The 225,894-nt window shown below is 71.9% G+C and carries 199 protein-coding genes, 3 tRNA genes, 12 pseudogenes and 1 riboswitch (2 of these 215 running past the window's edge); of the genes and pseudogenes, 99 read left to right on the forward strand and 115 right to left on the reverse strand.

From position 1 onward, the window contains the following. The 7 genes from ACWC5O_RS03735 to ACWC5O_RS03765 form a co-directional block, all read right to left on the reverse strand. Positions 1 to 1,228, reverse strand: partial view of a sodium/solute symporter gene (locus ACWC5O_RS03735; RefSeq protein WP_450584727.1) — the 5' portion only. It extends 518 nt beyond the left edge of the window; only the first 1,228 of its 1,746 coding nucleotides appear in the window; the start codon lies at positions 1,226 to 1,228; its stop codon lies off the left edge, out of view. Next, positions 1,225 to 1,566, reverse strand: coding sequence for a hypothetical protein (locus ACWC5O_RS03740; protein WP_450584729.1), 342 nt, complete (start codon positions 1,564 to 1,566; stop codon positions 1,225 to 1,227). Before ACWC5O_RS03740 ends, ACWC5O_RS03735 begins: the two co-directional genes overlap by 4 nt. 113 nt (positions 1,567 to 1,679) lie before the next feature. Continuing rightward, positions 1,680 to 2,447 (reverse strand): LytR/AlgR family response regulator transcription factor, encoded by a 768-nt coding sequence (locus ACWC5O_RS03745; RefSeq protein ID WP_450584730.1) that lies wholly within the window; start codon positions 2,445 to 2,447, stop codon positions 1,680 to 1,682. Between the two features lie 45 nt (positions 2,448 to 2,492). Next, positions 2,493 to 4,868, reverse strand: a complete 2,376-nt coding sequence (locus ACWC5O_RS03750; RefSeq protein ID WP_450584731.1) for a glycoside hydrolase family 65 protein — start codon at positions 4,866 to 4,868, stop codon at positions 2,493 to 2,495. A 110-nt stretch (positions 4,869 to 4,978) separates the two neighbouring features. Then, positions 4,979 to 7,165 carry an RICIN domain-containing protein gene (locus tag ACWC5O_RS03755; protein ID WP_450584733.1) on the reverse strand — a complete coding sequence of 729 codons (2,187 nt, stop codon included), beginning with the start codon at positions 7,163 to 7,165 and terminating at the stop codon, positions 4,979 to 4,981. A 21-nt stretch (positions 7,166 to 7,186) separates the two neighbouring features. After that, positions 7,187 to 8,545: a ricin-type beta-trefoil lectin domain protein gene (locus ACWC5O_RS03760; protein WP_450584735.1), complete on the reverse strand. Its 1,359-nt coding sequence runs from the start codon at positions 8,543 to 8,545 to the stop codon at positions 7,187 to 7,189. Positions 8,546 to 8,715: 170 nt separating this feature from the next. Next, complete coding sequence (locus ACWC5O_RS03765; RefSeq protein WP_450585071.1) at positions 8,716 to 10,593, reverse strand: ABC transporter ATP-binding protein; 1,878 nt, start codon at positions 10,591 to 10,593, stop codon at positions 8,716 to 8,718. Positions 10,594 to 10,779: 186 nt separating this feature from the next. On the opposite strand from ACWC5O_RS03765, the gene ACWC5O_RS03770 reads away from it, so the two are divergent. Then, on the forward strand, positions 10,780 to 11,763 hold the full coding sequence (locus tag ACWC5O_RS03770; RefSeq protein ID WP_450584737.1) for a lysylphosphatidylglycerol synthase transmembrane domain-containing protein: 984 nt from the start codon (positions 10,780 to 10,782) through the stop codon (positions 11,761 to 11,763). A 349-nt stretch (positions 11,764 to 12,112) separates the two neighbouring features. Further along, positions 12,113 to 12,877 (forward strand): crotonase/enoyl-CoA hydratase family protein, encoded by a 765-nt coding sequence (locus ACWC5O_RS03775; RefSeq protein ID WP_450584739.1) that lies wholly within the window; start codon positions 12,113 to 12,115, stop codon positions 12,875 to 12,877. Between the two features lie 52 nt (positions 12,878 to 12,929). Here the strand turns inward: ACWC5O_RS03775 and ACWC5O_RS03780 are convergent. From ACWC5O_RS03780 to ACWC5O_RS03790, 3 genes and pseudogenes are all read right to left on the reverse strand, one after another. Continuing rightward, a pseudogene (locus ACWC5O_RS03780) lies at positions 12,930 to 13,862 on the reverse strand (NAD(P)/FAD-dependent oxidoreductase); the annotation flags it as partial. Further along, complete coding sequence (locus ACWC5O_RS03785; protein WP_450584741.1) at positions 13,859 to 15,262, reverse strand: FAD-dependent oxidoreductase; 1,404 nt, start codon at positions 15,260 to 15,262, stop codon at positions 13,859 to 13,861. The gene ACWC5O_RS03785 and the pseudogene ACWC5O_RS03780, both read right to left, overlap by 4 nt. Further along, positions 15,259 to 16,689: an FGGY family carbohydrate kinase gene (locus ACWC5O_RS03790; RefSeq protein WP_450584742.1), complete on the reverse strand. Its 1,431-nt coding sequence runs from the start codon at positions 16,687 to 16,689 to the stop codon at positions 15,259 to 15,261. Before ACWC5O_RS03790 ends, ACWC5O_RS03785 begins: the two co-directional genes overlap by 4 nt. A gap of 256 nt (positions 16,690 to 16,945) precedes the next feature. Between ACWC5O_RS03790 and ACWC5O_RS03795 the strand changes: the two genes are divergently transcribed. From ACWC5O_RS03795 to ACWC5O_RS03805, 3 genes are all read left to right on the forward strand, one after another. Further along, entirely contained in the window at positions 16,946 to 17,926 is a 981-nt protein-coding gene (locus tag ACWC5O_RS03795; RefSeq protein ID WP_450584744.1) for a hypothetical protein, read from the forward strand. 35 nt (positions 17,927 to 17,961) lie between these two features. After that, complete coding sequence (locus ACWC5O_RS03800; RefSeq protein ID WP_450584746.1) at positions 17,962 to 19,488, forward strand: amino acid permease; 1,527 nt, start codon at positions 17,962 to 17,964, stop codon at positions 19,486 to 19,488. A gap of 186 nt (positions 19,489 to 19,674) precedes the next feature. Continuing rightward, positions 19,675 to 20,766, forward strand: coding sequence for a mechanosensitive ion channel family protein (locus ACWC5O_RS03805; RefSeq protein WP_450584747.1), 1,092 nt, complete (start codon positions 19,675 to 19,677; stop codon positions 20,764 to 20,766). Here ACWC5O_RS03805 and ACWC5O_RS03810 read toward each other — a convergent pair. Continuing rightward, positions 20,763 to 21,284, reverse strand: a complete 522-nt coding sequence (locus ACWC5O_RS03810) for an amidohydrolase family protein (protein ID WP_450584749.1) — start codon at positions 21,282 to 21,284, stop codon at positions 20,763 to 20,765. The genes ACWC5O_RS03805 and ACWC5O_RS03810 overlap by 4 nt on opposite strands. Positions 21,285 to 21,472: 188 nt before the next feature. Beyond that, positions 21,473 to 21,910: a hypothetical protein gene (locus ACWC5O_RS03815; protein ID WP_450584751.1), complete on the reverse strand. Its 438-nt coding sequence runs from the start codon at positions 21,908 to 21,910 to the stop codon at positions 21,473 to 21,475. A gap of 399 nt (positions 21,911 to 22,309) precedes the next feature. Here ACWC5O_RS03815 and ACWC5O_RS03820 point away from each other — a divergent pair, with 399 nt between their 5' ends. The 3 genes and pseudogenes from ACWC5O_RS03820 to ACWC5O_RS03830 all read left to right on the forward strand — a co-directional run. Then, positions 22,310 to 24,529, forward strand: a complete 2,220-nt coding sequence (locus tag ACWC5O_RS03820) for an NADP-dependent isocitrate dehydrogenase (protein WP_450584753.1) — start codon at positions 22,310 to 22,312, stop codon at positions 24,527 to 24,529. 334 nt (positions 24,530 to 24,863) lie between these two features. Further along, entirely contained in the window at positions 24,864 to 25,655 is a 792-nt protein-coding gene (locus ACWC5O_RS03825; RefSeq protein WP_450584755.1) for an N-formylglutamate amidohydrolase, read from the forward strand. Positions 25,656 to 25,712: 57 nt separating this feature from the next. Further along, positions 25,713 to 25,961, forward strand: a pseudogene (locus tag ACWC5O_RS03830) (cytochrome P450); the annotation flags it as partial. 26 nt (positions 25,962 to 25,987) lie between these two features. Here ACWC5O_RS03830 and ACWC5O_RS03835 read toward each other — a convergent pair. From ACWC5O_RS03835 to ACWC5O_RS03845, 3 genes are read right to left on the reverse strand one after another with little or no spacing between them, the layout of a single operon-like run. Then, positions 25,988 to 26,464, reverse strand: a complete 477-nt coding sequence (locus ACWC5O_RS03835; protein WP_450585073.1) for a hypothetical protein — start codon at positions 26,462 to 26,464, stop codon at positions 25,988 to 25,990. Between the two features lie 5 nt (positions 26,465 to 26,469). Next, positions 26,470 to 27,108 carry an RNA polymerase sigma factor gene (locus ACWC5O_RS03840; RefSeq protein WP_450584757.1) on the reverse strand — a complete coding sequence of 213 codons (639 nt, stop codon included), beginning with the start codon at positions 27,106 to 27,108 and terminating at the stop codon, positions 26,470 to 26,472. Continuing rightward, on the reverse strand, positions 27,105 to 28,532 hold the full coding sequence (locus ACWC5O_RS03845) for a S8/S53 family peptidase (protein WP_450584759.1): 1,428 nt from the start codon (positions 28,530 to 28,532) through the stop codon (positions 27,105 to 27,107). Before ACWC5O_RS03845 ends, ACWC5O_RS03840 begins: the two co-directional genes overlap by 4 nt. A gap of 137 nt (positions 28,533 to 28,669) precedes the next feature. On the opposite strand from ACWC5O_RS03845, the gene ACWC5O_RS03850 reads away from it, so the two are divergent. After that, positions 28,670 to 31,282, forward strand: coding sequence for a CHAT domain-containing protein (locus tag ACWC5O_RS03850; protein WP_450584761.1), 2,613 nt, complete (start codon positions 28,670 to 28,672; stop codon positions 31,280 to 31,282). A gap of 33 nt (positions 31,283 to 31,315) precedes the next feature. On the opposite strand, the gene ACWC5O_RS03855 is transcribed toward ACWC5O_RS03850, so the two are convergent. After that, a complete protein-coding gene (locus ACWC5O_RS03855) occupies positions 31,316 to 33,100 on the reverse strand; it encodes a LuxR family transcriptional regulator AbsR2 (RefSeq protein WP_450584762.1) in 1,785 nt (594 codons plus the stop codon). 255 nt (positions 33,101 to 33,355) lie between these two features. Here ACWC5O_RS03855 and ACWC5O_RS03860 point away from each other — a divergent pair, with 255 nt between their 5' ends. Further along, positions 33,356 to 33,964, forward strand: coding sequence for a DUF7691 family protein (locus tag ACWC5O_RS03860; RefSeq protein ID WP_450584764.1), 609 nt, complete (start codon positions 33,356 to 33,358; stop codon positions 33,962 to 33,964). A gap of 94 nt (positions 33,965 to 34,058) precedes the next feature. On the opposite strand, the pseudogene ACWC5O_RS03865 reads toward ACWC5O_RS03860, so the two are convergent. Further along, positions 34,059 to 34,226, reverse strand: a pseudogene (locus ACWC5O_RS03865) (F420-dependent methylene-tetrahydromethanopterin reductase); the annotation flags it as partial. A gap of 110 nt (positions 34,227 to 34,336) precedes the next feature. Between ACWC5O_RS03865 and ACWC5O_RS03870 the strand changes: the two are divergent. Further along, complete coding sequence (locus ACWC5O_RS03870; protein ID WP_450584765.1) at positions 34,337 to 34,813, forward strand: hypothetical protein; 477 nt, start codon at positions 34,337 to 34,339, stop codon at positions 34,811 to 34,813. Positions 34,814 to 34,918: 105 nt separating this feature from the next. On the opposite strand, the pseudogene ACWC5O_RS03875 reads toward ACWC5O_RS03870, so the two are convergent. From ACWC5O_RS03875 to ACWC5O_RS03885, 3 genes and pseudogenes are all read right to left on the reverse strand, one after another. After that, positions 34,919 to 35,350 (reverse strand): annotated as a pseudogene (locus ACWC5O_RS03875) (DUF2267 domain-containing protein); the annotation flags it as partial. A gap of 68 nt (positions 35,351 to 35,418) precedes the next feature. Continuing rightward, positions 35,419 to 35,814, reverse strand: a complete 396-nt coding sequence (locus ACWC5O_RS03880) for a DUF2267 domain-containing protein (RefSeq protein WP_450584766.1) — start codon at positions 35,812 to 35,814, stop codon at positions 35,419 to 35,421. Positions 35,815 to 35,914: 100 nt separating this feature from the next. After that, the gene (locus ACWC5O_RS03885; protein ID WP_450584768.1) at positions 35,915 to 36,346 is read right to left on the reverse strand and encodes an Hsp20/alpha crystallin family protein; all 432 of its coding nucleotides are present in this window, start codon (positions 36,344 to 36,346) and stop codon (positions 35,915 to 35,917) included. A gap of 127 nt (positions 36,347 to 36,473) precedes the next feature. On the opposite strand from ACWC5O_RS03885, the gene ACWC5O_RS03890 reads away from it, so the two are divergent. The 9 genes and pseudogenes from ACWC5O_RS03890 to ACWC5O_RS03930 all read left to right on the forward strand — a co-directional run. Further along, a complete protein-coding gene (locus tag ACWC5O_RS03890) occupies positions 36,474 to 37,106 on the forward strand; it encodes a type III effector protein (RefSeq protein ID WP_450584769.1) in 633 nt (210 codons plus the stop codon). 25 nt (positions 37,107 to 37,131) lie between these two features. Next, positions 37,132 to 37,407, forward strand: coding sequence for a DUF4158 domain-containing protein (locus ACWC5O_RS03895; protein ID WP_450584771.1), 276 nt, complete (start codon positions 37,132 to 37,134; stop codon positions 37,405 to 37,407). Positions 37,408 to 37,553: 146 nt separating this feature from the next. Next, positions 37,554 to 38,732 (forward strand): NAD(P)/FAD-dependent oxidoreductase, encoded by a 1,179-nt coding sequence (locus tag ACWC5O_RS03900; protein WP_450584773.1) that lies wholly within the window; start codon positions 37,554 to 37,556, stop codon positions 38,730 to 38,732. Beyond that, a complete protein-coding gene (locus ACWC5O_RS03905) occupies positions 38,729 to 39,031 on the forward strand; it encodes a (2Fe-2S)-binding protein (protein ID WP_450584775.1) in 303 nt (100 codons plus the stop codon). Before ACWC5O_RS03900 ends, ACWC5O_RS03905 begins: the two co-directional genes overlap by 4 nt. Next, positions 39,024 to 40,421, forward strand: a complete 1,398-nt coding sequence (locus tag ACWC5O_RS03910) for an FAD/NAD(P)-dependent oxidoreductase (protein ID WP_450584776.1) — start codon at positions 39,024 to 39,026, stop codon at positions 40,419 to 40,421. Before ACWC5O_RS03905 ends, ACWC5O_RS03910 begins: the two co-directional genes overlap by 8 nt. Positions 40,422 to 40,509: 88 nt before the next feature. Next, positions 40,510 to 41,406, forward strand: a complete 897-nt coding sequence (locus ACWC5O_RS03915; RefSeq protein ID WP_450584777.1) for a dihydrodipicolinate synthase family protein — start codon at positions 40,510 to 40,512, stop codon at positions 41,404 to 41,406. 48 nt (positions 41,407 to 41,454) lie between these two features. Continuing rightward, positions 41,455 to 42,456 (forward strand): proline racemase family protein, encoded by a 1,002-nt coding sequence (locus ACWC5O_RS03920; RefSeq protein WP_450584779.1) that lies wholly within the window; start codon positions 41,455 to 41,457, stop codon positions 42,454 to 42,456. A 17-nt stretch (positions 42,457 to 42,473) separates the two neighbouring features. Then, positions 42,474 to 43,172 (forward strand): GntR family transcriptional regulator, encoded by a 699-nt coding sequence (locus ACWC5O_RS03925; RefSeq protein ID WP_450584781.1) that lies wholly within the window; start codon positions 42,474 to 42,476, stop codon positions 43,170 to 43,172. A gap of 220 nt (positions 43,173 to 43,392) precedes the next feature. Then, positions 43,393 to 43,619: pseudogene (locus tag ACWC5O_RS03930) on the forward strand (IS5/IS1182 family transposase); the annotation flags it as partial. Between the two features lie 76 nt (positions 43,620 to 43,695). Here ACWC5O_RS03930 and ACWC5O_RS03935 read toward each other — a convergent pair. Continuing rightward, complete coding sequence (locus ACWC5O_RS03935; RefSeq protein ID WP_450584783.1) at positions 43,696 to 44,751, reverse strand: cobalamin B12-binding domain-containing protein; 1,056 nt, start codon at positions 44,749 to 44,751, stop codon at positions 43,696 to 43,698. Beyond that, positions 44,748 to 46,292, reverse strand: a complete 1,545-nt coding sequence (locus tag ACWC5O_RS03940; protein ID WP_450584784.1) for a PP2C family protein-serine/threonine phosphatase — start codon at positions 46,290 to 46,292, stop codon at positions 44,748 to 44,750. The genes ACWC5O_RS03935 and ACWC5O_RS03940 overlap by 4 nt, the downstream gene beginning before the upstream one ends. Positions 46,293 to 46,798: 506 nt before the next feature. Here ACWC5O_RS03940 and ACWC5O_RS03945 point away from each other — a divergent pair. Continuing rightward, on the forward strand, positions 46,799 to 47,236 hold the full coding sequence (locus ACWC5O_RS03945) for a TspO/MBR family protein (RefSeq protein ID WP_450585074.1): 438 nt from the start codon (positions 46,799 to 46,801) through the stop codon (positions 47,234 to 47,236). Between the two features lie 344 nt (positions 47,237 to 47,580). Here the strand turns inward: ACWC5O_RS03945 and ACWC5O_RS03950 are convergent. Continuing rightward, a tRNA-Pro gene (locus tag ACWC5O_RS03950) sits at positions 47,581 to 47,654 on the reverse strand. Positions 47,655 to 47,699: 45 nt separating this feature from the next. Next, positions 47,700 to 49,127, reverse strand: a complete 1,428-nt coding sequence (locus tag ACWC5O_RS03955) for an MFS transporter (protein WP_450584786.1) — start codon at positions 49,125 to 49,127, stop codon at positions 47,700 to 47,702. Between the two features lie 218 nt (positions 49,128 to 49,345). Here ACWC5O_RS03955 and ACWC5O_RS03960 point away from each other — a divergent pair, with 218 nt between their 5' ends. After that, entirely contained in the window at positions 49,346 to 49,924 is a 579-nt protein-coding gene (locus ACWC5O_RS03960; RefSeq protein WP_450584787.1) for a TetR/AcrR family transcriptional regulator, read from the forward strand. Positions 49,925 to 49,926: 2 nt separating this feature from the next. Here the strand turns inward: ACWC5O_RS03960 and ACWC5O_RS03965 are convergent, their stop codons facing one another. The 3 genes from ACWC5O_RS03965 to ACWC5O_RS03975 are packed head-to-tail and all read right to left on the reverse strand — an operon-like array spanning position 49,927 to position 52,763. Then, entirely contained in the window at positions 49,927 to 51,201 is a 1,275-nt protein-coding gene (locus ACWC5O_RS03965) for a serine hydrolase domain-containing protein (RefSeq protein WP_450584789.1), read from the reverse strand. A gap of 45 nt (positions 51,202 to 51,246) precedes the next feature. Further along, complete coding sequence (locus ACWC5O_RS03970) at positions 51,247 to 52,215, reverse strand: dioxygenase family protein (RefSeq protein WP_450584791.1); 969 nt, start codon at positions 52,213 to 52,215, stop codon at positions 51,247 to 51,249. 32 nt (positions 52,216 to 52,247) lie between these two features. Further along, positions 52,248 to 52,763, reverse strand: coding sequence for a hypothetical protein (locus tag ACWC5O_RS03975; RefSeq protein ID WP_450584793.1), 516 nt, complete (start codon positions 52,761 to 52,763; stop codon positions 52,248 to 52,250). A 143-nt stretch (positions 52,764 to 52,906) separates the two neighbouring features. On the opposite strand from ACWC5O_RS03975, the gene ACWC5O_RS03980 reads away from it, so the two are divergent. Then, a complete protein-coding gene (locus tag ACWC5O_RS03980; RefSeq protein ID WP_450584794.1) occupies positions 52,907 to 53,251 on the forward strand; it encodes a cupin domain-containing protein in 345 nt (114 codons plus the stop codon). Here ACWC5O_RS03980 and ACWC5O_RS03985 read toward each other — a convergent pair. After that, positions 53,241 to 54,245 carry a LacI family DNA-binding transcriptional regulator gene (locus tag ACWC5O_RS03985; RefSeq protein ID WP_450584795.1) on the reverse strand — a complete coding sequence of 335 codons (1,005 nt, stop codon included), beginning with the start codon at positions 54,243 to 54,245 and terminating at the stop codon, positions 53,241 to 53,243. The two genes, ACWC5O_RS03980 and ACWC5O_RS03985, sit on opposite strands and share 11 nt — an antisense overlap. A gap of 143 nt (positions 54,246 to 54,388) precedes the next feature. On the opposite strand from ACWC5O_RS03985, the gene ACWC5O_RS03990 reads away from it, so the two are divergent. Beyond that, complete coding sequence (locus ACWC5O_RS03990; RefSeq protein ID WP_450584797.1) at positions 54,389 to 55,549, forward strand: Gfo/Idh/MocA family protein; 1,161 nt, start codon at positions 54,389 to 54,391, stop codon at positions 55,547 to 55,549. On the opposite strand, the gene ACWC5O_RS03995 is transcribed toward ACWC5O_RS03990, so the two are convergent. Beyond that, positions 55,530 to 56,561 carry a LacI family DNA-binding transcriptional regulator gene (locus tag ACWC5O_RS03995; protein WP_450584798.1) on the reverse strand — a complete coding sequence of 344 codons (1,032 nt, stop codon included), beginning with the start codon at positions 56,559 to 56,561 and terminating at the stop codon, positions 55,530 to 55,532. The genes ACWC5O_RS03990 and ACWC5O_RS03995 overlap by 20 nt on opposite strands. A gap of 109 nt (positions 56,562 to 56,670) precedes the next feature. Here ACWC5O_RS03995 and ACWC5O_RS04000 point away from each other — a divergent pair, with 109 nt between their 5' ends. The 4 genes from ACWC5O_RS04000 (at position 56,671) to ACWC5O_RS04015 (ending at position 61,009) form a co-directional block, all read left to right on the forward strand. Next, positions 56,671 to 57,834: a phytanoyl-CoA dioxygenase family protein gene (locus ACWC5O_RS04000; protein ID WP_450584800.1), complete on the forward strand. Its 1,164-nt coding sequence runs from the start codon at positions 56,671 to 56,673 to the stop codon at positions 57,832 to 57,834. A 15-nt stretch (positions 57,835 to 57,849) separates the two neighbouring features. Continuing rightward, on the forward strand, positions 57,850 to 58,626 hold the full coding sequence (locus ACWC5O_RS04005) for an SDR family oxidoreductase (protein WP_450584801.1): 777 nt from the start codon (positions 57,850 to 57,852) through the stop codon (positions 58,624 to 58,626). Positions 58,627 to 58,833: 207 nt separating this feature from the next. Further along, positions 58,834 to 59,838: a Gfo/Idh/MocA family protein gene (locus tag ACWC5O_RS04010; protein WP_399724632.1), complete on the forward strand. Its 1,005-nt coding sequence runs from the start codon at positions 58,834 to 58,836 to the stop codon at positions 59,836 to 59,838. 76 nt (positions 59,839 to 59,914) lie between these two features. Continuing rightward, the gene (locus tag ACWC5O_RS04015) at positions 59,915 to 61,009 is read left to right on the forward strand and encodes a hypothetical protein (RefSeq protein ID WP_450584802.1); all 1,095 of its coding nucleotides are present in this window, start codon (positions 59,915 to 59,917) and stop codon (positions 61,007 to 61,009) included. A 33-nt stretch (positions 61,010 to 61,042) separates the two neighbouring features. Here the strand turns inward: ACWC5O_RS04015 and ACWC5O_RS04020 are convergent, their stop codons facing one another. The 5 genes from ACWC5O_RS04020 to ACWC5O_RS04040 form a co-directional block, all read right to left on the reverse strand. Continuing rightward, positions 61,043 to 61,234: a hypothetical protein gene (locus ACWC5O_RS04020; protein WP_450584804.1), complete on the reverse strand. Its 192-nt coding sequence runs from the start codon at positions 61,232 to 61,234 to the stop codon at positions 61,043 to 61,045. A gap of 129 nt (positions 61,235 to 61,363) precedes the next feature. Further along, positions 61,364 to 62,272: a sugar phosphate isomerase/epimerase family protein gene (locus tag ACWC5O_RS04025; protein WP_450584806.1), complete on the reverse strand. Its 909-nt coding sequence runs from the start codon at positions 62,270 to 62,272 to the stop codon at positions 61,364 to 61,366. Between the two features lies 1 nt (position 62,273). After that, on the reverse strand, positions 62,274 to 63,185 hold the full coding sequence (locus tag ACWC5O_RS04030; protein ID WP_450584807.1) for an ATP-binding cassette domain-containing protein: 912 nt from the start codon (positions 63,183 to 63,185) through the stop codon (positions 62,274 to 62,276). 6 nt (positions 63,186 to 63,191) lie between these two features. Further along, entirely contained in the window at positions 63,192 to 64,268 is a 1,077-nt protein-coding gene (locus ACWC5O_RS04035; protein ID WP_450584809.1) for an ABC transporter permease, read from the reverse strand. Further along, complete coding sequence (locus ACWC5O_RS04040) at positions 64,268 to 65,287, reverse strand: sugar ABC transporter substrate-binding protein (RefSeq protein ID WP_450584811.1); 1,020 nt, start codon at positions 65,285 to 65,287, stop codon at positions 64,268 to 64,270. The genes ACWC5O_RS04035 and ACWC5O_RS04040 overlap by 1 nt, the downstream gene beginning before the upstream one ends. A 174-nt stretch (positions 65,288 to 65,461) precedes the next feature. On the opposite strand from ACWC5O_RS04040, the gene iolD reads away from it, so the two are divergent. From iolD to ACWC5O_RS04075, 7 genes are all read left to right on the forward strand, one after another. Continuing rightward, entirely contained in the window at positions 65,462 to 67,354 is a 1,893-nt protein-coding gene (gene iolD / locus ACWC5O_RS04045) for a 3D-(3,5/4)-trihydroxycyclohexane-1,2-dione acylhydrolase (decyclizing) (protein ID WP_450584813.1), read from the forward strand. A gap of 38 nt (positions 67,355 to 67,392) precedes the next feature. Next, the gene (locus ACWC5O_RS04050) at positions 67,393 to 68,178 is read left to right on the forward strand and encodes a GntR family transcriptional regulator (RefSeq protein ID WP_450584815.1); all 786 of its coding nucleotides are present in this window, start codon (positions 67,393 to 67,395) and stop codon (positions 68,176 to 68,178) included. 290 nt (positions 68,179 to 68,468) lie between these two features. Next, positions 68,469 to 69,782, forward strand: coding sequence for an ABC transporter substrate-binding protein (locus ACWC5O_RS04055; RefSeq protein ID WP_450584817.1), 1,314 nt, complete (start codon positions 68,469 to 68,471; stop codon positions 69,780 to 69,782). A gap of 8 nt (positions 69,783 to 69,790) precedes the next feature. Further along, positions 69,791 to 70,771: a carbohydrate ABC transporter permease gene (locus ACWC5O_RS04060; RefSeq protein ID WP_450584819.1), complete on the forward strand. Its 981-nt coding sequence runs from the start codon at positions 69,791 to 69,793 to the stop codon at positions 70,769 to 70,771. Continuing rightward, the gene (locus ACWC5O_RS04065; RefSeq protein WP_450584820.1) at positions 70,768 to 71,652 is read left to right on the forward strand and encodes a carbohydrate ABC transporter permease; all 885 of its coding nucleotides are present in this window, start codon (positions 70,768 to 70,770) and stop codon (positions 71,650 to 71,652) included. Before ACWC5O_RS04060 ends, ACWC5O_RS04065 begins: the two co-directional genes overlap by 4 nt. Positions 71,653 to 71,687: 35 nt before the next feature. Beyond that, entirely contained in the window at positions 71,688 to 73,745 is a 2,058-nt protein-coding gene (locus ACWC5O_RS04070) for a beta-galactosidase (RefSeq protein ID WP_450584822.1), read from the forward strand. A 361-nt stretch (positions 73,746 to 74,106) separates the two neighbouring features. Next, positions 74,107 to 74,775 (forward strand): hypothetical protein, encoded by a 669-nt coding sequence (locus ACWC5O_RS04075; RefSeq protein ID WP_450584824.1) that lies wholly within the window; start codon positions 74,107 to 74,109, stop codon positions 74,773 to 74,775. A gap of 71 nt (positions 74,776 to 74,846) precedes the next feature. Here ACWC5O_RS04075 and ACWC5O_RS04080 read toward each other — a convergent pair. Beyond that, positions 74,847 to 74,920 (reverse strand) — tRNA-Pro (locus tag ACWC5O_RS04080). Between the two features lie 104 nt (positions 74,921 to 75,024). On the opposite strand from ACWC5O_RS04080, the gene ACWC5O_RS04085 reads away from it, so the two are divergent. Then, positions 75,025 to 75,546, forward strand: a complete 522-nt coding sequence (locus tag ACWC5O_RS04085) for a DUF309 domain-containing protein (RefSeq protein WP_450584826.1) — start codon at positions 75,025 to 75,027, stop codon at positions 75,544 to 75,546. Positions 75,547 to 75,612: 66 nt separating this feature from the next. Next, entirely contained in the window at positions 75,613 to 76,392 is a 780-nt protein-coding gene (gene cobF / locus ACWC5O_RS04090; RefSeq protein ID WP_450584828.1) for a precorrin-6A synthase (deacetylating), read from the forward strand. Between the two features lie 38 nt (positions 76,393 to 76,430). On the opposite strand, the gene ACWC5O_RS04095 is transcribed toward cobF, so the two are convergent. Further along, the gene (locus ACWC5O_RS04095) at positions 76,431 to 77,177 is read right to left on the reverse strand and encodes a cobalt-precorrin-6A reductase (RefSeq protein WP_450584830.1); all 747 of its coding nucleotides are present in this window, start codon (positions 77,175 to 77,177) and stop codon (positions 76,431 to 76,433) included. A 69-nt stretch (positions 77,178 to 77,246) separates the two neighbouring features. Between ACWC5O_RS04095 and ACWC5O_RS04100 the strand changes: the two genes are divergently transcribed. Then, entirely contained in the window at positions 77,247 to 78,026 is a 780-nt protein-coding gene (locus tag ACWC5O_RS04100; protein ID WP_450585076.1) for a TIGR01458 family HAD-type hydrolase, read from the forward strand. Here the strand turns inward: ACWC5O_RS04100 and ACWC5O_RS04105 are convergent. From ACWC5O_RS04105 to ACWC5O_RS04115, 3 genes are all read right to left on the reverse strand, one after another. After that, positions 78,015 to 78,788, reverse strand: a complete 774-nt coding sequence (locus ACWC5O_RS04105; RefSeq protein ID WP_450584831.1) for a sulfite exporter TauE/SafE family protein — start codon at positions 78,786 to 78,788, stop codon at positions 78,015 to 78,017. The genes ACWC5O_RS04100 and ACWC5O_RS04105 overlap by 12 nt on opposite strands. An 86-nt stretch (positions 78,789 to 78,874) precedes the next feature. Then, complete coding sequence (locus tag ACWC5O_RS04110) at positions 78,875 to 80,386, reverse strand: long-chain-fatty-acid--CoA ligase (protein WP_450584833.1); 1,512 nt, start codon at positions 80,384 to 80,386, stop codon at positions 78,875 to 78,877. Positions 80,387 to 80,481: 95 nt separating this feature from the next. Then, on the reverse strand, positions 80,482 to 81,669 hold the full coding sequence (locus ACWC5O_RS04115; protein ID WP_450584835.1) for a thiolase family protein: 1,188 nt from the start codon (positions 81,667 to 81,669) through the stop codon (positions 80,482 to 80,484). Positions 81,670 to 81,825: 156 nt separating this feature from the next. On the opposite strand from ACWC5O_RS04115, the gene ACWC5O_RS04120 reads away from it, so the two are divergent. Both ACWC5O_RS04120 and ACWC5O_RS04125 read left to right on the forward strand, forming a co-directional pair. Then, positions 81,826 to 82,713, forward strand: a complete 888-nt coding sequence (locus ACWC5O_RS04120; RefSeq protein ID WP_450584837.1) for an alpha/beta hydrolase — start codon at positions 81,826 to 81,828, stop codon at positions 82,711 to 82,713. 153 nt (positions 82,714 to 82,866) lie between these two features. After that, positions 82,867 to 83,664: an SAM-dependent methyltransferase gene (locus ACWC5O_RS04125; RefSeq protein WP_450584839.1), complete on the forward strand. Its 798-nt coding sequence runs from the start codon at positions 82,867 to 82,869 to the stop codon at positions 83,662 to 83,664. A gap of 70 nt (positions 83,665 to 83,734) precedes the next feature. Here ACWC5O_RS04125 and ACWC5O_RS04130 read toward each other — a convergent pair whose 3' ends face one another. After that, complete coding sequence (locus ACWC5O_RS04130; RefSeq protein ID WP_450584841.1) at positions 83,735 to 84,589, reverse strand: Cof-type HAD-IIB family hydrolase; 855 nt, start codon at positions 84,587 to 84,589, stop codon at positions 83,735 to 83,737. A gap of 160 nt (positions 84,590 to 84,749) precedes the next feature. On the opposite strand from ACWC5O_RS04130, the gene ACWC5O_RS04135 reads away from it, so the two are divergent. The 7 genes from ACWC5O_RS04135 to ACWC5O_RS04165 all read left to right on the forward strand — a co-directional run bounded on the left by ACWC5O_RS04135 (position 84,750) and on the right by ACWC5O_RS04165 (position 92,327). Next, positions 84,750 to 85,595 carry an SAM-dependent methyltransferase gene (locus tag ACWC5O_RS04135; protein WP_450584843.1) on the forward strand — a complete coding sequence of 282 codons (846 nt, stop codon included), beginning with the start codon at positions 84,750 to 84,752 and terminating at the stop codon, positions 85,593 to 85,595. Between the two features lie 39 nt (positions 85,596 to 85,634). Then, complete coding sequence (locus ACWC5O_RS04140) at positions 85,635 to 87,038, forward strand: glutamine synthetase (RefSeq protein WP_450584844.1); 1,404 nt, start codon at positions 85,635 to 85,637, stop codon at positions 87,036 to 87,038. Between the two features lie 2 nt (positions 87,039 to 87,040). Then, complete coding sequence (locus ACWC5O_RS04145) at positions 87,041 to 88,189, forward strand: amidohydrolase family protein (RefSeq protein WP_450584846.1); 1,149 nt, start codon at positions 87,041 to 87,043, stop codon at positions 88,187 to 88,189. Positions 88,190 to 88,231: 42 nt separating this feature from the next. Beyond that, on the forward strand, positions 88,232 to 88,759 hold the full coding sequence (locus ACWC5O_RS04150; RefSeq protein ID WP_450585078.1) for an NUDIX hydrolase family protein: 528 nt from the start codon (positions 88,232 to 88,234) through the stop codon (positions 88,757 to 88,759). Between the two features lie 183 nt (positions 88,760 to 88,942). Next, positions 88,943 to 89,743, forward strand: coding sequence for a COG4705 family protein (locus tag ACWC5O_RS04155; protein ID WP_450584848.1), 801 nt, complete (start codon positions 88,943 to 88,945; stop codon positions 89,741 to 89,743). A gap of 131 nt (positions 89,744 to 89,874) precedes the next feature. Further along, entirely contained in the window at positions 89,875 to 91,152 is a 1,278-nt protein-coding gene (locus ACWC5O_RS04160) for a PP2C family protein-serine/threonine phosphatase (RefSeq protein ID WP_450780917.1), read from the forward strand. Between the two features lie 71 nt (positions 91,153 to 91,223). Next, positions 91,224 to 92,327 carry an MASE1 domain-containing protein gene (locus ACWC5O_RS04165; protein ID WP_450584852.1) on the forward strand — a complete coding sequence of 368 codons (1,104 nt, stop codon included), beginning with the start codon at positions 91,224 to 91,226 and terminating at the stop codon, positions 92,325 to 92,327. On the opposite strand, the gene ACWC5O_RS04170 is transcribed toward ACWC5O_RS04165, so the two are convergent. Beyond that, positions 92,306 to 92,382, reverse strand: a tRNA-Pro gene (locus ACWC5O_RS04170). The genes ACWC5O_RS04165 and ACWC5O_RS04170 overlap by 22 nt on opposite strands. A 123-nt stretch (positions 92,383 to 92,505) precedes the next feature. Between ACWC5O_RS04170 and ACWC5O_RS04175 the strand changes: the two genes are divergently transcribed. Both ACWC5O_RS04175 and ACWC5O_RS04180 read left to right on the forward strand, forming a co-directional pair. Next, a complete protein-coding gene (locus tag ACWC5O_RS04175; RefSeq protein WP_450584853.1) occupies positions 92,506 to 93,213 on the forward strand; it encodes a transketolase in 708 nt (235 codons plus the stop codon). 48 nt (positions 93,214 to 93,261) lie between these two features. Continuing rightward, on the forward strand, positions 93,262 to 94,182 hold the full coding sequence (locus tag ACWC5O_RS04180) for a transketolase family protein (protein ID WP_450584855.1): 921 nt from the start codon (positions 93,262 to 93,264) through the stop codon (positions 94,180 to 94,182). A gap of 193 nt (positions 94,183 to 94,375) precedes the next feature. On the opposite strand, the gene ACWC5O_RS04185 is transcribed toward ACWC5O_RS04180, so the two are convergent. The 16 genes from ACWC5O_RS04185 to ACWC5O_RS04260 form a co-directional block, all read right to left on the reverse strand. After that, positions 94,376 to 95,653, reverse strand: a complete 1,278-nt coding sequence (locus tag ACWC5O_RS04185; RefSeq protein WP_450585080.1) for an MFS transporter — start codon at positions 95,651 to 95,653, stop codon at positions 94,376 to 94,378. Positions 95,654 to 95,750: 97 nt separating this feature from the next. After that, positions 95,751 to 96,110 carry an MmcQ/YjbR family DNA-binding protein gene (locus ACWC5O_RS04190; RefSeq protein WP_450584857.1) on the reverse strand — a complete coding sequence of 120 codons (360 nt, stop codon included), beginning with the start codon at positions 96,108 to 96,110 and terminating at the stop codon, positions 95,751 to 95,753. A 30-nt stretch (positions 96,111 to 96,140) separates the two neighbouring features. After that, entirely contained in the window at positions 96,141 to 96,671 is a 531-nt protein-coding gene (locus ACWC5O_RS04195) for an N-acetyltransferase family protein (protein ID WP_450584859.1), read from the reverse strand. Further along, positions 96,668 to 97,240, reverse strand: coding sequence for a helix-turn-helix domain-containing protein (locus ACWC5O_RS04200; RefSeq protein WP_450584861.1), 573 nt, complete (start codon positions 97,238 to 97,240; stop codon positions 96,668 to 96,670). Before ACWC5O_RS04200 ends, ACWC5O_RS04195 begins: the two co-directional genes overlap by 4 nt. 46 nt (positions 97,241 to 97,286) lie before the next feature. Next, the gene (locus tag ACWC5O_RS04205; RefSeq protein WP_393470332.1) at positions 97,287 to 98,189 is read right to left on the reverse strand and encodes a LysR family transcriptional regulator; all 903 of its coding nucleotides are present in this window, start codon (positions 98,187 to 98,189) and stop codon (positions 97,287 to 97,289) included. A gap of 30 nt (positions 98,190 to 98,219) precedes the next feature. After that, positions 98,220 to 99,419 (reverse strand): glycine C-acetyltransferase, encoded by a 1,200-nt coding sequence (locus ACWC5O_RS04210; RefSeq protein WP_450584863.1) that lies wholly within the window; start codon positions 99,417 to 99,419, stop codon positions 98,220 to 98,222. Positions 99,420 to 99,446: 27 nt separating this feature from the next. Then, entirely contained in the window at positions 99,447 to 100,475 is a 1,029-nt protein-coding gene (tdh, locus tag ACWC5O_RS04215; protein WP_450585081.1) for an L-threonine 3-dehydrogenase, read from the reverse strand. A 193-nt stretch (positions 100,476 to 100,668) separates the two neighbouring features. After that, positions 100,669 to 101,244: a GAF domain-containing protein gene (locus tag ACWC5O_RS04220; protein ID WP_450584865.1), complete on the reverse strand. Its 576-nt coding sequence runs from the start codon at positions 101,242 to 101,244 to the stop codon at positions 100,669 to 100,671. 61 nt (positions 101,245 to 101,305) lie between these two features. Then, positions 101,306 to 101,905: a GTP-binding protein gene (locus ACWC5O_RS04225; RefSeq protein ID WP_450584866.1), complete on the reverse strand. Its 600-nt coding sequence runs from the start codon at positions 101,903 to 101,905 to the stop codon at positions 101,306 to 101,308. Next, a complete protein-coding gene (locus ACWC5O_RS04230) occupies positions 101,883 to 102,254 on the reverse strand; it encodes a DUF742 domain-containing protein (protein WP_145877611.1) in 372 nt (123 codons plus the stop codon). The genes ACWC5O_RS04225 and ACWC5O_RS04230 overlap by 23 nt, the downstream gene beginning before the upstream one ends. 2 nt (positions 102,255 to 102,256) lie before the next feature. Beyond that, positions 102,257 to 102,691 (reverse strand): roadblock/LC7 domain-containing protein, encoded by a 435-nt coding sequence (locus ACWC5O_RS04235; RefSeq protein WP_450584868.1) that lies wholly within the window; start codon positions 102,689 to 102,691, stop codon positions 102,257 to 102,259. Between the two features lie 77 nt (positions 102,692 to 102,768). Continuing rightward, a complete protein-coding gene (locus ACWC5O_RS04240) occupies positions 102,769 to 104,862 on the reverse strand; it encodes a sensor histidine kinase (protein WP_450584870.1) in 2,094 nt (697 codons plus the stop codon). Between the two features lie 359 nt (positions 104,863 to 105,221). Further along, a complete protein-coding gene (locus ACWC5O_RS04245; RefSeq protein ID WP_450584872.1) occupies positions 105,222 to 106,316 on the reverse strand; it encodes a M14 family metallopeptidase in 1,095 nt (364 codons plus the stop codon). Positions 106,317 to 106,333: 17 nt separating this feature from the next. Next, positions 106,334 to 106,642, reverse strand: coding sequence for a hypothetical protein (locus tag ACWC5O_RS04250; RefSeq protein WP_450584874.1), 309 nt, complete (start codon positions 106,640 to 106,642; stop codon positions 106,334 to 106,336). 153 nt (positions 106,643 to 106,795) lie between these two features. Next, positions 106,796 to 107,488 carry a TetR/AcrR family transcriptional regulator gene (locus ACWC5O_RS04255; protein ID WP_450584875.1) on the reverse strand — a complete coding sequence of 231 codons (693 nt, stop codon included), beginning with the start codon at positions 107,486 to 107,488 and terminating at the stop codon, positions 106,796 to 106,798. Positions 107,489 to 107,613: 125 nt separating this feature from the next. Beyond that, positions 107,614 to 108,795, reverse strand: a complete 1,182-nt coding sequence (locus ACWC5O_RS04260; protein ID WP_450584877.1) for an MBL fold metallo-hydrolase — start codon at positions 108,793 to 108,795, stop codon at positions 107,614 to 107,616. A gap of 182 nt (positions 108,796 to 108,977) precedes the next feature. Here ACWC5O_RS04260 and ACWC5O_RS04265 point away from each other — a divergent pair, with 182 nt between their 5' ends. After that, positions 108,978 to 110,156: a Glu/Leu/Phe/Val dehydrogenase dimerization domain-containing protein gene (locus tag ACWC5O_RS04265; protein WP_450584879.1), complete on the forward strand. Its 1,179-nt coding sequence runs from the start codon at positions 108,978 to 108,980 to the stop codon at positions 110,154 to 110,156. 95 nt (positions 110,157 to 110,251) lie between these two features. After that, positions 110,252 to 110,872: a TetR/AcrR family transcriptional regulator gene (locus ACWC5O_RS04270; RefSeq protein ID WP_450584881.1), complete on the forward strand. Its 621-nt coding sequence runs from the start codon at positions 110,252 to 110,254 to the stop codon at positions 110,870 to 110,872. Between the two features lie 74 nt (positions 110,873 to 110,946). On the opposite strand, the gene ACWC5O_RS04275 is transcribed toward ACWC5O_RS04270, so the two are convergent. From ACWC5O_RS04275 to ACWC5O_RS04285, 3 genes are all read right to left on the reverse strand, one after another. Beyond that, complete coding sequence (locus ACWC5O_RS04275) at positions 110,947 to 111,732, reverse strand: SGNH/GDSL hydrolase family protein (RefSeq protein WP_450584883.1); 786 nt, start codon at positions 111,730 to 111,732, stop codon at positions 110,947 to 110,949. Between the two features lie 256 nt (positions 111,733 to 111,988). Further along, positions 111,989 to 112,906, reverse strand: a complete 918-nt coding sequence (locus ACWC5O_RS04280; RefSeq protein ID WP_450584885.1) for a peptidoglycan DD-metalloendopeptidase family protein — start codon at positions 112,904 to 112,906, stop codon at positions 111,989 to 111,991. 4 nt (positions 112,907 to 112,910) lie between these two features. Then, a riboswitch (cyclic di-AMP (ydaO/yuaA leader) is annotated at positions 112,911 to 113,073 on the reverse strand. 303 nt (positions 113,074 to 113,376) lie between these two features. Continuing rightward, positions 113,377 to 115,470 carry an alpha-galactosidase gene (locus ACWC5O_RS04285; protein WP_450585083.1) on the reverse strand — a complete coding sequence of 698 codons (2,094 nt, stop codon included), beginning with the start codon at positions 115,468 to 115,470 and terminating at the stop codon, positions 113,377 to 113,379. Positions 115,471 to 115,641: 171 nt separating this feature from the next. Here ACWC5O_RS04285 and ACWC5O_RS04290 point away from each other — a divergent pair, with 171 nt between their 5' ends. Continuing rightward, the gene (locus ACWC5O_RS04290) at positions 115,642 to 116,439 is read left to right on the forward strand and encodes a tyrosine-protein phosphatase (RefSeq protein WP_450584887.1); all 798 of its coding nucleotides are present in this window, start codon (positions 115,642 to 115,644) and stop codon (positions 116,437 to 116,439) included. Between the two features lie 6 nt (positions 116,440 to 116,445). On the opposite strand, the gene ACWC5O_RS04295 is transcribed toward ACWC5O_RS04290, so the two are convergent. From ACWC5O_RS04295 to ACWC5O_RS04390, 20 genes are all read right to left on the reverse strand, one after another. After that, the gene (locus ACWC5O_RS04295; protein ID WP_450584888.1) at positions 116,446 to 116,568 is read right to left on the reverse strand and encodes a DUF6126 family protein; all 123 of its coding nucleotides are present in this window, start codon (positions 116,566 to 116,568) and stop codon (positions 116,446 to 116,448) included. After that, positions 116,565 to 117,188, reverse strand: coding sequence for a helix-turn-helix domain-containing protein (locus ACWC5O_RS04300; RefSeq protein WP_450584890.1), 624 nt, complete (start codon positions 117,186 to 117,188; stop codon positions 116,565 to 116,567). The genes ACWC5O_RS04295 and ACWC5O_RS04300 overlap by 4 nt, the downstream gene beginning before the upstream one ends. A 65-nt stretch (positions 117,189 to 117,253) precedes the next feature. Then, on the reverse strand, positions 117,254 to 118,639 hold the full coding sequence (locus ACWC5O_RS04305; protein WP_450584891.1) for an aspartate aminotransferase family protein: 1,386 nt from the start codon (positions 118,637 to 118,639) through the stop codon (positions 117,254 to 117,256). Continuing rightward, a complete protein-coding gene (gene dxs, locus ACWC5O_RS04310) occupies positions 118,636 to 120,558 on the reverse strand; it encodes a 1-deoxy-D-xylulose-5-phosphate synthase (protein ID WP_450584893.1) in 1,923 nt (640 codons plus the stop codon). The genes ACWC5O_RS04305 and dxs overlap by 4 nt, the downstream gene beginning before the upstream one ends. A gap of 41 nt (positions 120,559 to 120,599) precedes the next feature. Further along, positions 120,600 to 121,715 carry a flavodoxin-dependent (E)-4-hydroxy-3-methylbut-2-enyl-diphosphate synthase gene (ispG, locus tag ACWC5O_RS04315; RefSeq protein ID WP_450584894.1) on the reverse strand — a complete coding sequence of 372 codons (1,116 nt, stop codon included), beginning with the start codon at positions 121,713 to 121,715 and terminating at the stop codon, positions 120,600 to 120,602. Positions 121,716 to 121,719: 4 nt separating this feature from the next. After that, on the reverse strand, positions 121,720 to 122,742 hold the full coding sequence (gene hpnH, locus ACWC5O_RS04320; protein WP_450584895.1) for an adenosyl-hopene transferase HpnH: 1,023 nt from the start codon (positions 122,740 to 122,742) through the stop codon (positions 121,720 to 121,722). Positions 122,743 to 122,747: 5 nt separating this feature from the next. After that, entirely contained in the window at positions 122,748 to 123,389 is a 642-nt protein-coding gene (locus ACWC5O_RS04325) for a phosphorylase family protein (protein WP_450584897.1), read from the reverse strand. Continuing rightward, a complete protein-coding gene (gene shc, locus ACWC5O_RS04330) occupies positions 123,389 to 125,440 on the reverse strand; it encodes a squalene--hopene cyclase (RefSeq protein ID WP_450584898.1) in 2,052 nt (683 codons plus the stop codon). Before shc ends, ACWC5O_RS04325 begins: the two co-directional genes overlap by 1 nt. A 116-nt stretch (positions 125,441 to 125,556) precedes the next feature. After that, a complete protein-coding gene (locus ACWC5O_RS04335) occupies positions 125,557 to 126,621 on the reverse strand; it encodes a polyprenyl synthetase family protein (RefSeq protein ID WP_450585085.1) in 1,065 nt (354 codons plus the stop codon). 68 nt (positions 126,622 to 126,689) lie between these two features. Beyond that, complete coding sequence (gene hpnE / locus ACWC5O_RS04340; RefSeq protein WP_450584900.1) at positions 126,690 to 128,117, reverse strand: hydroxysqualene dehydroxylase HpnE; 1,428 nt, start codon at positions 128,115 to 128,117, stop codon at positions 126,690 to 126,692. Further along, entirely contained in the window at positions 128,114 to 128,239 is a 126-nt protein-coding gene (locus ACWC5O_RS04345; protein ID WP_450584902.1) for a DUF6380 family protein, read from the reverse strand. Before ACWC5O_RS04345 ends, hpnE begins: the two co-directional genes overlap by 4 nt. Further along, complete coding sequence (gene hpnD / locus ACWC5O_RS04350; protein ID WP_450584904.1) at positions 128,239 to 129,189, reverse strand: presqualene diphosphate synthase HpnD; 951 nt, start codon at positions 129,187 to 129,189, stop codon at positions 128,239 to 128,241. The genes ACWC5O_RS04345 and hpnD overlap by 1 nt, the downstream gene beginning before the upstream one ends. Continuing rightward, positions 129,186 to 130,112: a squalene synthase HpnC gene (hpnC, locus tag ACWC5O_RS04355; protein WP_450584905.1), complete on the reverse strand. Its 927-nt coding sequence runs from the start codon at positions 130,110 to 130,112 to the stop codon at positions 129,186 to 129,188. The genes hpnD and hpnC overlap by 4 nt, the downstream gene beginning before the upstream one ends. A 337-nt stretch (positions 130,113 to 130,449) precedes the next feature. Continuing rightward, entirely contained in the window at positions 130,450 to 131,247 is a 798-nt protein-coding gene (locus tag ACWC5O_RS04360; RefSeq protein WP_450584907.1) for an ABC transporter ATP-binding protein, read from the reverse strand. After that, complete coding sequence (locus ACWC5O_RS04365) at positions 131,240 to 132,169, reverse strand: ABC transporter permease (protein WP_450584908.1); 930 nt, start codon at positions 132,167 to 132,169, stop codon at positions 131,240 to 131,242. The genes ACWC5O_RS04360 and ACWC5O_RS04365 overlap by 8 nt, the downstream gene beginning before the upstream one ends. 147 nt (positions 132,170 to 132,316) lie before the next feature. Then, positions 132,317 to 133,189 carry a glycosyltransferase family 2 protein gene (locus ACWC5O_RS04370; protein ID WP_450584910.1) on the reverse strand — a complete coding sequence of 291 codons (873 nt, stop codon included), beginning with the start codon at positions 133,187 to 133,189 and terminating at the stop codon, positions 132,317 to 132,319. Between the two features lie 5 nt (positions 133,190 to 133,194). After that, a complete protein-coding gene (locus ACWC5O_RS04375) occupies positions 133,195 to 133,974 on the reverse strand; it encodes a CDP-alcohol phosphatidyltransferase family protein (RefSeq protein WP_386577800.1) in 780 nt (259 codons plus the stop codon). Beyond that, positions 133,952 to 135,013, reverse strand: a complete 1,062-nt coding sequence (locus ACWC5O_RS04380; RefSeq protein ID WP_450584912.1) for an iron-containing alcohol dehydrogenase family protein — start codon at positions 135,011 to 135,013, stop codon at positions 133,952 to 133,954. Before ACWC5O_RS04380 ends, ACWC5O_RS04375 begins: the two co-directional genes overlap by 23 nt. Next, positions 135,001 to 135,753: a phosphocholine cytidylyltransferase family protein gene (locus tag ACWC5O_RS04385; protein WP_450584914.1), complete on the reverse strand. Its 753-nt coding sequence runs from the start codon at positions 135,751 to 135,753 to the stop codon at positions 135,001 to 135,003. The genes ACWC5O_RS04380 and ACWC5O_RS04385 overlap by 13 nt, the downstream gene beginning before the upstream one ends. Beyond that, the gene (locus tag ACWC5O_RS04390) at positions 135,750 to 137,561 is read right to left on the reverse strand and encodes a DUF5941 domain-containing protein (protein ID WP_450584916.1); all 1,812 of its coding nucleotides are present in this window, start codon (positions 137,559 to 137,561) and stop codon (positions 135,750 to 135,752) included. Before ACWC5O_RS04390 ends, ACWC5O_RS04385 begins: the two co-directional genes overlap by 4 nt. Positions 137,562 to 137,829: 268 nt before the next feature. Between ACWC5O_RS04390 and galE the strand changes: the two genes are divergently transcribed. The 3 genes from galE to idi all read left to right on the forward strand — a co-directional run bounded on the left by galE (position 137,830) and on the right by idi (position 140,654). Further along, a complete protein-coding gene (galE, locus tag ACWC5O_RS04395; RefSeq protein ID WP_450584917.1) occupies positions 137,830 to 138,801 on the forward strand; it encodes a UDP-glucose 4-epimerase GalE in 972 nt (323 codons plus the stop codon). Positions 138,802 to 138,937: 136 nt separating this feature from the next. After that, complete coding sequence (locus ACWC5O_RS04400; protein ID WP_450584919.1) at positions 138,938 to 139,879, forward strand: cation diffusion facilitator family transporter; 942 nt, start codon at positions 138,938 to 138,940, stop codon at positions 139,877 to 139,879. Between the two features lie 181 nt (positions 139,880 to 140,060). Further along, entirely contained in the window at positions 140,061 to 140,654 is a 594-nt protein-coding gene (gene idi / locus ACWC5O_RS04405; protein WP_450584921.1) for an isopentenyl-diphosphate Delta-isomerase, read from the forward strand. Positions 140,655 to 140,661: 7 nt separating this feature from the next. Here the strand turns inward: idi and ACWC5O_RS04410 are convergent, their stop codons facing one another. Then, a complete protein-coding gene (locus tag ACWC5O_RS04410) occupies positions 140,662 to 141,156 on the reverse strand; it encodes an ATP-binding protein (protein ID WP_450585086.1) in 495 nt (164 codons plus the stop codon). A gap of 236 nt (positions 141,157 to 141,392) precedes the next feature. Here ACWC5O_RS04410 and ACWC5O_RS04415 point away from each other — a divergent pair, with 236 nt between their 5' ends. After that, complete coding sequence (locus tag ACWC5O_RS04415) at positions 141,393 to 142,148, forward strand: enoyl-CoA hydratase/isomerase family protein (RefSeq protein ID WP_450584922.1); 756 nt, start codon at positions 141,393 to 141,395, stop codon at positions 142,146 to 142,148. On the opposite strand, the gene ACWC5O_RS04420 is transcribed toward ACWC5O_RS04415, so the two are convergent. Then, positions 142,120 to 142,770, reverse strand: a complete 651-nt coding sequence (locus tag ACWC5O_RS04420; RefSeq protein ID WP_450584924.1) for a DJ-1/PfpI family protein — start codon at positions 142,768 to 142,770, stop codon at positions 142,120 to 142,122. The genes ACWC5O_RS04415 and ACWC5O_RS04420 overlap by 29 nt on opposite strands. Positions 142,771 to 142,820: 50 nt before the next feature. Further along, positions 142,821 to 143,780, reverse strand: a complete 960-nt coding sequence (locus ACWC5O_RS04425; RefSeq protein WP_450584926.1) for a GlxA family transcriptional regulator — start codon at positions 143,778 to 143,780, stop codon at positions 142,821 to 142,823. A gap of 185 nt (positions 143,781 to 143,965) precedes the next feature. Between ACWC5O_RS04425 and ACWC5O_RS04430 the strand changes: the two genes are divergently transcribed. The 3 genes from ACWC5O_RS04430 (at position 143,966) to ACWC5O_RS04440 (ending at position 147,530) form a co-directional block, all read left to right on the forward strand. Beyond that, on the forward strand, positions 143,966 to 146,359 hold the full coding sequence (locus tag ACWC5O_RS04430; protein WP_450584927.1) for a Tex family protein: 2,394 nt from the start codon (positions 143,966 to 143,968) through the stop codon (positions 146,357 to 146,359). A gap of 126 nt (positions 146,360 to 146,485) precedes the next feature. After that, positions 146,486 to 147,064: a DinB family protein gene (locus tag ACWC5O_RS04435; RefSeq protein ID WP_450584929.1), complete on the forward strand. Its 579-nt coding sequence runs from the start codon at positions 146,486 to 146,488 to the stop codon at positions 147,062 to 147,064. 58 nt (positions 147,065 to 147,122) lie between these two features. Further along, positions 147,123 to 147,530, forward strand: a complete 408-nt coding sequence (locus ACWC5O_RS04440; protein WP_450584931.1) for an SRPBCC family protein — start codon at positions 147,123 to 147,125, stop codon at positions 147,528 to 147,530. Here the strand turns inward: ACWC5O_RS04440 and ACWC5O_RS04445 are convergent. Together ACWC5O_RS04445 and ACWC5O_RS04450 are read right to left on the reverse strand one after the other, a co-directional pair. Continuing rightward, a complete protein-coding gene (locus tag ACWC5O_RS04445) occupies positions 147,517 to 149,157 on the reverse strand; it encodes an ABC-F family ATP-binding cassette domain-containing protein (RefSeq protein ID WP_450584933.1) in 1,641 nt (546 codons plus the stop codon). The two genes, ACWC5O_RS04440 and ACWC5O_RS04445, sit on opposite strands and share 14 nt — an antisense overlap. 66 nt (positions 149,158 to 149,223) lie before the next feature. Continuing rightward, complete coding sequence (locus ACWC5O_RS04450; RefSeq protein WP_450584934.1) at positions 149,224 to 150,252, reverse strand: oxidoreductase; 1,029 nt, start codon at positions 150,250 to 150,252, stop codon at positions 149,224 to 149,226. 90 nt (positions 150,253 to 150,342) lie between these two features. Between ACWC5O_RS04450 and ACWC5O_RS04455 the strand changes: the two genes are divergently transcribed. After that, positions 150,343 to 151,290 (forward strand): FAD-dependent oxidoreductase, encoded by a 948-nt coding sequence (locus tag ACWC5O_RS04455; RefSeq protein ID WP_450585088.1) that lies wholly within the window; start codon positions 150,343 to 150,345, stop codon positions 151,288 to 151,290. 143 nt (positions 151,291 to 151,433) lie between these two features. Here the strand turns inward: ACWC5O_RS04455 and ACWC5O_RS04460 are convergent, their stop codons facing one another. Continuing rightward, entirely contained in the window at positions 151,434 to 153,395 is a 1,962-nt protein-coding gene (locus ACWC5O_RS04460; RefSeq protein WP_450584936.1) for a Xaa-Pro dipeptidyl-peptidase, read from the reverse strand. A 172-nt stretch (positions 153,396 to 153,567) separates the two neighbouring features. Between ACWC5O_RS04460 and ACWC5O_RS04465 the strand changes: the two genes are divergently transcribed. After that, on the forward strand, positions 153,568 to 155,061 hold the full coding sequence (locus tag ACWC5O_RS04465; RefSeq protein ID WP_450584938.1) for a M1 family metallopeptidase: 1,494 nt from the start codon (positions 153,568 to 153,570) through the stop codon (positions 155,059 to 155,061). 12 nt (positions 155,062 to 155,073) lie between these two features. Here ACWC5O_RS04465 and ACWC5O_RS04470 read toward each other — a convergent pair whose 3' ends face one another. Genes ACWC5O_RS04470 through ACWC5O_RS04480 form a run of 3 tightly spaced genes read right to left on the reverse strand, consistent with a single transcriptional unit; the run spans position 155,074 to position 158,003 of the window. Beyond that, on the reverse strand, positions 155,074 to 155,991 hold the full coding sequence (locus ACWC5O_RS04470) for a PfkB family carbohydrate kinase (RefSeq protein ID WP_450584940.1): 918 nt from the start codon (positions 155,989 to 155,991) through the stop codon (positions 155,074 to 155,076). Next, positions 155,988 to 156,476, reverse strand: coding sequence for a macro domain-containing protein (locus tag ACWC5O_RS04475; protein ID WP_450584942.1), 489 nt, complete (start codon positions 156,474 to 156,476; stop codon positions 155,988 to 155,990). The genes ACWC5O_RS04470 and ACWC5O_RS04475 overlap by 4 nt, the downstream gene beginning before the upstream one ends. 60 nt (positions 156,477 to 156,536) lie before the next feature. After that, a complete protein-coding gene (locus ACWC5O_RS04480) occupies positions 156,537 to 158,003 on the reverse strand; it encodes an amino acid permease (RefSeq protein WP_450584944.1) in 1,467 nt (488 codons plus the stop codon). Between the two features lie 232 nt (positions 158,004 to 158,235). Between ACWC5O_RS04480 and ACWC5O_RS04485 the strand changes: the two genes are divergently transcribed. Beyond that, entirely contained in the window at positions 158,236 to 158,952 is a 717-nt protein-coding gene (locus ACWC5O_RS04485; protein ID WP_450584946.1) for a MerR family transcriptional regulator, read from the forward strand. Here ACWC5O_RS04485 and ACWC5O_RS04490 read toward each other — a convergent pair. From ACWC5O_RS04490 to ACWC5O_RS04500, 3 genes are all read right to left on the reverse strand, one after another. Next, the gene (locus ACWC5O_RS04490; protein ID WP_450584947.1) at positions 158,938 to 161,139 is read right to left on the reverse strand and encodes a 3-hydroxyacyl-CoA dehydrogenase NAD-binding domain-containing protein; all 2,202 of its coding nucleotides are present in this window, start codon (positions 161,137 to 161,139) and stop codon (positions 158,938 to 158,940) included. The two genes, ACWC5O_RS04485 and ACWC5O_RS04490, sit on opposite strands and share 15 nt — an antisense overlap. Positions 161,140 to 161,180: 41 nt before the next feature. Then, the gene (locus ACWC5O_RS04495; RefSeq protein WP_450584949.1) at positions 161,181 to 162,395 is read right to left on the reverse strand and encodes an acetyl-CoA C-acetyltransferase; all 1,215 of its coding nucleotides are present in this window, start codon (positions 162,393 to 162,395) and stop codon (positions 161,181 to 161,183) included. 74 nt (positions 162,396 to 162,469) lie between these two features. After that, entirely contained in the window at positions 162,470 to 163,630 is a 1,161-nt protein-coding gene (locus ACWC5O_RS04500) for a CaiB/BaiF CoA transferase family protein (RefSeq protein ID WP_450584951.1), read from the reverse strand. Positions 163,631 to 163,832: 202 nt separating this feature from the next. On the opposite strand from ACWC5O_RS04500, the gene ACWC5O_RS04505 reads away from it, so the two are divergent. Next, positions 163,833 to 165,011, forward strand: coding sequence for a saccharopine dehydrogenase family protein (locus ACWC5O_RS04505; protein ID WP_450584952.1), 1,179 nt, complete (start codon positions 163,833 to 163,835; stop codon positions 165,009 to 165,011). Between the two features lie 9 nt (positions 165,012 to 165,020). Here the strand turns inward: ACWC5O_RS04505 and mmpA are convergent, their stop codons facing one another. Next, positions 165,021 to 165,167 carry a morphogenic membrane protein MmpA gene (mmpA, locus tag ACWC5O_RS04510; protein ID WP_403958984.1) on the reverse strand — a complete coding sequence of 49 codons (147 nt, stop codon included), beginning with the start codon at positions 165,165 to 165,167 and terminating at the stop codon, positions 165,021 to 165,023. A 203-nt stretch (positions 165,168 to 165,370) separates the two neighbouring features. On the opposite strand from mmpA, the gene ACWC5O_RS04515 reads away from it, so the two are divergent. Beyond that, entirely contained in the window at positions 165,371 to 165,559 is a 189-nt protein-coding gene (locus tag ACWC5O_RS04515) for a hypothetical protein (RefSeq protein ID WP_450584954.1), read from the forward strand. On the opposite strand, the gene ACWC5O_RS04520 is transcribed toward ACWC5O_RS04515, so the two are convergent. Next, positions 165,523 to 166,230, reverse strand: a complete 708-nt coding sequence (locus tag ACWC5O_RS04520; protein WP_450584956.1) for an endonuclease V — start codon at positions 166,228 to 166,230, stop codon at positions 165,523 to 165,525. The two genes, ACWC5O_RS04515 and ACWC5O_RS04520, sit on opposite strands and share 37 nt — an antisense overlap. Before the next feature lie 61 nt (positions 166,231 to 166,291). On the opposite strand from ACWC5O_RS04520, the gene ACWC5O_RS04525 reads away from it, so the two are divergent. Then, entirely contained in the window at positions 166,292 to 166,588 is a 297-nt protein-coding gene (locus ACWC5O_RS04525; protein ID WP_450584958.1) for a YciI family protein, read from the forward strand. Positions 166,589 to 166,598: 10 nt separating this feature from the next. Here ACWC5O_RS04525 and ACWC5O_RS04530 read toward each other — a convergent pair whose 3' ends face one another. Both ACWC5O_RS04530 and ACWC5O_RS04535 read right to left on the reverse strand, forming a co-directional pair. Then, complete coding sequence (locus ACWC5O_RS04530; RefSeq protein WP_450584959.1) at positions 166,599 to 166,931, reverse strand: plasmid stabilization protein; 333 nt, start codon at positions 166,929 to 166,931, stop codon at positions 166,599 to 166,601. Positions 166,932 to 166,988: 57 nt separating this feature from the next. Beyond that, positions 166,989 to 168,101, reverse strand: a complete 1,113-nt coding sequence (locus ACWC5O_RS04535) for a WD40/YVTN/BNR-like repeat-containing protein (protein WP_450584961.1) — start codon at positions 168,099 to 168,101, stop codon at positions 166,989 to 166,991. Between the two features lie 187 nt (positions 168,102 to 168,288). On the opposite strand from ACWC5O_RS04535, the gene ACWC5O_RS04540 reads away from it, so the two are divergent. Beyond that, positions 168,289 to 168,705: a spore wall synthesis regulator SsgD gene (locus ACWC5O_RS04540; RefSeq protein WP_386577770.1), complete on the forward strand. Its 417-nt coding sequence runs from the start codon at positions 168,289 to 168,291 to the stop codon at positions 168,703 to 168,705. Between the two features lie 15 nt (positions 168,706 to 168,720). Here ACWC5O_RS04540 and ACWC5O_RS04545 read toward each other — a convergent pair. After that, positions 168,721 to 169,571: pseudogene (locus tag ACWC5O_RS04545) on the reverse strand (isocitrate lyase/PEP mutase family protein). Positions 169,572 to 169,932: 361 nt separating this feature from the next. Between ACWC5O_RS04545 and ACWC5O_RS04550 the strand changes: the two are divergent. The 3 genes from ACWC5O_RS04550 (at position 169,933) to ACWC5O_RS04560 (ending at position 173,673) form a co-directional block, all read left to right on the forward strand. Beyond that, complete coding sequence (locus ACWC5O_RS04550; RefSeq protein ID WP_450584963.1) at positions 169,933 to 171,558, forward strand: ABC-F family ATP-binding cassette domain-containing protein; 1,626 nt, start codon at positions 169,933 to 169,935, stop codon at positions 171,556 to 171,558. A 135-nt stretch (positions 171,559 to 171,693) separates the two neighbouring features. After that, positions 171,694 to 172,470 carry a dimethylargininase gene (gene ddaH / locus ACWC5O_RS04555; RefSeq protein ID WP_450584965.1) on the forward strand — a complete coding sequence of 259 codons (777 nt, stop codon included), beginning with the start codon at positions 171,694 to 171,696 and terminating at the stop codon, positions 172,468 to 172,470. A 228-nt stretch (positions 172,471 to 172,698) separates the two neighbouring features. Continuing rightward, positions 172,699 to 173,673 (forward strand): acyl-ACP desaturase, encoded by a 975-nt coding sequence (locus ACWC5O_RS04560; RefSeq protein ID WP_450584967.1) that lies wholly within the window; start codon positions 172,699 to 172,701, stop codon positions 173,671 to 173,673. Positions 173,674 to 173,725: 52 nt separating this feature from the next. On the opposite strand, the gene ACWC5O_RS04565 is transcribed toward ACWC5O_RS04560, so the two are convergent. After that, positions 173,726 to 173,971 carry a WhiB family transcriptional regulator gene (locus ACWC5O_RS04565; protein ID WP_386577765.1) on the reverse strand — a complete coding sequence of 82 codons (246 nt, stop codon included), beginning with the start codon at positions 173,969 to 173,971 and terminating at the stop codon, positions 173,726 to 173,728. A 338-nt stretch (positions 173,972 to 174,309) separates the two neighbouring features. Here ACWC5O_RS04565 and ACWC5O_RS04570 point away from each other — a divergent pair, with 338 nt between their 5' ends. Beyond that, a complete protein-coding gene (locus ACWC5O_RS04570; RefSeq protein ID WP_450584969.1) occupies positions 174,310 to 175,101 on the forward strand; it encodes a VOC family protein in 792 nt (263 codons plus the stop codon). 22 nt (positions 175,102 to 175,123) lie between these two features. On the opposite strand, the gene ACWC5O_RS04575 is transcribed toward ACWC5O_RS04570, so the two are convergent. Next, positions 175,124 to 176,164, reverse strand: coding sequence for a LacI family DNA-binding transcriptional regulator (locus tag ACWC5O_RS04575; RefSeq protein ID WP_450584971.1), 1,041 nt, complete (start codon positions 176,162 to 176,164; stop codon positions 175,124 to 175,126). Between the two features lie 130 nt (positions 176,165 to 176,294). Here ACWC5O_RS04575 and ACWC5O_RS04580 point away from each other — a divergent pair, with 130 nt between their 5' ends. From ACWC5O_RS04580 to ACWC5O_RS04590, 3 genes and pseudogenes are all read left to right on the forward strand, one after another. After that, entirely contained in the window at positions 176,295 to 177,176 is an 882-nt protein-coding gene (locus tag ACWC5O_RS04580) for a hypothetical protein (RefSeq protein ID WP_450584972.1), read from the forward strand. Positions 177,177 to 177,267: 91 nt separating this feature from the next. Beyond that, positions 177,268 to 177,648 (forward strand): annotated as a pseudogene (locus tag ACWC5O_RS04585) (HEAT repeat domain-containing protein); the annotation flags it as partial. An 80-nt stretch (positions 177,649 to 177,728) separates the two neighbouring features. Beyond that, complete coding sequence (locus ACWC5O_RS04590; RefSeq protein ID WP_450584973.1) at positions 177,729 to 178,061, forward strand: hypothetical protein; 333 nt, start codon at positions 177,729 to 177,731, stop codon at positions 178,059 to 178,061. Positions 178,062 to 178,128: 67 nt separating this feature from the next. On the opposite strand, the gene ligD is transcribed toward ACWC5O_RS04590, so the two are convergent. Further along, positions 178,129 to 179,148 (reverse strand): non-homologous end-joining DNA ligase, encoded by a 1,020-nt coding sequence (gene ligD, locus ACWC5O_RS04595; RefSeq protein ID WP_450584975.1) that lies wholly within the window; start codon positions 179,146 to 179,148, stop codon positions 178,129 to 178,131. Between the two features lie 74 nt (positions 179,149 to 179,222). Here ligD and ACWC5O_RS04600 point away from each other — a divergent pair, with 74 nt between their 5' ends. Then, positions 179,223 to 180,302, forward strand: coding sequence for an ATP-dependent DNA ligase (locus ACWC5O_RS04600; RefSeq protein WP_450584977.1), 1,080 nt, complete (start codon positions 179,223 to 179,225; stop codon positions 180,300 to 180,302). A 144-nt stretch (positions 180,303 to 180,446) separates the two neighbouring features. Then, entirely contained in the window at positions 180,447 to 181,427 is a 981-nt protein-coding gene (locus tag ACWC5O_RS04605) for a DUF3048 domain-containing protein (RefSeq protein WP_450584979.1), read from the forward strand. Positions 181,428 to 181,439: 12 nt separating this feature from the next. Here the strand turns inward: ACWC5O_RS04605 and ACWC5O_RS04610 are convergent, their stop codons facing one another. Then, positions 181,440 to 181,907: a MarR family winged helix-turn-helix transcriptional regulator gene (locus ACWC5O_RS04610; RefSeq protein WP_450584981.1), complete on the reverse strand. Its 468-nt coding sequence runs from the start codon at positions 181,905 to 181,907 to the stop codon at positions 181,440 to 181,442. Positions 181,908 to 182,088: 181 nt separating this feature from the next. On the opposite strand from ACWC5O_RS04610, the gene ACWC5O_RS04615 reads away from it, so the two are divergent. From ACWC5O_RS04615 to ACWC5O_RS04650, 8 genes and pseudogenes are all read left to right on the forward strand, one after another. Continuing rightward, on the forward strand, positions 182,089 to 182,844 hold the full coding sequence (locus ACWC5O_RS04615) for a CoA transferase subunit A (protein WP_450584983.1): 756 nt from the start codon (positions 182,089 to 182,091) through the stop codon (positions 182,842 to 182,844). Then, on the forward strand, positions 182,844 to 183,488 hold the full coding sequence (locus ACWC5O_RS04620; RefSeq protein WP_450584985.1) for a CoA transferase subunit B: 645 nt from the start codon (positions 182,844 to 182,846) through the stop codon (positions 183,486 to 183,488). The genes ACWC5O_RS04615 and ACWC5O_RS04620 overlap by 1 nt, the downstream gene beginning before the upstream one ends. Positions 183,489 to 183,591: 103 nt before the next feature. Further along, positions 183,592 to 183,742: pseudogene (locus ACWC5O_RS04625) on the forward strand (3-oxoadipyl-CoA thiolase); the annotation flags it as partial. A 63-nt stretch (positions 183,743 to 183,805) separates the two neighbouring features. Continuing rightward, positions 183,806 to 184,579, forward strand: a complete 774-nt coding sequence (pcaH, locus tag ACWC5O_RS04630; RefSeq protein ID WP_450584986.1) for a protocatechuate 3,4-dioxygenase subunit beta — start codon at positions 183,806 to 183,808, stop codon at positions 184,577 to 184,579. Positions 184,580 to 184,587: 8 nt separating this feature from the next. Beyond that, complete coding sequence (gene pcaG, locus ACWC5O_RS04635; RefSeq protein WP_450584988.1) at positions 184,588 to 185,190, forward strand: protocatechuate 3,4-dioxygenase subunit alpha; 603 nt, start codon at positions 184,588 to 184,590, stop codon at positions 185,188 to 185,190. Beyond that, complete coding sequence (pcaB, locus tag ACWC5O_RS04640; RefSeq protein ID WP_450584989.1) at positions 185,187 to 186,527, forward strand: 3-carboxy-cis,cis-muconate cycloisomerase; 1,341 nt, start codon at positions 185,187 to 185,189, stop codon at positions 186,525 to 186,527. The genes pcaG and pcaB overlap by 4 nt, the downstream gene beginning before the upstream one ends. Next, a complete protein-coding gene (pcaDC, locus tag ACWC5O_RS04645) occupies positions 186,524 to 187,672 on the forward strand; it encodes a bifunctional 3-oxoadipate enol-lactonase/4-carboxymuconolactone decarboxylase PcaDC (RefSeq protein WP_450584991.1) in 1,149 nt (382 codons plus the stop codon). The genes pcaB and pcaDC overlap by 4 nt, the downstream gene beginning before the upstream one ends. 135 nt (positions 187,673 to 187,807) lie before the next feature. Then, positions 187,808 to 187,999 (forward strand): hypothetical protein, encoded by a 192-nt coding sequence (locus tag ACWC5O_RS04650; RefSeq protein ID WP_450584993.1) that lies wholly within the window; start codon positions 187,808 to 187,810, stop codon positions 187,997 to 187,999. 130 nt (positions 188,000 to 188,129) lie between these two features. Here ACWC5O_RS04650 and ACWC5O_RS04655 read toward each other — a convergent pair whose 3' ends face one another. Further along, entirely contained in the window at positions 188,130 to 190,814 is a 2,685-nt protein-coding gene (locus ACWC5O_RS04655; protein ID WP_450584995.1) for an ATP-binding protein, read from the reverse strand. A gap of 181 nt (positions 190,815 to 190,995) precedes the next feature. Here ACWC5O_RS04655 and ACWC5O_RS04660 point away from each other — a divergent pair, with 181 nt between their 5' ends. The 3 genes from ACWC5O_RS04660 (at position 190,996) to ACWC5O_RS04670 (ending at position 194,715) form a co-directional block, all read left to right on the forward strand. Then, positions 190,996 to 192,339, forward strand: a complete 1,344-nt coding sequence (locus tag ACWC5O_RS04660; protein ID WP_450584997.1) for an MFS transporter — start codon at positions 190,996 to 190,998, stop codon at positions 192,337 to 192,339. A gap of 2 nt (positions 192,340 to 192,341) precedes the next feature. After that, the gene (locus ACWC5O_RS04665; protein ID WP_450584999.1) at positions 192,342 to 193,493 is read left to right on the forward strand and encodes an anhydro-N-acetylmuramic acid kinase; all 1,152 of its coding nucleotides are present in this window, start codon (positions 192,342 to 192,344) and stop codon (positions 193,491 to 193,493) included. A 202-nt stretch (positions 193,494 to 193,695) separates the two neighbouring features. Further along, the gene (locus ACWC5O_RS04670; RefSeq protein WP_450585001.1) at positions 193,696 to 194,715 is read left to right on the forward strand and encodes a DUF2510 domain-containing protein; all 1,020 of its coding nucleotides are present in this window, start codon (positions 193,696 to 193,698) and stop codon (positions 194,713 to 194,715) included. A gap of 118 nt (positions 194,716 to 194,833) precedes the next feature. Here the strand turns inward: ACWC5O_RS04670 and ACWC5O_RS04675 are convergent, their stop codons facing one another. Continuing rightward, positions 194,834 to 195,478: a TetR/AcrR family transcriptional regulator gene (locus ACWC5O_RS04675; protein ID WP_450585003.1), complete on the reverse strand. Its 645-nt coding sequence runs from the start codon at positions 195,476 to 195,478 to the stop codon at positions 194,834 to 194,836. A 242-nt stretch (positions 195,479 to 195,720) separates the two neighbouring features. On the opposite strand from ACWC5O_RS04675, the gene ACWC5O_RS04680 reads away from it, so the two are divergent. Further along, on the forward strand, positions 195,721 to 196,515 hold the full coding sequence (locus tag ACWC5O_RS04680) for a phosphatase PAP2 family protein (RefSeq protein ID WP_450585005.1): 795 nt from the start codon (positions 195,721 to 195,723) through the stop codon (positions 196,513 to 196,515). Beyond that, positions 196,512 to 197,465 (forward strand): hypothetical protein, encoded by a 954-nt coding sequence (locus tag ACWC5O_RS04685; protein ID WP_450585007.1) that lies wholly within the window; start codon positions 196,512 to 196,514, stop codon positions 197,463 to 197,465. The genes ACWC5O_RS04680 and ACWC5O_RS04685 overlap by 4 nt, the downstream gene beginning before the upstream one ends. 114 nt (positions 197,466 to 197,579) lie before the next feature. Here ACWC5O_RS04685 and ACWC5O_RS04690 read toward each other — a convergent pair whose 3' ends face one another. Together ACWC5O_RS04690 and ACWC5O_RS04695 are read right to left on the reverse strand one after the other, a co-directional pair. Further along, positions 197,580 to 198,434: a phospholipid scramblase-related protein gene (locus tag ACWC5O_RS04690; protein ID WP_450585008.1), complete on the reverse strand. Its 855-nt coding sequence runs from the start codon at positions 198,432 to 198,434 to the stop codon at positions 197,580 to 197,582. Positions 198,435 to 198,509: 75 nt separating this feature from the next. Further along, on the reverse strand, positions 198,510 to 200,558 hold the full coding sequence (locus ACWC5O_RS04695) for a phosphocholine-specific phospholipase C (RefSeq protein ID WP_450585010.1): 2,049 nt from the start codon (positions 200,556 to 200,558) through the stop codon (positions 198,510 to 198,512). A 282-nt stretch (positions 200,559 to 200,840) separates the two neighbouring features. On the opposite strand from ACWC5O_RS04695, the gene ACWC5O_RS04700 reads away from it, so the two are divergent. The 5 genes from ACWC5O_RS04700 (at position 200,841) to ACWC5O_RS04720 (ending at position 205,887) form a co-directional block, all read left to right on the forward strand. Then, complete coding sequence (locus ACWC5O_RS04700) at positions 200,841 to 201,263, forward strand: hypothetical protein (protein WP_450585012.1); 423 nt, start codon at positions 200,841 to 200,843, stop codon at positions 201,261 to 201,263. A 175-nt stretch (positions 201,264 to 201,438) separates the two neighbouring features. After that, complete coding sequence (locus ACWC5O_RS04705; protein WP_450585013.1) at positions 201,439 to 202,254, forward strand: hypothetical protein; 816 nt, start codon at positions 201,439 to 201,441, stop codon at positions 202,252 to 202,254. Between the two features lie 81 nt (positions 202,255 to 202,335). After that, positions 202,336 to 202,956 (forward strand): hypothetical protein, encoded by a 621-nt coding sequence (locus tag ACWC5O_RS04710; protein ID WP_450585015.1) that lies wholly within the window; start codon positions 202,336 to 202,338, stop codon positions 202,954 to 202,956. Beyond that, entirely contained in the window at positions 202,953 to 205,280 is a 2,328-nt protein-coding gene (locus ACWC5O_RS04715) for a M48 family metalloprotease (RefSeq protein ID WP_450585016.1), read from the forward strand. Before ACWC5O_RS04710 ends, ACWC5O_RS04715 begins: the two co-directional genes overlap by 4 nt. Next, positions 205,237 to 205,887: a hypothetical protein gene (locus tag ACWC5O_RS04720; protein WP_450585017.1), complete on the forward strand. Its 651-nt coding sequence runs from the start codon at positions 205,237 to 205,239 to the stop codon at positions 205,885 to 205,887. Before ACWC5O_RS04715 ends, ACWC5O_RS04720 begins: the two co-directional genes overlap by 44 nt. A 50-nt stretch (positions 205,888 to 205,937) precedes the next feature. On the opposite strand, the gene ACWC5O_RS04725 is transcribed toward ACWC5O_RS04720, so the two are convergent. After that, positions 205,938 to 208,715: a lectin gene (locus tag ACWC5O_RS04725; protein WP_450585018.1), complete on the reverse strand. Its 2,778-nt coding sequence runs from the start codon at positions 208,713 to 208,715 to the stop codon at positions 205,938 to 205,940. A 564-nt stretch (positions 208,716 to 209,279) separates the two neighbouring features. Here ACWC5O_RS04725 and ACWC5O_RS04730 point away from each other — a divergent pair. Beyond that, positions 209,280 to 209,602: pseudogene (locus tag ACWC5O_RS04730) on the forward strand (flavin reductase family protein); the annotation flags it as partial. A 13-nt stretch (positions 209,603 to 209,615) separates the two neighbouring features. Here ACWC5O_RS04730 and ACWC5O_RS04735 read toward each other — a convergent pair. The 6 genes and pseudogenes from ACWC5O_RS04735 to ACWC5O_RS04760 form a co-directional block, all read right to left on the reverse strand. Continuing rightward, the gene (locus ACWC5O_RS04735; RefSeq protein ID WP_450585019.1) at positions 209,616 to 211,793 is read right to left on the reverse strand and encodes a discoidin domain-containing protein; all 2,178 of its coding nucleotides are present in this window, start codon (positions 211,791 to 211,793) and stop codon (positions 209,616 to 209,618) included. A 53-nt stretch (positions 211,794 to 211,846) separates the two neighbouring features. Continuing rightward, complete coding sequence (locus tag ACWC5O_RS04740; RefSeq protein WP_450585021.1) at positions 211,847 to 213,454, reverse strand: glycoside hydrolase family 13 protein; 1,608 nt, start codon at positions 213,452 to 213,454, stop codon at positions 211,847 to 211,849. Between the two features lie 33 nt (positions 213,455 to 213,487). Further along, a pseudogene (locus ACWC5O_RS04745) lies at positions 213,488 to 213,703 on the reverse strand (carbohydrate ABC transporter permease); the annotation flags it as partial. Positions 213,704 to 213,772: 69 nt separating this feature from the next. Next, positions 213,773 to 214,174 (reverse strand): annotated as a pseudogene (locus ACWC5O_RS04750) (sugar ABC transporter substrate-binding protein); the annotation flags it as partial. A 110-nt stretch (positions 214,175 to 214,284) separates the two neighbouring features. After that, a complete protein-coding gene (locus tag ACWC5O_RS04755) occupies positions 214,285 to 215,283 on the reverse strand; it encodes a LacI family DNA-binding transcriptional regulator (RefSeq protein ID WP_450585023.1) in 999 nt (332 codons plus the stop codon). 118 nt (positions 215,284 to 215,401) lie between these two features. Beyond that, a complete protein-coding gene (locus ACWC5O_RS04760) occupies positions 215,402 to 216,073 on the reverse strand; it encodes an MmyB family transcriptional regulator (RefSeq protein ID WP_450585025.1) in 672 nt (223 codons plus the stop codon). A gap of 237 nt (positions 216,074 to 216,310) precedes the next feature. Between ACWC5O_RS04760 and ACWC5O_RS04765 the strand changes: the two genes are divergently transcribed. The 3 genes and pseudogenes from ACWC5O_RS04765 (at position 216,311) to ACWC5O_RS04775 (ending at position 218,054) form a co-directional block, all read left to right on the forward strand. After that, the gene (locus tag ACWC5O_RS04765) at positions 216,311 to 216,967 is read left to right on the forward strand and encodes a helix-turn-helix domain-containing protein (protein ID WP_450585027.1); all 657 of its coding nucleotides are present in this window, start codon (positions 216,311 to 216,313) and stop codon (positions 216,965 to 216,967) included. Positions 216,968 to 216,999: 32 nt separating this feature from the next. Continuing rightward, positions 217,000 to 217,544, forward strand: a pseudogene (locus ACWC5O_RS04770) (toxin-antitoxin system, toxin component). Positions 217,545 to 217,826: 282 nt separating this feature from the next. Then, positions 217,827 to 218,054, forward strand: a complete 228-nt coding sequence (locus ACWC5O_RS04775) for a hypothetical protein (RefSeq protein ID WP_097258901.1) — start codon at positions 217,827 to 217,829, stop codon at positions 218,052 to 218,054. A 24-nt stretch (positions 218,055 to 218,078) separates the two neighbouring features. Here ACWC5O_RS04775 and ACWC5O_RS04780 read toward each other — a convergent pair whose 3' ends face one another. After that, on the reverse strand, positions 218,079 to 218,759 hold the full coding sequence (locus ACWC5O_RS04780; RefSeq protein ID WP_450585029.1) for a 4'-phosphopantetheinyl transferase family protein: 681 nt from the start codon (positions 218,757 to 218,759) through the stop codon (positions 218,079 to 218,081). Next, complete coding sequence (locus ACWC5O_RS04785) at positions 218,707 to 219,612, reverse strand: metallophosphoesterase family protein (protein ID WP_450585030.1); 906 nt, start codon at positions 219,610 to 219,612, stop codon at positions 218,707 to 218,709. The genes ACWC5O_RS04780 and ACWC5O_RS04785 overlap by 53 nt, the downstream gene beginning before the upstream one ends. 282 nt (positions 219,613 to 219,894) lie before the next feature. On the opposite strand from ACWC5O_RS04785, the gene ACWC5O_RS04790 reads away from it, so the two are divergent. Continuing rightward, complete coding sequence (locus ACWC5O_RS04790; protein WP_450585032.1) at positions 219,895 to 221,028, forward strand: ATP-grasp domain-containing protein; 1,134 nt, start codon at positions 219,895 to 219,897, stop codon at positions 221,026 to 221,028. 135 nt (positions 221,029 to 221,163) lie between these two features. Continuing rightward, entirely contained in the window at positions 221,164 to 222,849 is a 1,686-nt protein-coding gene (locus tag ACWC5O_RS04795) for a carbohydrate binding domain-containing protein (protein WP_450585033.1), read from the forward strand. A gap of 273 nt (positions 222,850 to 223,122) precedes the next feature. Here the strand turns inward: ACWC5O_RS04795 and ACWC5O_RS04800 are convergent, their stop codons facing one another. Further along, positions 223,123 to 225,894: the 3' portion of a glycoside hydrolase family 38 N-terminal domain-containing protein gene (locus tag ACWC5O_RS04800; protein ID WP_450585035.1), read on the reverse strand. It continues 282 nt past the right edge of the window; the window shows 2,772 of its 3,054 coding nt (coding positions 283-3,054); its start codon lies off the right edge, out of view; the stop codon is at positions 223,123 to 223,125.

Here is a 225,894-nt window from a genome sequence, read left to right on the forward strand (position 1 = left end):
GGAACGCCGCGCAGGCGCCGCCCGCGACGAGTGCGCCGAGCAGGTCGCCGCCGACTCCGCCGATCAGCCGCTGCGGCAGCACGAGGACGGCCGCGTCGGTGTCGCCGGTGAGCAGCAGGTCGGGCGCGTAGAGCCGGCCGAGCACGCCGTAGAGCGGGATCAGCAGATAGAAGGCGCCGAGCAGGCCGAGTACGACGACGGTGGTGCGGCGGGCGGCGCGGCCGTCGGGGTTGGTGTAGAAGCGCACGACGACGTGCGGCAGGCCCATGGTGCCGAGGAACGTCGCGAGGATCAGTCCGTAGGTGGCGTACAGGCCGTGCTGTTCGCGGCCGGCCGACAGCGGGTTCGCCCAGCTCGACGGGGCCGCGTCGGCGCCGCCTGCGTCGGGCAGGGGTACACGGGCGCCGGGCGGGAAGCCCAGGGTGGTGTCGGCGCCGATCCGGTGGGAGCCCGCGTCGAGGGTGAGCGGGCCGCCGTCCAGGGCCCGTCCGTCGACGGTTCCGGTCGCGGTGATCCGTACCGGCTCGTGGACGGTGAGGGTCAGCGGACTGTCGAGGCGCACCTGGGTTGAGCGCTGGAAGACGGGCCGTTCGTCCCAGGAAGGGGCCGGAGTGTGGTCCGTGCGCCAGGCGAGCAGCAGGAACACGGCGGGCACCAGCAGGGCGGTGAGTTTCAGCCAGTACTGGAAGGCCTGGACGAAGGTGATGCTGCGCATGCCTCCGGCCGCCACCGCCACGGTGACCACGGCGGCGACGACCAGGCCGCCGAACCAGCCGGGCACACCGGTGAGCAGCCGCAGGGTCAGTCCGGCGCCGCGCAGCTGGGGCAGCAGATAGAGCCAGCCGACGCCGACGACGAGCACGCTCGCGATCCGCCGGACGGCCCGGGACTCCAGCCGTGCCTCGGCGAAGTCGGGCAGGGTGTAGGCGCCGGAGCGGCGCAGCGGGGCGGCGACGAAGGCCAGCAGGACCAGGAACCCGGCGGTGTAGCCGATGGGGAACCACAGCATGTCGACGCCCTGGGCGAGGACCAGTCCGGCGACGCCGAGGAAGGAGGCGGCGGACAGGTACTCGCCACTGACGGCGAACGCGTTGAGCCGCGGCGGGACGCTGCGCGAGGCGACGTAGAAGTCCGAGGTGGTCCGGGAGATGCGCAGACCCAGCGCGCCGACGAGCACCGTGGCCAGGACCACGGCCGTCACGCCGGCGATTCCGTACGTCTGGTTCAACGCGCGGTCACGTCACCCTCGTTGCGCTCGGCACGGCGGACGTACCAGGCGCCCGTGCACAGCAGGGCGGGGTACGGCGCCACGCCCAGGACGAGCCAGACGCCCGGCCAGGTGTCGGCGAGCGGCAGCAGCCGCAGCAGGACGGGGAGCAGGCCCAGCGAGGCCGCGAGCAGGACGGTGGCGGTGAGCGCTGCCCGCATCTGGCGGCGCATCAATGGCCTTACTGCCGAGTCGTCGTCGGCCGGGGCCGTCGTGGGGCGGGGCCGGGGCAGGCCGGCGTGGTCGGTGCCGGGCCGTCCGGTGACCACCTCTCTGCGAGGGACGGACTCCGCACCCATGACGCACTCCCGACGCCGCGGTGATCACCTTGTTGCGGCGAGTGTACGCAGCGCGCCATCGGTGAGGTAGACGCCGGACGAGGTTCGCACACGCTCGCCACAGCCGCCCGCGGTCACCGTGGCCTGCCCACCGCGCCCTGGGCCTGCCGCGCCAGCAGGTCCCGCAGTTCCCGGGCGTTGCGGCGGCTCACGGCGAGGATCCGGTCGCCGATGCGGACGGTCAGGTTGCCGCCGTCCAGGCGCAGTTCCTCGATGCGGCCGAGGGCGACCAGGCGGCTGCGGTGGATGCGGACGAAGCCGCGGGAGCGCCACTGTTCCTCCAGGGTGGACAGCGGGATCCGCACCAGGTGGCTGCCGCGCGGGGTGTGCAGGCGCGCGTAGTCGCCCTGGGCCTCGACGTAGGTGATGTCGGCGATGGGGACGAAGCGTGTCACCCCGCCCAGTTCCACGGGCACCTGGTCGCCCAGCGCGTTGGCCGGGGCCTGGACGACCCTGGTCAGCTCGGCGACGCGCCGTACTGCCTCCGCGAAGCGCTCCTTGCGGAGGGGCTTGAGGAGGTAGTCCACGGCCTTGAGGTCGAACGCCCGCAGTGCGAAGTCCTCGTGGGCGGTGACGAAGACGATCAGCGGCGGTGCGGCGAAGCCGCCGAGCAGGTCCGCCAGGTCGAGGCCGCTGAGGCCGGGCATGTTGATGTCGAGGAAGACGACGTCGACGGCCTCGGCGCCGTCCGGCCCGGCCTCCCTGGCCCGTTCGAGCAGGCGCAGTGCCTCGGTGGCGTCCAGGGCGGGCAGGACGGTGCCGATCCGCGGGTCCCCGCCCAGGAGGTACAGCAGTTCCTCCAGCGCGGGTTCCTCGTCGTCCACCGCGAGTGCGCGCAGCATCTCCCGCATCTCCTCGTCTCCGCTTCCCTGCGAGCACCCAGAGTGTCAGTCCGGCAGCCGCATGCGTACCCTCTCCCCCGGACCGACGCGCACCACACGGTCCGGCAGCCGGATGTCGATGGGAGTGGGCCCCGAGGCCTTCGGCATGGCGGCCTCCAGCTGGCCGGAGCGCAGCCGCAGGTGTACGCCCCAGTGGCCCCGGTAGCGCAACGAGACGCCGTAGGAGGAGAGTTCCGGGAGCGGGACCGGGTCGAGCCAGAGTTCGCTGTCGCGCGTCTCCAGGCCGGTGAGGCAGCGCTGGACGAGGTCGAGGGTGCCGGCCATGGCACCGAGGTGGATGCCCTCGCCGGTGGTGCCGCCCTGGACGTCGGCGATGTCGCCGCGCAGCGCCTCCTGGACGAAGGACCAGGCGTCGGCGCGGCGGGCGCGGGCCAGGATCCAGCCGTGGACCAGGCCGCTGAGGGTGGAGCCGTGCGTGGTGCGGTGCAGGTAGTGGTCGACCGTCGCGGTCCAGGTTTCCTCGTCGAGGCGGTGTCCCAACCAGGCGAAGAGAGAGCGGAGTTCGGCGGGTGAGAACAGGTAGCCGAGCATCAGGACGTCGGCCTGTTTGGACGCCTTGTAGCGGTTGACGGTGTCGCCCTCCGCCTCCAGGATCCGGTCCAGGCGCCGGATGTCGCCGTACCGCTCGCGGTAGCCGTGCCAGTCCAGTTCGGCGAGATCGCCGTAGCCCTCGAACTGGCTGATCACGCCGTCGTGGAAGGGCACGTGGAGGGTGCGGGAGATCTCCTCCCAGCGGGCGAGTTCGCCTTCCCTCAGGCCGGTGCTCTCGACGAGTTCGCGGCGGCGCGGCTCGGGCAGGGCGCGCAGCAGGTCCAGGGTGCGGGTGAGGACCCAGGCGGCGGTGACGTTGGTGTACGCGTTGTCGTCCAGGCCGGGTTCGGGTGCGCCGGGGTAGGCGTCGTGGTACTCGTCGGGGCCGACCACGCCCCGGATGCGGTGCCGGCCGAGGTGGTCGTCGTAGGTGGCCGAGTCGGCCCAGAAGCGGGCGATCTCGAGGAGCGTCTCGGCGCCCTCGGTGTGCAGGAAGTCCATGTCGCCGCTGGCCTCGCAGTACTGCCATATGTTGTACGCCACGGCCGAGCCGACGTGCCGCTGCAGCCGGGAGTGGTCGGGCAGCCAGCGCCCCGAGCGCGGGTTGAGGTGCAGTTCCTGGGTCTCCTCGCGGCCGTCGCTGCCGCTCTGCCACGGGTACAGCGCACCGCGCAGGCCGGCCTCGCGGGCCGTGTGCCGGGCCGCGTCCAGGCGGCGGTGGCGGTAGTGGAGCAGGGCGCGCGAGACCTCGGGCAGATGGAGGTTGAGGTAGGGCAGGACGAACAGTTCGTCCCAGAAGACGTGTCCCCGGTACGCCTCGCCGTGCAGTCCGCGTGCGGGTACGCCGACGTCGAGGTCGGCCGTGTGTGGGGAGAGGGTCTGCAGCACGTGGAAGAGGTGCAGGCGCAGGATGCGGCCGGGATCTCCGGGTACGTCGAGTTCGGCCCGCCGCCACAGCTGCTCCCAGGCCGTGATGTGCGAGGTGAGCAGCTCGTCGAAGCCGGGCGCGTCGGCGACCCGGTCGAGGGCCGCGCACAGCGGGTCGCTGATGGCGGGGTCGTGGGAGGTGTGCAGGGCGACGGTCTTGTCGACGGTGACCGTACGTCCGGGCTCCACGGACAGCCGCAGGTGCTGTACGGCCCGCTGCGCCTCATGGGCGTCCGACACCGGCACGTCGGCGACCAGCCGGGAGGCCAGCCCGATGGCGGTGTCCGAGGTACGGGTGTGGCAGCGCAGCCACATCGTGCCGGGCGCGGCCGCGCCGCCCGTCTCGATGTGGGTGAGGTGGCGGCCGTCCAGGTCCCGGTAGCGGGCCACGCCGGAGTTGGTGACGCTCCCGTCGAGCGCGGCCTCGACGTCCAGCTCGGCGGCGCGGCCCTCGGCGGTGAGGTCGGTGCGCAGGGCGGCGAGGTGCGGGTCGGCCATGTGGACGAGGCGGAGCTGCCGGACGAGGAGCGTGCCGTCGGTGCCGAGCAGGTAGCGGGTACGGCGCTCCAGTACCCCCGGGTCCAGGTGGAGGACCTGCTGGTGTTCGGTGACCGGGGCGGTGTCGGGGGTGAGCCAGTCGCCGCCGACGGGGCGGAAGCGGAGCGGCAGCCAGTTGGGCAGGTTGACCATGTCCTCGTTCTGGACCCGGCGCCCGGAGATCTCGGAGGTGAGCCGGTTGTAGCAGCCGGCCGCGTAGGTGCCGGGGTAGTGCACGGTGTCCGCGGCGCACTCGGTCAGCGCCCCGCGGGTGGCGAAGTAGCCGTTGCCCAGGGTGCACAGGGACTCCCGCAGGCGTTCCTCCGCGGGGTCGTAGCCGTCGTACTCCCACAGCAGACCCGTCACCGAAGCGGTCCTTCCGTCCTCCTCGGTCCAGTCTGCCTCGCTGTCGGGAGATCGGCCTGCGGAGCAGGTGCGACGGGCGAGGTCCCCCTTGTCCCCGCCCGTCGCACCGGTCAGGGGTAGCCGGCGAGGTCGGCCACGTTGGTGGCCGAGTTCGAGGGTCCTCCGGTGTTGTTGACGACGTGGCTGATGGTGCCGGTGCCGCCGAGGGAGACGGTCACCATGCTGGTGAAGCGGACGCCGGAGGTGTTCGGTGCCTCGATGGCGTGCGCGGCGGTCACGGAGGGGTTGACGTTGAAGTAGCAGTAGCTGCCGAGGCCGTAGGCCTGGTGGCTGGTGACGGAGTCGGCGACCTTGTAGGCGGCGTAGCCCTGGGTGGAGCCGTTCATCCAGGCCGCCTGGTTCGGCGGGTCGTAGGGCATCTCGTTCTGGAAGAAGTAGGTGCGGCCGCCGTTGCCGTTCCAGAGCACCTGGTACCTCTGGAAGTGCTCGACGAACAGCCCGTACATGGTCACGTCGTCGCCGTTGACCACGAGCCCGGTGTCGGCGGTGTTGCTGGTCCAGCCGACGCCGCTGCCGTGGTCGGCGCGCCAGATCCACATGTGGTCGCCGATGACGTTGTCGCTGTTGACGACGATGCTGGTGGCCGCCTTGCCGACGCCGGCGCCCCCGACGCGGACGTAGACGTCGTGCAGGGAGGTCGGGTCGGCCGCGTGGGAGGCGGCGGAGCCGGCCGGGCCCACTTCGAGAAGGCTCTTGGAGCTGGTGGTGCCGGCGTCGAAGAGCAGGCCCGCGATCTTCACGCCGTCGACGTCGGCGACGGTCATCGCGGTGATGCCGTTGTCCGGGACGAGGGTGGCGAGACCCAGGCCGAGGACGACGGTGTCGGGGCGGGTCACCTTCAGGGTCCGGTCCAGGTGGTAGACGCCCGGGGTGATCAGGAGGTTCTTGCCCGCGGCGAGCGCGGAGTCGATCTGGGACGCGGTCGCGCCCGGCTTGACGACGTAGAAGGTGTCCAGGGACAGCGAGCTGCCCGCCGGGCTGCCGCCGGCCCAGCTGGTCGCCGTGGAGTCGGACCGCACCGACGGCACGAACACCTGGTAGGCGCCGTTGCCGTCGACGTACAGGAACGGCTTCTCCCGGCTGACCGGGCTCTGCGCGACCGTCGTGTAGGGGGGGTTGGGGAAGCTGGTGGCCGGGACGCCCTGGCTGCCGACGAAGACCATGTTCCAGTTGGACCCGGTCCAGCTGCCCAGCTGGGAGTTGCGGGTCAGCCACTGCTGCTGGCTGCCGGAGTCGACCCGCCCGTCGACCTTGCTGTCGGCCAGGTAGCCGCCGCTGGACCAGCCGCCGTCGTCCAGGGCCAGGTTGCCCCGCAGGTGCATCCGCCGGTACGGCGCCGCCTGCGAGACCGCCCAACGGTCGCTGCCGCCACCGGGGTTGACCGACAGGTTCTCGGCGCCACGCCAGAAGTTCTGCGTGGCGTTGCCCTGGAACCAGTCCGCCTCCGCGTGCACCGCGCCGTTGACGGAGACGGCGTCCGGGGTGAGGCCGAGGCCCAGCACCTGCGTGTAGAAGCCGACGTTGACGTCCGCGCTGTAGGCGCCGGGCTTGAAGAGCACGGCGTAGCGCTGGGAGCCGAACTGGTTGGTCTCCTGCTGCGTGAAGATGGTGTCCAGCTTGCTCTGGACGGCCGAGGACGACATCGACGGGTCGAGGACGACGACGTTCGGGCCGAGGTCGGGGTTGCCGGCGGACTGGGTCACCGGGACCACCTGGAAGCGCTGGGCGGCGGTGCCGTTGCACGTGTACTGCACGAACTGCACGCTGTCCGCGAGTGAGGCGCCCGGATCGTCCAGGCACTTGCCGCTGCCCCGGTTGACGAAGTGGAAGGCGCCGCCGCCGTCGTCCACCGGCAGCCACTGCTGGTTGGCGCCGCCGCCGTAACTCCACAGGTGCACTTGGGCGTTGTCGGCGGTGGAGACGTCGGCCACGTCCACGACCTGGCCCGTGTTGTTGCCGTTGCCGATACGGACGTAGCCGTCACCGGTGGCGGTGAAGCTCCACTGCTGTGCCGTGGTGCCGTTGCAGGTGTACTGCTGCACGACGGTGCCGTTGGCGGTGCCGGCCGCCCTGGCGTCCAGGCACTTGCCGCTCGCGGCGTCGACGACGGTGGCGAGGCCGGTGGGCAGGGCGGCGGAGGTCGCCGCGCTCGCGGGTGCGGCGGTGAGCAGGGACGCGGCGGTCACGGCGACCAGCGCGCCGGCCGTCGATCTGCGACGGCGGGTGAGGGGAGGCACGGGTTCTCCTGGAGGACGGGGTCAGCCGGTGTAGCCGGCGAAGACGCGGGTGTAGTCCCAGGCGGACTGGGAGACGCCGGAGCAGCTGTCGGCGGGGCCGCCGTTGCACGGGCGGTCGCGGTTGGCGGACCAGAAGGTGAGCCGGGCGAGGTGGTGCTGCCGGGCGTAGGCCAGGATGGTCCGGAAGTCACTCACCGTGACGGTCTCGTTGTTGTCGGTGATGCCGTTCATGGACGAGATGCCCATGTCCCGGTAGGCCTGGTCGTCGCTGTAGTGGTAGGCGTTCTTCAGCGCGTTCTTCAGGCCTTCGGCGGCCTGCGTGGTGAGGTTGCCCATGTTCTGCCCGGCGCCGCCGAAGTCGAACGGCATGATCGCCCATGCGTCCACGGTCAGCCCGGAGGAGGCGGCCCGGTCGATGAGGCCGGTGTCGGGGCCGCTCTGCCCGGTGCCGATGGTGATGTACGCCTTCAGGCCGGGGTTGTCGGCCTTCACGGTCTTGAGCGCGTCCACGGTGCGCTGCTGCACGGCGGGGTTGCTGTAGGCGTCGGCCTCGATGTCGATGTCGATCGCCTTCAGGCCGTAGGCGTCGATCACCTTCTGGTAGGCGGCGGCGAGTTCGCCCGCGCTGGAGCAGGAGCTCTCCAGCTCGTTGCCGCTGTAGCCGCCGAAGGACGGGATGACGTCACCGCCGTTCGCCCGCACGGTGTTGACGGTCTGCTGGTCGACGCCACCGGCCAGCGGGCGGCTGCCGTCCCACTGGGGGTTGCAGTAGCCGTTGCTGAGCACGAAGGCGAGCGTGAACCACTTCACGCCGGTGGCCTGGGTGATCGTGCTCGGGCTCGGCGGGCTGCCCCAGCCGTTGTAGAGGTACGGCGCCACGGCCATCGGCGCGGACGGGGCGGTGCCGCCGTCCGCCGCGGGCGCGTTCCGCTTCTGGTTGGCGCCGCCGGTGCAGCTCCAGATCTGGGCGCGGGTGCCGCTGGCCGAGGAGTTGCCGGTGACGTCCAGGCACTTGTCGGCCTGCGGGTTGACGATGTCGTGGGCGGCGGTGACGGTCCACTTCTGGTTCGCGCCGCCGGTACAGGACCACAGCTGGACCCTGGCGCCGTCGGCGGTCGAGTTCCCGATGACGTCAAGACACTTGCCGAGGGCGCGGACGGTGCCGTCGCCGCCGACCGTCCACTGCTGGGCTGCGGTGCCGTTGCAGTCGTAGAGCTGAACGGCCGTGCCGTCGGCGGCACTTGCCCCGGCGACGTCGAGGCACTTGCCGGCGAGGCCGGTGATGGTGCCGGTGGCGGCCCGCGCCGGGGCGGCGGTGAGCAGGCCGGTGGTGAGGGCCAGGGCGGCGAGCGAGACGGCTGCGGGGAGTGGTCTGGCCATGTGCGGGGGTGGCCTTTCACGTGGGGGGTGCCCGGGCGCAGGCCCAACACAGGGGTGGCGGCAGGGTGTTGAGTGCATCCGGAGTCTTTGTTTAAGGCGTGAAGTTAAAGGTCCGGACCACTGGAGTCAAGGGGGTGGGCAGCAACCCGCGCCGCCCACCCCCCGCGGTCTCAGACCGCGGTCACCTCGTCGCCCCGCTGGGCGAACTGCGTGCGGTGCAGCTCCGCGTACCGGCCGCCCGCCGCGAGGAGTTCGTCGTGCGTGCCCCGCTCCACGATCCGGCCGGCCTCCACGACCAGGATCTGGTCGGCGGCCCGGACGGTGGACAGGCGGTGGGCGATCACCACGGCGGTGCGGCCCTCCAGGGCCTCGGTGAGCGCCTCCTGGACGGCTGCTTCCGAGGTGTTGTCCAGGTGGGCCGTGGCCTCGTCGAGGATGACCACGCGCTGGCGGGCCAGCAGCAGCCGGGCGATGGTCATGCGCTGGCGCTCGCCGCCGGAGAGCCGGTAGCCGCGTTCACCGACGACCGTGTCCAGGCCGTCGGGCAGGGACCGTACGACCTCGGCGAGGCGGGCCCGGCCGAGCGCGTCCCACAGCTCGTCGTCCGTCGCGTCCGGGCGGGCGAGCAGCAGGTTGGCGCGGACGGTGTCGTGGAAGAGGTGGCCGTCCTGGGTGACCATGCCGAGGGTGGCCCGCAAGGAGGCGGCGGTCAGGTCCCGGACGTCGGTCCCGCCGATGCGGACGGCTCCGGCGTCGACGTCGTAAAGGCGCGGCAGCAGCTGCGCGATGGTGGACTTGCCGGCGCCGGAGGAGCCGACGAGGGCGACGGTCTGGCCGGGTTCGGCGCGGAACGAGATGCCGTGCAGAACCTCGGCGCCGCCGCGGGTGTCGAGGGCGGCGACCTCCTCCAGGGAGGCGAGGGAGACCTGGTCGGCGGACGGGTAGGAGAAGGTGACGTCCTCGAACTCGACCGCGACCGGACCCTCGGGCATCTCGACGGCGTCCGGCTTCTCCTCGATGAGCGGCTTCAGGTCGAGCACCTCGAAGACCCGCTCGAAGCTGACCAGCGCGCTCATCACCTCCACGCGGGCTCCGGCGAGCGCGGTGAGCGGAGCGTAGAGCCGGGTCAGCAGCAGCGCGAGGGAGACGACCGCGCCCGCCTCCAGGGTGCCGTGCAGCGCGAACCAGCCGCCGAGGCCGTAGACCAGGGCCAGGGCAAGGGCGGAGACGAGGGTGAGGGCGGTGATGAACACCGACTGGGCGGTCGCCGTGCGCACGCCGATGTCACGCACCCGGCGGGCGCGTTCCGCGAACTCGGCCGACTCCTCCTCCGGGCGGCCGAACAGCTTGACCAGGGTGGCGCCCGGCGCGGAGAAGCGCTCGGTCATCCGGGTGCCCATGGCCGCGTTCAGCGCCGCCGCCTCCCGCTGCATCCGCGCCATCCGGCTGCCCATGCGGCGGGCCGGCAGCACGAACACCGGAAGCAGCACCAGCGCGAGCAGGGTGATCTGCCAGGACAGGGTGAGCATGACGGCGAGGGTGAGCAGCAGGGTCACCAGGTTGGTCACCACGCCCGACAGGGTGTTGGCGAACGCGCGCTGGGCGCCGATCACGTCGTTGTTGAGCCGGCTGACCAGCGCGCCCGTACGGGTACGTGTGAAGAACGCGACGGGCATGCGCTGCACATGATCGAACACGGCCGTGCGCAGGTCGAGGATGAGTCCCTCCCCGAGCGTCGCAGACAGGCGCCGACCGAGGATGCCGAGCCCCGCCTCCGCGAGGGCGACGAGCGCGATGAGCAGGGAGAGCCGGACGACCTTCCCGGAGTCGTGACCTGCCACGATCGTGTCGACGACGTGGCCGGCGAGCACGGGCGTGGCGACGGCGAGCAGTGCGGTCACCACCCCGAGCAGCACGAAGCGGATGATGCCCGCGCGGTGCGGGCGGGCGAAGGCGGCGATGCGGCGCAGCGTGGCGCGGGCGAAGGGGCGGCGCTCCTGCTGCGCGGTCATCACGCTGTGCAGCTGCGTCCAGGCGGTGGTTTCCATGCTCATGGGAGAGAACGTAGGACCTCAAGCTTCGTTGAGGTCAATGTCTGCGCCATTTCAATCCCACCGACGTCCTCGCACCCGAAGGCTCCCATGCCCCTCCCCTCTCATCCGCTGCCCGTCCGTAAGCCGCCGTCCCCGCTTCGGCCACCCGCCGTTGGTACGGCACGGAAAACCTCTCCCGATGTGACAGCGGTACGACTCCCCGACCTCCGTGAGGGACGCCTCCCCCGGCTCGCCCGGAGCGTCCCCGTGCGGCAGATCCTGTGCCTGCTTCCGCTCCTGCTCGTCGCGATCGTCGCGGTGCGGCACCGGTCGGTGCTCGCCGAGGGATTCGGCCAGCTGCGGACCGCCTCGTGGCCCTGGCTGCTGGCGGCGGCCGGCACCACCTGTCTGACCTGGGTGGCCGCGGCCGTCACCCGGCAGAGCGCCGTCGTCCAGCGGCTGCCCCGGTGGCGGCTGCTGGCGACCCAGTTCGCGGCGGGCTCGGCCAACCACCTGCTGCCGACGGGGCTGGGCGCGGGCGCGGTCAACCTGCGGTTCATGAGCGTGTGCGGGGTGCCGCTGGCCCGCTCCTCCGCGGCTCTCGCGCTGTACCTGCTCGCCGAGTCGGTCGGCCGGCTGAGCCTGCTGGCCGCGCTGCTGCTCGCCTTCCCGGACGCGCTGCGGCTCGGCACCCTGCTGCCCGCCGGGGCCGTCGGACCGGTGCTGTCCGTCGCGGGCGCGGTGCTCGTGGTGGCGGTGGCCGCGCTGGCCCTCGTACGCCGCCTGCGCACGCCCGTGCTCGGCTTCGTCCGCACCGCCGTGGGCGAGGCCCGCTCGGTGCACACGCGTCCCGCCCGGGCGCTCGCGCTGTGGGGCGGCTCGCTCGCCTTCCCCGCGCTCCAGGCGGCAGGCCTGGTGGCGGTGGGGCGGGCGCTGGGACTGCCGGTGCCGCCCGCGCACATGGCGCTCGCGTACCTGGCCGCGACGGTCGTGGTGGCACTGGTACCCACGCCGGGCGGGCTCGGCTCGGTCGAGGCGGCGCTGATCGTGGCGCTGGTGGCGGCGGGCGGCCCGGTGGCGGTGGCCACGGCGGTGGTGCTCGCCTACCGCATCATCACCGTCTGGGTACCGCTGCTGCCGGGCGCGTTGACGCTGGGGGCGCTGGTGCGGTTGAAGGTCATCTGAGCGGCACGTCGCACGGCGTCTGCGGCGCCCGGAAGCCGGCCGCGCATCCCTGACGCGGAGAGTCCCTCCCGGCCTCGTTCGGCCAAAGGTCCCTCTGGCGCTGCGGGCTCAGCCACCCAGGACGCGGTGCTTCTGGCCATCCGGATCCGGACCTGCCTAACGACCCCTTCAACAGCGCGAGCGGCTTCAGGGCATCGGAAGATTCGCCGGGTACCCGGGCACCTGCCGACCTGCCTGGGCCCGACGGCCCCGCCGAGCCGTCCCTGCGGTCACGCCCGGGTTCAGGAGGTGAACGCCCGCGCTCCGGTGACGAGTACCCTGCTGGGCCCACCACATGAAAAGGGGTCCCATGCCGGTCCGCGTCGAGCATCAGGAACACGTCACCACGATCGTCCTGTCCCGCCCCGAGGTCCGCAACGCGGTGGACGGTCCCACGGCCGCCGAACTCGCTGCCGCCTTCCGGGAGTTCGAGGCCGACGAGAACGCGCGGGTGGCGGTGCTGTGGGGCGAGGGCGGCACGTTCTGCGCGGGCGCCGACCTGAAGGCGATGGGCGGCGAGCGCGGCAACCGGGTCGCCGAGGAGGGCGACGGCCCGATGGGGCCGACCCGGATGCGGCTGTCCAAGCCGGTGATCGCCGCCGTCGCGGGGCACGCCGTGGCGGGCGGCCTCGAACTGGCCCTGTGGTGCGATCTCCGGGTCGCCGAGGAGGACGCCGTGTTCGGGGTGTTCTGCCGCCGCTGGGGCGTACCGCTGATCGACGGCGGCACGGTACGGCTGCCCCGGCTGATCGGCACCGGCCGGGCCATGGACATGATCCTCACCGGCCGCCCGGTCCCGGCCCGCGAGGCCTACGACATCGGCCTCGCCAACCGGCTCGTCCCGGCCGGCCACGCCCGCGCGGAGGCCGAGGAACTGGCGGCCCGGATCGCCCGCTTCCCGCAGGCCTGCCTGCGCGGTGACCGGGCCTCGGTGCTGGACCAGGACGGCATGGACGAGGAGAGCGCCCTGCGGGGCGAACTGCGGTACGGCATGGGTGTGCTGGCGGAGGGTCTGGAGGGAGCGGCACGCTTCGCCGGGGGTGCGGGGCGGCACGGGTCTTACACGGACCTGTGAGCACGGGTCATCCACGGACCTGCGAGCACGGGTCCTACCCGGACCTGCGTGCCGGCCACTCCCCTCCCGCCAGCCACTCCAGCACCGCACCGCCCGCCTCCGCCCCGGCCCAGCCGGCCGCCCTGGCCCGCTGTCCGGGGTGCAGCACGGCTCCGACGGCGAAGACGCCCGGCCGCGAGGTGTGCGGGCTCGCGTCCAGCGTGATGCCGGCCCGGCGGGCGAGTTCGTTCTCGGGGACGAAGTCACCGGTGAAGACGACCGTGTCGCAGGGCAGAGTGGCCGTACGGCCGTCACGGTGCCGGACGCGGACCGCGGACAGGCGGCCGTGGCCGAGGAGTTCGGTGACCGTGGTGTCCGTGAGGAGCGGGACACGGCGGCCCAGGCGGGCCGACTGGGCGCGCAGCAGCGGGGCTTGGGCCCGAGGGTGTTCGGTCAGCAGGGCGACGACCGCCACACCGGCCGTGCGCAGGGTGTCGGCCACCGAGTAGGAGACCCCCTCCGCGCCGGCCACCACCGCGCGGGTGCCGATGGACTGCCCGAACAGGTGCACCGCCTGCTGGAGTTCGCCGGTGGTGTAGACGCCGGCGGGCCGGGTGCCGGGCACCAGCCGGGCCGCGCGCGGGCGTTCACGGGAGCCGGTGGCCAGGACGACGGCTTCGGCCTCGATCCTCTCCAGGCCCTGCGGGCCGACCGTCGTGAGTGTGCGCGGGCCCGCCCAGTCCAGGACCGTCACACCGGTCCGCAGCACGGCCCCGGTGTGTATGGCGCCCTCGGTGAGCAGCCGGGCGTACTCCGGTCCGGTCAGCCGCCGCGTCCACGTGCCGAAGCCGCCGTGGGCGCAGTGCCGGGGCACTCCCCCGGCCTGCGCCTCCCGTTCCAGCACCTCGACCCGGCCGGCACCGGCGGCGGCCGACCGGGCCGCGGCGGCGAGTCCGGCGGGACCGGCGCCGACGACCAGGACGTCGACCCTGCGGTCGGCGGTCATGTGCGGGCCTCCTCGAACAGCTGCCGTACCGCCGCCCCGCAGTAGAAGCCCTGGCAACGGCCGGCCCGGGCCCGGGTGCGGCGACGCAGGCCCTCCAGGGTGCGCGGCGGGATCGTACTGGCGAGGGCGTCGCGGATCTCGCCGCGGGAGACGCGCTCGCAGTGGCAGACGAGGGTGCCGTACTCCGGGTCGGCGGCGATGAGTTCGGGCCGCTGATGGGGGCGCGGGAAGGCCTCGCCGAGGTTGGGCATGCGGACCGGGTCGAGGTCGCGCGCCGGTCCGGGGTCGAGCCCGGTCTCGGTCAGCAGGCCGACGACGTGGGCGGCGATGGCCAGGGACGCGGTCAGGCCGGTGGAGCGGATGCCGCCGACGGTGACGTACGCCTGCTCGGAATGGGCGGTGATGCGGTAGTCCTCGTGCTCGGTGGCCGCGCGCAGCCCGGCGTAGACGGCGGTGACCTCCTCCCGCAGCAGCGCGGGCAGGATGCGGCCGCCCTTCTCCCGCAGCAGCGCGAGTCCTTCGGCGGTGGAGCCGGTGGCGCCCTTGTCGTGCAGGTCCTCGGCGGTGGGGCCGAGCAGGACGTTGCCGTAGACGGTGGGCGCGACCAGGACGCCCTTGCCGAGGGCGGTCGGGACGGGCAGGAGGATGTGCCGGACCAGGGGGCGGGCGAGCTTGTCGTGGACGATGAGCTGGCCGCGGCGCGGGGTGACGGTGAAGTCGTCGTGGCCCAGCGCCCGGTCGAGGGTGTCGGCGTGCAGTCCGGCCGCGTTGACCAGGTGGCGGGCGTGCAGGGTGCCTCTGGAGGTGGTCAGGAGGTGACCTTGGGCGTCCCGACTCGCCTGCTCCACACGGGTGTTCAGGTGCAGGTCGACGCCGGCACGGACCGCCTGGGTTGCGTACGCCAGGGTCGTCGTCCACGGGCAGATGATGCTCTCGCCGGGCACGTGCAGGGCGCCCAGCGCGCCGGGGCCGAGGTGCGGTTCGCGGGCGTACAGCTCGTCGGCGCCAAGGATTTGGGTGTGCGGGTAGTCGTTGCGCTCAGCCTTCTCGGCGAGGCGGGGCAGGGCGGCGAGCTGCTCCTCGTCCCAGGCGACGAGCAGGGCGCCGACCCGTTCGACGGGGATGCCGGTCTCGGCGGCGTAGGCGGCCAGCCGCTGGTGGCCCTCGCGGACCAGCCGGGCCTCCAGGGTTCCCGGGGTCGCGTCGAAACCGGTGTGCAGGATCGCGGTGTTGGCCTTGGAGGTGCCTTGGCCGACGTCGTCCTGGGCCTCGGCCAGCGCGATGCGCAGCCGGGGGTGGCGGGCGAGTTCACGGGCGACGGCGCAGCCGACGACTCCGGCGCCGACGACCGCAACGTCGTACGGCTGCCCGGGCAGCGGCCCCTCCGCGGTGACGGTCATGAGTCGAGCAGGGCGGCGACGGCGCCGCGGAAGCCGGCCAGGCGTTCGGCTGCCTGGTCGGCCGGGACGCGGGGCTCGTACACGGTCGCGGGCTTCCAGCCGGGCAGGGCGTCTTCCACGCTCAGCGCAGGGTCCGCGCCGAGCCGGGCCAGGGTGGCGGCGCCGAGTGCGGTGGCGTCGTGCAGCGCGGAGACCTCGACGGGGCGTTGCAGCAGGTCGGCCTGGGTCTGCATGAGGAGGGCGGAGCGGGTCAGACCGCCGTCGACGCGCAGCGCGTCGAGCGGGGTGCCGAGATCGGCCGCGGCCGCCTCCGCCAGCTCGACGACCTGCGCCGCCAGGCCCTCGCACAGGGCGCGCACCAGGTGTCCGGGTCCGGTGTCGAGGCCGAGCCCGGTCAGGGAGCCGCGCAGGTCGCCGCGCCACCAGGGGGCGGCGAGCCCGGCGAGGGCGGGGACGAAGGTGACGCCGCCGCTGTCGGGTACGGCGCCGCCGACCGGGTCGAGGTCGGCGGCCGAGGAGATGACGCCGAGGTCGGTGAGCCAGCGCACGGCGGAGGCGGCCGTGTAGACCTGCCCGTCGAGGCAGTAGCCGGTCTCTCCGGCGAGCCGCCAGGCGACGCAGCTGACCAGCCCTGAGGTGCCGCGCCGGGGGGTGCCGCCGGTGTGCGCGAGCAGGAACGCGCCGGTGCCGTAGGTGCACTTGGCGGCGCCGGGGCCGGTGATGCGCTGGGCGAGCAGGGCGGCCTGCTGGTCGACGGCGAGTCCGGTGAGCGGGATCTCGGGGCCGAACGCGCTGGTGGTGCCGACGGGTTGGGCGTTGTCGACCACCTGCGGGAGCCGTTCGTCCGACAGCCCGTAGGCCTCCAGCGCCCGTGGCGACCACTGGGCACGGTCGAGGTCGAGGAGCTGGGTGCGCCCGGCGGTGGCCGCGTCGGTGACGAAGGCGCCGGTGAGGCGGTGGACCAGCCAGGTGTCGGAGGTGGTGACGACGCCCTCGCGGGTGAGATGGCGGCGGATCCAGGCCATCTTGGGGGCCGCGAAGTACGGATCGAGGGGCAGACCGGTCAGCTGCCGCAACTCTGCCGCGTGGTCGGCGAGTTCGGCGCAGACGGTCTCGGCGCGCCGGTCCTGCCAGACGAGGGCGTCGGTCAGCGGGCGGCCGGTCGCCGGGTCCCAGGCGAGGACGGTTTCGCCCTGGTTGGCCAGGCCCATCGCCACGACGTCCTCGCCCGCTTCGGCGAGTGCGCGGTGACCGGCGCCGACGACCGAGGCGTACAGCTCGGCCGGATCCACCTCGACCAGACCGCCGGGCAGGTGGCGGGGCGTCACGGCGGCGAACCCGGCGCCAAGGACGCCGCGTTCGGGACAGACCACCAGGGCCTTGGTGCCGGACGTGCCCTGGTCGACGGCGAGCACCGGCCCCGTCATCGCATCCTCCCGCACGCCCCTTCGAAGATCGCCGCGAACAGCCTGCCGTCGGGCCGCGTCCGGCGTCAAGCTCGGCCGGGTCCTCTGTCAACTCCCCCTCCAGGTAGTTGAGTTGACAACAATGGCAAGGCGGAAGTGACACCCCTATAGTGACCGCCGACCCGCACGGAGGCGCTCGACCACCGCCCAGAGGAGGGCTGTTGCTACCGCACCCCGCCACCCCGCCCGTCCGCTCGCGGACCGGGGCGGGTGGCTGATGGCCAGAGAAGGAGCACGCCCCTCCTACGACCCCGCCGGCCACGACGGGGCCTTACGCACCGCCCTCCAGGATCTGCGCACGGGGCGCTGGATGGCGATGCGCGCGCTGCTCGCGGACACCACGAGCTGGTGGCAGTGGACCCAGCGCACCCAGGTGCTCGCGACCGCGGCGGCCGGCACCGACGTGGTGCGGGCCTGGCTCGCGGAGGAGCCGCACAGTGTGCCGGCCACGGTGATGCACGCCCGGGTCGGCGTGGAGCGGGCCCTGCGGGCGCAGCGCGAGGGGCACCGCCGTACGCACGAGTTGTGGATCGAGGCGTGGGACGCCGCGCAGTCCGCCACCCAGACCGCCCCGCACGACCCCGTGCCCTGGGTCTGCCTGCTGGCGCTGGCCCAGCTGGATCCGGAGCAGCGCTGGGACGAGCACCGGGCGCCGCCGCCGGAGCCGATGCTGCCGCCGGGCCCGTGGGGGCTGCTGGCCGAGGCCGGCCGGCGTGACCCGCACAACCGCGAGGCCCACCACCGGATGCTGCAGTTCCTGTACACGATCGGCTCCTCGGACCGGCTCGCCGAGGCCGCGGGCTACGCCCAGTGGGCGACCGGTTCGGCGCCGCCCGGGTCCGCGCTGCACCTGCTGCCGCTGTACGTCCGGGTCGAGCGCTACCGGCGCTCCAGCGGGCACGACGCGGCGCTCGACCTGCACTGGGTGGCGGAGGACGCGACCCGCGAGGCGCGGCGGGCGCTGCACTCGTGGTTCGAGCAGACGCCCCGGGCCGAACGCTCGCTGCTGGACCTCAACCATCTGGCGCACGCCCTGTGGGGTGCCCATCAGTTCCCGGACGCGGCTCGGGTGTTCGACGCGATCGGCCCGTACGTCACACCGCCGCCGTGGATGTACCGCACCCCGGACCGGGGCCGTGCCGTGGAGGTCTTCCTGCAGGCCAGGGACCGCTGCCGCGCGGCCGCCGAGGGCGCCTGACGCCCGTTCTCCTTCCTCACCCCGGAGGTTTCCGCATGTCCCCCGATCCATCGCCCACGCCCGCCCGGCCGCAGCACGACGAGGAACGGCGGCTGCGCGAGCTGGGCTACCGCCCGGTCCTGGCCCGCCGCATGGGCGGCTTCGGCAACTTCGCGATCAGCTTCTCGGTGATCTCGATCCTGTCCGGCTGCATGACCCTGTACGGCTTCGGCCTGGGCACCGGCGGGCCCGCCGTGATGCTGTGGGGCTGGGCGGGTGTCGGCGTGTTCGTGCTGTGCGTCGGCCTCGCGCTCGCCGAGGTCACCAGCGCCTATCCGACCTCCGGCGCCCTGTACTACATGGCCGACCGGCTCGGCGGCCGCCGCTGGGGCTGGTACACGGGCTGGCTGAATCTGCTCGGTCTGCTCGGGGCGATCGCCGGCATCGACTACGGCGCCGCCCTGTTCACCGGGGCCTTCGCCAACCTCCAGTGGGGCTTCGAGCCGACCCCGGGCAAGACCATGCTGATCTTCTGCGCGATCCTGCTGCTGCACGCCGTGCTGAACCTGTTCGGCGTCCGTCTGGTCAGCCTGCTCAACTCGGTCAGCGTGTGGTGGCACCTGGCCGGTGTCGCGCTCATCGTCGGGGCGCTGGCGATCGTCCCGGACCACCACCAGTCGCCGTCCTTCGTCTTCACCGAGTTCGTGAACGACACCGGCTGGTCGAGCCCGCTCTACGTGGCCGCGATCGGCCTGCTGCTCGCCCAGTACACGTTCTCCGGCTACGACGCCTCCGCCCACCTCTCCGAGGAGACCTCCAACGCCTCGGTGTCCGCGGCGAAGGGCATCGTCCGGTCCATCTGGGTGTCGTGGATCGCGGGCTTCGTGCTGCTCGCCGGCCTGACCTTCGCCATCCAGGACTACGACGCCACGCGCACCACCGACACCGGCGTGCCGCCCGCGCAGATCCTGCTCGACGGCCTCGGCACCGACGGCGCGAGCGCGCTGCTGCTCGTCGTGATCGTCGCCCAGCTGTTCTGCGGGAACGCCGAGGTGGCCGCGGCCAGCCGCATGGTGTTCGCGTTCAGCCGGGACGGCGCCCTGCCGGGCTCGCACCTGTGGCGCAAGGTGAGCGGCCGCACCCAGACCCCGGTCGCCGCCGTGTGGCTCTCGGTGATCGTCGCGGGCGTCCTGGCCCTGCCGTCCCTGTACTCGGCGACGGCGTACGGCGCGGTCACCGCGATCAACGTCATCGGCATCACCCCCGCCTACGCCATCCCCGTCCTGCTCCGGCTGCGCGCGGGCGACCGTTTCCGGCCGGGCCCGTGGAACCTGGGCCGGTGGAGCAGGCCGGTCGGCTGGATCGCGGTGGTGTGGGTGGCCTGTGTGACGGTCCTGTTCTGCCTGCCGCAGTCCTCGCCGGTCACCGTCGACACCATGAACTACGCGGCCGTGGCCCTCGTCGTCGTCCTGGTCCTGGCCAGCATCTGGTGGTACGTCGCCCGCCGTTCGTACGGCACGCCCACCACCGCCGCCTACGGCAGCGACCGCGACCAGGCCGAACTCGCGGAGGGCATCGTCTGAAACGTCCGCCCGCCGCACCGGTCCGGGTACGAACCGGTGGCCCGGATACGGCAGGATGAACGATCGCGCCGACCGCCGTTGTCCCGGCGGCGGCGCGATCGCACATTCCGGACATCGAGCAGGTGGCAACGTGACGAGACTTCACATCAGGCTCTCCGCAGCAGTTTTGCGCCCCGGGGGTGACCGGTGAACCGCGCGGTAACCCTGGACGACCTCGTCCTCGCCGGCATCGCCCTGGCCGCGGGCCTGGTGCTGGCCTTCCTGTCCCGCACGGTGCTGCGCTGGCTCGCCAAGCACGCCAAGCGGACCAAGTGGAGCGGTGACGACGTCATCGTGGACACACTGCGCTCCGTCGTCCCCTGGGCGGCGATCGTGGGCGGCCTCGCGGCGGCCGCGGCGGTGCTGCCGCTGACCCGCGCCGTCCAGCACCACACCAACCAGCTCCTCCAGGTGTGGCTGATCTTCGTGGTGACCCTGTCCGCGGCCCGGGTCGTGGCGGGTCTGGTCCGCTCGGTCACCCAGTCCCGCTCGGGCGTGGCGGGCTCGGCCACCATCTTCGTCAACATCACCCGGGTCCTGGTCCTGGCGATCGGCTTCCTGGTGGTGCTGCAGACGCTGGGCATCTCCATAGCGCCCCTGCTCACCGCCCTCGGTGTCGGCGGTCTGGCCGTCGCCCTCGCCCTCCAGGACACCCTCGCCAACCTGTTCGCGGGCATCCACATCCTCGCCTCCAAGACCGTCCAGCCCGGCGACTACATCCGGCTGAGCAGCGGCGAGGAGGGATACGTGATGGACATCAACTGGCGCCAGACGACGGTCCGCCAGCTGTCCAACAACCTGGTGGTCATCCCCAACGGCCAGCTGGCCAAGACCAACATGACCAACTTCACGCGTCCCGAGCAGCAGTTGACGATCCTGGTGCAGGTGGGCGTGAGCTACGACAGCGACCTGGACCAGGTCGAGCGCGTCACGACCGAGGTCATCGCCGAGACCATGACCGAGATCACCGGCGCCCTCCCGGACCACGAGCCCGCGATCCGCTTCCACACCTTCGGGGACTCCCGCATCGGCTTCACGGTGATCCTCGGCGTCGGCGAGTTCAGCGACCAGTACCGCATCAAGCACGAGTTCATCAAGCGCCTGCATCGCCGCTACCGCGAGGAGGGCATCCGCATCCCGGCCCCGACCCGGACGGTGGCGCTGCAGCAGGGCGCGGTGGTGATTCCGCAGCAGCGCAGCGGGGAGGACGTGGTGCCGGGTCCGGCCCTGGCCGACTAGTGCGCGTCCCCGTCGCCGGCGTGGCAGCACGCGTCGCGCCGGAGGCGGCGGGCGACCTCCAGCCAGGTGGTGTCCCGGGGCGGGGGGTGGTCGCGGTGCCGGTGGGTGTCTGTCAGGTCGCTCCGGCGGTGCGGGATGCCGTCGCGCACGACCAGCGGGGTGTCGACGAGGGTGGCGAAGTCGGTGAACGGGTCGCCGTTCACGACGGTCAGGTCGGCGATCCTGCCCTCCTCCACGGTGCCGAGGTCGCCGTCCAGGCCGAAGAGACGGGCCGGGACGGACGTGGCGCAGTGCAGGGCCTGCGCCACGGTGAACCCGTGGGCGTGCAGGGCACGCAGGGCCAGGTGCAGCGACAGGCCCACGGGAACGAGCGGGGCGTCGGTGCCGAGGGCGAGTACGGCGCCCTGGGCGGCCAGCCGTCGGTAGTCGGCCATCTCCATGGACAGGGCGTCCAGTTGCTGCGCGGTGGGGGCGGTCCGGGCACGTTCGCGGACGGCGGCGACGTCCCACGGCGGCATGAGCCGGCCGACCCGTGGATCGTCGGCCAGCCCGGGATCGGCGCCGAGAAGGCACTGCGCCGTGAACGGGGTGATGATCAGGGAGAACGTGCCGTCGGCGTACTGCTCGACCAGGTCCTGGTGGACGTGCCCGAGCGGGGTGGTGGCGTGCCCGTAGGGCAGGCGCTGGGTGGCCTGCAGGTGGGTCGTCAGGTCTGGCCGGCGGCCCGGCCGGGCGCGCAGAGATGGCTGCCGCAGGGTACGCCCAGCCGGTGCGCGGCCTCGGCGGCCTGCGCCATGACCTGCCCCGACGCGCGCACATACGTCTTGACGAAGTCGACGTCGAGGGAGGTGGCCCGGTGCAGGGTGCGGGCGACGCCGGCGCCGGTGCGGTGGGCGCGGCCCATGCTGTACGCCGTGCGGGAGCCGTCGATGAGTTCGGCGCAGGCGAGCTGACGTGGGCCCAGGCTGTGTCCGGCGTCGACCGACTCGCGCAGCCGCACGGCCTCGTACAGCGGTCCGCCCAGGGAGACGGTGGTGGTGATGCCGTAGGCGAGCCCGGTCAGGCCCTGCCGGGCGCCGTAGGTGGCGAAGGAAACCCCGACGGCTGACGAAGCCGAAGCCCATCCCTTGCCCTTCCCTCCCACGCGATCACCCGGTCCGACCGGTGCAACGAGCGGCCGGGCGGTACGTGGCGGGAGCCCGGGGCGTCCGGAAGAGGAAGACACGACGCGCACGGCGGGCGGGGCCGGCCTCGACCTGGACTGGTCCTGGCCGGAGCGTACCGATCAGGGCGACCGCTGGGGCCGTCACCCGGGTGCGACATCTCATCGTCCGCCTTCGCTCGGGCGGCCGGAGGGTCAGGGCCGGCCGCCGGTCAGTGGCGACCGCGCGTGGTCAGTGACGATCGATCGTCATGACCACAGAGGCGGGGAAGCGGTTGCACGCGTGCGGCATGTTTTCCGGCCAGGACCCCTGTCGAGCCCGGCCCGATGACGAGATATCTTGATGTCGAGCAATGTTGCAGACGTGGAGCGGAGCACCCGGTGACTGACTCGACCATCATCTACACCTACACAGACGAGGCCCCGGCCCTGGCGACGCATTCGTTCCTGCCGGTGATCCAGGCGTACGCCTCGCAGGCCGGTGTGCCCGTGACGACCCGGGACATCTCGCTGGCCGGACGCATCATCGCCCACTTCCCGGAGTACCTGAACGAGGACCAGCGCATCCCGGACGCGCTGGCCGAGCTGGGTGACCTGGCCAAGACTCCCGAGGCCAACATCGTCAAGCTGCCGAACATCTCGGCGTCCATCCCGCAGCTGCGCGCCGCCGTCGCCGAGCTGCAGGGCAAGGGCTACGCGCTGCCGGACTACCCGGACGACCCGAAGACCGACGAGGAGCGCGAGATCCGCGCCCGCTACGACAAGATCAAGGGCTCCGCCGTCAACCCGGTGCTGCGCGAGGGCAACTCCGACCGCCGTGCCCCGGCGTCGGTGAAGAACTACGCCAAGACCCACCCGCACCGCATGGGCGCCTGGACCTCCGAGTCCAAGACCAATGTGGCGACCATGGGTGAGAACGACTTCCGCTCCACCGAGAAGTCCGTCGTGATCGCCGAGGACGGCGCGCTGAAGATCGAGCTGCTCGGCGCGGACGGCACCACCACCGTCCTGAAGGAGTCCGTACCGGTCCTCAAGGACGAGGTCGTCGACGCGTCCGTCATGCGCGTCGCCGAGCTGGAGACGTTCCTCGCCGCGCAGGTCGCCCGCGCCAAGCAGGAGGGCGTCCTGTTCTCCGTGCACCTGAAGGCCACGATGATGAAGGTCTCCGACCCGATCATCTTCGGTCACGTGGTGCGCGCCTTCTTCCCGAAGACGTTCGCGAAGTACGGCGAGACCCTCAAGGCGGCCGGCCTCACCCCGAACGACGGCCTCGGCGGCATCCTGAAGGGCCTGGACAACCTGCCCGAGGGCGCCGAGATCAAGGCCTCCTTCGACGCCGAGCTGGCCGAGGGCCCGGCCCTCGCCATGGTCGACTCCGACAAGGGCATCACCAACCTGCACGTGCCCTCCGATGTCATCGTCGACGCCTCCATGCCGGCGATGATCCGCACCTCCGGCCACATGTGGGGCCCGGACGGCCAGGAGGCCGACACCCTCGCCGTCCTCCCGGACTCCTCCTACGCCGGTGTCTACCAGGCCGTCATCGACGACTGCCGGGCCAACGGCGCCTACGACCCGTCCACCATGGGCTCGGTCCCGAACGTCGGCCTGATGGCGCAGAAGGCCGAGGAGTACGGCTCCCACGACAAGACCTTCGAGATCGCGGCCGCCGGCACGGTCCGCCTGGTCGACCAGGCCGGCAACGTGCTGATCGAGCAGCCGGTCGCGCAGGGCGACATCTTCCGCGCCTGCCAGACCAAGGACGCCCCGATCCGCGACTGGGTCAAGCTGGCCGTCACCCGCGCCCGCGCCACCGGCGACCCGGCCGTGTTCTGGCTGGACGAGGGCCGCGCCCACGACGCCAACCTGATCGCCAAGGTGAAGCAGTACCTGCCGGAGCACGACACCGAGGGCCTGGACATCAGGATCCTGTCCCCGGTCGAGGCCACCAAGCTGTCGGTGGAGCGCATCCGCCGCGGCGAGAACACCATCTCGGTGACCGGCAACGTGCTGCGCGACTACCTGACCGACCTGTTCCCGATCCTGGAGCTGGGCACCAGCGCCAAGATGCTGTCGGTCGTCCCGCTGATGGCGGGCGGCGGCCTGTTCGAGACGGGCGCCGGCGGCTCCGCGCCGAAGCACGTTCAGCAGCTGGTCAAGGAGAACTACCTGCGCTGGGACTCGCTCGGTGAGTTCTTCGCCCTGGTGCCCGCCTTCGAGCAGTACGCGACGGCCACCGGCAACAACCGCGCCAAGGTCCTCGCCGACACCCTCGACCGCGCCACGGCGACCTTCCTCAACGAGGACAAGTCCCCGACCCGTCGCGTCGGCGGCATCGACAACCGCGGCAGTCACTTCTACCTGTCCCTGTACTGGGCGCAGGAGCTGGCCGCGCAGACCGAGGACGCCGACCTGGCGAAGGCCTTCGCCGCGCTCGCCGAGACCCTCGCGGCGAACGAGCAGACGATCGTCGACGAGCTGCTCGGGGTCCAGGGCTCCCCGGCCGACATCGGCGGCTACTACCAGCCGGAGAAGGCCAAGGCGGACGCGGTCATGCGCCCGTCGGCCACCTGGAACGAGGCCCTTGCCTCGCTGAGCTGACGCCCGCGGCACCTGAGCCGCAGCTGTGAGCGGACTCCGCCCCGGTCGGGTTGCCCCGGCCGGGGCGGAGGCGTGTCCGGCGCCGGTGGACCGTGCGGCCGCTCACCACTCCCGGGTGGCGATCGGATCCTCCATGTCCGCGCCCTCGAAGCCGCAGGCCCGCGCGACGAACCAGAAGTCGCCGCCCACCCGGCCGCTCACAGCCCCTCCAGGGAGAGGTGCCCGGCGCCCGGGGACTGCCGGTCGGCATGCTCCCGCCCACCCCACCCCGCCCCGTGCTCGTGTGACACCTTGATCCTGCACCGCGCCACCGACAACGCCCCTGGAGCAGCCCGTGTCCGAGTCCGCCCCCTCGTTCGAACTCCTGCCCGGCGCCGCCGAGTCGCCCGTGCTGCTGCACGTGCCGCATTCCGCGCGGGCGATCCCGGAGGACGTGCGCAAGGGGATCCTGCTGGACGACGCGGCACTCGGGCTGGAGCTGGACCACATCACCGACGCGCACACCGCCCGGATCGCCGAGCGGGCGGCGGGGCTGGCCGGTATCACCCCCTGGCGGTTCGTCAACCGGCTGTCGCGGCTGGTCGTGGACCCGGAGCGGTTTCCGGACGAGCGGGAGGAGATGCTCGCCGTGGGGATGGGGGCCGTGTACACGCGGACCACGCACCGGGGCGAGCTGCGGGCCGCGGACACCGACCCCCAGCCACTGGTCGAGCGGTACTTCCGGCCCTACGCGCGGGCGATGGCCGAGGCGGTGGCCGGGCGGCTCGCCGCGACCGGGCGGGCGGTCGTGATCGACGTCCACTCCTACCCGAGCCGGGCGCTGCCGTACGAGCTGCACGGGACGGGTCCGCGGCCGCCCGTGTGCCTCGGCACGGACGCCTTCCACACGCCGCCCGAGCTGAGGGACGCGGCGCGGGAGGCGTTCGCCGCGTGCGGGGAGACGGGGCTGGACAGTCCGTTCAGCGGGACCTATGTGCCGCTGGAGTACCACGGGCGGGACCGGCGGGTGAGCGCGCTGATGGTGGAGATCCGGCGGGACACCTACATGGCCGAGCCGGGCGGGCCGGCCGGGCCGGGTCTGGAGCGGCTCGCCGCCGCGCTGGCCGCGCTCGTCGACGCCCTGTAGGCCTTCGGCCGGCGCACTCCCGCAGGACGGCGGGCGGGGCGCGTACGAGGGTGGGTGCGTGACGACCAAGGAGATCCGGACCCGGACCGAATCGACCCCGACCGCGCCCCCGACCCGCACCTGGCCTTCGGCAACGGCCCGCACTACTGCACCGGCGCCGTCCTCGCCCGGCTGCAGACCGAACTGCTGGTCGGCACGCTGCTGGACCGGCTGCCCGGGCTGCGCCTCGCGGTGGAGCCCGGGCAGGTGCGCTGGTGGCTCAAGACGATGATCCGCGGACCGCGGACGCTGCCCGTCACGTGGTGATCCGGTTCAGAACCCGGTGACCCGGTTCAGGCCCGCAGCCACTCCGTGACGATCACCTCGCCGCCGGTCCGCAGGCGCAGGGCGAACGGGCCGGCGGGCGGCTGCTCGCTGGTGAAGCGGCCCAGGGTGTCGACCGTGACCTGCCGGGTCGTCTGCGGGCCGCCCAGCACCTCTATACGTGCCGACTGCGGCGGCAGCAGCTGGCCGATCAGCCCCTCCCCGGTGACCTCGACGTCGACGGTCAGCTCGCCCGCGCGGAAGGTCAGCATCCGCGGGGCGTCCGGCACTCCCCTGACCGGCAGCGCGTCCACGAGCGAGTCGAAGGTCAGCTCGGCGATCCGGGCGTCCAGGTCGTGCAACGCGTAGGCGTCGAGGGCCAGTTGGCGAAGCTCGACGGGGACGGGGTCCAGGACGGCGGCCGCCTGGCGCAGCTCCTCCTCCAGCAGATCGCCGTCGAACCCGGCGTCGTCGAAGTCCTCTCCGGGAAATCCGTTCCCGTTCACGTCGCTCACGCCGCCCCCCGTGCGTCCAACCGGGCCCGCAGCCGGCGCAGACAGCGCTGGCGCAGGGGTCCGATGCTACCGACCGCGATACCGAGCGCGGCCGACACCTCCAGATAGCTCGGCGGCGGCGAGGCCATCAGCACCCGAAGCAGCTGCCTGCACCGCTCGCCGAGTGCCTCGAACTCCTGCCACACCCGGCGGATCCGCTCGGCCTGGTCCGCCTCTTCTTCGGCGTCGATCAGCGTCTGCTCCGGCGTCCGCTCCTCGCTCGCCCGGTCCAGCACCTGCGGATCGTCCGTCAGCGTCAGCCGCGTCAGCCCTTTGAGCACCTTCAGGCACTCGTGCCGGGCCGTGCTGGCCAGCCAGGAGCCCGCCTTGTCGGGCTCCCGGAGCCGGCCGAGGTGCTGGGCGAAACGGAACCACGTGGTCTGGTAGACCTCGTGCCCGTCCGCGTCCGAGAGCCGGTGTGCGCGCACCACCGACCACACCAGCGGACTCATCCCTTCCACCAGCGCCTTCCAGGCCGCGGCGTCGCCGTCGACGGCAGACCGGACCAGCGCCCCGACCTCTGTACGGTCCACGGCTCCACCCCTCGTGTACGGCACGTCATCGTACGCCGTGGAGCGGAGGGTTCCGGACCTCATGCGGGCCGGGCCGGGATCGCGACGGGAATCGGGCGCCAGGTGGGCGGCCGGAGCGCCGGAACGTGCGCCCCGCGCACCTCGGCGGATTCCGTGAGGGAGCCGAGCAGTTGTGCGCGGGCCGCGCGCGGGTCGCGCTCCTTGTGCGCCGTCATGTGGGCGGCGACGAGCGCGGCGACGGCCGGGGTGGCGAACGAGGTGCCGCTCCACTGCGCGAGACCGTCGAACATCACCTGGTCGGGCTTGGCCGCGCCGCTCTCGCCCGTCTCGCTCAACACGCCCGTGTGGCGCGGGTACTGGCAGGTGCAGGCGTAGCCGGAGCCGAACCGGCAGGCGTCGTAGGTGGAGTGCTGGTACACGTACGGCACGGGGATGTCGAAGCCGGTGAGGGCACTGGTCAGGCGCTCGCCCGGGGCGTAGACGTGCACCCAGGGGCCGTGGTTGCTGAAGCAGGCGCCCGACTCGCCGTCCCCGCGCAGCGCGCCGACCGACAGCACGCTGTCCGCGTACTCCGGCAGGGCCGCGTAGGCGGCGGGCCAGAACGGGGCGTCGCTGCCGTTGTTGCCCGCCGCGGCCACCAACAGCGTGCGCTGCTCGCGGAGTTCGCGCATGAACGCCTCAAGACCGATCAGGCTTTCACCCGACCCGGTGGTGGTGCCCGCGGAGAGGCTGATGATGTCGGGCCAGCCGCCCTCGTCGACGGCCTCGAACAGCTTTGCGCCGAACTCCGACTCCAGCATGGCGCCCACGTCGCTGAGGGTGCCCCGCACGGTGACGTCGGTGTTGGGCGCTACGGCCGCGACGATCCCGGCGATGAAGGTGCCGTGGCCGACGTACTGCCGGAGCGCTCCGTCGGGGCCGGTCTCGGTCACCTGGGGGTCGCCGGTGGTGTGGGCGAGGAGCGGGTAGGCCCGGTAGTCGTGCACCAGACCGGTGTCGATGACGAGGACGCCGACGGCGGTGTCCGGGTCGTGCAGGCCCTCCTGGGCCGCCGGGTTGGCCGGCTCGCTGCGCGGCGCGGGCACGGGTTCGTCGCCGGGGCAGGCGTTGACCGGGGCGATGTGGATCACGTGGTTGCGGCGGACCAGTCGGCGCCCCTGGCGTCCCTCGGCCTCGCTGAGGGCGCGCAGGGCGTGCGGGACGACGTCGTCCCCCTGGGCGGGGTCGCCGACCCGGATGCGGGTGACACCGGTGCGGTTGGTCTCCGGGCCGGCCCGGCGCACGTGGTCGGGGACCAGACCCCGGGTGTCGGTGAAGTGGGTGCGCACGGTGTCCTCGACCAGGCGGGCCTCCTCGCCGTCGCGGGCGAGGACGACACCCTTCTCGTAGAGGAAGTGGGCGTCGTCGTCCGGGCCCATGGCCAGGGGAACGTCGGGCATCGAGCGCTGGATGTGGTGGAACTGCTCGTGGAATCGCTGTGGTGCCATGGTGTGTCCTCCCCCTGAGGCGGTGCTCCGACAGTCAGAGTCGCCCGTCGACCGATTGATACAGCCCGCAAGTACGTCCGGTACAGCCCGAGGAGACCACGGAGAACCCGTGTGACGGGTTTGCCCAGGCCACTACCATGCGAGGGGTGACAGCGGGAAGCGAGTCGGTTCTTCAGCTGCTGCCGATGGTGTTCGCCGACCCGGGCGAGGCCCGGGCACGAGCGGATCAGGTACTGCACACCGATCCGTCGCCGCTGCACGCCAGCGTCGCCCATCAGGTACTCGGCATCTGGCAGCGGGACTTCGGCGATCTGAAGATCGCCCTGCGGCATCTGCGCCAGGCCCGGGACCTGGCCGCGCGCGCCGAGTCGGCCGAGCGGGAGGCCGACGTGCTCGCCACGCTGGGGGTCGCACTGGTGCACGCGGGGCGCACGCGACAGGGACTGGCGTCGTTCGAGCAGGGTGTCGCGCGGGGCAGCGGACACACCAGGGCACGGGTGCTGTACCGGCGGGCCTATGTGTGGTGGGTGCTGGGGCATCACCGGGAGTCCCTGGAGGACGTACGGCGGGCGCTTCCGGTGCTGCGGCACGCCGGCGACGGCATCTGGACCGCGCGGGCGCTGACCCTGCGGGCCACGGTGCATCTGGCGCAGGGCGCGGTGGACCGGGCGGTCGCGGACTTCACGGCCGCCGAACGGCTGTGGGAGACCACCGGCCAGGAGCACGACAAGGCGGACGCGGTGGAGAGCCGGGGCCTCGCCGCGTTCCGGTCGGGGGACATCCCGGCGGCGCTGCGGCTGCTGGACGAGGCCGAGGAGCGGTACGGCAAGCTCGGCACGCCCACCTTCATGCTGTCCATCCGGCGCTGCGAGGTGCTGATGGCGGCGGGGCTCGCCCCGGAGGCGCTCGCGGAGGCGGACACGGCGATCGCGCTGCTGGACCGGATGGGCGGGCAGTCCACCCGCAAGGCCGAGCTGCTGCTGGCGGCCGCGCGAGCCGCCCGCTCGGCCGGGGACCCGGACACCGCCATCGCCCGCGCCGCCCATGCCGTACGGCTGTTCGCGGGGCAGCGGCGGACCTGGTGGGAGACGCATGCCCGGCTGGTACTCATCGAGGCGCGGGCGGCGGCCGGGCGCGGGTCGGGGCGGCTGGTCGCGGACGCGGCGGCGGTCGCCGAGCGGCTGGCCTCCTTCGGCTCGCCCGCGGCGCCCGAGGCCTCCCTGCTCGCCGGCCGGATCGCGCTGGCGCTCGGCCGGACGGCGGAAGCGGAGCGGCACCTGGCGGTGGCGGCGCGCAGTCGGCACGTCGGTCCCCCGACGGCCCGTGTGACGGGCTGGGCCGCGCAGGCGCTGCGGGCCCGGGCGGCCGGTTCCGGGCGCGGCGTGCTGGAGGCCTGCCGGCGCGGCCTGGACGTCCTCGACGACCACCGGATGACGCTCGGCGCCTCCGAGCTGCGGGCCCGGGCCACCGCGCAGGGTGCCGAACTGGCCGCGCTCGCCCAGGAGGCGAGCCTCGTGAACGGCGGTCCACGGCGGCTGCTGGAGTGGAGCGAGCGCTGGCGGGCGACCGTACTGTCCGCGCCGCCCGCCCGGCCGCCCGCCGACCCGGCGCTGCTCGGCAGCCTCACCGCCTACCGGGAGATAGCGGCCCGCGCGGAGGAGGCGCGCAGGGAGGGCCGCCCGGTCCCGGCCCTGGAGCGCGAACAGCGCCGGCTGGAACGGGAGATCCGCTCCCGCACCCACCACATGCGCGGCGACGGCCCCGGCGAGGGCGACCGCTTCGACTCGGGCCGCCTGCTGGACCGGCTGGGCGAGGCGCGGCTGGTCGAACTCGCCGTCGTGGACGGTCAGGTGCACATCCTGCTGTGCGGGCAGGGCCGGGTACGACGGTTCCCGGGTGGCGCGCTCGCGGAGGCGGTGGCCGAGGCCGAGCACGTACAGGCCGGGCTACGACGCCTCGCGCACCCCGGAGGAGAGGCTCGGCTGCCGCTGGTGGAGGCGGCGGGCCGGCGCCTCCAGGAGCTGCTGCTGGGCGGTGCCGTACCGCACCTCGGGTCCGGGCCGGTGGTGATCGTGCCGCCCGGCGCGCTGCACCGGGTGCCGTGGGCGCTGCTGCCCGCGCTGCGGGAGCGGGTGCTCAGCGTGTCGCCGTCGGCGGGCAGTTGGCTGCGGGCCCGGGAGACCGAGCCGCCGCCCGGCGGCCGGCACGTCCTGGTGCGCGGTCCCGGCCTCGCCACGGGCGGCGCGGAGGTGCCCGAACTGGCCGACCGGTACGGCACGGCGACGGTCCTGGGAGGCGAGGCGGCGCAGGTTCCCCAGGTGCTGGAGGACCTCGACGGCGCGGCCCTCGCGCACCTGGCCGCGCACGGCACGTTCCGCGCCGACAGCCCCCTGTTCTCGGCCCTCCGGATGGCCGACGGCCCGCTGATCGTGCACGACTTCGAGCGTCTGGCCCGCAGCCCGTACCGGATCATCCTCTCCAGCTGCGACACCGCCCGCCTCGCCTCGGTCGGCGCCGACGAACTCCTCGGCCTGGTCACCGCGTTGCTCCCGCTGGGCACGGCGGGCGTCGTGGCGAGCAGCGCACCGGTCAACGACGCCGCGGTGGTCCCCCTGATGCTCGCCCTCCACAAGGGCCTCGACGCGGGCCTGAGCCTGGCCGAGGCCCTGCGCGACGCCCGCGCCGCCCAGCCCGGCGACCCGGTCCACCAGGCGACGGGATGGGCGTTCGCGGCGTTCGGGGCGGCGTGAGGACAGCCCCTCGGCGGTACGCGGTGATGCCGCTCAGGCGGGTTCGGCCTCCGGCAGGTCCGTGAGCCACGGCAGGGCCCCACGGTCGCTGGCGCCGAGCCTGGCGTACGCACTGTACAGATGGTTGCCGACGGTCCGGACGGACAGCGTCAGCTTCTCGGCGATCTGCCGGTTGCTCAGTCCGGCCGCCGCGAGGGTGACGATCTGCCGTTGCCGTACGGTGAGTTCGCCGAGGGCGAGTCCGGACAGCGCCGGGGTGCGGGCGCCCTGGCAGCGGCGGGCCAGCGCGACCGCCCGGGTCCGGGAGAGGCGGGCGGCTCGCGGGTCACGGTGGGCGCGTACCGCCTGGGCGTGCGCCTCGGCCGCGAACAGCAGGAAGCCACGCCCCTCGAGCGCCTCGGCGACCCGGTCCAGCGCGGGCCCGTCACCCCGGGCGAGCGCCTCGGCGTGCCGGGCGAACACCCCGTCGTCCGGCAGCCGCCCTGCGACCCGCTCGGGCGCGCCGAGGCGGACGGCGTCGTAGCGGGCGAACACATCGTCCCCGGCGGTTGTGGCCAGGGCGGTCTCGATGTCACCGCGGGCCGCCGCCGCCCACGCGCCGGCTCCCGTCATCTCCCCCAACTGGCCGGCGATTAAGTCGAGTTCCGTGACGCAGTCGGCGTCGTCCGGCGCCGCCCGGAGCCCTTCCCGCGCCCACGCCGCCGCCTCCCGCAGTTCCCCGCGCAGCCGGGCGTACCGGGCTCGTACGACCGCGTACCCGGCCGGGACGGGCAGCCCCTCGGACAGCAGCCAGTCCCCCACCGGGGTGGGTACGGCCCGCACGTCCTGCAGCTCCAACCCGCGCTCCAGTGAAGCCTGTTCGGCCTCCAGTGCCGGACCGCACCGGTCCGGTGACGGGGCCAGCCGCCGGGCCCGCAGCCGGCCGGCGGTGGCACGCAGGGCCGGGCCGTGCAGGGGGTGGGCAAGGGTGACGGAGCCGTTGTCGTCGACGTCGATCAGGCCGTTCGACTCCAGACGTTCGAGGACGTCAAGGTCGAGCTCGTCCAGGGCGAGCGGCAGGGGTTCGGCGAAGGCGAGCCGGTCGAGCGCCTCGCGCTCGTCGGTGTCGGGCCGCTCCAGGGCGGGGGCCAGGCGGTCGCGGACACTCGCGGTGACCGGGACCGGTCCGCGCCACGCCCAGGCGTCGCTGCCCGGGACCCGGGCCAGCCCGCCGGACTGGCGCAGCGCCCCCAGCAGGTCACGCAGCAGCCGCAGATCGCCCCGGCACATCCGGTGCAGCCGTCCCATGGTGAGCGGTTCCAGACCGGCCGTGGCGAGCAGTTGGGCGGTGTCCTCGCGGGGCAGCGGCTCCAGGGTCAGGCGGGGCAGCAGTTCCCCCGTCCACAGCCGGGACACCGCGCCGGGTGCCGGCACGTCGTCCGTGGCGGTCACGGCCAGGCGGGTGCGTCCGTGCACGGCGAGCTGGTGGACGAGCGCGGCGGAGGCCTCGTCGAGCAGCTGGGCGTCGTCGACGACGAGGAGCCGTACGCCGGACAGGAGGTGCACCGCTCGGTGCAGCGAGACGGTGTCGGGCAGCAGGTGCGCGAAGGCGGCGAAGCGCAGTCCGCGGGTCTCGGGCGTCCCGGTCACCCGGGCGCGGTCCGTGCCCCGGACCGCCTCCGTGATCAGCCGGGTCTTGCCGCAGCCCACCGGACCGGTCACCACGATGCCGGACCGTCCGGCCGCCAACGACCTGCGTACCAGATCCAGTTCGTCCTCGCGGCCGGTGAACGGCCAGGGCAGTTCGAGAGTCTTCGCGTCCTGCTCGTAAATCGTCACGCAAACTGGAGCGTGACTACTCAGGTTTGATACAGGGCGACTTGAGTAGCCCCTGACTCAGGCGTCGGCCCTCTGGGGACGGCACTCTGTCAGTCCAGGCCACAGTCCGGCACCGGGGGAGCGGGTCGAGGGACGTCGCCTTCGGGGGAGGGAGACGTCCCTCGACCACGCCGATACGCCGTTCGCCTCTCCGGCGAACGGCGTCTGCGGCTGCTCCGGAACCGTGATGTCAGTGGTGGCCGATAGGTTCGTGGCATGAGTTCAGGACTGAGCGTGTATCTGCTGGACGTCGCCGCGACACGGGCCCTGGTCGGTTCGGGTGACGACCAGCTTCTCCAGGTCGTCCGCGACAACTTCGGCGACGAACTCGCCCGCGACGACGACTACTTCCGGTACCAGATCGAGCGGGGCGCCCCCACCGCGTACGAGGCGCTGCGGGCCGTCGTGCACGGCGGCCCCTTCAGCGAGGACAAGGAACACGCCTTCCAGTACGGCTACGCCTACCGACGGCTCTGCGAGCTGACCGGCTCCTTCCTGCCCAACGACTGCTTCATGCCGTTCCGGGGCGACTGGCTGTCGATGGTGGACGAGGGCCTCGCCGCGCTGCGCGTCACCGCCGTGTCCGTGGAGTCCTTCAGCTACTCCGACCTGCCCGATCCGCTGCCGTACACATACATCCCGGGATGCGGTGAGTGGACACCCGGGCAGATAGCCCGGGCGCTGGAGCAGTTCGAGGCCACCAAGGCGGCCGGCCACGCTCCCCCGCTCGAACCCGAGGTCGTCGAGGCCGTCATGCAGTGCCTGGACTGGATGCGTCACGCGGAGTCCCGGCCCGGGTTCGGCGTCATCGGGTTCTGCTCCTGACCGGCCTCACGAGGCCACCCGCTCGGCCGGGAAGCCGGCGTCGGGGTGGGCCAGGCTGCGGGGGTCGCGCAGGGTGGTGCCCTCACAGGCGGACGTCGGTGTCGCCGAGGGCGAAGGTCGCGGCCGGCCGGCTGAGCAACTGGTCGGGCCGGCGGCTGTACTTGGCGAGACGTCCCTTGACATCCGTGCAGAGCGCCTGGCCCTCCTTGAGGGTGGAGTACCGGCTGAAGATCGCGTCCGCGCTCGACGCGGCGAACGGTCGGTGACGGCGGCCGGCGCGGCCAGCACGGTGAGGGTGTCGGGGCGCTGCTGGAGCAGGCCGCCGAACAAACCCGCGAGTGCCGGCAGTGACCTTCTGCCATTCTGCTTGCCATGTCCGCACGAAATCGAAGACTGCCCCGGAACCGTGCGTGGCCCCTGACCACCACCGACATCAACGAGTGTCTCGGCCCTTACCTGAGCCGCGTCACGGACCTGCGGTTCCTCACGGGGCATGACAGCGGGACCATCGTCCTGGGAGCGGCATGGGTCGCTCCGAACCCCCGTAACTACGGCCGCGGCATCCACCCGGACATGGTCGGCTTCCGCGTAGACGTCCACCCGGTCGATGCCACTGATCGTGCTGCCGCCCGCGCTGTTCTACGAGCGCATGCCCTCCCGCAACTCCACGAATGGATCAGCCAGGCGAGCGCTGCCGACGAAACCTGGCAATCGACTGACCACCAGCACTACTGGCGGCTCACCGACGGCCACCTCACGCACCGCGACGGTACGCCCGCCCGCCCCGGTGTCGACGCGGTCGCACGGCACGTCGCTGAGCGGGACCCCGCCGCACGTCGCCGGACGTGACACCCCTCATCTGCGGCTGGCGACGGCGGTCACCTCGCGCGCCCCGGAGCTCGGGGCGGACACCGACGCGGCGGTCGCGCCCGCCCCGAGCGCGCACGTCGTCCACGCGGCGGGGGTGAGTTCGGCGCGGCCGAACAGCAGCGCGTAGCCGGAGGGGAGCTGGCGCAGGATGCGGGTCAGGAGGTCGGGGCCGGCGTAGGCCGCGACGGCGGAGAAGACGGATCCGGTGTCCCAGCGGGTGGTGGCCAGGGAGACGCTGGTGCGAGCGGCGAGGTCTTTGACGAAGGCCCAGCCGGTCAGCGGCTGGATGTCGGGGACCTGTTCGGTAAGGACGCGTGCGGCTTCGAGGGGCAGGCGGGCGGCCAGTTCGACGCGTTCGTCGCCGGTCAGCTGTCTTCCCAGTCCGGCGAGGACGAGGCGGACGGCTTCCTCGGCCTTCTCACGGGTGGGGTAGGCGCCGTCGTAGCGGACCTTCTCCAGCATCTGCTCGTACGCCAGCCCGTCGGGCTGCTGGAGAGGTGCGCTCTGGTCGGACATCACTGCGGTGGTTGCCTTTCTGTCACCAGGGTCGTGGTGGCCGGTGTGCGGTCACCGGAGGTGGGTGGTCAGGTGGGCTGTGGACGGCCGAAGAGGAGGTCGTAGCCTGCGGGGAGCTGGAGCAGGATCTCCTTGAGGAGGTCGTCACCGGCGGCGTCGGCGGCCGTGGAGAGGACGGCGCTGACGTCCCAGGCCGCGGTCTGTTCGGTGGCCCCTTCGATCCAGGCCGCGGTCGCCCGGACGAACCGCTCCGGGGACAGCGGCTCGGCGCTCTGCAGTGGGTTGAGCAGGATCAGGGCGAAGTCTTCCGGCAGACGCGCCGCCAACCGGGCGCGCACCTCGCCGACCAGATGCGCGCCCAGCAGGGCGAGCACCACGCGGGCCGCGCGTTCGGCTTCCTGCGGGGTGCCGTACTCGGCGCGTTCCTTCACGTGGTCGAGGAATGCTTCCCGTCGCACAGTCACGTCGGCCGCCACCCTTCTTCGGTCCACGGGGCGCGGAGGACGGGCGAGGGGGAGATCAGGTACCCGTCCTCCGCCGCTGGTCAGCTCTCGTCTGTCCGGCTCAGCTGGAGATCTCCTTGCGGCCGGTTCCGACGCCGATGGCGATCTTGCGGGGCTTGGCGCGCTCGGCGATCGGGATGCGCAGCGTGAGCACGCCGGCCTCGTAGTCGGCCTGGATGTGCTCGGTGTCCAGCGTGTCGGCGAGCACGATCTGGCGGGAGAAGACGCCCAGCGGCCGTTCCGACAGCTCCATCTGCACGTCGTCGGTCTTCGTCACGGGCCGACGCTCGGCCTTGACGGTCAGCATGTTCCGCTCGACGTCGATGTCGATCGCCTCGGCGGTGACGCCGGGGATGTCGAAGGCCACCACGTACTGGTCACCCTCGCGGTAGGCGTCCATCGGCATCGGCGACGGCCTCGACCAGGTGCCCGGGCCCATCAGCTGCTGTGCCAGCCGGTCCAGCTCACGGAAGGGGTCAGTGCGCATCAACATCGTGAAAACACCTCCAGCAGGTTCGGGCAGTTGCTGCCAATGCGCCTCACTGACACCGTTGTAGCATGTCATCCAATGGATGACAAACAAGGTGTCATCCATTGGATGACCACCTAAGGAGGTGCCCATGGCCCCGGCCGACCAGCCGGCATCGTCCAGCGCCGACACACAGAGCCCGGCGTCGTTCCTCGCCGCCGCGGCAGCCCTTCAAGCCATAGACGACGCCCTGCATGCCGCCCGGCAGGAGGTCCCCGGCACTGCCGGGACTCACGACGTCGGCCCGGAGCAGGCCCTGGCCTCTCTTCTGCTGCTGCGGCAGGTCCGCGAGCAGCTCGCCGGATGGGAGACCGGCCTGATCGAAACCGCCCGGGACGCGGGTGCCAGCTGGGCGGACCTCGCCCACCCCCTCGGCGTCGCCAGCCGCCAGGCCGCCGAACGCCGCTACCTGCGGGGCCGTCCCGGTCCCTCGGGAACCACTGGCGAACAACGCGTCCAGGCCACCCGCCAGGCCCGCGCCGCCGAACGCACCACCGCCACCTGGGCGCGCCGCAACGCGGCCGACCTGCGCCGCATCGCCGGCCAGATCACCGCCCTCACCGACCTGCCCCCCGCGGCCCGCCTCCCGCTCGGCCGGCTTCATGCGGCCCTCGCCCACGACGACCCCGCCGAGCTCATCCACCCCCTCAACGCCGCTCGCCCCCACCTGGCCACCACCCACCCCGACCTCGCCGCACAACTCGACACCCTCACACCCCCCTGAACCCACCCCACCGTTGCCCCAAGGCGTGCGCGAGACATCCCCCGCCGCCGTCCCTGACAGCTCGCCGGGTCCTTCCTGCTCGATCAGACCGCGCGCCGCAGGGCGATGGCCGCCCGGCGCGAGGAACGGGATCGGATGGGCCGTCCACCTTGGCACCATCCGCCACCTGGGCACCTTCCTGCGCAACCCCGAAGAGGTGCCCGGCGTGGTGGTCGCCTACGTCGCCGAGCAACTCGGGCCTGGATCGGCAACGAACGCCCTACCAGGCAGTTGGGCATCGTCCCCGCGGGCAAGCGCCTGACCAGGATTCCCTCCCCTGGAGGGTGTCGGAGGGTCGGTCCGCCGTCGTACGACGTCAAGGGGGCGTCCACGCCTGGGACTCCGGGCGGGTGACGAGGACGGTGCGGGGGACTCCTCACAGGGTGCGACATGTGACATAGTACTGCCGTGGCGAAGCGACTGACCTGCGATGTCGTGGTCGTCGGAGCCGGAATGGTGGGTGCGGCCTGTGCGCTGTACGCCGCGCGAGCCGGCCTCGACGTGGCGGTGGTGGACCGGGGCCCGGTGGCCGGCGGGACCACCGGCGCCGGCGAGGGCAACCTGCTGGTCTCCGACAAGGAGCCGGGCCCCGAACTGGAACTCGCCCTGCTGTCGGCCCGCTTGTGGGCGCAGCTGGCCGGGGAGCTGGGGGCGTCGGTCGAGTACGAGCCCAAGGGCGGTGTGGTGGTCGCCTCGACGCCCGGCGCACTCGATGCGCTGACGGACTTCGCCGTGGGCCAGCGCGCCGCCGGTGTCACGGCCGAGCCGGTCGGGGCGGCCGAACTCGGCGAGCTGGAGCCCCACCTGGCCCCCGGCATGGCGGGCGGTGTCCACTATCCGCAGGACGCGCAGGTCATGCCCGCGCTGGCCGCAGCCCACCTGATCCGCGCCTCCGGCGCCCGCCTGCACACTGGCCGGACCGTGACCGGGGTGCTGCGTACGCCGGACGGGTCGGTGCTCGGCGTCCGTACCGACCAGGGCGACATCCACGCCCCGGCGGTGGTGAACGCGGCCGGGACCTGGGGCGGCGACCTCGCCGCGCTGGCGGGTGTGCACCTGCCGGTCCTCCCCCGGCGCGGCTTCGTCCTGGTCACCGAACCGCTGCCGCGCGTGGTCCGGCACAAGGTCTACGCCGCGGACTACGTGGCGGACGTGGCGAGCGACTCGGCCGCGCTCCGGACCTCGCCGGTCGTCGAGGGTACGGCCGCCGGGCCGGTCCTGATCGGCGCCACTCGTGAACGGGTCGGCTTCGAGCGCTCGTTGTCCCTTCGGGCGGTACGGGCGCTGACGGCCGGGGCGATCGGACTGTTCCCCTTCCTGGAGCGGGTGTGTGCCCTGCGGACGTACGCGGGTTTCCGGCCCTACCTGCCCGACCACCTGCCGGCGATCGGCCCCGACCCCCGGGTGCCCGGGCTGTACCACGCCTGCGGACACGAGGGCGCGGGCATCGGACTGGCCACCGGCACCGGGCAGTTGATCGCCCAGGCACTGACCGGGAAGGCCCTGGACCTGAATCTCGCGCCCTTCCGTCCGGAACGTTTCGAGGCCGCCGCCACCCCTGGGACGAACGGAGACGACACGCCATGAATCCGAGGGAGTTGGCCCAGGCACGGCCGGGTGCCGCGTTCACCGTCACCTTGGACGGCCGGGCCGTCGAGGCACTGCCCGGCCAGACGGTCGCGGCCGCGCTGTGGGCGGCCGGCGTGACCTCCTGGCGCAGCACGCGCGGCGCGGGCCGGCCACGCGGGGTGTTCTGCGGGATCGGGGTGTGCTTCGACTGCCTGGTGACCGTCAACGGCCTCGCGAACCAACGGGCTTGCCTGGTCCCGGTACGGCCGGGCGATGTGATCCGCACGCAGCGGGGGACGGGGAGGGGCGATGACTGAGCGACCGCATCTCGTCGTCGTGGGGGCGGGCCCCGCGGGACTGGCCGGGGCGCTGGCCGCGGCCGCGCGCGGTGTGCGCGTGACCCTCCTCGACGCGGCCGAACAGGCGGGCGGGCAGTTCTACCGGCAGCCCGCCGCCGCACTCGGCGCCCGCCGCCCCCAGGCCCTGCACCACCAGTGGCGCACCTGGGAACGGCTGCGGGACGGACTCGACCGGCACATCGCCGCCGGGCGGGTCGCACATCTGACGGATCACCATGTCTGGTGCGCGGAAGGCGAGTCCGGGGCCTTTGCGGTGTACGCCCTGCGCGGTCCCGCGCAGGAGGAGGGTGTCGCCGTCCGCGCCGACGCCGTTCTGCTCGCCACCGGCGGCTACGAGCGGGTGCTGCCCTTCCCGGGCTGGACGCTCCCCGGTGTCGTCACCGCGGGCGGCGCGCAGGCCATGCTCAAGGGCGGCCTCGTGCTGCCGGGCCGTACGGCCGTGGTCGCGGGCACCGGGCCGCTGCTGCTGCCGGTGGCCACGGGACTCGCGGCGGCGGGCGCCCGCGTGGCCGCGCTGGTCGAGTCCGCCGACCCGAAGGCCCTGCTGCGACGGGCACCGGCACTGGCCGCGCAGCCCGGCAAGCTCGCCGAAGGCGCCTGGTACGCCGGCCAGTTGGTACGGCACAGGGTCCGCACCCTGCCCCGGCACACCGTGGTGGAGGCGCACGGCACCGACCGGCTGGAGGCGGTCACCGTCAGCGCGCTCGACCGGGACGGAGGACTCAGGCCCGGCAGTGCCCGCCGCATCCCCTGCGACACCCTCGCGGTGGGGCACGGCATGCTGCCGCACACCGACCTCGCCGAGACCCTCGGCTGCGCCCTGTCCGGTACGGACGTCCGCGTCGACGACGAGCAGCGCACCGACGTGCCGGGCGTCTGGGCGGCCGGGGAGAGCACCGGGATCGGCGGCGCCGCCCTCGCCCTCGCCGAGGGACACATCGCCGGCCGGTCCGTCGCCGCCCGGCTGCACGGCACCACGCCCGACCCACACCGATGGGCCGCGGCCGCCCGGGCCCGTACCCGGCTGCGGGAATTCTTCGCGGCGCTCGACGCGGTGTACGCCCCGCCTGCCGACTGGGCCGACCGGATCACGGACGACACGGTGGCGTGCCGCTGCGAGGAGGTCACCGCCGGGCAGGTCCGTACGGCCGTCCACACCCTCGGAGCCGGGGACCTGCGCACCGTGAAGCTGCTCACCCGGGCCGGGATGGGCTGGTGCCAGGGCCGGATGTGCGGGCCCGCGGTGGCCGGGCTGACCGGATGCCCGCTCACGCCCGGGCGCCGGCCGTTCGCCCGGCCGGTGCCGCTCGGGGTGCTGGCGGGACTGCCCGAGCCGGAGACCGACTGACCGGCGCATCGACCGACCGGCACCGAAGGCGTGCACACGCCCCCGGATATCAGTAATATGTCACACTCTATTGGATTGGGGACCACTCATGACCCTTCCGGAGAACCGCCCCTGGCGCGGTGTCCTCGTCGCCACCGCGCTCCCGCTGCGCGCCGACCTCTCGGTGGACTACGACAGGTACGCCGAGCACTGCGCCTGGCTGGTCGACAACGGCTGCGACGGCGTCGTACCGAACGGCTCCCTCGGCGAGTACCAGGTACTCACGCCCGAGGAGCGCGCCCGGGTGGTGGAGACCGCCGTGGCCGCGATCGGCGGCGCGCGGGTGATGCCGGGCGTCGCCGCGTACGGCTCCGCCGAGGCGCGGCGCTGGGCCGAGCTGGCGGCCGAGGCCGGCTGCGCGTCCGTGATGCTGCTGCCGCCCAATGCCTACCGCGCCGACGAACGGTCCGTACTCGCCCACTACGCGGAGGTCGCCAGGGCCGGCGTCCCGGTGGTGGCGTACAACAATCCCGTCGACACCAAGGTCGACCTCGTACCCGAACTCCTCGCCCGGCTGCACGGCGAGGGCCACATCCACGGCGTCAAGGAATTCTCCGGCGACGTCCGCCGCGCCTACCGGATCACCGAACTCGCCCCGGAGCTGGACCTGTTGATCGGCGCCGACGACGTCCTGCTGGAGCTGGCCGTGGCCGGCGCCAAGGGCTGGGTGGCCGGCTACCCCAACGCACTCCCCCGGGCCTCGGTCGAGCTGTACCGCGCCGCCGTGGCCGGGGACCTCACCACCGCGCTCCCCCTGTACCGGCAGCTGCACCCGCTGCTGCGCTGGGACTCGCGGGTGGAGTTCGTGCAGGCCATCAAGCTGTCCATGGACGTGGTCGGCCGCTACGGCGGCCCGGTGCGCCCACCCCGCGTCCCGCTGCTGCCCGAGCAGGAGGCAGTGGTCCGCGCGGCCACGGAAAAGGCGGCGGCCTCGGGACTCGCGTAAGCGCAGGACAGGAAGGAACCGAAACCGACCACGGGAAGGGAACCGGAGATGCGCAGCAAGCTCGTCCTGCACGCCGTCGACTCGCACACCGAGGGCATGCCGACCCGGGTGATCACCGGCGGGATCGGCACCGTACCCGGTGCGACGATGAACGAGCGGCGGCTGTATTTCCGTGAACACCGCGACCCCGTCAAGCAGTTGCTGATGAACGAGCCGCGCGGGCACTCCGCGATGAGCGGCGCGATCCTGCAGCCGCCGAGCCGCCCCGACTGCGACTGGGGCGTGATCTACATCGAGGTCTCGGGCTATCTGCCGATGTGCGGCCACGGCACGATCGGCGTGGCCACCGTGCTGGTCGAGACCGGCATGGTGGAGGTCGTGGAACCGGTGACGACCATCCGCCTGGACACCCCGGCAGGGGTCGTGGTCGCCGAGGTGGCGGTGGAGAACGGAGCGGCGACCGACGTCACGCTGCGCAACGTGCCGTCCTTCAGCGTCGGACTGGACCGCAAGGCGGTGCTCGCCGACGGGCGGACGGTGACGTACGACCTCGCCTACGGCGGCAACTTCTACGCCATCCTGCCCCTCGAGGAGTTCGGCCTGCCCTTCGACCGGGCCCGCAAGGACGACATCCTCGCCGCCGGGCTGGCACTGATGGAGGCGATCAACTCCGAGGAGGAGCCGGTCCACCCGGAGGACCCGTCCATCCACGGCTGCCACCACGTCCACCTCTACGCACCCGGTGCCACGGCCCGCCACTCCCGGCACGCGATGGCCATCCACCCCGGCTGGTTCGACCGCTCGCCCTGCGGCACGGGGACGAGCGCGCGCATGGCGCAACTCCACGCGCGCGGCGAACTTCCCCTGCACACCGAGTTCGTGAACGAGTCCTTCATCGGCACCCGGTTCACCGGCCGGCTGCTGGGCACGACCGAGGTCGCCGGCATCCCCGCCGTCCTGCCGAGCTTCACCGGCCGCGCCTGGATCACCGGCACGGCCCAGTACCTGCTCGACCCGGCCGACCCGTTCCCGGAGGGGTTCGTCCTCTAGCCACCGACTAGACTTCGATGATGCGTGACATGGCACAGAAACCGCAGGACGCGGACGCACCCGTACTCCCCCGGCTGGGCGGCCGGCGGAGCAGCTTCCGCGAGCGGGTCGCCGACGCGCTGCGGGCCGCGCTGATCGCGGGCGAACTGCGGCCGGGCGAGGTCTACTCGGCGCCGTCGCTCGCGACCCGCTTCGGCGTCTCGGCGACGCCGGTGCGGGAGGCGATGCTGGACCTGGCCAAGGAGGGCCTGGTCGACACGGTGCCCAACAAGGGCTTCCGGGTCACCGTCGTCTCCGACAAGCAGCTGGACGAGTACACGCACGTTCGCGCCCTCATCGAGGTCCCCACCGTGGTGGACCTGGCCCGCACGGCCGACCGGGTCTCCCTGGAGGCGCTGCGCCCGGCGGCCCGGGAGATCGTCGCCGCCGCGGCGGCGGGCGACCTGATCGCCTACGTCGAGGCCGACACCCGCTTCCACCTCGGCCTCCTCGCCCTGGCGGGCAACGCCCACCTGGTCGAGGTCGTCGCCGACCTGCGGAAGCGCTCCCGGCTCTACGGCCTCACCGCCCTGGTCGAGGCGGGCCGCCTGCTCGCCTCGGCCGAGGAGCACCTGGAACTCCTGGACGCACTGGTGGAGCGCGACGAGAAGGCCGTACAGGAGGTCATGACCCGGCATCTGGGGCATGTGCGCAGCTTGTGGGCGGCGCGGGACTAGGCAGTTTCGTCTGGATCGGCCGGTCGTCGGACCGGGTGTGCCGTTGACCGATGTGCAGTGGGCGGGGATCGAGCCGTTACTCCCGGACCGGATGCCGAAGCGGGGCGGCCGCTGACGGGATCACCGGGAGGTGATCGACGCGATCGCCTTCAAGTTCCAGACCGGAACCCAGTGGGTGCACGTGCCGGAGAAGTACGGCAACTGGCGAGGCGTCTGCAACCGGCTGCGCATGTGGGCCGTCGACGGTACCTGGGGGCGGGTGTTCACCGCGCTGATGGCCCAGGCCGACGCCGACGAGGACCTCGACTGGGCGGTCTCGGTGGACTCCACGATCGTGCGGGCCCACCAGCAGGCGGCCGGGCCTCGCAAAAGGGGGCCCCGGACGGCGAACCGGCCGACCACGCGATCGGCCGACCACGCGGCGGACTGACCACCAAGATCCACCTTGAGTGGCCCGTCGTCCGGGCCAGGGGGCGAACTCGGGCCGCCGCCGGCGTGCGTCTCCCGGAATCTGCCGCAGGGATCAAGCGTCCGCCCAGGTGTGCCCGGCCCGCTCCAGTCGTCCTCGGCCCGCAGCCACGTGGGTCAGGGTGCGGGGAAGATCACTCAACGGCTCGCAGAGGGCCTGGACCGCCAGGTCCAGGCCGGCCGGTGGTATCCCGCGGGGGGCCAGCACGTCGGCGAGGAACACCAGGAAGTCCGTGAAAACGCGCGGGTCGTCGACGAAGACACCGGCAGCGAGGAAGTCCACCAGGAACCCCAGGTCCTCGACAGCGGCCTCGTGCCGGTCGTCGGCACACCGGCGCATCGGCGGGAAGCACCGGCGCAGGTGGTCGACCAGGTGCCGCAGAAGGTCACCGCGACGGCTGACGAGTTGGGCGTACTCCCCGTCAGCCAGGTGGTCCAGTGCGGGCTCCCCGGTCAGCGGCGGCGGCCACTGCTCCACCAGCAGGTCCGCGGCGTCCGCCGCGGTGCGCGCGTACAGGTCGGCACCCAGCGCACGGGCCCAGATGCCGTCCGGTCCGAAGCCGGCGCCACCGACCAGGACCGGTACACGCGCCAGTCGGCACGCCTCCATCGTGCGGTACACCCGGGGCAGGCGCACCGCCAGCATGCACGACAGGGCGATCAGGTCAGAGCCGTTCTGATGCAGATACGAGATCAGGTGTGCGGTGGGTACCCCGGCGCCGAGGAACCGTACCGCGAAGCCGCGCAGCCGTAGTACCTCCGCGACGATGTGGGCGGGCAGGGTGTGCCATTCGCCGTCCGGGCAGGCCACCACCACGCTCCCGAGAGGATGGTCGGGGACCGCGGTCGCGGCGGCGAGCGCGGAGACGGCCCGGTTGCTGACATGGGTGGCCGCGTGTTCCTGGGCCACACTCCACTCGTTGCTCACCCAGTGCTCGCCGACCGCTGCCTGGGCGGGCGCGATCAGGCCGAGCAACACGTCCTCGGCGCTGACGCCGCCGGCGAGAAGGTCCAGGACGAGCGCCACGGCGGCGGTCTCGTCCGCTCGGGCCAGGTGGCCGTCGAAGGCCGTGCGGACACTCTCGATGGCGTCGGAGCGCTCGGCGGTCACCGCGGATGCTCCACGTCCGGCTGCGGCGCAAGGGCGGGAGCCTGCACGGCGAGAACGGCGAGGTCGTCGTGGTCGCCTCCGGCCAGCCACTGCCCGGTGCGCAGGTCGATACGCTCGGCGACCGCGCCGGCCGGCATGCCGCGGCAGGCGGCCAGGTCGCGCATCAGCCGCCGTTCGCCGTACATCTCCTGCTCCTTCGGCCCACCGCGCGCCTCGGTCACACCGTCGCTGTACAACAGCAGCAGTTCGCCGGCCGCCAGCCGGATCTCCCTCTGGTGGAAGTCCGGGTCGGGCAGGGCGCCGACCAGCGTCCCACCGATGTGCACCTCCTCCACCCCGCCGTCCGTGCGCAGCACCAGTGGTGGCAGATGGCCGCCGCCTGCCGCAACGACGTCCAGCGCGCCGTCTCGCGCCGGGCTGGCAGATCCCACCACCAGTGTCGTGAAGGGAGCGTGGCCTTCCTCCAGGAGCGCCTCATTGAGCAGCTGAAGCATCCTTACGGGCCGGGATTCCACCAGAGCCAGCGATCGGAGGCTCTGCCGCACCCGTCCGGCGAACACCGCCGCCTCCACTCCCTTGCCGCAGACGTCGCCGAAGAAGAACCTGACACCGCCCCCGGCGTCCGCCCGGACCTGGTAGAAGTCGCCGCCGATCCGCAAAGTTTCGCGGGCGGGCCGGTACGCAGCCCCGAGGTGGACCCCCGCCACGTGGGGAAGCGGGTCGGGTTCCAGCCCGTCCTGCAGCACGGCGGCGATGTGCACCTGTTCGGCATAGAAGGTCGCGGCCGCCAGCGCGATGCTCGCACGCGAGGCGAACTGCCGCGCCAGCTCGACGTCCGCCGTTGCGAAGCCCGTCCGCTGCGGCCCGCGCGCCAGCACCAGCACACCGGCCGGCATCCCGGCGCCGCGGAGCGTGACCGCCAGGGCCTGAACAGGCGGATTCGGATTCTGCGGCACCGCTCCGCCCAGCCGCGCCACTTCCTGCCAGTCGCACAGTACGGGCTGTTCCACCAGCCCCCTCAGGGCGTGGGCCACTGGCGGCACCTGGTCCAGCGCCGCTGCCGGCAACTGGCCGGCGCACTCGTCAGGCCCGTAAAGGTGCCAGGCTACGCAACGTCCCCGGACCGGCAGGAACAGGATGGCCGTGTCCGCCAGGGCTGGGACCGCCACCCGCACCACCGCACGCACCGTACGGCCGTGGTGGAGGGAGGCCCCGAGTTGCTTCCCCGCCTCCGCCAGGAAGGCGGAGCGGGCGCGCTCGGCCATCAGCTCGTTCTGGCGCTCATGGACCGCGCTGTCGTCGCGCACCAACCACACACAGTGACCGGCGAGTGTCCCAAGGCCCTGTGGCACCACCCTGTGCCCTGACAACCGGCGCCCGTCGGAGACGGTCTCGAAGCAGTCCGCGCCCTCGGCCATGGCACGTGACAGCGGCCCGTGGAGCGGCTCGCCGATGCGCAACTGGGGGAAGAATCGTTCCGCCTGGGCGTTGCACCAGCTGGGCAACCCGGCCGCGTCGCAGACCACGACAGCCTGATCCACCAGATCCAGCAACCCCGCGGGCACCGCGGTCGGCCGCTCCGGTGTCGCCGGCGTCGCACGCGGCCTCTCCTGTCGCCGCGACGCACCCGGCGGACCTGGGACCGAAGGACCCGGAACCTGCTTCTGCCAAGGTTTCTCGCGGCCGCCGCTGGTCACCGCCACCCGCTCACGCTGTCGTCGGCCGCGGCAGCGGCGCACGGGCGACCTGCCGCAGTGCAAGGCAGGTTGTCCATCAGCTGGATCACCGCCTTCTCCATCGCCCGAAGACTCCCCCGAAGCAACGGTAGCGCGATCTCGACAGGGCCGTCCTGGGCCTCGCGGATCGTGGCCGGGCGGATGCGCGGGCAGGGCACCAGGCTTCGCCTCACCCGGACGGACTGCGCAGGACCGGGTCGTGTCTCACCCCGCACACGACGGGCCATATATCCGTCATGCAAGTTCTGGCACCATCCCGGCGCCGCGAGGCGGAGCGCCGCTGGCCTGCTTACGCACTGGCTGCGGCTGCGGTGACGGCTACGGCGGTGACCGGCGCGCGAGCCGTGGATCCCGACAGCACCTGGTACGAAGCCTTGGCCAAACCTCCATGGCAGCCGCCCCCGTGGGCGTTCGGCGCGGTGTGGACGCCCTTGTACGGGAGCATCGCCTTCGCCGCCGGGCACGCCGCGAACCGGACCGGTGGCGGCGAGCGCCGTCGGCTGGTCGGGGCACTGGCTGCCAACCTGGCCCTGAACGCATCCTGGAACTGGCTGTTCTTTGCCGCCAGGAGCCCCCGGGCCGGTCTCGTCGGCACCACCCTCCTTACCCTGAGCACTCTGGACGTCCTGCGGGTGACCGCCCGCGTCGACCGGACCGCCGCGACGGCCCTGGCCCCCTATGCAGCCTGGTGTGCCTTCGCCACCGCCCTCAACGCCGACATCGTCAGCCGGAACGCCGGCCGCCGATAAGCCGTCCGGCCGGGTCGGCAGCCGGTCGTTCCTGGCCGCGGCGGGCCGGGGTGGGTGAGGCAGCGTCAGGACCGGATCGTGGCACTTGCGGACGGCTGCAGGTCAGGCCGCGCTGCCCGCCGTGGCCCGAGGTCTGTACGGTCAACCAGGTCCGCGAGGTCCTGCAATACCACCACGTGCCCGGACTCCGCGGTCTCCACGTCCCGGCGAGACCAAGGACAGAACCACAATGGCTTGCACTTGACGGAGTCAAGTGCAAGCCATTGTGGTGAGAAGTCGTGAGAGGCTCACGTCGACGCTGTCGCACTGTCAGAGGAAGACAGCCCCTGACCTGCGACCTTACGTCGGGACGACAGGATTTGAACCTGCGACCCCTTGACCCCCAGTCAAGTGCGCTACCAAGCTGCGCCACGTCCCGTTGCGGGCTCACGCGAGGTGTTCCGCGTGATCACGCAGGTCAACCCTACCGCACGCGCGCGGGTGCCGGTGTCGCCCCCGCCGGGACGGGGTCCGCCGTACGGGCGGCGCGGCGGACCGGGACGAGGAGGGCGGCGCCGGTCGCGGCCAGGCAGAGGAGGGCGAGCAGAGCCCAGCCGTGGGTGTAGCCGGAGGCCCGGGGCAGGCCGGAGGGCTGGAGGTGGGCGGTGACCAGGACGCTGGTGAGGGCCGCGCCGATGGAGCCGCCGATGGTGCGGATGTTGGCGTTCATGCCGGTGGCCGCGCCCGTCTGCTCGGGCGGGACACTGCCCACGATCAGGTTGGCCATCGAGGCGAAGGCGAGTCCGATGCCGAGGCCGAACAGACCCGCGACGACGGCGATCTGCCACTGCGCGTCATGCCAGAGGGTCAGGAAGCCGCAGGCCAGTGCGCCGAGTGCGGCGCCCGTGGTGAGCAACGCCTTGGCACCGACGCGGGGTTCGAGCCGCCCGGACAGGACGCCCGACAGGAACATCGCGACGAGCATCGGGAGCATGAGCAGGCCGGACTCGGTGACGCTCGCGCCGAAGCCGTAGCCGGCCACGGCCGGCGTCTGGACGAAGCCTGGCAGGAAGGACCAGATCGCGTACATGCCCGCGCCGAACAGCAGGGCGGCCGCGTTGGTCGTCCACACCGCGGGCAGGCGCATCACGCGCAGGTCGATGAGGGGGGTGCGGGAGCGGGCCTCGACGGTCAGCCACAGCGCGAACAGCAGGACGGCGGCGGCGAACAGGCCGAGCACCTTCGCCGAACCCCAACCCCACTGCCCGGCCTGGCTGAGCGGGAGCAGCAGAGCCACCAACCAGGCGGAGAGCAGGACCGCGCCCAGCCAACTGACCTTGCCCTGGCCCTTGCTGGGGGACTCGGGGACGTAGCGCAGGGCGATCAGAACGGTCGCGGCGACGACGGCCACCGGGATCCAGAACAGCCAGCGGTAGTCGAGGACGGAGACGATGGGCCCGGCGGCCACCATGCCGACACCGCCGCCCGCGGCGATCACGGCGGACAGGTTGCTGATGCTGCCGCTCACCTCGGACGCGGCGAACTCGTCGCGGATGATGCCGAAGGAGAGCGGGAAGAGGGCGCCGCCCACACCCTGGACGACCCGGGCGACGATCAGCACGCCGATGTCCGGGGCGAGCGCGGCGACGAGACAGCCGGCGAGGACGGCCACCAGGACCGCGACGAGGGTGCGTTTCTTGCCGACGAGGTCGCCGACGCGGCCGAGGATCGGGGTGAACACCGAGGCGGACAGCAGGTACGCCGTCATCACCCAGGTCGCGGTGGACTGCGAGGTGTGCAGCGCGTGCTGGACGATCGGCAGGGCCGGCGCGATCAGCGACTGCAGCATGGCGAACACGCCGGCACCGGTCGCCAGGACCGCGAAGGTGAGGCGGGTGGACTTGCGGGGCATGAAGGAGCCTCTCCGGAATCGGGACGCGGAGGGTGGATGTCTTGGGGGACGGGCGGTGCGCCACGCGCAGGGCCCGTGCTCACGGGGGGTGCGGGAGGCCGGCGCCGGGACGCGTCCGTCCACGGCGAAGCCACCCCCGCACTGCTAAAGTGGAGGTACCCCTCCAATGTAACGGAGGCATACCTCCGGTTCAACCGATTCCCTTCCGGGAGGCAGCAGTGACGGCCACGCCGTTCCCCGTCAGCGAGATCGTCGCGACCCGCCGGCCGCACCGTAAGGACGCCGCCCGCAACTACGACGCCCTGCTCGCGGCCGCCCGCGAGGCGTTCGCCGAGCACGGCGCCGAGGCCTCCCTGGAGGACATCGCCCGCCGCGCGGGCGTCGGCATCGGCACCCTGTACCGGAACTTCCCCGCCCGTCGCGACCTCTTCGAGACCGTCTACGCGGACGAGGTGAACGCCCTGTGCCGGGCGGCCGTCGAGCTGGCGGACCGGGAACCGTGGGAGGCTCTGACGGCCTGGCTGGACCGGTTCGCGGGCTACATGGTCACCAAGCGCGCGGTCCGCGAGGCCCTGGACGACGAGTCGGACATCTTCATGGCCTGCCGCGAGTCGATGTACGCGGCCGGCGGCCCGCTGCTGGAGCGCGCCCAGAAGGCGGGCGTCGCCCGGGCGGACATGGACTTCGGCGACCTGCTGCGGATGGTCGCCGGCATCACGGCGACGGCGTTCGAGGACGACGCCCAGCGCGACCGCGTGCTCGCGATCGCGCTGGACGGGGTGCGCACCGGCCGCTGAGGTCAGCCGCTCAGCGGGTGTTCGGGGGCGAGGGCCGCCGCGATGCGCTCGGTGATCGTCTGGGCCGTGTTGCCCTCGGGCGCCTGCTTCCCGACGGTCGTGGACACGGCGATGGCCAGCCGCTGCACCGGCAGGTAGGCCTGTACGGCCGCGAAACCGGCGAACGACGGATTCTGCAGGACCCAGCCGTTCTTGACGACGACGCCCACCCCGTAATGGAATTCCTCGGTCTGCTTGAAGCACACGGTGGCGGGGCAGCTCGTGGTCGGCGCGCCGAGGCCGACCGTGCCGGGGTTCAGCTGCACCCGGTAGGAGCTGCGGGAGAGCAGCCGGCCCGAGCCGATGCCCTGGGCGGAGCGGGCCAGGTCGCAGATGTCGGTGGTCTGAACGGCGCCGGGCGCGGTGGTCCAGGACGGGTCCCAGTAGGTGGCGTCCTCGTAGGGGCCGCGTTCGTCGTCGTAGGCGTGCAGTACGGGCGCCGGGATCTCGGGCGTGAAGCCGTTGCCGGTCTCACTGAGCCCCAGGGGATCCATGACGCGCTCCCGCAGCAGCTCGTCCAGCGAGGTTCCGGTGATCTTCTGCAGGGCGCGGCCCAGCAGCACGAAGTTGGCGTGCGAGTAGTTCCAGCCGGTGCCGGGCTGGTACCAGAGGGGATGGCCGAGGGAGAAGGCGACCAGCTCCTGCGGCGTCCAGTGCCGGAACGGGTCGGCGTAGAGCTGCTTCACGAAGGCCGGGTCGGTGACGTAGTCGTGCAGACCCGAGGTCGAGTCGCCGAGCATCCGCAGGGTGATCCGATCGCCGTGCGGCAGGTCGGGCAGCCAGCGGGAGACGGGGTCGTCCAGGCTCACCCGGTGCTCGTCGACGAGCTGGAGCAGCGCCGTGCCCATGAAGGCGATGGCGACCGAGCCCGACCGGAAGTGCATCGCCGGGGTGGCCGGCACGCCGTTCATCGAGTTGCCGTCCGCGAAGGTGGCCACCTCCCGTCCGTCCTGCGTGACCCGGACCAGCGCGGCCTTCAGGTCGAGTTCACTGCGCGCCTTGCGCACGATGTCGAGGATCTGGCCGGCCTGGCCGGTGGGCTTGCCCTCGGTGCCGACACAGCCGTTGTCCTGGGGCGGGACGGCCGCGGCCGTCGTCGTCCGCAGCATCGCCGCGAGCAGCGCGGTGGCGCACAGGGCCGCTGTACGGGCGCGGCGCGAGGGTGACCGCCGCACGCCCCGGGAGACCCCCGCGTCCCGTGCCGCGTCGGAAGCCGTACGGCCCACCGCGCCCAGCATGTTTCCAGGGTGCCCCCGCTGCTTCCGGCCCGCAGCACGATGGTTTCAGGCGCGTTCCAGTACGAGGTCGAGGCGGGCGTGCCGGAAGGGGTTCGGTACGCCGAACTCGCGGGCCAGGGACGGGTCGTCGATCGGGGTGAAGTCCTTGACCAGGCTGTCCTTCACGGCGAACACCGCGTCCGAGTCGAGGTGAACGCCGCCCGCCACGAAGATGTGGGTGGTGACCGGGGCGTGGCCGTCGGCCGTCGCGATGAAGTGGATGTGGGCGGGCCGGTAGGGGTGGCGGCCGGAGGCCTTGAGCAGGGTGCCCACGGGTCCGTCGGTGGGGATCGGATACGGGCTGGGCACACAGGTACGGAACCAGAAGGCGCCCTCGGCGTCGGCGGTGAACAGTCCGCGTCCGTTGCCGGGCGGTTGGGCGTCCGGGCGCTGCACGTCGTAGAACCCGTGCGCGTCGGCCTGCCAGACGTCCACGACCGCGCCGGGCAGCGGGGTGCCGTCGGCTGCGCGGACCCGGCCGCTGACCACGCAGGGCTCGCCGTCACCCACCAGGTCGATGCTGTCGCCGAGTTCGCGGGCCGGGGACGCGGTCAGATGGAAGGGGCCGAGGACCGTCGACTCGGTGGTGCCGGGGGCGCTGTGGCCGTGCACTGTCTCGACCAGCATGGACAGGCCGAGGACGTCCGACAGGAGGATGAACTCCTGCCGGGTGTCCGTGCAGGCCTGTCCCGTCGCCGTGAGGAAGCCGACGGCCTGTTCCCACTCCGCCTGTGTCAGCCGGGTCTCGCGCGCGAAGGCGTGCAGGTGCCGGACGAGGGCGGTGAGCAGGTCGCGCAGCCGGGGGTCCGCGGTGGCGGACAGGCTGTCGACGGCCTGGCAGGTCACGGCGTCGACGGCCGCCTCGGATACGGCTGCCGCGCTCACGGCTGGGTCGGGCGAGGCTGCTTCGGACGAGGCTGCTTCGGTTGCGGCTTCTTCGGTCGCTGCTGCCGTCAGGTCTTCTCCGGTGGTCATACCGACTCCATGCCCAGCGGCACACCGGTCGCCTACTTGATGACCGCGTTGGCCACCACCACGACCGCCCCGAGCACGGCGTCCGCCATGCCGATGCGCACGGCGGACGGCCAACTGCGCCTCGACCAGCGGGCGGTGACCAGGCCGAGGGCGAAGAGGATCGCGATGTTCAGGGCGAACACCGGGTACTCGACGCCGTTCGGGGGCCACCAGCCCCAGCCCGCGCCCGCGAGCAGAAACACCGTCGGCACGACGGCCATGACCAGCGGCCACTCGTCGACGAGGGTGCGCAGGACGTCCCAGCGGCGGTGCAGGACGCGCTCGGCGATGTAGTGGGCGTAGCCGTGGGCCAGTGCGGAGGCGCATGCGGTGATGAGCAGCCAGAGGGCGTCGTAGCGTCGGTCGGCGGCGGAGCTGTGACCGTACTGGGTGAGCGCGGCGACCATCGAGCTGGCCAGGACGGCGCCGTAGACCCCGCCGAACAGGACGGCTTCGCGCGTGTCGTGCTGCCGGTGCGGCTCGGCGGCGGCCGCCGTGGAGTCAGCCATGCCCCCCACGATCACCCGCGCCCCGGACCGCCGCCAGTTCGCACGGCCGGTCCGCGTGGCCCGACGAAGTGTCCGCCCACCAGGCCCGATGCCGCACACACTGTCGACGGTCGGACGGCGCCGGCGCTGGTTAGGGTCGCCCCATGACGCACAGCTTCGCGCTCCACATCCCGGACGCCGACCTCGAACCCGAGCCCCTCGACCCGGAGCAGATCGTCTCCGGGAACCCGGAGGTGACCGGGAAGGTGGTCTGGGAGTCGGCGGACGGCCGGCAGATCCGCGGGGTCTGGCAGATCACCCCGGGCGTGGTCACCGACACCGAGGCGGACGAGCTGTTCGTGGTGATCAGCGGCTCGGCGACGATCGAGGTCGAGGGCGGGCCGACGCTGCGGGTGGGTCCCGGGGACATGGCCGTGCTGCGCGCGGGCGACCGTACGACGTGGACCGTGCACGAGACGCTGCGCAAGGCGTACGCGATCAATCTGTGAGGCCGGGCGGCGGCGCCGTCGTGCCCCGGATCTCCAGGGTCGGTGCGGCGAGGTGCAGGCGCCCCTCGCCCTCCGGCCGCTCGAAGCGCTCCAGGAGGCAGCGGGCGGCGCGCCGGCCGACCTCGTACGGGGCGGTGTCGACAGTGGTGAGCCAGACGTGCCGCAGCCTGGAGATGCTGGTGTTGTCGTACCCGGCCACCGACAGGTCGCGCGGGACGGTGAGGCCCAGCTCCCCGGCCGCCGAGAGCGCGCCGACGGAGGCCATGTCGTTGACGGCGAAGACCGCCGTGGGCCGGTCGGGTCGGCTGAGCAGCCGTACGGTGCCCCGGTAGCCGCCCTCCTCGGTCAGGTCGCCGGGTTCGGCCAGCGGTTCGGCGCCGTGCGCCCGCATGGCCGCCTCGAAGCCGCGCCGTCGCAGCTCGCCGACGGCTCCGTGGCCCGCGAGGTGGGCGATCCGGCGGTGGCCCAGGCCGAGCAGGTGCTCGGTGACCAGCCGGGCGCCGAGTTCGTCGTCCCCGGCGACGACGTCCACGCCCGGCGGCTGCGGCTCGCGGGCGCCCGCCACGACCACCGGCATCCGCCGGGCCAGCGCGCCGAGTCCGCCCGCGTCCGGGACCGTACCGACCACCACCAGGCCGTCGGCACCCAGGTCCAGGAAGGGCTCGGCGAGGTCGTGGCCCATGCGCCGGTTCAGCCGGGCGTCGGCGAGCAGCATGTGCAGGCCGGCCGCGTGCAGCAGGGAGTTCAGGCCGTCGAGGAGGTCGACGAACCAGGGGTTGCGCAGGTCGTCGAGGAGGACGCCGACGGTGCGGGTGCGCTGCTCGCTGAGGCTGCGCGCGGCGGCGTTCGGCCGGTAGCCCAGCTCGCCTACGGCCTTCAGGACGGCGTCCCGCTTCTCGGCGCGTACCTGGCCGGAGCCGCGCAGCACCAGCGAGACCAGCGACTTCGACACTCCGGCCCGTTCGGCCACATCGCGGATCGTCGGCGGTCTCATGGGATGGACCGTTCCATGTGACGCACCGGACTGTCAAAGGGTTGACACAGAGCTGTTCTCCCCAGCCGAAGGGTTGACGGGCGCGCCATGTCCGTACAAAGGTGGCCCGGATAGAATGTGGACCGGTCCAAAGAGGGGCTGTCATGGTGGATGCTCTCGGTGTCGCCGTCGTCGGGTTCGGCTGGATGGGGCGGGTGCACACCCAGGCCTACGCCCGCGTCCGGCACCACTATCCGCAACTGGCCCTCCGGCCCGAGCTGGTGACGGTGGCCGAGGAGGTGCCGGGCCGGGCCGAGGAGGCCGCCGAGCGGTTCGGGTTCGCCTCCGCCACCCGCGACTGGCGCGAGGTGGCCGCCGACCCGCGGGTCCGGGCCGTCAGCATCACCGCGCCCAACTTCCTGCACCGGGAGATCGGCGTGGCGATGGCCGAGGCGGGCAAGCACCTGTGGATCGAGAAGCCGGTCGGCCTGACCGGCGAGGACGCCCGTGCGGTGGCCGACGCGGTCGCCAAGGCCGGGGTCCAGGGCACGGTCGGCTTCAACTACCGCAACGCACCCGCTGTGGAGGCCGCCCGCGACCTGATCGCCTCCGGCGAGATCGGCACGGTCACGCATGCCCGCATCCGTCTGTTCAGCGACTACGCGGCCCACCCGGACGGCGCTCTGACCTGGCGGTACGAGCGGGAGCGCGGCGGCAGCGGGGTGCTCGGCGACTTGGCCTCGCACGGCGCCGACCTGGCCCGCTTCCTGCTCGGCGACATCGCCTCCCTGACCGCCGACACGGCGATCTTCGTCCCGGAGCGGGCCCGCCCCACGGGCGCCACCGCCGGTCACGCGCTGGCCTCCGGCGGCGCGCCGGGCCCGGTCGAGAACGAGGACTACGTCAGCTGCCTGCTGCGCTTCGCCTCCGGCGCCCGCGGCGTCCTGGAGGCCTGCCGGGTCTCGGTCGGCGAGCAGAACAACTACGGCTTCGAGGTGCACGGCACCCGGGGCGCGGTGTTCTGGGACTTCCGCCGGATGAACGAGCTGGCGGTCAGCCGCGGCACGACGTACCAGGACCAGCCGGTGAGCACGGTGTACGTCGGCCCGGGCGACGGCGAGTTCGCCGCGTTCCAGCCGGGTGCGGCCAACGCGATGGGCTACGACGACCTGAAGGTGATCGAGGCGTACCGCTTCCTGCGCTCGATCGCCGAGGGCAGGCCGTACGGCACCACCCTGGCCGACGCGGTGCACAGCGCGGCCGTGCTCGACGCGATGGCGGTGTCGGCCGAGAGCGGGGCGTGGGTCAACCTGCGGACGCCATAGGCATGTTGTAGGGCGTGACCACCTGGATCGCGGACGGCAGGGTGGGTCCCGCCGGGGGCAGGGCGCCGTGGGCACGCATGACGAGATGGCAGGCCTCGCGCACGTCCTGGCGCAGGTCGTGGTGGAGCACGACGGACAGGCGGTGCTCGCGCAGCAGCCGGGTGTTGTCGTGGTCGAGGTCGTGCGCGACGAACACGGCGCACTCGCGGCCCAGATCCTCGAAGGCCCGCAGCGTCGCGATGTTGCCGCCGCCGATCGAGTACACGGCCCGGATGTCCGGGTCGCGCTCCAGGGCGGCCCGGACCAGGTCGTACTGCGTGGCGTCCAGGCCCTGCCCCTCGGTCAGCTCGACGAGCACGCGGTCGGGGTGCCGGGCGCGCATGGCGCTGCGGAAACCCATCTCGCGCTCCTCCTCGTTACGGAAGAAGCCGCTGCTCAGGCTGGTGAGGACGTTGCCGGGGCGGTCGCCGAGCCACTGGCCCATGAGGTAGGCGGCGGTGGCACCGGCCGCGCGGTTGTCGATGCCCACGTAGGCGAGCCGGCCGCTCGCGGGCAGGTCGGTCACCAGGGTGACGACCGGTATGCCGGCCGCGTTGAGCCGGCCGACGGCCGCCGTGACCTCGGGGACGTCCGGGGCCTTGAGGATCACGCCCTGGGAGCCGCGTCGGGCGATCCGGTCCAGGATCTGGACCAGCTCCCCCACCGGCGCGGTCTCCCGGAAGTGGAAGCGGGAGCGCAGCACGGCCGGGTGCAGGGAGGGCAGTTCGGCCTCCAGGGCGGCCCGCACGGCCGTGCTGAACCGATCGGGCGCCTGGATCACGATGTCGACCATGAAGGTGCGGCCGACGAGCCGGACCTGGGTGCGCTGCCGGTCCAGGTCGGCGATGGCCCGGTGCACCTCCTGCGCGGTGCTGGCCCGCACTCCTCCCCGGTCGTTGAGCACGCGGTCCACGGTGGCCTCGCTGAGGCCGGCCTGACGGGCGATCTCGCGGATCGGGAAGGGGTGGCCCACGGCTCGGCTCCTTGAGGGGTTTTTGATGGATCGCTGCCGGTTGTTCGAGGGGTTTGTACTGACAAGAATGACAGCACGACGTCGCCCCGGGAACGAAAGAAGGACGACGATGTCCCGCACCGCGGCACAAGGCCGTGCCTGGCTGTCCGAGCAGGACTGCGACCTCGGCTCCTTTCGCGCCCTGCTCGCGCGGACCACCGATGCCGCGGAGTACCCGTACGCCTCGTCGGTGGAGAGCAACGTCCTCGTCTACGACAGCGAGCGGCTCCGCGCCGGTGACCCCCGCGACACGCAGGCCGAGCTGGTCCGGGCCCTCACCGACGGGCCCGGCGTCGTGGTCTTCGAGGGCGCCTTCCCCGACCCGGCGGTCGTCGACCGGGCGACGGCGGTGTTCGACGCGCTGATCACCGAGCAGCGCGCCTCCGGCGCGGGCGCCGGGGACCACTTCGCCGAGCCGGGCGCCAACGACCGGGTGTGGAACGCCCTCGAGAAGGCGGCGCTGTACGACCCGGAGACGTTCGCCGACTACTACGCCAACGACATCGTGGCCCTGGTCTCGGAGGCCTGGCTCGGCCCCGGCTACCAGGTCACCTCACAGATCAACGTGGTCAACCCGGGTGGCGCCGCCCAGACCGCGCACCGGGACTACCACCTAGGTTTCCTGGCCGACGAGACCGCCGCCGCCTTCCCCGCGCACGTGCACCGCCTCTCCCCCGTGCTCACCCTGCAGGGCGCGGTGGCGCACTGCGACATGCCGGTCGATTCGGGGCCTACGCTGTACCTGCCGTACTCGCAGCGGTACGAGCCCGGGTACCTGGCCTGGCGACTCCCGGAGTTCCAGGCCCACTTCGACGCACACCACGTCCAGCTTCCCCTCGCCAAGGGCGACGCGGCCTTCTTCAACCCGGCGCTCTTCCACGCCGCCGGCACGAACCGTTCGGCGGGCATCCGGCGCATGGCCAACCTGCTCCAGGTGTCCTCGGCCTTCGGGCGGGCGATGGAGACGGTGGACCGGGAGGCCGTGGCGAACGCGGTCTTCCCCGTGCTGCTGAAGCGCAAGGCCGAAGGCGTCGGCCTGGAGTGGCTCGACCGCGTGGTCGCGGCGAGCGCCGAGGGCTACCCGTTCCCCACCAACCTCGACAACGATCCGCCGGTCGGCGGACTGGCCCCGCCCTCGCAGGCGGACGTGGTACGGCGGGCGGTGCGCGAGGAATGGACTCCCTGGGCTCTGCGGGACGAGCTGCGGGCCGGCGCCGAGCGGCGCGAGAGCTGAAAGAGCAAGGAACTCATGGGACTTCTCGACGACAAGGTCGTCCTCGTCAACGGCGGCAGCCAGGGCGTCGGTGCCGCGATCGCGCGGGCCGCCGTGCGCGAGGGCGCCACGGTGGCCGTGACCGGGCGCCGCCCCGAACCGGGCGAGGCCCTGGTGGCCGAGCTGTCCGCGGCCGGCGGCAGGGCGATGTACGTCCAGGCCGACCTGTCGGACGCCGACCAGGCCAAGGCCTCGGTGGCCGAGGTGGTCGACGCCTACGGCCGGATCGACTGCCTGGTCAACTCGGCGGGCCTGACCTCACGCGGCACCCTGCTCGACACGACACCCGAGCTGTTCGACGCGCACATCGCGGTCAACCTCAAGGGCCCGTTCTTCGCGATGCAGGCGGCGGTGGCCGACATGGCGGCACGGAAGGCGCCCGGCACGATCGTCAACATCATCACCTCGTCGGCGCACGGCGGGCAGCCGTTCCTCGCGCCGTACGTCGCCGCCAAGGCCGGCCTCGTGGGCCTGACCCGCAACGCCGCCCACGCCCATCGCTGGGACCGGATCCGGATCAACGGCCTGAACATCGGCTGGACCGCGACGGAGGGCGAGGACGCCACCCAGCGCGCCTTCCACGACGCGGGCGACGACTGGCGGGAGCAGGCCGCCGGCCGGCTGCCGATGGGCAAGCTCGGCCAGCCGGACGAAATCGCCGACTTCGTGGTCCTGCTGCTGTCGGACCGGTCCGGGGTGGTCACCGGTTCGGTGATCGACTGGGACCAGAACGTGCTCGGCGGCCTCGACTAGTGCCCCGGCAGGCAACGTTTGCCCGTCAAGGAGCGGCGTCCGGTGCGTGCTCTCGGCGCGCCGGCCGGAAGTCCTCGTACTGGACGTACTTGGGCTTTCGGCCGGTGCGGCGAGAGTGCGTGCCGGGCGTCGCGACGGGGCGGACGTTGCCTGTCGGGGCACTGGCTCTCTCCATCAGCACCCTCGCACCTTAGGAGCTGCACCCTCATGCGTATCGGAATCCTCGGCCTCGGCCGCATCGGCGCGTTCCACGCCGAGACCCTGTCCGGGCTCGACGCCGTCGAGTCCCTCGTCGTCACCGACCCCTTCGCGGACGCGGCCAAGGCCGCGGCCGAGCGGTTCGGGGCCGAGGTCGCCGACTCGCCCGAGGCACTGCTGGCCGCCGGCGTGGACGGCATCGTCGTGGCGGCCGCGACCGACGCCCATCCGGCGCTGATCCGGGCCGGTGTCGAGGCGGGCGTCCCCGTCTTCTGCGAGAAGCCGGTCGCCCGCACCATGGCGGAGGGGGTCGAGGTCCTCAAGGCCGTGCAGGGCAGCGACGTGCCGATCCAGATCGGCTACAACCGCCGCTTCGACGCGGGTTTCGTCGCCGCACGGGCCGCGGTGCAGGCCGGCGAGCTGGGCAAGCTGCACACGGTCCGCTCGACGACCCTGGACCCGGCGCCTCCCCCGGCCGCCTACATCGCCGCCTCCGGGGGCATCTTCCGCGACTGCTCCGTCCACGACTTCGACATCATCCGCTGGGTGACCGGCCGCGAGGTCACCGAGGTGTACGCGGTGGGCGGCAACCGGGGCGCCGACTACATCAAGGAGGCGGGCGACGCCGACACCACCGGCGCGATCCTCACCCTGGACGACGGCACGATCGCGGTCGTCTCCAACTCCCGCCACAATGCCCGTGGTTACGACGTCCGCATGGAACTCCACGGCTTTGCCGACTCGATCGCGGTCGGCCTGGACGACAAGCTCCCGCTCCGCTCGGTCGAGCCCGGTGTGACCTTCCCGGCGGGCACCCCGCACGACTTCTTCATGGACCGCTTCACCGAGGCCTACCGCGCCGAACTCACAGCGTTCACCGAGGTCGTGGCCGGCACCCGCCCCTCCCCCTGCACCATCGAGGACGCCCTGGAGGCGGGCTGGATCGCCGATGCCTGCACCCTGTCCCTGCACGAGCACCGTCCTGTGACGATCGCGGAGGTGCGGGGGGCCTGACGGCGGCCTGCACCGGCTGCTCCCCGGACTTCACGAAAGCGGTCCGGTGGGGGCTGAGATCGACTACGGTGCGGCTGTGACAGCACCCGCGAGCGAGCAGCCCTCCCAACTCGGCCTGCTGGACCTGTCCGTGGACCTGTCCGTGCCCGAGGTCTACTCGGGCACGGACTTCACGCTGTACCTGCACATCAAGAATCCCTTCGCGGTGCCCGTGTGGGTCAAGTCGGTGGAACTGAGCCTGCCCACGCAGCTGCACTGGCGGTCACCGGACGCGGAGACACGGAAAGCGAACCGTCACAGGCACGTCCAGGCCGAGCGAAGCATGCTGGAACGGGTCATCGAGGCTCGCAACAAGCGCATCCTGGAGATCACCCAGGAGTTGAGCAGGTTGCCCGCCGATGCCGAGGACCAGACAGCACGCCTGCTGGATGTCATGCGCACTCTTCTCGACGAGAACAGCCGCGATGTCGATCTGCTGGCCGGGCACGGGAACGCTCGGGTGCGTGCCGACGTGAGTTCGACGGTCAACCTGCACAGTCCACGGACAAGGAATCTGACGGTCGAGGCGGCCCGCGAGTCCACCATCAACGTGTACGACATCCGTCCGATGGACGCCGAGGAGCCCGAGCGCGTCCCCCTCACCGGATCCCTGCCGCCGGGAGCCGCTCTGGAGCCAGGCTGCACCGACGTTCGGACCATCCGCCTGGGAACCCGCCGGACTCCCTTCTTCCTGCCGGCCAAGTACCACCTGCAGCTCACCGTCATCTACACCATGCAGCCGCCCCGGGACTCCGCTGCCGAGGCGGCTGCGGACTCGCCCCACCAGCGGGTCTTCTCCAACACCACCTCCTTCACGGTGCCGGTGAAGGCCGCCCTGTGGAAGGTGATGCTCGGCGGAGTGACCGGCGGGGCCGTCGGCAGCGCCGGCAGGGCCCTGCAACAGGCGCAGGACCCGGGCGCGCTGGTCGAGGCGGCCAACCTCGGCCCGGCCATCGGTGCGCTGCTGCTGGCCGTCATCCTGAGCGGAGCCGCGATCATCTTCTCGGCACGCAAGTCCGACGCCCAGTCCTTCGTCACGGTGGAGGACTTCTGGGGAGGCCTGCTCGTGGGTTTCCTGATCGGTTACTCGGGGACGGCGGCCTTCTCGGACATCACTCGCATGAAGGTGTGACGGCACGCGACGCCGACGCGGCCGCCGTCTCCGTCAGCCGCAGTACCGGATCAGCCACTCGTCCGCGTTGTACGCGTCCCGCGCCGGGTCCGGCAGGGTCGCCGGCTTCGTCTCCACCGTGTCCTGCGGGCGTATCCGCTCGGGCAGCCGGCTGAAGCGGCCGGGGGTGCCTGCCGCGTCGGCGGCCTGCTGGGATGTCTCGCCGAGTTCCGTGCGGTGAGCCATGTCGTCCGTCCTCCCGTACTCGCGGGCGTTCCCCCGTTGTCGGTCAGAACGCCCGCACGCACCTGTTCGTTCCCGGCAGGCCCGAGGCCGAACCTCTCAGGCCCCGGACGACCTCAGGCCCGCACGACCTCAGGCCCCGCACGACCTCAAGAACCTGCGCGTCCGCACCGCGATCGGCAGCGGCTTGTCCGGCTCGCACGGGTACATGTCCTGTTCGACGATCGCGAAGAGTTCCACGCCGAGTCGCTGCGCCGCCTCCAGCACCGGTCCCAACGCGGGGACCCCGGACGGCGGTTCGCACATCACGCCCCGCTGCACCGCGGGCCCGAACGGCACCTCGTTCGCCACCACTTCGGCGAGGATCTCCGGGTCGACCTGCTTGAGGTGCAGGTAGCCGATGCGCTCGCCGTACGTCTCGATCAGCTTGACGCTGTCGCCGCCGCAGTAGGCGTAGTGCCCGGTGTCCAGGCAGAGGTTGACCAGCTCGGTGTCGGTCGAGTCGAGGAACCGCTCGACGTGCTCCTCGGTGTCGATGTGCGTGTCGGCGTGCGGGTGCACGACGAGTTCGAGGCCGTACGTCTCCTGCACCTCGTGGCCGAGCCGTTCCATCCCCTTGGTCAGGTGCGCCCACTGCTCGGCCGTCAGCTCCGGCGGCTCCAGGATCTCGGCGGTCTTGTCGTCCCGCCAGAAGGAGGGGATGACGACCAGGTGCCGCGCGCCCATCGCCCGGGTGAGGGAGGCCACCTGGCTGACGTGGGCCCAGGTCTCCTCCCAGACCGACGGGCCGCGGTGCATGCCGGTGAAGACCGTACCGGCCGACACCTTCAGGTTCCGCCGCCCCAGCTCGTCCGTGAGCCGGGCCGGGTCGGTGGGGAGGTAGCCGTACGGGCCCAGTTCGATCCAGTCGTAGCCGGCCTCGGCCACCTCGTCGAGGAAGCGTTCCCAGGGGACCTGCCGCGGGTCGTCCGGGAACCACACGCCCCAGGAGTCGGGGGCCGAGCCGACCCGGATGCGGTCCAGCGGCGTCGGGTTCGCCATGTCAGGTGGTCCCTTCCGAGGGGGTCGCCACGGGTGCGGTGAGGTCCTCCTCCTCGGGGAGTTCCTCGACGTCGACGCCGCGGACCTGGGCCAGCTCGTGCTTGAGCGCGGCGAGTTCGGCGCCGCCGGCCATGTGGTTGGTCAGCTCCTCGAGGCTGACCTCGCTGCGGGCGGCGCTGAGTTCGAGGGTGCCCAGGCGCAGCACGCTGAAGTGGTCGCCGACCATGTAGGCGTGGTGCGGGTTGTGGGTGATGAAGATGACGCCGAGGCCGCGGTCGCGGGCGGCGGCGATGTACTTCAGCACCACGCCGGACTGCTTGACGCCGAGGGCGGCGGTGGGCTCGTCCAGGATGAGGACGCGGGCGCCGAAGTAGACGGCGCGGGCGATGGCCACGCACTGGCGCTGGCCGCCGGAGAGCGTGCCGATGGGCTGCTCCAGGTCGTCCAGGACGATGCCCATGTTGCGCAGTTCCCGGTCGGCGGTCTTCTTCATCGTGTCGATGTCGAGCCGGCGGACGGGCCAGGGGCCCTTCGTCACCTCGGAGCCGAGGAAGAAGTTCCGCCACACCGGCATGAGGGGGACGGTGGCGAGGTCCTGGTAGACGGTGGCGATGCCCTTGTCGAGGGCCTCGCGCGGGGTGTTGAAGCGCACCGGCCGGCCGTCGACGAGGAAGTCGCCCTCGGTGTGCTGGTGCAGCCCGGAGATGATCTTGATGAGGGTGGACTTGCCGGCGCCGTTGTCGCCGAGGACGCAGGTCACCTGGCTCGCGTGGACCTTGAGGTCGACGCCGTGCAGGGCGCGGATGTTGCCGTAGGACTTGCCCGCGCCGCGCAGTTCGACGATGGGGCCGTCCTTGGCGGGGGCGCTGTCCTGGAGGTCGGCGCCGTGGGTTCCGGTTCCGTTGCTTGTCATCGGGTCTTACCTCCGGGTCGCCGTGCGCTGGACCCACAGATTGATCAGGACGGCACCGAGCAGCATCACGCCGAGGAAGGCCTTGAACCAGTCGGGGTTCCAGCCCGCGAAGACGATGCCCTGGTTGACCATGCCGAACATGAACGCACCGAAGACCGGACCGATCGCGGAGCCGGAGCCGCCGGTGAGCAGACAGCCGCCGATGACCGCCGCGGCGATGTAGATCAGCTCCTGGCCGACGCCCTCACCGGACTGCACGGTGTTGAACGAGAAGAGGTTGTGCATGCCGATGAACCAGGCGCCGAAGCCGACCAGCATGAACAGGGTGATCTTGGTGAAGTTCACTGGGACACCGACGGCACGGGCGCTCTCCTTGTTGCCGCCGACGGCGAAGATCCAGTTGCCGTACTTGGTGCGCAGCAGCACCCAGGTGGCCAGGGCCGCGAAGGCCAGCCAGTAGAAGACCGTGATCTTCACCTCGACCCCGCCGATGTCGACGGAGGACGCGAAGATCTTCTTGGCCTGGTCGAAGCCGTCCATGTTGCTGATGTCGTCGGTGGCGACGTTGCTGGTGACCAGCTTGGTCACGGCGAGGTTGGCGCCCTGCAGGATCAGGAAGGTGCCGAGGGTGACCAGGAAGCTGGGCAATCCGGTCTTGACCACCATCCAGCCGTTGAAGGCGCCGACGGCGAGCGAGGCGAACAGCGCGACGATCACGCCCACCCACACGTTCAGGGTCAGCTGGTAGCTGATCATGCTCGCGACGAGCGCGGAGCTGATCACGGCGACACCCGAGGACAGGTCGAACTCGCCGCCGATCATCAGCAGGGCGACCGGGAGCGCCATGATGCCGATGGTCGAGGACTGGTAGAGGACCGTGGCCATCGAGCTGCCCTGGCGGAGCGAGGGCGCGGCGATCAGGAAGAAGATCAGGACGGCCACGGCGCCCAGGAAGACGCCCACTTCGGGGCGGGCCAGCAGCCGGATCGCCAGCGGGCGCCGGGCGGTCCGGCCGTCGGTCTGCCCAGGGCCGGAAGCCGGCGGCCTCCCGACCGCCGGCTCAGCCTGCTGAGTCATGCTCATCACCGGGTGCCCTTCGCGGCGAACTGGGCGATCCGTTCGACGTTGGACTTGTCGACGAAGGCCGGGCCCGTCAGCACCGGCTGCTCGCCACCGCCGCTGTAGTTGCCGTTGTTCTTGTACAGCCACAGGGAGTCGATCGCGAGGTAACCCTGCAGGTACGGCTGCTGGTCCACCGCGAACTGGATGGTGCCCTTCTGGATGGCGCTGGTCAGCTGGTTGTTCAGGTCGAAGGTGGCGACCTTGGCCTTGCTGCCGGCGTCGTCCACCGACTGCACCGCGGTCAGCGCGAAGGGGGCGCCGAGCGTGACCACGTAGTCGATGGCGCTGTCCTGCTTCAGCTTGGCCGTGATCGTGGACTTCACGGACGGCATGTCGGTGCCGTTCACGTACAGCGTCTCGGTCTTGCCGGAAAACGTCTTCTTCACGCCGTCGCAGCGCTGGGTGAGGCCGACGTTGCCCTGCTCCTGGATCACACAGACGGCCTTCTTGGCGCCGACCTCGTTCAGCTTCTTGCCGAACGCCTCGCCCGCCACCGTCTCGTCCTGCCCGAAGAACTGCAGCAGACCGAGCTTCTTCCAGTCGCTGAGCCCGGAGTTCAGGCCGACCACGGGGATCTTCGCCGCGCCGGCCTTGCCGACCACGGCCTTCATGGCGTCCGGCTTGGCCAGGGTGATCGCTATGCCGTCGACCTTCTGGTCGATCGCGTTCTGCACGAAGTTGGCCTGATTGCCGGCGTTCGGGTCGGCGGAGTAGATGAGCTTGATGTTGTCCTTCGCGGCGGCGGCCTCGGCGCCCTTGCGGACGATGTCCCAGAAGGTGTCGCCCGGCGACTGGTGGGTGACCAGCGCGACGGTCATCCGGGGGGTGTTGGCCTTGCCCGCTGAGGCACCCGACCCTCCCTCTTCGGCCTTCTTCCCACCGGAGCTGCTGGAGCAGCCGGCGAGGGTCAGGGCTGCCGCAGCGGCCACTGCCACGACGGGGGCCAGTCTGCGGGGGCGGGAGTGAGAAGAGCGGTCCATCTGTCCTGCACCTCACTGTGCTACGGGGGAAGGGACGCTGTTGCGTTGGGACGGGATACAAGCCCCTGCAGAGCCCGCTGTCAATACTTTGTTAAGACATCATTTCACGAGCAGGTCCGAATGTAAGAACAAACCATTGACAGCGCTCCCCCTTCGCGCCTACACCTGTGAGGCATGAGCCACTCGACGATCGCATCGACGAGCCGTCTGACCGTCGCCCAGGCACTGGTGCGGTTCCTGTCCGCCCAGTACACCGCACGTGACGGCGAACAGCACCGGCTGATCGCCGGCATCTGGGGCATCTTCGGCCACGGCAACGTGGCGGGGATCGGCCAGGCGCTGATCGAATACGGCGATGTCATGCCGTACCACCAGGGCCGCAACGAGCAGGCGATGGTGCACGCGGCCGTCGGACACGCCCGCCAGCTCGACCGCCTCTCGGCGCAGGCCGTGACGACGTCCATCGGCCCGGGCGCCACCAACCTGGTCACCGGCGCCGCCCTGGCCACGATCAACCGGCTGCCCGTACTGCTGCTGCCCGGCGACTACTTCGCCACCCGGCCGGCCGATCCGCTGCTGCAACAGCTGGAGCACCCCGGCCAGTTCGACGTCTCCGTCAACGACACCCTGCGCCCGGTCTCCCGCTACTTCGACCGGATCACCCGCCCCGAGCAGCTGATCCCGTCGGCGCTCCAGGCGATGCGCGTCCTGGCCGACCCGGCCGAGACCGGCGCCGTCACCCTCGCCCTGCCGCAGGACGTGCAGGCGGAGGCGTACGACTGGCCCGAGGAGTTCTTCGCCGAGCGCGTGTGGACCGTTCGCCGGCCCGCACCGGACCCGGAGGAACTGGCGGAGGCCGTCCGGGCGGTCCGGGCCGCCCGCAGGCCACTCCTCGTCGTGGGCGGCGGAGTCCACCACAGCCGCGCCGAGGACGCGCTGCGGGCCCTGGTGGACGCCACCGGTATCCCGGTCGCCGCCACCCAGGCCGGCAAGGGCTCTCTGCGTCACGACCACCCGGCCGACCTCGGCGGCATCGGCCACACCGGCACCGCGGTCGCCGACGACCTCGCCCGCGGCGCCGACCTGGTCATCGGCGTCGGCACCCGCTACACCGACTTCACCACCGCCTCCGGCACCCTGTTCCAGCACCCCGAGGTCCGCTTCCTCAACCTCAACATCACCGCCTTCGACGCCCACAAGCTCGCCGCGCGGACCGTGGTCGCGGACGCCCGGGCCGCGCTGGAGGCGCTCACCGAGCGGCTGGCCGGCTTCCGCGTCGACCCGGCGTACGAGGCCGAGTACCGGGCGGGCAAGGAACGCTGGGAGCAGGTCGTGGAGAGCGCTTTCGGCACCGCCGACGAGGACGCCGTACCCACCCAGACCCAGGTGCTCGGCGCGCTGGACGCGGTCGTCGGGGACGACGACGTCGTCATCAACGCGGCGGGCTCGCTCCCCGGCGACCTGCACAAGCTGTGGCGGACCCGCTCGCGGCGCCAGTACCACCTGGAGTACGGCTACTCGTGCATGGGCTACGAGATCCCGGCCGCGATCGGAGTGCAGCAGGCGGCCCCGGGCACGGCGGTCTGGGCGCTGGTCGGTGACGGAACCTACCTGATGATGCCGACCGAGATCGTCACCGCCGTACAGGAGGGGCTGCCCGTCAAGCTGGTCCTGATCCAGAACCACGGGTACGCCTCCATCGGCGGCCTCTCCGAGTCGGTCGGCGGCGAGCGGTTCGGCACCGCCTACCGGTACCGCGCGGCCGACGGCACCTTCAGCGGCGCCCCGCTGCCCGTCGACCTCGCCGCCAACGCGGCCAGCCTCGGCATGGACGTCCTGCGCGCCAAGACCGTACGGGAGCTGCGCGCGGCGCTGACCACCGCACGCGCGGCCGACGCCCCCACCTGTGTCTACGTGGAGACGGACACCTCGGGCCCGGCGCCCACCGCCCCCGCGGCCGAGGCCTGGTGGGACGTACCGGTGGCCGAGACCGCGACCCGCGAGGCGGCCGTGCGCGCCCGCGAGGACTACGACCGCCAGGTCGCCGGCCGCCGCCGGCACCTGTGAACCGTCCCGCCTGTCCGTGCTCTGGAAGGAGGTGCCCCGTGGCGAGGACCGGTGACTCCGCTCGTCCCGTGGCCGGCTCCGCGCTCGACTCACTCCACTTCGACCTGGACCGCACGAGTCCGGTGCCGCTCTACTACCAGCTCGCCCAGCAGCTGGAGGCGGCCATCGAGCACGGGATCCTCGCGCCCGGGAACCTCCTGGGCAACGAGGTCGACCTGTCCGTGCGCCTCGGCCTGTCCCGGCCCACCGTCCGCCAGGCCATCCAGTCCCTGGTCGACAAGGGGCTGCTGGTGCGCCGCCGCGGGGTCGGCACCCAGGTGGTGCACAGCCAGGTCAAACGACCCCTGGAACTGAGCAGCCTCTACGACGACCTGGAGTCGGCCGGGCAGGGCCCGAGCACCCGGGTGCTGCGCAACGAACGCGTCCCGGCCGGCGCCGACGTGGCCGCCGCGCTCGGCATCGCGGAGGGCGCCGAGGTCGTCGTCCTGGAGCGGCTGCGCTGCACCCACGGCCAGCCGGTGGCGTTCCTGTGCAACTACCTGCCCGCGGCACTGCTCGAACTCGACACCGAGCGGCTGGAGTCGACGGGCCTGTACCGGATGATGCGCTCGGTGGGCATCACGCTGCACAGCGCCCGCCAGACCGTCGGCGCCCGCAGCGCCACCGCCGAGGAGGCCGCCCTGCTGGACGAGAAGGAGGGCGCGGCCCTGCTCACCATGCAGCGCACCGCGTACGACGACACCGGGCGGCCGGTGGAGTACGGCACCCATGTCTACCGGGCGTCGCGCTACGCCTTCGACTTCCAGCTTCTGGTCAGACCCTGACAGTCCTGGTCAGCCCAGGAAACGGAACCACTCGTGTTCACACAGCCCCCGCGGCCGCAGCTGCCGCGGGGGCTGGTCTGCCTGCTCTTCAACAAAGTTGCAGGTAACGATGACGATTACGTTTCGGGCAAGAGACCCCCCAGTGCGACCAGAGCTATTGACGCATGAGCGGACATGGGGCTGTTATTACGCCCACGATGTTCGGTCGAGTTGGTTTCTGATCGGTTTCGAAGACCTTTCGGTGATCGACTCATCCCCTTGACCGCACCCTGTATGCCTCAGGAGCCGCCATGCGCCTCTCCCCTTCCGGTCTTTCGGTCCCGGGTCCCAGCCGTCGCTCACTGCTGCGTGGAGCGGGCGGTGCCGCCCTCCTCGCAGGCGCCGGCATACCCCTGCTGTCCGCCTGCGGCGGCAGTGGCTCGTCCTCCGACCCGAAGACCGTCACCGTCGGCTCCAACGCCTCCGACGCCGTGCCGAAGAAGGCCTTCGCAGATGTCTACGCGGCCTTCAAGAAGCAGTCCGGCATCACGGTCGACGTGAACACGAAGGACCACAACACCTTCCAGGAGCAGATCAACTCCTACCTGCAGGGCACGCCGGACGACGTGTTCAACTGGTTCGCCGGCTACCGCATGCAGTTCTTCGCGGCGAAGAAGCTGGCCACGCCGATCGACGACGTGTGGGCCAAGATCGGGGACAACTTCCCCGACGCGATGAAGAAGCTGAGCAAGGGCGAGGACGGCAAGTACTACTTCGTGCCGCTGACCACCTACCCGTGGGCGGTCTTCTACCGCAAGAGCGTCTTCCAGCAGCACGGCTACAAGGTCCCCGCCACGTGGGACGAGCTGGTCGCCCTGTGCAAGCAGATGAAGAAGGACGGCCTGGTCCCGATCGCCTTCGGCGACAAGGACGCCTGGCCGGCGATGGGCACCTTCGACCAGATCAACTTCCGCCTCAACGGCTACGACTTCCACGTCCAGCTGATGGCGGGCAAGGCCTCCTGGACCGACGCCAAGGTCAAGGCCGCCTTCGACCACTGGGCCGAGCTGCTCCCCTACCACCAGGACGGCTTCATGGGCCGCACCTGGCAGGACGCCGCCCAGACGCTGGTGTCCAAGAAGGCCGGAATGTACCTCCTGGGCTCCTTCGTGGCCCAGCAGTTCACCAACAAGGCCGACCTGGACGACCTCGACTTCTTCCCCTTCCCGGAGATCAACCCCACGTACGGCCAGGACACCGTGGAGGCGCCCACCGACGGCTTCATGGTCAGCAAGGCCCCCAAGAACCACGCCGGCGTGGTGAAGCTGCTGGAGTACCTGGGCTCCCCGGACGCCGAGCAGACCTACCTCAAGGGCGACCCGAGCGTGGTGGCCGCCTCCAGCAAGGCCGACACCTCCTCCTACTCGGCGCTGCAGAAGAAGGCGTTCGACATGATCAGCGGCGCCAAGAGCCTCACCCAGTTCATGGACCGCGACTCCCGGCCGGACTTCACCTCGACGGTGATGCAGCCCGGACTGCAGAAGTTCCTCCAGAACCCCAAGGGCGTGGACAGCTTGCTGTCGTCGATCGAGCGCCAGAAGAAGCAGATCTTCGCGTCCTCGTGAGCAGCGGCATGACGACCGACACGACGACGAAGACCCCGGAGGCGGCCGCCGTGCCGCCTCCGGGCGCTGCTTCCGCATCCAAGCGGGCCACGCAGGGCCACCGGCGCCTGCTGACCCGCCGTGACCGGCTCACGCTCGCCCTGATGGCGGGCGTGCCCACGGTCCTGCACGTGGCCCTGGTCTGGGTCACCGCCCTCGCCTCCATCGCGCTCGCCTTCACCACCTGGGACGGCATCGGGTTCGACTCGATCAAGTGGGTGGGCCTGGACAACTTCACCCAGCTCTTCAACGACAACCCGCAGTTCTGGCCGGCCGTCCAGCACAACGTCATCTGGTTCGTGGTGCTGATCCTGATCCCGACGCCGCTCGGCCTGTTCCTCGCCGTGCAGCTGGACAAGAAGATCCGGTTCAGCCGCGTCTACCAGACCGCGTTCTTCCTGCCGGTCGTCATCTCCATGGCGTGCATCGGCTTCGTCTGGCAGCTGGTCTACAACCCGGACACGGGCCTGATCAACAGCATCATCGGCGCCAACAAGCCCGGCCACTACATCGACTGGATCGGCGACCCCAAGCTCAACCTGTGGGCCGTCCTCATCGCCGCGTCCTGGCGGCACACCGGTTACATGATGATCCTGTACCTGGCCGGCCTGAAGAGCGTGGACCCGTCGCTCAGGGAGGCCTCCGCACTGGACGGCGCGGGCGAGTGGCAGACGTTCAAGAACGTCATCTTCCCGACCCTGCGCCCGACCAACACGGTCGTCCTGGTCGTCACCATCATCGAGGCGCTGCGCGCCTTCGACCTGGTCTTCGTCTTCAACAAGGGCGCACAGGGCACCGAGTTGCTGTCGATCCTGGTGACCAACAACATCATCGGCGAGTCCAGCCGGATCGGTTACGGCTCGGCCATCGCCGTCGTCCTGCTCGTGATCTCGCTCGCCGTGATCATCCCGTATCTGATCGCCACCTTCCGGAAGGAGCGGCGCGCATGAGCACGACTGTCACGCTGAAGCGGCGCACCCCCGTCCGGCCGGCCCGCGTCCTGCTGCACGTCTTCCTCACCGGCACGGCCCTGGCGTGGCTCGCTCCCCTGTTGTGGGCGGTCTTCTCGGCGCTGCGGCCGTACAGCGAGACCAGCAACAAGGGCTATGTGTCCTGGCCGGACACGCTGAACTTCGACAACTTCAAGAACGCGTTCGTCCAGTCGGACATGACGCACTACTTCGGCAACACGCTGATCATCGCCGTACCGGCCGTGCTGCTGACGCTGTTCCTGTCGTCGATGGTCGCCTTCTACGTCAGCCGGTTCGACTTCCGGCTCAACCTGGCGCTGCTGCTGGTCTTCACGGCGGGCAACCTGCTCCCGCAGCAGGTCATCATCACCCCGCTGTACCGGCTGTACCTGCTCACGGACCTGCCCGGCATCACGGCGAGCGGCAAACTGTACGACTCCGCGCTCGGGCTCGTGCTGATCCATGTGGCGTTCCAGTCCGGCTTCTGCGCCTTCGTGCTGAGCAACTACATGCGCTCGCTCCCGCACGAACTGACGGAGGCCGCGCTGGTCGACGGTGCCTCGGTGTGGCGGCTGTACTGGCAGATCACGCTGCCGCTGTGCAAGCCGGCGATGGCGGCCCTGGCGACCCTGCTGTCGATCTGGATCTACAACGACTTCTTCTGGGCCCTGGTGCTGATCTCGACCGGCGAGAACATGCCGATCACCTCGGCGCTGAACAACCTCTCCGGCCAGTACTTCACCGACCCCAACCTGGTCGCCGCGGGCGCCCTGCTCACCGCGATCCCGACGCTGATCGTGTACTTCGCGCTCCAGCGCCAGTTCGTCAGCGGCCTGACCCTGGGCTCCAACAAGGGCTGAGGCGCGCGCACGTGAAAGAGAACGAAGAAAACCCAGTGAAACGCACCCTGTCCGTCCCCGGCCTCGCCTACGGCGGCGACTACAACCCCGAACAGTGGCCCGAGGAGGTGTGGGCCGAGGACGTACGCCTGATGCGCGAAGCGGGCGTGAACATGGTCAGCGTCGGCATCTTCTCCTGGGCCCTGCTGGAGCCGTCCGAGGGCGAGTTCGACTTCTCGCGCACGGACCGGATCCTGGACCTGCTGCACGAGAACGGCATCGCCGCCGACCTGGCCACCCCCACGGCGGCGCCTCCGGCGTGGTTCTTCCGCGCCCACCCCGAGGCGCTGCCGGTCGACCGCGACGGCCGTACCCTCTCCTACGGCAGCCGCCAGACGTTCTGCCCGTCCAGCCCCGCCTACCGCGAGGCGGCGCTGCGCATCGCGGGCGCGCTGGCCGAGCGGTACGCAGGGCATCCGGCCGTCGCCATGTGGCACGTGCACAACGAGTACGGCTGCCACAACGCGGCCTGCTACTGCGACACCAGCGCGGCGGCCTTCCGCCGCTGGCTGCGGGCCCGCTACGGCGACGACCTGAGCGCCCTCAACGACGCCTGGGGCACGACCTTCTGGTCCCAGTGGTACTACGACTGGGAGGAGATCCTGCCGCCGCGCGCCACCGGCGCCGTACCCAACCCGACGCACCAGCTGGACTGGCGCCGCTTCTGCTCGGACGAGCTGCTGTCGCTGTACACGGCCGAGCGGGACGTGCTGCGGGCGGCGGCCCCCGCGATCCCGGCCACCACCAACTTCATGGTGATGGCCACCTTCGACGCCCTCGACTACTGGCGCTGGGCGCCGGAGCTGGACATCGTCGCCAACGACCACTACCTGATGTCCGCCGACCCGGAGTCGGAGATCGACATCGCGCTGAGCGGCGATCTGATGCGCTCGCTCGCGGGCGGCCCGTGGCTGCTGATGGAGCACTCCACCGGCGCGGTGAACTGGCAGCCCGTCAACCGGGCGAAGAATCCCGGTGAGTTGCGGCGCAACGCGCTCGCGCATGTGGCGCGCGGGGCGGACGGCATCGCGTACTTCCAGTGGCGGGCGGCGAAGGCGGGCGCCGAGCAGTGGCACTCGGCGATGCTGCCGCACGCGGGCACCGACAGCCAGATCTGGCGGGACGTGGTCCGCCTGGGCGCCGACCTGAAGGCCCTGGCCGAGGTCCGCGGCAGCGCCGGCCCCGCCGAGGTCGCCGTCGTCTGGGACTGGAACGCCCGCTGGGCCCTGGAACTGCCCTCCCAGCCGAGCGGCGAACTGCGGTACCTGGACCTGGTCCGGGCCTGGTACGAGCCGCTGTGGCGGGCCGGCGTGGCCGTGGACTTCGTCCGCCCGGACGCAGACCTGTCCGCCTACCGCCTGGTCCTTGCCCCGAACCTGTACCTGGTCGACGACACGGGTGCGGCGAACCTCACGGCGTACGCCGAGCGGGGCGGCACCCTCGCCGTCGGCTTCCACAGCGGGGCGGTGGACGAGAACTGCCATGTGCGGCTGGGCGGTTACCCGGGGGCGTTCCGGGACGTGCTGGGTGTGCGCTCCGACGAGCCGTTCCCCCTGCTGCCCGGGCAGCAGGCCGCCCTGAGCGGTGCGGTGCCGGACGGGGCGACGGGCACGCTGTGGTCGGAGCGGCTGCGGCTGGAGGGTGCGGAGGAAATCGCCGCCTACACCGACGGCCCTCCCCCAGCCTTCGGCCGGGGGGACCCCCATCTCGCTGCGCTCGCCGGCGTCCCGGCGGTCACCCGGCACCCCTACGGCGCCGGGGCCGCCTGGTACCTGGCCACGCTCCCCGACCCGGCCACGCTGACCGCTCTCCTGGACCGCATCCGCACCGAGGCGGGCGTGGAGCCGGTGCGCACCGCCCCGGCCGGTGTGGAGGTGGTCCGCAGGCGCGGCCCGGAGGCGGACTACGTCTTCGTGATCGACCACTCCGGCCGGGGCGCGGACCTGCCCGTCGCACCGGGCGCCACCGAACTCCTCACCGGCAAGGAGACCTCCGGTTCGGTCACGGTCGCGCCCGGGGACGTGGCGGTGGTGCGGGAGCCGCGCGGTCGGTGAGCCGCGTCCGGCGGGCGCACACGCGGTCAGGCGTGTGCGCCCCCTGCGGTTCGGCCAACGGAGTCCCGGCCACCGGCGCCGCGGCTCCGACGATCGCCAAAAGGACGTTCACGTAACTCGTCGCGAACTTCATCCGGTTGCTCATGCTGTGTCCTCTCTCTTTCCCGAGCCGGCCGATCCGGACCCCGAGGGACCGGCCCTGACGTGCGCGGACCAACATGCCGGCCCAGCCGTCCCGGGAACATGAGCCGGACGCCCCATCCCCGTCCCCTCGGGCGCGTCAGAGCACCGTCGGCGACCGGTTGATGCAGAATCCCCAGGACGGTTCCACCGGCGAGGAGCAACGAGAGGTCGCGGGCTGATGGGGCGGGAGCCAATCGGTGTGTGGTCGTGGCGTATGCGGGACAGCCGGGAGAACTTCGGCGACGCCCTCGGTCCGCTGATCCTGGAGCGCCTCGGCCTTCCCGTCCGGAGAGTCCCCGTCCGTGACGCGGAACTCGTGGCGTGCGGGTCGATCCTGCACAAGCTGACGAATCCGGCCACGGTGGTCTGGGGTTCCGGTCTGATGCATCCGCTTCCCCTGTGGGCTCCGCCGAGGACGGTACTGGCGGTACGCGGCGCGCACACCGCCGCGCACCTCGGGGTCGATGTGCCGCTCGGTGACCCGGGGCTGTTGGTCGGCGCACTGTGGGAGCGGTCTCCGGTGGTGAAGTACCGGCTCGGTGTGGTGCCGCACTGGCTGGACCGCCGGCCGTATCCGGACGCCGACATGGTGATCGACGTGACGCAGCCGGTGGACGAGGTCATCGCGCAGATCACTTCCTGCGCGGTCATCGCCTCGTCGTCGCTGCACGGAATCGCGGTCGCGGAGTCGTTCGGGATTCCCTCGATGCGCCTTCCGCACGCGAGGACCGGGGGCGCGGACATCGCCTATGTGGACTACAAGTTCACGGACTACCTGACCGCCCTCGACCGCCCTCTCCCCGACATCCGCAAGGCGCTGGTCGACGCCCTGAGGGCGGTTTACTGAGCGGGTCCCGGACATACGCAAAGGGTCATCCCAGATCCCTCTGGAATGACCCCTGACCTGCGTCTCGCAAGTCGGGACGACAGGATTTGAACCTGCGACCCCTTGACCCCCAGTCAAGTGCGCTACCAAGCTGCGCCACGTCCCGATGCGCTCACTCGCGGTGACCCGCGTGATCGCGCGAACAGAACTTTACCCCACGGGTGGGGGTGCACCGAAGAGGGACCGGCCGGGGCGGGGACAATCGGGCGTATGGGAAACGCGGGCGCAGCGGCGGGGAGGCCGGCGGACAGCCGGGACCGGGACGTGGAAGGGCGGGCGCGGAGCGCCCGGCCGCGGGACGGGCTGGGGCGGCCGCTGCCGTACGGGGCGCAGGGGGTCGAACGTCAGCCGGAGGGAGTCGTACGGACCCCGGCGGAGACTGTCGCCGAGGCGCAGGCGCTGCTGGACGCGGGCAAGCCCTTCCACGCGCACGAGGTGTTCGAGGACGCCTGGAAGTCGGGCCCCGACGAGGAACGCACGCTGTGGCGGGGACTGGCACAGCTGGCGGTGGGGCTCACCCATGCGGCCCGCGGCAACGTCGTCGGTGGGGCGCGGCTGCTGCGGCGCGGCGCGGGGGCGATCGAGGAGTGGGCGGCCGAGCGGGGCGACGCGCGGCCGCACGGGATGGATCTGGCCCGGCTGGCCGGGTGGGCCCGGGAGCTGGCCGGGCGGGTGGAGCGCGGGGCGGGGCCCGTGGACGCAGGAGCCGAGGCGCCGCGGCTCGGTTCCTGAGCGAGGCCGTCGGGGCCCTGCGGAGGCGGTGGGCTCACTGTCAGTGGCATACGGCAGACTCGGGGTGTGCGAAAGATTCATGTCATCGGTATCGGTGCGGGCGATCCCGACCAGCTGACCCTGCAGGCGGTCAAGGCGCTGCGGAGCACGGACGTGTTCTTCCTGCTCGACAAGGGCGAGGTGAAGAGCGATCTGACCCAGCTCCGCCGGGACATGGTGGACGCGCACCGGCCCGAGGGCGGGTACCGGATGGTGCAGGCCCGTGACCCGGAGCGGGACCGCCGGGCGGGCGCGGCCGCGTACTCGCCGGCCGTGGAGGACTGGCGCAGTGCGCGCGCCGGCATCTACGAGCGGCTGATCGCCGAGGAGTTGGGCGAGGACGGCACCGGGGCGTTCCTGGTGTGGGGTGATCCGTCGCTGTACGACAGCACGCTGGGGATCCTGGAGGAGGTGCTGGCCCGGGGCGCGGTGGAGTTCGAGTACGACGTGGTGCCCGGCATCAGCAGCGTCTCCTCGCTGATGGCCCGGCATCGTACGGGCCTGAACCGGGTGGCCCGGCCGGTGCAGATCACCACCGGGCGGCGGCTGGCGGAGGGCTTCCCGGAAGGGGTGGACGACGTCGTCGTGATGCTGGACGCGCACCAGACCTTCCGGAAGTACGCCGAGGAGGACATCGACATCTACTGGGGCGCGTACCTGGGCACCCCGGACGAGATCCTGGTCTCCGGTCCCCTCGCCGAGGCGGCCCCGCGCATCGAGCGGCTGCGCGCCGAGGCCCGGCAGCGCAAGGGGTGGATCATGGACACGTATCTGCTGCGCAGGCATCCCGGTCCCGGGGAATCCTGACGGGCGAGCCGAGAAGGCGGGACCGACGGGCTCGGTGGTCAGGGGCCGTCGAACCCCAGCCGGTCGAGTACGGCCGCCACGTCCGGCACCGCCGTCACGCCGTCCGGGAGCGGGGGGCGTCGTACGACGACCACGGGCAGCCCGAGTTGCCGTGCGGCCGTCAGTTTGGCGGCCGTGGCGTCGCCGCCGCTGTCCTTCGTCACCAGCACGTCGATGGCGCGGGCGCGCAGCAGGTCGGTTTCCCCGGCGAGGGTGAAGGGGCCGCGGGCCAGGACCACTTCGGTGTGCGGCGGCAGGGGCGCTCCGGGCGGGTCGACCGACCGTACGACGAAGTGCAGGTCCGTCAGGTGGGCGAAGGCCGCGAGGCCCAGGCGGCCGGTGGTGAGGAACACCCGGCGGCCCAGGCCGGGCAGGGCCTCGGCGGCCGCGGCCAGGCACGTGACGTCGTGCCAGCGGTCGCCGGGGCCCGGGTGCCAGCCGGGGCGGCGCAGAACGACCGCGGGAACTCCGGTGGCCGTCGCCGCGCGTGCCGCGTTCGCCGTGATCGACTCGGCGAAGGGGTGCGTGGCGTCGACGACGGCGTCCACGTCGTGCGTGCGCAGCCAGTCGGCAAGGCCCTCCGCGCCGCCGAACCCGCCGATCCGCACCTCGCCGGCCGGCGCGCCCGGGCGGGCGACCCGGCCCGCCAGCGACGTGGTGACCCTGACTCCGGGGCGGGCGGCGAGGTCGGCGGCGAGGCGCCGGGCCTCGGCGGTGCCGCCGAGGATCAGGATGTGCGGGGACATGAGGGTGAGCGTACGAGGTCGTCCGCGCCGATCCGCCGCCCGGGTCGCTAGGGTCCGGCCATGGGATCCGTGGAATCCGTGCGTGCCGTCCTGATCGACATCGACGGTGTCCTCACCGTCTCCTGGAAGCCGCTGCCGGGTGCGGTGGAGGCGCTGCGGCGGATCCGCGCGGCCGGTCTCGGCGTGGCCCTGGTGACCAACACGACGTCCCGGACACGGGCGTCGATCGCCGAAACCCTGGCGGGGGCCGGTTTCGAGGTGGACGCCGAGGACGTCCTCACCGCGCCCGCGCTCACCGCCGCCCATCTCGCCGAGCACTTTCCGGGTGCCCGATGCGCTCTCCTCAACAGCGGGGACATCGAGGAGGATCTCGGTGGCATCACCCTGGTCGACGAACGCCCCGACGTGGTCGTCCTGGGCGGTGCCGGGCCCGAGTTCGACTACGCAGCGCTCAACCGGGCCTTCGGGTACCTGCAGCAGGGTGCGCGGCTGCTCGCCGTGCACCGCAATCTGTTCTGGCGGACCGAGGCCGGGCTGCAGCTGGACTCGGGCGCCTTCCTGCTCGGGCTGGAGAAGGCCGCGCGGGTCGAGGCCGAGGTCATGGGCAAGCCGTCCCCGGCCTTCTTCGAGGCGGCGCTGACCCGGCTGGGGGTGGCCGCGGACCAGGCGCTGATGGTCGGCGACGACGTCGAGTCGGACGTGCTCGCGGCACAGCGCGTCGGCATCACAGGGGTGCTGGTCCGCACGGGGAAGTACCAGCCGCAGACGCTCACGAGTGCCGGCGGCACGCCCGACCACGTCGTGGACTCCTTCGCGGACCTCCCGGCGCTGCTCGGGCTAGCGCAGTAGCAGTTGCAGTCCACCCACGATCGTCGCGGCGATCACCAGTTGCTCGAACAACCGCTGGTTGATCCGGTTCACAGCCCATCTGCCGAACAACGCGCCGGGAACGACGAACACCGCGAGCGCCGCGTCAAGGAGCAGCGAGCGGCCGTCGATCAGGCCGAGTCCGGCGCTGAAGGGCACCTTGGACACGTTGACGATGAGGAAGAAGAAGGCGGACGTGCCGAGGAAGCCGAGCTTCCGGAAACCCGCCGACAGGAGATACATCGACATCACCGGCCCGCCCGCGTTCGCGACCATCGTCGTGAACCCGCCGAGGACGCCGTACGAGCGAGCCTTCATCCGGCCCGCCCGGGTGGTCACCGCGTCCGGCTCGTCCCCCGCCCCGGCCCGGCGCCGCCGCCACAGCGTGACCCCGGACATCAGCAGCAGGATCGCTCCGATCGAGGTCCGTACGACCTCGTCGTCGGCCCACACCAGGAACAGGGTGCCGACCACCACGCCGGCCGCCACCGCCGGGAACAGCCGCCACAGCGTGGGCCAGTGGGCATGCCGCCGGTAGGTGAGCACGGCGAGCACGTCGCCCGCGATCAGGACCGGCAGCAGCACGCCCGTGGAGGCCCGAGCGGGCAGGACCGCCGCGAAGACGGCGAGGCTGACCGTGTTGGCCCCGCTGACGGCGGTCTTGGAGAAGCCCACGAGCAGGGCCGCGAAGGCGAGGGCGGCGAACTCCCAGCCTGATATGTGCCAGAGCGTCATCGTGTTCATGCGGGGACCGATGCTATGCGCACGCATCCGGCGGCGTGCGGACCGTCTCGCAGGGCGGTCCGCACGCCCGGTGTGCCGGGCCCGGCTCAGCGGCCGCCGTAGCGGGCCCGCAGCTCCCGCTTGAGCACCTTCATGCTCGGCCCGAGCGGCAGCTCGTCCGCGAACTCCACGCGGCGCGGGTACTTGTGCCGGCCCAGGTGCTCCTTGGACCACTCGGTGATTGCGGTGGCGTCGGGGACGGTGCCCGGTGCCGTCACGACGACGGCGCACACCTCTTCGCCGTGCAGCTCGTCGGGCAGGCCGATGACAGCCACCTGGGCGACCTCGGGGTGCCGCATCAGGACCTCCTCGACCTCCCGCGGGTACACGTTGTAGCCGCCGCGGATGATGACGTCCTTCTTGCGGTCGACGATCCTGAGGAAGCCCTCCTCGTCCTTGGTGCCGAGGTCCCCGGTGCGGAACCAGCCGTCGACCAGGGCCTCGGCGGTGGCCTCGGGGCGGCCGAGGTAGCCGGAGAAGACGTTGTGGCCGCGGACGACGACCTCGCCCAGTTCGCCGGGCGGCAGGAGGTCGATCCGCTCCTCCAGCTCGGCGCGGGCGATCTCCACGTCGACGCCCCACAGCGGGTGGCCGATGGTGCCGGCCCTGGTGCCGAAGACGGGCTGGTTGACGGTGGCCGTCGGCGAGGTCTCCGACAGCCCGTATCCCTCGTAGATCCGCGTGCCGAACGCGGCCTCGAACCGCTCCAGTACGGCGACCGGGAGGGAGGCTCCACCCGAGACGCACACGCGCAGTGCGGGGAGGGCGCCGGCGTCCGCCGCGGCCGCCGCGAGCGCCACGAACATGGTCGGCACGCCGTGGAAGGTGTTCACCCCCTCCTTCGCCATCAGCTCGATGGCGCGGGCCGCGTCGAAGCGGGGCAGCAGGACCAGTGTGGCGCCCGCCCGCCAGGTGGAGTTGAGCGAGACTGTCTGGCCGAAGGCGTGGAAGAGGGGCAACGCGCCGAGCGCGATGTCGTCGGCGCGGATGTCGTTGGCGTCGAAGGCGTTGACGGTGGCGTTCATCACCAGGTTGAAGTGGCTGAGCACGGCGCCCTTGGGGACGCCGGTCGTGCCGCTGGTGTAGAAGATCACGGCAGGGTCGTCGGCGGTGCGGGTGAGGTACGACGGGAGCGGCTCGGCGTCCGCGGCGAGCTTCTCGAACTGCTCGCCCAGGGCGACCGCCTGGACACCGGTGGCGGCGGCCGCGGCCCGGCCGGTCTCGGCCTGGGCCGGATGGACGAGGAGCAGCGTCGCCCCGCTGTCCCGCAGGACGTGCTCGACCTCCCCGGCCGACAGCAGCAGGTGCACGGGGACCACGACACCGCCGGCCGCGGCGATCGCGTAATAGGCGACCGGGAACTCGGCGGTGTTCGGCGCCATCAGGGCGACCCGGTCCCCCGGTCGTACGCCGAGTCCGGCCAGTGCCCCGGCCTGGGCGAGGGCCCGCTGCCACACCTCGGCGAAGGTGAGCCGCAGATCACCTTCGACCACAGCCGTCTTCTCGGGGCGGCGCCGGGCGTTCTCGGCGAGGATGGCGGCGACGGACAGGGTTGCCATGCAGTGGTGCTCCGTTTCCTTGCTGCGGCTCGTGTACCGAATCCCCCCGGGAAACCCCGTTGATCCCCTTGCGGGGAGCCCCCGTCGGCGAAGCGCTAATGCCTCTCGACCAGCACCGCGCTCCCCTGCCCCACCCCCACGCACATGGTCGCCAGTCCCCGCTCCGCACCCGTGCGGCGCATCCGGTGCAGCAAGGTCGTCAGGATGCGGGCGCCGGAGCAGCCGAGCGGGTGGCCGAGGGCGATCGCGCCGCCGGTGGGGTTCACCAGGTCGGGGTCGATGCCCAGCTGGTCGACGCACGCGAGTGCCTGCGCGGCGAACGCCTCGTTGAACTCGGCCTCCTGGAGGTCGCCGATCTCCCAGCCGGCCCGGGCGAGCGCCTTGCGGGTGGCGGGGACCGGGCCGATGCCCATGACGTCGGGGTGAACGCCCGCCGAGGCGCCGGCGACGTAGTGGCCGAGGGACTCCAGGCCCAGCTCGTTCAGGGCCTCCTCGCTGACCAGCAGGAGCCCGGCGGCACCGTCGTTCATCGGCGAGGCGTTGCCCGCCGTGACCGTGCCGCCCGCGCGGAAGACCGGCTTGAGGCGGGACAGCTTCTCCAGCGAGGTGTCCTCACGGACGCACTCGTCCTGCTCGACCGTGACGCCGTCGGGACGCTCCACGGGCAGGAGTTCGTCGTCGAAGTGGCCGTTCTTGCGTGCGGCGGCGGCCAGTTGGTGGCTGCGCAGCGCGAACTCGTCCTGCCGGGCGCGGGAGACGCCGTACCGTTCGGCGACCTCCTCGGCGGTCTCGCCCATGGCCAGCAGACCGTGCAGGTCCTTCATGGCCGGGTTGACCAGGCGCCAGCCGAGCCGGGTGTCGAAGGTCTCGATGCGGTGCGGCAGGGCCTCGTCGGGGCGGGGCAGCACGAAGGGGGCGCGGCTCATCGACTCGGAGCCGCCCGCGATCACGATGTCGGCCTCGCCCGCGGCGATGGTGCGGGCCGCGGTGGTGACGGCTTCGAGGCCGGAGGCGCACAGCCGGTTGACGGTGGCGCCGGGCACGGACTCGGGCAGGCCGGCCAGCAGCGAGGCCATGCGGGCGACGTTGCGGTTGTCCTCGCCGGCCTGGTTGGCGGCGCCCCAGTAGACGTCGTCGATGCGGGCGGGGTCGAGCGCGGGCACGTCGGCCACCAGGTGGCGGATCACGGTCGCCGCGAGGTCGTCGGGCCGTACGGCGGACAGGGCTCCGCGGAGCTTGCCGATGGGGGTGCGGCGGGCGGCCGCGAAGTGGACGGGACGCACGGCTGGGACTCCTGACCTACGACGCTGCGGATCAGCACGAATCTACGGGTGTGCGACAGGCGCACTTAATTAGCACTGCTAGTTTTGGACTATAGACCTCCGGGCGGCTCCCTGGGAAGATCCCCCGGAACCTTCACCCAGGCAGCCGGAGGAGACATGGCCGACGTCCGCGAGCACATCCTCGACGGCATCGTCGTACGCGAGTGGCCGCACCCGGAGCCGCGCTATCTGGCCCTCGTGGTGCACGGGTACGGGGAACACGCCGGTCGCTACGACGAACTGGCGGGCGTTCTCAACGGGCACGGGGCGGCGGTGTACGGGCCCGACCACGTCGGGCACGGAAGGTCGACGGGTGAGCGGGTGGTGATCGAGGACTTCGAGGACGTCGTCACCGACGTGCAGGCGGCGGCGGACCTCGCTCGCGCCGCGCATCCGGGCCTGCCGCTCGTCATGGTCGGCCATTCCATGGGCGGCCTGATCGCGGCCCGGCACGCCCAGCGGTACGGCGCGGAGCTGAGCGCGCTGATCCTGTCCGGGCCGGTGATCGGCGTCTGGGAGCTGCCCGGGCGGTTGCTGGCCCTGCCCGAGATCCCCGACACCCCCATCAGCCCGGCCGCGCTCTCCCGTGACCCGGCGGTGGGCGCCGCGTACGCCGCCGACCCGCTGGTCTGGCACGGCCCGATGAAGCGGCCGACGCTGCGGGCGTTCGTCCGCACCCTGGAGACCGTGGCCGAGGGCGGAGACGTCGGCCCCCTGCCGCTGCTGTGGCTGCACGGGGACGACGACCGGCTGGTTCCGCTGCCGGGGAGCCGGGTCGGGGTGGAGCGGCTCAGCGGCGGCCGGCTGACCGAGCGGATCTTCGCCGGGGCGCGGCACGAGGTGTTCAACGAGACGGACCGGGCGGACGTTTTCGCGGAGGTGCTGCGCTTCCTCGACACGGAACTGCCTCCCGGCGGATCGCACTCGGCCGGTCCGGCGCACGCGGCCGGTCCAGCACGCCCGACCGGTCCGGCGCACCCGGGAGATCCGGCACTCCCCCACTGATCAGAACCCCAACCAGCGGCAACCGCAGCCCCGTTGGCGGAACGCCCCGAACGGGCAGGTGACCGAGGACCGCCTCCGCCGCACCCCAAGATCGTGTCAGACTGCTGGCATGCCCCCGGACGACAAGGGGGCCTGCGAACGGAGGAACAGGACGTGACGGGGACCGAGCCGGCCGCGCAGGAGATCGACACCACCCGGCCGCATCCGGCGCGGGTGTACGACTGGTTCCTCGGCGGCAAGGACAACTACCCCGTCGACGAGCAACTCGGCCGGCAGATCGCGGCGATCGACGGGGGCGGTGCCCCGCGGGCCGCCCTCGCCAACCGGGGGTTCATGCGCCGGACCACGCGTGCGCTGGCCCAGGAGACCGGCATCCGCCAGTTCCTGGACATCGGCACCGGCATACCGACCGAGCCCAACCTGCACCAGATCGCCCAGTCCGTCGCCCCGGACGCCCGCGTCGTCTACGTCGACAACGACCCGATCGTGCTGGCCCACGCGAACGCGCTGCTGCGCGGCACCCCCGAGGGCGTGACCGAGTACGTCCAGGCCGACGCCCGCGATCCGCGCGCGATCCTCGAACAGGCGGCCCGGGTCCTGGACTTCGACCGTCCCGTCGCCCTGTCCCTGATCGCCCTGCTGCACTTCGTCGCCGACGAGGACGGCGCCCACGAGCTGGTCGCCACGCTGGTCGACGCGCTGGCTCCGGGCAGCTGCCTGGTGCTGTCCACGATGACGGCCGACTTCGAACCGGAGAACGTCCGCAGGGGCATCGCCGCGTACGCCGCCGGCGGGGTCACTCTGGTGGCCCGCTCGCAGGCGGAAGTGGGCACGTTCTTCGAGGGGCTCGAGCTGCTGGAGCCGGGGATCGTCTCCGTGGCGGACTGGCGCCCCGAGAGCGAACCGGACGGACCGATCTCGCTGTACGGTGCGGTCGGCCTGAAGCGCTGAACCGCGCGCGGCCGTCCTAGGCCCTGTCGTCAAATTCGCCGCGGGGCAGGCGGGAATTCGACGACAGGGCCTAGAGACCGAGAACGTGCGCGACGGTCCGCAGCACCCCGTTCTCGTTGTTGGACGGGGCGAGATGGCGGGCCCGGCGGACCACCTCCGGGTGGGCGTTGGACATGGCGAAGGACCAGTCGGCGGCGTCCAGCATCTCCAGGTCGTTGAGGTAGTCGCCGAACACCATGGTCTGCGCGGGCGTGATGCCCAGCTCGCGCTGCAGGCCGCGCAGGGCGGCGCCCTTGTTGGCGGTGCGGTTCATGACGTCGACCCAGTGCTCGCCGGACACGACGACCTGGTGGTTGTCGGTGAAGGACTGAAGGGCCGGGGCGGTGGTGTGCTCGGCGGACCCGAAGTCGAACAGCGCCACCTTGATCACGTCGTCCTCGACGGCGGTGACGTCCTCGACGATCCGGTGTTCGACGTAGTACTTGCGCACCTCCGCCAGGAACGCCTCGTCGGTCCGCTCGACGTACGCCGACCGCTTGCCGCAGACCACGGCGCCCACGTCGACGCCGTCCGCGGCCAGGCGCCGTACCGTCCGGGCGATGTCCGAGGCGACGCTCCGGTCCAGTACGTCGGAGCTCAGCTCCACACCGTCGCGGACCACATACGTGCCGTTCTCCGCGATGAACACCATGCCCTCGGCGACCTCGGCGAACTGCCGGGCCAGCGTGGCGTACTGGCGACCGCTCGCCGGGCTGAACAGCACTCCGCGGCGGCGCAGTTCGGCGAGCATCGGCCACAGGCCGCCGGGTATCCGCTTGGCGTCGTCCAGCAGGGTGCCGTCCATGTCGGTGACGACGAGCCGGATGTCGGCGGAGCCGGCGGGCAGGCCGGGGGTTTCGAGGAGGGACGCGGGCGTGGCGGGCATGTCCTTCTTCCGGTCGGGAACGGGTCAGGGAGTGGGAACCGACGAGTGGGCGGGTGGGAGCCGCAGGTTCCAGTGTTCCTCATGCGGCCGGGCGCCTCGGAGGGTGGCCAGGCTCTCACGCTGCGCGTTTCCCGGGACAGCGCGATCGACGGGCGGCACAATGACCACGACAACCGCACACGAGAAGGGCGGCGACGTGAGCGCGGGCGAATCCCCGACGGCCGGACCGGCGAGGCTGAACACCTCCGTGGCGCACAACGCGCGGGTCTGGAACTACTGGATCGGCGGCAAGGACAACTACGAGGTCGACCAGCGGGTCGGCGAGCACGTCGCCGGGATGTTCCCGGTGATCCGGTCGGTGGCCCGTGCTGACCGGGACTTCCTGCGTCGGGCGGTGCGCTTCCTGGCCGAAGAGCGCGGGCTGCGCCAGTTCCTCGACATCGGCACCGGACTGCCGACGGTCGACAACACCCACGAGATAGCCCAGCGGATCGCTCCCGACTCGCGGATCGTGTACGTCGACAACGACCCGATCGTGCTCGTGCACGCCCGCTCCCTGCTCACCAGCTCCCCCGAGGGCGTCACCGACTACATCGACGCCGACGTGCACGACCCGGACGCCATCGTGCGGCGCGCCGCCGACACGCTCGACCTGGACCGGCCGGTCGCGGTGATGATGCTGGGCATCCTCAACTTCGTCCTGGACACCGACGCGGCCCGGGGCATCGTGCGGCAGGTCATGGCGGCGGTCCCCTCCGGCAGTCACCTGGTGCTCACCCACCCGACCTTCGACACCGAGGTGGGCGGCGAGGGCAACATCGCCGCGATGGAGTTCTGGAACGCCAACGCCACCCCGCCGATCACCGCCCGCAGCGGCGCCGAGATCGCCGCGTTCCTCGACGGTCTGGAGCTGGTCGGCCCGGGCCTGGTGCCGTGCTCGCAGTGGCGCGCCGAGCCCGACGCCGCCGCGGTACCGCAGTACGGCGCGGTGGCCGTGAAACCCTGAGCCCGACGACACCGGGGCCGAGCCCGCCGAGGAGGACGTATGACCACCCTTGCCGACCCGGTGCCCGGCGGGCGCCCCGGCGACCTGCGCCGGGTGCCCGCGCTCACCGCCGAGCTGGCCGCCCAGGGCGTGCAGGGGATCGTGCTGGCCTATGTGGACACGGCGGGCATCGGCCGCGTCAAGACGATCCCGACGGCACGCCTGGAGGCGGCCGTGTCCTGGGGTGTCGGCATGTCGCCGGTGTTCGACACGTTCCTGGCCGACGACTCGATCGTGACCACCGACGTCCTCGGCTCCCCCGACGGCGACCTCAGGCTCTACCCCGACCTCGACCAGCTGGTGGCCCTGGCCGGGCAGCCCGGCTGGGCGTGGGCGCCCGTGGACCGGATCACGCAGGAGGGTGAGCCCCACCCCGGCTGCGCCCGGACCTTTCTGCGCCACATCGTCGCCGACGCCGCCGACCGGCACGGCCTCGCCTTCAAGGCGGCCGTCGAGGTCGAATGGGCGGTCGGGCTCGACACGGCGCCCGGCGCGGAGTTCGTCCCGGCGGTCTCCGGGCCGGCGTACGGGGCGGCCCGGCAGATCGAGCTGAGCGACTACACCACCGACCTGCTGGCGGCGCTCACCGCACAGGGCGTGGACGTCGACCAGATCCACCCCGAGTACGCGGCCGGGCAGTTCGAGGTCTCGGTCGGCGCGCTGGACCCGGTGGCGGCGGCCGACCGCAGCGTGCTGGTGCGTCAGACGATCCGGGCGGTGGCGCAGCGGCACCGGCTGCGGGTCTCGTTCGCGCCCGCGTTCCTTCCCGAGGGTGTCGGCAACGGCGGCCATCTGCACCTGTCCTGCTGGCGCGGCGGGGTGAACGTGCACTCCGGCGGCGAGGGCCGGTACGGCATGACGGCCGAGGCGGAGTCGTTCATGGCCGGGGTGCTCGCCCGTCTGCCGGCGCTGACGGCGGTGACCGCGCCGAGCCCGGCCAGCTATCTGCGGCTCAAGCCGTCCCGGTGGGCGGGGGTGTTCACCGCCTGGGGCCGGGAGACCCGCGAGGCCGCGCTGCGGGTCGTCACCGGCACGGCGGGCCGCCGGGACCAGGACGCCAACATGGAGATCAAGCCGGTCGACCTGGCCGCCAACCCGTATCTCGCGCTGGGTTGCGTCATCGCCGCCGGCCTCGACGGGATGGCGGCGTCCCTGCCGCTTCCCCAGGAGATCACCGGGGACCCGGCCCGGTACGGCCCGGACGAGGCGGCCGCCCGCGGGGTGGAGCGCCTGCCGACCTCGCTGCCGCAGGCCGTCGAGGAGTTCCGTGCCGACCAGGTGCTGCGGGCCGCGCTGGGCCCGGTCCTGGCGGACGCGGTGACCGCCGTACGGCTCGGGGAGGCAGCCGCCGTGGACGGGCTCGACGACGCACAGGTGGCGGCCGCCTACCGCTGGAAGTACTGACGATGCCCGCCTCCGGCCCGGTCCACGAGGCGCTCGCCGCACTTCCGCTGGTCGACCACCACTGCCACGGCGCCGTCACCGCCGACCTCGCGCCCGAGGAGTTCGAGTCGCTGATCACCGAGGCCGAGGCCTGGCCCGGCAGCTCGACCTTCGACAGCCCGGTCGGCGTGGCCGTACGCCGGCACTGCGCACCCCTGCTGGACCTGCCCCGGCACGCGCCTCCCGCCGACTACCTGGCCCGGCGCTCCGCACTGGGCTGGCGCGAGGTCAACCGCCGCTTCCTGACCGCAGCGGGAGCCGAGGTCTTCTGCGTCGACACCGGTTTCGCCCCGCACCCCGTCACCTCCCCCGCCGAACTGGCCGAGGCCGCGGGCGCCGCCGCCCACGAGGTCGTACGGCTCGAACAGGTCGCCGAGGCCGTGGCCGCGCGGGGCGTGGAGGCGGGCGAGTACGCGGCCGTGTTCCCGGCAGCGGCCGAGGAGGCCGTACGGCGGCCCGGTGTGGTCGCGGTGAAGTCGGTCGCCGCCTACCGCACCGGCTTCGCGCTCGCTCCCGAGCGCCCCACGGAGGCGGAGGTGACGGAGGCCGCCCGGCGCTGGCTCGCGGACGGCGGGCGCCTGACCGACCCGGTCCTCGTACGACACCTGCTGTGGACGGCCGTCGACCTCGGCCTGCCCCTGCAGCTGCACGCCGGCTTCGGCGACGCCGACCTACGGCTGCACCACGCCGACCCCGCCCTGCTCACCGACTGGCTGCACCTGACGGCCGGTACGATCCCGGTCCTGCTGCTGCACTGCTGGCCATACCACCGCCAGGCGGCCTACCTGGCCACGGTGTTCGAGCAGGTGTACCTGGACGTCGGCCTGGCGCTGCACTACACCGGCCCGGCCCGCTCCCGGGCGGTGCTGGAGGAGGCGCTGGAGATCACCCCGTTCCGCAAACTGCTGTACAGCTCGGACGCCTACGGTGTGGCCGAGTTCCACCACCTGGGCGCACTGTCCTTCCGGCAGGGGCTGGCCGGAATGCTCCAGTCCCGGGTGGACGCCGACGAGTTGAGCCTGCCCGACGCCCTGCGCATCGCGGCCTGGACGGGTCGTGACAACGCCCGCCGACTGTACGGAATCCCCGCGAACGATCCGGCCCGCGACTGAGCGCGCGCCCCACCCGGAAAGTATGATCAAGCAATGTCTGACATGACCGAAACCACGCCCGGCTGGCTGACCACGGACGAGCTGGAAATGGCCAGGGCCCGGATGCCGATCCTGTACGTCGAGGCCGTGCCCGTGCGCGTGGACGACAGCGGCGAAGTCACGAGCATCGGGCTGCTGCTGCGCATCGGCCCGGACGGAACGGTCAGCCGGACCCTCGTCTCCGGCCGTGTCCTGCACCACGAGCGGGTCCGTGACGCTCTGCTGCGCCATCTGGAGAAGGACCTGGGCCCGGTCGCGCTGCCCCGGGTGCCGGCCTCCATGCAGCCGTTCACGGTCGCCGAGTACTTCCCGACGGCAGGCGTCACGCCGTACCACGACCCGCGCCAGCACGCGGTCTCCCTCGCCTACGTGGTCCCGGTGACCGGCGACTGCCGGCCCCGGCAGGACGCGCTGGACCTGGTGTGGTTCAGCCCGCAGGAGGCCGCCTCGCCGGCCGTGCAGAGCGAGATGCCGGGCGGGCACGGGGTGCTGCTGAAGCAGGCCCTCGCCCACGTGGGTGTCGTTTCCTGACGTCGGTCGCCTGGGTGACTGGCCTGCCTATCAGGCCAGTCAGGTCTCCGGCCAGGGCTTCACCGGATGCGTTCAGGTTGTGGTCAGGCCTGCGGCGGCCCGTGGCAACACCTGCACCAGAAGCCCCAAAACTATGGCAAAGGGGGCTGGGGAAAGGGCAGTTGACCATGCGAGGGTGCGGCCATGAGCACAGAGCACGTCCTCGACCGGCGGCCCCACGATCATGCCGGCGCCCGCGCCCGCATCCGTGAGAGCGCGAACAAGGTGCCCGAGGTCACCGTCTACTTCTGGATCATCAAGGTCCTCACCACCGGCATGGGCGAGACCGCGTCCGACTTCCTGGCCCACCTCCTCGGCCCCGTCCCGGCGGTCGGCCTCGGCGGTCTCGCCTTCGTGGCCTCGCTCGTGCTCCAGTTCGCCGTCCGCCGGTACGTCGCCTGGGTCTACTGGACGGCGATCGTCATGGTCAGCGTATTCGGCACCATGGCGGCGGACATCCTGCACGTCGGCCTCGGGATCCCCTACACACTCTCGACGCCCCTGTTCATGGCCGCCCTGGCCGCCGTCTTCGCCCTCTGGTACGCGAGCGAGCGGACCCTGTCGATCCACAGCATCCGCACCCGTCGCCGCGAGACGTTCTACTGGGCGGCCGTCCTCGCCACGTTCGCGCTCGGCACGGCCGCGGGCGACCTGACCGCGTCCATCGGCTTCGGCTACCTCGGCTCGGCGGTCCTGTTCGGCGTGATGATCTGCGTCCCGGCCCTCGCCCACGGGGCGGGCACCCTCGGCGCGGTACCCGCGTTCTGGACGGCGTACGTCATCACCCGCCCGCTCGGCGCCTCGCTCGCCGACTGGATGGCGCTGGAGCCGCACCGGGGCGGCCTCGGGCTGGGCCTCGGCCCGGTGACGCTGTCCTGGACGGTGGCCATCCTCGGGCTGGTCGGCTATCTCGCGCTGTCCCGGCGGGACGTCCGGACCGCCTGAATCCGCTCACCGATGCCACAATCGAAAGGCGACGCAGCCGCTTGATCGGATCGTGTCAGGAGGCCGGAACGTTGATGGCGAAGGAGCGGGAGGGGAGACCGTCGAGGCAGCCGCGCCTACCCGACCTGCAGGTGCGCCTGCGTTCCGAGCTGGGCCGGATCGACGACATCCTGCGCGACCTGCTGTCCTCCATGGACCGGCTGCAGGGTCTGCTGGAGTCGGTGGTGGCCATCAGCCGAGAGGTGGAGCTGCCCGCGGTGCTGCACCGTATCGTCACCACCGCCATGGACCTGGTCGGCGCCCGCTACGGAGCACTGGGTGTGCTCAACGAGTCCGGGGAGCGCCTGGAACAGTTCATCACCGCCGGACTGTCCGAGCAGGAACGCGATGATCTGGCCGACGTCGGCCTGCCACGGGGGCGGGGGGTCCTCGGCCATCTGATCCGCCACCCCGCACCCCTGCGGCTCGACGACATCCCGGCCCATCCGTCCTCCACCGGCTTCCCGCCCGGCCATCCGCGCATGCGCACCCTGCTCGGCGTCGCCATCAGCGTGCGCGGCGAGATCTACGGCGACCTCTACCTCGCCGAGCGGCGCGACGGACAGCCCTTCGACGTGCACGACGAGAACGTCGTCCTCGCCCTGGCCAGCGCCGCCGGCATCGCGATCGAGAACGTCCGCCTGTTCGAACGGGTACGCGTACGAGAAGAGCAGTTCCAGCGGCTGCTGCTGCCCACCCTGCCCGACCTTCGCCCCTTCACCGCCGCCGCCATCTACCAGCCCGCCGCCGAGCCCAGTCAGCTCGGCGGGGACTGGTACGACGCCATCCCCCTGCCCGACAACGTCGTGGCGGTCGTCATCGGCGACGTCGTCGGCCACGATCTGCATGCCGCGGCCGCCATGGCGTCCACCCGCAACATGCTGCGCGCTCTGCTGTTCGACCAGAGCAATCCGCCCGGCGCGGTCCTCACCCAGCTCGACCGGGCCCTGGAGGCCATCACGAACAACCCCGTCACGACCACCACCCTGGCCCGCATCGAACCGGAGGAGTCGGGCTGGCGGCTGCGCTGGAGCACCGCGGGGCACGTCCCGCCCCTGCTGATCACCCCTGAGCGTCGAGTGGAGCTCCTGCTCGCCGAGCCCGGACTCCCGCTCGGGGTCGACACCGCGCAGGCGCGCCCCGACCACTCCCGCTTCCTGCCCCCGGCCGCCACCGTGGTCTTCTTCACCGACGGACTGATCGAACATCCCGACCACTCCATCGACGAGAGTCTCGCCGAGCTGGCCGAGCTGGCCACAGAACACGCCGCCCTGCCTCTGCCGGAGTTCGTCCGGGCACTGGCCGAGCACCATCCCAGCGACGGTCACGACGACATGGCCATCCTCGCCCTGCGCACCCCGGACGCCTGAGCGGTGCCGTGGAGGATCCGCGGGATCCGACGGATGATGGGCTTCGGGGCGATGGACACGGAGGTCGCCCGATGGCTGTCGCACCACATGAACGGCTCGGGCGCGCCGCACTGGCCGTCCTGGAGATCTGTGTCATCGCCGGGCTGTATTTCGGCGCGGCGAAGGTGGGACTGCTCCAGCAGCTGGTGCGCGGCCAGGTCACGCCGATGTGGCCGCCCAGCGGTATCGCGGTGGCGAGCCTGCTCCTGCGCGGCCCACGGGTCTGGCCCGGGATCGCACTCGGCGCGTTCCTGGTCAACTTCCCGCTGGGGCCGACGCTCCCGGCCGTGCTGGCGATCGTGGCGGGAAACACCGTCGCGCCCCTGTGCTCCTACGGGCTGCTCCGCCGTTCCGGGTTCCGCAACGAACTGGACAGCTTCCGGGACGCGCTTGCCCTGATCTTTCTCGGCGCGTTCACCGGGATGCTGGTCAGCGCGACGACTGGCACCGGGACCCTGGTCCTCGCCGGGGTGCTGACCTCCAACGACTTCTGGCCCACGTGGTCGGTCTGGTGGACCGGCGACGCGATGGGTGTCCTGGTGGTCACGCCGGTCCTGCTCGTCCTGAGTTCGGCACGCTGGCCGAGGGGGGCGACGTCGTCCCGGTGGGTGGAGGGGTTGCTGCTGGTGGCCGCCACCGTCTGCATCGGTTTCATCGAGACCGGCAGCACACCGCTGCTGTTCCTCGGCTTCCCGCTGCTGGTCTGGGCGGCCTTCCGCTTCCAGCTGGCCGGGGCCGCGCCCTGCGCACTGGCGGTGTCGACCTTCGCGATCATCGCCGCCGGCCGGCAGGCCGGCCCGTTCTCCGGTCACGACCTGCTCACCAACATGATCACCCTACAGGCGTTCAACGGCTCCGCCGCCCTGACCGCGCTACTGGTCGCGGCGGTCGTCAGCGAGCGGAACACGACCCAGCGGGAGATCGCGCAAGCCTGCCGGCAGCTCGCCGGGATGGCGGCCAGGATCGCCACCGGCGATCACCGCCCGATGCTCCCCGACGAGGAAGCCGAGAGTCCCGCGGACACGGAAACAGAAACCGAAGCGGACACGGAAGCGGACACGGAAAAGGCCGTCTCCTCATCTCTGAGAAGACGGCCTCCGACCGGCAACAAAGCTGGTCGGGACGACAGGATTTGAACCTGCGACCCCTTGACCCCCAGTCAAGTGCGCTACCAAGCTGCGCCACGTCCCGGTGCCGTTTGACCTGGGGTTTCCCCGGTCGAAACGCGCAGGGAAACAATACCGCACTCGGGTCGGTGGTCGCGCACCCGTTTCCGGTTGACCTCAAGCTTGGTTGAGGTTGCACGATCTCGACATGAAGATCGCAGCGGACGACACGCGCACCTGTGGCTACGACGACCTGCCCGGACTCATGGCGCTCATGACGGGCGACGAGAAGCACGGCCCCGCGGCCACCTCCACGCTCGACGCGCTGTGGGTGCTGTACGACCGGGTACTCCGGGTCACGCCGGAGCGGCGCGAGGATCCCGCCCGGGACCGGTTCCTGCTGAGCAAGGGGCACGGGCCGATGGCGTACTACGCGGTACTGGCCGCGAAGGGCTTCGTGCCCGTCGAGTGGCTGCCGGGGTTCGGGGCGTACGACTCCCCGCTCGGGCATCACCCCGACCGGGTGCTGGTGTCCGGGGCCGAGATCGGCAGCGGGTCGCTCGGGCACGGGCTGCCGATCGCCGTGGGCAGCGCGCTGGGGCTGCGGGCGCAGGGGCTGCACGAGCCGGGTGTCTGGGTGCTGATCGGGGACGCCGAACTGGACGAGGGCAGCAACCACGAGGCGATCGCCTTCGCCGGGCCCGCCGGGCTCGAACGGCTGCACACGGTCGTGATCGACAACTCCTCCGCCAGCCATGCCCGGCCCGGCGGGATCGCCGCCCGGTTCGAGGCCGCGGGCTGGTCCGCGGTGACCGTCGACGGGCGGGACCACGAGGCCCTGTACGCCGCGTTCACCGCCCCGCACCCGGGGCGCCCGCATGTGGTCGTCGCCCGCGTAGAGCCGAAGAACGCCTGATCTCTCCCGTCCCTCCCGTCAGAACTCAGTGGAAAGGGTTCAGCCCTCATGGACACCATGCGTGACCGTTTCGCCCCCGTCGTCTCCCGGCTGCTGGACGAGGATCCGCGGGTCGCGGTCGTCCTCGCCGAGATCGGCAAGGACGGCTTCGCCGAGGCCCTGCGCAGGCATCCGGACCGGGTGATCAACGTCGGAATCCGCGAGCAGTTGCTGGTCGGGGCCGCCGCCGGTCTCGCGCTCACCGGACTCAGGCCGGTCGTGCACACCTTCGCCAGCTTTCTCGTGGAGCGGCCCTTCGAGCAGGTCAAGCTGGACCTCGGACACCAGAGCACCGGGGCGGTGCTGGTGAGCGCGGCCGCCTCCTTCGACTGGCCGGCCGGCGGCTACACCCACATGGCGCCCGGCGATGTGGCGCTGCTCGACACCCTGGACGGCTGGACCGTGCACGTGCCCGGACACCCCGACGAGGCCGAGACACTGCTCCGGCGCGCGGTCGCCGCGGGGGACGACAAGGTGTACGTACGGCTCTCGGTGCAGGCCAACCCGCAGGGGCTGGCGGTCGACGGGGAGCGCTTCCTGACGGTCCGCGAGGGGCGCTCCGCTGTGGTCGTCGCGGTCGGGCCGATGCTGGACACGGTGCTCGCCGCCACGGAGGGCCTGGACCTGACCGTGCTGTACGCGACGACGGTACGGCCCTTCGACACGGCCGGGCTGCGCCGGGCCGCGGAGTCCGCGGGCACGGACGTCGTCCTCGTGGAGCCGTACCTCGCGGGAACGTCGACTGCGGCCGTGAGCGGGGCCCTGGCGGATGTGCCGCACCGGGTGCTCGGCCTCGGCGTGGGACGACGTGAGCTGCGACGGTACGGGACGATCGCGGAGCACGCCGCCGCGCACGGGCTCGACGCGCGGAGCCTGCGGGAGCGGATCGGGGCGTTCGTGGGGGCGGGGCGGGCGTCTGTGCCCGCGTGACTGGGCGGCGGCCCGGCGCGGGCGGAAGCCCACACGAGCCGGCCCGTGGCGCCGATTCCGTACGCAGAGGGGAGCCCATGCGAGCCCAACCACACCGGCCCGCCGCGCCGACGCCGGTCACACGAACCCGACCACGGCATGCCCGGCCCAGAACACGCACGCGAGCCCACACCAGCCCGACCGCGGCGCCGGCTCAGTGCTCCGGTGCCTGCGCCTCCGCTCGTACCAGGCCCCGTATCGCGGGGACCGAGAGCAGGGCCGCGGCCACCACCACGCTCATCGTGGCGGAGACCAGCAGGACGTGGTCGGCGCCGAGGGCTTCGGCCGCCGGGCCCGCGAGGGCCTGGCCCACGGGCATCATCGCCAGGGAGCCGGCCACGTCGTAGGCGTGGATGCGGTTGAGGACGTCGGCCGGGACCTGGGTCTGCACGCTGGTCGCCCACATCACCCCCCAGAACGACATCCCGGCCCCGGCCACCGCCGCCCCGGCCGCCATGGCAGGCACGCCGAGGCCGGCGCCGACGGTCGCCGGGAAGCCGAAGAAGGCGAACAGGGCGAGCGCACCGGCCCGCAGCATGCGGCGGGGACGCAGTCTGAGGGCGAGCAGGCCACCGACGACCGTGCCCGCGCCGAGGGCCGAGTTGACCAGGCCGTAGGCGCGGGGGCCGTGATGCTGGACGACCTCGGCAGCCACCAGCGGGAGGGTCGGGCCCCACACGGCGATCATGTACACGCACCACACGGCGATCACGCCCCACAGCCACGTCCGCGACCGGAACTCCCGCCAGCCCTCGACCAGGTCGGCCCGGAACGCGCGCGGACCGGGTGCGGTGGTGCGGGCGGCCGCAGGGAGCGGCGGCAGCCGGAGGAGCAGCAGGCACAGGGCGCTGGTCGCGTAACTGGCGGCGTCCGCGGCGATCACACCCCCTGCCGAGGCGAAGGCGACCAGGAGACCGGCGGTGGCGGGCCCCACCAGTTGCGCGGCCGACTCGGCGATGCGGATCGCGCCGTTGGCACCCTGAACGTCGCGGGAGAGACGGGGGACGGTGCTGGCCACACCGGGCTGGAACACGGCTCCTGCCACCCCGCTGACGACACCGAGGGCACAGATCTGCCAGAGAACCACGTGCCCGGTGAAGAACAGGCCGGCGGTCAGCGACTGGGTGCCGAGCCGTACCAGATCGGAGCCGATCATCAGCCGGCGTGTGCTGAACCGGTCGGCGATGACCCCGCCGAAGACGACCAGTCCGGCGAAGGCGGCGGTCCTGGAAGCCATGGCGAGGCCGACCGCGCCCACACCGTACCCGCGCTCCAACAGGCCTGCGGCGATCGCCACGGGCAGCATGGTGTCACCGAGGCGGGCGACGGCCCGGGCCACGAAGAACAGGGCGAAGTCCCGCGACCAGACGGCCGGAACGTCGGCTCCGTCCTTGCGCCCGGCCCGGGCAACGCTGTCACGCCGCGACTCCATACCGGTCATCGCGTGTACTCCCGTCCCGGTTCCCCACCCTCACCGCTTGTGCCGCGCGGGATCATGCCACGCCGCCCCGACGTCCGCCGAGGGATTTTCAGCTACCGCCGGGCAGGCCCAACTCGGGGTACGCCTCCAGGAGTCGGGGCGGCGCGGCCTGCCGCCAGGAGTCGGCGAGGATGTCGCGCAGCTCGTCCTCGTCCTCCAGCGCGCCGAGTCTCGCTCTCACCCAGGCGAACTGGGCCTCGTGGTCGGCGATCCAGAACTTCCCCGGCTCGGCCATGACGAGTTCGTCGCGCTCCTCCTTGGGACAGCGCACGGCGACGGACGTCTCGTCCTCGGGCAGCGTGGCGAACATCTTCCCGGCCACCCGGAACGTGGGCATGCTCCAGGCGATCTTCTCCGTGGTGTCCGGCAGGGACAGGGCGATACGGCGTACGTCTTCAGCATCCGGCATGCCACGCACGGTAGCTCCTGCCACTGACAGTCACCCGATCGGCGGACCCAACCGCTTGAAGTAGAGGGTCGTCGGGCGCAGTTCGCCCGCCGGGTTCGCCGCGTAGTCGGGGAGGGTGCCGGCCTCGGTCCAGCCGGCCGAGCGGTAGAGGTGTTCGGCGGGGCTGCCGGTCTCGGTGTCCAGGTGGAGGAGGGTGATGCCGGTGGCGGCGGCCGCGTCCTCGGCGGTGGTGAGGAGCCTGCGGCCGAGGCCGTGCCCGCGCGCGGAGCGGTGCACCATCAGCTTCACCAGTTCGGCGCGGTGGCGGCTGTTGGGCTTGTCGGGCAGGGCCAGGCTCACCGTCCCCGCGACCCGGTCCGTGTCGTCCACGGCCACCCACACCGCCAGCCGCCCGGTCGCCACCGCGTCGGCCCGCTCCCGCCACCAGGCGGCGGCCGCCGCCCGCCCGAGCGGCGCGAGGAAGCCGACCGAGGCGCCCCCGGCCACAGTGTCGGCCAGCAGCCCGGCCAACTCCTCGCTTCCGTCCCGCACCTGGGCCTCGTTCCAGCGCAGCACCCTCACGGCCGCACCACCGCCAGCACATAGCGCGCCGCTTCCGGCCCGGCGCAGCAGAACCTCGTCGGCCCGAAGACCCGCATCCGCAGGCAGTCGCCCGCGTCGAGACGGTGGCCGGTGTCGCCGACAGTCACTTCCAGCGCGCCCTCGAGGACCCACAGGTGCTGTTCCAGGCCGGACACGGGCGGGCGGTCGTACGCGATGTCGGCGCCCGGGGTGAGCCGGCCCTCGACCAGTTCGCCGCGCAGGCCGGCGTGCGGCGGGGACACGGACCGGCGTACGAAACCGGAGGCGCGGTCCTGCCACACCTGCTGCTCGGCCGCCCGTACCAGCGGGGCCGGTTCCGCCTCGACCTCGCTGAGCAGTTGGGACATGGTGCGTCCGTAGACGTGGCAGAGGCGGTTGAGGAGTGCCGCGGTGGCGCTGATCTCGGCGCGCTCGGCCCGGGACAGGGTCGACCTGCTCACTCCGCTGCGCTCGGCCAACTCGCCCAGGGACCAGCCGTGTTGTGCCCTGAGTTCGGCCAGCCGGGCACCGATCCGGGCGTCGACGGGGTCAGAACCTTCGCCTCTCATATGCGGGACGCTATCCCGGATATGAGAAGCGAGTGTTACGGAAGGCTCACGCCTGCGCCGCCTCCCCCAATGCCGCCAGCACCTGACGGATCAGGGGGTGTCCCTCGGCTCCGCGCCGTACGGCCGCGAAGACCCGGCGGGTCGGGGCCACGCCGTCGACGGGGCGGACGACCACACCCGTGAGATCCATGCCGCGCAGGGCCGAGCGCGGCACGAGGGCCACGCCCGCGTCGGCCGAGGCCAGGGCGACGACGGCGCGGAAGTCGTCGGAGGAGTGCTCGAGGCGGGGCTGGAACCCGGCGCTCTCGCAGGCGAGGACGACCACGTCGTGGCAGGGGTTGCCGGGGTACGGGCCGATCCACGGGTCCTTGGCCAGCTCGGCGAGCGGAACCTCGGGGGCGTCGGCGAGGCGGTGGCCGACCGGGACGACCGCGTCGAAGGGCTCGGCGTACAGGGGCACGTGGGTGAGCCGGGGGTCGTCGGCGGGCGGGGCGCCGCGGTACTCGACGGCGACCGCGACGTCCACCTGCCGGTCCAGGACCATGGGCAGGCTGGCGTCGCCCTCGGCGTCCTGCACACGGATGCGTATGCCGGGCGCGGCTGCCGCGAGGCGGGCCACCGCGGGCGCCACCACCTGGGCGATGCCGGTCGCGAAGGCGGCCACGGTGACCGTGCCGGCCTCCCCGGAGCCGTAGGCCGCCAGCTCGGCCTCGGCCCGCTCCAGCTGGGCCAGGACCGCGTTGGTGTGGCCGAGCAGGATCTCGCCTGCCGGCGTGAGCCGTACGCCCTTGGCGCTGCGCTCGACCAGGCGGTGCCCGGTCTCCTGCTCCAGGGCCGCCAGCTGCTGGGAGACGGCGGAGGGGGTGAGATAGAGCGCGGCGGCCGCCGCGGTGACCGTGCGGTGGTCGGCCACCGCACGGAGGATGTGGAGCCGCCGGGCTTCGATCATGGATCAATTATCTCAGGGTGTCCGCACTGGTCAGGCCGCCAGCTCCGCGCGGGCGGCGACGAAGGCGTCCACGGCCCGGTCGACGTCCTCGGTGGAGTGCGCGGCGGACAGCTGGACGCGAATGCGGGCCTGGCCCTGCGGGACGACCGGGTAGGAGAAGCCGATCACGTACACGCCCCGCTCCAGCAGCAGTTCCGCCATGCGGGCCGCCTCTGCCGCGTCTCCGATCATGACGGGGGCGATGGCGTGGTCCCCGGGGAGGATGTCGAAGCCCTCCTCGGTCATCCGGCGGCGGAACAGCGCGGTGTTGTCGGCGAGCCGGACGCGCAGGTCGTCGGCCGACTCCAGCAGGTCGAGGACCTTCAGGGAGGCGGCGGCGATCACCGGGGCCAGTGTGTTGGAGAACAGGTACGGGCGGGAGCGCTGGCGCAGCAGGGCGACGATCTCGGCGCGGGCGGCGACATAGCCGCCGGAGGCGCCGCCGAGCGCCTTGCCGAGGGTGCCGGTGATGATGTCGACGCGGTCCATGACGCCGTGCAGCTCGGGGGTGCCGCGGCCGCTGGGGCCGACGAAGCCGACGGCGTGCGAGTCGTCGACCATGACCATCGCGTCGTAGCGGTCGGCGAGGTCGCAGATCTCACCGAGCGGGGCCACGTAGCCGTCCATGGAGAAGACGCCGTCGGTGACGATCAGCTTGCGCCGCGCGCCGCCCTCGGTCGCCTCCTTGAGCTTGGCCTCCAGGTCCGCGAGATCGCGGTTGGCGTAGCGGAAGCGGCGGGCCTTGGACAGGCGGATGCCGTCGATGATGGAGGCGTGGTTGAGGGCGTCGGAGATCACCGCGTCCTCCTCGCCGAGCAGGGTCTCGAAGACACCGCCGTTGGCGTCGAAGCAGGAGGAGTACAGGATCGTGTCCTCCTGGCCGAGGAACGCGGACAGGCGTGCCTCCAGCTCCTTGTGCACTTCCTGGGTACCGCAGATGAAGCGCACGGAGGCCATGCCGTAGCCCCAGCGGTCCAGGGCCTGGTGGGCGGCGCCGATCACCTCGGGGTGGTCGGCGAGGCCGAGGTAGTTGTTGGCGCAGAAGTTGAGGACCTCGCCGGGGCGGCCGCCGGCGCTGACGTTGACGGTCGCGGACTGCGGGGTGCCGATGACCCGCTCGGGCTTGTGCAGACCGGCGGCGCGGATCTCGTCGAGCGTGACGCGCAGGTCGTCGCGGACGGAGTCGAACATGAGAAAGCTCCTAAAGCTCTACGAGAGTTACGCGGTCCAGTCGAGGATGATCTTGCCGCCGGTGCCGCTGGCCGCGTCGGCGAAAGCCGCCTCGAAGTCGCGGTAGCCGTACCGGCCGGTGATCACCGGGGCGAGGTCGAGGCCGCCCTCCAGCAGGACCGACATCGCGTACCAGGTCTCGAACATCTCGCGGCCGTAGATGCCCTTGATGGTGATCATCGAGGTGACGATCCGGGACCAGTCGACCGGGAACTCCTCGGCGGGCAGGCCGAGCATGGCGATCCGGCCGCCGTGCGTCATGTTGGCGATCATGTCCCGCATGGCCTCGGGGCGGCCGGACATCTCCAGGCCGATGTCGAAGCCCTCGCGCAGGCCCAGCTCCCGCTGTCCGTCGGCGATCGAGGTCCGGGCGACGTTCAGGGCGAGGCTCACGCCGATCTTGCGGGCGAGCTCCAGGCGCTCCTCGCTGACGTCGGTGACGACGACGTTGCGGGCGCCGGCGTGGCGGGCCACCGCCGCCGCCATGAGGCCGATCGGCCCGGCTCCGGTGATCAGGACGTCCTCGCCGACCAGCGGGAAGGACAGCGCGGTGTGCACGGCGTTGCCGAACGGGTCGAAGATCGCGGCGACGTCGAGGTCGACGGGGACGCGGTGCACCCAGACGTTGGATGCGGGCAGCGCGACGTACTCGGCGAACGCGCCGTCCCGGCCGACGCCGAGTCCGACGGTGGCCCGGCACAGGTGCCGGCGGCCGGCCAGACAGTTGCGGCACTTGCCGCACACCAGGTGGCCCTCACCGCTGACCCGGTCGCCGACCCGGATGTCGGTGACGTCGCGGCCGGTCTCGACGACCTGCCCGACGAACTCGTGTCCGAGCACGAGCGGAGTGCTGATGGCCTGCTGCGCCCAGCCGTCCCAGGCCCGGATGTGCAGGTCGGTGCCGCAGATACCGGTCCGCATGACCTTGATCAGCACGTCCCCGGGACCGATTTCGGGCTCGGGTACGTCCGCGAGCCAGAGCCCGGGCTCCGCCTTCTCCTTGACCAGCGCCTTCAACGCGACGACTCCTGTGGATGAGGTCCCGGTCGCGGGCATGCCGAAAGGAGCCCGCACCGGGTCAGAGGGGTGGAATCACCCTGCAATCTGCCGTACGCGCGGGCCGGGGTCCATCGAGCTTTTCTTAACCGCCGCCTCAGCTTTCCTTCACGCCTCCCGGATGCCCGCGGCCGTGTCCCTCCCCGCGGGCACCTCAGATCGGCAGCCCGTCGTCCGCGGACCGTTCGATGCGTACGACGAGTTCGGCCGCCAGCGCCTTGATGGTGTCCAGCCCGGACCTCCCCCAGGCCCGGGGTGCGATGTCGAAGGCGCACACGGTGCCGAGCGCCATGCCGGAGCTGTCGATGAGCGGGGCGCCGAGGTAGGAGCGGATGCCGTACTCGTCCACGACCGGGTTGCCGGCGAAGCGCGGATAGTCGCAGACGTCCTCCAGCACCAGGGCCCTGCGGCGGACCACGACATGCGGGCAGAAGCCGTGGTCGCGCGGCAGGACACGCCCGACCTCGGGCCTGCTGCCGTCCTCCCGGACCACCGGCGCGGTCACCGGGGTGCGCAGGCCCGCGAAGTACTGGCGGTCCTCGCCGACGAAGTTGACCATGGCGTACGGCGCGCCGGTGAGCTGGGCGAGATGGTGTGCGAAGGCGTCGAGAGCGGGTTCGGGCCGCTCCCCCAGGCCGAGTCGGCGCAGGCGGGAGATGCGGGCGGGTGCCTCCCTGTCCTCGGGGGTGAGCAGCAGACCCCGGACCGGTCGGGGCGGCTCGTAGCTCATGGCCGGGCTCCGGCGCTGTGGGCGTGTCGCATATGGCGGCTCCGTGGGCGGTATGGCGGGATCACATGTGGGCGCCGTGGCTCGGCGCGGGCGCCGGGGCGTGGGCGATGAGGTGGCGTACGAGGGTGAGCAGGGTCTGCACACCGGAGCTGGAGATGCGGGCGTCGCAGCAGACGACCGGGATCTCCGGGTCGAGGTCGAGGGCCGCGCGCACCTCCTCCGGGTCGTATCGGTAGCCGCCGTCGAACTCGTTGATGGCGACGATGAAGGCGAGACCGCGTTCCTCGAAGAAGTCCACGGCCGCGAAGCACTCCTCCAGACGGCGGGTGTCGGCGAGGATGACCGCGCCGAGCGCCCCTTCCGACAGCTCGTCCCACATGAACCAGAACCGCTCCTGCCCCGGCGTGCCGAACAGGTACAGGACGTGCTCCGGATCGAGGGTGATCCGGCCGAAGTCCATGGCGACCGTCGTCTCGACCTTGTTCTCGATGCCGTCGAGGTTGTCCGTGGCGGCGCTGACCGTGGTGAGCAGCTCCTCGGTGCTGAGCGGGGCGATCTCGCTGACCGCTCCCACGAAGGTGGTCTTACCGACCCCGAACCCGCCCGCCACCAGGATCTTGAGGGCGGTCGGGAACGGGTCAGAGCTGTCGTCGTAGTCCATCGAGCACTGCCTCCAGCAGAGACCGGTCAGTAGGGTTGTGGTGGAACGCGGGGGGCTTGGTGGTCAGCGCCCCGCAGTCGACCAGGTCCGAGAGGAGCACCTTGGTGACCACGGCGGGCAGTTTCAGATGCGCGGCCGCCTCGGCCACCGAGACGGGCGCGCGGCACAGGTCGAGCGCCTGGGCGTGCTCGGGGCCGAGGTAGCCGAGCGGGGTGACACCGGTGGCCATCACCTGCGACATCAGGTCGAGGGCGATGCTGGGCTCGGTGCGGCCGTTGCTGACCGTGAACGGGCGCACCAGCCGTCCGGCCGCGTCGTCGAGCCAGGGCCCGTCGCCGGCTGCGGCCACGTTCAAGGCCTCATCGTCGTGGACTCGACGGCGTGCTGCCGGGGTGCTGTCACCAGGTACGGGCGGACGCTCTTGACCAGCATCGCCATCTCGTAGCCGAGCACGGCGGCGTCGGCCTCACGGCCGGCGAGCACGGCGAGGCAGGTGCCGGAACCGGCGGTGGTGACGAACAACAGCGTCGAGTCGAGTTCGACGACGACCTGGCGGACGTCCCCGCCGTCGCCGAACCGGACGCCCGCGCTGCGGCCCAGGGAGTACAGGCCGGAGGCCAGGGCCGCCATGTGGTCGGCGCTGTCGGGATCGAGACCGTGCACGGACTTCACCAGCCCGTCGCAGGACAGGAGCACCGCGCTGGTGGTGTGCGGTACGCGCTGCACTAGGCCGCTCAGCAGCCAGTCGAGGTCGGATGCCTGGGCGGTCGGCGCGTCGCTCGCCATGGTGGATCGACTCCTTGGGGTACGAAGGTCAGCGGGAGCGCTGGGGGTGGGGGGTGGTGCGGGACTGACGAGGGTGGTCATCCGGCCGGTGCGCTCCCGTCGGACCGGCCGGTGCCCTCGGATACGGGCGCGTGCGTGTGCATCTGGGATATGGGCGTCGGGGCCAGGGGGTTGGCCGCGTCCATGGGGTGGGCAGCCATGGAGGTGCCGCCCAGCGGAGTTGCGTCGGCGTGTGCGGGGCGCACATGGGGCGGCACCGTGGCCGGTGCTCTGTGGGCCTGGCTCACGTCCATGGGTCCGGGCACCCCGGGTACAGCCTCCGCACGAGGTGAATCCCCGTACGCCGGCTCCATGTTCTGCTGTGCCTCGGCGAGTCCGATGCCCCGCTGGAAGGCGGCCATCAGGCCGGGGTCGTGGCCCGGGACGACGTCGCCGTCCTGGCGGGGAGCCGGACCGCCGCGCAGTTGGGGAACGATGTGCTCCTGGGCCCGTCGGCGGGGCAGTTGGGGCTTGCCCATGGTGCCTCGGACGGCACCGGTGCGTGGGGTGGGCAGGGTGCCCGCATGGGTCTCGAGCACCGACCGGTCCTCGGCGCTGACGCCGGGCACGGCCTCGGCGATGTTCGGCCGCTGCTCATGGGTACCGCGCACGGGCAGCGGCGGCGGTGTGCCCGCCGAACCCCCGCTCTGGGCGCCCCCGTTGTGCATGCCCCCGCTCCCGGGGGTGCCGCCGTTCCCGGATCCGTGCTGCGCGTGCCGCCGCCGTCCGGCCGCCGGGTCCTGTCCGGTCCCGCCCTGTCCTGCGGTCCGCGCACCGCCCGGGTCACTCGTGCCGGGCGCGCCCACCGGGCCCGCCCCGGCCGCGGCTCCCGTCAGGTGCTCCGCGGATGCGCACCGCCCCTGCTGCGGCACCTGGCCGCTCCCCGCCGGACCCTGGGGCTGCGGAACGGCCCCGGGTACACCCCGTGTCGTGCCCAACAACGCCTGCGGGACCACGAGTACGGCCTGCACACCGCCGTAGATGTTGGTCTGCAGGCGCACGCTGATGCCGTGGCGCCGGGCAAGCTGGGAGACGACGTAGAGGCCGATACGGCCGTCGGCCAGCAGGCTCGCGACATTGACCTGGTCGGGGTCGGCGAGCAGGGCGTTCATCTTGTTCTGTTCGCCGACCGGCATGCCGAGCCCGCGGTCCTCGACCTCCACGGCGAGCCCGGAGGTGACGAGGTTGGCGCGGAGCAGCACCTGGGTGTGCGGGGCGGAGAACACCGTGGCGTTCTCGACGAGTTCCGCCAGCAGGTGGATCACGTCGGCGACGGCGTGGCCGCGCAGCTCGCCGTCGATGGGGGGCACCAGCTTGACCCGGGAGTACTGCTCGACCTCGGCGATGGCGGAGCGCAGCACCTCGGTCATGTTCACCGGGTTGCTCCACTGCCGGCGGGAGACGGCGCCGCCGAGCACGGCGAGGTTCTCGGCGTGCCGCCGGATCCGGGTGGCCAGGTGGTCGACGTGGAACAGGCCCTTGAGGAGTGCGGGGTCCTCGATCTCGTGTTCCAGGTCGTCGAGGATCGAGATCTCCCGGTGCACCAGGGACTGGAGCCGCCGCGCGAGGTTGACGAAGACCTCGAGCTTCTGCTCACTGCCCGCCTGGCTGGAGAGCCGGCTGGCCTGCACGACGGCGGTGACGGCGCCGTCGTACGCGTGGGCCAGGTCGGCGGCGAGCAGTTCGAAGTCGTCGGCGTCCTGCGGCGGTCGGCGGCGCGGCCCCCGCTGCGGCGGGGTCTCGCCATGGCGCAGCGCCTCGACGAGGGCACGCAGATCGGCCTCGCCGCGCGCGGCGCTGCGGCGCAGGGCACCGACGCGGTCGCTGACCGAGCGGGCGGCCCGGTCCGCGGCGACGGCGGCGATCACGATGCCCGCGAGGGTCACCGCGACCGCACCGGCGAGCACGGCCCACAGGGTGGGCGCGGGGCGTGCGCCGGTGGAGCGGATGCAGAACACGACGGCCGCACTGGCGCTGAGCGCGACCGCGACGGGCGGCAGCACGGCGAGCCGCATGAGCTGAGGCCGTAGGTGCGTCTCGGGCAGTGCGGGAGCGGGTCGGGCGACCGGTCGCCCGTGCCGGCCGCCTTCATGGCGGTCGGCGCGGGCGGCCGGTGCACGGAGCTGAGACATCTGCGTCCTCGTACTGGTCCGTCGGGCTGCCATCCGGACACTCACAGTAGTCGCCTGCGCATCAAGTGCGGTGGGCAGTTGACAAAGTCACCCGGAGATGGTCCCGCTCTGGTATGAGGCTTCGTACGACAGACCGATAACCGTGCCACATTCACCGGTCCGACCCGAAAGCGATCGAAACAACCTGCTCAAAAGCGGTCGCTGGGGCGAGTGGGCAGTCCGGGGCACCGGGACCCCCTCGCTTCACCTCGGTTCCCGGCCTCGGGTACCGGACCATCCACGAGCCCCACCGGGACACTCCGGCCGCCCTCTGCCCACTCCGAGAAATTGTCACAGAGAGTGTCAGTCGTGGCCTGAGCTCAGAGTCGGTCCAGAGACACGGAATCGAGTGCTGTGACGCAGAACTGGACCAGCCCGGCGTCGACGTCCAGGACGATCCGCTCCATCTCCGGCCACGGCGGGTGGAAGCCACCGGGTTCGTCGCCCCACTCGATGGTGAAACCGAGGATCTTGCCCTTGCGCTCGTCGGCGCGGTGCCGGGAGTAGGCGTAGTCGTCGCTGGTTCCACAGGTCGGGTACAGGTGGAAGGCGGACATCGGGGTGTAGGTACGGCCGCGTACGCCGTGCAGTGCCGTGCAGAACTGTTCGGCGAGCACCACGGCGTCGTCGGCGTCGGACTTCGGAACGTACTCCGCGTACGCGTCACCGGGCACTCCGCGCTGATGGTCGAAGGCCGGGTTGAGGAAGTTCTGGGCCGGGGAGGCGGACTGGTTCTCGTCGTCGCCCCAGACGGTCAGCATGTCCTCGGAGTAGCTGTGCACGTCGACGAACCAGCGGGTGCGCGGGTAGGTGTCGAGCAGCCAGCGGACGTTGCGGGTCTCGGGTTCCGAGAAGGGGCGGGGACCCTGGTAGACGAGGTCGCCGGGGTCGGCGGAGACGCGCGGTGCCGCGTCCGGGTCGAAGGCGGTCCCGAAGTCGAAGAGGAAGTCGTAGTTGCGGTTGATGTCGACGCCGATGCGGTCGGGGTCGCCGCCCGACTGCGCCGGGTTGCGGTTCTTGCGCCACATCGGCTCGACGGTCTGGCTGTGCAGCCGGCCGTCCGGGTTCACCAGTGGGAAGACGACGACCTCCAGCTCGTCCAGGACCCTGTGCACCTGATCGCTGGTGAATCTCGTCCCTCCGTAGACCAGGCCGGTTCCGGCGTCGTACGCCTCCAGCAGGTCGGCGGCGAAGTGGACCAGGATCTCGCAGCTGCCCCATTCCCGGGCGTGGACGCCGCCGACCAGGACGGCGCAGTCGCGGGTACCGGCCGGGGCGGTGCCGATCCGCAGAGCGTGACCGCCGCGGCCCTCGACCGAGGGCTCGGGCAGGTCGATGAGCCGGCTCGTGGCCGGGAAGGCGGTGGCCAGGCTGGTCACGGCGGACTCGACCTCGGTGATGTTCAGGTACGACATGGCGTTCCTCCCGGGCGCTACGCCTTGACGGCCAGCCCGTGCGGCACGGCGTCGTCGGGGGCGAACCGGTCCCCCTCGCCGACCTCGGCCTGGCGGGCGAGCCCCTTGGCCGTGGCGTTCTCGATCGTGGTGACCGACACGCCCTCGCGTTCGAGGGCCTCAGCCTGTTCGCCGGTGACGTAGGCGTCGATGCTGCAGCTGCCGTCATCGGCTCGGCGGGGGCTCCCGCCGACATCGGGATGCGCGTCGCGCAGGAGGGCGCGCAGGGTTTCCGCGTCCTTGGCGGTGACGCGCACGCGCAGGACGGGTTGAGAAGTGCTGGACATGACCGCTTCTTCCGGCGCCGTCGGGCGCGCCACAGAGCCACCCGACGGCGCGAGTGCTGCCTGTGAGGACCGTGCGGATTTCGACGATCGGTGACGTCGAACAACACGCGATGACGTTTGATGACGTTTACGCCAGATATGTACGTCGTATCCTCAGGGTGCTCCGCCGTGATAGAAGGCGTCAAGGGGGGCCTCGGGCAGACCGCTCAGCAGTCGGTCGAGGCCGTCCATCAGTTCGCGTTCGTCGTCGTACTCACCGAAGCGCGGCACGAGGGCGCGCAGCCGTGGATAGTCGGCGGCGGGCAGCCGGTGCAGGCCGAGCCGGAGCATGAGGTCCGGTTCCTCGCTGTCGTCCACCACCTGGCGCTTGTCCACGAGGAGGCAGCCGAGGGTCCAGGCCACGAAGGTCCGGTGGACGGTGATCACGGTGGAGTCGTCGAATCCGGCCCGGGCCAGGACGGCGAGCATGTGCTCGGTGAGCTGGAGCCAGGGCTGCGGGCGACGGGCCACGGGCACGGCGAGCGGGCGGGTGGCGACCACGGGGAGGATCTCGGGGTGGGCGTGCACGACGTGCGCGAACGCCCGGGCGATCCTGCGCAGTTCGGCCCGCCAGGGCGGTTCTTCGGGTGCGGCGCCCGAGCCGGCGCGGGCCTGCTGCGCCTCGGTCCGCAGCCGCTCGTTGACCTCGGCGAAGAACGCCTCCACGAGGCCGTCGAGAAGGGCTTCCTTGCCGGCGGTGTACCGGTAGAGAGCCATCGGCTCCACACCCAGGTCCGCGGCGAGGCGGCGCATGGTCAGGGCCGCGAGCCCCTCACGGTCGACCAGGTCGACGGCCGCGGCGAGCACGCGGGGGCGGTTGAGGCGCCCCCGTCTTTCTGGGTTGTCTCGCCGCGCCATGGCCGCGCTCCGGATACGTCGTACACTTCATCAATAATTGTACGTTTTATCCGGAGAAACGCGCGGGTCACCGATCAGCCGTGGTCGAGCCCCTTGCGCACGCCGGGCTCGGCGGCCAGCGCTCCGAGCGCGCGCCAGGTGCGGCGGACGGTTCCGGAGACGCCTCGCCACCAGGGCTCGGCGGGGAGCTTGCCGGCGGGCTCGAAGGGCTCGCCGGGGCGGGGCAGCGCCACGGCCTGGCCGGCCTCCTCGGCGGCCTCCTTGGTCCACTCGCCGGGTTCGGCCCACGGGTGCGGGGCCAGGTTGAAGGTGCCCCAGTGGATCGGCAGCAGTACTCCGTGCGGGGCTCCGCCCTGGAGGTCGAGGTGGGCGCGCAGGCCTTCCTCCGGGGTCATGTGGATGTCGGTCCAGAACTCGCTGTACGCGCCGATCTGGATCATCGTGGCGTCGAACGGGCCGTGGGCCGCGCCGATGTCCTTGAAGCCCTCGAAGTAGCCGGTGTCCCCGCTGTGGTAGACCCGGTGCTCCTCGCCCGCCACGGCCCAGGACGCCCACAGGGTGTGCTGGGTGTTGCGCAGGCCGCGGCCGCAGAAGTGGCGGGCCGGGGTGGCGGTGAGGGTGAGTCCGCCGACCTTGGTGGCCTCGTGCCAGTCGAGTTCGCGCAGCCGGTCCGCGGACACGCCCCAGTGCTCGAGGTGGGCACCGACGCCGAGCGGCACGGCGAACACGGTGTCCGTGCCGGCCAGCGCCTTGATCGTGGGCATGTCCAGGTGGTCGTAGTGGTCGTGCGAGACGACCACCACGTCGACCGGGCCGAGCGCGGCCAGCGGCAGCGGCACCGGGTGCAGCCGCCTGGGCCCGGCGAAGGGGAACGGGGAGCAGCGCTCACCCCAGACGGGGTCGAACAGGACGCGGTGGCCGTCGATCTCCACGAGCACGCTGGAGTGGCCCATCCAGGTCACCCGCAGCCCCGTGGCCGGCGGCTTGGCGAGGTCGGCCAGGGTGGTGGCGTGCACCGGGACGGTGCCGCGGGGGGCGCGCAGCGGTCGGGTGTCCTTGTCCAGGAACACTTTGGCGAAGTCCAGCATGGAACCGGAAGGCCGGGTGCCGGCGGTGCCGCCGGGGTTCTGGAAGACGCCGCCCTTGAAGTGGGGGGAGCGGCGGATACGGGCCATGCGCTCACCGCTCGGTTCCGCGCCGAAGGCCTCGGGCTGAAGCATGCCGAGCCCGAAGCTCTGGGAACGCAAACCGGTCACGGTACCTCCTGGTGGAGTCGCTGAGGCCCTCCATTATGGTCGGCGCCTCCGACAGACCGGGGTGGCCGGGGTCACAGGCCGGCGCCCTGCGTGCGCCGCTGAGGGTCCGTCGCCCGTTGACACGCCGTCCACCGGCTCCGAATACTGAATCGTGATTCAGTAATGCTCACCCGGGAGACCCCATGACCGCCCCCCTGATGTCGCTCGTCTGGACCGACCACATCACCGGCCGCCGGGGTTTCCTGGTCGTGGACCGGCTGGTGCGGGGCGTGGCCAGCGGCGGGCTGCGGATGCGGCCCGGCTGCACCCTGGAGGAGGTGGCCGGACTCGCCCGCGGCATGACGATGAAGGAAGCCCTGCACTACAACCCCGAGAGCCGTTACGTCCCTCTCGGCGGGGCCAAGGGCGGCATCGACTGCGATCCGCAGGACCCCGGGGCGTACGACCTGCTCGTGCGCTACCTGCGTGCCATGCGGCCGTACATCGAGAGCTTCTGGACCACCGGCGAGGATCTGGGCCTCAGCCAGGACCTGGTGGACCGTGCGGCCGCGGAGGCGGGCCTGGTCTCCTCCGTGCAGGCCGTGTACCCGCTGCTGGACGACGAGACGGCGGCCCGTGAGCGGCTCGCGGACGCCTTCGCCGTCGAGGTGGACGGCATCGGCCTGGACGAGCTGGCGGGCGGCTGCGGAGTGGCCGAGTCGGTGCTGGCCGCCCTGGACCGGGCGTCGGTGCCGTACCGGGGCACCCGGGTGGCCGTGCAGGGCCTGGGCACGATGGGCGGGGCCACGGCCCGCTTCCTCGCGCGCGCGGGGCTCACTGTGGTGGCCGTGGCCGACGTCAAGGGGACCGTCGCCAACCCGGAGGGGCTCGACGTGGAGGCGCTGCTGGCCGCGCGGGACGCCTACGGCACGGTCGACCGCTCCGCGCTGCGCCCCGGCGACCGTGAACTGCCCGGTGACGCGTGGCTGTCCGCGGACGCGGAGGTGCTGGTGCCCGCCGCGGTGTCGTACGCGATCGGCACCGCCGAACAGGAACGGATCACCGCCCGCTGGATCGTCGAGGCGGCCAACATGCCCGTCCTGCCGGAGGCGGAGGCGCTGCTGGCCGCGCGCGGGGTGACCGTGCTGCCGGACGTGGTGGTCAACTCCGCCACGAACGCCTGGTGGTGGTGGACCCTGTTCGGCGACATCGGCCCGGACGCGGATGAGGCGTTCGCCCACATCCGCCGTTCGATGCGCGCCCTGGTCGGCCTGATGCTCACACGCGCGGAGGTCGACGTTACGACCCCGCGCGCCGCCGCCCACGCCCTGGTGAGCGACCGCCTGCCGGTGATCGCGGAGCGCTTCGGCTGGTACCGCTGACGCCGGCCGGGCGCCTCTGGGCCCGCGGCACGCGAAGTGGCCGAAGGAGCCGGGCCCTTTCGGCGCGGCCCTGAGCGACGGATTAGGGTGACCGCGTGGCGAGAGTGCGGTTGAGTGTGGCCGAGCGGCGGGAGGAGTTGCTGCGGGCCGCCATCGAGCAGATCGAGGTGCGGGGCGTGGCGGCGGTGAGGATCGCCGACGTGGCCTCCGCGCTCGGTGTGAGCAACGCGCTGGTGCTGTATCACTTCTCGACCAAGGAGAAGCTGGTCGCCGAGGCCTTCACCTACGCGGCCGCGGACGACCTCGCGCATCTGCGGGGGCTGCTGGGCCGGCGCACCTCCGCGCTGCGGCGGCTGCGGGCCGCCGTGCGCTGGTACGCGCCCACGGGCCAGGCCAAGGGCTGGCGGCTGTGGATCGAGGGCTGGGCGGTGGCGCTGCGCGAACCCACCCTCCGGCAGGTCACCCGCGATCTGGACCAGCAGTGGAAGGCGGCGATCACCGAGGTCATCGCGGAGGGCGTGGCGGCGGGCGAGTTCGCGTGCGCCGACCCGGCGGGAGCGGCGCTGCGGCTCACCGCACTCCTGGACGGCCTCGCGGTACAGCTGACGTCGTACCCGGGCGCGGTGCCGCGGTCCCGGGCGCGGCAGTGGGCGGACGAGGCCCTGGCCCGGGAACTCGGGCTGGGCCGGGAGGCGTTGGCCGAGCGGGAACGGTGAGCGTCCGGTCGGGGCGGTGGTACGGCTGTGCCCCGCACCGCCGCGCTCGCGGTGCGGGGCACGGACGCCGGCCGTCACGCGACCGACGCGATCCGCATCTTGATGTCGTCCGGCGACAGGGTGCCCTTCGCCGTCACATGGTCCCCGGAGGACTCGCCGCGCAACCGGCGGCCGATCCACGGGACGAGGTACTCGCGGGCCCAGTGGACGTCGTCGCGGCGGATGTCCAGGGTGCCCCGGGGCGGGAGCGGCGGCCAGGGCTGCTCCGGGTCGGCCGGGATCTGCAGGCCGAGGGCCTGGCCGGCGCGCAGCGCCACGCGCGTGTGCCCCTCGGGTGAGAGGTGGAGCCGGTCGTCGTCCCACGCTCTGCGGTCCTGGACGGACTTCAGGGACCACAGGTCGAGCACGGGGCAGCCGTACCGGTCGGCGATGGCGCGGACGTGCCCGTTGTAGGTCGCGATCTTGCCGCGCAGATGCTTGAGCAGGGGGACGCCACGGGTGTCGAAGCCGGTCGTCACCAGCACCGTGCCCGCGGATTCGGTGAGCTGGGAAATGGCCCGCTCGAAACGCTCGGCCACCTCGTCCGGGTCGGTGCCGGGCCGGATGATGTCGTTGCCGCCCGCGCAGAAGGACACGAGGTCCGGGGCCAGTTCGACGGCCTTCGGGAGCTGGTCCGCCATGATCTGGTCGAGCAGCTTTCCGCGCACGGCCAGGTTGGTGTACGCGAAGTCGCCCTCGGGACGCCGGTCCGCGAGCAGTACCGCGAACCGGTCGGCCCAGCCCACGAACGCCCCGTCGGGGCCGGGGTCGCCCACGCCCTCGGTGAAGCTGTCCCCCACCGCCACGTACGACCCGATCACTGATCTGTTGTCATTCTTCGAATCGTCTGCCACGTCGGACCATGATTCACCTTCGGATGTGACCTACGCGACCGTAGGCAGGGGTTGACGAACGGTGAGATGAGACACCCTTAAATCATTTGCCAATCCAGGAATAGCGCCCCGGTCGGACGCGTTGACGTGCGCACACGCCGAAGGCCGGACCCCGGGACGGGGTCCGGCCCTCGGCGGCTGTCAGGCAGGTGATTCTCGAGAGTGGGTCCCGGTGCCGGGAGCCTCAGACGGCGACGCCGTGGGAGCGGAGGTAGCCGACCGGGTCGATGTCCGAGCCGTAGTTCGGCGTGGTGCGGATCTCGAAGTGCAGGTGCGGGCCGGTCACGTTGCCGGTCGCGCCGGAGAGGCCGATCTGCTGGCCCGCGGTCACGGTCTGGCCGGCCGAGACGGAGAGCTGCGAGAGGTGGCCGTACTGGGCGTAGTAGCCGTCGTTCAGCTTGATGACGACCTGGTTGCCGTACGCGCCGCCCCACCCGGCGGAGACGACGGTGCCGGCGGCGACGGCCTTGAGCGGGGTACCGGTCGGCACGACGAAGTCGACGCCGGTGTGGTAGCCGCTGGACCACATGCTGCCGGCCACGTGGTAGCCGGTGCCGATGGTGGCGCCGGCGACCGGGAGGGTGTGGCCGGTGGAGGGCACGGAGGGGGCGGAGGGTGCGGTGGCGGCACCGGAGGCCTGGCCGGACTGGGACCGGGACGGGGACGCCGGCGCCGGGGCGGAGGGCTCGGTGTGCGCCTGGGCGGCCTTCGCGCCGAGCGACAGCTTCAGACCCGGGTGGATAAGCGAGGGGTCCTGACCGACGGCCTGCCGGTTGTCGTCGTAGAGCCGCTGCCAGCCGCCGCTGACGTGCTGCGCGCCGGCGATCTTCGCAAGCCAGTCGCCGGACTTCACCGTGTAGGTACGCACACCCGAATTCTGCTGTGCGGCCGCCTTCTTCACAGCCGCCTTCTTCACGGCCGCCTTTTCCACGGCCGGAAGGGACAGCACGGCCTTTCCGGGAACGGACTGCGTGGTGGCGGCGTGCGCTCCGGTGGCCCCGAGGAGCGGCAGGGCCAGCGCGGCGCCACCGGTTCCGGCGACTGCGATCGAGCGGGTGAAACGCGGGGTCTTGGGACGGCGGTGCTTACCCTTCGCGGGCATGGCGCATTCCTCTCCGGCGCCTGCGAGGTGAGCTGACGGGTTCGGGCTGGAGCTGCCCGGCCGCGTGGTGCGCGGCTGCACCCCAGCCTGTCTCGGAGACCGGGACAGGCAGTCGTACCTGGCGGGTCCCCCGCTCCTGCCGAACACGGGTGAAGTGTGTGGGGACTCCGGGCGGCGGCAGGATTCGGCGTTCCGTCCGGATTGGTGGCGAACGTAAGCGAGCAAGACGCACCCGGACAAGCAGCTGGTTCCAGACGTCGGGGATTCAAGTGATCGAATTCGGGAATTCACGGTCACTTTCCGTGAATCCCCGAATCCTCCCCCTTTTCAATTGCCTTCGCCTTTATGGGGATTACGTGAACATGACGCACGACGCACGGTGACGAATATGACGCTCCTCACGCGCCGGCTCCACACGCTCCCTCACTCCAGACCGAGTTGGAACGAAGGTGCCAATTCGGACAGACAGCTCAGATGCGGCACAGTCGGAGAACCGTCGCATCCAGGTCACCCTTCAGTCCGGTGCGCAGCCCGTGGTGCAGCAGGACCGCCCCTCGGTGCACTTCGCCCGTTTCGCGGCATTCGTACGACGCCGTCGGGTCGAGTCCGCGCAGCCGCAGCGCCGGCACCGGCTCGCCGTAGCGCTGCGCCTGGAGGCAGGCGAGGACCACGGCCGCGTCCCCGAGGACGTACTGGACGGCGCTCAGGCCGCCCGTCGGGGGCCGCAGCCGGTACTGGTCGCCGCGCTGGACGACCGGGCGGATCTCCTTGTAGAGCTCCACCCACCGGTGGGCCTCGGCCAGTTCCTCCCCGGTCCACTCGGTGAGGTCGCCACCGACGCCGAGCACCCCGGCCATCGAGCTGACGAAACGGAACCGCAGCGAGCTCTCCCGTCCGTTGAGCTGGGTGTTCGGGCTGTCGGTGACCCAGGCGGCCATGACCCGCGCCGGATGGATCTGGCTGAAGCCGTGCTGGATGGCGAGCCGGTCGAGCGGGTCGGTGTTGTCGGAGGTCCACACCTGGTCGGTGCGGCTCATCACGCCGAGGTCGATCCGCCCGCCGCCGCCCGAGCAGGACTCGAAGGCGACCGAGGGATGGGCTGCGCGCAGCCGGTCCAGCAGGGCGTACAGGGCGCGGACGTGGTCGACCCACAGGCGCTGCGGGTACGGCTCCCCGGGCCAGCCGGCGTCGGTGAAGCAGCGGTTGAAGTCCCACTTCACGTAGTCGACCGGGGCGCTCGACAGGAGGGTGTCCAGCTGCCCCCAGAGGTACTCCTGGACGTCTTCGCGGGCGAGGTTGAGGACGAGCTGGTTGCGCAGTTCCGTCCGCTTACGTCCCGGTTGGTACTGCACCCAGTCGGGGTGGGCTCGGTAGAGGTCGCTGTCGGGGTTGACCATCTCGGGCTCGACCCAGATACCGAACTGCATACCGAGGTCGTGCACCTGGTCGGCGAGGGGCTTGAGGCCGTGCGGGAAGCGGTCGGGGTTGGGCGTCCAGTCGCCGAGGCCGGCCCGGTCACTGGTGCGGGCACCGAACCAGCCGTCGTCCACGACGAACAGCTCGACGCCGATCTCGGCGGCCCGGCGGGCGAGGGCGGTCTGCTGCTCCTCGGAGATGTCGAAGGTGGTCGCCTCCCAGGAGTTGAACAGCACCGGCCGGTCCCGCTCCGCGTCCGGGATGACGTACGCCCGCTGGTAGGCGTGCCAGGTGCGGCTGGCCCCGCCGAAGCCGCCGTCGCTCCACAGGCCGGCGAAGACGGGAGTGGTGTACGACTCCCCCGGCTGGAGCAGCAGGAGGCCCGAGTCGTCGTAGCCGGCGCCGCCGGTGATCTGCACGCGCGCGTCCGGAAGTTGGGCGACGGCGATCCGCCAGGAGCCGGACCAGCCGAGCGCGCAGCCGTAGACCTCGCCGCGTTCCTCGGTCGCGTCGGTGTCCAGCGCGACCCAGGGCAGGTGCTGGTGGCCGGTGTGGCCGCGACGGCTGCCGATGGACTTCTCGCCGTAGGTGAGGGGGGATGTGGTCAGCAGGGACTCGGCGGCCCAGCGGCCGTGCAGCTGGGACAGCCGCCAGCCCTCGCGGTCCGGCAGGGTCCAGGTGGCGGCGTCGGCGCGCAGCAGCTCCACGCGCGCGTGCGAGCCGTTCTCCACGGTCACCCAGCGCTCCACGACGTCCCCGCGCATCCGGTAGTGCAGGGTGACGGCGAGCCCGTCGTCGTCGAAGCCGAGCCGCAGTTCGTCACCGTCGGCGCTGCCAGCACCGTCTTCGATGGAGTACGCCACGAAGCGCCACTCGGTGCCGCGCCGCTCCTCGGTGCGCACGGACAGGGCCGGACGGACGAAGCGGGGGCCGCCCTCGACGGGGTATTCCTCGCGGCCGTCGAGCGGGGACTCGAAGGGCCAGTAGGCAGGCAGCGGGCTCACCGCCAGGGCCTCGGCGTCGGCGAGCGCGATCCGTGGCCCCCAGTGCAGGTGCAGCAGTTCGTCCGCCTCGCTGAGATGCAGCGCATAGCTGCTGCCGGGCCCCGACAGGAGCCACGTACGACCGTCTTCGGCGATGTCCACCATCGAGACCTCACAGGTGTCAACAGATCCGCTCAAGTGCGAACATCATTAGGCCCCGCAGCCCCTGGTGGCAACGCCTGTGGACAACTCATTGCCCGAGGAAATCGATGTCGTATCGTCGACGGAGTGCCCGTCGACGAGCCGCGCCGGCGGGGCCGACCAGGAGGAGCCCCCGTGACGCAGCAGGTCCCCTCGACCGAGCCCGAGCTGGCCGGAGTCCGCAATTTCCGCGACGTGGGCGGACTGCCGACCGCGGACGGACGGCGGGTGCGCCCAGGAGTGCTGTTCCGCAGCGGCCACCTCGCGCACGCGACCGAGGAGGACGCGGCCTTCCTCGCGTCCCTGCGCCTGCACACGATCTTCGACTTCCGCAACGCGGCCGACCAGAAGCTGGAGGGCCCGGACGTCGAGCTGCCCGGCGTGCGGAACGTGAACCTGCCGCTGAGCGACCCGGCGGACGGCGCCGAGTTCTGGAAGATGGTCCGCGACGGCGACATCGAGCAGCTGCGCGGCATCCTCGCGGACGGCAAGGCGGCGGCCCGGATGGTCGCCTCGTACCGGACGATCGTCAAGGAGCGCACCGGCGAGCACTCCCGGGTGCTGCACGCGATCGCCGAGGACAGCGTGCCCGCGCTGATGCACTGCGCCGCGGGCAAGGACCGCGCGGGCATCTCCATAGCCGTCACGCTTCTTGCCGTGGGCGTGGAGCGCGATGCCGTCGTCGCCGACTACCTGGAGTCCAACGCCACGCACCGGCGCTACAAGGTCCGTCGCAACGGCAGCCCGGACACCGCGTACACGCCCGAGGTGATGGAGCTGCTGAGCCCGCTCTTCGACGCCCGCGCCGAGTACCTTCAGGCGGCCTTCGCGAGCATCGAGGAGACGTGGGGCGGCGTGGACGCCTACTTCGAACAGGGCCTGGGGCTCACCCCCGAGACCCGGGAGCGGCTGCGGGAGCGCCTGGTGGACTGACGGCGGTCAGCCCTTGGCGCCCAGCGCGAACAACAGGTAGAGGAACGCGGCGAACAGGTGGCCGACGGCGATGTAGATGATCAGCCGGACCCACAGCGAGCGGGGGAACCTCTCCTCGAAGTTGCTCATGGCAGCTCTCCAGTCAGCGGGCCCAGGCACAGCGCGGCCGTGGGGCTCTGCAGCAGGGTGTGGACGAACAGCAGCTCCACGCCGTCGTGGTCCTCGGCGGCGAGGCGGTGCGGGGTGAGCGAGTCGAAGTGCGCGCTGTCGCCGGGCGTCAGCAGGTGCGCGGTGTCCCCCAGGCGCAGCCTGAGCCGCCCCTTGAGGACATGGAGCCACTCCTCCCCGGGGTGGACGCGCACGATGTCGCCCTGGGCGCCGTACGGCACCCGGACGCGCAGCGCCTGCATGCCGCGCCCCGGGGCTCCGGCCTGGAAGTAGGTCCAGCCGCCCGCGTGGGTGGGTTCCATGTCGGCGGCGCGCACGACGGCGTCCCGGTCGGCGACCGTCTCGCCGAGCAGCTCCGAGACAGTCGTACCGTAGATGCGGGCGAGCGCGAGCAGCATCGGCAGCGAGGGCTGGCGCTGCCCGGTCTCCAGCCGGGACAGATGGGCCGGCGAGAGCCCGGCCGACCGGGCCGCGGCCTCCAGGGTGAGGCCGGAGCGCCGGCGCAGGGCGCGCAGCTGCGGCGCCACGGCGGGCAGGTCGTCGCCCTGGCCCGCCGGCGGCGCGGCTTCTGAGGCGTTCATGCCTCCATTCAGCCGGACCGTTGCCTCTGCGGCAAATTTCTTGCCTCACAGGCAAAATCCCGGCTTCAGCGGTTGGCCACCGCCTGCTTGATCAGGGTCTTGCCGAAGTCCCACATGAGGCCCCCGCCGTTGTGCGCGTCGTCCATCACCGCCGTGAAGGCGTCGACGAACCGGCTCACGTCGGCCTCGTTCACGACCAGCGGCGGGATCAGCTTGATGACCTCCAGATGGTCGCCGGAGACCTGGGTGAGGATCCGGTGCCGTTGCAGCAGCGGTACGACCACCATCTGCGCGAACAGGCCCTTGCGCGCGGCCTGGAGCATGGTCCAGCGGCTGCGCAGCTTCAGCGAGCTGGGCTTTCCGAACTCGATGCCGATCATCAGGCCCCGGCCGCGGACGTCGGCGAGCAGCTCGTACTTGTCGATCAGCGCGGTGAGCCGGGACTTCAGCAGGTCGCCCGTGGTGCGCACCCCGGCGACGATCTGCTCGTTCTCCATCACCGACAGCACGGCGAGGCCGGCCGCCATCGCCTGTGCGTTGGACCCGAAGCTCGCCGAGTGGACCAGGACGCGGTCCATGGACGAGTAGACCTTCTGGAAGATCCAGTCCTTGCCCAGGGTCGCACCGACCGGGACGTAGCCGCCGGACAGCGCCTTGGCCACGCACACCAGATCCGGTTCGACGCCGTCCTCGTGCTGGTAGGCGTAGAAGTCGCCGGTGCGGCCGAGGCCGGTCTGCACCTCGTCGGCGATGAGCAGCGCCTTGTGCCGGTGCAGCAGGTCCTGCGCGGCGCGCAGACAGCCGGGCGGGGCCTCGTGAACGCCCTTGCCCTGGATCGGCTCCACGATCAGGGCGGCCACGTCGCCCTTCTTCAGCTCTCGCGCGAGCGCGTCGAGATCGCCGAGGGGTACGGCGGTGTCGGGGAGCAGCGGGGCGAAGCCGTCCCGGAAGCCGTCCTCGCCGTTGACCGACAGGGAGCCGGTGGTCAGGCCGTGGAAGGCGTGGTCGCAGTAGAGGACGCGCGGCCTGCCGGTGGCGTACCGGGCGAACTTCAGGGCGGTCTCGACGGCTTCGGTGCCGCTGTTGCCGAAGAACACCCGGTCCAGGTGCGGGCTGTGGGCGAGCAGCCGCTCCGCGAGCAGGCCGGGCAGCGGCTGGCAGTCGAAGCGGGTGAGGTCGGCGAGGTTCAGGTCCATGACGTCGTGCAGCGCCTTGCGGACGACCGGGTGGTGGCGGCCCAGGCCCATCACCCCGAACCCGGCGAGCATGTCCAGGTAGTCGTTGCCGTCCGCGTCGTAGAAGTGGGCGCCCTCGGCGCGCTCGTAGACCTTGTCGAAGCCGATGGTGTGCAGCATGCGCGGGAGCTGCGGGTTCAGGTACTTCGCGTGCAGCTCGTAGCGCTCGGCTCCGCGGTCGGCGAGGAGGGCGCCGAGGTCGAACTCCTTGGTCATTCAGCTTTCTCCTTGACTGTGCCCCCCGCGTCCTCGACTGCGAAACTCGCGTCCTTGGCGGCCAGGCTCGCGCCGATCCGTCCGGCGATCTCGACGGGCGTGAGGCCGATGTCGGCCAGCACCTCGCTGCGCTTGGCGTGCGCGAGGAACTGCTCCGGGATGCCGAACCGCCGTACCGGCACGTCCACGTCGGCGTCGCCGAGGGCGAGCGCCACGGCCGAACCGACCCCGGCGGCCCGGCTGTTGTCCTCCACGACGGCCACCAGCCGGTGTGCGGCGGCCAGCCCCGGCAGCTCGGGGTCGACGGGCTTGACCCAACGGGGGTCGACCACGGTGCAGTCGATGCCCCGCGCCGCCAGCAGCTCGGCGGCCTGCAGGCACACGGGCGCCATCACGCCGACGGCCACCAGCAGCACCTCGGGGCCTTCGCCACGGTGCAGGACGTCCATGCCGCCGACGCGGTCGACCGCCGGGATCCGCGGGCCCACGGACTCCTTCGGGAAGCGGACCAGGGTGGGCGCGTCGTCCACGGCGACGGCCTCGCGCAGCTGAGCGCGCAGTTGATCGGCGTCCCGCGGCGCGGCGATCCTGAGGCCCGGGACGACCTGCAGGACGGACATGTCCCACATGCCGTTGTGCGACGCCCCGTCCACGCCGGTGACGCCGGCCCGGTCCAGCACGAAGGTCACCCCGCACCGGTGCAGGGCGACGTCCATCAGCAGCTGGTCGAAGGCACGGTTGAGGAAGGTGGCGTAGACGGCGACGACCGGGTGGAGCCCGCCGGTGGCGAGACCGGCGGCGGAGACGGCCGCGTGCTGCTCGGCGATGCCCACGTCCCACACCCGGTCCGGAAAGCGCTCGGCGAACGCGCCGAGGCCCACCGGGTGCAGCATGGCCGCCGTGATAGCCACGACGTCCTCCCGCTCCTCGCCGATCCTGACGATCTCGTCGCCGAACACCGAGGTCCAGGAGGGCCCGCTGGACGGCGTGAGCGGCGCGCAGGTGAGCGGGTCCATCACGCCGACGGTGTGGAAGTGGTCCTCCTCGTGGGCGAGGGCGGGTTCGTAGCCGCGGCCCTTCTCCGTGAGGCAGTGGACCAGGACGGGCCCGTGGAAGCGTTTCGCCCGTCGCAGCGCCGACTCCACGGCCTTGATGTCGTGCCCGTCGATCGGACCGACGTACTTCAGGCCCAGGTCCTCGAACATGCCCTGCGGGGCGAAGGCGTCCTTGAAGCCCTTCTTCGCGCCGTGCAGGGACTCGTAGACGGTGTGGCCGACGACCGGGGTCCGCAGCAGCACGTCCTTGCCCCAGGCGAGGACCTTCTCGTAGCCGTCGGTGGTGCGCAGGGTGGCCAGGTGGTTGGCCAGGCCCCCGATGGTCGGGGCGTACGAACGCTCGTTGTCGTTGACGACGACGATCAGCGGCCGGTCCTTGGCGGCCGCGATGTTGTTGAGCGCCTCCCAGGCCATGCCGCCGGTCAGCGCGCCGTCGCCGATGACCGCGACCACATGGCCCTTCGCCCCCTGCACCTGGTTGGCCTTGGCGAGGCCGTCGGCCCAGCCGAGCGCGGTGGAGGCGTGGCTGTTCTCGATGACGTCGTGCTCGGACTCCTCGCGCGAGGGATAGCCGGACAGGCCGCCCTTGCCGCGCAGCTTGGAGAAGTCCTGACGTCCCGTCAGCAGCTTGTGGACATAGCTCTGGTGGCCGGTGTCCCACAGGATGCGGTCGACCGGCGACTCGAAGACCCGGTGGAGCGCGATGGAGAGTTCCACCACCCCCAGGTTGGGCCCGAGGTGACCGCCGGTTCTCGCCACCGCATGCACCAGGAACTCACGGATTTCTTCGGACAGTTCACCGAGTTCCGCCTCGGACAGCGCCTTCAGGTCGCGTGGTCCCCTGATGCTCTCCAGAATCGTCACGCTGGGCCCCCTCTCGGTCCGTGCCGTGCTTCAACCCCAACTCACTTCATCTGTTCCGCGAGCTTCATGGCCTCCTCGATGAGGCTCTCCACGATCCTGGACTCGGGGACGGTCTTGACGACCTCGCCCCTGACGAAGATCTGGCCCTTGCCGTTGCCCGAGGCAACCCCGAGGTCTGCCTCGCGGGCCTCGCCGGGGCCGTTGACGACACAGCCCATCACCGCGACCCGCAGGGGCACTTCCATGCCGTCCAGCCCCGCCGTGACCTCGTCGGCCAGCTTGTACACGTCGACCTGGGCCCGCCCGCAGGACGGACAGGAGACGATCTCCAGGCGCCGCTGCCGCAGCCCCAGGGATTCCAGGATCTGGATGCCGACCTTGACCTCCTCGGCGGGCGGGGCGCTCAGCGAGACCCGGACGGTGTCGCCGATCCCCCGCGACAGCAGCGCCCCGAAGGCCACCGCCGACTTGATCGTGCCCTGGAAGGCCGGACCGGCCTCGGTGACCCCCAGGTGCAGCGGGTGGTCGCAGCTCTCGGCGAGCAGCCGGTAGGCCTCGATCATCACGACCGGGTCGTTGTGCTTGACCGAGATCTTGATGTCCCTGAAGCCGTGCTCCTCGAAGAGCGACGCCTCCCACAGCGCGCTCTCGGCCAGCGCCTCCGGGGTCGCCTTCCCGTACTTCTGCAGCAGCCGCCGGTCCAGCGAGCCCGCGTTGACCCCGATCCGGATCGGGGTGCCGTGGTCCTTCGCGGCCCGCGCGATCTCCTTCACCTGGTCGTCGAACTTCTTGATGTTGCCGGGGTTCACGCGGACCGCCGCGCAGCCCGCCTCGATCGCCGCGAACACGTACTTCGGCTGGAAGTGGATGTCCGCGATCACCGGGATCTGCGACTTGCGGGCGATGGTCGCGAGAGCGTCCGCGTCGTCCTGCGTGGGGCAGGCGACGCGGACGATCTGGCAGCCGGAGGCGGTGAGTTCGGCTATCTGCTGCAGGGTGGCGCCGATGTCCGACGTACGGGTCGTCGTCATCGACTGCACCGACACCGGGGCTCCGCCCCCGACCGCCACCGGACCGACGTGGATCTGCCGCGACACGCGCCGTGGTGCGACCGGCCGGGCCGGTACCTCGGGAACGCCCAAGGGGACGGCGGTCATGGCGTCACTCCCGGTTTCCGGTGACGGTCTCGCGCATGGCCCGCAGCGACTCCTTCAGGGAGCCCATGGTGGCGAGGACGGCGGTGGGCTCGTAGCCGCAGTGCGCCATGCAGTTGGCGCAGCGCGGGTCCTTGCCGCGGCCGTACTTGTCCCAGTCGGTCTTCTCCACGAGTTCGCGGTAGGTCGGCACGTACCCGTCGCTCATCAGGTAGCAGGGGCGCTGCCAGCCGAAGAGCGAGTAGTTCGGGATCGCCCACGCGGTGCACGGGAAGTCGACCTTGCCCTCCAGGAAGTCCAGGAAGAGCGGGGAGTGGTTGAGCCGCCAGCGCCTGCGGTTGCCGCCCGCGAAGGCCTTCTTGAACAGCTCGCGGGTCTGCTCGACGCCGAGGAAGTGCTCCTGGTCGGGCGCCTTCTCATAGGCGTACGCGGGCGAGATCATCATCTCGTCCACCTGCAGATCGTCATTGAGGAAGTTGAGCACCTCGATGATGGTCTGCGGGGTGTCGGTGTTGAAGAAGGTCGAGTTGGTGGTCACCCGGAAGCCGCGCCGCTTGGCCTCCTTGATGGCCTCCACCGCCTCGTCGAACACGCCCTCCTTCGCAACGGACTCGTCGTGCCGCTCGCGCAGTCCGTCGATGTGCACCGCGAAGGCGAAGTAGGGCGAGGGCGTGAACTTGTCCATCTTCTTGCGCAGCAACATGGCGTTGGTGCACAGGAAGACGTACTTCCGACGGGCCACCAACTGGCGCACGATCTCATCGATCTGAGGATGCATCAGCGGCTCGCCACCGGCGATGGACACCATCGGCGCACCGGACTCCAGCACCGCGCCCACGGCCTGGGCCACCGGCATGCGCTGCTTGAGCACACCCGCCGGGTGCTGGATCTTGCCGCAGCCCTCGCACTTGAGGTTGCAGGCGAACAGCGGTTCCAGCTCGACGATGAGCGGAAACTTGTCCCGCCTGCGGATCTTCTGTTCAGCCAGGTAAGTAGCGACCTTGATGGACTGACGCAGCGGCATGGCCATCTGGCTCACCTCCGGGGGAGCAACAAAGAACGGTGCCATTCGAAAAAAGCAGGAAGGACGGTACGAAGAACACGGAAGGCTGATATTCCACCGCGCACCGTGCCGATCCGGACGAGTTCATGTTCTGGAGCGTCCACGACCACCCGTACGGCCGCAACCGGGCGCTCGCCCGCGCGGACGGCGCTCAGGAGCGTGGCCGCGGACTCCATGTCGACCGCGATCGCGCCCGTCGCGCGCAGGTCGGACCGCTCATGGCCGCGGACGACGTGGTCGGAGCCGGTGACGGGCCCGGTGTGGACGGTTCGCCCGGGCAGGATGCGCACGAGTCCCTTGACGAGCAGGTCGGTTCCCACGCACGGGACGGTCCCCTGCGGGTCCCGGGTCTCCTCGGCGACGACCAGGTCGCCGGGGTGCATCCCGGGTGCGAGCCCGGCGCAGAAGCCGGTGGCCAGGACGGCCGCGTCGGCCAGCGCCGGGTCCGCGAGGAGCCGGGTGACGGAGCGTTCCGCCGCCTTGGGGCCCATGCCCGTACGGACGACGGTGAACGGCCCGCCGGCACCGCCCCGGTCGCCGGTGCGCAGGGCGAGATGCTCGATGCCGAGCGCGCAGGCGATCAGCAGCGGGGCCGTGGCGGGCTGGGCGCTCATCAGCTCCCCTTGACCTCGGACAGCGGCTTCTTGATCTCGGAGAGCGGCTTCCTGGCCTTGGCGAGCAGCTGTCGCTCGAACGGGTCACCGTGCAGGTACCGGCCGAGCGCGGTGAGCGGGAAGACCTGCCGATAGAGGTGATAGTTGATGGAGAAGTCCCAGGGGAAGCCGGTGCCGGTGAAGTACGGCTCGTCCCAGGAGCCGTCCTCCCGCTGGGTCTCGGCCAGCCGGCGGACGCCGCGCTCGACGGCCTTGGAGTCCTGCTCCCCCGCCGCGAGCAGCGCCATCAGCGCCCACGCGGTCTGCGAGGCGGTGGAGGCGCCGCGGCCGCTCCACTCCCTGACGAACTTGTAGGAGCGCAGGTCCTCGCCCCAGCCGCCGTCGTCGTTCTGGACGCTCTCCAGCCAGGTCACCGCCCGCCGGATCGCCGGGTGGGAGCCGGGCAGGCCGGCCGCGGTCAGGGCGGGCACCACCGAGCCGGTGCCGTAGACGTAGTTGACGCCCCAGCGCCCGAACCACGAGCCGTCCGGCTCCTGCTCGGCGAGGAGCCACTCGATGCCGCGGCGGGTGCGCGGGTCGTGGGCGAGGCCCTCAGCGGCGAGCATCTCGACCACGTGCGCGGTGACGTCCGCGGACGGCGGGTCGATGACCTCGCCGAAGTCGCAGAACGGCAGCCGGTTCGGGAACGGGCTGGTGTTGTCGACGTCGAAGGCGCCCCACGCGCCGTTCTTCGACTGCATCCCGAGGTTCCAGCGCACCGCGCGCCCGATCGCCCCGTCCACCCGGTCGGGGTCGTGGTGCCTGACCCGGCGCAGCGCGAGGGCCACCTCGGCGGTGTCGTCGATGTCCGGGTAGTTGTCGTTGTGGAACTCGAACGCCCAGCCGCCGGGCGGCAGTCCGGGCCGCTTCACGGCCCAGTCGCCGGGCCGGACGATCTCCTCGCCGAGCATCCAGTCGGCGGCCTTGACCAGTTGGGGGTGGTCGACGGGCAGGCCGGCGTCGACCAGCGCGATGGTGGCGAGGCAGGTGTCCCACACCGGGGACTGGCAGGCCTCGATCATCCGGGCGCCGTCCTCGCGCCACACGGCGAAACGGTCCAGCGACGCGAGGCCCTCGCGCATCACCGGGTGCTGGAGGTCGTAGCCGAGCAGGTGCAGGGCGATGACCGAGTACACGGCCGGCGGCTGGATGCCGCCCCAGCAGCCGTCGTTCTCCTGACGCTCGATGATCCAGCGGGCGGCGGAGTTCATCGCCGCCTTGCGCAGACGGCGCGGGGCGACCTTGCGCAGTTGGTGCAGCACCTTGTCCAGGCGCTGGAAGGCACCGTCCCAAGTGGCCACGGGAGCAAGGGGCTTGACCGGGTTGGGGTGGGCCGGGTCGGTGTGCAGCTCGTCCAGCGGGAAGGGCGCCGGGCGGACCGGACGCTTGGCCGAGACGATGGTCAGCGGCACGATGGTCTGCCGGGCCCAGCAGCCGAAGTCGTAGATGTTGAGCGGCATCCAGCTGGGGAAGTAGATCAGCTCCGGCGGGAGTTCGGGCAGGTCCTCCCACTTCCACCAGCCGAACAGGGCCAGCCAGATCCGGGTGAAGACCCGGGCGGCGGCGATGCCGCCTCGCTCGCGGATCCACGCGGAGGCCTTCGCCATGTGCGGGGCGTCGGGCGCGTCGCCGGCCAGGCGGAGGGCGACGTACGCCTCGACGGTGGTGGACAGTTCGCCGGGCCCGCCGTAGAAGGTGGCCCAGGTGCCGTCCTCGCGTTGCTCGCCGCGGATGAACAGGGCGGCGGCCTGGGTCGTCGCCTCGTCGCGGATCCCCAGGAACTGACGGAGCAGCAGGTCCTCGGCGTCCATGGTGACGTTCGTCTCGAGGTCGCCCTTCCACCAGCCCTGGGCGTCCTGCCGTGCCAGCAGGAAGTCGGTGGCGCGCCGTGCGGCGCGTTCGGCGGCTTCTTGTACCCCGGCCGCCGCGGGGGTGGTGATGTCGGTTTCGCTGGCCGCGGGAGCGCGGGGCGGGATGGTCGCCCCGGTGCTTCCGTCGGTCGTCGCTGTCATGGCTTCCCCTTCGTGCAGTCGTGCGAGTCGTGCTGCTGTGGGTCCGCCGTCGGCCGGTGTCCGTCGTCCCTCGACACCGGCCGGCGACTACGCGAGGGCTATTCGACCGATAATGATCATCTCTTTCGTACGACGACGAAGTCGGCGAGTGCCGTGAAGGCGGCCCGCACCTGGTCGGGCATGTCGACGGCGTCCAGGGCTTCGATGGCGACGGTGTGCTGACGGCGTGCTTCCTCGGCCGTCCACTCGCGGCCGCCGGCCTCCTCGATGAGGGCCGCGCGGGCGGCGAACTCCTCCTCGGAGAAGTTCTCGAAGTCGCTGCTCTTGGCGTCGGCGGCGAGGATCTCACCGAGCCGCTCGGAGGCGGAGCCGCCCGCGGCGAGCGCGGCCACGACCGGCAGGGACTTCTTGCGCTGGCGCAGGTCGCTCCAGGTCTGCTTGCCGGTGGACTCCGGGTCGCCCCAGATGCCGAGCAGGTCGTCGACGGCCTGGAAGGCGAGGCCCAGGTGGTAGCCGTACTTCTCCAGGGCGTCGGCGGTGCGGTCGTCGGCGCCGCCGAGCACCGCGCCGATGGAGCTGGAGGCGGCGAGCAGGGCGCCGGTCTTGTTGCCCTCCATCTCCAGGCACTCCTCGACGCTGACGCGGTCGCGGTGCTCGTAGGAGATGTCCTGCGCCTGACCGTCGATCAGGGCGCGGGTGGCGGTGGTCAGGCGGCGGGTGGCGCGGCCGGCCTCGACGGTGCCGAGTTCCAGCAGGATCTCGTTGGCGAGGGCGAACAGGGCGTCGCCGACCAGGATGGCCTGGGCGGGGCCGTGCACCTTCCAGACCGTGTCGCGGTGCCTGCGCTGCTCGTCGCCGTCCATCAGGTCGTCGTGCAGCAGCGAGAAGTTGTGGACGAGTTCGACGGCGACGGCCCCGGGGATGCCCACCTCGGGTGCGGCGCCGGTGACCTCGGCGGAGAGGACGGCCAGGGCGGGGCGCACGGCTTTGCCGCCGTCGCCGTCGGCCGGCTTGCCGGCGGCGTCGATCCAGCCGAAGTGGTAGGCGGCGACGGTGTCCATCGGAGGCGCCAGGCGGTCGACGGCCGCACGCAGGACCGGTGTGGCCAGGGTCCGGCCGCGCTCCAGAAGCGCGGTCACGTCCACCGCGGTCCTCCGAGCGGGCGTCGAGGCCGGGGGCACAGTGGGCACAGTCTCTCCTCTTGTTGCGGTACCGGGGGTGCGGGGGCCTGCCGCGTGCTGATCGAGCGTCACGCCGCCTCCTCGAACTCGAAGAGGCGGCGGGGGCGGGGCCGGCCCAGGGCGCTCAGCGCGGCGTCGGCCGCACTCACTCCACTGCGGACCGCACTTTCCATGGTCGCGGGCCACCCGGTGGCGGTCCACGCTCCGGCCAGGTACAGGCCGGGGGACTTGGTACGGGCGCCGGGCCGCAGCCGCCCGACGCCGGGGGTGGGAGCGAACGTCGCCGTGCGCTCCCGGGTCACGAAGAAGTCCTTCACCACCGCGCCGCGCGTGCCCGGGATGAGGCGCTCCAGCGCGGGCAGGTAGCGCTCGCGGAGCTCGGCGACCGGCGCGTCGATCTCGTCCTGCGCGGCCGACTGGGACAACGCCAGGTACTGCCCCGCGCCGAGCCCGGACGCGTCCGTCCGGTCGAAGACCCACTGCACGGGAGTGCCGAGGGCGGCGAAGAAGGGCCGGGCCAGCACCTTGCGGTCGTAGACGACATGCACGTTGAGGATCGGCGCGGTGCCGATCCTCAGCAACTGTTCGGGGGCGTCGAGGGCGCCGGGCGGCAGCAGGTCGTGCGTCTCGCGCTGGGGTACGGCGAGGACGACCGCGTCGGCCCGGAGCGTCTCGCCGGGAACCTGAACGCTCCAGGTCCCGTTTTCGTTCATAGAGACGGAGGTGACGCGTGTACGGACCTCGGTACGGACGCCCGCGGAGTCGAGCGCCTTGCGGGCCAGCCGGTCGTGCAGTTCGCCCAGCGGGACGTGGGCCCAGCCGATGTCGGCCGCGCCCGGGTCGGACAGCAGACCGGTCTTGAACACCATCGCGGCGAGCCCCAGCGAGGCGTCGCCCGCGACCGCGTTGAGGGTGGCGACCCCGACCAGGTCCCACAGGGCCTCGACGGCACGCGCCGACTGGCCGTGAGCGGCCAGCCAGCTGCCGAAGTCCTGCGTGTCCAGGGTCGGATCGGCGAGGTCGAGCCCCCTGAGCGCGAGCGCGGCACGCCCGACCGCGGCACGCTCGGCGAGCGACAGGTGCGGATAGGTGGCCAGGCTCCGGCCCAGGTGCAGGGGTACGGGCAGGGCGTCGCGCCGCAGCCTGCCGAGACGCCGTCCCTCGGGCCGGTTCACGTCGAGTACGGGCACGTCGAGACGATCCTGCAGTGGCGCAAGCGCCGCGCCCTCGATGCGGTCGAGGAACCAGCGGTAGGCGGTGCAGCAGCGCAGGTACACGTGCTGGCCGTTGTCGACGGTCAGGTCGCCGCGCTGGAAGGAGAAGGCGAGGCCGCCCAGTCTCGGCCTGCCTTCGAGCAGGGTGACCCGGACGCCCGCGTCGGCGAGCGCGAGCGCCGCGGTGATCCCGGCGAGGCCGCCGCCGACCACGACGGCACTGCGCCCTGCCGGTGCCGGGGTGTCGGTGTGCGCCTCCGAGTGGTGTGCGCCCTCGCTCATCGTGCGTCCCTCCATGCGTGCCGGGCGTGCTGGATGAACGGTGCACGCTCGGCCGTCGCAGTCAGGGACGCCACGCCGCAGCGGAGGGTTGCCTGCCGGGGCACTGGGTCCGCAGAGCCCATCAGGCGCGCCTCCTGACGGTCCGCCGGGACACGTGCCGGGTGTCGAGGCCCGACAGTCCGCGTACGGCGACGTACGCCTTCTCGCGTCCGGGCAGTGAGACGCGGCCGCGCAGCACGGCCTCCGGGTCGCGCTCGATGCGGTCGAGCAGGCGGCGGTAGATGCCGGCCATGGCGGCGACGCAGGCGCCGCTGCGCCGGTCGAGCATGGGGAGGAGCCGGTAGCCCTCGGCGAAAAGGGCGCGGGCCCGTCGCACTTCGAAGTGCACGAGGCCCGCGAAGTCGGAGCCCTCCGGTGGGGTCGGGCCGTCGAAACCGGCCGCGCACCCGAATTTCGCGAGGTCGTCGGCGGGCAGATAGGTACGGCCGCCCTCGGCGTCCTCGCGGACGTCTCTGAGGATGTTGGTGAGCTGCAGCGCGAGGCCGAGCGTGTCGGCGTACTCGGACGCGCGCTCGGCGCCGCGCGCGCCCGGTTCCGTGCCGAACACGCCGAGCGAGAGGCGGCCGATGGCGCCGGCCACGCAGCGGCAGTAGACCTTCAGGTCGTCCCAGGTCTCGTAGGTCTCCCCGCGCACGTCCATCTGGACGCCGTCGATCAGCTCGTCCAGCCCGCCCAGCGGGATCGGGAAGGCGTGGGAGGCATGGGTGAGGGCGACGGCCACCGGGTCGGTGTCGTCCTCCTCGACCCGGCCCGCGCGGACACGGTCGAGCAGCGCCCGGGTTTCCTCGAGGCGCGCGACCTTGACCTCGCCGGGCAGGTCACCGTCACCGATGTCGTCGACACGCCGGGAGAAGGCGTACAACGCGGACATGGCGCGGCGCTTGGGCGTCGGCAGCAAGCGGATGCCGTACGCGAAGTTGCGGGCCTGCTGCCCGGTGACGGCCTCGCAGTAGCTGTAGGCGGCGAGTACCGGTGCGGACACGTGTGGCACAGACTCCACGGTCCGGATCACCCCTCTCCTCGCAGGGTCACGCCCACCTCACGCAGCAACTGGACCTTGCCGGGTCTGGGCGGGCCGGGAAGTACGTCGTGTTCGGCGGCGGCGATCGCCCGGATCGCCGCCCTTCCCCCTGCCACGAACCCCGCGAGCAACAGCTTCAACCTGCCGTGGACGCTACCCACCAGGGGGGCGCCTTCATTCAGCAGATCGCTGGCGCGTTGCGCTTCGTATGCAACCAGAGCGCGCAACGATGCGCCCGTGGTTTTCGTGGCGAGATCCGTTTCCTGGACGTGGAAGCGCTTCATGTCCTCGGCGGGCAGATAGATCCGGTCACGGCCGAAGTCCTCGGCCACGTCCTGGAGGTGTTCCACGATCTGCAGTGCGGTGCAGATGGCGTCGGAGAGGCGGATGCGCTCGGGGGTCGAGGTACCGGTGACGGCGAGGACGAGGCGGCCGACGGGGTTGGCGGACAGTCCGCAGTAGGCGAGGAGGTCGTCGTAGGTCTCGTACCGGGCGACCAGTTGGTCCTGGCGGTTGGCGGCGATCAGGCCGAGGAAGGGTTCGGGGGTGAGGGCACGGCGGCGGACGGTGGGCTGCAGGCGGCGGAGCAGGGGGTGGCGGGGCGTGCCGTCGAAGACACGCCGCAGGTCGGCCTCGAAGGCGTCGAGGAGGACCATGCGGTCCTCGGCCTCTGCGGCCGGCACGCCCAGGACGCGCGCGTCGGCTCCGCCGGGGGCCAGGTCGCCGTCGCCGATGTCGTCCACGAGGCGGGCGAAGCCGTACACGGCCATGAGGTCGGCGCGCCAGGCACGGGGCAGGAAAAAGGGGGCCACGGGGAAGTTCTCGCTCGCAGCCTTGTCCAGCGTGGCGCGCTCCAGTTCCGGCGCCGTGTCGGTTCCCGTCACCGCGCGCTGCCCTGGGCGGGGACGGCACATGCTGCGTTGAGCTGGGGAGTTTCCGTAGCCATTGCCGTCACATCTCCCGTTCTACACTGCCGACCCAATACACACTATTTCGGACACGCCGCCCGGCCCTCCGCGGGGCTGCCACCGGGAGGGTGTCGCGCATTATGGCCCTACTTGCCGCTTTCCGGCACCCGTACAGCTTACGTTGTACAACGCGGCAAGGTCCGTCGGGGTGTCCTGCACATCACAACAACACACCGATTGACGTCAAGATTCCTAAGGGCGCGGGGAGTTGACGTTTCCTTTGCAGACGCAGGGCCCCACCGGACGGTTGCCGACGGGGCCCTGGCCGAAACGGCTCAACGGGTCACTTGCCCGTGAACTTCTCGTACTCCTTGAGGACCTCTTCGGTCGGGCCGTCCATGCGCAGTTCGCCGCGCTCCAGCCACAGGACGCGATTGCAGGTGTCGCGAATGGACTTGTTGTTGTGACTGACCAGAAACACCGTGCCGGCCTCCTTGCGCAGTTCCCGGATGCGCTCCTCGGAGCGCTTCTGGAACTTGCGGTCACCGGTGGCCAGCGCCTCGTCGATCATGAGGACGTCGTGGTCCTTGGCGGCGGCGATGGAGAAGCGCAGCCGGGCCGCCATGCCGGAGGAGTAGGTGCGCATCGGCAGCGTGATGAAGTCGCCCTTCTCGTTGATCCCGGAGAAGTCGACGATGTCCTCGTAGCGCTCCTTGATCTGCTCACGGGACATGCCCATGGCGAGACCGCCGAGGATCACGTTGCGCTCACCGGTGAGGTCGTTCATCAGCGCCGCGTTGACGCCCAGCAGCGAGGGCTGGCCGTCGGTGTAGACCTTGCCCTGCTCGGCCGGCAGCAGACCGGCGATGGCACGCAGCAGGGTGGACTTGCCCGAGCCGTTGGAGCCGATCAGGCCGATGGCCTCGCCGCGGTAGGCGACGAAGGAGACGCCCCGCACGGCGTGCACCTTGCGCACACCTCGCTCCTCGCCGCGCTTGAGTATGCGGCTGAGGGCGGCCGTCGCACTGCCCTTGCCCGTCTTCGCGCCGTTGACCCGGTAGACGATGTGCAGGTCGTCGGCGATGACCGTCGGGCGCCGCCCGGCGCTGTCCGCGTTGTCATGGGGATTCCGCTCAGCCACGGCCGTACCTCTCCTCCGCCTTCCAGAAGTACACGAACCCGCCGGCGAAGACGACCACGGCCCAGAACAGGGCGATGGCCCACACGTGCGGCGGCAGGTTCGAGGCGCCGTACCCGTCGATCAGCGCGAAGCGCATCAGGTCCATGTAGACGGCGGCCGGGTTCACCTGCAGCAGGCGGACCACCCACTCGGGACGGCCCTCCATCATCTTGCTGATGGAGAACATGACGCCGGAGGCGTACATCCAGGTCCGCAGGATGAACGGCATCAGCTGGGCGAGGTCCGGCGTCTTGGCGCCCATGCGCGCCACGATCAGCGCGAGCCCGGTGTTGAACAGGAACTGCAGCACCAGGACCGGCACGATCAGCAGCCAGGACAGGCTCGGGTAGCTGCCGAAGCCGATCGCCACGACGAACATGACGATCATCGAGAAGAGCAGCTGCTGGAGCTGCTGCAGCGAGAAGGAGACGGGCAGCGAGGCCCGCGGGAAGTGCAGGGCGCGCACCAGGCCCAGGTTGCCGGAGATCGCGCGGACGCCCGACATGATCGAGCTCTGCGTGAAGGTGAAGACGAACACACCCGTGACGAGGAACGGGATGTACACGTCCTTGGACATGCCCCGGCTCGCGTGCAGGATGACGCCGAAGATGAAGTAGTAGACCGCCGCGTTCAGCAGCGGGGTCGCCACCTGCCACAGCTGGCCGAGCTTGGCCTGGCTGTACTGCGCGGTCAGCTTCGCCTGGGAGAAGGCGAGGATGAAGTGGCGCCGCCCCCACAGCTGCCGGACGTACTCGGTGAGCGAGGGCCGGGCACCGCTCACGGCGAGCCCGTACTTGGCGGCGAGCTGGGCCGCCGTCAGTCCCTCGTCGGGCGACGGGGCCGCGGTCACCGCGACACCGCCGTCGTGCGTTGTCTCACTCACAGGTGGAAGCTTTCGTCTTCGAGTGCATCTGTGTGGGGGTTCGTCGTGAACGTTGTGGTCGGCGTGGTTCTTCGTGCTTGCGCCGTCCGGCTGCGTCGGATCCGGCTTCGGCCGCGCCCCAGGACGCGGCCCGCTCGGTCGAGCTTGTCAGATGACGGGAGGCCGGCCCAGTCGTGTGAGCCGCCACACCGTGCGCCACCGCATGGGGCGGCGGGGGCCGCACGGGGAGGTCCAGCCCTCCTTGAAGCCGCCGAACCATGCCTTCAGGGCCGGTCCCGAGGGGCGGCGCAGCAGGGTGAGCAGCAGCCAGACCCCGAGGTAGACGGGGACCAGGAGCGCGGGGAGGTTGCGCCGGGCCAGCCAGACCCGGTTGCGGGCGACCATGCGGTGGTACACCGCGTGCCGCGAGGGCGCGGTCGTCGGGTGGTACAGCACCATGTCGGACCGGTAGTCGATCATCCAGCCGGCGTCGAGGGCCCGCCAGGCCAGGTCGGTCTCCTCGTGGGCGTAGAAGAACTCGTCCGGGAGCACGCCGGCCTCGGCGAAGACCTGGGTGCGGACCGCGTTGGCGCCACCGAGGAAGGTGGTGACCCGGGAGGAGCGCATCGGGTCGGAGGCGCGCAGCCGCGGTACGTGCCGGCGCTGGGTCTCGCCCGTGTCCGGGTCGGCGATGCGGAAGCTGACGATGCCGAGCTTCGGGTCGGCCTCGAACGCCTGCCGGCACAGTTCGGCGGTGTCGTGGCGGGCGAGCAGGCCGTCGTCGTCGAGGAAGAGCAGTACGTCGACGTCGCGGCCACCGGGGCCGAAGGCCTCTATGCCGACGTTGCGGCCGCCGGGGATGCCCAGGTTCTCGGGCAGTTCTATGGTCCGTACGCCCTCGGGGACGTCCGGGACGGGCGAGCCGTTGCCGACGACGACCACCTCGACCGGGTCGCCGTCCTGCTTGGCGACCGAGTCGAGCAGGGCACGCAGCTCCTCGGGCCGGTTGCCCATGGTGATGATGACCGCGCCGACCTTCATGCCGCTCACCTCAGCCTGCTGGAGGCGAGGATGGACACCAGGTGCAGCACGGTCTGCAGCACGGCGATGCCGGCGAGCACCGCGGTGCCGAGCCGGGTGAAGAACAGGTCGCCGTGGATCTGGTCCAGGATCGCCAGGACCAGGATCAGCAGCGAGGCCTCGATGCCGAGGATCAGCCGGTGGAACTTGAGCGCCGAGGCGGCCCGGCGGGCCAGCGCCATGCCGGAGGAGCGCGGCTCGGACGCCGCCTCCTTGACCGGCGCCATGCCGGCCTGGTGCCGGGCGACACCGACGAGGTCGGTCTCGGCCTTGATAAGGATCGCGCCGAGCGCGGCGAGGGTGCCGAGGAAGGCCCACAGCCAGTCGATACGGCCGGTGCCCCACAGGTCGGCGGCGCGCAGGCCGAGGCCGACCAGGACGGCCGCGTCCGTGAGGTACGCGCCGACGCGGTCCAGGTAGACCCCGCCGAGCGAGTACTGCTTCTTCCAGCGGGCGATCTCGCCGTCGACGCAGTCCAGCAGCAGGTACAGCTGGGTGGCGACCACGCCGAGCACGGCGCCCGCGATCCCCGGCACGAGCAGGGCCGGGGCCGCGAGCACACCGCAGACGGTCATCAGGTACGTGAGCTGGTTGGGCGTGACCCTGGTGTTCACCAGGTAGCGGTCGACGCGCAGGGACACCTCGCGCATGTAGAGGCGTCCCGCCCAGTGCTCACCGCTGCGCCGGTCCTTCACCCCCGCGGGGTGGACGACCGGTCGGAGTTCAGCTACCGATGGCCTTGACATAGTCGGCGTAGATGTCCTTGATCTGGTTCGTCTTGAGGTCGAGGTGCTCGAGGATCGTGTAGCGGCCGGGCCTGGTCTCCGGAGCGAACTCCACGGCGCGGACGAACTCGTCCAGCGTGAAGCCGATCTCCTCCGGCAGCACCGGAAGCCCGTGCCGGCGCAGCACCTCGGCCATGTACGCCGACTCCTCGTGCGCTCCGCGCAGGTACATCGCGAAGGCGGCACCGAGCCCGCACTGCTCGCCGTGGCTCGCGGCGCGCTTGGGGAAGAGCAGGTCGAAGGCGTGGTTGATCTCGTGACAGGAGCCCGAGGCGGGCCGGGAGTCGCCGGAGATCGACATCGCGATGCCGGTGAGGACCAGCGCCTCGGCGAGCACCTGGAGGAAGTCGTTGTCCCCGATGCCGCCGGGGTGCCGGAGCACCGCCTCCCCGGCCTGGCGGGCCATGGCGGCGGCCAGACCGTCGATCTTCTCGCCGTTGACCCGGTTGGACAGCTCCCAGTCCGCGATCGAGTTGATGTTGGAGATCGCGTCGCCGATGCCGGCCCGCACGAAGCGCGCCGGTGCGTCGCGGATCACGTCCAGGTCGATGACGACGGCGATCGGGTTCGGCACACCGTAGGAGCCGCGCCCGGCGTCGTTGTCGAGGGTGGCCACCGGCGAGCACAGGCCGTCGTGCGCGAGGTTCGTCGGCACGGCGACCAGGGGCAGGCCGACACGCGCCGCGGCGAATTTGGCGCAGTCGATGATCTTGCCGCCACCGAGGCCCACGACCGCGTCGAAGTGGCCGGCCTTCATGGCGCCGGCCAGCCGGATCGCATCGTCGAGGGTGCCGCCGCCGACCTCGTACCAGGTGGCGCCGGGCAGCGAGGGGGCGACACGCTCGCGCAGCTTGGCACCGGAGCCGCCGCTGACGGCGACGGCGAGCCGGCCCGACTGCGAGATCCGCTCGTCGGCGAGCACTCCGGCCAGGTCGTCGAGGGCACCCGGGCGGATGTCCACGACGACCGGCGACGGAATGAGCCTCGTCAGTACTGGCACGCGATCTCCCGTCCGCGGGCGAGGTCGTCGTGGTTGTCGATCTCGACCCACTGGACGTCACCGATCGGCGCGACGTCGATCTTGAAGCCGCGGTTCACCAGCTCCTGGTACCCGTGCTCGTAGAACTGCTGCGGGTCCGTCTCCCAGACCGTCTTCAGCGCGTCGGCCAGGTCGGGAGCGGCGTCGCCCTCGATCAGGGTGACGCCGATGTACTCACCGGTCGCCTCGGCGGGGTCCATCAGCTTGGTGATCTTCTGGACGCCCTTGGCGGGGTCGACGACGACCTTCATCTCCTCGTCGGCGAGGGACTTCACGGTGTCCAGCGCGAGGATGATCTTCTTGCCGTCGCCGCGGGCGGCGAGCAGCGTCTTCTCGACGGAGACCGGGTGCACGGTGTCGCCGTTGGCGAGGATCACACCGTCCTTGAGGGCATCACGGCCGCACCACAGGGAGTAGGCGTTGTTCCACTCCTCGGCCTTGTCGTTGTCGATGAGGGTCAGCTTGAGGCCGTACTTCGCCTCCAGAGCCGCCTTGCGCTCGTACACGGCCTCCTTGCGGTAGCCGACGATGATCGCGACCTCGGTCAGGCCGATCTCGGCGAAGTTGCCGAGGGTGAGGTCGAGCACCGTGATCGAGTCCTCTATGCCCGCGGGGCCCACCGGCACCAGCGCCTTGGGAAGGGTGTCGGTGTAGGGGCGAAGACGCCGTCCGGCGCCGGCCGCCAGCACGAGGCCGATCATGCGGGTTCTCCTTCATCGTGTACGGCGGGCGCCCCAGCGGACACCCAGAAGCGGATGCTCTCGACGAGCACCACCAGGGCGACGACCACGGCGAGGACCGTGAGCGCGACCTTGAACTGCGAGGCGGTGAGCACCGCCGCGAGGACGGTGACGAGCACCGTCCGCCCCTCCTGGCCCCCGATGGCACGTACCAGCCAGGCCGGGGGCGCTCCGGCGTTGCCGCGGATGCGGTACACCGTGTCGTAGTGATGGTAGGCGACGGCGGCCACCAGGCCGAAAGCCGCAGGGAGGGCCCCGTTCACCCCTGCTTTACTCGCCAGGACGAGCACCGTGCCGTACTCGGCGGCCCGGAACAGCGGGGGGATCAGCCAGTCCAGGGCGCCCTTGAGGGGGCGGTACAGCGCCCGGCCGGAGGCGACGGCGTAAACCACGGCACCGGCGACGGGCGCCCAGGTCACCCCGGAGAAGAGGGAGACGGCGAGGACGGCCGTGCCGCCCAGGGCCACCAGAAGCGGGCCACCGAGGTTGCCACGCGTGACACGCGTCACGTACGAGGCGAGCGGTCCGTTGTCGGCGAGGTCCGCGAGGGCCTGCGCGGCCCGGTCCGTGCGCTTCGCCTTGCGGGTCACCGAGCGCAGCACGCGGCCGGCCGTGGTGTACGTCGCGGCGAAGGCGCACCCGACGAGGAGCACGTAGAAGGTGATGCGCGGGGTGGTGACCGCGGTGAGGACGGCGATCATGGCCCAGCGTTCGCCGATGGGCAGGACGATCATCCGCCGCAGCCAGACCGTCCAGCCGACGCTGTCCAGCTTGTCGGAGAGGGCGGCGGTGGGGCTGGTGTTGGCGGTGGCGTCGTGGTTGGCCTCGTTGAAGGAGAAGTCCACGACGTGCCGGCAGGTCTGAAGGATCATCGCGCCGAGGGCGAGGGCCCACACGTCGTCGCCGCCGTGGGCCGCACCGAGGGCGAGTCCCGCGTAGTAGGCGTACTCCTTGGCCCGGTCGAAGGTGGCGTCGAGCCAGGCGCCGAGCGTGGAGTACTTCAGGGCGTAGCGGGCGAGCTGGCCGTCGGTGCAGTCCAGGACGAACGAGGCGATCAGCAGCACGCCGGCCGCGACGAAGCCGGCCCGGGTACCGGTCGCCGCGCAGCCGGCGGCTATCAGGGCGGTGAGCAGCGAGGCGGTGGTGACCTGGTTGGGGGTCAGGCCCCGGCGGGCGCACCAGCGGGCGATGTAGCGCGAGTACGGGCTGATGAGGAACGTGGTGAAGAAGCCGTCGCGGGACTTCACGGCCGACTTCAGGCGTACGGCCTCGTCGTCGACGGCGGTGACGGCCTGCCGGGCCTCGTTGCGGGCCTGCGGGTCCTCCGGCACGGCGGCGACGAGACTGCCCAGCTCGGGGCGGTGGATCGCGCTGCCGTCGGCGGAGAGGGCGGTGACGACGCGGTCGACGTCCCCCACGCTCGACTTCGCTCGCGCGGGGGCACCCCCATGGGCCGTACCGCCGCCGGCGGCGGTCTCGCGGGCCAGGGCCCGGGTCAGCGCCTGCCGCGCGGCGGGCTGGGCGGTGACGGCGCCGGGGACGGCCGCGAGCGGGAAGCGCGGGTCGGTGAGGCCGAGGCGCAGGGCGTGCAGGTGGCCGACGAAGCGGGCGTCGACCAGGGCCACGCGCCGGTCGGCCGGGACCGCCGCGAGCAGGCTCTCCGCCTCGGAGGCGTCGGTTGCCGCGCGCACGTCGAAGCCGAGGGACCGCAGATCGTTCTCAAGCGACGATCCGGGGACCGGCTGACCGGTGACGATGGCGGTCGACAACCGAACTCACTCCCTGGGTGCCGGCGCGGCGGCGCCGGTCTTCTGCGTGGTGTGGGGCGCCCCTGCCTGCGGCTCCCGGGCGGCATGTCGGCGAAGGGTATCCGATGGGCTCGATCCCTTGTTCACCGGCCGTTCACGGTCCGGCCCACAGCGGCTGCCCCGGCCTTTGCCGCGATCATCATCGGTGATCCGGGGCCCGCCCCACAAACCGTGGCCCCAGACCCGGGCATCAGGGACATGCGGACGGGTCGGCATAGGGTGGGCGACCATGACGTGGCTGATCACCGGCGGAGCCGGATACATCGGGGCGCATGTGGCACGGGCCATGGCGGGCGCCGGAGAGAGCGTCGTGGCGCTGGACGACCTGTCGGCCGCCGTGCCCTCACGGCTGCCCGCAAAGGTGCCGCTCGTCGAGGGCTCGACGCTGGACGGGGAGCAGCTCAAGCGGGTCTTCGCGGAGCATGGCGTCACGGGCGTCGTCCATCTCGCGGCGCGCAAACAGGTCGCCGAGTCCGTGGCCCAGCCCACGCGCTACTACCGCGAGAACGTGGGTGGCCTGGCCACCCTCCTGGACGCGATGGCCGAGGCCGGCGTCGGCCGGCTGCTGTTCTCCTCGTCGGCGGCCGTGTACGGCAACCCCGGCGTGGACCTGATCACCGAGGACACCCCGTGTGCGCCGGTGAACCCGTACGGCGAGACCAAGCTGGCCGGGGAGTGGCTGGTGCGGGCCGCGGGCCGGGCGCACGGGATCTCCACGGTGTGCCTGCGCTACTTCAACGTGGCGGGCGCGGCCGCGCCGGAACTGTCGGACACGGGTGTGTTCAACATCGTGCCGATGGTCTTCGACCGGATCACCCGCGACGAGGCCCCACGGATCTTCGGCGCCGACTACCCGACGCCGGACGGCACGTGCATCCGTGACTACATTCACGTGACCGACCTCGCCGAGGCACATCTCGCGGCGGCCCGGCGGCTCTCCGGCGGGGACCTGGCCGGCGATCTGACGCTGAACATCGGCCGCGGTGCGGGCGTCTCGGTGCGCGAGCTGATCACGGTCATCGGCGAGGTCACCGGCGACCGGCGGGCGCCGCTGGTGGAGGGGCGCCGCCCGGGGGACGCGCCGCGTGCGGTCGCCTCGGCCGAGCGGGCCGCCGAGACGCTGGGCTGGCGGGCCCGGCGCGGGGTGCGCGAGATGGTGGAGTCGGCCTGGCAGGGCTGGCAGCTGCACCACGGCAAGTGAGTCGGCGCCGCCCTGACCAGCGGTTCGTTTGCGCAGGTCAGGGCACATGACAACGGTGTTCAGTGCCGCGTTGCCCGATACCCCCCACCCGTAGTTCACTGTCAGCTCGGGAGCAACACGGAAGGGCGGACTTCTCATGGGGGCAGGACACGACCACGGGCATGCGCACAGCCATGCCCCGCCCACGGGTACGGCGGCGGCCGCGTACCGTGGCCGGCTGACCGTGGCACTGGGCATCACGCTCACGATCATGGTGGTCGAGATCGTCGGCGGTCTCCTCGCGGATTCTCTCGCCCTGATCGCGGACGCGGCCCACATGGCGACCGACGCGGTGGGTCTGGGCATGGCGCTGCTCGCCATCCACTTCGCGAACCGCCCGCCGAGCACCAACCGCACCTTCGGCTACGCCCGGGCCGAGATCCTCGCCGCCCTGGCCAACTGCCTGCTGCTGCTCGGCGTCGGCGGCTACGTGCTCGTCGAGGCGATCCAGCGGTTCTTCACGCCCGCGGACACCGCGGGCGGCCTGATGATCATGTTCGGTCTGTTCGGCCTGGTCGCGAACACCGTGTCGCTCACCCTGCTGATGCGCGGGCAGAAGGAGAGCCTGAACGTGCGCGGCGCCTTCCTGGAGGTGGCCGCGGACGCGCTCGGCTCGGTGGCGGTGCTGATCTCCGCGACCGTGATCCTCACCACGGGCTGGCAGGCGGCCGACCCCATCGCCTCGCTCGTCATCGGGCTGATGATCGTACCGAGGACGCTGAAGCTGCTGCGCGAGACGCTGGACGTGCTGCTGGAAGCGGCACCCAAGGACGTCGACATGGCGGAGGTGCGGGCGCACATCCTCGCCCTGGACGGCGTGGAGGACGTGCACGATCTGCACGCCTGGACGATCACCTCGGGCCTGCCCGTGGTGTCCGCGCACGTGGTGGTCAGCTCGGAGGTGCTGAACGCCATCGGGAACGAGAAGATGCTGCACGAGCTGCAGGGCTGCCTGGGCGGCCACTTCGACGTGGAGCACTGCACCTTCCAGCTGGAGCCGGGCGGGCACGCGGAGCACGAGGCACGCCTGTGCCACTGACCGCACATACATTCGTTCGATATTCCGCGACGGTTCCCCGCTCTGCCCGCCGGGCACGATGACCTACCGGGCCCCACCTCGGCGCCGCCGCGCGCGGGACATGCGGACGTGCCGGGAAGTGCCGGGAGTGCCGGATTCGTACGGCAGACTTGGGGCGCGAAGACCGAGTCGAAGGATGGGTATGCCGATCACACCTGCCACCGAGACGCACAGCTCGTCGAACGGCACCGCAGAGGCGATTTTGCTGGAACTGGTCGACGAGAAGGGCGTGACGATCGGCACCGCGGAGAAGCTCGCCGCCCATCAGCCACCGGGACAGCTGCACCGGGCGTTCTCGGTGTTCCTCTTCGACGAACAGGGCCGGCTGCTGCTCCAGCAGCGGGCGCTCGGCAAGTACCACTCCCCCGGTGTGTGGTCCAACACCTGCTGCGGCCACCCCTACCCCGGCGAGGCGCCCTTCGCGGCGGCTGCCCGGCGGACCTACGAGGAGCTGGGCGTGTCGCCGTCGCTGCTGGCGGAGGCGGGCACGGTTCGTTACAACCACCCGGACCCGGCCTCGGGCCTGGTCGAGCAGGAGTTCAACCACCTGTTCGTCGGCCTGGTGCAGGCGCCGCTCGCGCCGGACCTGGAGGAGGTCGGTCAGACCGCCTTCGTGACGGCGGCCGAGCTGGCGGAGCGGCACGCCCGGGACCCGTTCTCGGCGTGGTTCATGACCGTGCTGGACGCGGCCCGTCCGGCCGTCAGGGAGCTGACGGGCGAGTCCGCGGGCTGGTAGTCCGCCGTCAGGTGAAGGTCACGGGCTTGAGCGGCAGGGCGGCCCAGATCACCTTGCCGCCGCTCGCCGTGTGCTCCACGTCGACCACGCCGCCCGCCTCCTGGGCCACCTCACGGACCAGGAGCAGCCCGCGGCCGCCGGTCCGGCCGTGGTCGGCCTCCAGGGCGGTGGGGCGGTAGGGGTGGTTGTCCTCCACCGACACCCGCACCCACTCGGCCCCGACGGCCACCTCCACGGCGAGCACCGGCGACAGCAGCGCCGCGTGCCGGACCGCGTTCGTGACCAGCTCGGAGACGATCAGCAGCAGTCCGTACACCAGGTCGTCGGAGACCGGTACGCCCTGGCGCAGCAGCAGGTCCCGTACGGCGTGTCGCGCCTGCGGGACCGAGGCGTCCACGGCGGCCGCGGTGAACCGCCAGACGCCCTCGTACGGCAGTGGATCAGGCGGCCGCTCGGCGCCCCCCGCTGGGCGCGGGTCGTCCCCGCGCCCGTGGTTGTCCATCGTCCGGTCGCCACCCTCGCGCTCGATTGTCACCACACGTCGAGTGTTGGTAACGATCCCCTCCGCGCCGAAGGACTGAACACAAGTCAGCGCTTATCGAGCGGTTCTGACCGCGTGCGTATGACAAAGGCAGTTGTAGGACCACTCCTGCCCCCCTGACGCCGGTTCACGAACTATTCGTGTTGTGGGAAAACTCCCAAGGAGCCCGCAGACGCCCTCCGGATAGCATCCACCGCATGGATCCCCAGCTGTCGTACCAGGTCGTCGACTCCGTCGCCACGGTCGTCATCCGTCATCCGGCCAAGCGCAACGCCATGACGGCCGCGATGTGGCGAGCCCTGCCGCCGCTGCTGGACCGGCTGGCAGGAGACCCGGACGTGCGGGCACTGGTGCTCACCGGGGAGGGCACGACCTTCTGCGCGGGCGCGGACATCTCCACGCTCCAGGGCTCGCCCGCCGAGGCGCAGGGGCTGGCCGTGGTGGCCGAGGAGGCCCTCACCACGTTTGCGAAGCCGACGCTCGCCGCGATCCGCGGCCACTGCGTGGGCGGCGGGGCCCAGCTCGCCGCGGCCTGTGATCTGCGGCTGGCGGAGGAGGGCGCGCTGTTCGGGGTGACGCCGGCGAAGCTCGGGATCGTGTACGCGGCCTCGTCCACCCGGCGGCTGGTCTCGCTGGTGGGACCCGCCACCGCCAAGTACCTGTTGTTCTCGGCCGAGTTGATCGACGCTCAGCGGGCGCTGCGCACCGGGCTGGTGGACGAGGTGCTGCCCGAGGGCGAACTGGACAAGCGGGTCGCCGAGTTGACCCGGATCCTGGTGTCGCGCTCCCAGCTCACCCAGGCCGCCGCGAAGGAGTTCGCGAACGGGCGCACCGACCGGGACGCCCACTGGGCGGAGCAGGCGCGAGGCAGCGGCGACACCGCGGAGGGGGTCGCCGCGTTCCTGGAGCGCAGGCAGCCGCGCTTCACCTGGAACGTGCCTGCACCAGGGTGAAGCGGCTGTGGGTGCGGAACTCCTCCACCAGGTGCGCGGGCGCCTTGTCCGGGGAGCCCGCGTCGTACGGCGGCTGCGGGTCGTACTCGATCAGCAGCTGGACGGCCTGGGCGTGTTCGTCGCCGGCGATCCTGCCGACCAGGGTGAGGCTCATGTCGATGCCCGAGGAGACGCCGGCGGCGGTGACGTACTTGCCGTCGGTGACGACGCGCTCCCCCGTCGGTTCGGCGCCGAACTCCTTCAGGAGGTCCAGCGCGACCCAGTGACTGGTGGCGCGCCGGCCCGTCAGCAGGCCCGCGGCGCCGAGCAGCAGCGAGCCCGAGCACACCGAGGTCGTCCAGGTGGTCGTCGCGTCGACGGCGCGCAGCCAGTCCAGCAGGGCCTGGTTCTTCAGCTGGTCGAAGGTGCCGGGACCGCCGGCGACCACCACGATGTCGGGGTTCGGCACCTCTTCCAGGGCCTTGTCCGCGGTGACGGCGAGAAAACCGGTGTCGGTGCGTACGGAGCCGGGTCGCTCGGCGACGAAGTCGACCCGCGCGTCCGGGAGACGGCTGAGGACCTCGTAGGGTCCCACGACGTCCAGAGCGGTGAAGCGGTCGTAGACGACCAGGGCGATGTGCATGGGAATTCCCTTCACTGGGCGTGTTCCGGACTCGGTGGCGCGTTGCGGTTTCAGTGAGCGGATGCCGGGTGGAAGCGTCTGCGGTACTCCGCGGGTGGTGTGCCGAGGGACCTGACGAAGGCACGCCGCATGGCCTCGGGCGTGCCGTAGCCGCTGGCGCGGGAGATCTCCTCGACGCCGTCGGACGTGTCCTCCAGAAGGCGGCGGGCGTGTTCGAGGCGGACGCGGTCGACGTAGCGGCCCGGTGTCATGCCGGTCTCCTCCCGGAAGGCGCGGGCGAAGTGGCGGGGCGAGAGCCGGGCGCGGGCGGCCAGCGACTCGACGGTCAGGTCGTCGTCGGGGTGCTCGGTGATCCATCGCTGGACCTCCCGGAGGGGTTCGCGCCGCGCGGTCTGGGCGGCGAGCTGGGCACTGAACTGCGCCTGGTTGCCGGGCCGGCGCAGGAAGACCACGAGGTGCCGGGCGACGAAGAGCGCGACGTCGCGGTCCAGGTCCTCCTCGACGAGGGCCAGGGCGAGGTCGATGCCGGAGGTCACGCCCGCCGAGGTGGAGACGTGTCCGTCGCGGACGTAGATCGGCTCGGGGTCCACCGCCACGGCCGGGTGGTCGCGGGCGAGCTTGTCGCAGTAGGCCCAGTGGGTCGTCGCGCGGCGGCCGTCGAGCAGTCCCGCGGCGGCGAGCAGGATCGACCCGGTGCAGACGGAGACGAGGCGCCGCGCGCGCGGGCCGTGCGTGCGCAGCCACTCGACCAGCCGCGGATCGGGGCTGCGGGTGCCCGCACCGCCGGGGACCAGCAGGGTGTGCGGGACGGAGACCTCCGTGAGCGCCTCGTCCGGTACGAGGGTCAGGCCGCTGGAGGTGCGCACCGGGCCGCCGTCCAGGGATGCCGTGCGAAGGCGGTACGTCCCCGGCCTGTGGTGCTCGGCACCGGCGAACACCTCGACGGGGCCGGTGACGTCGAGGCTCTGCACGCCGTCGAAGAGGACGAAGAGGAGGGTGCGCTGCGGCATGTCTCGATTCTTCGATGAGGGGAGCATGGCCGCAATGACGGGTTCCCCACCCTTTCTGCCACACCGCAGGGGCCGGGCCCGGCTTCCGGGTGCGGCGGCCCGCCACGTGCCGCCCTGATCCCCGGTTGTCGGTGTCACCTGCCACAATTGCCGCGCAACCTCAGTGGAGAAGGCGGTACGGGATCGTGACGACACCCCTCGTAGGGTCCATCGAAGGCAGGATCGCCGAGGAGCTCGGCGTACGGGAGCGGCAGGTGAAGGCCGCGGTGGAGCTGCTCGACGGCGGTTCGACGGTGCCCTTCATCGCCCGCTACCGCAAGGAAGCGACCGAGATGCTCGACGACGCGCAGCTGCGCACGCTCGAGGAGCGGCTGCGCTATCTGCGGGAGCTGGAGGAGCGCCGGAGCGCGATCCTGGAGTCGGTGCGCGAGCAGGGCAAGCTCACCGAGGAGCTGGAGGCGCGGATCCGCGGCGCCGAGACCAAGGCGCGGCTCGAGGACATCTACCTGCCCTACAAGCCCAAGCGGCGCACCAAGGCGCAGATCGCGCGGGAGGCCGGCCTGGAGCCGCTCGCCGAGGGACTGCTGGGCGACCCGACGGTCGAGCCGCTGGCCGCGGCGGCCGCGTTCGTGGACGCCGACAAGGGCGTCGCCGATCCGCAGGCCGCGCTGGAGGGCGCGCGGGCGATCCTGACCGAGCGGTTCTCGGAGGACGCCGACCTGATCGGCGAGGTGCGCGAGCGCATGTGGGTGCGCGGGCGGCTGGCCGCCAAGGTGCGGGAGGGCAAGGAGGAGGCGGGCGCCAAGTTCGCCGACTACTTCGACTTCGCCGAGCCGTTCACCGAGCTGCCCTCGCACCGCATCCTGGCGATGCTGCGCGGCGAGAAGGAGGAGGTCCTCGACCTCGTCCTGGAGCCGGAGGAGAGCGCTGAGTCCTCGTCGGTTCCGTCCTCGTACGAGGGGATCATCGCCCGCCGCTTCGGGATCGCCGAGCGGGGGCGCCCCGCCGACAAGTGGCTGACGGACACGGTCCGCTGGGCCTGGCGCACCCGCATCCTGGTGCACCTCGGCATCGACCTGCGCCTGAGGCTGCGTACGGCCGCCGAGGACGAGGCGGTGAACGTGTTCGCGGCGAACCTGCGCGACCTGCTGCTCGCCGCCCCGGCCGGCACGCGCTCGACGCTCGGCCTGGACCCCGGCTTCCGTACGGGCGTGAAGGTCGCCGTGGTCGACGCCACCGGCAAGGTCGTCGCCACGGACGTGATCTACCCGCACGTCCCGGCCAACAAGTGGGACGAGGCGATCGCCAAGCTGGCGCGGCTGGCGAAGGAGCACGCGGTCGAGCTGGTCGCCATCGGCAACGGCACGGCGTCCCGGGAGACCGACAAGCTCGCCGGTGAACTGATCTCCAGGCACCCGGAGTTGAAGCTCACCAAGGTCATGGTGTCCGAGGCGGGCGCGTCCGTGTACTCGGCATCGCAGTACGCCTCGCAGGAACTGCCCGACATGGACGTCTCGCTGCGCGGCGCGGTCTCCATCGCCCGCCGGCTGCAGGACCCGCTGGCCGAGCTGGTGAAGATCGACCCGAAGTCCATCGGGGTCGGCCAGTACCAGCACGACCTGTCCGAGGTGAAGCTGTCCCGCTCGCTGGACGCGGTCGTCGAGGACTGTGTGAACGGCGTCGGTGTGGACGTCAACACCGCGTCCGTGCCGCTGCTCTCCCGGGTGTCCGGCATCTCCTCGGGCCTGGCCGAGAACATCGTGGCGCACCGGGACGCGAACGGGCCGTTCACGTCGCGCTCCGAGCTGAAGAAGGTGGCGCGGCTCGGCCCGAAGGCGTACGAGCAGTGCGCGGGCTTCCTGCGCATCCGCGGCGGCGCCGACCCGCTGGACTCCTCCAGCGTGCACCCGGAGGCGTACCCGGTGGTGCGGCGCATGGTGAAGACCTCGGGCCAGGAGGTCGCCTCCCTCATCGGCAACACCGGTGTGCTGCGCTCGCTGCGCCCGGCGGACTTCGTGGACGACACCTTCGGTCTGCCGACCGTCACCGACATCCTCAAGGAGCTGGAGAAGCCCGGGCGCGACCCGCGGCCCGCCTTCAAGACGGCCACCTTCAAGGAGGGCGTGGAGAAGATCTCCGACCTGTCCGCCGGGATGGTCCTGGAGGGCGTGGTCACCAATGTGGCGGCCTTCGGCGCGTTCGTGGACGTCGGTGTCCACCAGGACGGTCTGGTGCACGTCTCCGCGATGTCGAAGACGTTCGTGAAGGATCCGCGGGACGTGGTCAAGCCCGGTGACATCGTCAAGGTGAAGGTCCTCGACGTGGACATCCCGCGCAAGCGGATCGCGCTGACGCTGCGGCTGGACGACGAGGCCACGCCGCAGGGGCAGGGCGGCAAGCAGCAGCGGGGCGGCGGTTCCCGGCCGCCTCAGCAGCGGCAGGGCGGTCAGAGCCAGGGCCAGCGGCAGGGCCGCGGCGGTGACCGGGGCGGGCGGCAGGCGCCGGCACCGGCCAACAGCGCCATGGCGGACGCGCTGCGGCGGGCGGGGCTGCTGAACCCGAAGGACGGACGCCGCTGAGCTGGCCTCCGCCGCTGGACCGGTTTCCCATGCGGGGACGCGTTCCTGCGTCCCCGCTGGGGCCACCCCTCGCCACTGCGCAGAAAAGCGTGTGGACAAGGATCACCCGGTCAGCAGACTGATCCCATGACTGGATCAGATCCCAAGGCCGACCTCCAGGCGAGTCTCCAGGACGCCCGTGACGTGATGCTGTGGAAGCTGGAGGGCCTGTCGGAGTACGACGTCCGGCGTCCGCTGACCCCGACCGGCACCAATCTGCTGGGCCTGGTCAAGCACCTCACCGGAGCCGAGGCGCTGTACTTCGGAGCCTGTTTCGGGCGGCCCTTCGACGGGGCACCTCTGTGGATCACCGGGGACGCCGAGCCGGACGCCGATCTGTGGGCGCGGCCGGACGAGAGCCGGGAGGAGATCGTCGGGCGGTACCGGGAGGCGTGGGCGCACTCCGACGAGACGATCGCCTCGCTGCCGCTGGACGCGGTCGGCCGGCTGCCGGGGGATGCGGGCACCGAACTGACGCTCCACCGGATCCTCACCCACATGATCGCCGAGTCCCAGCGGCACGCCGGACACGCCGACATCGTGCGGGAGTTGATCGACGGGGCCGTGGGGCAGCGGCAAAACGGCCTGAACTCGGCGCCGTTCGATCCTGAGCACGCCGAGCGGGTCGAGCGGGCAGCGAAGGAGGCCGGGCAGCAGGGCCGGTGAACGGCGGACCGCGGAATCATGTACGGTCGCCGCCGCATCGATCCGAAGGGGCGGACTCGTGAGCAACAACGCGATCACCGTGGAACGGCGCATCGCGGCGCGCCCCGAGACGGTGTTCTCCTTCTTCACCGACCGGGACGAGTGGCTGTCCTGGATGGGCCAGGACGGCGAGTTCAGCGTCGAGCCCGGCGGCGCCTACCGGACGCGGGTCACCGGCGAGCACGTCGCCGACGGCCGCTTCGTCGAGATCGACCCGCCCGGCGTCGCACGGGCGCGGCGAGCGTCACCGGGAGCCGTGGGCGGAGCCGTTCATCCGGGCGCGGTTCGCCGCGAGGAGTTCCCCAGGTCCGCCCGTACGTTGCACACGCGGCGGGCGGGCCCGGTCCCCGCGTCGACCGACCGTGGACACGCCCGGATACGAGACGCAGCGCAGCGGTGCGGGGCCGGGTGCGTCAGCGCTCCGTGACCTTGCCCGCGGCCACCTCCAGGCGCCGGGTCACCCGGACCGCGTCCAGCATGCGCCGGTCGTGGGTGACCAGCAGGAGGGTGCCCTCATAGGCGTCGAGCGCGGACTCCAGCTGTTCGATGGCCGGCAGATCGAGGTGGTTGGTCGGCTCGTCTAGGACCAGGAGGTTGACGCCCCTGCCCTGCAGCAGGGCGAGGGCCGCCCGGGTGCGTTCGCCCGGGGAGAGGGTCGCGGCCGGGCGCAGGACGTGGTCCGACTTCAGGCCGAACTTGGCGAGCAGGGTGCGGACGTCGACCGGCTCGGTGTCGGGGACGTCCGCGCAGAACGCGTCGAGCAGGGACTCGGGGCCGTGGAACAGCTTGCGCGCCTGGTCGACCTCACCGACCAGGACGCCGGAGCCGAGGGCGGCGTGTCCGGAGTCGAGCGGTACACGGCCCAGGAGCGCGCCGAGCAGGGTCGACTTGCCGGCGCCGTTGGCTCCGGTGACCGCGACCCGGTCCGCCCAGTCGATCTGCAGCGACACCGGGCCGAAGGTGAAGTCGCCGCGCCGGACCTCGGCGTCCCGCAGGGTCGCCACCACCGCGCCGGAACGCGGGGCGGCCGCGATCTCCATGCGCAGCTCCCACTCCTTGCGTGGCTCCTCGACCACGTCGAGGCGCTCGATCATGCGCTGGGTCTGCCGGGCCTTGGCGGCCTGCTTCTCGCTGGCCTCGCTGCGGAACTTGCGGCCGATCTTGTCGTTGTCGTTGCCGGCCTTGCGCCGGGCGTTCTTCACGCCTTTGTCCATCCAGGAGCGCTGCATCTGCGCGCGGTCCTGGAGGGCGGCCTTCTTGTCGGCGAACTCCTCGTAGTCCTCGCGGGCGTGCCGGCGGGCGACGTCGCGCTCCTCCAGGTAGGCCTCGTAGCCGCCGCCGTAGAGGTTGATCTGCTGCTGGGCGAGGTCGAGTTCGAGGACCTTGGTGACCGTACGGGTGAGGAACTCACGGTCGTGGCTGACGACCACGGTGCCCGCGCGCAGGCCGGTCACGAAGCGTTCGAGGCGCTCCAGGCCGTCCAGGTCGAGGTCGTTGGTCGGCTCGTCGAGCAGGAAGACGTCGTAGCGGGAGAGGAGGAGGGAGGCGAGACCGGCGCGGGCCGCCTGGCCGCCGGAGAGGGAGGTCATCGGCTGGTCCAGGTCCACGGCCAGACCGAGGGAGTCGGCGACCTCCTCGGCCCGCTCCTCCAGGTCGGCGCCGCCGAGGTTCAGCCAGCGCTCCAGGCCGGCCGCGTACGCGTCGTCGGCACCGGGCGCGCCGTCGACCAGTGCCTGCGTGGCCTCGTCCATCACACGCTGCGCCTCGGCGACGCCGGTGCGGCGGGCCAGGAACTCCCGGACGGTCTCACCCGGCCTGCGCTCCGGCTCCTGCGGCAGATGGCCGACGGTCGCGGCCGGCGGGGACAGCCGCAGCTCACCCTGCTCGGGAGCGGTCAGCCCGGCGAGCAGCCGCAGCAGGGTGGACTTGCCCGCGCCGTTGGCACCGACCAGCCCGATCACGTCGCCGGGCGCGACGACGAGGTCGAGCCCGGAGAAGAGGGAGCGGTCGCCGTGCCCGGCGGCGAGGTTCTTGGCGACGAGGGTGGCAGTCATCAGGAGGCCGATCCTAGTGTCCCGGGCACCCGGCCATCAGCGGGGTTCCCCGGGGCCGCCCGGCCCTCACTTCCCCATCGGCTCGACCAGCACACTCCCCGACGTTCTGGCCACCACGAACGCCTCCCCCTTCACCGCCTTCGGGTCCAGCGGAATGCGGTGGCGGCCGGGCTCCAGCACGCCGTCGAAGACCTCCTGCACGTGGGTGCGGTAGAGGCGGTCCAGGCGGTATGCCGTGACCCGGACCCGGCAGGGCGAGGTGACCTCGACGGCCGCCTCGCCGTCGGCGGCGACCAGACCGGTCAGCCTGCGCTGTGGCAGCGGGCTGCGGTCCAGGGCGTGTTCGATCTGCGCGACGAGCAGGGGGACGATCGGGGCCAGGCCGCTGACGTAGGCGACCTCGACTCCGGCGCGCTCGAACGCCTCCCGTACGGCGGCCCGTTCCGCCTCGCCGACCGCACGGCCGAAGGCGACCGCGCCGTAGCCGCGCAGTTCCTCGGCGGGGACGGCACAGGCGTCCTGGGTGATGTCCGCGCCTATGCCGATGGTGCGCAGCGCGGCGGCGAGCTTGGCGAGGACGGCGACGCGGGCGCCGATCAGGAGTACCCGGCGGCGGGGCGCGGGCGGGCCGTCGGCGTCCTCGATCAGGGCGGCGAGGGCGGCCCGGTACTCGGGTCCGGCGAAGCGGAACGGCCCTATGCCGTGGTAGCCGTTGAGGTCCAGGTCGGCGTGCTCCTCCGTCTGCCAGGCGAAGTCCCGCCAGATGAAGTCGTCGCCGTCCCGCTCGATCACGGCGGTGACCGCACCACAGGCCAGGTCCGCGCACTCGGGACAGCCGTAGATCACGAACCGGCCGCCCGGGAGCGGTGGTTCGGTCTCCAGCAGCAGGCCGCGCACCTGCGCGGTGAAGATGGCGGGCGGGATGTCGGAGGCGAGCGGGGAGACGGCGTCCAGGTCCGAGAGCTGGAACAGCAGTGGACGCCCGTCCACGATGAAGTCCACGAAGTCGCGGTGGACCTGGTAGCCGCCGTCGGAGAGGACACCGCCGGCGCGCATCGCCGGTGCCAGGCCGAAGGTCGCGTATGCGGCAGACATGCTGTGAGTATCCCCACACAGGGACGGATGTGAGCGCGGCATGACATATTCCGTTAGCGTCCTGGCGTGAAGCGCGAGTCGAGTGACGAAGTGATCGTGGTCGGCAGCGGGGTCGCCGGGCTGACGACGGCCGTGGTGCTGGCCGAGTCCGGCCGCCGGGTACGGGTGTGGGCCCGGGAGCCCGCCGAGCGCACGACCTCGGCGGTCGCCGGCGCGCTGTGGTGGCCGTACCGGATCGAGCCCGAGCCGCTGGTCGGCGCGTGGGCGCTGGACTCCCTCGGCGTGTACGAGGAGCTGGCCGACCGGCCGGAGGAGACGGGCGTACGCCTGGTCGAGGGTGTACACCGGGGGACACGCCTGGACGAGCTGGGTACATGGGCGGGCCGGGTGCCGGGGCTGCGGCCGGTGGCCGGCGGGCTGGCGGCGCGGCTGCCGTTGATCGACATGCCGGTCCATCTGGCGTGGCTGCGGGAGCGGTTCGCGAAGGCGAGCGAAGCGAGATGGGGGTCACCCCGGACGAGGTCCGGGGGAGGCACCGTGGAGGTGCGGGAGGTGACGGACCTGGCCGCCGTGCCCGCCCGGGTGGTGGTCAACTGCACGGGGCTGGGGGCGCGTTCGCTGGTGCCCGATCCGGCGGTGCGCCCGGTGCGCGGGCAGCTGGTCGTGGTGGAGAACCCGGGGATCACGACCTGGTTCACCTCCGTCGAGCACTCCTCCGACACCTCGACCTACTTCTTCCCGCAGCCCGGCGGGCTGCTCCTGGGCGGTACGGCGGAGGAGGACTCCTGGTCGCTGGAGCCGGACCCGGCGACCGCCGCGGCGATCGTCGCGCGGTGCGCGGCCGTCCGGCCGGAGATCGCCGGGGCACGGGTGCTGGCACATCGGGTGGGGCTCCGGCCCGCCCGGGACGCCGTACGGCTGGAACGGCAGCCGCTGCCGGACGGGCGGGTGCTGGTGCACAACTACGGGCACGGCGGGGCCGGGATCACGGTGGCCTGGGGCTGCGCCCGGGAGGCGGCCGGGCTGGCCGGAGCCTGAGCCTGAACCGGAGGGGCGTGCCAGGCCCTCCGCGTGCCGGGGCTGAGCGGGCGAGCGCGTGAACGGTCGGCCGTCCAGCCCCGGCTGATGCGCCCCCGAAGGGAACGAGCACTGCCTCGCTGAAACGAGTACTGCCTTGCTGATCAGCTCGCCGGGACGTGCCGGGCGGCGCGCGGGGCGCGGACGCCGTCCAGGGTGCCCGCCGCGGGTGCGGCGGTCACGCCGCCGGAGGTGGCCCGTTCGAACGCCGCCATGCCGCCGGCCAGCGGTACCCGCGCCGTCGTACGGGACAGGTCCAGGGTGAGGGTCGGCTCGGTGGACGGAGGGTCGATCAGGTCCTTGTCGGTGCCGGCGACGATCAGTGCCAGGCGGTGACCCTTGGGGACGACGTGGTCGGTCGCCGCCAGGGACAGGGTCATCGTGTACGCCTTGCCCGGGGTGAGCGGGATCCCGTGGTCGAGGGAGGCGTAGTGGCCGAGGTCGGCCCAGCCGCGGCTGAACACCGTGTAGTCGACCTTGGCCGTCTTCGCCTTGGTCGCCTTGAAGCAGGCACTGTCCCCGGGCGTGCTCGCGCCCCAGCAGGTGCGGTTGGTGAGCGTGGTGATGCCCTCGGCGCTGTCGGCGTAGTCGCGGATGGTGTCCGGGCCGAGGTCCACCAGGACGGCGGAGAGGTGGGCCGAGGAGGTGGTCGGGGTGGCGGTCACGGTCACCGTGGAGGAGCCGGACAGGCGCAGGTCGCGGGTGAGCGGCGCCGTGATGAATCCAGCCTTCTCGGGTGTGGGCGTGGTGAGGTGGGCGGCCCAGTCGGTCTCGCTCAGCTTCGGGTCGTCGGTGACCGTCTCGGTGCCGGTGGCCGGGCCGAGGCCGAGAGTGCCGACGCCGGGCTGGGTGCCGGCGGCCGGGTGGAGCGTGGTGGCCTGGGTGCCGTGCGGCGGCCAGACCTTGGAGGTGACCCACTGGTCCGGGTGGCGCTCGATGTCGGCCATCGGCTCGCGGTCGATGCCGTTGTCGTAGCCGAGGAGTTCGTGGTCGAACCAGCGGTGCAGGGTGTCGACCCAGGCGCCGCGCCGGTAGTCGAAGGGGTCGACGTGCCCGGTCTGGGAGAGCCAGATCTTGCGCTCGACGCCGTGCTCGGCCAGGGCGTTCCACCACTGGCCGAAGTGCTTGGTGCGCACGTTGAGGTCCTGCATGCCGTGCACGAGGAACACGCTGGCCCTGACCTTGGCCGCGTCCTTGACGTAGTTCCGCTCGGTCCACAGCGGGGTCCAGTCCCCGGTGCGGGGGCTGCCGTCGGCCAGCTTCTTCTGCACGGCCGCGCAGTGGGCCGTCGCGCCGTCGCTCTCGACGTAGCCGGCCAGCTCGTCGGGGCCGCCGTCGTACAGCGGTGCGCCCTGGGCGAAGTAGTAGTCGTACCAGGAGGAGATGCCGCTGATCGGGACGATCGTCTTCAGGCCCTTGACGCCGGTGGCCGCGACGCCGTTGGCGATCGTGCCGTCCCAGCTCTTGCCGATCATGCCGGTCCGGCCGTTGGTCCAGCTCGCCTTGACGGTCCGTGTTCCGGTCCGGGTCGTGTACGCCTTGGTGCGGCCGTTCAGCCAGTCGATGACGGCCTTCGCGGACCGGATGTCGGAGCGGCCGCCGACGTCGACGCAGCCGTCGGAGCGGTTGGTGCCGGCCAGGTCCACGCCGACGAATGCGTAGCCGCGGGGCACGAAGTAGTTGTCGTAGAACAGCGGCATCTGGACGACGTGGCCGTGCGCGTCGTACGTCTTCTTCTGGCTCTCGTTGCCGCGTCCGCAGCAGGAGTAGTAGGGGCTGGCGTCCATGATGACCGGCACCTTGCGGCCCTGACGGGCGGGTTCGGCGGGTCGGACGATGTCGACGGCGACGCGGTCCTTCTTCCCGTCGCCGTCCTCGTCGAGGCCGGTGTCCACCCAGACGGCCTCGCGGACGGCGTGTGCGTACGAGTAGACGGGGCGGCTCTCGCGGGGCGCCGCGTGCGCTGCGGCGGGGGTGAGGAAGGCGGCCAGCAGGGCTGTGACGGCCGCGGTCGCCAGCGGTCTCCAGATCGTGAAGCGCGTGCGCATGGTCGTACGAATCGGCATGCGCGGACGGTACTCCGGTCAACTCCGGTACAGAAGAGCGCTTTGCGGCGCGTCGTGTGGCCGTGTCGGCTGAATGGCGATCGTGTGACAGCGGGGGCTGTGGACAGGTCAGGGGCCACAGCTACTGAATAGGCTCCGAACAGACTTCCTGTCCCGACGACTTGGAGCTGACGTGCACCGCAGAATCATCGCGCCGGGAGCACTCGCGGCGGCCTCCCTCCTGCTGGCGATCCCGGCATCGGCCGCGAGCCACTCCCCCGGCGCGCCGGGCATCGGCGACCCCTACTACCCCGACTACGGCAACGGCGGCTACGACGTCTCGCACTACGACCTGAGGCTGCAGTACCAGCCGAGGACGGACGAGTTGCAGGGCACGGCGACCGTCCTGGCGAAGACCACGCAGGACCTGTCCAGCTTCGACCTGGACTTCCTGCTGGACGTGAGCGAGGTGCGGGTCAACGGCGCCAAGGCGTCCTTCGCGACGTCCGGCCCGCACGAACTGGTCGTCACCCCGAAGACACCGCTGGCCAAGGGCACGGCGTTGACCGTCGTCGTCCGCTACAGCGGGGTGCCGTCGGCGAAGAGCGCCTACGGTTTCACCGCCTGGCACCGCACGCCGGACGGCGCTGTGGCCGCGGACGAGCCCGAGGCCGCCTGGTGGTGGTTCCCGAGCAACGACCACCCGAGCGACAAGGCGACCTACGACGTGTCGGTGGCCGTCCCGGACGGCACACAGGCCATCTCCAACGGCACGCTCCAGTCAACCGGTTCGAAGCTGGGCTGGACCCGCTACAACTGGCGGCAGAACAAGCCGCAGGCGACCTATCTGGCCACGCTCGCCCTCGGCAGGTTCGACATCACCACCAGCACCTCCGACGGCGGGGTGCCCGTCATCAACGCCTACAGCAAGGACCTCGGCGACAACGACGGTGCGGCGCGGGCCAGCGTGGAGCGCACCGGGGAACTCGTCGACTGGCTGAGCGGCTACTTCGGGCCGTATCCGTTCGGCACGGCCGGCGGGTACGTGCCGAACACCACCACCGGCTACGCGCTGGAGACGCAGACCCGCGTCTACTACAGCCCCAAGCAGTTCGCGAACGGCTCCAACACCTCGGTGGTCGTGCACGAGCTGGCCCACCAGTGGTACGGCGACGACGTGTCGCTGAAGGGCTGGAAGGACATCTGGATCAACGAGGGCTTCGCGCGCTACGCGCAGTGGCTGTGGTCCGAGCACGAGGGCGAGGGCACCACGCAGGAACTCGCCGACTACGTTTACGCCTCCCACCCGGCCGACGACGCGTTCTGGACGGTCAGGCCCGGCGACCCGGGCCCGGACGACCAGTTCGACATCGCCGTGTACGACCGGGGCGCGCTCGCCATCCAGGCGCTGCGCAACGAGATCGGTGACGACGCCTTCTTCGCCGTTCTGAAGGGCTGGCCGAAGGAGCACGCCTACGGCAACGCGTCCGTGGCCGACTTCCAGAGGTACGCCGAGCAGGTGTCCGGCAAGCCGCTGGCCGCGCTGTTCGACACCTGGCTGTTCCAGCCGTCGAAGCCGGCCGCGCCCGCGGCCCGCACGGCGTCCCTCGCGAAGGCGGGTACGGCGGCCGCCCGGCCGGAGTCGTGGAAGAAGATCGAGACGACGAACGACGTGCACGGGCACTGACGCCCGGGCGTCTCACGGTCTCGGTTCGGCCGCCTGCTTGAGCAGTTCGTCCCGGCCTATCGCCCCCGCGCGGGTGGCCGGGACCGTGCAGGCGTACGCCCCGGCGACCGCCCCGTACCAGGCACACCGCCGGGCCGGCTCGCCGCTGAGACGGCCGTAGAGGAACGCGGCGGCGAAGGCGTCGCCCGCGCCGTTGGAGTCGACCACCGGCGCGGGCGGGTCTGCCGCCGGTATCCGGGTCAGCTCGCCGCCGGCCAGCAGATACGCGCCCTCGGCGCCCGCGGTGGCGACGACGGCCTCGGCTCGGCCGCGTTCGGCGATGCGCCGCATGGTCCGCTCGGGGTCGGTCAGTGCGGCCGCGGAGAGGAAGACGACGTCCGCCGCAAGCGCGAACGGCTCGTGGTACGGGTTCTCGCCGTCCCAGTCGTGCAGGTCGGTGGAGAGGGAGACGCCCGCCTCGGCCAGCACCGGCAGCGCGTGGGCGCAGGGCTGGGTGATGGTCACGTGGACGTGCCGGCTCGCCGTGGCCAGCTCGCGCAGGGTCTCTTCGGGGAAGCGGTCGTCGGGGTGGGCGCGGCTGGTGTCGTACAGGGACAGGCGACGCCCGTCCGGGCCGACCAGGTTCACCGCGCGCTTGGTCCCGGCGGGTTGCGGAAGCGCGGTGAGCCCGATGCCGCGCTCGTCGTGCAGGGCGCGGACGAGGTCGCCCTCGGGGTCGTCGCCGAGCAGGTCGAGGTGGTGCGTGCGCAGCCCCAGCGCGGCCAGGCCCACGGCGACGAAGTCCCCGGTCTGCCCGGCGCGCGTACGGATCCCGGAGTCGATCATGTAGCTGTCGGCGTACGGGAGCGGCAGCTCCGGGACGTACACGATCGTGTCGACCCCGGCTCCGCCCAGCACCAGAACGTCGTGAGCACCTGCCTGTGCGGTCATGCCCCGCCCTCCCCGTGGTCGTAGACCGTCACCGCGATTCCGCGCTTCACCAACCGCTCGTTGACGAGCGGCTCGATGCGGGACCACTTGCCGCCCGCCAGGCCGCAGCCTATGCGGGGCATGTGCACCGATGCGCCGAGTTCGATCACTTCGTCGGCGAGCCGGCCGAGGGCGGTGTCGATCGCCTCGTAGCGGACGGGAACGCCCTTGCTGCCCGTGCGGGTGCCGCGCTGGCCGACCATGTTGGCCACCCACACGTGCGGGTCGACCTTGACGAACTGAACCGCGCCCAGCCCGAAGTCGTTCTTGGCGCGGTCGCGGTGCCACGACCGGTAGGCCGCCTCGGGCTCAGGCCAGCGCCGCGAGAGCGCGAGGACGAAGCCCTTTCCCCAGCCCCCGATGTCGTTGCAGACATGGGCGATCACCTTGACGCCCTTGACCGACGGAACGGTGGCGTCACCCCGGACATACGTGATCTCCGACATGACGCCACCGTAGGCGATGCCACTGACAGTGGCGGTGAGCTGCTGCTTCGTCGGCAACCGCTACTTCGTCAGCTGCGACAGCTCCTGGTCGGTGTTCTTGGACACCCGGCGGCGCACCCCGAACCAGCCGGCGACCAGCATCACGGCGATCACCGGGATGAGCAGCAGGGTCCTGCGGCCGACCTCGGGGTCGTTCCACATCATGCCGAGGCAGACCAGCAGGAAGGTGATCGTGGCGATCTCCGTGACCGGGCTGCCCTTCAGGCGGAAGTGCGGCCGGGTGGCAAGGCCCGCCTTGGCCCGCCGGACGAAGATCATGTGGCAGAGCATGATGATCACCCAGGTGCTGATGATGCCGAGGGAGGCGACGTTCAGCACGATCTCGAAGGCCTGGCTGGGCATCAGGTAGTTCAGGCCGACGCCGAGCACGCAGACCGCGCAGGTCAGCAGGATGCCGCCGTAGGGGACCTGACTGCGGTTCATCCGGGCGGTGAACCTGGGCGCGGAGCCCGCCATGGCCATGGAGCGCAGGATGCGGCCGGTGGAGTACAGGCCGGAGTTCAGCGAGGACATGGCGGCGGTCAGGACGACCAGGTTCATCACGTCGCCGGCCGCCGGGACGCCGATCTTCGACAGGACCGTGACGAACGGGCTCTGGTCGGCGGAGTACACGGAGCCCGGCAGCAGCAGGGCGAGCAGCACGACCGAGCCGACGTAGAACAGGCCCACACGCCACATGATCGAGTTCACCGCGCGCGGGACGACCTTCTCCGGCTCGGCGGTCTCACCGGCGGCGACGCCGACCAGCTCCAGCGCGGCGTACGCGAAGATCACGCCCTGCATGACCAGGACGACTGGCATCACACCGTGCGGGAAGAGGCCGCCGTGGTCGGTGATCAGGCTCAGGCCGGGGGTGTGGCCGCCGACCTTGTGCTGGGTGGCGAGCAGGAAGATGCCGATCAGCATGAAGCCGACGATGGTGGCGACCTTGACGATCGCGAACCAGAACTCCATCTCGCCGAAGATCTTCACCGAGATCAGGTTCACGGCCAGGACCACCGCGAGGGCGATCAGGGCGAGCACCCACTGGGGAATGCTCGTGAACATGCTCCAGTAGTGCGTGTAGAGCGCGATCGCGGTGATGTCGGCGATGCCGGTGGTCGACCAGTTGAGGAAGTACATCCAGCCGGCGACGTAGGCACCCTTCTCGCCGAGGAACTCGCGCGCGTACGACACGAAGGAGCCGGAGGACGGCCGGTACAGGACCAGCTCGCCGAGGGCCCTGACGACGAAGAAGGCGAAGACGCCGCACACCAGGTAGGCCAGGGCGAGCGCCGGGCCCGCGTTGTGCAGGCGGCCGCCGGCGCCCAGGAGGAGTCCGGTGCCGATGGCGCCGCCGATGGCGATCATGTTGACGTGGCGGGCCTTGAGGTCCTTGCTGTAGCCGGCGTCGCCCGCGTCCGCGGGCGTCTGGGCCGCCTGGGGACGGACTACGGCCTGTGCCGATTCCACGGCTTCGTTGCTCACGGGTGGTTCTACTTCCTGGTGCGCCCGGACCTCGTGGGCCCGGGTGTCCGTACAGTTCGGCCCGCACCACCCTTGTGTCGTGGTACAGACCAAGGCGGCAGCTTCCCAGAGAGATCGCCAGGTATGCGATGGCCCATGTCACAGAGCGTTACTTCTCACATGATCCACACGGAGTGCACACAGTGTTCCTTCGGGGTGTCACAGCAATGGTGAGACAGCGATACTGCTGCACATGACAACCGAGGCCGAGGAGCCGACCCTCACCATCGACGAGCTGGCCGCCCGGGCGGGCGTCACGGTCCGCACCGTGCGCTTCTACAGCAGCAAGGGGCTGCTCCCGCCGCCGGTGATCGGTCCGCGCCGGGTGGGTCACTACGGGCCCGGGCACGTGGCGCGGCTGGCCCTCATCGAGGAGTTGCAGCGGCAGGGCATGACGCTCGCGGCGATCGAACGCTACCTGGGGCAACTGCCGCCCGACCTCACCCCGCACGATCTGGCCATCCACCGCGCGGTGGTCGCGTCGTGGGCGCCGGACCTGGTGGAGACGGTGTCGCGGCGGGAACTCGAGCGGCGCGCGGGACGGCCGCTCGCCCCCGAGGACATCGAGCGGCTGGCGGCGATGAGCGTCGTCGCGCACGGGGACGGGGACGACGGCGAGACGTTCCGGGTCGACTCCGGGCTGCTCCGGCTCGGCATCCAGCTCCTGGACGTGCCGCTGTCGCAGGAAGCGATCCTCGCGGCGCGCAAGGTGCTCATCGAGCACTCGCGCGCCGCGGCCCACGAGCTGGCTCAGCTCTTCCGTGGCGAGGTGGCGGAGCGTGACGCCCGGGACGTGAAGTCCCTGTCGGCGCACATGCACCCGCTGGTGGTGCAGGCGCTGCTGACGACGTTCCAGCGGTCGCTGCGGGAAGAGCTGAGCGAGTGGCTCAGCGGATCACGAGCCGGCTGAGTCGCTGAACCGCTCCCCCTTCTCCGCCTTCTCCACCAGCAGCGCGGGCGGGGTGAAGCGCTCGCCGTAGCGCTCGGCGAGTTCACGCGCGCGGGCCACGAATCCGGGCAGGCCGACACCTGCCCCGGCGCCGCCGTCGTAGCCGTTGATGTACTGGAGCACACCGCCGGTCCAGCCCGGGAAGCCGATACCGAAGATGGAGCCGATGTTGGCGTCGGCGACCGAGGTCAGGACGCCCTCTTCGAGGAGCCGTACGGTGTCGAGCGCCTCGGAGAAGAGCATCCGCTCCTGCATGTCGCGGAACGGGATCTCGTGCCCGGGCTTGGTGAAGTGCTCGCGCAGCCCCGGCCACAGCCCGGCCCGCTTGCCGTCCTCCGTGTAGTCGTAGAAGCCGGCGCCGCCGCTGCGGCCGGGACGGCCGAACTCGTCGACCATGCGGTCGATGACCGCCTCCGCCGGGTGTGCGGACCAGGTGCCGCCCGCCTCCTGGACGGCTTTCTTCGACTCGTTGCGGATCTTGCGCGGGAGGGTGAGGGTCAGCTCGTCCATGAGGGAGAGCACCTTGGCCGGATAGCCGGCCTGGGCGGCGGCCTGCTCGACGGAGGCGGGCTCGATGCCCTCGCCGACCATGGCGACGCCCTCGTTGATGAAGTGGCCGATCACCCGGGAGGTGAAGAAGCCGCGCGAGTCGTTGACGACGATCGGCGTCTTGTTGATCTGCCGGACCAGGTCGAAGGCGCGCGCGAGGGCCTCGTCGCCGGTGCGCTCGCCCTTGATGATCTCGACCAGGGGCATCTTGTCGACGGGTGAGAAGAAGTGCAGTCCGATGAAGTCGGCCTGCCGCTCCACGCCCTCGGCGAGGGCGGTGATGGGCAGGGTGGAGGTGTTGGAGCACAGCAGCGCGTCCGGCGCGACGACCGACTCGATCTCCTGGAACACCTTGTGCTTGAGAGCCGTGTCCTCGAAGACGGCTTCGATGACGGCGTCGCAGCCGGCGAGATCGGCCGCCTCGGCGGTCGGGGTGATGCGGGCGAGCAGCGCGTCCGCCTTCTCCTGGCTGGTACGGCCCCTGGCGACGGCCTTGGCGCACAGCTTCTCGGAGTAGCCCTTGCCCTTGACCGCCGCTTCGAGGGAGACGTCCTTCAGCACGACCTCGATGCCCGCGCGGGCGCACGAGTACGCGATGCCGGCGCCCATCATGCCGGCGCCGAGGACGGCGACCTTGCGGACCTGGCGGGGCTCGATGCCCTTGGGGCGGTTGGCGCCGGAGTTGACGGCCTGGAGGTCGAAGAAGAACGCCTGGATCATGTTCTTCGAGGTCTGCCCGGCTGCCAGCTCCACGAAGTACCGGGCCTCGATGACCTGGGCGGTCTCGAAGTCGACCTGGGAGCCTTCGACGGCCGCGGCGAGGATGTTGCGCGGGGCCGGGTAGGGCGCGCCGTTGGTCTGCTTGCGCAGGCTGGCCGGGAAAGCGGGCAGGTTGGCGGCGAACTTGGGGTTGGCCGGCGTGCCGCCGGGGATCTTGTAGCCCGGCTTGTCCCAGGGCTGCTGCGACTCGGGGTTGGCGTCGATGAAGGCGCGGGCCTTGGCGAGGAGTTCCTCCGGCGTGGCGGCGACCTCGTGGACGAGACCGTTCTCCTGGGCGCGCCTGGCGTTGTACTGCTGGCCCTGGAGGAGCACCTTCAGGAGGGCGTCCGCGATGCCCAGCAGCCGTACGGTACGGGCGACTCCGCCGCCGCCGGGGAGCAGGCCGAGGGTGACCTCGGGACAGCCGATCTTGGTGCCGGAGGTGTCGAGGGCGACCCGGTGGTGGCAGGCGAGGGCCAGTTCGAAACCGCCGCCCAGGGCGGCGCCGTTGATCGCCGCGACGACCGGCTTGCCGAGGGTCTCGATGCGGCGCAGGTTGCGCTTGATGGCGAGACCGCCGTCGAACAGCTCCTGCGCGGTCTCCGGCGTGACCCGGATCAGGTCGCGCAGGTCGCCGCCGGCGAAGAAGGTCTTCTTCGCCGAGGTGAAGATGATGCCGCGGATGGAGTCCTGCTCGGCCTCCAGGCGGTCGGTGATGGCGGCGAGGGAGTCGCGGAACGCCTGGTTCATGGTGTTCGCGGACTGGTTGGGGTCGTCGAGGACGAGGGTGACGACACCGGTGTCGTCCTGCTCCCAGCGGATGGTGGTGCTCTCGGTCATGACAGTCGTCTCCGTTGAAGTCTCGTGATTCCGCGGGGAGTTCAGATGCGCTCGACGATGGTGGCGATGCCCATGCCGCCGCCCACGCAGAGGGTGGCGAGGCCGTACCGCTTGTCCTGGCGCTCCAGTTCGTCCACGAGCGAGCCGAGGATCATCGCGCCGGTCGCGCCGAGCGGGTGGCCGAGGGCGATGGCGCCGCCGTTGACGTTGACCTTGTCCAGGGACAGGCCCATGTCCTTCACGAAGCGCAGTACGACCGCGGCGAACGCCTCGTTGATCTCGACCAGGTCGATGTCGTCGATGGTCAGGCCGGCCTTGGCGAGCGCCTTGCGGGTGGCGGGCGCGGGTCCGGTCAGCATGATGGTGGGCTCGGAGCCGGAGACGGCCGCGGAGACGATCCGCGCGCGCGGGGTGAGGCCGTAGCGCTCGCCGACCTCCTTGGATCCGATCGCGACGAGCGAGGCGCCGTCCACGATGCCGGAGGAGTTGCCCGCGTGGTGGACGTGGTCGATCTTCTCCACCCAGTGGTACTTCTGCAGCGCGACGGCGTCGAAGCCGCCCAGCTCGCCGATGTCCGCGAAGGACGGCTTGAGCTTCGCGAGGGAGTCGGCGGTGGTGCCCGGGCGCATGTGCTCGTCGTGGTCGAGGACGACCAGGCCGCTGCGGTCCTTGACGGGGACGACGGAGCGGTCGAAGCGGCCCTCCTTCCAGGCGGTCGCGGCGCGCTCCTGGGACAGGGCCGCGTACTCGTCGACGTCCCGCCGGGAGAAGCCCTCGATGGTGGCGATGAGGTCGGCGCCGATGCCCTGCGGCACGAAGTTGACGGCCAGGTTGGTCATCGGGTCGTTGAACCAGGCCCCGCCGTCCGAGGCCATCGGCACGCGCGACATGGACTCCACGCCGCCGGCCAGCACCAGGTCCTCCCAGCCCGAGCGGACCTTCATGGCGGCCAGGTTGACGGCCTCCAGACCCGAGGCACAGAAGCGGTTCTCCTGGACACCCGCGACCGTGTCCGGCAGTCCGGCGGCGATCGCGGCGATCCGGGCGATGTCGGAGCCCTGGTCGCCGACCGGGCCCACGACGCCGAGCACGATGTCGTCGATCGCGGCCGGGTCGAGGCCCGGGAAGCGGTCCCGGATCTCGTGGATCAGGCCGACGACCAGGTCGATGGGCTTCGTGCCGTGCAGGGCGCCGTTCGCCTTGCCGCGGCCGCGCGGGGTGCGGATCGCGTCGTACACGTACGCTTCGGTGCTCACTGATGTGCCTTTCGGGAGGGTGGGCCGAGCGGGAGTCGGTCGCCGAGGGCGGGGTGGTCGTCAGGTGGGCGGGGTCAGTCGCCTTCGGTGACGAGGTCGTCGTTAACGAGGTGAGGTATGCCCCAGTCCCGCGCCACCGTCCCGGTGTCGGCGCCCGGCAGGGCCGGGCCGGTGCGGACCGTGGTGGGGGTCGCGGAGAACCGGGGGGCGGGGGCGGGCTGGGTGATGCCGCCGTGGTCGGTGAAGGTGCCGCGGGCGGCCAGGTGCGGGTGGTGCGGGGCCTCACCGAGGGAGAGGACGGGGGCCACGCAGGCGTCGGAGCCCTCGAAGAGGGCCGTCCACTCGTCCCGTGTGCGGGACTTGAAGCGGGCGGCGACACGTTCGCGCAGCTCGCCCCAGCGGGTCCAGTCCTTGCGGGCCGGTACCAGGTCGTCGAGACCGAGCAGATGCAGGAACTCCTCGTAGAACCGCGCTTCGAGGGCGCCGACCGCCATGTGGCCGCCGTCGGCGGTCTCGTAGGTGCCGTAGTACGGGCAGCCGCCGTCCAGGAGGTTGACGCCGCGCCGGTCCTGCCAGCCGCCGGCGGCGAGCATGCCGTGGATCATCGCGGACAGGTGCGCGGTGCCGTCCACGATGGCCGCGTCCACGACCTGGCCGGTGCCGGTCGCGCGCGCGTGGTGCAGGGCGGCGAGGACGCCGACGACGAGGTAGAGGGAGCCGCCCGCGTAGTCGCCGAGCAGGTTGACGGGGACGGCCGGGGGCTCGTCCGGGCGGCCGATCATGCCGAGGGTGCCGGTGAGGGCGATGTACGCCACGTCGTGGCCCGCGCGGTCGGCCAGCGGGCCGTCCTGTCCCCAGCCGGTCATGCGGCCGTAGACCAGACGGGGGTTGCGGGCCTGGCAGTCCTCGGGGCCGACGCCGAGCCGCTCGGCCACCCCGGGGCGGTAGCCCTCGATGAGGATGTCGGCCCGTTCGGCCAGGTCCAGGACGCGTGCGGGGCCGTCCGGCGCCTTGAGGTCGACGACCACCGAGCGCTTGTTGCGGTTCGTCACGTCGTACGCGGGGTCGATCGCGAGGCTCGGCCGGCCCGGGCGGTCGACCCGGACCACGTCGGCGCCCAGGTCGGCGAGGAGCATGGCGGCGAACGGGCCCGGCCCGATGCCGGCCAGCTCCACCACGCGCACGCCTGAGAGCGGGCCGTTCCCCGACGTCGTCCGCGTCCCTGCCGTCGTCATGCCGTCCTGCCCCCAAGCCGATGTGACACAACTGATGTAACACCAGTGATGCTAAGAACACGTTCCACCGGACACAAGACCTGAACGAGCAAGCGCTTAGACAAGTGCCCGTCCGGACCTGTCGAGGCCGCGTTCGGGGTCCGTACGCTTCACGCTAGCCTCAGCCACCGACAGCGGCGCGGCTGCACGACCAAGGGGTGTCATGAGCAGGCTGAAAAGGACGGACCGTCCCTACGACATCGTGCTCTTCGGGGCCACCGGCTTCGTCGGCACGCTCACCGCGGAGTACCTCGCCGCACACGCCCCCGAGGACTTGCGCTGGGCGATCGCCGGGCGCGACGAGGGCCGGCTGGAGCGGCTGCGCGACCGGCTGCCCGGCGGCTCCGGCATCGGGGTGCTGCGGGCCGACGTGCGCGAACCGGCCACCCTGCGCGCGCTCGCCGAGCACGCGCGCGTGGTGGCCACGACCGTCGGGCCGTACATCACCTACGGCGAGGAACTGGTCGCCGCCTGCGCGGACACCGGGGCCGACTACCTCGACCTCACCGGCGAGCCCGAGTTCGTGGACCTGATGTACGTCCGGCACGACGCACGCGCGCGTGAGACCGGCGCCCGCCTCGTGCACGCCTGTGGCTTCGACTCCGTACCGCACGACCTCGGCGTGTACTTCACGGTCCGGCAGCTGCCGGAGGGGGTGCCGCTGACCGTGGACGGGTTCGTGACCGCCGACGCGGCCTTCTCCGGGGGCACACTCGCCTCGGTGCTGAACCAGTTCGCGCGCGGCCGGCAGATGGTGGCCGCCGCCCGCGAACGCGGCCGGCACGAGCCGCGCCTGATGGGGCGCCGGGTGGCGGCGCCGAGGGGCGCGCCGCGGTTCGCCAAGGAGGTCGGCGCCTGGGCGGTGCCGCTGCCGACCATCGACCCGCAGATCGTGCGCCGTTCGGCGAAGGCCCTGGACCGGTACGGCCCCGACTTCCGTTACCGGCACTATGCGGCGGTCCGGCACCTGCCGGTCGCCGCGGGCGGCGTCGCCGCAGTGGGCGCGGTCGCGGCCGCCGCCCAGCTGCCGCCCGCCCGGCGCTGGTTGTCGGACCGGCTGCGGCCCGGAAGCGGGCCGAGTCCGCAGAAGCGGGCGAAGAGCTGGTTCCGGGTGCGCTTCGTCGGCGAGGGCGGCGGGAAGCGCGTCTTCACCGAGGTCGCGGGCGGCGACCCGGGCTACGACGAGACGGCGAAGATGTTCGCCGAGGCGGCCCTCAGTCTGGCCTCCGACGAGCTGCCGCCGACCTCCGGTCAGGTCACCACGGCCGCCGCGATGGGCGACGCGCTGACCAAGCGGCTGCGCGCGGCGGGGATCACCTTCCGGGTGGCCGCCGAGCAGTAGCTCACCGCGCTACATCTGCCACCCCAGGAGGGTCCAGAACATCCCGCCGATCCAGGCGAGCCCCGCCACCACGGCGAGGACCAGAGCGGCCGTCACGGCGCGCTCGACGGGCTGGGCGGGACGGGTCACGGTCTTGGCGGAACGGTGTGTCGTCATGGGCGCCAGCCTGCCGTCGGGCCGGTACGGACACATCCGTACGCGTACTCGGGCGACGTACTCACCAGGTTCCGGGCCCCCTTCTCCCTCGTTTGAGACTTTCCGAGCCAAGGCCGCTCGGACACCTGCGACTACGCGCTCGAAGTTTCACCGGGAACTTCAGTGAGACGCTGGAAGCCCAGGCCGAAGGAGGCGGAACGGAAGTGAAGTTCGTACTCGAAGTGACCGTGGACGAGGGCGCGTCGGCGGCGGACCGGGCCGGCGAGCTGGGGCGGATCCTGCGCTACTGGGGCGGGAACCTCCACCACTACGCCCTCGAACCCGGCGACGGCAGCGCCGTGTACGACTCGCGGTATCAGGAGGTGGGCTCCTGGCGCGTCGACGCCTCCTGAAGCGCCCGCCGGCACAGCGCGTCGGCCCTGCGTGTGGTCTCCGGCAGGCGGAACTCCGGGGTCAGGGCCAGGGTGTGCGCCAGGGCGTTGTCGAGGCTCACCCGGTGGCCGACCGAGACGAAGACCGGCTTGACGCCGCCCCGGGTGCGCAGGGCCCGGCCGACCTCCTCGGTGCCCGCGAGGAGCGGTGCGGAACTGCCCCGCGCGGGCCCGGGTTCGTCGTACGTGAAGGTGAACGGGTTCTTGGCGACGCCGATGGTCGGCAGGCCGGTGAGCACGCCGAGGTGGCTGGCGAGGCCGAAGCGGCGCGGGTGGGCGAGGCCGTATCCGTCGCACACCACCAGGCCCGGCGGGCAGAGCAGGGCGTCCAGGGCTGCGCGCACGGTCGGGATCTCGCGGAAGGCGAGCAGACCGGGAACGTACGGGAAGGAGATCCTGCCGACGGCCGTCGTCTCCGCGACGACCTCCAGGGTGGCCGCGTCCAGGACGACGGCCGCCGCGGCGACGAGGTCACGCTCGTCGTCGTAGGCGACGTCCACGCCTGTGACGTGCCCCGTCCCGGGCGGCGGCCCCGGCTCGTCGAGCACCACCCGCCCACGCAGCTCGTCCTGTACGGCGCGGGCCTCGTCCTCGGTCGCGGGCCAGCCCGCGGGTACGCCTACGGTCGTCATGATGGCCAAGACTGTACGGCCCACCGACGCCCGTGGCGGGCCCGGGGGTAGGCTCGCGATCATGTTCGTACTGGAGTTGTCCTACACCGCCCCGCTCGACGCCGTGGACGCCGTGCTTCCGGCTCATGTGGCCTGGCTCGACGAGCAGTACGAGAAGGGCTTCTTCCTCGCCTCCGGACGCAAGAACCCCCGCGACGGCGGAGTGATCCTGGCCGTCGCGGAGAACCGCGCCCGCATCGAGGAGGTCGCCGCGGGCGACCCGTTCATCGCCGCCGGGGTGTGCGAGTACCGCATCACGGAGTTCCTCGCCACGAAGACGGCGCCCGAACTGGCCCACCACCGGCAGACGCTGAGCTGAGCCCCGGGACTCAGCTCTTCTTCGCGTTCAGCGCGCGCTGCAGCTGCGCCTTGTTCATGTCCGAGCGGCCTTCGATGTTGCGCCGCTTGGCCTCCTCGTACAGCTGGTCGTAAGTGGGCCCTTGCGAGCCCTTGCCGGACCGCTGGCCGCCCCGCTTGCCGGACGACATGTCCTGGGTGGAGGTGCGGCTGGCCGTCTTCGACTCGCCGGACCGGGCGCGTTCCTTGTTCACCGTCCGCGCGGCGATCTCCTCGGCGCGCTGCGTGCTCTCGCCCCGGTCCAGCGCGCTCTGCTTGATGTGCTCGTACTGGCGTTCCCTCTTGGGGCTGGAACCGCGTGGCATGACCGCTCACTTCCTCTCGTGTGCGGTGACCGGGTACCCGCGATCAGGCCTTCCGCATCACCGCTCCAGCCGCGCCACGCGCCCCTTCTCCCCGGCCGCCCAGCAGCTCAGGTCGCGGGTGCAGGACACGGTGTCGTACGAGCCGGTGTCGATGGTCCGCCAGGTGCGGCCGCCGTCGGTGGTCAGGTCGGTGCCGGTGGGGCCGACGGCGAGGGCGGCACCGCGGCTGTGCGGAAGCCAGGCGGCGCCGGAGCGGTAGGCGGGCGGAGCGGTGGCGGCGGGGCGCCAGGTGCGGCCGCCGTCGGCGGTCACCGCGGCCGCCTGTGGCGAGGTCCGGTCGGGGCGGTAGTCGCCGCCGACCGCGAGTCCGTGGGTGCGGTCGCGGAAGGCGAGCGCGAAGACGCCCTTGGCCGGATCGCCCGCCGGAACCGGCGTGTCGGCGGCCGTCCAGGTCAGTCCGCGGTCGGCGGAGTGCAGCACGCGCGCGTGGGCTCCGCCGCCGGTCGCCAGCCAGACGTCCCTCGGCCCGGAGGTGACCAGGCACTGGCCGCTCGCCGCGAAGCCGGCCTCGCCGTCCAGGGCGGGCGGCATGCCGTCGGCGGGCAGCACCCGCCAGGAGCGGCCGCCGTCGCTGGTGGACAGGATGCGGAACCTGCCGTCCACGGGGTCGCTCATGGCGAGGCCGTGACGGCGGTCGAAGAAGGCGAGGCAGTCGTAGAAGGCCTTCGGGTCGGTGTTGCGGAACGACTCCGTCCAGGTCTCACCGCCGTCGTCGGTGCGGTAGACGCGGGAGGCCTCGCCCTCGCCGATGGCCAGCACCACCGCGCGCCGCGTGTCGAACGCCTCGACGTCCCGGAACTGCAGGTCGGCCGCGCCCGGCGGAGAGACGTTCCGCCAGCTCGCCCCGCCGTCGGTGGTGCGCAGCACGGTGCCCGCCGTACCGGCCAGCCAGGCGGTGTCACGGTCGACGGCGGACAGGCCGCGGAAGCGCACCTGCGGGGTGCCGCTGTTCTTCGCCTCCCAGTGCACGGTTCCCCGGGCTCCCTGGCCGAACTGCCCCGCCTCGGCGGCCGGCACCGTCAGCGCGGCCAGCGCCGCTCCGCACGCCACCCCCGCCGCCACCAGCCGGCCCGTCCGTCCCCTGCGTCGCGTGCTCCCCAAGCGCCTCATGGCGGGCGAAGCTAGCCCACCTGCCCGCCGCCGTCCAGAGGACCTCACGGGCACACGCCCGTGCATGAAAGCGGTGACCGAGGTCACTCGTTCCCGACGTGCACGCAATGGCCGAATCCATCGTCTCTTCCAGTACCAGGCCCCACCCGCCCGCAAGTACGTCCAGCCGTCACAAGGGAGCAAGGTGTTGTCCACCGTCATCGAGCAGCCCGTAGAGGCCCGCCTCGTCGCCGCCGCACCGCGCATGCCGAGCATTCCCGCCAAGCTGCGCTACGACCGAAGCGACCCGTTCGCCGTCCGCATGACCTTTCCGGCCCCGGCCACCCTGGAGGGTGTCGAGGTCTGCTGGACCTTCTCCCGTGAGCTGCTCGCGGCCGGGCTGCACGGCCCGGAGGGCTTCGGTGACGTGCGCGTACGGCCGTACGGCTACGACCGCACCGTACTGGAGTTCCACGCCCCCGAGGGCACCGCGATCGTGCACGTGCGCTCCGGCGAGATACGGCGGTTCCTGCAAGCGACCGGCGACCTGGTGCCGGTCGGCCTGGAGCACCTGCAGCTGGACCTCGACCACGACTTGGCCGAGCTGATGCGGGATGCCTGCTGACCTGCGCGAAACGCGTTACGCGCGCGTGAGCAACGCGTTCAGCTCACCGTAGTCGAACCCGCCGGCCAGCGCCCCGTACGTCCCCTCCCGCAGCAGCTCCCGCGCGGCGCGGCGGACCAGGGCGTGGGCGGCCTCGGCGAGACCCGAGCCGGCGCTGATCCGGGCGACGCCGAGCGCGGCCAGTTCGGCGAGCGTCGGCGCGCCGGGGCCGACGAGCGCGTTGAGCGGCCCGTCGACGCCCGCGACGAGCGCCCTGACCGTCTCCGGGTCGACGGCCCCGGGGACGAAGATCCCGTCGGCGCCCGCGGCCAGGAAGGCGGCCGCGCGTTCCAGGGTGAGGTCCACTCCCCCGGCGCCGCGCAGGAAGGTGTCGATCCGCGCGTTGACGAACAGCGGCAGGCCCGCCGTGTCGGCCGCCGCACGGGCCGCGGCGATGCTCCCCCAGACTTCGTCCGGGGGGACCCCCATTTCGCTTCGCTCGCCTGCTCGGCGACCGGCCGCAGCGGCTCACCGCCCGCCTCGTGGCGGGCGTCCTCGATGTTGACGCCGACCGCGCCGACGGCGATCACCGCACGGACGGTCTCGGCGACCCCGGCGGCGTCTTCGGCGTAGCCGCCCTCGATGTCGGCGGTGACCGGGACCCGTACGGCGTCGACGATGCGGGGGACGGCCGCGAGCGCGCGGTCACGGTCGAGCCGGTCGCCGTCGGCGGTGCCGAGCGCCCAGGCGAGCCCCGCGCTGGTGGTCGCGACGGCGGCGGCGGCGCTGACCGGGTCCCAGGCGTTCGGCAGGACCAGAGGGCGGCCGGGCACGTGCAGTGCGCGGAAGGCGAGGGCGGAGTCGGCAAACGGGTGCTGAAGCGTCATGCGGGGAAATCAAACAGTCCAGGTGGGGGCGACGCCGGCAGAAATCCGACACCAGCGTGGGCCGCGACCAGGGGCACGGAAATCGGCCACCGGGAACACGCGATTAATCGCGTTGACAGCGTTTCCGGCCCGCTCGTACGGTGTAGGCGTTCCTGTTGCCGCCGATTGGAGAAGGACGTTGCTCGTCTGAGGTCCTGAGACACCGCGTTCACACCGGTGAGGTGTGCGTGGCGTTCGACCTCGGCGTCCGAGCCGTCCTCAGGCACAGGCCTTCTCTCCGTGCCCCAGGTTCTTCGGTTTCCGCCTCGCGGTGTCTCGACATGCGTCCGCCCACACCGCACCCAGCAACCGCGAGGCCTGTATGTCTTCTTCCCTCACCTGCACGTCCCTGTCCTTCGCCTGGCCCGACGGCACCCCCGTCTTCGACGGCCTCGACATCGCCTTCGGCCCCGGCAGGACCGGGCTCGTCGGCGTCAACGGATCAGGGAAGTCAACCCTGTTGAAGCTGCTCGCCGGTGAACTCGGCCCGTCCGACGGCACCGTCAAGGTGGCCGGCGAGGTCGGTCATCTGCCGCAGAACATCACGCTCGACACCGCGCTCCGCGTCGACGAGGCCCTCGGTATCGCCGGCCGGCGAGCCGCCCTGCACGCCATCGAGGCGGGCGACGTGTCCGAGGAGCACTTCGAGACCGTCGGCGACGACTGGGACGTCGAGGAGCGCGCCCTGGTCACGCTCGGCGAACTCGGACTCGGTCACATCGGCCTGGACCGCACCGTCGGCGAGGTTTCCGGCGGCGAGTCGGTGCTGCTGCGCCTGGCCGCACTGCTGCTGCGCCGCCCGGACGTCCTGCTCCTCGACGAACCCACCAACAATCTCGACCTGTACGCGCGCCGGCGGCTGTACGCGGCCGTCGCCTCCTGGCCGGGCGTGCTGGTGGTCGTCAGCCACGACCGTGAACTCCTGGAACTGGTCGACCAGATCGCCGAGCTGCGCTCCGGGGAGGTCACCTGGTACGGCGGCAACTTCTCGGCCTACGAGGAGGCCCTCGCCGTGGAGCAGGAGGCGGCCGAGCGGATGGTGCGGGTGGCCGAGGCGGACGTGCGCAAGCAGAAGCGCGAACTCGCCGACGCCCAGGTCAAGCTGGCCCGCCGCAAGCGGTACGGGCAGAAGATGTTCGAGCAGAAGCGCGAGCCGAAGATCGTCATGGGCGCCCGCAAACGCGCCGCCCAGGAGTCCGCGGGCAAGCACCGCATCATGCACGAGGAGAAACTCGCCGAGGCCAGGGAGCGGCTGGACGAGGCGGTCGAGGCCGTACGGGACGACGACGAGATCCGCGTCGACCTGCCGTACACGGCCGTACCGCCCGGCCGGCAGGTGCTCACCCTGCAAAACCTGGGGCTGGCCCACGGGGCGCGTGTCGAGGGGATCCTCGATCTGCGTGGCCCGGAGCGGATCGCCCTCGTCGGCCGCAACGGTGCGGGCAAGACGACACTGTTGCGGACCATTGCCGGGGAACTGGCGGCGGTGGCCGGCGAGGCGCGGGCGCACGTCCCCCTGCGGTTCCTGCCGCAGCGCCTGGACGTGCTGGACGACGCACTGACGGTCGCCGAGAACGTGGCCCGGTTCGCGCCGGGCGCCACGAACAACCGGGTCCGGGCGCGCCTGGCCCGCTTCCTGTTCCGGGGCGCACGGGCCGACCAGAAGGCCGGGACGCTCTCCGGCGGCGAGCGCTTCCGGGCGGCCCTGGCCGCGCTGATGCTCGCCGAGCCCGCACCGCAGCTGCTCCTGCTGGACGAGCCGACCAACAACCTCGACATGGCGAGCGTCCGGCAGTTGACGACGGCCCTGGAGTCGTACGAGGGTGCCCTGCTCGTCGCCAGCCACGACCTGCCGTTCCTGGAGTCGATCGGCATCACGCGGTGGCTGCTGATGGAGGACGGGCAGTTGCAGGAGACCACGCCCGAGACGCTCGGCGATCCGGCCTAGCCGGACCGGCGGGGGTCTCAGGTGGGGCACAGCCTGACAACGAGGGTTTTGTCCAGGCCACCGTGCCCTGCATGATGGCGGACCGGCGCCGCGTCACGGGCGCCGGACCGCACCGCCGACATCGAAAGGTCCCTCGTGCCCAGCAAGAAGGCCCTCGTCCGCCGCCCCAGCCCGCGCCTCGCCGAAGGCCTGGTGACGCACATCGAGCGGGAGAAGGTCGACGTGGACCTGGCCGTCGAGCAGTGGGAGGCGTACGTCGAGGCGCTGGGCGAGCACGGCTGGAAGACGATCGAGGTCGATCCGGCCGACGACTGCCCGGACTCGGTGTTCGTCGAGGACACCGTCGTCATGTACAAGAACGTGGCGTTGATCACCCGGCCCGGCGCCGAGTCCCGGCGCGCGGAGACCGCGGGCGTCGAGGAGGCCGTGGCCCGGCTCGGCTGCTCGGTGAACTGGATATGGGAGCCGGGCACCCTGGACGGCGGCGACGTCCTGAAGGTCGGCGACACGGTCTACGTCGGCCGGGGCGGGCGCACCAACGCGGCCGGAGTGCAGCAGTTGCGGGCCGCCTTCGAGCCGCTGGGCGCGCGCGTGGTCGCCGTACCGGTGAGCAAGGTGCTGCACCTGAAGTCGGCGGTCACCGCGCTGCCGGACGGGACGGTCATCGGGCACATCCCGATGGTGGACCGGCCGTCGCTGTTCCCGGGTTTCCTGTCGGTGCCGGAGGAGTCCGGCGCGCACGTGGTACTGCTCGGTGGCCACAAGCTGCTCATGGCGGCGAGCGCCCCGAAGACGGCGGAGCTGCTCACCGATCTCGGCCACGAGGTAGTCACGGTGGACATCAGCGAGTTCGAGAAGCTCGAGGGCTGTGTGACGTGCCTCTCGGTGCGCATGCGGGAGCTGTACGCCTGATCGGGTGATCCCGTCGCTCCGACAGCCCCGGGACCTGCGGGTCCCGGGGCCGTTTGGCATGCCCTCGAAAAGCCGGGCCCTGGGCGCTGATCAGCGATCTTTACAACGAACTTAACCTACGGCTTCGTAACCTACGGATTCGTAGCCTACGATCTCGTAGGTTTCCGGCGCCGCTCGCCGGACCATCCCCGTCTCTCCCCCTCTGTTCGGCGTCCCCCTGGAGTTCCTGTGACGATCACCTCCCCTCACCTCGGCAGCCCGTCCGTGTGGACCGACGCGCGGCTGCTGTACGCGCTGGAGGAAGTGGTCGAGAAGGAGCTGAACCGACATCTGAAGGTCGCCAAGGACTGGATGCCGCACGAGTACGTGCCCTGGAGCGACGGCCGTAACTTCCCCGGCCTGTTCGAGGACGGCGAGGCCTGGGACAAGGAACAGTCCAAGGTGACGGAGATCGGGCGCATCGCCCTCATCGTCAACCTCCTGACCGAGGACAACCTGCCCAGCTATCACCACGAGATCGCCTCGCTGTTCGGCCGCGACGGCGCCTGGGGCACCTGGGTGCACCGCTGGACGGCCGAGGAGGGCCGGCACGGCATCGTGATGCGTGACTACCTGCTCACCTCGCGCGCGGTGGACCCGGACAAACTGGAGCAGTTCCGGATGTCACACATGAGCGAGGGCTTCGAGTCCGACAACCGGCACTCGATGCTGCACTCGGTCGCCTACGTCGCCTTCCAGGAGCTGGCGACCCGCATCTCGCACCGCAACACCGGCCACCAGTCCGGCGACCCGGTCTGCGACCGCATGCTGGCGCGCATCGCGACCGACGAGAACCTGCACATGGTCTTCTACCGCAACCTGCTGAAGGCCGCCTTCGAACTCGCTCCCGACCTGACCATGCAGGCGGTCCGGGACGTCGTGGTCAACTTCCGCATGCCCGGCCACGGCATCCCCGGCTTCGAGCGCGCCGCCGCGCAGATGGCGATCGGCGAGGTCTACAACCTGCGCATCCATCACGACGACGTCCTCGAGCCCGTGCTGCGCTTCCTGAAGATCATGGAGATCGACGGCCTCGGCCCGGAGGGCCGCCAGGCGCAGGAGGAACTCGGACTCTTCATGGGCGGCCTGAACACGGAGGCCACCAAGTTCGACGAGAAGCTGGCGGCCCGCAAGGCGCGGATGGCGGCGCGGGCCGCGGGCTGAGCGGCGCTCGGGCCGTCGCCCGAGGTGGGTGCCGGTGGGACGTGCCACGCGGTCAGTGGGACGTGCGGCGCAGGGCGAGGCGCTCCTTCTCGGAGAGGCCGCCCCAGACGCCGAAACGCTCGTCGTTGGTGAGCGCGTAGTCGAGGCAGGCGGAGCGCATCTCGCACATGGCGCAGATGCGCTTCGCCTCGCGCACCGAGCTGCCGGGCTCGGGGAAGAAGAAGTCCGCCCCGGTCTGTGCGCACAGAGCCTGTGCCTGCCAGGCGGTGTCGGCCGGGGTGATCGTGTCGATGTGCATGCCCAGGATCGTGCCGTGCGGCGAAAAACGTTCGATCAACGCCGGGTCAACGGCGCGGCCGCGACCCGGGCCGCCCGTTGACGCTCCACCGGAGCCCTGGGCCGACCCGATGATGCTCCGTGCGCGGACGCCCGCGCACGGCGGCGCGCGGAAGCGGTGTGAAAACCCGGAGAACCCGGCGCGGCGCCCAGGGTGACCGGGAGCATCGGTCCGGCGTGCGGCGGCGCTCCGGCAGCGGTTGTCAGTGGGCGGTGCCAGACTCGGCAGTGCAGAGGACGGGACCCGTTTCCGGACACCCCTTCCAAGGGTTTCCGGACCCGCTTTCAAGGAGGGCGAAGATGCTCACCACCCGTTTCGTCGACGGCGCGCCGAACTGGATCGATGTCGGCACCCCCGACCTCGACGGCGCCCTCGCCTTCTACGGCGGGCTGTTCGGCTGGCAGTTCCAGTCGGCGGGGCCGGACGCCGGCGGCTACGGCTTCTTCCAGCTGGCCGGCAGGACCGTCGCGGGCGGCATGCAGACCGGACCCGACCAGGGGCCTGCGGCCTGGACCGTGTACTTCCAGAGCGAGGACGCGCAGGCCACGGCCAAGGCGGCCGAACAGGCGCACGGCAGCGTGCTGTTCCAGCCCGTGGACGTGATGGGCCAGGGGCACATGGCGGTCCTCGCCGACCAGGCGGGCGTCCCATTCGGGATCTGGCAGCCCGGCCAGACCAGGGGCGTGGACGTGGCGAACGAACCGGGCGCGCTGTGCTGGGTCGAGCTGTACACGCCGGACATCGCGGCGGCCGCCGCGTTCTATCAGAGGGTCCTGGGCATGGAGACCTCGGCCGTGCCGTTCCCGGGCGGCACGTACACCTGTGTGAACCCGGGCGGTGCCGGTGAGGACGCCATGTTCGGTGGGATGGTCCCGCTGGCCGACGACCCGACGGAGGCGGAGGCCGGCCCGTACTGGCTGCCGTACTTCGAGGTCGAGGACACCGACGCCGTGGTCGAGAAGGCACAGCAGCTGGGCGGCACGGTGCGCATGCCGGCGACGACCATGGAGGGCGTCGGCCGGATGGCCAAGCTCGCCGACCCGTACGGCGTCCGCTTCGCGGTGATCAAGAGCGAGCCGCCGCAGGGCTGAGGCGTCGGCGGGCGCTGTGTGCCTAGGCGGACGCGCGTCGGATCAGGGTCGTCGGCAGGACGACGCTGGAGACGGTCGCGTCCGCCGGGGCCGCGTCGCGCGTGCGGCCGGCCAGGTCGCGCAGCAGGAGGCGGGCCATCAGCCGGCCCATCTCCTCGATGTCCTGACGGACCGTCGTGAGCGGTGGATCGGCCTCTTCGGCCACGGGCAGCACGTCGTCGAAACCGATCACGGCCACGTCGTCCGGCACGCGTCGGCCCCGCTCGCGCAGCACGCGCAGGGCGCCGAGCGCGGTGAGGTCGTTGGCGGCGAACACCGCGTCCACGTCCGGGCAGCGGTCGAGCAGTTCCCGCATGGCGCGCTCGCCGCCACCCGGGGTGAAGTCGCTCTCCACGACGAGCCAGGGAGCGGCGTCGCCCACGACGTCCCGGTAGCCGTCGAGCCGGTCCACCGCCGAGGTCTGGTCCAGCGCGCCGGTGATGTGCGCGATCCGGGTGCGGCCCAGGTCCACGAGATGGCGTACGGCCTCGCGGGCGCCGCCCCGGTTGTCGCTGTCGACGTACACCGGACCGGGGGTGCCGTCGCTCCAGTCGGGGCGGCCACCGAACACGGTGGGCACGCCCGCGTTCCGGATCAGACCGGGCAGCGGGTCGTCGAGGTGGAGGGAGAAGACGAGCGCGCCGTCGACATGGCCTCCGGCGAGATAGCGGGCCACCCGGGCGTGGTCGGCGCGGCCCTCGGTCAGCAGCAGCACGAGCTGGTTGTCGTGGGCCGTCAACTCCTTGCTGATGCCGCGCAGTTGCAGCGCGAAGAAGGGGTCGGCGAAGACCCGGGCCTCGGGTTCGGCGATGACGACGGCGACGGCGTCGTGCCGCTTGGTGACGAGGCTGCGTGCGGCCTGGTTGGGCACGTACCCGAGTTCCTCGACCGCCTGCCGGACCCGTTCGACCAAGGGCTCCCTGACCCCGTCGCCGCCGTTGACGACCCGGGACACGGTGGCCCGGGACACCCCGGCCCGCGCGGCCACGGCCTCCAGCGTGGGACGCGACACTGCCTCGGTCACTTCGGGACTCCTCATCGGCGGCTGGCGATCAGGATAACCGCGGTGCGGTGGGGCCGTCGGGGGCCGGAAGAGGGGTTGCTCCCTGGCGTCTCGCCAGGTGAAGATCGCCGCATGAAGACGAGAAAGGCTCATGCCGGCTGAGCGCCCGGAGACGCGGCTCGTGCCCTACGCACGACTGCCGCGCACCTACCGCGACCGGCACATCGTCCACAGCTCCGTCGACGCGTTCGGCCGGGCCCACTGGCTGCTCACCGAGCAGGCGCCCGAAGACCTGGGCACCGATCCGTACGACGCATTGGTGGTGACCGTCGAGGACGGCGCGTGCCACGAGACGTACCTGCATGCGGTGTTGCGCTGGTGCCGCCACATCGAGGCCCTGCCCGACGGCGGGTTCGTGCTGGCGTCGCCCCGGGCGGACAAGGACGACCAGCAGCAGGTCCAGGTCTTCGACGCACTGGGCCGGGCGACCGGCACGTTCCGCGTGGGGGACGGCATCCAGCACCTCCTGGCCGACCGGGCGGGAGACCTCTGGCTCGGCTACTTCGACGAGGGCGTCTACGGTGACGCGTTGAGCGCGCCCGGCCTGCGCCGCTGGAGCATCACGGGCGAACCCCTGTGGTCCTACAGCCCGGTGCCCGGCGCGGGATGGATCGACGACTGCTACACCTTGAACGTGGCGGGGCGCACGGCCTGGGCGTGCCCTTACGCCCGCTTCCCGCTCATCGAGGTGGACGAGGGCCGGGTCGTGCGGGTGCGACAGAACCCGGTGCGGGGTGCGAACGGGCTCGCAGTCCTGGGCGAACGGGCGGTGTTCTTCAGCGGATACGGAGACGACCGCAACCGGCTCGTCGACTGCCGTCTGACGGAGACCTCCGTGGAGCCGTTGACCGAGAGCCGCCTGGTCCGCCCCGACGGCGGCCGGCTCGGCCGGCGCCGGACCGTCTCCCGTGGTTCCCGGATCCATGTGCAGGTCAAACCGTTCACCGAGTGGTTCGTGTTCGACCTCGCGTGAGGGTTGTCCACAGGCCCGGCCCGTCGTCAGTGGCGTGCGGCATCCTGTGATCAGTGGCGGAACACGCGCCATGAACCAGGGGGAGGGCCGGATGTTCAGGGGGATCGACGACGTCGACTGGGCGTCGATGGGGCATGCGTACACGGAATCGGCGACCGATGTGCCGGAGCTGCTGTGGGGGTTGGCGTCGGACGACCCGGAGCGCCGGGAGATCGCGCTGGACGGCATGTACGGCGCGGTGCACCACCAGGGGGAGGTGTACGACAGCACGGTCGCCTGCGTCCCGTTCCTGGAGGTACACGAGGAGTGGCTGCGGCACTTCTTCGTGGCCCGTGACCTGGTCCGCGAGCGGGCCGGGGACTTCCTCGGACTGCTCGGCGATCCGGATCCCGGGGTGCGGACCGCCGTGCCGGGTGCGCTGGCTCGGCTGCACCAGGACCCGGTGCGGGTGTTCGGCGCCCTGCGCGGTCGTGGAGCCCGTGGTACGCGGCCCTGCAGCTGACCGAGTCCCTGGGCCGGTCCGGCGCCGCACTAGCAACCACGTTGCGCGAGATGATCGCGGACGGCCATACGCCGGCCCGGGCGGCCGTCGGCCTGTGGCAGGTCACCGGGGAGACGGGCGAGACACTCCCCGTGTTCCTGACCGAGTGGTCGGCCGCGCCGGCCCAACGCCCCGCCATAGCCGGCTGCCTGGCGGGCATGGGCGCGGCGGCCGCACCGGCGCTGCCGCTGATACGCGCGGAGCCGGCCTCGTCCCGCCGCCACAACAACGACGACTCCACCGGCAACATGCGCTACGACGTTTTCACCGACGTGGCCCTCCAGCAGGACTGCCGGCGCGTGCTGGCCGGGTTCGGCGAGCGGATCGACACGCCGGTGCGCTAGCGCCGGGCCGGGTCGGGTCGGATCGGGCCGGATCGGGTCGGATCGGGTCGGGTCGGGTCGGGTCGGGTCAGGAGTCCTGCTCGCGGCGGGCCCGGCTCGGCTGGACCCGCTTGGGCTCGCCCGGCATCTTCGGGTACTCCGGCGGGTACGGCAGGTCGCCCAGGCCGTGGTCGTGTTCGTCGCGGCGGGCCAGCTCCAGGAGGGCGTCGAGGGAGTAGGCGTGGTCGTCCATGTCGGCGTGCACGTCGCCGAGTTCGGCGAAGCGGGCCGGCATGGTGGCGAGGTCGAAGTCGCGGGGGTGGGCCACGCCGACCTCCTCCCAGCGCAGGGGCGCGGAGACGGGGGCGTGCGGGCGGGGTCGTACGGAATAGGCGGAGGCGATGGTGCGGTCGCGGGCGGTCTGGTTGTAGTCGAGGAAGATGCGTTCGCCGCGCTCCTCCTTCCACCACTTGATCGTGACCTGGTCGGGCATCCGGCGTTCCATCTCCCGGCCGATCGCGATCGCGGCGCGCCGCACCTGGGGGAAGGTCCAGCGCGGTTCGATGGGCACGAAGACGTGCAGGCCGCGTCCGCCGGAGGTCTTGGGCCAGCCGCGCAGGCCGCCGAACTCGTCGAGGACGGCGCGCAGTTCGTGGGCGGCACGAACGGCGTCGGCGTAGTCGGTGCCGGGCTGCGGGTCGAGGTCGATGCGGAGTTCGTCGGGATGGTCGACGTGGGTGCGGCGCACCGGCCAGGGGTGGAAGGTGAGCGTGCCGTACTGGGCGGCCCACACCACGGCGGCCTCCTCGGTGGGGCACATCTCGTCGGCGCTGCGGCCGCTGGGGAAGGTGATGTGGGCGGTGGGGATCCAGTCGGGCATGCCCTTGGGCGCCCGCTTCTGGTAGAACCACTCGCCGCCGATGCCGTCCGGGAAGCGCTGGAGGGTGGTGGGGCGGTCGCGCAGTGCGCGCAGGATGCCGGGGCCGACGGCGGCGTAGTACCGGGCGACGTCCAGCTTGGTGAATCCGTACTCCGGGAAGAAGACCTTGTCCGGGCTGGACAGCCGTACGGTCCGGCCGGCCACGTGCAGTTCCACCGCATCACCCATGCGGCCACGGTAGGCGCGCCTGGCACACCGCGCATACCGGGCGGCAGCTGACGTATGCGAGCAGAATCGGACGCATGGATCTGCCGGTGATGCCGCCCGTGAAGCCGATGCTCGCCAAGCCGGTGGCGAAGATCCCGCCGGGCATGCACTACGAGGCGAAGTGGGACGGGTTCCGCGCGATCGCGTTCCGGGACGGGGACGAGGTCGAGCTGGGCAGCCGTACCGGGAAGCCGCTGACCAGGTACTTTCCGGAGCTGGTTGCGGCGCTGAAGGAGCGGGTGCCGGAGCGGTGCGTGCTGGACGGGGAGATCGTGATCGCGCGGGGCGGGCGGTTGGACTTCGACGCGCTGACCGAGCGGATCCATCCGGCGGACTCGCGGGTGCGGATGCTGGCGGAGAAGACCCCGGCCTCCTTCGTCGCCTTCGACCTGCTGGCGCTGGACGACCACGCCCTGCTCGACGTACCGCTGACCGACCGCCGTGCCCTGCTGGAGCGGGCGCTGTCCGGGGTGAGCGCGCCGGTCCATCTGGCGCCGGCGACGACCGACGTGGAGGTGGCGCACCGGTGGTTCGAGCAGTACGAGGGCGCCGGGCTGGACGGGGTCGTCGCCAAGCCGCTCGATCTGCGCTATCTGCAGGACGAGCGGGTCATGTTCAAGATCAAGCACGAGCGGACGGCGGACGTCGTCGTGGCGGGCTACCGGTTCCACAAGAGCGGACCGGTGGTGGGCTCGCTGCTGCTGGGTCTCTACGACGGCCGGGGCGCCCTGCAGCACGTGGGCGTGTCAGCGGCCTTCGCCATGAAGAAGCGCGCCGAGCTGGTCGAGGAGCTGGAGCCGCTGCGGATGGACGACGTGACCGGGCACCCGTGGGCGGCCTGGGGAGACGAGGCGGCACATGAGACGGCCCGGCTGCCGGGGGCACCGAGCCGCTGGTCGGGCAAGAAGGACCTGTCCTGGGTGCCGATCCGGCCGGAGCGGGTCGCCGAGGTGGCCTACGACCACATGGAGAACGGCGCCCGCTTCCGGCACACGGCCCGCTTCCGCCGCTGGCGCCCGGACCGGACGCCGGAGAGCTGCACCTACGCTCAGCTCGAGGAGCCGGTGCGCTACGACCTCGCGGAGATCCTGGGTGCCAAAGAGGACGGCGCGTAGGCCGCATCAGGATCCTGGGCCGCATCAGGATCCTGGGCCGGATCGGCCGACGCGAACGCGCGACTGGTACGACCCAGGGATGGCCCGCGATGACCTGATGAGCACACAATCAAATCATCCGAACGGGGGGTGGCGGCGGTGGGCATGGGACACGGGGCACGCACACGACGTACGGCGCTGACGGCGGCACTGCTCGCCGCACTGATGACGACCTCCCTCACAGCGGGCTGCACACGGCACGGCCCGGCCGACGATGCCCGCACCCCGCACCGGACCCCGTCCCCGACCCGCCCGGCCGGGCCCGCGGACGGCTCACCGCTCGCCGTGAAGATCGACAACGTGCCCGCGGCCCGCCCGCAGACGGGACTCGACGCGGCGGACGTCGTGTACGCGGAGCAGGTCGAGGGCGGGCTGAGCCGCCTGATGGCGGTGTACGCCACCACGCTTCCCGAGACGGTCGGTCCCGTGCGCAGCGCCCGCGAGTCCGACCTGGAGCTGCTGCGCCAGTTCGACGAGCCGACCCTGGCGTTCTCCGGAGCCCAGCGCAAGCTGCTGCCGCTGATCCACCAGGCCCCCGTGCGGGCCGAGTCGCCCGACGAGGCAGGAGACGCCTACTACCGGGGCACCGGCAGGGCCGCACCGCACAACCTGTATCTGCACCCCGCCCGGCTGCTGTCCTCCGCGCCGGGCAAGGCCGCGCTGACCACCGGGTTCCGCTACGGCCCGGCTCCCTCCGGTGGCACTCCCGAGACCACGCGGACGGTGCGCTATCCGTCGGCGCGCTTCACCTTCGCCTGGTCCGCGGGGCGGGGCGGCTGGCTGGTCGCGATGGACGGCACGCCCACGGTGACGACCGACGGCGGACGGCCGGCGCCGGCGACGGTCGTCGTGCAGTACGTGAAGATCCGCGCGTCCCGGTACCACGACGCGCTCGGCAACAGCACGCCGTACACCGAGACGGTCGGCTCCGGAAAGGCCGAGGTGCTGCGGGAGGGCCGGTCCTTCGACGCCACCTGGTCCCGGCCGTCCGCGACGGGCGGCACAGCGTTCACGGCGGCGGACGGCAGCCCGATGAACTTCGCCCCCGGCCAGGTGTGGGTGGTGTTCGCCGAGGCCCACTCCTGACCGGGCCGCCGTTCAGCCCTGTTGGGCGACCAGTGGCTCGGCCGGGTTGCGCAGGTCCTCGGCGGCGTCCGCGACCCGGCGGATCAGGTCGAAGAAGACGGTCTGCTCCTCGGGGGAGAGCGGGGCGAGGAAGACCTGGTTCATCCGCGCGGTGCGCACGGTCAGCTTGCGGTGGACACGCAGGCCCTCGTCGGTGAGGCGGAGCAGGAAGCGGCGGCCGTCCTGCGGGTCGCGGACCTTGTGCAGCAGCTCGCGGCGGGTGAGCCTGCTGATGACCTCGGCGATGGTCGACCGGTCCAGGCCCACCCGCTCCCCCACGGTCCGCTGGTCGAGGCCCGGCTCGGCGACGAGCGCGTTCAGGACCGCGAACTGCGGTGAGGTGATCTCCTCGGAGACCATGGTGTTCCACAGCAGGTAGTGCGCCTGCTGGAGCCGCCGGGCCAGGTGCCCGGGATGGGTGGCGAGGTCCACCGCGGCCATGTGCGCTCCCCTGATCGATTCGTTGGTGCACTGAACGATACTCGCCGGACGACCCGTCTGTCTGCACAGGAAATCCCTATTACTACGAGGTCTTGACGGGTCCGATGTCCGATGGCAGCGTGAGGAGCACCTCGCCGAAATACTCAGTGCGCTGATTAATTGCAGAGATGGGGCTTCACGGATGGACAAGGTGGTCGCCACTGCCCTGGAGGCGGTGGCCGATGTGCCGGACGGCGCGTCCCTCGCGGTCGGCGGCTTCGGGCTGAGCGGTGTGCCGAACGTACTGATCCAGGCGCTGTACGAGCGCGGGACGACCGGTCTGAGCGTGGTGTCGAACAACTGCGGCGCGATGGGGTCCGGCCTCGCGGTGCTGCTGGCCGCCGGCCGGATCGCCCGGGTGACCGGCTCCTACATCGGCGGCAACAAGGAGTTCGCCCGCCAGTACCTGTCCGGCGAACTGGAGGTCGAGCTGATCCCGCAGGGCACGCTCGCCGAGCGGCTGCGCGCGGGCGGCGCCGGGATCCCCGCCTTCTACACCCCCGCGGGCGTGGGCACGCAGGTCGCCGAGGGCGGGCTGCCGTGGCGCTACGACGGTGAGGGCGGGGTCGCGCTCGCCTCGCCGCCGAAGGAGGTCCGGGAGTTCGACGGCGTGGAGTACGTCCTGGAGCCGGGCATCCGCACCGACTTCGCGCTGGTCCGCGCCGCCCGGGGCGACCGGCACGGCAACCTCGTCTTCGGCAAGTCCACCCGGAACTTCAACCCCCTTGCCGCGATGGCCGGCCGGGTGACCGTCGCCGAGGTGGAGGAGCTGGTGGAGCCCGGGGAGATCGACCCGGACGCGGTGCACCTGCCCGGCGTCTTCGTGCAGCGCGTGGTGGCGCTGACCCCCGAGCAGGCGGCGGACAAGAAGATCGAACAGCGGACGGTGAGGTCCTGATGGCCTGGACACGCGAGGAGATGGCCGCCCGCGCGGCCCGCGAACTCAAGGACGGACAGTACGTCAACCTCGGCATCGGCCTGCCGACGCTGATCCCGAATCATCTGCCGCCGGGCGTCGAGGTGGTCCTGGAGTCGGAGAACGGCATCCTGGGCACCGGCCCGTACCCCGCCGAGGACGCGGTCGACCCGGACCTGATCAACGCCGGCAAGGAGACCGTGACGGTTCTGCCGGGCGCCTCATACTTCGACTCGGCCCTGAGCTTCGCGATGATCCGGGGCGGGCACATCGACGTGGCCGTGCTCGGCGCGATGCAGGTGTCCGCGGGCGGCGACCTGGCCAACTGGGCGGTCCCGGGGAAGCTGGTCACCGGGATCGGCGGGGCGATGGACCTGGTGCACGGCGCCCGTACGGTCGTCGTCGTCATGACGCACACGGCCAAGGACGGCTCCCCGAAGATCCTGGAGCAGTGCACGCTGCCGCTCACGGGCAAGGCGTGTGTGAACCGAGTCGTCACGGATCTGGCGGTGCTGGACGTCACGGATGCGGGGCTCGTCCTGGTGGAGACCGCGCCGGGCGTGACCGTTGAAGACGTCGTCATCAGGACCGACGCCGAACTGACCATCGGGGAGAACGTGCTGTGAACCCTGTACACGTCGTCGACGCCGTCCGCACCCCGATCGGCCGCTACAACGGCGGACTGTCCTCCGTCCGCCCCGACGACCTCGCCGCCCACGCCCTCCGCGCAACGAGGCGTTCCGCGCCCAGGTCCTCGGCCGTGTCGCGTAGTGGCCCGAGTTCGACCCGGCGATCCTCAACCCCCAGGGCGGGGCGATCGCCCTCGGCCACCCTCTGCATCGGCGTGGGCCAGGGCCTCGCACTCGTCCTCGATCGCTGAGGACTGGTCCTCGCACGTCGAAGTCTCCTCCTCGAACGCCAAGGAAGCGTCAGGTATCCCCCAATGGCTCTCACCCAGCAGGACATCGACCAGGAGATCGCGGCCGAGCACGCCGCGTACGAGAAGCGGGTCGCCGACGGAGCGCCCGTCGAGCACCACCCGCGCCGTGACTACGCTCCCTACCGCTCCTCCGTGCTCCGCCACCCCAAGCTGCCCCTGGTCGCCATCGACACCCGCCAGGACCCCGAACTGGTGGAACTGCACTCCCCCGCCTTCGGGGAGCGCGACCTCACCGGCATCGACAACGACCTCACCCGGCAGCACACCGGCCAGCCCGTCGGCGAGCGGATCACCGTCTCCGGACGACTCCTGGACCGTGCCGGGCACCCGGTCCGCGATCAGCTCGTCGAGATCTGGCAGGCCAACTCGGCCGGACGCTACGCCCATCAACGCGAGCAGCACGACGCCCCGCTGGACCCCAACTTCACCGGCGTCGGCCGCACCCTCACGGACGCCGAGGGCCGCTACCACTTCACCACCATCCAGCCCGGCCCCTACCCCTGGCGCAACCACGTGGGCGCCTGGCGCCCGGCGCACATCCACTTCTCGGTCTTCGGCACGGCGTTCACCCAGCGGCTGGTGACGCAGATGTACTTCCCGAACGACCCGCTGTTCCCGTACGACCCGATCCTGCAGTCCGTGACGGACGACGCGGCCCGGCAACGGCTGGTCGCCACCTACGAACACGGCCTGTCGGTGCCGGAGTTCTCCCTCGGCTACCGCTGGGACATCGTGCTGGACGGCCCGGCCGCCACCTGGATCGAGGAAGGACGCTGACGGAAGCGATGACGAAGACCGACACGCGCGGCCCGCACAGCGTGCCGCCCACCCCCTCCCACACGGTCGGCCCTTTCTACGGGTACGCGCTGCCGTTCCGCGGCGGCGAGGACATCGCGCCCCTGGGACACCCCGACACGGTCACCGTGCACGGGTACGTCCTCGACGGCGGCGGCAATCCGCTCCCGGACGCCCTCGTCGAGGTGTGGGGGCCGCGCCCCGACGGCACCGTCCCGCAGGTGGACGGCTCCATCCGGCGGGACCCGGCGACCGGCGGCCATCTGGGCCGCAACGGTGTGGAGTTCACCGGTTGGGGCCGCGTCCAGACCGACGCGAACGGCCACTGGTACGCACGGACGCTGCGGCCCGGCGCACGCGGGCGCAGTGCCCCGTACCTGAGCGTGTGCGTCTTCGCGCGCGGCCTGCTCGCGCACCTGTTCACCCGGATCTACCTGCCGGGCGACGAAGCCGCGCTCGCCGCGGACCCGCTGCTCACCCGGGTGGGCGACCGGCGCGACACGCTGATCGCCGGTGACGAGGGCGGCAGCACCTACCGTTTCGACATCCGCCTTCAGGGTGAAGGCGAGACGGTCTTCCTGGAGTTCCAGTGACATCTGCTTCCCCGCCGTACGCCGACACGGGTCTGCTCGCCCCCGAGTGGGGGCTGTCCGAGGCCGCCGCCGAGACCGGCGACCACGCCTGTCTGCGGGCCCTGCTCGACGCCGAGGCCGCGCTGACCCGGGCGCAGGCCGCGCTCGGGCTCGCCCCGGGCGAGGCCGCGGCGGCGGTGACCGAGGCGGCCGTCCCGGCGAACTTCGGCATCCGTTCGCTGGCGGCCCGCACCCCGGCGGGCGGCAACCCGGTCATCCCGCTGGTCGCCGACCTGACGGCGGCGGTCGGCGAGGAGTACGGCCCGTACGTCCACCGGGGTGCGACCAGCCAGGACATCATGGACACGGCGACGATGCTGGTCGCCGTGCGCACCCTGGAGCCGATCCTCGCCGACCTCGGCCGGACCGAGCGGGCGCTGGCCGGGCTCGCGGCGGAGCACCGCGACACGGCACTGCCCGGGCGGACGCTCACCCAGCACGCCGTTCCCACGACGTTCGGGTTGAAGGCGGCCGGCTGGCGCTCGCTGGTCCTGGACGCACGCGATCGCGCCACCCGGGTACGGGACTCACTGCCCGCCCAACTCGGCGGCGGGGCGGGGACCTTGGCGGCCTTCCAGGCGTACGGCGCCCGGGACGCGGACGCGCTGGTCCAGGCGTACGCCCGCGAAGTCGGCCTCGCGGCACCGGCGTTGCCCTGGCACACGCTCCGCACGCCCGTCGCCGACCTGGCCGGCTGCCTGGCCTTCACCGCGGGGGCGCTGGGCAAGCTCGCCGTGGACGTGCTGACGCTGTCGCGCACCGAGATCGGTGAGGTGAGCGAGGGCAGCGGCGGCGGCTCCTCCGCCATGCCGCACAAGGCGAACCCGGTGCGGTCCACGCTGCTGGCCGCGGCCGCCCGGCGCGCCCCGCAGCTCGCGGCCACCCTGTACGGCTCCCTGGCCGCCGAGGACGAGCGGCCGGCCGGTGCCTGGCACGCCGAGTGGGAGCCACTGCGCGACCTGCTCCGACTGGTGGGCGGTGCGGCCGCCCACGCGGCCGGGCTGACCGAGGGGCTGCGTGTGCACCCCGCCGCGATGCGCCGGAACCTCGACACGACCCGGGGTCTGATCGTCTCCGAACGGCTGTCCGCCGCGCTGGCACCCGTCCTCGGTCGTGCACGGGCCAAGGAGCTGCTGACCGAGCTGGCCCGCCGCGCCCACGAGGAAGACCGCTCGTTGCGTGAACTCCTCGTACAGGAAGCAGAGTTGAAGGAGGTCGAGCTGGACGACCTCACCGACCCGGCCCGCTACACCGGATTCGCGGGCGCCCTCACCGACCGCGCCCTGGAGCGACGTTGACCGTGAAACTCCTCAACCACCGCGAAGAAGGCCCGGCCTGCGCTCCCCCACTGCTGCTCGGCCCGTCGCTCGGCACCTCGTACGCCCTGTGGGACGCGGTCGCGCCCGAGCTGTCGATCACCCACCGGGTGGTGCGCTGGGACCTGCCGGGGCACGGCGGTTCGGCGCCGGACCTGATCGGGCCGGGCGCCACTGTCGGCGACCTCGCCGCGCTGGTGCTGGCGCTCGCGGACGCGCTCGGCATCGAGCGGTTCGCCTGTGCGGGCGTGTCGCTGGGCGGCGCGGTCGGCCTGCACCTGGCCGTGCACCACCCCGAGCGGCTGACCTCGCTGGCCGTCATCTGCTCCTCCGCGCACTTCGGCGGCAGCGCGCCCTGGCGGGAGCGGGCCGAGCGGGCGCGCCGGGAGGGCCTGGAGTGGCTGGTGGAGAGCGCCGACGCGCGGTGGTTCACACCCGGCTTCACCGTGCCGCGGCTGGTGCGGGACCATCGGGAGGCCGACCCGGAGGCGTACGCGGCCTGCTGCGACGCGCTGGCCGCGTTCGACCTGCGCGACCGGCTCGCCGACATCGCCGTACCGACCCTGCTCGTGGCAGGGCGGCAGGATCCGGCGACACCGCCCGCGCATCTGCGGGAGATCGCGGACGCGGTGCCGGCGGCCGCGCTCGTGGAGCTGCCCGGGGCCTCGCACCTCGCGCCCGCGCAGTGCCCGCAGGCCGTCCTGACCGCCCTGCGCACCCAGCTGACCGGGGCGCCGGCGAGCGGGATGGCGGTGCGCCGGGAGGTGCTGGGCGATGCACACGTCGACCGGGCGCAGACCCGGCAGACCCCGTTCACCGCGCGGTTCCAGGACTTCATCTCCCGCTACGCCTGGGGGGAGATCTGGGCCGACCCGACCCTCTCGCGCCGCGAGCGCAGCATGATCACGCTGACCGCGCTGGTCGCGCACGGCCACTACGACGAGCTGGCCATGCACGTCCGGGCGGCGCGGCGGGGCGGGCTGACGCCGGAGGAGATCGGCGCGGTGCTGCTGCAGACCGCGGTGTACTGCGGGGTGCCCGCGGCCAACTCGGCGTTCGCGACGGCCCAGCGGGTGCTCGCCGAGGAGGACGGGAAGGACGAGGCCGGGACGCCCGGCCGAGGCTGACCCTGCTGGTCGTAGCTTCAGCAGCACCTCCTTGCCGGGGGCGGGGCCGTGTCCAGGGTGGGGGCATGTCGACTGTTCTGATCACGGGCGCCGCCTCCGGGCTCGGCCGGTACATCGCCGGCCTCGCTCGCCGAGGTGCGCGAGCTGGGCGCCGACGGCCACGAGCTGCGACTCGCCGTGAACCACGAGCCGCTGGACTTCGCCGACCCGGAACCGACCCGTGGTTACAACGGCGTGTCGGCGTACCGCCGCAGCAAGTGCGGGCCGGCGGGCACCGGGGTATCCGTCAACGTGCCGCATCCGGCGACCACATGGACACGACGATGACGCGCGACGCGGGCGTGACGCCGTGAACACGGTTGCCGACGGCGCGCCGGGCGTCCTGGCCCCGGCCACCCAGGACCTGGGCACGGGCCGCGGTCGGCGGTGGTCACCGACCAGTTGCCGGCCATCTGGCCTATCGCAGTCCCCGACCCGTCTCCAGCACCTCCCGCGCCTGCGCCACCAGCCCGTCCGCCCCGATCGAACGGGCGAGCGCCAGGCCGCGGTTGAGTTCCGCGACCGAGCGGATCGCGATGCCGTACTCGACCCGGGCCGCCGCGTGCTCGTACTGGCAGGGGGAGGCCTCCAGATAGGCGACGGCCTGGGCGGCCAGGTGGACCGCACGCTGGCCGGTCTCCAGGGCGGCGGCGCAGCGCAGGGCCTCGCCGATGGCGGTGTCCGTGCCGAACCGCTCCGCCTGCCGGCGGGCGTCCGCGGCGAGCTGGGCGGCCCGGGCGGGGTCCTGCGTGGCGAGGGCCTTGGCGAGGTCGATGGACCAGGGTGCGAGAACGGGGTTGTGGCCACCGCGGGAGGCGGCGGTCTTCTCGGCGGCCTCCAGTTCGTTGATGCCCTCGTCGGTGCGGCCCACCGCGAGCAGCAGCCGGCCGCGCACGGAGCGGATGTCGGGCAGCACGATGGTGGACGGGTAGGGCGGGGCGAAGCCGTACTGCTCGGCGATCGACCAGGCCTCCTCGACATGGCCGCGGGCCAGAAGGGTGTCGACGAGTCCGCAGGTCGAGGACCAGTACAGCGGCAGGCCACGCCCGACGCGCTCGGCAAGGGTCAGCGCCTCGCGCAGCGTGGTCTCGGCGTCGCGGAGCCGGCCCTGCCTGCGGTAGGCGAGGCCGAGGAAGGCATTGGCCAGGGAGAGGTGGCCACCGCGCCAGCCGGCGCCGGTGTAGGCGCGCAGGGCCTCGGCGAACAGGCTCTCGGCACGGTCGAGCCGGTCGGCGTAGGCGTACGCGCTGCCGAGCATCATCAGCAGTTCGATGCCCCACTCGCCGTCGGTCCAGCCGAGGCCGGGTGCGAGACGGCCGTTGACGAGGGCGCGGTCGCACAGCTGGAGGACCTCCTCGGCGTTCTCGCCGTGGGTCATCGCGTCGAAGCCGCGCAGGATCAGCAGGGCGCGCTCGGAGTTGTCCCGGCCGGTGCAGGTGCCGGCCAGTTCGGCCAGGCGCCGGGAGCGTTCCTGGGAGACTGTCTCGCCGTGGATGCCCTCCCACATGAACTGCACGGCCTGCAGCCGCAGCTTGACCGGGCCCGTCTCGTGCCGGGCGGCCTCGGCCTCGACCGTGCGGACTGCCTCCTCCAGCTGGTCGTTGTGGAGCAGCGCCTGGGAGAGCCGGACCACGGCGTCGACCCGCTGGGCACCGTTCAGGCCGGGCATGGCGAGCGCGGACTGCAGGTGCTCGATGGTGACGGCGGGTGCGGTGAGCAGGGTGGCGTGGCCCAGTTCGAAGAGCACCTGTGCGTGCGCCTCGGGGAGCGGCGGCTCTTCCAGGGCGCGCTCCAGGCAGCGGCGGGCCGCGTCGGGCGCGCCGACGGCCAGGTGTTCGCGGGCCGCCTCGCGCAGTTGCTCGACGAGTTCCTCGTCGTCGTCCGGGTGCACCTTGAGCAGGTGCCGGGAGGCCTCGGCGGCGCTGTGCCCGGTCTCGGTGAGGATCTGCGCGGCGACGCCGTGCATGGCGGTGCACACGCCCGGCGGGATGGAGTTGTAGACGGCGGAGGCGATCAGCGGGTGGACGAACTCCAGCTCGCCGTCCCCGGTCTCGACGCCGGCCGCCGGCTCGGGTTCGGTGAGGATGCGGGCGGTGCGGAGCAGATCGGCGCAGCGCTCGGCGATGTCGGGGTTCATGGAGGCGAGCCGTGCGACGAGATCGACGGAGATGCCGGTGCCGAGGATGGCGGCGGCCCAGGCGAACTGGGTGGCGTCGATACCGAGTCCCTTGAGCCGGTCGACCAGGCCGCCGCCGCGGGCGGAGCGGTTCAGGTCGCGCAGTTCGCCGGCCCGGGACTCGACCGGATGGACCTCGCTGTCCAGCACCTTGGCGAGGAGTTCGACGGTGTCGTACGGGTTGCCGCCGGTGACGGCCCAGACCTCGCGGCAGAACGGGTCGTCGGCGTGCCGGCCGACGGTGGCGCGGGTGAGCCCGGCGGTGGCCGCCGGGGTGAGGGCGCTGAGGTTGTTGACCGGGCGGCCCGCCGCGGCGGCGACCGCTTCGAGGTGGCGGGCGCTCTCGCCGCTCACCTCGCCGGGGCGGCGGGCGACCAGGACCAGCACCGACAGGTCGTCCAGCCGTTCGACGAACGCGGCGAGCCAGCGCAGGGTCTCCTGGTCGGCCCAGTGCGCGTCGTCGATGATCAGCACCAGCGGCCACTCACGACGGGCGAGCCGGCGCACGGCCGCGACGAGCCCGTCGCAGACGTACTGCGGGTCGACGCTGCCCGCGCCGGGGTCCACTATCCCGAGAGCGGGGCCCGCGATGTCGTACCAGTCGCCGAGGTACTCGCGGGCCTCCTCCGGGAGCAGGGAGACCAGCGCCGGCTGCAGCAGCTGCCGCACCACGTTGAACGGCACGGACTTCAGGGTCTCGCCGCCGCGGGCGTACCACACCGTGCAGCCGCGGCGCTCGGCGATGCGGCGCGTCTCGGTGAGCAGCGCGGTCTTGCCGAGTCCGGCCTCGCCCCGGAAGACCAGCAGGCTGCCCGCGGATGACTGATCGGCACACAGGACGTCGAGCGTCCGCGTGACGGTGGCGATCTCCGCGTCCCGCTCCCACAGGGAAGCCGCGGCGGCCGCCGACGGCCGTCCCTCCGTCATCCCGTTACCTCCCCAGGTCGCCCGAATGACGTACAGACCACGAGCGTAGCCGTCCGATGGGATGTGTGGAGGCCGGTACGGGCAGCTGTTGCCCCGCCGGGTGAACGAAGAGGCGAGTGGGCGACGCGCACGCCGTCCCACCAGCCGGTGCAGAGCCGACGAACCGTCAACAGGGCCTGGAATGAAGCTGATTTTCGAACCTCCCGGAGATCGCGGGGATCATGGAGAACGACACGACCGCGACGAGCGCGGATCCCGCGGCTATGCGGCCGCCCGCACGCAGACGGTGCGGGCGGTGGCGGCGGGGTCGGTGGGCAATCTCGTCGAGTGGTACGAGTTCGGCGTCTACGGCTATCTGGCGACCGTCCTCGCCGACCGGTTCTTCACCCCGGCGGGCGGGACTCCGGCCGAGGGCCTGGTGCGCACGTACGCCTCCTTCGCACTGGCGTTCTTCTTCCGTCCCCTCGGTGCGGCCCTGTTCGGCAGGCTGGGCGACCGGATCGGGCGGCGGCCGGTGCTGATCGGGGTGATCGCGCTGATGACGGCCGCGACGACGCTGATCGGCGTGCTGCCGACGTACACCACCGCGGGTGCCCTGGCTCCGTGGCTGCTGACGTTCCTGAGGGTGCTTCAGGGACTTTCGGCAGGCGGCGAGTTCGGCGGTGCGGTGGCGCTGATGACCGAGTTCGCCCCGCCGGGGCGGCGCGGACTGTACGGCGCGTGGCAGTCGTTCACGGTGGCGCTGGGCCTGCTGGGCGGTGCGGGTGCCGCGGCGGCGACGGCCACGGTGCTCGGCGAGGCCCAACTCCTCGGCTGGGGGTGGCGGTTGCCGTTCCTCCTGGCGTTGCCGCTGGGGCTGGTGGCGGTGTGGCTGCGGGTCGGACTGGAGGAGACGCCGGAGTTCCGGGAGCGGGAGAGGACGGCTGACGGCCCGGGTGGCGCCGGGGTGGTCGCGTCGGCGGTGCTGCTGGGCGTCGGGCGGGTCATGGGCTGGTCGGCGGCCGGATACACGTTCCTCGTCGTCCTGCCCTCGTATCTCCAGACCTCGCTGCACACGGGCGTCCGGGAGGCGCTGCTCGCCACCGTGCCGGCCAACGTCGGGTTCGCCGCGGCGATCCTCCCGGCGGGGCTGCTCAGCGACCGGGTCGGGCGGCGGCCGGTGATGCTCACCGGGGCGGTGCTGGTGGCCGGGCTGGCGGTGCCGTTGTGCAACTTGCTGCAGAGCGGCGGGACTTCGGCCGTGGCCAAGGGCGTGGCCACGTGTGCCGCGGGCGCCGTGGTGGGACTGATGGCCGGGCCGGGGCCCGCGCTGCTCGCCGAGATGTTCCCGGCGCGGGTGCGCTGGACGGGCCTCGGGCTGGCCTACTCCCTGTCGAACGCGGTGTTCTCCGGGTGCGCGGGACTGATCATCACGGAGGCAGTACGCAGGACCGGGAACGTGGACGTGCCCGCCTACTACGCGGCGGCGGCGTGCGCGGTGAGCGCGCTGGCGCTCCTGAAACGGCAGACGACAGAGGTGAGTTGACCATGCGGGTGATCGGGCTCATGTCGGGGACGTCGTACGACGCGGTCGACGCGGCGGCCGCGGATCTACGGCTGGACGGGGAGACGCTGGTTCTCAAGGCGCTGGGGATGGTGAGCACACCTTACGACGGCAAGCTGCGCGAAGCGCTCGCCGCGGCCCTGCCGCCGGCCGCCGTCCCGCTCGCCGAGGTGTGCCGGCTGGACACCCTGATCGGGCAGGCCTTCGCCGCGGCGGCGGTCCGGGCGGACCATGAACTGTGCGGTGGGCGGGGCGAGTTGGTGGCCTCGCACGGGCAGACCGTCTACCACTGGGTGGACGGCGGCCGGGTGCACGGCACGCTCCAGCTGGGGCAGCCGGCGTGGATCGCCGAGGCGACCGGGCTGCCGGTGGTCGCCGACTTCCGCGCCCGGGACGTCACCGCCGGCGGCCAGGGCGCGCCCCTGGTGAGCCTGGTCGACCTGCTGTGGCTGCGGGGCAGGCCGGGCACGCCGGTCGCGCTGAACATCGGCGGCATCGCCAACCTGACCGCGCCGGACGGTACGGCCTTCGACACCGGGCCGGGCTGCGCGCTGCTCGACGCGGCGGCCAGGGAGTTCAGCGGCGGGCGCCTGGCCTACGACGCCGACGGGGCGCTGGCCGCGCGGGGCCGGCCGAACCTGCCGTTGCTGGACCGGCTGCTCGCGGAGCCGTACTACGCGCTGGTCCCGCCCAAGACGACCGGCAAGGAGCTGTTCCACTCCGGGTACCTGCGGGCGGCCGGGGTGAACGGCCTGCCCGCCCCGGACGTACTGGCGACGCTCACCGTGCTGACGGCCCGGACGGTCGCCGACGCGGTGCGGTCCGTCGGCGCCACGGAGGTGATCGCCTCCGGCGGAGGCACCCGCAACCCGGTGCTCATGTCCCACGTCCGCGGCCTGCTCCCGGAGACCGCCGTACGCACCTCGGACCAGCTCGGCCTGTCCGCCGCCGCGAAGGAGGCGTACGCCTTCGCGGTCCTCGGTTTCCTCACCGCCCACGGCCTCCCCGGCACCGACCCGCGCAGCACGGGCGCCCGGCACCCGAGCGTGCTGGGCTCACTGACACCGGGGCGGGAGGGCCTGCGCCTGCCGCCGGCTCCGCGGGTCGGGCCGGTGCGGTTGGTGGTGGCGGTGTGAGGACGCCCACCGTGCCGTACCGCACGCCGGCCCGGCCGTGGCGGTCGTGGCACGGAAATCCACGGCGGAAGCGTGGAAGCCGAGGCGAGGGCACGGAAATCGGAGGTGAGGGCACGGAAATCCGAGGTGAAATGTGCCGGTCCGAGTAATTGGCCGCGGATCCTCTCATCCGGCTTTCACCGATGCCTCATACGGTGGGGGCATGACGCAGGTGACTCCTCCCGGGTGGTACGCCGACCCCGGGCAGACGAATGACGGTCCGCCCACCGAGCGCTGGTGGGACGGCAAGGCCTGGACGGACCAGACCCGCCCCGCCGGGACGGCCGCCACGTGGGGTCCCCCGGCGCAGCAGCTTCCCGGCGGCCCGCAGCCGGCTGCTCCGGCGTACGGGGCCGCCTACCCGGGGTACCCGGCGTACCCGGTCCAGCCGCCGACCGCGCCGCGGCACGGTCTGCGCACGGGCATAGCCGTCGCGGCCGCGGTCGCGGTACTGGCGAGCATCGGGGTCGGGGTGTACGCGCTCACCAAGGACGGAGGGGGCAGCGGGGGCAACGACCGTGCAGGTTCCCAGCAGGGACCGGGCGGGCAGAACGGCGGGCAGGGTGGGCCCGGTGGCGGATCCGGTGGTCCGGGCGGGTCCGGCGGTCCGGGCGGGTCGCCGTCCCCGGGGCAGTCCGCGGCGCCCAAGATCCGGGGCGGCGGCACGGTGCCGGATCCGGTGAACGGGATCAGCATTCCCGTGCCCAAGGGCTGGACCGGCCAGACGATCAGTGTCGGCGCGCAGGTGACGTCCGACGACTCCTACAAGTGCCCGGGCAACAAGGAGCAGACGTGCACCGCGGGCGGCGCCTACTCGGCGCCGGCCGTCGCGCTCGGCACGGACGGCGACACGGCCGAGGCGGTCGCCAAGGCGGACATCGCGGCCAACGCCAAGGAGTCCTACGGCGGCACCACCTACGGCAGCATCACCTCGCACGAGGTGCTGGCCTCCAAGGCGGTCACGGTGGCCGGGCAGAAGGGCTACCTGGTGCGCTGGAAGGCGGTCACCGCCAACGGCGCCGACGGCTACGTCGAGTCGGTCGCCTTCCCCTCGCCCAACGACACCAAGCAGATCGTCGTGGTGCGCTTCGGCGTGGACGTCGGCCAGAAGGTGTCCGTCATCGACGACATCCTGAAGGGGATCAGGGTCTCGTCGGGCGGCGGGAACGGCCAGAACGTCTGAGGAAGCCCGCAGACGTAAGTCGGCCGGGTGGGGTTCCCCTCCGCTCAAGAGGAACCCCACCCGGCCGGGGGGTGCGCGCCGCCCCCGTCCCCACGGTGCGGCGCCGGCAGGTCACCGTTCAGTCATCCCGTGAACGGCGGCCTGGGTCCTGGGTGAGTCCGAGTGCGGGCAGCACGGTGGACTCCACGAAGCGGTCGAGATAGTCGGCGTCGGCGTACTCGCCGCTCAGCACCGGGCGCACGCGCAGGACGCCGAACATCATGGCCGGGATGTACTCCAGCGCGGGGTGGTCCGCGGGCACCTCGCCCCGTTCCACGCCCCTCTCCAGCATCTCCTGGAGCGCTGCGATCTCCGGCAGGACCAGTGCCTCGCGCAGCGCCTGCGCCAGTTCGTGGTCGGCCGTGACCGCGTGACCGAGCGCCTGCATGAGCCGGGCGTCCTTGTTGGACCAGTCACCCGCGGCCCGCGCCGCCTGGCGCAGGTCCTCGGCGAGCGAGCCGGTGTCGATACCCGCGAAACGCACCTTGCGGTTGGCGCGCAACGCGGCCGCGACGAACTGGGGCTTGGTCTTCCACTGCCGGTAGAGCGTGGACTTGCTGCACCGGGTGCTGGCGGCGACGCCCTCCATGGTCACGGAGTCGTAGCCGCACTCGCGGATCTGCTCCAGCACGGCGTCGAAGAACTCCCGCTCACGCTCGGGCGTGATCTTGGAGCGGCGCGAGGCGGCGACCGTCTCCGGTCCGTCCGCGGCCTGCGACGTCATGCGTGACTTCCCCTCACTCGTACCCGATCCGCTGAAGATCCGCGCAAGGGCGGCTGCGGAACCTGTCTCCAGTGTGTCGCACATCAATCGATACGCAAGTGTACCGGTACTCCAGCGTATCGGTACACTGCCGTATCGGTACACTGGCGTATCGGTACTGAGGCGTATCGATGAGCTCCGGGTCCGGTCCGGGTCTCAGCCCGCACCACCACACGCACGACCGTCAGCGAAGGGGCCGGGGGATGAATGCCCGAACCGAGCCTGCAGAAGCGGAGCCGGACGCGATATCGCGCCCGCCGCTCCTCCGTGAGTTCCTGCTGGTCGCAGGACTCTTCCTCGTCTACAAGCTCGGGCGGCAGCTGGCCGTCGGCCACACCGCCGACGCCTTCCGCAACGCCCATCGGGTGTGGGACCTCGAGCGGGCCGTGCACCTTCCCCACGAGACCGCCGTGCAGTCCGCACTGCTGCACGGCGACACCCCCGTGCACCTGGCGAACACCTACTACGCGACCGTCCACTTCCCAGCCACGCTGGCCTTCCTGGTGTGGCTGTACCTCAGGCGGCCCACGCACTACGTGTGGGCCCGCCGGGTCCTGGCCGTGGTCACCTCCGCGGCCCTGGTGCTGCCGTTCGCGTTCCCGCTGGCCCCGCCGCGGATGCTGACCGGCACCGGCCTGGTGGACACGGCCCGGATCTACGGCCCCTCCGTCTACGGCCCGCCGTCCAGCGACCACCTCTCCAACCAGTTCGCGGCGATGCCGTCGCTGCACTTCGGCTGGGCCCTGATGGTGGCCGTCGGCCTGATCGCGGCCACCCGGTCGCGCTTGCGCGGGCTGTGGCTGCTGCACCCGCTGATCACCCTGCTGGTGATCGTGGGCACGGCGAACCACTACTGGCTGGACGCGATCGTGGCGACCGCCATGCTCGGCATCGCGCTCGCGGTCGTCCCCCCGCCGAAGCGGACGTCCAGTACGGCGGGCCGCGGTGCCCGGCGGCTCGCCCCGAAGGAGCCCGTCCTGGTGGGAGCGGGCCGATGAGCCTCGCCGCCCTCCTCGCCGTCGGCCTGTCCCTGATCTCGGCCGTCGCCTACGCCGCGGCCGCGGTCGCCCAGGAACGCCTCGCCTCCCGCAACCCCGGGACCGGCCTCCTCCGGCTGCTGGGCTCCGGCGCCTGGTGGTCGGCGGTCGGGCTGAACGCGGCCGCCGCACTGCTGCACGTCGTGGCCCTCAAGTACGGCCCGCTCACCGTCGTCCAGCCGCTGGGCGCGCTCACCCTCGTCGCGGCCGTGCCGCTCGGGGCGCGGGCGGCCGGACGGCGGGTCAGCTCGGAGGAGTGGCGCGGTACGGCGCTCACGCTGCTGGGGCTGGCCGCGCTGCTGGTCACCGCGTCGGGTCCGGCGCCCGAGCGGGTGCTGACCCTGACCCAGGCACTGACGGTCGCCGGTACGACCGCTGCTCTGATCGGCATGCTCTCCCGGCCCGGCGCCCGGCCGGGCCTGCGGCACGCGACCGCCTCCGGGTTCGCCTCGGGGATCGCCTCCGCCCTCACCCAGACCGTGACAGTGGCGGCAACCGACCGCACGGGTCCGGCGCGGAGTGCCGAGGTGATCGTGGTCGCCGTCCTGGTCGCCGCGTTCGCCACCGGCGGGCTGCTGCTGTCGCAGACGGCCTACCGCGGCGGTCTCGGCGGCCCGCTGGCCGTGGTCACCCTGGCCAACCCGGTGGCCGCCGCGGTCATCGGGCTGACCCTGCTCGGGCAGGGCCTGCGGGGCGGTGCCGTCGGTGTCCTGCTGGGGCTGGCCGGAGCGGGGCTGGCGGCCTGGGGCGTGGTCCTGCTGACCCGGGCGGCGCCCGAGCCCGACCGGTCCGACGAACACGACGACCACCCCGTCGCCGCGGTCCTGGCCCTGGAGCCGGGCTCAGCGGCAGCGGAACCGGCGCTGGTGCCCCGGCAGCCGGAGCAGCCCGGGCATCTCACCGCACTCTGAGCGGACACCCGATCCGACCGGACACACGGCCCGACCGGACACACGACGGCGGCCGGTGCGCGCGAAGTCCGCGTGCACCGGCCGCCGTTGCCGTACTCCCCGTGCGGGTCCTGCTCAGTTCCAGCCCCGGGAGTCCTGCTTGAGCGCGGTGTCGACGGTCAGCGCCGTCGCCACGACCAGGCTCAGCAGCGGCTCGGGCAGCTGGTAGTGGATCTGCAGGACGTAGTTGTCCGCCGTCGTGAACAGCGTCTTGGCAAGGCCTTCCCAGGTCTTGGTGATCCGGGCCACCTCGTTGTCCGAGTGGTCGACGATCGCGAAGTTCCACGCCCGCCAGTTCTCCGCCTTGATCGCGCCGACCTGCTGGCCGTTCACGTTCATCGCGAAGTTGATCTTCCCGATCATGTTCTGCTGGACGATCTCACCGACCGGCGAGCCGTCCGGACGGGTCACGATGACCCGGGACTTGATGAACTTCGCGGGCCGGGTCAGCACCAGCTGCGGCTGCCCGTAGGAGTCGCGGATCTCCAGCTTGTGCGTCATGAACTGGTCGAGGCTGGAGACGAAGCGCAGGATCTTCTTCAGCGCGCTCTGGCCGACCTGGACGACCGCGCCGATCTCGCGGCCGTTCTGGTCCATGACCTTGTACTCGTTGGTCAGCTCGATCAGCTTGGCCTTCTGGTTCACCACCAGGACCGGCTCGGTGAAGAGGGTGCCGCCGCCGGGACCGCCGGCCGCGACCCCGGCCTGCTGCTGCACCTGGCGCTGCACCTTGGCGTCGGTGCCCTGCTGGTGCGGGATGTGGGCGGCGGGCTGCTGGGGCGCGGCCTGCTGCTGCGGAACCTGTCCGGCGGCCTGCTGGGCCGGGTTCGTGTGCTCGGTCCACTGCGCGCCGTCCCAGTAACGGAGCGTCTGGGCAGCCCCGTGCGGATCGGGGTACCAGCCTGCAGGAGTGTTCGATTGCGTGGTCACCGGGGCACACTACCCTGATGTGACCGGTACCTGACCAGTCCGCACGGAGCGGTGTTCATCGCCCGTTCACCCCGTTCACCCCGTGATGATGGCCGGGTCGCTGACGCCGGGGTGCCCGTTCTCGACGTGGCCGGCGAAGGCGCGCAGGAAGGCCGGGTCGTTGTCCGAGGTGACCGTGAGGTCGTACCAGCGCTTGCTGGCCGTGAGGGCGACGGTGTGCTTCACGGTGGCGCCGGGCCGCACGGTGACGGCGACCGGGCTGCCGCCGTAGCGGTTCACGAGCTTCAGCTTCACCGTGCCGGAGCCCTTGTTGGTGAAGGTCAGCTCGACGTCGTCCCCGGCGTAGCGGGCCGTGACCTCGGGCCCGGCGACCTTGTTGCGGCCCTTGAACAGGCGCAGGAAGCCGTTCGGGCCGTGCACGGCGAGGTCGTACGAGCCGCCGGAGTAGACCGAGTTCCAGGTGTCGGAGAGGGTCTTGCCGGCCTCGGTGGTGTAGGGCCAGGGACCGTCGGCGCGGTTGTTCGAGGTGACCAGGAACGCGGCGCCCGCCTGTGCGCCGGAGGCGAAGGAGAGAGTGAACTTCCCGGCCGCCGTGTCCGCGGAACCGTCCACCACGGGGGCGTACTTGAGCGGGCGGGTGGGCCGGCAGCCGCGCTCCTGCTTGGGCAGGGCGGTGTTGGCGGGCGGGACGGGCACGTAGTCGGGGTGCCGGTCGTGGTCCGGCGGCTGGTAGCCGGCCGTGGACGGCAGCGTGACCGGCCTGGTGTCCTTGCGGGAGAAGTCGAAGGCGGCGGTCAGGTCGCCGCAGACCGCGCGGCGCCAGGGCGAGATGTTCGGCTCCTGGACACCGAAGCGGCGCTCGATGAACCGGATGATCGAGGTGTGGTCCAAGGTCTCGGAGCAGACGTAACCGCCCTTGCTCCAGGGCGAGACGACCAGCATCGGCACCCGCTGGCCGAGCCCGTAGGGGCCGGCGGCGTGGCCGGCGTCGCCCTTGAACAGGTCGAGCGAGGGGTCCACGGTCGACAGGCCCTGGGCGGCGGAGGCCGGCGGGAAGGGCGGGATCACGTGGTCGAAGAAGCCGTCGTTCTCGTCGTAGGTGATGAACAGCGCGGTCTTGCCCCACACCTCGGGGTTGGAGGTGAGCGCGTCCAGGACCTGGGCGACGTACCAGGCGCCGTAGTTGGCGGGCCAGTTGGGGTGCTCGGTGAAGGCCTCGGGGGCGACGATCCAGGAGACCTGGGGCAGCTTGTCCGCCTTGACGTCCGCCTTGAGCTGGTCGAAGAAGCCCTCGCCCGCGCGCGCGTCGGTGCCGGTGCGGGCCTTGTCGTACAGCGGGTCGCCGGGCTTGGCGCTCCGGTACTGGTTGAAGTAGAGGAGGGAGTTGTCGCCGTAGTTGCCGCGGTAGGCGTCGTTGATCCAGCCCCAGGAGCCGTTCGCGTCCAGCCCGTCGCCGACGTCCTGGTAGATCTTCCAGGAGACGCCGGCCTGCTCCAGTCGCTCGGGGTACGTCGTCCAGCCGTAGCCCTTCTCGTCGTTGCCGAGGACCGGGCCCCCGCCCTTGCCGTCGTTGCCCGTGCAGCCCGTCCACATGTAGTAGCGGTTGGGGTCGGTCGAGCCTATGAAGGAGCAGTGGTAGGCGTCGCAGATGGTGAAGGCGTCGGCGAGCGCGTAATGGAAGGGGATGTCCTCACGCGTCAGGTACGCCATCGTCGTGGACGACTTGGCGGGCACCCACTTGTCGTACTTGCCCCCGTTGAAGGCCGCGTGTCCGTCGTTCCAGCCGTGCGGGAGGTCCTGGATGAAGGCCAGGCCCAGGTCGTCGGCGTCCGGGTGGAACGGGAAGATGTCCTTCGTGCCGTCGGACTGCTTCCAGACGGACTTGCCGTTCTGCGTCACCGGACGCGGGTCACCGAAGCCCCGCACACCCCGGAGCGAGCCGAAGTAGTGGTCGAACGAACGGTTCTCCTGCATCAGGACGACGATGTGCTCGACGTCCTCGACCGAACCCGTGCGGTGGTGCGCGGGCAGTGCGGCCGCACGCTGGATGCTGCTGGACAGCGCGGTGAACGCCGTCGTGGCGCCCGTGAGTTGGAGGAAGCGCCGCCGGTTGACTTCGGTCATGAGTGAGGGTCCTCTCGTCCTGCGTCCTGACGTACGCGACGCCGCCGGAATGACGGAATCTGCGCGCAGCGAGTGTTCCAAGAGCACCAAACGTCAGGGAAGGGTCTGATGGCGCCGATGTGAAAGTCGTCGGTACGGAGGGGGTTGGGGGCGGCTGCGCCCTTTGCCCCCCGTTCGGAGAAGTCCTCATATGGGGGGATCAAAGGGATGAAGAGACGTAATATCCCGCGCACATGACGCCCGCCGAGCCGTTCTCGGCGGTACGGGAGGGGGCGGAAATCCATGATCAGAAAGTGTGCGTCGGCACTCGGGGGGTTACTGCTCGCGAGTGGGTGCGGCGGCGCCTCGTCGCATGACCGGTCGAGTGCGGAGCAGTCCCCGTCGGCGGACGTCTCCGCGTCGGCCTCCGACACGGCCTCGGCGACGCCGGACGTCAGCAGCTCCCCACTGCAACTCGGTGTCGTGGACGGCCTCGTGACAGTCCGGGACTGCGCCCCGCTGACCTCGGGCTCGCCGTTCAACGTCCGCTACTTCTCGTTCACCCTGTCCGGGACGCCGGGCACGAACGCGCACGCCGGGGCGTCCTTCGCCCTCACCCAGGACGCGCTCGGCCCGGTGTACCCGGCGATCGTCCAGCCGAACGGATGGATCCTCAAGACCCTGTCCGCCCCTTCGTACGACGTCGTCGACGCGGACGGGTCCTGAGAATCCTCACAGGGCACGGGAATTCACTTCTGTTCCTTATTGACCGAATGCGAATTGACGGCTCTTTAAGGCGCACTATCCCTTAAACTTTCCGGCATCACGCCAGGAAGCGGGCTGGGGGGCGCGTCGGGGGGAGCTGGTTCTCGTGCGCTGCAGATCCTTGTGCGCAACACTCTTGAGCTGCGCAGCATTACTCATCCCGCTGTATCTGTCCGCGGCGCCGGCACACGCCGCGGACCCGACCGCGCCCTACGCCGAACTGACCTCGGATTCCGGGGAGATCGTGCCCGGTGGTGACCCGCTGGCCGTGGACGCCACGTTCCACAACACGCTGGACACCGACATCACGGACAGCTTCATCGTCGCCGTCGGCATCCGGCTCGCGCCGCCCGCGGACCGGCTGACACCCGATCAGGTCACCGTGGAATGGTTCGACGCCGGCCCGTCCGTGTGGCGGCCGGTGGAGTTGACTCCCGGGGACACCGCGCTGAGCGGCTACCTCAGCACGGACGCCGGACTGCCCTCCGTGGGGTCGCTCCCGGCGGGCGACTCGGCCCGCATCCCGCTGCGCGTCTCCCTGGCCTCCGGAGTGCCGGCGCCGGCCACGCTCCAGTTCGTCACGCAGGGCCTGATCCAGCCGACGACCTCGGTCGACCCGGCGCCCCTGATGGACGGCAAGGCGTCGTACTCCGTGGTCGAGCAGGCGACGTCCCCGGCACCGACGCCGGACACGCCCTCGGCGAGCCTCGCGCAAGGGAGCCCGGTGAGCGAGGCGACGACACCGACCGACACCCCGTCCGCCGCGCCCTCCTCGCCTCCCCCGACCGCCACCACCCCCGCCCCGTCGGCGCTGTCCGACGGCACCGGAGGGGACGGGCACGCGGACGGCGCTACCTCCGCGTCGATCGTGGCCGCCGGCGTGGCAGGCCTCGTGTTCGCCGCCGTCGTCGCCGCCGGCGTGACCCTGCGGCATCGCCGCAGCCGGCACTGAACCCACCGCGGTCAAGGCAGACCACCGCCGTCCGCACTTGCACACCGCTCGTCCGCCCGCCCGTCCTCACAGGAGGAACTCATGTACCACCGCACGGGCCAGGACGTCCTGCGCGACGTGGTCCGCCGCGTCGCTCCGGCCGAACTGGGGAAGCTGGACGAGACCTGCCGGGCGTACCTGGCCCGGCCCCATCCCCCGCAGCGCCTGCACCGGCCGGCCGGGGACCCGCTGGGCATCGGCTTCGAGTCGGCGGTGGTGCTGCCGGTTCTGGTGGCGGTGGTCTCACAGGTCCTCGCCGACCTCGCCTCCGGGCGCATCCAGGCGGGTGGCACCCGGCTCAAGCTCTGGTGGCGACGCCGGCGCGAGGCCGACACCGAGGGCAGACGAGCCGCGCTGACCTCGGCCGTCCCGGAACTCTCCGGGGTGACCCGGCAGGAACTCGCGGACTGGGCCCTGGCCGTGGGCCGTTCCGCCGGTCTGTCCGCGCCTGAGGGCGAGAGCTGCGCGGAGGTCATCGTCGTGGCAGTGGTGCGTGGTGGCGCGGGGGCGCAGCCGGTGCCGGATGCGGCGGTTGCGCCGACTGCGCCCATGACACCGGTTGCGCCGGCGGACCCCGGGCACCGAGCGGATCCGGAGCCCGAGCGACGTGGCGCGCCGGACGCTGGTGACGCATCGGCTGCCGCGAACCCGTCGCCGTCGTGAGCGCCTTGCCGGGCCCCCATGGCCCGCCCTGCCCCTCCCACTCCCCCACCGCCGAGCAGTCGGACGTGGCCCGCGCACTCGTGTCCAGCCCCCTGCCGCTACCGACCACCACCCGGCTGGCCCTGCTGGTCCTCGTCGCGGGCGCCGGTGCCTCGTTCGCCACCTGGTGGTGGCTGGTCCTGGGCCGGGACAACTGGCCGGGAGCCCAACTCGCCTGCCTGCCCGACGCCGACGCCGCGCCCGACGAGGTTCTCGCCGGTTTCACCGGCTGTGTGAACGACGTACGGCTGGCGCAGTCGGCGGTGGTGCTGTGCGGGCCGCTCGCCCTGCTGGCCCTCGCCGTGCTCTGCCGAGCCGCCGGACGCCGGCTGAGCCTGTGGCGGTGGAAGGTCACGCCGGACCACTCCTCAGCGCTGGCCCGGCGCCTTGCCGCCGTGGTGCCGGAAGGAGAAGGACCCCGGCCGGTGCTGTGGGTGCGCGGCCGGGGCGTCGGGATCCGGGCGCGTGCCTCGGGCACCGTCCGCCGGCCCCGGATCGTGGCCGACTCCTACGTCCTCAGCCAGTCCGACCGGAGCGTGGACGCGATCTTCCGGCATGAACTGGCTCATCTGCGGCTGCGGGACGTGGGCCGGGTACGGCTGGCCATGGCGGCCGGGTGGCTTCTGCTCCTCGGCGTCACCCTGCCGATGGTGGTCGCACTGGCCCGCGACCCCGGACTGCTGGGCACCGGCCTACTGGTCCGGATGGCGATCGTCCTGGTCGTCGTGCTGCTCACCCTGTGCGCCGTGCTGCGCGTGCGGGAGCACGACGCCGACCTCGCCGCGGTGGCGGATCCACGCGCACCACGGGACGCCACCGCCGCCCACATCAGCTCGGCCCTCGCGCCGCGCCGCACCGAGCGCCTCGTACGGTCCCTGGGCCTGGCCACGCATCCCGCACCCGCGGTCCGCCTGGCCGTGCTCGCCGATCCGGCGCGGTCCTGGGGGCTGTCGTCCCTGGAGTGCCTCACCACCGGGCTCGCCGCAGGGCTGGTGTTCACCGACCTCACCCTGCTGGTGGCCGCCCTGCTGCCCGATCACACCCAACTGGCCTACATGGTAGGCGGTTTGCTGACGGGCTGGGCCGTGTCCGGGGTGGTGACCGTGGCGTGGTGGCGGGCCGTCGCCGTGGGACACCGGGACGCGGCCGGCCGACGCGCGGCGCCGGCCGGGGCCGCGCTCGGAATCGGTGTGCTCCTCGGCAGCCAGCTCGCCGGGCGGGCGGCCGGTGACTGGGTACGGGACACCGGCACGGCGGACGGACTGGCGACCGCGCTGTCCCTGACCCAGGTGCCGCCCGTGCAGGCGATGGCCCTGGGGGCGGTGCTCGTGGCCGGCGGGGCGCTGTTCGCCCTCTGGAGCACCTCCCTCGCCCGAGCCCTGGGGGCCACGGTGGACGGTCCCCGTTCCGCACCGGTCTGCGCGGCGGCCATAGGACTGTCCGGGCTCCTGCTGGCCGTGCCACTGGGCAGTTGGTTCCTGTTCGCCCGGCTGACGGCGGCCCGCGCCGCTCCCGACATCCGGTGGGCCGTGATCGACACGCCCTGGTGGGTGGCGGGGGCGCTGACGACCGTCGTCGGCGCGCTGGTACCGGCGACCGCCGCCCGCGGGTCGAGGCACCCGGGGCCGCGCGGCGCCGGGCGGTTCCGGCCCCTGGTCCTGCTGGCCGCCGCCACGGTCCTGGTCACGGCCGGGGCCGGCTGGGCGGCGTTCGGCAGCGAGCCGAGCCGAGCGCCGACCACGCACATCTCCGGCGACTCACCGGTGTCCGCAGCCCGGACGGACTCGCCGAACTCGCAGAACCAGCCGGACCCGGCCGCCTCACCGGTCTCCGGCAGCGGTGACCGTACCGTCCCCCTGGACCAACTCCCCGTGCTGCCGCCCAAGGAGGAGCGGACGGACGCCATGCGGGCGGACACCGCCCTCGTCTGCCGTGCACTGTCCCTGGGCGGGACCGCCATCTGGACCGACCCCCGGCGCCGCGCCGACATGGCCGAGTTGCTCGGCGGTCTCGACGACACCGTGCTGCGGGCCGCCTCCGCCGTCCTCCGGCGCGACCCATCTGGCCCCGTGGACACCCACGCGCTGGTCGCCTCCGTCCTGCGCTGCGACCTGTACTTCCGCTACGGCCGCTGGCCGGCCGTGCCAGGCGATCCCCCGCCGTCCGAAGGAGGCTCCCGTGAGCCCGAGATCCGTAGCGAATGCCGCCACCGGGCGCCGACGGCTTGCCACCCTGTCGGTCGTGGCGGCGGTGCTGGCGGGTGCGACCCTCGCCGGCTGCGCTAGCGAGGGCCACCGCTCGGACACCGTGCCCCCGACGCAGGCACCTGCGCCCTCCGCCTCCACCGGCACCGAGGACCTGTCCGCGGCCCTGCTCACCACCGCCCAGTTGCCGGCCGGCTATGTGAAGACCGTCCTCCGAGACGATCCCCCGACGCGCTCCGACCGTCCCGAATGTCTCACCGCGCTCAACTCCCTCGAGTCCGCTCGCAGTTCCCACCCCGACGCAGTCGAGGCCAGGGTCAACTTCGCCATGAGCCAGAGCGGCCCGTTCCTCCAGCAGGTGCTGCGCCGGCTGCCGGGAACCGGGGCACGGCAGAACTTGAGGCAGGCCGCGCGTACCCTGTCCGGCTGCCCCTCGTTCTCCATCGGCTGGAGCGACGGATCCACGGGTACGGAGCAAGTGGTGCCGCGTGGCTCGGCGGGGATCGGTGACACGTCGTGGCACGCCACGGTCACCGCGACCACCGGGACGTTCACCGTCCAGGAGACCCTGGTCCTGGTGGCCGTGGGCAGGACCCTGCTCGTGCTCAGCGACGCGGGCAGCCCCACGGCACCCGAGCGCTCCCGGACACTGGCTCTGGCCCGCACCGCCGTATCCAGGCTCCCTTGATATCCCTGACCAGTCGCTTTGGCGGGACCGTCGACAGCCCCGCCGACGGCTCAACTCGGCAGTTTCCAGCTCTGGGCCGCCGTACCGTTGCAGGTGTACAGCTGAAGCTGGGTGCCGTTCGTGGTCGAGGAGTTGGGGTCGTCCAGGCACAGGTGCGACTCGGGGTTGACCAGGGACCCGTCGGCTCCGGCGGCCCACTGCTGAGCGCCGGTGCCGTTGCAGGTCCACAGCTGGATCAGCGTGCCGTTGGTGGTTCCGCTGTGATCGGCGTCCAGGCATTTGCCGAGGGCCCGGACCGTTCCGTCGCCGGCGACGATCCAGTCCTGGGCGTACGTGTTGTTGCAGCCCCAGATCTGGACGTGGGTGCCGTCGGACGTGCCCGAAGACGCGTCGTCCGCACAGAGGTTGGAGGCCACCGCGGAGGTGAGCGGACCGATCCGCGGCGAAGTCGGCGCCGTGGTGTCCCCCGCGTACGAAGGCGGGGCCGCGCCGGCCGCGGTCGCCCACGACGTGTTGGCACTGGTGCCGAGTGTGAAGTCCAGCGTGCCACCGGCCGTGATCGCTGTGGTGGGAGCGTAGGCGTTGTTCCACGCCGTGCCGTTCCACGCGGCGGACTGGACGTAGGGGGCGTTGTCGGCGGCGCCGTTGCCGTTGACCGTCAGCGTGTTGCCCGAGGGAAGGGTGACCACGGTTTGCGTGAACAGCGGTGATCCCAGGGCGAGATCAGAGGTTCCGGGCGTCTCGGGGAACATGCCGAGCGCCGACCAGACGTACCAGGCACTCATCGCACCGAGATCGTCGTTGCCGTCGGCCAGGCCGCCCGGGGTGTTCGACCAGATCTGGTCCTGGATCGCCCGCACCGCACCCTGCGTCTTGTAGGGCTGCCCCGTGTAGTCGTACTCCCACGGCAGTTCGATGCTCGGTTCGTTGCCGACCCAGGCGTAGCCGTTGGCGCCGGTGTAGCTGCGCAGCACGGTGTCCAGGTAATGGTTCATCGCGGTGTTGCCGCCCTTGGCGTGCGCCAGGCCGCCGATGTCGAACGGGACCATTCCGGTGTAGATCCACGAGTCGGCCTCGACCATGTCCGTGCCGCTGGTGGGGTCGAAGCCACCGGTCCACGAGCCGCCGGCGTTACGGGGTTCGACGAAACCGGAGGCGGGGTTGAGCACGTTGCGCCAGTCCTGTGCGCGGTTGGCGTACGTCTTCTGGTTCGCGGTGTCGCCGAGTGCCCCGGCCATCGCGGAGAGCGCGAAGTCGGCGGTGTCGTACTCCAGGGTGGTGGCGACCGGGCCGTAGAAGTTGCAGCAGCCGTAAGTGCCGTCGTGGGGCATGTATCCGGGCGAATTCAAGTAGGTGAGGCCGGGACGGTCGTTGTTGGCCGTGCTCGCCTGCTTGACCATGTCGGCCAGGGCGGTCGTGGCATCGAAGTCCCGGGCGCCGAAGGCGTAGTAGTCGGCGAGGATGGCGTCCGCCGGGTCACCGACCATGACGTACGACTCGCCGTTGTTCTCGGACCACTTGGGGAAGATTCCCGTCTGCGCGTAGTCGTCGACCATCGACTGCGCAGTGTCGGAGGCGACCTGAGGAGCGACCAGGGCTTCGAGCTGGGCCTGTGAACGGTAGATGTCCCAGCCGGAGTAGTTCGCGTACACGGCGCTGTGGCCGGCGTCCACGGTGTGCGTCTTCCCGTCGAAGCCGTAGTACCGGCCGTTGGTGTCGCTGATCACGTTCGGGTGCAGCAGCGAGTGGTAGAGCGCGGTGTAGAAGGTCTGCTGCTGCGCGGCCGTCCCACCGGCGATCCGCACCTTGCCGAGCGCGCCGTTCCACGCGTTCCGCGCCGCGGTGCGGGTCGCTTCGAAGTCCCAACCGGTGTTCTCCGCAGTCCGGTTGGCGACCGCGCCCGCCACCGACACGTAGGAGATGCCGACCTTGGCCTGCACTACGGGGTTGGTCGTGGTGTTGAAGGTGACGTAGCCGTTCGAGGCGGCGGCATCCGGGGCAGCGCCGTCCTTGGTGGACTTCGTGGACTTCGAGTCCGAAGCGCTGGGGTTCTTGCCGTGCAGCACCGGCTTGTTCGGCTTCTCGGCGGCGTTCTTCGACGCCTCGGCCGGCGTCGTGGAAGGCGCGGACGCCTTGGCGACCGAGCTGCCCTGCGAGGTGAACGGCCGGTCGAAGACCATGTCGAAGTAGACGGTGTACGTGTTCGCGGCGCCGCAGAAGCGGCCGCTGGTCACCTGCCCGCTCACCTCGGTGCTCGACACCTTGGTGAACTGCGTCGACGTGGCACCGTTCTGACTGCTCGTCAACTTGAAGACCAGATTGGCCTGACTGGTCGAGGGAAAGGTGAAGTGCGCCATACCGCTGCGCGTCGTGGTGGTCAGTTCGGTGGTCACCTGGTTCTTCAGCGCGACCTTGTACGACCCGGCGGAAGCCGACTCGTCGGCATGCGAGAACGCGTCCGTCGCACCGGTGTTCACGGCCCCCACCGTGGGCAGCACCGGTACGTCACCGGCCGCGCCACAACCGGGTCCGGCGATGTGGGTCAGACTGAAACCGGTGATCGACGAGTCGTTGTACTCGTAGCCGCCGCCGTCGGGACGCGACGGGGTGTCCGGGCTCCACTGCACCATGCCGAACGGGACGTCGGCCCCCGGAAAGTCGTCGGCCTGGTTCGACGTGCCGATGAACGGGTTGACCAGAGTCGCCGGCGCGGTGACGAGCGCAGCCTTCCCGGCCGCCCACGCAGGGGTGCACAGCCCGGCCGCGGCCAGCGTCGCAGCGGCGAGGAGACCGATCGCCGTGCCTCCTGGTCTCGACAGTGGTGTCATCACGGGGTTTTCTCCTCTACTCGGAAGCGAGGGCCGACAACGTTGTCTCCGTGCCGAGAGAGCAACCCCGGGTGATGAGCGAGCTTGCCGAGATGTCTGGATCCGGATCACCGAGGGCTGACAACGTTGTCCAACCGTGGAGATGAGGTGCCTGGAATTCGAGCGCTTCGATGGGACCCTGGGGCTGCGGACGCCCGGGGGCGCAGGGAACTCCTCGCGAAGCTAGCCACAAGGCAGGGACATGTCAACGACTTGCGTAGGTCCGTACGGTCAGGACTGGTCGGCGAGCAACCGGAACAACCCACGCCCCCGTCGGAGGTGAAGGTGTACGACTTCTGGGCCGTCTCCCGGGACTTGGCCGGGAGATCCACCGCATCGAGTGGCTGCACGGCACCTGCCACTGCGGGGCCGAGCAGACCGCGCAGGACCGGTCGAGGTGTGGGAGTGGATGCTCGGGCATCCCGAAGGGCACCGACCTCAGGAGGCCGCACGGGAGTTCGCCGCCGACGGCGTTCTCGCCCTGACCCTGCGCGACCCGGACTGGAACGGCAGTGCCCGCTGTGCGGCGACCGGGGCTCCCTCGCCCCGCAGGAAGAGACCGGGCTCCTCGACCTGGGCGCGGTGCTGGACGAGGTTCCCGACGGCATCCTGGTCCACTGCTGCGGTCCGGCGCCCTTGCTGGACGCGGTACGCGGCGCCGGGGTCGAGGTGCTGCGCTCCGCACCGAGGGCACCTGCGGGACCTGCGGGACCTGCAAGACGGACGTCCTGGACGGCACCCCGGACCACCGGGACTCGGTCCTCACGGAGGAGGAGCGGGCAGCGGGCGACACGACGATGATCTGCGTGTCCCGGTGCCGGGGCGCTCGCCTGGTGCTGGATCTGTGACGCTCGGGCCGGGTCAGGAGGTGAGGTAGGCCTCCACCTCGCTGAACTGCCCGGCGGGCCAGCCCGTGTTGGCGCTGACGACGAGGCGGAGGTAGCGCAGGTTGGTGCTGCCGGGCAGGGCGACGTTGGCCGTGTTGCCGGTGGCCGGGTCGAAGCGGTAGCCCTGGGAACCGACCACGGTCGAGTAGGTCGAGCCGTCGGTGCTGCCGAGCACCGTGATGGTCTGGGTGCGGGCGCCCCAGGCCGAGGACGGGGGCAGCTTCAGCACCAGTCGGCGGACCGCGTAGGAGGAGCCGAGGTCGACCGTCCAGGACTGCGGGAAGGCGTTGTTGGTGGACTCCCAGTAGCTGTTGGCGTCACCGTCGACCGCCTGGCCGGGGGTGTAGACGTCCTGCGAGCCGGTCGCGGTGGCCGGGCGGCCCTTGGCGAGGTTGCGGTTCGGGTCCGGGTCGGGGTTTCCCTGTCCTGGCTGGGGCCAGGTGGAGCAGTCCGACCAGGTGCTGGACCAGCCGGAGTTGCCGCCGCCGTCGGTGAGCGTGAAGGAGCCGGAGTTCGCCGGGTAGGGGCAGTTGTAGATGCCGGCGGCGCCGACCTGGGTGGCGGTGACGTCGCGGAAGGTGGCTGCGCCCTGTGCCTCGGCCTGGACGACGACCGTACCCGTGTTCCGCACGGTCGCTCCGGTCACGTTGACGTTCCTGACCGGATAGCCCTGGCCGCCGCCGGAGACGAACTCGAAGGCGCTGTAGGGGCTGTCGGTGATCGTCGTGTTGGTGATGTCGACCGTCGCGTTGATCGCGCTGTCGTAGGAGTCGACGCGCAGCGCGCCCATCGGATGGTTCCAGTTGGGGTTCATGGCGCCGGCGCGGACGAGGGTGTTGCCGTCGACGGTGATGGTGCCGGACAGGGGGTGGAAGGGGTCGAGGAACTTCTGGTTGGAGATCGCGATGCCGCTGCCGAGGGCGTTGGTGTCGGAGATCAGGTTGTTCTTCACCGCGATGTCGGTGCCGCCGTAGATGGCGATGCCGTTGGCGAGGTTGGGCTGCGAGATCGTGTTGTTCTCGAAGCTGGAGTTCGTGTCCGGGGAGTACAGCGACCACATGGCGAGCGCGTCGTCGCCCTGGTTGCGCAGGAAGTTGTCGCTGACGCGGACGCCCTTGGCGGTGCCGTTGAGGTTGAGGCCGTCGGCGGTGGTGTCGAGGATGCGGTTGTGCTCCACCACCAGGTTGTCGTTGTCGCCCGTCAGCCAGAGGCCGACCTTCATGTGCTGGATCCACATGCCGGAGACCGAACTGCCCGGCCCCAGCGAGCCGTTGACGAAGTTGTCCGGGCTGGAGTCGACGCGCTCGGTGACCTCGCCGATCACCGCGAAGTCCTTGATGTGCACGCCTCCGGAGGAGTTGGACTGGTCGATGAACCGGGAGGTGTGCACGACCGAGTGCCAGCTGCCCGCGCCCTGCAGGGTCACGTTCTGTACCCCGTTGAGGGAGGAGGTGATCCGGTAGTCGCCCGGCGGGATCCACACCACTGAGCCCTGAGCCGCCGCGATGGCGTCCCGGAAGGCCTGGGTGGAGTCGCCGTTGCCGCTGGGGTCGGCGCCCTTGGACACGACGGACACCGAACCGGCGGGCTGGGCGGCGGCCGCCGCGACCTGCTCGAAGTCGGCGACGTCCACGGTGACCTGGGTGCCGGTCGACTCGAAGGCGATCTTGTCGCCCGCCTGGACGTTCTGCCCCAGCAGCAGCCGGGCGTTGTCGAAGAAGTGGTGGGTCTTGGCGCCCGGGATCCAGCCGGTGTCGATGTAGGAGTACTTGGAGGTCACCGGGAGCGTCTTGGCGAGCTTGGTGCCGTTGACGTACACGTTGAGCGATCCGGACTGCCCGTCCGGGACGCTGTAGGCGACGTTCACGGCGTCGGACGCGCGCGGCACGGTGAACTCCACCCGCTGCCCGGAGGTCAGCCGTACGGCCTGCCGTCCGGAGGCCTCCGAGGCGAGGGTGCCCTGTGTGTGGTCGGGGCCGATCCTCGTGCCGGTGGTGCTCGCCGACTCGGCCTCGACGGAGGTGAAGGGGAGCGTGGCGCCCGAAGCCGCGTGGGCGGTGGGGGCCACGGCGACGAGCATGCCGGCGGCCAGGGCGACGACCACCCCGACGACTGGCATGCGCCTGACATGTTCGGCGGTGCTGCTGTGCATGTGCTGATCCCTCCATGGGGGTGCGTGGGATAGCAAGGGGTGCCGGGGGCGGCTCAGGCGCGCAGCCAGGCCGCCGTGTCCTGCGGGAGCCGGCCCCGGTCGTCCAGCGGGCCGCTGCTGAGCAGGAGTTCGGAGTGCGCGGGCAGTTCGGCGGGTGCGGCGGCGAGGTTCACCACGCACGTCACGCCCGCCACGCGGGAGAAGGCGAGCACGCCCTCGGGGGCGGGCAGCCAGGTCAGGGGGCCGTCGCCGAGGACCGGGCGGGTGGCGATGGCTTCGCGGTAGAGGGCCAGCATGGAGGACGCGTTCCGCTGCTGACGGTCGACCGCGTACGACGGCCAGTCGGCCGGCTGCGGCAGCCACGGCTCCTCGCGTGAACCGAATCCCGTGTACGCAGCGTCGGCCGCCCAGGGCAGCGGCACCCGGCAGCCGTCGCGGCCCGGGTCGACACGCTGCGATCGGAAGTACATCGGATCCTGGATGCGGTCGACCGGGATCTCGGCCTCCGGCAGGCCCAGCTCCTCACCCTGGTAGAGGTACACCGACCCGGGCAGGGCCAGTGAGAGCAGTGCCGCCGCCCGGGCCCGGCGGGTGCCGAGCGCCAGGTCCGTCGGGGTGCCGAAGGCCTTGGTGGCGAAGTCGAAGGCGGTGTCCGCGCGGCCGTAGCGGGTGACCGTGCGCGTCACGTCGTGGTTGCACAGCACCCAGGTGGCCGGGGCGCCGACCGGGGCGTGCTCGGCCAGGGTGCTGTCGATGACGGCGCGCAGCCGCTCGGCGTCCCAGGGGCAGGACAGGAAGGCGAAGTTGAAGGCGGTGTGGAGTTCGTCGGGGCGCAGGTAGCGGGCGAAGCGTTCGGGGTCGGGGAGCCAGACCTCGCCGACGAACACACCGCCGTAGGCGTCGGCCACGGACCGCCAGGAGCGGTAGATGTCGTGGAGTTCGTCGCGGTCGACGAAGGGGTGCGGCTCGGGGTGCGCGGCGAGGTCGGGCAGGTCCGGGTCCTTGGCGAGCAGGGCCGCCGAGTCGATCCGCACGCCGGCCACCCCGCGCTCGAACCAGAAGCGCAGGATGTCCTCGTGCTCCTGGCGGACCGCCGGGTGGGTCCAGTTGAGGTCGGGCTGCTCGGACGTGAACAGGTGCAGGTACCAGTCGCCGTCCGGCAGCCGGGTCCAGACCGGCTCGCTGGAGCCGACGAACTGCGAGGGCCAGTCGTTGGGCGGGAGTTCGCCGTGCGGGCCGCGTCCGGGCCGGAAGTGGAACAGCTCGCGCTCGGGGCTGCCGGGCCCGGCGGCGAGGGCCGCCCGGAACCAGGGGTGCTGGTCGGAGACGTGGTTGGGCACGATGTCGACGATCGTGCGGATGCCCAGCTCGCGGGCTTCGGAGATGAGTTTCTCGGCCTCGGCGAGGGTACCGAAGGCCGGATCGATCGCACGGTAGTCGGCGACGTCGTAGCCGCCGTCCTTCATGGGTGACAGGTACCAGGGGTTGAACCACAGGGCGTCGACACCGAGTTCGGCGAGGTACGGCAGCCGCCCGCGGACCCCAGCGAGGTCGCCGGTGCCGTCGCCGTCGCCGTCCGCGAAGCTGCGGACGTACAGCTGGTAGATGACGGCCGAGCGCCACCAGTCGTGGTCCGTCGGGGCATGGGTGGGCTGTCCCACTGGGCTTGCCTTTCTGTAGACGGGGCCGCTGTCTCAGCCCTTGGTGCTGCCCGCGCTGATCCCGGCGATGATGTGCCGCTGGAAGACGAGGAACAGCGCCACCATCGGGATGCTGGCGATCACCATCGCGGCGATGAGCACGGTGAGCTGGATGTTCTGCGACAGCTGGACGAGGGCCACGCTGATCGGCTGCTTGTCGGTGTCGGAGAAGACCATCAGCGGCCACAGGAAGTCCTGCCACACCGCGACGCCTGGTCGGCGAGGCGGCGCCGCCCCCGGCCCCCTACCGGGGGCGGTGCCTGCACCGGGTGGACCATGCTTCTGGATGGTGTCGTAGCTCTTCAGTTCCTTGAGGTACGGCGTGAGATCGGCGGCCTGGTCGATGTCGACGACGTGCCTGGCATCGGTGAAGTACGTGTAGAAGACGTCCTCCATCTGCCCGCCGGCGAGCTTGGCGTCGAACGTCTTCGGGTCCTGGCAGGGGAAGGCGTCGTGCGCGACGACGTCGATGTCCGGGTTCTGCTTCTCGAAGGAGGCGATGTCCTGCTCGAAGAACCGCCGGTCGACCTCGGCGCTCCTGGGCGGCTCGCAGTTGACCGTGATGCGGGTCTTGCCGCTCGCCGAGCCGTCGTCGCCCGACCCGCAGGCGGACGCGGCGAGAGCGAGGGAGGAGCAGACGCCGATCGCGGCGAAGGTACGGCGGATCCCGGTGCTTCTCATCGGTGGACCCCTCAAGGCAGGAGCGGTGGGCGCCGCACACTCAAGCACCGACGACATCGGCTCGCAATATGTCGCGTAGAATCTGTAATTATTCGACAGGAGCGTGGATCTCAGGGACGCGGTGCTTGCGCGGTCGACCCGCGGACCACCAGTTCCGGCTCGAACAGCAGCTCCTCCGCCGGTACGGCCGTCCCGCCGATCTGCGCGTTCAACAGCTCGACCGCCGCCCGGCCCATGGCCTCGATGGGCTGGCGGACGGTGGTCAGCGGGGGTTCGGTGCAGTTCATGAACGCGGAGTCGTCGTAACCGACCACGGAGACCTGGGACGGGACGTCGAGCCCTTTGCGACGGGCCGCCCTGATCGCGCCGAGCGCGAGCGGGTCGCTGACGCAGATGATGCCCGTGACCCCCTGGTCGATCAGCCGGGCGGCCGCCGCGTGGCCGCCCTCGATGGAGAAGATGGCCCGGGCGACGAAGGCGTCCGGCAGCTCACCAGCGACCGCGCGCGCCGCCGCCAGCTTCCGCGCCGACGGCACATGGTCCCCGGGCCCGAGCACGAGACCGATGCGCTCGTGCCCCAGAGAGGCCAGGTGCCGCCAGGCCTGTTCGACGGCGACGGCGTCGTCGCAGGACACGCCCGGGAAGCCGAGGTGTTCGATGGCCGCGTTGACCAGCACCACCGGGATGTTGCGGTCGGCGAGCAGCCGGTAGTGGTCGTGCGGGGCGTCGGCCTGTGCGTACAGGCCGCCGGCGAAGACGACGCCGGACACCTGCTGCTGCAGCAGCAGCTCCACGTAGTCCGGCTCCGAGACCCCGCCCTTGGTCTGCGTGCACAGCACCGGGGTGAGTCCCAGCTGTGCGAGAGCACCCCCGATGACCTCGGCGAACGCCGGGAAGATGGGGTTCTGCAGCTCCGGCAGGACCAGGCCGACGAGCCGGGCGCGCTCGCCGCGCAGCTGGGTGGGGCGCTCGTAGCCGAGGACGTCGAGAGCCGTCAGCACCGCCTGCCGGGTGGCTTCGGAGACCCCGGGCTTGCCGTTGAGCACCCGGCTGACCGTGGCCTCGCTGACCCCGACCTTCTTCGCCACTTCCGCAAGTCGACGCGTCATGCGTGCAAGAGTAGCGCAAGTTACGCAAGCCGTTTGCGTAAACGGGGCATGGGGTGCCGCTGGACGGAGGGGGTTCCGGCCCGGCCCCGTCGGCGACCTGAACGCCGACGGAGCCGGGTCAGCCCTCGGGGTCCGGGACGACCGCCAGATGCGTGCCCGCTCCGCGCGCCCGGCGCGGCCGCCGTGAGGTCGCGGCCGGGCGGCGGGCGTCACGCAGGACCATGGTCAGGCGCGCGCAGCCGATCTCCTGAAGCGTCCGGGGCGTCTCCTCGACGATCCGGCACTCGGTCGGGCCCCGCCGCGGATCGGGGTGGACCAGGAGGCGTACGGCACCGTCGAGCTGCGTCCCGGCCTCACCGACGGCGCGGATCCAGTGCGGCAGACCCTGCCGGTAGGCGGCCTCCATGATCGGGTCCTGGGCGATGTCCCGGCGGACGGCCTGGAGTTCGTGATCGTGGCCGTAGCGCTCGACGGCGGTCTTGAAGTGGGCCAGCATCGGCAGGCACCAGCCCGCCTCGTGGTCGCCGAGGATCTCGGCGGCGTCGGGGTGGAACAGGACGAACCGCAGGAAGTTGTCCCCGGGCATGGCCGTCGGATGAGGTCGCACGCCCCGGAAAAGTGTCCCGAACGCGCCGTTGGCCAGCACCACGTTCCAACGGTGGTCGACGACCAGGGACGGGAGCGGAACAGCCTCCAGAAGCGTGGCGTAGTCCTGTAGATACGCCTGGACCTCGCAGCCCTCGGGGACGGGCCGCGGCGCCGGCCACTGCCCTCCTGCCTGATGTGCCATCGGGAGGTCACCCCTCTTGCCTCTGCGGCCTTCACGCGGCGAAGCGATCCTGCTGCCCCGACGAGAGGCATGTCAACTATCGTGGCATTTCATGTCGGTTGACGGCTGAAACTCGCCACAGTTGTGGCGGGACCTGGCTGCGAGTTCGAAGCACCCGCTACTCTCCGGGAAGTTCACGACAACCGCTTGTGAGAAGCGACGCACCTCAAGCCCTCGAGAGACGTAGGAGTTCTGTCGGTGACGGATGGCTACGAGGATCCGGGCGCCACGGAGACCGCTCAGCTGCCGGCCGTCGTCGCCCGCGTCACCGCACTCGCCGACCGGCTCGGCGTGCCGCATGCCGAGGTCTTCGACGTCGGGCGGCTCTCCGTCGCCTGCGGTGTCCCTGAGCCGGTGGTCAGGGCCCTGCTCAGCGACCGCCCGGCGGGCGAGCCGGACGTCCAGGCCCGCTTTCTGCAGCGCCTGGACCTGCTGCGCCGCACCCGGCTGAAGCCGGGCGGCCGCAAGTACACCCAGCAGGAGATCGCCGACGGCGCGGGCATGTCCCGGCAGCAGGCCGGCGCGCTCATCAACGGTGACCGGCGGCCCACCATGGAGCACTGCGACGCCCTGCAGCGGTTCTTCCGGGTGCACGCCGGCTTCCTCACCGCGGAGGACCCCGAGGCCCTCGCGGGCGCGCTGCAGCGCACCGAGCAGGAGCTGCTGCAGAAGCTCGCCGACCGGGAGCGGGCCGCGGCCGAGGCGGCGGACGATCCGCTGGAGCGGCTGCTGCAGGACCACGGGGTGCGCGGGATCGCCTGGCGGGCCGCGCAACTGCCCACCGACCAGCACCGGGACAAGGTCGCGGAGTGGCTCGACATGCTGCTGGAGAGCGTCAAGCGGCCCGAGTCGTGAACCAGGGAAGGACCGTGGGCATCGGCAGGGGCCTGCGCCGGTTGTGCGCCGAGCTGGCCGGGGAACTCACCCTGCCCGCGCCGGCCCCGCCGCACGAGCTGTACCGCGCGCCGTGCGACACGATGAGCCGCCGCCGCGGCCGCCCCGTCCACTTCCGTACGGCCGCCTTCCCGCCCGGCACGGCCAGCGGGCTGTAGCCGGACATGGCCGACCGCGACCTGGTCGTCGTGGAGCAACGCACCGCGCCCGCCCACCAGTTGGTGATCCTCGGCCACGAGCTGTGGCACATGCGGGCCGACCCCGCGGCCACCACCGCGACCATGCCGGAATCGGCGTCGCGACGCGTCTGCTGAGCGACGACACCGAGCAGACCGCCCTGCGGGCCACGATCCACCGCGCCGCCGCCCGCACCCGCTTCGACCAGACCGAGGAGCGCGAGGCCGAGACCTTCGGCCTTCTCCTCGCCAGCAAGTGCCGCACCTGGCTGTCCGGTTCGGCCCTGCGCGGCCCGGGCCGCCCGGACGACGTGGCGGGCCGCATCGAGGCGTCACTGGGGTATCCGGGGCCACAGGGCTGACCCCCGGCGCCCCGCCGCGAACGTCACGTCGCGCTGCGTTCGCCCGCCTCGCGCAGCTCCCCTCCCGTGCGCGGCCGTACCGCCCGCACCGGGCGCGGTCGCGGCATGTCGGCCACCCTGGGGTATTCGGTGGCGTTTCGCCTCGGCTAAGCGGGCGAACCATGGCAGAGCGAAACGGCGTTGTCAGTGGTGCGCGGCAAGCTGGTGGTGTGCGCCGTACGACTGCGGTGCACGGCGCCGCAGGGCGCGCGACCGTGACGCCGAACCGGGGAGAGCCGACCGATGCCCACCGCCGTACTGACCGACCGTGAGCGCACCGCCGTACAGGCCTATCTGAGGCTGCTGCACACCGTGCGCGCCGCCTTCGACGGGCCCGTGGACGGCGGCCGGCCCGTCGTGGTGCCGCCCGCCGTGCTCGCCGAGGCGGACGGGGCCCTGGCCCGGGCGGGACTCGCGGGCAACGAGGAGGAGTTCTTCAGGTTGCTGCGCCACTGGTGTCCACAGGAGTGAGCCGGCGACGCGTGGCCGTCCCGTTCAGTGGTGCGCGACGGCCACCGTCGTCAGTACGAGACCGTCCGCGACCAGCCAGCGGCCGTCGAACCCGGTCAGGCGTACGCCGTCCACCTCCGGCCCCGGGACGAGGAGCCGGGCGTGGAAGCGGCCGCGCGTGCCCGGGCCCGGTTCGTCGACCAACTCGATGTCGGCCTCGGAGAAGTCCAGCCAGGCGCGGGCGAGGGGAAACCACGCCTTGTAGACGGACTCCTTGGCGCTGAACAGCACCCGGCCCCAGTGGACGCCGGGCCGAGTGGCGCTCAGCCGGCGATGGCGGTCCTGCTCCGCGGGCAGTGCGATGCTCTCGAACACACCCTCCGGCAGGGGTCCGTGGACCTCGGCGTCGATCCCGACAGAGGCCAGATCCGCGGCGCGGACCAGCGCCGCGGCGCGGTACCCGTCGCAGTGGGTCATGCTGCCGACCAGCCCGGCCGGCCAGCGGGGCGCACCGCGCTCGCCGGACAGCACGGGCTGCGGCGGCACGCCGAGCTTCTCCATGGCACGCCGGGCGCAGACCCGTACCGCCGTGAACTCCCGGCGGCGCTTGGCCACCGCCCGTGCCACGAGCCGCTGCTCCTCCGGGTACAGCGAGCTCTCCCGGGCCTCGTGGTCACCGAACGCCTCCACGGCCACCACCGACTCCGGGAGCAGCTCCTCGATCACCGGGTTCGACCTCCATCGGCAGGATGCGGCGCGGTTGCCCCGGGGGTACCGAGCGCTTGCGCCATTCACGGGGGTATCCCACGGACACCTCTTCGAAGCGGACACCCTCGTGCCAGGTGGTCCGTGGGATGTGCAGGTGTCCGTAGACCATGGTCTCGACCCGGAACCGGCGGTGCCAGTCGGCGGTGAGGGCGGTGCCGCACCACATGGCGAACTCCGGGTGCCAGAGCACGTCCATCGGGTGCCGGTCGAGCGGGTAGTGGCCGGCGAGGACGGTGGGCAGGTCCGCGGGCAGCTCGGCGAGTCTGCGCTCGGTCTCGGCGACGCGGGCCCGGCACCAGTCCTCGCGGGTCGGGTAGGGGTCGGGGTGCAGCAGGTACTCGTCGTTGCAGACGATGCCGGTGCTCTCCGCGTAGGCCAGCCCCTCCTCCTTGGTGGCGCAGCCGGCCGGCAGGAAGGAGTAGTCGTACAGCAGGAACAGCGGGGCGACGACGACCGGGCCGCCCGGGCCGTGCCAGACCGGGTACGGATCCTCGGGCGTGGTCACGCCCAGTTCCCGGCACAGGGCGACGAGGTGCTCGTAACGGGCGACGCCGCGCAGGGTGACGGTGTCCCTCGGATGGGTCCACAGGTCGTGGTTGCCGGGCGCCCACAGGACCTTGCGGAAGCGGCCCGCGAGGGTGGCGAGGGTCCACCGGATGTCCTCGACGGTCTCCGCGATGTCCCCGGCCACGATCAGCCAGTCGTCGGCCGTCCCGGGCCGCATCCGCTCGACGAGCGCGCGGTTCTCCGGATAGGAGATGTGCAGGTCACTGATGGCCAGCAGCTGTCCGGCACCGGCCGTCGACTCCACCCCGCGCCCCTTCCGATCATCCTGTCCGCACCACGACAACACATTTCACCGGCCGGGGACAAGGGGAACCCGCGCCGGTCGGGTCCCGCTGGACAAGCCCTGGACAGGCGCTGGGAATCCGTAACATCCGCGTTGCACGCCGGGGCTCTTGAAAGCCGTATGATCGCCCCAACACCGACGCCCCGAATCCCCCTTCGCGCAGGGCCGTTCGGTGTCCCTTCCTCCCTCCTGCCCGGGCACGGGCCGCTCAGCCCTGCCCGAAAACCCCGAAAGGCGGCCTGCATGCTCTCTCGCGTACGCGTCTGGCTCAACCGCACGTACGCGGAGAACGTGTTCTTCATGGATCAGCTGCGGAGAAATCCCAGCGACCGGGCGGTCGAGATCCATGCCACGCACGGGGACGCCGACTCCCCCGTGCTGGCCGCCGCCGACACCGCCGACCTGGAGCCGGAGGGCCTGTCCCCGGCCGCGTACGTCGAGTACGCCCTCGACCAGTGCGCGCGGCGCGGCATCGACGTGTTCGTGCCCCGGCTGCACCAGACGGCGATCGTGGCGCACCGCGCCGAGTTCACGGCGGTGGGTACGGCGCTGCTGGCGCCGACGCCCGAGGGGGTGGCCGTGTTCGAGGACAAGGCGACCGCGTACGAGGCGGTCCGCTCGGTCGGCGTGCCGGTACCGCCGTGGTGGCGGGTGCGTACGGCGGACCAACTCGTCGCAGCGGTCGAGGAGTTGGAGGCGGCCGGGCACAAGGCGTGCTTCAAGCCGGCCGCCGGCGCGGGCGGGGTCGGCTTCCGTGTGATCACACGAGCGCCCTTCTCGCTCATGCACCTCAACGGCTTCCCGGGTCCGCACGTCCAGCTGGATCTGGTCGTCGAGGCACTGGAGCGGGCCGAGGAGACCGTGGACTGGCTGGTGATGCCGCGCCTGGAGCAGCCGGAGGTGTCCGTCGACTGCCTGACCGGGCCGGACAACCGCGTCCGGATGGCCGTGGGGCGCACCAAGAACGGCCGCCGCCGGGGCTTCACGCTGCACGAGCAGTGGCTGGAGCCGGCCCGGCTGATCGCGGAGGGCTTCGGGCTGCACTACCTGTCCAACATCCAGTTCCGCATGCTCGGCGACCGTCCGGTGCTGCTGGACGTCAACACGAGGCCCGCGGGCGGGCTGCACCAGCTGTCACTCTGTGGGGTGAACGCGCCCTGGGCCGCCGTGCAGTTGGCGCTGGGCGAGGATCCGGGTGCGGTGGAGCCGCCGTTCCTGGGCCAGGACTACACGGTGGTGTCGGGGCCGCGTCCACTGCGGCCGGTGTCGCTGCCGCAGCAGAGGCTGGAGGAGGCCGAGGTCCTGTTGCCGGCCGTACCGACGCCCGCTCCCGAGGTCACCACGGAGGCCGGCGCACCCGCCACCGCCCCCGCATAGCCTCGACACCCACACCGGTCTGGACCAATCCGGGTTCATCCTCTTGACACCCCGATTGGTCCATACCAACTTGGTTGGCGCACCCCGCACTCCCCTGCACACTCCCGAACACCCCATTCCCCACAGGGAGATCGCGTGCGCCACACACTCACACGTTCCAGACGTCGGCTTCTCGCCCTCCTCGGCACCGCCGCCCTCGCGCTCGGCGGAGCCGTCGCCCTCCCCGGCACCGCTCAAGCCGCCGACATCCTCACCAACCCCGGCTTCGAGTCGGGCGGCCTCTCCCCCTGGAGCTGCACCGGCAACCTCGGCTCGGTCGTCTCCTCCCCCGTGCACGGCGGCTCCAAGGCCCTGCAGGGCGCGGTGACCTCGAGCGACAACGCGCAGTGCAGCCAGACCGTCGCCGTGCAGCCGAACACGACGTACACCCTCAGCGGCTGGGTCCGCGGCTCGTACGTGTACCTCGGCGTCAACGGCGGCGCCTCCACCTGGACGACGTCCCCGTCCGCGTACAGCCGGCTCAGCGTGTCCTTCACCACCGGTGCCTCACAGACCAGCGCCACCATCTATGTGCACGGCTGGTACGCGCAGGGCTCCTACTACGCCGACGACATCGGCCTGGACGGCCCGGGCGGCGGAGGCGGCGGGGACACCCAGGCGCCGACCGCGCCCAGCGGGCTCACCTCGACCGGCAAGACCTCGTCGAGCGTGTCGCTGAAGTGGAACGCCTCCTCGGACAACGTGGGCGTGACGGCGTACGACATCTACAGCGGCTCCAGCCAGGTGCTCAGCGTCTCCGGTACGTCCGCCACGGTCAGCGGGCTGTCGCCGAGCACGGCCTACACCTTCACGGTCAAGGCGCGGGACGCGGCCGGGAACACCTCCGCGGCCTCCGACTCCGTGTCCGTCACCACGGACGCGGGCAGCGGCGGCGGCACCGGATTCAAGCAGGCGGCGCCGTACCTGTACGAGGGCTGGGGCGATCCGCCGAACCCGAGCACGGTGATGAGCGCGACCGGCATCAAGTGGTTCACGATGGCGTTCGTACTGGACTCGGGCGGCTGCACCCCGGCCTGGGACGGCAGCCGGGCGCTGACCGGCGGTGTCGACCAGACCGCCGTCAACCAGATCCGCTCGGCGGGCGGTGACATCGTCCCGTCGTTCGGCGGCTGGCAGGGCAGCAAGCTGGGCGCCAACTGCTCCTCTTCGAGCGCGCTGGCCGGGGCGATCCAGAAGGTGATCGACGCCTACTCGCTCAAGGCGATCGACATGGACATCGAGAACACGGACGAGTTCGAGAACGAGGCCGTCCAGGCGAAGATCCTCACCGCTCTGAAGACGGTCAAGGCCAACAACCCCGGCCTGAAGACCATCGTCACCTTCGGCACCTCGACCACCGGCCCGACCTACTACGGCAACCGGCTCATCGAGCAGGCACAGTCGCTCGGCGCCGGCATCGACGTCTTCACCATCATGCCGTTCGACTTCGGCGGCGGCTCCGACATGTACGGCAACACGGTCAACGCGGCCGAGGGGCTGAAGAACAAGTTGAAGTCCACCTTCGGCTGGGACGACACGACCGCCTACTCCCACATCGGCATCTCCGGCATGAACGGCCTGTCCGACCAGCAGGAGAACACCACCCCGGCGATCTGGACCCAGATCCGCGACTGGGCGAACTCGCACCACATCGCCCGGCTCGCCTACTGGGCCGTCAACCGCGACCGGCCGTGCCCCGGCGGCGGCGTGGTGAGCAACTGCTCCGGCATCAGCCAGAACACCTGGCAGTTCACCTCGATCACGGCCGGGTTCACCGGCTGAGCACGGCACCGGCACGACCGGAATCCCCCGGCTCCCGAGCCGGGGGATTTTTTTCCGCCCAGGGTGTATCAGGCGGCGACCCGGCCGCTCTCCATATCAGGAACGGGAAACACGGGGGAACAACGGGGGAGGCACCAACACGGGGGAAGTACCAACACGGGGGAAGTACCAACGGGGGATCGGGTCGGTCGGTCGCGGTCACGGGGAGCGACCGGCCGACCCGATGCACATGGCCAACTTGGCGTCGGTGAACCAGGATTGTACGGCCCTGGGTCAGCCCACCTCGGCGCGCCGCAGCCGCAGGGTCAGGATCTGGAAGGGCCGCAGGGCGACGGAGACCCCGCCGCCGGGCCGCACGACCGCGTCCTCCAGCGGCCGTTCCAGCAGGTCGGTGACCTGAGCGCCCGCGAGCGGGAACCCGGTGCGCAGCACACCGCTCGCCCGCCCGCCCCGGGACTCGTAGAGGCGTACGACGACGTCACCGGAGCGGTCGTCGGCGAGCTTGACCGCCTCGACCGTCACGCCCTCGCCGTCCACCGAGACGACCGGCTCCGGCGCGCCCGCCGCGTCCGTCACCCGCAGCGGGAGGTTGAGCGCGTAGCCCTCGGCGACCGCGTCCGCGATGTCCGCGCCGGGCAGCAGGGAGTAGGTGAAGCGGTGCCGGCCCTGGTCGGCACCCGGGTCCGGGACACGCGGGGCGCGCACCAGGCTCAGGCGGACCGTCGTGGTCGTACCGCCGTCCTCGCGGACCGTGCGGGAGACGTCGTGGCCGTACGTCGAGTCGTTGAGGACCGCGACGCCGTAGCCGGGCTCGGCGATGTGCACCCAGCGGTGGCCAAAGACCTCGAAACGGGCCGCCTCCCAGCTGGTGTTGGTGTGGGTGGGGCGCTGGACGTGGCCGAACTGGATCTCGGCCGAGGAGTGCGGGGCACGGATGTCCACCGGGAAGGCGGCCTTGAGGATCTTCTCGGTCTCGTGCCAGTCGATGTCCGTCTCGATGTCGACACGGGAGCTGCCCGCGCGCACGGTGAGGGTCTGGGTGATCTTCGAGCCCTTGCCGAAGGAGCGCGTGACGCGGATCGCGCCGACCAGCGGGTCCTCCTCGACGACGGTGACGGAATCGGCGTCCAGAAGGTCCGTGTACCGGTTCTTGTAGTGCTTGTCGATGTCCCAGGCGTCCCAGTGGTTGGGGAGGTCGGTGTGCAGGCGCAGGAGGTTGCCCGGCTCGGCGAGGACCTCGCGGTCCGCTCGCAGGTCGTACACGGACGACAGTGTTCCGTCTTCTGCCACCGCTACCCGGACCAGGCCGTTGTCGAGGACGCGGCCGCTGACCGTGACCGGCCGCGGGGGCTCCGCGTTCGCGACCGGCGCGCTTCCGTTCGCGGGCACGCGCACGAACGCCGGCGCACGCCCGGACGTGCGGACCACCTCGGCACGGTCGTACGGGCTGGTGTTGAACACGCGCGTCCCGCCGGCGCCGAGCGCCGCCACCGCCTCGGCGGTCAGCTCCTCCAGCTCCCCCGCCACGCGGGCGTACTCGGCCTCCGCCTCGCGGTGCACCCAGGCGATGGACGAGCCGGGCAGGATGTCGTGGAACTGGTGCAGCAGGACCGTCTTCCAGAGGCGGTCGAGCTTCTCGTACGGGTAGGTGTGGTCCGGCGCGTGCAGCGCGGCCGTCGTCGCCCACAACTCGGCCTCGCGCAGCCGGTGTTCGCTGCGCCGGTTGCCCTGTTTGGTACGGGCCTGGGAGGTGTAGGTGGCGCGGTGCAGCTCCAGGTACAGCTCGCCGACCCAGACCGGGGCGTCCGGGTACTCGGCGCGGGCCTTCGCGAAGAACGCGTCGGGGTGTTCGATCTCGACCTTCGGGGAGCCCTCCAGGTCCCTCAGCCGCCGGGCCCGCTCCATGATCTCGCGGGTGGGTCCGCCACCGCCGTCGCCCCAGCCGAAGGGGGCGAGGGAGCGGGTGGCGCCTCCCTTCTCGCTGTAGTTGCGGACCGCGCGGGCCATCTCCTCGCCGCTGAAGCGGGCGTTGTAGGTGTCGACGGGCGGGAAGTGGGTGAAGATGCGGGTGCCGTCGATGCCCTCCCACCAGAAGGTGTGGTGGGGGAACTTGTTGGTCTGGTTCCAGGAGATCTTCTGGGTCAGGAACCAGTCGTTGCCGGCGAGCCTGGCCAGCTGCGGGTACGCGGCGGTGTAGCCGAAGGAGTCGGGCAGCCACACGCCCTTGGTCTCGACGCCGAAGTGCTCGATGAAGAAGCGCTTGCCGTGGACGAGCTGGCGGGCGAGGGCCTCGCCGCCGGGCAGGTTGCCGTCGGCCTCCACCCACATGCCGCCGACCGGCACCCACTGGCCCTTCTTGACCGACTCCTGGATGCGGGCCCACACCTGCGGGTAGTTGTCGCGCACCCACTCGTACTGCTGGGCCTGCGAGCAGGCGAAGACGAACTCCTCGTACTCGTCCGCCAGGGAGGTCACGTTGGAGAAGGTGCGGGACGTCTTGCGCTTGGTCTCGCGGATCGGCCACAGCCAGGCCGAGTCGATGTGGGCGTGGCCGACTCCGGAGATGCGGTGCGCGCTGGCGTTCGCGGGCTTGGACAGGGCCGGCTTCAGCGCCTCGCGCACGGCGGCCGCCGAGCCGGGGACGTCGTCCAGGTCCAGGAGGTCCATGGCCCGGTCGAGGGCGTGCATGATCTCGTGGCGGCGCGGGTCGTGCTCGCCCAGCTGCAGCATCAGCTCGCGCAGCACCTGGACGTCGAGGTCGAGGTGCCAGACCTCCTCGTCGAGGACGGCGATGTCGGCGCGGCGGAACGTGTACAGGGGACGGTCGCCCGCCGTCAGTACATCGCCGAGAGGGGTCGGCCCCACGAAGTCGCCCGCGAGGATGTCCGGGTTCGAGGCCGCCTCGACCAGGTAGTCCACCACCTCACCGCCCGCCGCCGGGTTGGCGATCGGCACGTACTGGTTGAGCGGGTTGACCGCCTTCAGCTGCGTCCCGTTCGTCAGGTGCACCAGCGCCTCGGCCTGGTTGCCGGGCCAGTCGCCCAC

Source organism: Streptomyces sp. NPDC001450, from assembly GCF_053597295.1.

Excerpts from the sequence above, each read along its gene's own strand:
- ACWC5O_RS03915 (WP_450584777.1), top strand. The coding sequence starts at position 40,510 with ATGACCCTTCCGGAGAACCGCCCCTGGCGCGGTGTCCTCGTCGCCACC.
- ACWC5O_RS04700 (WP_450585012.1), top strand. The coding sequence starts at position 200,841 with ATGATCAGAAAGTGTGCGTCGGCACTCGGGGGGTTACTGCTCGCGAGT.
- ligD (WP_450584975.1), bottom strand. The coding sequence starts at position 179,148 with ATGGGTGATGCGGTGGAACTGCACGTGGCCGGCCGGACCGTACGGCTG.
- hpnH (WP_450584895.1), bottom strand. The coding sequence starts at position 122,742 with ATGGCCATGCCGCTGCGTCAGTCCATCAAGGTCGCTACTTACCTGGCT.
- ACWC5O_RS04185 (WP_450585080.1), bottom strand. The coding sequence starts at position 95,653 with ATGGAGTCGCGGCGTGACAGCGTTGCCCGGGCCGGGCGCAAGGACGGA.
- ACWC5O_RS04425 (WP_450584926.1), bottom strand. The coding sequence starts at position 143,780 with ATGCCGCAGCGCACCCTCCTCTTCGTCCTCTTCGACGGCGTGCAGAGC.
- ACWC5O_RS03985 (WP_450584795.1), bottom strand. The coding sequence starts at position 54,245 with ATGAGACCGCCGACGATCCGCGATGTGGCCGAACGGGCCGGAGTGTCG.
- ACWC5O_RS04240 (WP_450584870.1), bottom strand. The coding sequence starts at position 104,862 with ATGTCTCAGCTCCGTGCACCGGCCGCCCGCGCCGACCGCCATGAAGGC.
- ACWC5O_RS04775 (WP_097258901.1), top strand. The coding sequence starts at position 217,827 with ATGCCCACCGCCGTACTGACCGACCGTGAGCGCACCGCCGTACAGGCC.
- ACWC5O_RS04500 (WP_450584951.1), bottom strand. The coding sequence starts at position 163,630 with ATGACGACGGCAGGGACGCGGACGACGTCGGGGAACGGCCCGCTCTCA.
- ACWC5O_RS04675 (WP_450585003.1), bottom strand. The coding sequence starts at position 195,478 with ATGACGTCGCAGGCCGCGGACGGACCGGAGACGGTCGCCGCCTCGCGC.
- ACWC5O_RS04460 (WP_450584936.1), bottom strand. The coding sequence starts at position 153,395 with ATGCCGATTCGTACGACCATGCGCACGCGCTTCACGATCTGGAGACCG.
- ACWC5O_RS04550 (WP_450584963.1), top strand. The coding sequence starts at position 169,933 with ATGTCTTCTTCCCTCACCTGCACGTCCCTGTCCTTCGCCTGGCCCGAC.
- ACWC5O_RS04710 (WP_450585015.1), top strand. The coding sequence starts at position 202,336 with ATGTACCACCGCACGGGCCAGGACGTCCTGCGCGACGTGGTCCGCCGC.
- ACWC5O_RS04735 (WP_450585019.1), bottom strand. The coding sequence starts at position 211,793 with ATGCACAGCAGCACCGCCGAACATGTCAGGCGCATGCCAGTCGTCGGG.
- ACWC5O_RS04155 (WP_450584848.1), top strand. The coding sequence starts at position 88,943 with ATGAGCACAGAGCACGTCCTCGACCGGCGGCCCCACGATCATGCCGGC.
- ACWC5O_RS04665 (WP_450584999.1), top strand. The coding sequence starts at position 192,342 with ATGCGGGTGATCGGGCTCATGTCGGGGACGTCGTACGACGCGGTCGAC.
- ACWC5O_RS03910 (WP_450584776.1), top strand. The coding sequence starts at position 39,024 with ATGACTGAGCGACCGCATCTCGTCGTCGTGGGGGCGGGCCCCGCGGGA.
- ACWC5O_RS03740 (WP_450584729.1), bottom strand. The coding sequence starts at position 1,566 with ATGGGTGCGGAGTCCGTCCCTCGCAGAGAGGTGGTCACCGGACGGCCC.
- ACWC5O_RS04325 (WP_450584897.1), bottom strand. The coding sequence starts at position 123,389 with ATGAGCGCCCAGCCCGCCACGGCCCCGCTGCTGATCGCCTGCGCGCTC.
- ACWC5O_RS04420 (WP_450584924.1), bottom strand. The coding sequence starts at position 142,770 with ATGCACATCGCCCTGGTCGTCTACGACCGCTTCACCGCTCTGGACGTC.
- ACWC5O_RS03955 (WP_450584786.1), bottom strand. The coding sequence starts at position 49,127 with ATGCCCCGCAAGTCCACCCGCCTCACCTTCGCGGTCCTGGCGACCGGT.
- ACWC5O_RS04105 (WP_450584831.1), bottom strand. The coding sequence starts at position 78,788 with ATGAACACGATGACGCTCTGGCACATATCAGGCTGGGAGTTCGCCGCC.
- ACWC5O_RS04670 (WP_450585001.1), top strand. The coding sequence starts at position 193,696 with ATGACGCAGGTGACTCCTCCCGGGTGGTACGCCGACCCCGGGCAGACG.
- ACWC5O_RS04660 (WP_450584997.1), top strand. The coding sequence starts at position 190,996 with ATGAAGCTGATTTTCGAACCTCCCGGAGATCGCGGGGATCATGGAGAA.
- ACWC5O_RS03785 (WP_450584741.1), bottom strand. The coding sequence starts at position 15,262 with ATGACCGTCACCGCGGAGGGGCCGCTGCCCGGGCAGCCGTACGACGTT.
- ACWC5O_RS04300 (WP_450584890.1), bottom strand. The coding sequence starts at position 117,188 with ATGAACGCCTCAGAAGCCGCGCCGCCGGCGGGCCAGGGCGACGACCTG.
- shc (WP_450584898.1), bottom strand. The coding sequence starts at position 125,440 with ATGACAGCGACGACCGACGGAAGCACCGGGGCGACCATCCCGCCCCGC.
- ACWC5O_RS04600 (WP_450584977.1), top strand. The coding sequence starts at position 179,223 with ATGGATCTGCCGGTGATGCCGCCCGTGAAGCCGATGCTCGCCAAGCCG.
- ACWC5O_RS04295 (WP_450584888.1), bottom strand. The coding sequence starts at position 116,568 with ATGAGCAACTTCGAGGAGAGGTTCCCCCGCTCGCTGTGGGTCCGGCTG.
- ACWC5O_RS04005 (WP_450584801.1), top strand. The coding sequence starts at position 57,850 with ATGGGACTTCTCGACGACAAGGTCGTCCTCGTCAACGGCGGCAGCCAG.
- ACWC5O_RS04535 (WP_450584961.1), bottom strand. The coding sequence starts at position 168,101 with ATGAGGCGCTTGGGGAGCACGCGACGCAGGGGACGGACGGGCCGGCTG.
- ACWC5O_RS03975 (WP_450584793.1), bottom strand. The coding sequence starts at position 52,763 with ATGGCTGACTCCACGGCGGCCGCCGCCGAGCCGCACCGGCAGCACGAC.
- ACWC5O_RS04085 (WP_450584826.1), top strand. The coding sequence starts at position 75,025 with ATGGGAAACGCGGGCGCAGCGGCGGGGAGGCCGGCGGACAGCCGGGAC.
- ACWC5O_RS04580 (WP_450584972.1), top strand. The coding sequence starts at position 176,295 with ATGCCGGCTGAGCGCCCGGAGACGCGGCTCGTGCCCTACGCACGACTG.
- ACWC5O_RS04075 (WP_450584824.1), top strand. The coding sequence starts at position 74,107 with ATGGGGCGGGAGCCAATCGGTGTGTGGTCGTGGCGTATGCGGGACAGC.
- ACWC5O_RS03810 (WP_450584749.1), bottom strand. The coding sequence starts at position 21,284 with ATGCCGCCGTGGGACGTCGCCGCCGTCCGCGAACGTGCCCGGACCGCC.
- ACWC5O_RS03795 (WP_450584744.1), top strand. The coding sequence starts at position 16,946 with ATGGCCAGAGAAGGAGCACGCCCCTCCTACGACCCCGCCGGCCACGAC.
- ACWC5O_RS04210 (WP_450584863.1), bottom strand. The coding sequence starts at position 99,419 with ATGTTCGACTCCGTCCGCGACGACCTGCGCGTCACGCTCGACGAGATC.
- ACWC5O_RS04570 (WP_450584969.1), top strand. The coding sequence starts at position 174,310 with ATGCTCACCACCCGTTTCGTCGACGGCGCGCCGAACTGGATCGATGTC.
- ACWC5O_RS03980 (WP_450584794.1), top strand. The coding sequence starts at position 52,907 with ATGACGCACAGCTTCGCGCTCCACATCCCGGACGCCGACCTCGAACCC.
- ACWC5O_RS04450 (WP_450584934.1), bottom strand. The coding sequence starts at position 150,252 with ATGTCTGCCGCATACGCGACCTTCGGCCTGGCACCGGCGATGCGCGCC.
- ACWC5O_RS04285 (WP_450585083.1), bottom strand. The coding sequence starts at position 115,470 with ATGGTGGACATCGCCGAAGACGGTCGTACGTGGCTCCTGTCGGGGCCC.
- ACWC5O_RS04225 (WP_450584866.1), bottom strand. The coding sequence starts at position 101,905 with ATGGACTACGACGACAGCTCTGACCCGTTCCCGACCGCCCTCAAGATC.
- ACWC5O_RS03970 (WP_450584791.1), bottom strand. The coding sequence starts at position 52,215 with ATGACCACCGGAGAAGACCTGACGGCAGCAGCGACCGAAGAAGCCGCA.
- ACWC5O_RS04415 (WP_450584922.1), top strand. The coding sequence starts at position 141,393 with ATGGATCCCCAGCTGTCGTACCAGGTCGTCGACTCCGTCGCCACGGTC.
- pcaG (WP_450584988.1), top strand. The coding sequence starts at position 184,588 with ATGACGAAGACCGACACGCGCGGCCCGCACAGCGTGCCGCCCACCCCC.
- ACWC5O_RS04655 (WP_450584995.1), bottom strand. The coding sequence starts at position 190,814 with ATGACGGAGGGACGGCCGTCGGCGGCCGCCGCGGCTTCCCTGTGGGAG.
- ACWC5O_RS04790 (WP_450585032.1), top strand. The coding sequence starts at position 219,895 with ATGCTCTCTCGCGTACGCGTCTGGCTCAACCGCACGTACGCGGAGAAC.
- ACWC5O_RS04140 (WP_450584844.1), top strand. The coding sequence starts at position 85,635 with ATGACCACCCTTGCCGACCCGGTGCCCGGCGGGCGCCCCGGCGACCTG.
- ACWC5O_RS04110 (WP_450584833.1), bottom strand. The coding sequence starts at position 80,386 with ATGGCAACCCTGTCCGTCGCCGCCATCCTCGCCGAGAACGCCCGGCGC.
- ACWC5O_RS03885 (WP_450584768.1), bottom strand. The coding sequence starts at position 36,346 with ATGTTGATGCGCACTGACCCCTTCCGTGAGCTGGACCGGCTGGCACAG.
- ACWC5O_RS03925 (WP_450584781.1), top strand. The coding sequence starts at position 42,474 with ATGATGCGTGACATGGCACAGAAACCGCAGGACGCGGACGCACCCGTA.
- ACWC5O_RS03745 (WP_450584730.1), bottom strand. The coding sequence starts at position 2,447 with ATGCTGCGCGCACTCGCGGTGGACGACGAGGAACCCGCGCTGGAGGAA.
- ACWC5O_RS04490 (WP_450584947.1), bottom strand. The coding sequence starts at position 161,139 with ATGACCGAGAGCACCACCATCCGCTGGGAGCAGGACGACACCGGTGTC.
- ispG (WP_450584894.1), bottom strand. The coding sequence starts at position 121,715 with ATGACCGCCGTCCCCTTGGGCGTTCCCGAGGTACCGGCCCGGCCGGTC.
- ACWC5O_RS04605 (WP_450584979.1), top strand. The coding sequence starts at position 180,447 with ATGGGACACGGGGCACGCACACGACGTACGGCGCTGACGGCGGCACTG.
- ACWC5O_RS04685 (WP_450585007.1), top strand. The coding sequence starts at position 196,512 with ATGAGCCTCGCCGCCCTCCTCGCCGTCGGCCTGTCCCTGATCTCGGCC.
- ACWC5O_RS04235 (WP_450584868.1), bottom strand. The coding sequence starts at position 102,691 with ATGGCGAGCGACGCGCCGACCGCCCAGGCATCCGACCTCGACTGGCTG.
- ACWC5O_RS04095 (WP_450584830.1), bottom strand. The coding sequence starts at position 77,177 with ATGTCCCCGCACATCCTGATCCTCGGCGGCACCGCCGAGGCCCGGCGC.
- ACWC5O_RS04055 (WP_450584817.1), top strand. The coding sequence starts at position 68,469 with ATGCGCCTCTCCCCTTCCGGTCTTTCGGTCCCGGGTCCCAGCCGTCGC.
- ACWC5O_RS04565 (WP_386577765.1), bottom strand. The coding sequence starts at position 173,971 with ATGCACATCGACACGATCACCCCGGCCGACACCGCCTGGCAGGCACAG.
- ACWC5O_RS04610 (WP_450584981.1), bottom strand. The coding sequence starts at position 181,907 with ATGGCCGCGGTGGACCTCGCCACCCATCCCGGGCACCTGGCCCGGCGG.
- ACWC5O_RS04695 (WP_450585010.1), bottom strand. The coding sequence starts at position 200,558 with ATGACCGAAGTCAACCGGCGGCGCTTCCTCCAACTCACGGGCGCCACG.
- ACWC5O_RS04445 (WP_450584933.1), bottom strand. The coding sequence starts at position 149,157 with ATGACTGCCACCCTCGTCGCCAAGAACCTCGCCGCCGGGCACGGCGAC.
- ACWC5O_RS04065 (WP_450584820.1), top strand. The coding sequence starts at position 70,768 with ATGAGCACGACTGTCACGCTGAAGCGGCGCACCCCCGTCCGGCCGGCC.
- ACWC5O_RS04205 (WP_393470332.1), bottom strand. The coding sequence starts at position 98,189 with ATGATCGAAGCCCGGCGGCTCCACATCCTCCGTGCGGTGGCCGACCAC.
- ACWC5O_RS04245 (WP_450584872.1), bottom strand. The coding sequence starts at position 106,316 with ATGTCGTACCTGAACATCACCGAGGTCGAGTCCGCCGTGACCAGCCTG.
- pcaH (WP_450584986.1), top strand. The coding sequence starts at position 183,806 with ATGGCTCTCACCCAGCAGGACATCGACCAGGAGATCGCGGCCGAGCAC.
- ACWC5O_RS04520 (WP_450584956.1), bottom strand. The coding sequence starts at position 166,230 with ATGACGACCGTAGGCGTACCCGCGGGCTGGCCCGCGACCGAGGACGAG.
- ACWC5O_RS04135 (WP_450584843.1), top strand. The coding sequence starts at position 84,750 with ATGACCACGACAACCGCACACGAGAAGGGCGGCGACGTGAGCGCGGGC.
- ACWC5O_RS03870 (WP_450584765.1), top strand. The coding sequence starts at position 34,337 with ATGTCCGCACGAAATCGAAGACTGCCCCGGAACCGTGCGTGGCCCCTG.
- ACWC5O_RS03850 (WP_450584761.1), top strand. The coding sequence starts at position 28,670 with ATGCGAGGGGTGACAGCGGGAAGCGAGTCGGTTCTTCAGCTGCTGCCG.
- ACWC5O_RS04120 (WP_450584837.1), top strand. The coding sequence starts at position 81,826 with ATGGCCGACGTCCGCGAGCACATCCTCGACGGCATCGTCGTACGCGAG.
- ACWC5O_RS04410 (WP_450585086.1), bottom strand. The coding sequence starts at position 141,156 with ATGGACAACCACGGGCGCGGGGACGACCCGCGCCCAGCGGGGGGCGCC.
- ACWC5O_RS04530 (WP_450584959.1), bottom strand. The coding sequence starts at position 166,931 with ATGCCACGCGGTTCCAGCCCCAAGAGGGAACGCCAGTACGAGCACATC.
- ACWC5O_RS04130 (WP_450584841.1), bottom strand. The coding sequence starts at position 84,589 with ATGCCCGCCACGCCCGCGTCCCTCCTCGAAACCCCCGGCCTGCCCGCC.
- mmpA (WP_403958984.1), bottom strand. The coding sequence starts at position 165,167 with ATGACGACACACCGTTCCGCCAAGACCGTGACCCGTCCCGCCCAGCCC.
- ACWC5O_RS03920 (WP_450584779.1), top strand. The coding sequence starts at position 41,455 with ATGCGCAGCAAGCTCGTCCTGCACGCCGTCGACTCGCACACCGAGGGC.
- ACWC5O_RS04150 (WP_450585078.1), top strand. The coding sequence starts at position 88,232 with ATGACCGAAACCACGCCCGGCTGGCTGACCACGGACGAGCTGGAAATG.
- ACWC5O_RS04250 (WP_450584874.1), bottom strand. The coding sequence starts at position 106,642 with ATGTCCAGCACTTCTCAACCCGTCCTGCGCGTGCGCGTCACCGCCAAG.
- ACWC5O_RS04020 (WP_450584804.1), bottom strand. The coding sequence starts at position 61,234 with ATGGCTCACCGCACGGAACTCGGCGAGACATCCCAGCAGGCCGCCGAC.
- ACWC5O_RS03890 (WP_450584769.1), top strand. The coding sequence starts at position 36,474 with ATGGCCCCGGCCGACCAGCCGGCATCGTCCAGCGCCGACACACAGAGC.
- ACWC5O_RS04145 (WP_450584846.1), top strand. The coding sequence starts at position 87,041 with ATGCCCGCCTCCGGCCCGGTCCACGAGGCGCTCGCCGCACTTCCGCTG.
- idi (WP_450584921.1), top strand. The coding sequence starts at position 140,061 with ATGCCGATCACACCTGCCACCGAGACGCACAGCTCGTCGAACGGCACC.
- ACWC5O_RS04030 (WP_450584807.1), bottom strand. The coding sequence starts at position 63,185 with ATGACAAGCAACGGAACCGGAACCCACGGCGCCGACCTCCAGGACAGC.
- ACWC5O_RS04200 (WP_450584861.1), bottom strand. The coding sequence starts at position 97,240 with ATGAGAGGCGAAGGTTCTGACCCCGTCGACGCCCGGATCGGTGCCCGG.
- ACWC5O_RS04370 (WP_450584910.1), bottom strand. The coding sequence starts at position 133,189 with ATGAAGGTCGGCGCGGTCATCATCACCATGGGCAACCGGCCCGAGGAG.
- ACWC5O_RS03775 (WP_450584739.1), top strand. The coding sequence starts at position 12,113 with ATGCCGGTCCGCGTCGAGCATCAGGAACACGTCACCACGATCGTCCTG.
- ACWC5O_RS04725 (WP_450585018.1), bottom strand. The coding sequence starts at position 208,715 with ATGACACCACTGTCGAGACCAGGAGGCACGGCGATCGGTCTCCTCGCC.
- ACWC5O_RS04220 (WP_450584865.1), bottom strand. The coding sequence starts at position 101,244 with ATGAGCTACGAGCCGCCCCGACCGGTCCGGGGTCTGCTGCTCACCCCC.
- ACWC5O_RS03840 (WP_450584757.1), bottom strand. The coding sequence starts at position 27,108 with ATGAGGTCCGGAACCCTCCGCTCCACGGCGTACGATGACGTGCCGTAC.
- ACWC5O_RS04000 (WP_450584800.1), top strand. The coding sequence starts at position 56,671 with ATGTCCCGCACCGCGGCACAAGGCCGTGCCTGGCTGTCCGAGCAGGAC.
- ACWC5O_RS04040 (WP_450584811.1), bottom strand. The coding sequence starts at position 65,287 with ATGGACCGCTCTTCTCACTCCCGCCCCCGCAGACTGGCCCCCGTCGTG.
- ACWC5O_RS04175 (WP_450584853.1), top strand. The coding sequence starts at position 92,506 with ATGAAGATCGCAGCGGACGACACGCGCACCTGTGGCTACGACGACCTG.
- hpnC (WP_450584905.1), bottom strand. The coding sequence starts at position 130,112 with ATGTGCCGTCCCCGCCCAGGGCAGCGCGCGGTGACGGGAACCGACACG.
- ACWC5O_RS04025 (WP_450584806.1), bottom strand. The coding sequence starts at position 62,272 with ATGGCGAACCCGACGCCGCTGGACCGCATCCGGGTCGGCTCGGCCCCC.
- ACWC5O_RS04760 (WP_450585025.1), bottom strand. The coding sequence starts at position 216,073 with ATGGCACATCAGGCAGGAGGGCAGTGGCCGGCGCCGCGGCCCGTCCCC.
- ACWC5O_RS04620 (WP_450584985.1), top strand. The coding sequence starts at position 182,844 with ATGGCCTGGACACGCGAGGAGATGGCCGCCCGCGCGGCCCGCGAACTC.
- ACWC5O_RS04385 (WP_450584914.1), bottom strand. The coding sequence starts at position 135,753 with ATGATCGGCCTCGTGCTGGCGGCCGGCGCCGGACGGCGTCTTCGCCCC.
- ACWC5O_RS04345 (WP_450584902.1), bottom strand. The coding sequence starts at position 128,239 with ATGGGCTCTGCGGACCCAGTGCCCCGGCAGGCAACCCTCCGCTGCGGC.
- ACWC5O_RS03765 (WP_450585071.1), bottom strand. The coding sequence starts at position 10,593 with ATGGAAACCACCGCCTGGACGCAGCTGCACAGCGTGATGACCGCGCAG.
- ACWC5O_RS04485 (WP_450584946.1), top strand. The coding sequence starts at position 158,236 with ATGACAACCGAGGCCGAGGAGCCGACCCTCACCATCGACGAGCTGGCC.
- ACWC5O_RS04505 (WP_450584952.1), top strand. The coding sequence starts at position 163,833 with ATGAGCAGGCTGAAAAGGACGGACCGTCCCTACGACATCGTGCTCTTC.
- ACWC5O_RS04375 (WP_386577800.1), bottom strand. The coding sequence starts at position 133,974 with ATGTCAAGGCCATCGGTAGCTGAACTCCGACCGGTCGTCCACCCCGCG.
- ACWC5O_RS03760 (WP_450584735.1), bottom strand. The coding sequence starts at position 8,545 with ATGGCCAGACCACTCCCCGCAGCCGTCTCGCTCGCCGCCCTGGCCCTC.
- ACWC5O_RS04525 (WP_450584958.1), top strand. The coding sequence starts at position 166,292 with ATGTTCGTACTGGAGTTGTCCTACACCGCCCCGCTCGACGCCGTGGAC.
- ACWC5O_RS04190 (WP_450584857.1), bottom strand. The coding sequence starts at position 96,110 with ATGCCGGATGCTGAAGACGTACGCCGTATCGCCCTGTCCCTGCCGGAC.
- ACWC5O_RS04470 (WP_450584940.1), bottom strand. The coding sequence starts at position 155,991 with ATGACCGCACAGGCAGGTGCTCACGACGTTCTGGTGCTGGGCGGAGCC.
- ACWC5O_RS04680 (WP_450585005.1), top strand. The coding sequence starts at position 195,721 with ATGAATGCCCGAACCGAGCCTGCAGAAGCGGAGCCGGACGCGATATCG.
- ACWC5O_RS04590 (WP_450584973.1), top strand. The coding sequence starts at position 177,729 with ATGATCGCGGACGGCCATACGCCGGCCCGGGCGGCCGTCGGCCTGTGG.
- ACWC5O_RS03965 (WP_450584789.1), bottom strand. The coding sequence starts at position 51,201 with ATGCTGGGCGCGGTGGGCCGTACGGCTTCCGACGCGGCACGGGACGCG.
- ACWC5O_RS04060 (WP_450584819.1), top strand. The coding sequence starts at position 69,791 with ATGACGACCGACACGACGACGAAGACCCCGGAGGCGGCCGCCGTGCCG.
- galE (WP_450584917.1), top strand. The coding sequence starts at position 137,830 with ATGACGTGGCTGATCACCGGCGGAGCCGGATACATCGGGGCGCATGTG.
- ACWC5O_RS03905 (WP_450584775.1), top strand. The coding sequence starts at position 38,729 with ATGAATCCGAGGGAGTTGGCCCAGGCACGGCCGGGTGCCGCGTTCACC.
- ACWC5O_RS04615 (WP_450584983.1), top strand. The coding sequence starts at position 182,089 with ATGGACAAGGTGGTCGCCACTGCCCTGGAGGCGGTGGCCGATGTGCCG.
- ACWC5O_RS03860 (WP_450584764.1), top strand. The coding sequence starts at position 33,356 with ATGAGTTCAGGACTGAGCGTGTATCTGCTGGACGTCGCCGCGACACGG.
- ACWC5O_RS03845 (WP_450584759.1), bottom strand. The coding sequence starts at position 28,532 with ATGGCACCACAGCGATTCCACGAGCAGTTCCACCACATCCAGCGCTCG.
- ACWC5O_RS04305 (WP_450584891.1), bottom strand. The coding sequence starts at position 118,639 with ATGACCAAGGAGTTCGACCTCGGCGCCCTCCTCGCCGACCGCGGAGCC.
- iolD (WP_450584813.1), top strand. The coding sequence starts at position 65,462 with ATGAGCCACTCGACGATCGCATCGACGAGCCGTCTGACCGTCGCCCAG.
- ACWC5O_RS04165 (WP_450584852.1), top strand. The coding sequence starts at position 91,224 with ATGGCTGTCGCACCACATGAACGGCTCGGGCGCGCCGCACTGGCCGTC.
- ACWC5O_RS04010 (WP_399724632.1), top strand. The coding sequence starts at position 58,834 with ATGCGTATCGGAATCCTCGGCCTCGGCCGCATCGGCGCGTTCCACGCC.
- ACWC5O_RS04435 (WP_450584929.1), top strand. The coding sequence starts at position 146,486 with ATGACTGGATCAGATCCCAAGGCCGACCTCCAGGCGAGTCTCCAGGAC.
- ACWC5O_RS04755 (WP_450585023.1), bottom strand. The coding sequence starts at position 215,283 with ATGACGCGTCGACTTGCGGAAGTGGCGAAGAAGGTCGGGGTCAGCGAG.
- ACWC5O_RS03800 (WP_450584746.1), top strand. The coding sequence starts at position 17,962 with ATGTCCCCCGATCCATCGCCCACGCCCGCCCGGCCGCAGCACGACGAG.
- ACWC5O_RS03990 (WP_450584797.1), top strand. The coding sequence starts at position 54,389 with ATGGTGGATGCTCTCGGTGTCGCCGTCGTCGGGTTCGGCTGGATGGGG.
- ACWC5O_RS04180 (WP_450584855.1), top strand. The coding sequence starts at position 93,262 with ATGGACACCATGCGTGACCGTTTCGCCCCCGTCGTCTCCCGGCTGCTG.
- ACWC5O_RS04265 (WP_450584879.1), top strand. The coding sequence starts at position 108,978 with ATGACCGCCCCCCTGATGTCGCTCGTCTGGACCGACCACATCACCGGC.
- ACWC5O_RS03790 (WP_450584742.1), bottom strand. The coding sequence starts at position 16,689 with ATGACGGGGCCGGTGCTCGCCGTCGACCAGGGCACGTCCGGCACCAAG.
- ACWC5O_RS04035 (WP_450584809.1), bottom strand. The coding sequence starts at position 64,268 with ATGAGCATGACTCAGCAGGCTGAGCCGGCGGTCGGGAGGCCGCCGGCT.
- ACWC5O_RS04280 (WP_450584885.1), bottom strand. The coding sequence starts at position 112,906 with ATGCCCGCGAAGGGTAAGCACCGCCGTCCCAAGACCCCGCGTTTCACC.
- ACWC5O_RS04475 (WP_450584942.1), bottom strand. The coding sequence starts at position 156,476 with ATGTCGGAGATCACGTATGTCCGGGGTGACGCCACCGTTCCGTCGGTC.
- hpnE (WP_450584900.1), bottom strand. The coding sequence starts at position 128,117 with ATGAGCGAGGGCGCACACCACTCGGAGGCGCACACCGACACCCCGGCA.
- ACWC5O_RS04400 (WP_450584919.1), top strand. The coding sequence starts at position 138,938 with ATGGGGGCAGGACACGACCACGGGCATGCGCACAGCCATGCCCCGCCC.